This window comes from Shewanella avicenniae (genome assembly GCF_017354945.1).
Lineage (GTDB): Bacteria > Pseudomonadota > Gammaproteobacteria > Enterobacterales > Shewanellaceae > Shewanella > Shewanella avicenniae.
Genome location: NZ_CP071503.1, coordinates 4,034,470 through 4,201,682 on the forward strand (window position 1 = coordinate 4,034,470; position 167,213 = coordinate 4,201,682).

At 48.4% G+C, this 167,213-nt stretch carries 148 protein-coding genes and 3 rRNA genes (1 of these 151 running past the window's edge); 46 read left to right on the top strand and 105 right to left on the bottom strand.

Annotated features, from left to right (window positions below):
- Window positions 1–237: the start of an EAL domain-containing protein gene (locus JYB87_RS17865; protein WP_207354768.1), read on the bottom strand. It extends 1,815 nt beyond the left edge of the window; 237 of the gene's 2,052 nt are visible here — the first part of the coding sequence; it begins with the start codon at window positions 235–237; the stop codon falls past the left edge of the window.
- A 318-nt stretch (window positions 238–555) separates the two neighbouring features.
- Here JYB87_RS17865 and JYB87_RS17870 point away from each other — a divergent pair, with 318 nt between their 5' ends.
- Window positions 556–1,296, top strand: coding sequence for a DUF4097 family beta strand repeat-containing protein (locus JYB87_RS17870; protein WP_207354769.1), 741 nt, complete (start codon window positions 556–558; stop codon window positions 1,294–1,296).
- A 97-nt stretch (window positions 1,297–1,393) separates the two neighbouring features.
- Here JYB87_RS17870 and JYB87_RS17875 read toward each other — a convergent pair whose 3' ends face one another.
- Window positions 1,394–1,660 carry a DksA/TraR family C4-type zinc finger protein gene (locus JYB87_RS17875; RefSeq protein ID WP_207354770.1) on the bottom strand — a complete coding sequence of 89 codons (267 nt, stop codon included), beginning with the start codon at window positions 1,658–1,660 and terminating at the stop codon, window positions 1,394–1,396.
- Window positions 1,661–1,669: 9 nt separating this feature from the next.
- The gene (locus JYB87_RS17880) at window positions 1,670–2,308 is read right to left on the bottom strand and encodes a flavin reductase family protein (RefSeq protein ID WP_207354771.1); all 639 of its coding nucleotides are present in this window, start codon (window positions 2,306–2,308) and stop codon (window positions 1,670–1,672) included.
- A gap of 427 nt (window positions 2,309–2,735) precedes the next feature.
- Here JYB87_RS17880 and JYB87_RS17885 point away from each other — a divergent pair, with 427 nt between their 5' ends.
- From JYB87_RS17885 to JYB87_RS17900, 4 genes are all read left to right on the top strand, one after another.
- A complete protein-coding gene (locus JYB87_RS17885) occupies window positions 2,736–2,948 on the top strand; it encodes a cold-shock protein (protein WP_207354772.1) in 213 nt (70 codons plus the stop codon).
- A 210-nt stretch (window positions 2,949–3,158) separates the two neighbouring features.
- Entirely contained in the window at window positions 3,159–3,362 is a 204-nt protein-coding gene (locus JYB87_RS17890; RefSeq protein WP_207354773.1) for a hypothetical protein, read from the top strand.
- 518 nt (window positions 3,363–3,880) lie between these two features.
- The gene (locus JYB87_RS17895; protein WP_207354774.1) at window positions 3,881–4,516 is read left to right on the top strand and encodes a DUF5343 domain-containing protein; all 636 of its coding nucleotides are present in this window, start codon (window positions 3,881–3,883) and stop codon (window positions 4,514–4,516) included.
- The gene (locus tag JYB87_RS17900) at window positions 4,509–5,096 is read left to right on the top strand and encodes a Swt1 family HEPN domain-containing protein (RefSeq protein ID WP_207354775.1); all 588 of its coding nucleotides are present in this window, start codon (window positions 4,509–4,511) and stop codon (window positions 5,094–5,096) included. Before JYB87_RS17895 ends, JYB87_RS17900 begins: the two co-directional genes overlap by 8 nt.
- 798 nt (window positions 5,097–5,894) lie before the next feature.
- Here JYB87_RS17900 and JYB87_RS17905 read toward each other — a convergent pair.
- The 13 genes from JYB87_RS17905 to JYB87_RS17965 all read right to left on the bottom strand — a co-directional run bounded on the left by JYB87_RS17905 (window position 5,895) and on the right by JYB87_RS17965 (window position 21,017).
- Window positions 5,895–7,232 (bottom strand): coproporphyrinogen III oxidase family protein, encoded by a 1,338-nt coding sequence (locus tag JYB87_RS17905; RefSeq protein WP_207354776.1) that lies wholly within the window; start codon window positions 7,230–7,232, stop codon window positions 5,895–5,897.
- Window positions 7,233–7,507: 275 nt separating this feature from the next.
- On the bottom strand, window positions 7,508–8,485 hold the full coding sequence (locus tag JYB87_RS17910; RefSeq protein ID WP_207354777.1) for a formate dehydrogenase subunit gamma: 978 nt from the start codon (window positions 8,483–8,485) through the stop codon (window positions 7,508–7,510).
- A gap of 49 nt (window positions 8,486–8,534) precedes the next feature.
- Window positions 8,535–9,104 (bottom strand): formate dehydrogenase FDH3 subunit beta, encoded by a 570-nt coding sequence (fdh3B, locus tag JYB87_RS17915; protein WP_207354778.1) that lies wholly within the window; start codon window positions 9,102–9,104, stop codon window positions 8,535–8,537.
- A 29-nt stretch (window positions 9,105–9,133) separates the two neighbouring features.
- Window positions 9,134–11,989, bottom strand: a complete 2,856-nt coding sequence (locus JYB87_RS17920) for a formate dehydrogenase subunit alpha (protein ID WP_207354779.1) — start codon at window positions 11,987–11,989, stop codon at window positions 9,134–9,136.
- A 17-nt stretch (window positions 11,990–12,006) separates the two neighbouring features.
- Window positions 12,007–12,201, bottom strand: a complete 195-nt coding sequence (locus tag JYB87_RS17925) for a formate dehydrogenase (RefSeq protein ID WP_207354780.1) — start codon at window positions 12,199–12,201, stop codon at window positions 12,007–12,009.
- A 367-nt stretch (window positions 12,202–12,568) separates the two neighbouring features.
- The gene (locus JYB87_RS17930; RefSeq protein ID WP_207354781.1) at window positions 12,569–13,576 is read right to left on the bottom strand and encodes a formate dehydrogenase subunit gamma; all 1,008 of its coding nucleotides are present in this window, start codon (window positions 13,574–13,576) and stop codon (window positions 12,569–12,571) included.
- 44 nt (window positions 13,577–13,620) lie between these two features.
- Window positions 13,621–14,217, bottom strand: a complete 597-nt coding sequence (fdh3B, locus tag JYB87_RS17935) for a formate dehydrogenase FDH3 subunit beta (RefSeq protein WP_207354782.1) — start codon at window positions 14,215–14,217, stop codon at window positions 13,621–13,623.
- 26 nt (window positions 14,218–14,243) lie between these two features.
- Entirely contained in the window at window positions 14,244–17,096 is a 2,853-nt protein-coding gene (locus JYB87_RS17940; RefSeq protein WP_207354783.1) for a molybdopterin-dependent oxidoreductase, read from the bottom strand.
- A 16-nt stretch (window positions 17,097–17,112) separates the two neighbouring features.
- On the bottom strand, window positions 17,113–17,313 hold the full coding sequence (locus JYB87_RS17945) for a twin-arginine translocation signal domain-containing protein (protein WP_207354784.1): 201 nt from the start codon (window positions 17,311–17,313) through the stop codon (window positions 17,113–17,115).
- A gap of 65 nt (window positions 17,314–17,378) precedes the next feature.
- Window positions 17,379–18,038, bottom strand: coding sequence for a TorD/DmsD family molecular chaperone (locus tag JYB87_RS17950; protein ID WP_207354785.1), 660 nt, complete (start codon window positions 18,036–18,038; stop codon window positions 17,379–17,381).
- A gap of 10 nt (window positions 18,039–18,048) precedes the next feature.
- The gene (locus tag JYB87_RS17955; protein ID WP_207354786.1) at window positions 18,049–19,704 is read right to left on the bottom strand and encodes a 4Fe-4S binding protein; all 1,656 of its coding nucleotides are present in this window, start codon (window positions 19,702–19,704) and stop codon (window positions 18,049–18,051) included.
- A 168-nt stretch (window positions 19,705–19,872) separates the two neighbouring features.
- On the bottom strand, window positions 19,873–20,553 hold the full coding sequence (locus JYB87_RS17960; RefSeq protein WP_207354787.1) for a DUF3306 domain-containing protein: 681 nt from the start codon (window positions 20,551–20,553) through the stop codon (window positions 19,873–19,875).
- Complete coding sequence (locus JYB87_RS17965) at window positions 20,553–21,017, bottom strand: DUF3305 domain-containing protein (protein ID WP_207354788.1); 465 nt, start codon at window positions 21,015–21,017, stop codon at window positions 20,553–20,555. Before JYB87_RS17965 ends, JYB87_RS17960 begins: the two co-directional genes overlap by 1 nt.
- A 275-nt stretch (window positions 21,018–21,292) precedes the next feature.
- On the opposite strand from JYB87_RS17965, the gene JYB87_RS17970 reads away from it, so the two are divergent.
- Together JYB87_RS17970 and JYB87_RS17975 are read left to right on the top strand one after the other, a co-directional pair.
- The gene (locus tag JYB87_RS17970; RefSeq protein ID WP_207354789.1) at window positions 21,293–22,129 is read left to right on the top strand and encodes a formate dehydrogenase accessory sulfurtransferase FdhD; all 837 of its coding nucleotides are present in this window, start codon (window positions 21,293–21,295) and stop codon (window positions 22,127–22,129) included.
- A gap of 14 nt (window positions 22,130–22,143) precedes the next feature.
- Entirely contained in the window at window positions 22,144–23,049 is a 906-nt protein-coding gene (locus JYB87_RS17975) for a helix-turn-helix transcriptional regulator (protein WP_207354790.1), read from the top strand.
- Between the two features lie 66 nt (window positions 23,050–23,115).
- On the opposite strand, the gene JYB87_RS17980 is transcribed toward JYB87_RS17975, so the two are convergent.
- Window positions 23,116–23,484: a flagellar basal body-associated protein FliL gene (locus tag JYB87_RS17980; protein ID WP_267459569.1), complete on the bottom strand. Its 369-nt coding sequence runs from the start codon at window positions 23,482–23,484 to the stop codon at window positions 23,116–23,118.
- Window positions 23,485–23,628: 144 nt separating this feature from the next.
- Here JYB87_RS17980 and JYB87_RS17985 point away from each other — a divergent pair, with 144 nt between their 5' ends.
- Window positions 23,629–24,195 carry a chorismate--pyruvate lyase family protein gene (locus JYB87_RS17985; protein WP_207354791.1) on the top strand — a complete coding sequence of 189 codons (567 nt, stop codon included), beginning with the start codon at window positions 23,629–23,631 and terminating at the stop codon, window positions 24,193–24,195.
- On the opposite strand, the gene JYB87_RS17990 is transcribed toward JYB87_RS17985, so the two are convergent.
- The 3 genes from JYB87_RS17990 to JYB87_RS18000 form a co-directional block, all read right to left on the bottom strand.
- Window positions 24,123–27,017: an immune inhibitor A domain-containing protein gene (locus JYB87_RS17990; RefSeq protein ID WP_207354792.1), complete on the bottom strand. Its 2,895-nt coding sequence runs from the start codon at window positions 27,015–27,017 to the stop codon at window positions 24,123–24,125. The two genes, JYB87_RS17985 and JYB87_RS17990, sit on opposite strands and share 73 nt — an antisense overlap.
- Window positions 27,014–27,328: a hypothetical protein gene (locus tag JYB87_RS17995; RefSeq protein ID WP_207354793.1), complete on the bottom strand. Its 315-nt coding sequence runs from the start codon at window positions 27,326–27,328 to the stop codon at window positions 27,014–27,016. Before JYB87_RS17995 ends, JYB87_RS17990 begins: the two co-directional genes overlap by 4 nt.
- 125 nt (window positions 27,329–27,453) lie before the next feature.
- On the bottom strand, window positions 27,454–28,050 hold the full coding sequence (locus JYB87_RS18000) for a YhgN family NAAT transporter (protein WP_207354794.1): 597 nt from the start codon (window positions 28,048–28,050) through the stop codon (window positions 27,454–27,456).
- A gap of 174 nt (window positions 28,051–28,224) precedes the next feature.
- Here JYB87_RS18000 and JYB87_RS18005 point away from each other — a divergent pair, with 174 nt between their 5' ends.
- Window positions 28,225–29,781 carry a ZIP family metal transporter gene (locus tag JYB87_RS18005; protein WP_207354795.1) on the top strand — a complete coding sequence of 519 codons (1,557 nt, stop codon included), beginning with the start codon at window positions 28,225–28,227 and terminating at the stop codon, window positions 29,779–29,781.
- A gap of 83 nt (window positions 29,782–29,864) precedes the next feature.
- Here the strand turns inward: JYB87_RS18005 and JYB87_RS18010 are convergent, their stop codons facing one another.
- The 9 genes from JYB87_RS18010 to JYB87_RS18050 all read right to left on the bottom strand — a co-directional run bounded on the left by JYB87_RS18010 (window position 29,865) and on the right by JYB87_RS18050 (window position 37,829).
- Window positions 29,865–31,133, bottom strand: coding sequence for a mechanosensitive ion channel family protein (locus tag JYB87_RS18010; protein ID WP_207354796.1), 1,269 nt, complete (start codon window positions 31,131–31,133; stop codon window positions 29,865–29,867).
- Window positions 31,134–31,230: 97 nt separating this feature from the next.
- The gene (locus tag JYB87_RS18015; RefSeq protein WP_207354797.1) at window positions 31,231–31,671 is read right to left on the bottom strand and encodes a hypothetical protein; all 441 of its coding nucleotides are present in this window, start codon (window positions 31,669–31,671) and stop codon (window positions 31,231–31,233) included.
- 213 nt (window positions 31,672–31,884) lie between these two features.
- Window positions 31,885–32,700 (bottom strand): bifunctional DNA-formamidopyrimidine glycosylase/DNA-(apurinic or apyrimidinic site) lyase, encoded by an 816-nt coding sequence (mutM, locus tag JYB87_RS18020; protein WP_207354798.1) that lies wholly within the window; start codon window positions 32,698–32,700, stop codon window positions 31,885–31,887.
- 26 nt (window positions 32,701–32,726) lie between these two features.
- On the bottom strand, window positions 32,727–33,185 hold the full coding sequence (locus JYB87_RS18025) for a hypothetical protein (protein ID WP_207354799.1): 459 nt from the start codon (window positions 33,183–33,185) through the stop codon (window positions 32,727–32,729).
- A gap of 29 nt (window positions 33,186–33,214) precedes the next feature.
- Window positions 33,215–35,014: a bifunctional molybdopterin-guanine dinucleotide biosynthesis adaptor protein MobB/molybdopterin molybdotransferase MoeA gene (locus tag JYB87_RS18030; protein WP_207354800.1), complete on the bottom strand. Its 1,800-nt coding sequence runs from the start codon at window positions 35,012–35,014 to the stop codon at window positions 33,215–33,217.
- Window positions 35,015–35,025: 11 nt separating this feature from the next.
- Entirely contained in the window at window positions 35,026–35,619 is a 594-nt protein-coding gene (gene mobA, locus JYB87_RS18035) for a molybdenum cofactor guanylyltransferase MobA (RefSeq protein ID WP_207354801.1), read from the bottom strand.
- 5 nt (window positions 35,620–35,624) lie between these two features.
- Window positions 35,625–36,308 (bottom strand): ABC transporter ATP-binding protein, encoded by a 684-nt coding sequence (locus JYB87_RS18040; RefSeq protein ID WP_207354802.1) that lies wholly within the window; start codon window positions 36,306–36,308, stop codon window positions 35,625–35,627.
- Window position 36,309: 1 nt separating this feature from the next.
- A complete protein-coding gene (locus tag JYB87_RS18045; protein ID WP_207354803.1) occupies window positions 36,310–37,017 on the bottom strand; it encodes an ABC transporter permease in 708 nt (235 codons plus the stop codon).
- Window positions 37,017–37,829: a substrate-binding domain-containing protein gene (locus JYB87_RS18050; protein WP_207354804.1), complete on the bottom strand. Its 813-nt coding sequence runs from the start codon at window positions 37,827–37,829 to the stop codon at window positions 37,017–37,019. Before JYB87_RS18050 ends, JYB87_RS18045 begins: the two co-directional genes overlap by 1 nt.
- 286 nt (window positions 37,830–38,115) lie before the next feature.
- Between JYB87_RS18050 and JYB87_RS18055 the strand changes: the two genes are divergently transcribed.
- Together JYB87_RS18055 and JYB87_RS18060 are read left to right on the top strand one after the other, a co-directional pair.
- Entirely contained in the window at window positions 38,116–39,498 is a 1,383-nt protein-coding gene (locus JYB87_RS18055) for a sigma-54-dependent transcriptional regulator (protein ID WP_207354805.1), read from the top strand.
- Window positions 39,499–39,500: 2 nt separating this feature from the next.
- Window positions 39,501–41,639, top strand: coding sequence for a sensor histidine kinase (locus JYB87_RS18060; RefSeq protein ID WP_407695820.1), 2,139 nt, complete (start codon window positions 39,501–39,503; stop codon window positions 41,637–41,639).
- Window positions 41,640–41,883: 244 nt separating this feature from the next.
- Here JYB87_RS18060 and JYB87_RS18065 read toward each other — a convergent pair whose 3' ends face one another.
- Window positions 41,884–42,366, bottom strand: a complete 483-nt coding sequence (locus JYB87_RS18065) for a hypothetical protein (protein ID WP_207354806.1) — start codon at window positions 42,364–42,366, stop codon at window positions 41,884–41,886.
- Window positions 42,367–42,775: 409 nt separating this feature from the next.
- Complete coding sequence (locus tag JYB87_RS18070; protein ID WP_207354807.1) at window positions 42,776–43,465, bottom strand: DNA-3-methyladenine glycosylase I; 690 nt, start codon at window positions 43,463–43,465, stop codon at window positions 42,776–42,778.
- A 128-nt stretch (window positions 43,466–43,593) separates the two neighbouring features.
- Here JYB87_RS18070 and JYB87_RS18075 point away from each other — a divergent pair, with 128 nt between their 5' ends.
- Window positions 43,594–44,484, top strand: coding sequence for a LysR family transcriptional regulator (locus JYB87_RS18075; protein ID WP_207354808.1), 891 nt, complete (start codon window positions 43,594–43,596; stop codon window positions 44,482–44,484).
- A 50-nt stretch (window positions 44,485–44,534) separates the two neighbouring features.
- Window positions 44,535–45,188 (top strand): glutathione S-transferase family protein, encoded by a 654-nt coding sequence (locus JYB87_RS18080; protein ID WP_207354809.1) that lies wholly within the window; start codon window positions 44,535–44,537, stop codon window positions 45,186–45,188.
- On the opposite strand, the gene JYB87_RS18085 is transcribed toward JYB87_RS18080, so the two are convergent.
- Window positions 45,185–45,718, bottom strand: a complete 534-nt coding sequence (locus JYB87_RS18085) for a thioesterase family protein (protein WP_207354810.1) — start codon at window positions 45,716–45,718, stop codon at window positions 45,185–45,187. The two genes, JYB87_RS18080 and JYB87_RS18085, sit on opposite strands and share 4 nt — an antisense overlap.
- A gap of 204 nt (window positions 45,719–45,922) precedes the next feature.
- Window positions 45,923–47,962, bottom strand: a complete 2,040-nt coding sequence (prlC, locus tag JYB87_RS18090; protein WP_207354811.1) for an oligopeptidase A — start codon at window positions 47,960–47,962, stop codon at window positions 45,923–45,925.
- 256 nt (window positions 47,963–48,218) lie between these two features.
- Between prlC and JYB87_RS18095 the strand changes: the two genes are divergently transcribed.
- The 6 genes from JYB87_RS18095 (at window position 48,219) to mog (ending at window position 53,516) form a co-directional block, all read left to right on the top strand.
- Entirely contained in the window at window positions 48,219–48,911 is a 693-nt protein-coding gene (locus JYB87_RS18095; protein ID WP_207354812.1) for a hypothetical protein, read from the top strand.
- A 71-nt stretch (window positions 48,912–48,982) separates the two neighbouring features.
- Complete coding sequence (locus JYB87_RS18100) at window positions 48,983–49,438, top strand: hypothetical protein (RefSeq protein WP_207354813.1); 456 nt, start codon at window positions 48,983–48,985, stop codon at window positions 49,436–49,438.
- Window positions 49,439–49,582: 144 nt separating this feature from the next.
- Window positions 49,583–50,938 carry a glutathione-disulfide reductase gene (gorA, locus tag JYB87_RS18105; protein WP_207354814.1) on the top strand — a complete coding sequence of 452 codons (1,356 nt, stop codon included), beginning with the start codon at window positions 49,583–49,585 and terminating at the stop codon, window positions 50,936–50,938.
- 160 nt (window positions 50,939–51,098) lie between these two features.
- On the top strand, window positions 51,099–51,590 hold the full coding sequence (locus JYB87_RS18110; RefSeq protein ID WP_207354815.1) for a C40 family peptidase: 492 nt from the start codon (window positions 51,099–51,101) through the stop codon (window positions 51,588–51,590).
- A 156-nt stretch (window positions 51,591–51,746) separates the two neighbouring features.
- On the top strand, window positions 51,747–52,889 hold the full coding sequence (locus JYB87_RS18115; protein ID WP_207354816.1) for a GGDEF domain-containing protein: 1,143 nt from the start codon (window positions 51,747–51,749) through the stop codon (window positions 52,887–52,889).
- A 96-nt stretch (window positions 52,890–52,985) separates the two neighbouring features.
- Entirely contained in the window at window positions 52,986–53,516 is a 531-nt protein-coding gene (gene mog / locus JYB87_RS18120; RefSeq protein ID WP_207354817.1) for a molybdopterin adenylyltransferase, read from the top strand.
- 62 nt (window positions 53,517–53,578) lie between these two features.
- Here the strand turns inward: mog and JYB87_RS18125 are convergent, their stop codons facing one another.
- Together JYB87_RS18125 and JYB87_RS18130 are read right to left on the bottom strand one after the other, a co-directional pair.
- Window positions 53,579–54,247: an arginine N-succinyltransferase gene (locus JYB87_RS18125; RefSeq protein WP_207354818.1), complete on the bottom strand. Its 669-nt coding sequence runs from the start codon at window positions 54,245–54,247 to the stop codon at window positions 53,579–53,581.
- Window positions 54,248–54,407: 160 nt separating this feature from the next.
- Complete coding sequence (locus tag JYB87_RS18130) at window positions 54,408–55,124, bottom strand: carbonic anhydrase (protein WP_207354819.1); 717 nt, start codon at window positions 55,122–55,124, stop codon at window positions 54,408–54,410.
- Between the two features lie 258 nt (window positions 55,125–55,382).
- On the opposite strand from JYB87_RS18130, the gene JYB87_RS18135 reads away from it, so the two are divergent.
- Window positions 55,383–56,539, top strand: a protein-coding gene (locus JYB87_RS18135; RefSeq protein ID WP_207354820.1) for an IS3 family transposase whose coding sequence is annotated in 2 segments (ribosomal slippage) — window positions 55,383–55,620 and window positions 55,620–56,539 — 1,158 coding nt in all. Because the reading frame shifts where the segments join, the coding sequence is not laid out codon by codon here.
- A gap of 504 nt (window positions 56,540–57,043) precedes the next feature.
- Here JYB87_RS18135 and JYB87_RS18140 read toward each other — a convergent pair.
- Together JYB87_RS18140 and JYB87_RS18145 are read right to left on the bottom strand one after the other, a co-directional pair.
- Window positions 57,044–57,811 (bottom strand): SDR family NAD(P)-dependent oxidoreductase, encoded by a 768-nt coding sequence (locus tag JYB87_RS18140; RefSeq protein ID WP_207354821.1) that lies wholly within the window; start codon window positions 57,809–57,811, stop codon window positions 57,044–57,046.
- Window positions 57,812–57,922: 111 nt separating this feature from the next.
- Window positions 57,923–58,687, bottom strand: coding sequence for an SDR family NAD(P)-dependent oxidoreductase (locus JYB87_RS18145; protein WP_207354822.1), 765 nt, complete (start codon window positions 58,685–58,687; stop codon window positions 57,923–57,925).
- Between the two features lie 254 nt (window positions 58,688–58,941).
- Here JYB87_RS18145 and JYB87_RS18150 point away from each other — a divergent pair, with 254 nt between their 5' ends.
- Window positions 58,942–59,814, top strand: coding sequence for a LysR substrate-binding domain-containing protein (locus JYB87_RS18150; protein ID WP_207354823.1), 873 nt, complete (start codon window positions 58,942–58,944; stop codon window positions 59,812–59,814).
- Between the two features lie 56 nt (window positions 59,815–59,870).
- Here JYB87_RS18150 and JYB87_RS18155 read toward each other — a convergent pair whose 3' ends face one another.
- Window positions 59,871–62,033: a xanthine dehydrogenase family protein molybdopterin-binding subunit gene (locus JYB87_RS18155; protein ID WP_207354824.1), complete on the bottom strand. Its 2,163-nt coding sequence runs from the start codon at window positions 62,031–62,033 to the stop codon at window positions 59,871–59,873.
- A gap of 3 nt (window positions 62,034–62,036) precedes the next feature.
- Window positions 62,037–62,504, bottom strand: a complete 468-nt coding sequence (locus JYB87_RS18160; protein ID WP_207354825.1) for a (2Fe-2S)-binding protein — start codon at window positions 62,502–62,504, stop codon at window positions 62,037–62,039.
- A 291-nt stretch (window positions 62,505–62,795) separates the two neighbouring features.
- Between JYB87_RS18160 and mtnC the strand changes: the two genes are divergently transcribed.
- Both mtnC and pbpG read left to right on the top strand, forming a co-directional pair.
- On the top strand, window positions 62,796–63,476 hold the full coding sequence (gene mtnC / locus JYB87_RS18165; protein WP_207354826.1) for an acireductone synthase: 681 nt from the start codon (window positions 62,796–62,798) through the stop codon (window positions 63,474–63,476).
- 156 nt (window positions 63,477–63,632) lie between these two features.
- Window positions 63,633–64,553: a D-alanyl-D-alanine endopeptidase gene (gene pbpG / locus JYB87_RS18170; RefSeq protein ID WP_207354827.1), complete on the top strand. Its 921-nt coding sequence runs from the start codon at window positions 63,633–63,635 to the stop codon at window positions 64,551–64,553.
- Between the two features lie 72 nt (window positions 64,554–64,625).
- Here pbpG and JYB87_RS18175 read toward each other — a convergent pair whose 3' ends face one another.
- From JYB87_RS18175 to JYB87_RS18230, 12 genes are all read right to left on the bottom strand, one after another.
- The gene (locus JYB87_RS18175; protein WP_207354828.1) at window positions 64,626–65,024 is read right to left on the bottom strand and encodes a DUF1850 domain-containing protein; all 399 of its coding nucleotides are present in this window, start codon (window positions 65,022–65,024) and stop codon (window positions 64,626–64,628) included.
- The gene (locus JYB87_RS18180) at window positions 65,024–67,045 is read right to left on the bottom strand and encodes a TRAP transporter permease (protein ID WP_207354829.1); all 2,022 of its coding nucleotides are present in this window, start codon (window positions 67,043–67,045) and stop codon (window positions 65,024–65,026) included. Before JYB87_RS18180 ends, JYB87_RS18175 begins: the two co-directional genes overlap by 1 nt.
- Window positions 67,046–67,129: 84 nt before the next feature.
- Window positions 67,130–68,083 carry a TAXI family TRAP transporter solute-binding subunit gene (locus tag JYB87_RS18185; protein ID WP_207354830.1) on the bottom strand — a complete coding sequence of 318 codons (954 nt, stop codon included), beginning with the start codon at window positions 68,081–68,083 and terminating at the stop codon, window positions 67,130–67,132.
- A 675-nt stretch (window positions 68,084–68,758) separates the two neighbouring features.
- Window positions 68,759–70,549: an AMP-dependent synthetase/ligase gene (locus JYB87_RS18190; protein WP_207354831.1), complete on the bottom strand. Its 1,791-nt coding sequence runs from the start codon at window positions 70,547–70,549 to the stop codon at window positions 68,759–68,761.
- Between the two features lie 286 nt (window positions 70,550–70,835).
- Entirely contained in the window at window positions 70,836–71,717 is an 882-nt protein-coding gene (locus JYB87_RS18195; protein ID WP_207354832.1) for a transglutaminase family protein, read from the bottom strand.
- A complete protein-coding gene (locus JYB87_RS18200; protein WP_207354833.1) occupies window positions 71,714–74,284 on the bottom strand; it encodes a circularly permuted type 2 ATP-grasp protein in 2,571 nt (856 codons plus the stop codon). The genes JYB87_RS18195 and JYB87_RS18200 overlap by 4 nt, the downstream gene beginning before the upstream one ends.
- 23 nt (window positions 74,285–74,307) lie before the next feature.
- A complete protein-coding gene (locus tag JYB87_RS18205; protein ID WP_207354834.1) occupies window positions 74,308–77,649 on the bottom strand; it encodes a transglutaminase family protein in 3,342 nt (1,113 codons plus the stop codon).
- Window positions 77,646–78,590, bottom strand: coding sequence for an alpha-E domain-containing protein (locus JYB87_RS18210; RefSeq protein ID WP_207354835.1), 945 nt, complete (start codon window positions 78,588–78,590; stop codon window positions 77,646–77,648). The genes JYB87_RS18205 and JYB87_RS18210 overlap by 4 nt, the downstream gene beginning before the upstream one ends.
- 2 nt (window positions 78,591–78,592) lie before the next feature.
- Window positions 78,593–80,047, bottom strand: a complete 1,455-nt coding sequence (locus JYB87_RS18215) for a circularly permuted type 2 ATP-grasp protein (RefSeq protein WP_207354836.1) — start codon at window positions 80,045–80,047, stop codon at window positions 78,593–78,595.
- Between the two features lie 318 nt (window positions 80,048–80,365).
- The gene (locus JYB87_RS18220; RefSeq protein WP_207354837.1) at window positions 80,366–81,619 is read right to left on the bottom strand and encodes a hypothetical protein; all 1,254 of its coding nucleotides are present in this window, start codon (window positions 81,617–81,619) and stop codon (window positions 80,366–80,368) included.
- Window positions 81,616–82,461: an ABC transporter ATP-binding protein gene (locus tag JYB87_RS18225; RefSeq protein WP_207354838.1), complete on the bottom strand. Its 846-nt coding sequence runs from the start codon at window positions 82,459–82,461 to the stop codon at window positions 81,616–81,618. The genes JYB87_RS18220 and JYB87_RS18225 overlap by 4 nt, the downstream gene beginning before the upstream one ends.
- 11 nt (window positions 82,462–82,472) lie before the next feature.
- Window positions 82,473–82,865, bottom strand: a complete 393-nt coding sequence (locus JYB87_RS18230; protein ID WP_207354839.1) for a GntR family transcriptional regulator — start codon at window positions 82,863–82,865, stop codon at window positions 82,473–82,475.
- Between the two features lie 87 nt (window positions 82,866–82,952).
- Between JYB87_RS18230 and JYB87_RS18235 the strand changes: the two genes are divergently transcribed.
- From JYB87_RS18235 to JYB87_RS18245, 3 genes are read left to right on the top strand one after another with little or no spacing between them, the layout of a single operon-like run.
- Window positions 82,953–84,425 carry an alpha/beta fold hydrolase gene (locus JYB87_RS18235; RefSeq protein WP_207354840.1) on the top strand — a complete coding sequence of 491 codons (1,473 nt, stop codon included), beginning with the start codon at window positions 82,953–82,955 and terminating at the stop codon, window positions 84,423–84,425.
- Window positions 84,422–85,156 carry an ABC transporter ATP-binding protein gene (locus JYB87_RS18240; RefSeq protein ID WP_207354841.1) on the top strand — a complete coding sequence of 245 codons (735 nt, stop codon included), beginning with the start codon at window positions 84,422–84,424 and terminating at the stop codon, window positions 85,154–85,156. Before JYB87_RS18235 ends, JYB87_RS18240 begins: the two co-directional genes overlap by 4 nt.
- Entirely contained in the window at window positions 85,153–86,289 is a 1,137-nt protein-coding gene (locus JYB87_RS18245; RefSeq protein WP_407695821.1) for an ABC transporter permease, read from the top strand. Before JYB87_RS18240 ends, JYB87_RS18245 begins: the two co-directional genes overlap by 4 nt.
- 285 nt (window positions 86,290–86,574) lie before the next feature.
- Here the strand turns inward: JYB87_RS18245 and coaD are convergent, their stop codons facing one another.
- From coaD to JYB87_RS18275, 6 genes are all read right to left on the bottom strand, one after another.
- Window positions 86,575–87,057 (bottom strand): pantetheine-phosphate adenylyltransferase, encoded by a 483-nt coding sequence (gene coaD, locus JYB87_RS18250; protein ID WP_207354842.1) that lies wholly within the window; start codon window positions 87,055–87,057, stop codon window positions 86,575–86,577.
- A 177-nt stretch (window positions 87,058–87,234) separates the two neighbouring features.
- Window positions 87,235–89,328 (bottom strand): YjbH domain-containing protein, encoded by a 2,094-nt coding sequence (locus JYB87_RS18255; protein WP_207354843.1) that lies wholly within the window; start codon window positions 89,326–89,328, stop codon window positions 87,235–87,237.
- A gap of 24 nt (window positions 89,329–89,352) precedes the next feature.
- Window positions 89,353–90,084 carry a capsule biosynthesis GfcC family protein gene (locus JYB87_RS18260; RefSeq protein WP_207354844.1) on the bottom strand — a complete coding sequence of 244 codons (732 nt, stop codon included), beginning with the start codon at window positions 90,082–90,084 and terminating at the stop codon, window positions 89,353–89,355.
- On the bottom strand, window positions 90,081–90,668 hold the full coding sequence (locus tag JYB87_RS18265) for a YjbF family lipoprotein (protein WP_207354845.1): 588 nt from the start codon (window positions 90,666–90,668) through the stop codon (window positions 90,081–90,083). The genes JYB87_RS18260 and JYB87_RS18265 overlap by 4 nt, the downstream gene beginning before the upstream one ends.
- Window positions 90,669–90,799: 131 nt before the next feature.
- The gene (locus JYB87_RS18270) at window positions 90,800–91,093 is read right to left on the bottom strand and encodes a hypothetical protein (RefSeq protein ID WP_207354846.1); all 294 of its coding nucleotides are present in this window, start codon (window positions 91,091–91,093) and stop codon (window positions 90,800–90,802) included.
- A gap of 203 nt (window positions 91,094–91,296) precedes the next feature.
- Complete coding sequence (locus JYB87_RS18275) at window positions 91,297–92,346, bottom strand: glycosyltransferase family 9 protein (RefSeq protein ID WP_207354847.1); 1,050 nt, start codon at window positions 92,344–92,346, stop codon at window positions 91,297–91,299.
- An 85-nt stretch (window positions 92,347–92,431) separates the two neighbouring features.
- On the opposite strand from JYB87_RS18275, the gene JYB87_RS18280 reads away from it, so the two are divergent.
- Window positions 92,432–93,163, top strand: coding sequence for a 3-deoxy-D-manno-octulosonic acid kinase (locus JYB87_RS18280; protein ID WP_267459555.1), 732 nt, complete (start codon window positions 92,432–92,434; stop codon window positions 93,161–93,163).
- Between the two features lie 47 nt (window positions 93,164–93,210).
- On the opposite strand, the gene waaA is transcribed toward JYB87_RS18280, so the two are convergent.
- On the bottom strand, window positions 93,211–94,482 hold the full coding sequence (gene waaA, locus JYB87_RS18285; protein ID WP_207354848.1) for a lipid IV(A) 3-deoxy-D-manno-octulosonic acid transferase: 1,272 nt from the start codon (window positions 94,480–94,482) through the stop codon (window positions 93,211–93,213).
- A gap of 92 nt (window positions 94,483–94,574) precedes the next feature.
- Here waaA and JYB87_RS18290 point away from each other — a divergent pair, with 92 nt between their 5' ends.
- From JYB87_RS18290 to JYB87_RS18315, 6 genes are all read left to right on the top strand, one after another.
- Complete coding sequence (locus JYB87_RS18290; protein ID WP_207354849.1) at window positions 94,575–95,216, top strand: TetR/AcrR family transcriptional regulator; 642 nt, start codon at window positions 94,575–94,577, stop codon at window positions 95,214–95,216.
- A gap of 184 nt (window positions 95,217–95,400) precedes the next feature.
- Window positions 95,401–96,594, top strand: a complete 1,194-nt coding sequence (locus JYB87_RS18295; RefSeq protein WP_207354850.1) for a glycine C-acetyltransferase — start codon at window positions 95,401–95,403, stop codon at window positions 96,592–96,594.
- 20 nt (window positions 96,595–96,614) lie between these two features.
- Complete coding sequence (gene tdh / locus JYB87_RS18300; protein WP_207354851.1) at window positions 96,615–97,640, top strand: L-threonine 3-dehydrogenase; 1,026 nt, start codon at window positions 96,615–96,617, stop codon at window positions 97,638–97,640.
- A gap of 166 nt (window positions 97,641–97,806) precedes the next feature.
- Window positions 97,807–98,115: a thiosulfate sulfurtransferase GlpE gene (gene glpE / locus JYB87_RS18305; protein WP_207354852.1), complete on the top strand. Its 309-nt coding sequence runs from the start codon at window positions 97,807–97,809 to the stop codon at window positions 98,113–98,115.
- Window positions 98,108–98,938 carry a rhomboid family intramembrane serine protease GlpG gene (glpG, locus tag JYB87_RS18310; RefSeq protein ID WP_207354853.1) on the top strand — a complete coding sequence of 277 codons (831 nt, stop codon included), beginning with the start codon at window positions 98,108–98,110 and terminating at the stop codon, window positions 98,936–98,938. Before glpE ends, glpG begins: the two co-directional genes overlap by 8 nt.
- Window positions 98,939–99,054: 116 nt before the next feature.
- Window positions 99,055–100,782 (top strand): M1 family metallopeptidase, encoded by a 1,728-nt coding sequence (locus JYB87_RS18315; RefSeq protein WP_207354854.1) that lies wholly within the window; start codon window positions 99,055–99,057, stop codon window positions 100,780–100,782.
- 80 nt (window positions 100,783–100,862) lie between these two features.
- Here JYB87_RS18315 and elbB read toward each other — a convergent pair whose 3' ends face one another.
- Window positions 100,863–101,513, bottom strand: coding sequence for an isoprenoid biosynthesis glyoxalase ElbB (gene elbB, locus JYB87_RS18320; RefSeq protein ID WP_207354855.1), 651 nt, complete (start codon window positions 101,511–101,513; stop codon window positions 100,863–100,865).
- 385 nt (window positions 101,514–101,898) lie between these two features.
- Between elbB and polA the strand changes: the two genes are divergently transcribed.
- Window positions 101,899–104,658 (top strand): DNA polymerase I, encoded by a 2,760-nt coding sequence (gene polA / locus JYB87_RS18325; RefSeq protein WP_207354856.1) that lies wholly within the window; start codon window positions 101,899–101,901, stop codon window positions 104,656–104,658.
- Window positions 104,659–105,163: 505 nt separating this feature from the next.
- Here polA and yihA read toward each other — a convergent pair.
- Window positions 105,164–105,823 (bottom strand): ribosome biogenesis GTP-binding protein YihA/YsxC, encoded by a 660-nt coding sequence (yihA, locus tag JYB87_RS18330; RefSeq protein WP_207354857.1) that lies wholly within the window; start codon window positions 105,821–105,823, stop codon window positions 105,164–105,166.
- 120 nt (window positions 105,824–105,943) lie between these two features.
- Between yihA and JYB87_RS18335 the strand changes: the two genes are divergently transcribed.
- The 5 genes from JYB87_RS18335 to hemN all read left to right on the top strand — a co-directional run bounded on the left by JYB87_RS18335 (window position 105,944) and on the right by hemN (window position 110,284).
- Entirely contained in the window at window positions 105,944–106,561 is a 618-nt protein-coding gene (locus JYB87_RS18335; protein ID WP_207354858.1) for a c-type cytochrome, read from the top strand.
- 405 nt (window positions 106,562–106,966) lie between these two features.
- Entirely contained in the window at window positions 106,967–107,605 is a 639-nt protein-coding gene (locus JYB87_RS18340) for a class I SAM-dependent methyltransferase (RefSeq protein ID WP_207354859.1), read from the top strand.
- Window positions 107,606–107,697: 92 nt separating this feature from the next.
- Window positions 107,698–108,231, top strand: a complete 534-nt coding sequence (gene yihI, locus JYB87_RS18345) for a Der GTPase-activating protein YihI (protein ID WP_207354860.1) — start codon at window positions 107,698–107,700, stop codon at window positions 108,229–108,231.
- 13 nt (window positions 108,232–108,244) lie between these two features.
- Complete coding sequence (locus JYB87_RS18350; protein ID WP_207354861.1) at window positions 108,245–108,712, top strand: DUF2489 domain-containing protein; 468 nt, start codon at window positions 108,245–108,247, stop codon at window positions 108,710–108,712.
- 195 nt (window positions 108,713–108,907) lie between these two features.
- Window positions 108,908–110,284 (top strand): oxygen-independent coproporphyrinogen III oxidase, encoded by a 1,377-nt coding sequence (hemN, locus tag JYB87_RS18355; protein ID WP_207354862.1) that lies wholly within the window; start codon window positions 108,908–108,910, stop codon window positions 110,282–110,284.
- A gap of 75 nt (window positions 110,285–110,359) precedes the next feature.
- Here the strand turns inward: hemN and add are convergent, their stop codons facing one another.
- On the bottom strand, window positions 110,360–111,358 hold the full coding sequence (gene add / locus JYB87_RS18360) for an adenosine deaminase (RefSeq protein WP_207354863.1): 999 nt from the start codon (window positions 111,356–111,358) through the stop codon (window positions 110,360–110,362).
- 256 nt (window positions 111,359–111,614) lie between these two features.
- On the opposite strand from add, the gene JYB87_RS18365 reads away from it, so the two are divergent.
- Window positions 111,615–112,565, top strand: coding sequence for an alpha/beta fold hydrolase (locus tag JYB87_RS18365; protein ID WP_207354864.1), 951 nt, complete (start codon window positions 111,615–111,617; stop codon window positions 112,563–112,565).
- On the opposite strand, the gene JYB87_RS18370 is transcribed toward JYB87_RS18365, so the two are convergent.
- From JYB87_RS18370 to JYB87_RS18385, 4 genes are all read right to left on the bottom strand, one after another.
- Window positions 112,527–115,013, bottom strand: coding sequence for a putative bifunctional diguanylate cyclase/phosphodiesterase (locus JYB87_RS18370; protein ID WP_207354865.1), 2,487 nt, complete (start codon window positions 115,011–115,013; stop codon window positions 112,527–112,529). The genes JYB87_RS18365 and JYB87_RS18370 overlap by 39 nt on opposite strands.
- 389 nt (window positions 115,014–115,402) lie before the next feature.
- Window positions 115,403–115,518: ribosomal RNA gene (gene rrf, locus JYB87_RS18375) — 5S ribosomal RNA — on the bottom strand.
- Between the two features lie 136 nt (window positions 115,519–115,654).
- Window positions 115,655–118,544: ribosomal RNA gene (locus JYB87_RS18380) — 23S ribosomal RNA — on the bottom strand.
- A 267-nt stretch (window positions 118,545–118,811) separates the two neighbouring features.
- A 16S ribosomal RNA gene (locus JYB87_RS18385) occupies window positions 118,812–120,354 on the bottom strand.
- Together the 16S, 23S and 5S rRNA genes form the textbook arrangement of a ribosomal RNA operon.
- 530 nt (window positions 120,355–120,884) lie before the next feature.
- Here JYB87_RS18385 and JYB87_RS18390 point away from each other — a divergent pair.
- Together JYB87_RS18390 and JYB87_RS18395 are read left to right on the top strand one after the other, a co-directional pair.
- Window positions 120,885–121,235 carry a hypothetical protein gene (locus JYB87_RS18390; protein WP_207354866.1) on the top strand — a complete coding sequence of 117 codons (351 nt, stop codon included), beginning with the start codon at window positions 120,885–120,887 and terminating at the stop codon, window positions 121,233–121,235.
- Between the two features lie 30 nt (window positions 121,236–121,265).
- Complete coding sequence (locus JYB87_RS18395; RefSeq protein WP_207354867.1) at window positions 121,266–122,168, top strand: 1,4-dihydroxy-2-naphthoyl-CoA synthase; 903 nt, start codon at window positions 121,266–121,268, stop codon at window positions 122,166–122,168.
- Between the two features lie 106 nt (window positions 122,169–122,274).
- Here JYB87_RS18395 and cyoE read toward each other — a convergent pair whose 3' ends face one another.
- The 25 genes from cyoE to JYB87_RS18520 all read right to left on the bottom strand — a co-directional run bounded on the left by cyoE (window position 122,275) and on the right by JYB87_RS18520 (window position 148,292).
- On the bottom strand, window positions 122,275–123,159 hold the full coding sequence (gene cyoE / locus JYB87_RS18400) for a heme o synthase (protein ID WP_207354868.1): 885 nt from the start codon (window positions 123,157–123,159) through the stop codon (window positions 122,275–122,277).
- A gap of 10 nt (window positions 123,160–123,169) precedes the next feature.
- The gene (gene cyoD, locus JYB87_RS18405; protein ID WP_207354869.1) at window positions 123,170–123,502 is read right to left on the bottom strand and encodes a cytochrome o ubiquinol oxidase subunit IV; all 333 of its coding nucleotides are present in this window, start codon (window positions 123,500–123,502) and stop codon (window positions 123,170–123,172) included.
- Complete coding sequence (gene cyoC, locus JYB87_RS18410) at window positions 123,502–124,110, bottom strand: cytochrome o ubiquinol oxidase subunit III (RefSeq protein ID WP_207354870.1); 609 nt, start codon at window positions 124,108–124,110, stop codon at window positions 123,502–123,504. The genes cyoD and cyoC overlap by 1 nt, the downstream gene beginning before the upstream one ends.
- Window positions 124,107–126,092: a cytochrome o ubiquinol oxidase subunit I gene (gene cyoB / locus JYB87_RS18415; RefSeq protein ID WP_207354871.1), complete on the bottom strand. Its 1,986-nt coding sequence runs from the start codon at window positions 126,090–126,092 to the stop codon at window positions 124,107–124,109. The genes cyoC and cyoB overlap by 4 nt, the downstream gene beginning before the upstream one ends.
- A gap of 8 nt (window positions 126,093–126,100) precedes the next feature.
- Window positions 126,101–127,084, bottom strand: coding sequence for a ubiquinol oxidase subunit II (gene cyoA / locus JYB87_RS18420; RefSeq protein ID WP_207354872.1), 984 nt, complete (start codon window positions 127,082–127,084; stop codon window positions 126,101–126,103).
- Window positions 127,085–128,195: 1,111 nt separating this feature from the next.
- Window positions 128,196–130,025: a glutamine--fructose-6-phosphate transaminase (isomerizing) gene (gene glmS, locus JYB87_RS18425; RefSeq protein WP_207354873.1), complete on the bottom strand. Its 1,830-nt coding sequence runs from the start codon at window positions 130,023–130,025 to the stop codon at window positions 128,196–128,198.
- Window positions 130,026–130,048: 23 nt separating this feature from the next.
- The gene (locus JYB87_RS18430; RefSeq protein ID WP_207354874.1) at window positions 130,049–130,822 is read right to left on the bottom strand and encodes a DeoR/GlpR family DNA-binding transcription regulator; all 774 of its coding nucleotides are present in this window, start codon (window positions 130,820–130,822) and stop codon (window positions 130,049–130,051) included.
- Window positions 130,823–130,966: 144 nt separating this feature from the next.
- Window positions 130,967–132,334 (bottom strand): bifunctional UDP-N-acetylglucosamine diphosphorylase/glucosamine-1-phosphate N-acetyltransferase GlmU, encoded by a 1,368-nt coding sequence (gene glmU / locus JYB87_RS18435; RefSeq protein WP_207354875.1) that lies wholly within the window; start codon window positions 132,332–132,334, stop codon window positions 130,967–130,969.
- A gap of 118 nt (window positions 132,335–132,452) precedes the next feature.
- Window positions 132,453–132,881, bottom strand: coding sequence for a F0F1 ATP synthase subunit epsilon (locus JYB87_RS18440; protein WP_207354876.1), 429 nt, complete (start codon window positions 132,879–132,881; stop codon window positions 132,453–132,455).
- A gap of 33 nt (window positions 132,882–132,914) precedes the next feature.
- Window positions 132,915–134,303, bottom strand: coding sequence for a F0F1 ATP synthase subunit beta (atpD, locus tag JYB87_RS18445; protein ID WP_207354877.1), 1,389 nt, complete (start codon window positions 134,301–134,303; stop codon window positions 132,915–132,917).
- 35 nt (window positions 134,304–134,338) lie between these two features.
- The gene (gene atpG / locus JYB87_RS18450; RefSeq protein WP_207354878.1) at window positions 134,339–135,199 is read right to left on the bottom strand and encodes a F0F1 ATP synthase subunit gamma; all 861 of its coding nucleotides are present in this window, start codon (window positions 135,197–135,199) and stop codon (window positions 134,339–134,341) included.
- A 49-nt stretch (window positions 135,200–135,248) separates the two neighbouring features.
- Window positions 135,249–136,790, bottom strand: coding sequence for a F0F1 ATP synthase subunit alpha (gene atpA / locus JYB87_RS18455; protein WP_207354879.1), 1,542 nt, complete (start codon window positions 136,788–136,790; stop codon window positions 135,249–135,251).
- 14 nt (window positions 136,791–136,804) lie between these two features.
- Window positions 136,805–137,338 (bottom strand): F0F1 ATP synthase subunit delta, encoded by a 534-nt coding sequence (atpH, locus tag JYB87_RS18460; protein ID WP_207354880.1) that lies wholly within the window; start codon window positions 137,336–137,338, stop codon window positions 136,805–136,807.
- A 15-nt stretch (window positions 137,339–137,353) separates the two neighbouring features.
- Window positions 137,354–137,824 carry a F0F1 ATP synthase subunit B gene (atpF, locus tag JYB87_RS18465; protein WP_207354881.1) on the bottom strand — a complete coding sequence of 157 codons (471 nt, stop codon included), beginning with the start codon at window positions 137,822–137,824 and terminating at the stop codon, window positions 137,354–137,356.
- Between the two features lie 34 nt (window positions 137,825–137,858).
- On the bottom strand, window positions 137,859–138,116 hold the full coding sequence (gene atpE / locus JYB87_RS18470) for a F0F1 ATP synthase subunit C (RefSeq protein WP_037445530.1): 258 nt from the start codon (window positions 138,114–138,116) through the stop codon (window positions 137,859–137,861).
- A 64-nt stretch (window positions 138,117–138,180) separates the two neighbouring features.
- The gene (gene atpB, locus JYB87_RS18475) at window positions 138,181–138,975 is read right to left on the bottom strand and encodes a F0F1 ATP synthase subunit A (protein WP_207354882.1); all 795 of its coding nucleotides are present in this window, start codon (window positions 138,973–138,975) and stop codon (window positions 138,181–138,183) included.
- Window positions 138,976–138,994: 19 nt separating this feature from the next.
- Window positions 138,995–139,372 carry an ATP synthase subunit I gene (locus tag JYB87_RS18480; protein ID WP_207354883.1) on the bottom strand — a complete coding sequence of 126 codons (378 nt, stop codon included), beginning with the start codon at window positions 139,370–139,372 and terminating at the stop codon, window positions 138,995–138,997.
- Window positions 139,373–139,620: 248 nt separating this feature from the next.
- Window positions 139,621–140,505 carry a ParB/RepB/Spo0J family partition protein gene (locus tag JYB87_RS18485; protein WP_207354884.1) on the bottom strand — a complete coding sequence of 295 codons (885 nt, stop codon included), beginning with the start codon at window positions 140,503–140,505 and terminating at the stop codon, window positions 139,621–139,623.
- A 10-nt stretch (window positions 140,506–140,515) separates the two neighbouring features.
- Window positions 140,516–141,307 carry a ParA family protein gene (locus tag JYB87_RS18490; protein WP_207354885.1) on the bottom strand — a complete coding sequence of 264 codons (792 nt, stop codon included), beginning with the start codon at window positions 141,305–141,307 and terminating at the stop codon, window positions 140,516–140,518.
- Window positions 141,308–141,394: 87 nt separating this feature from the next.
- Window positions 141,395–142,018, bottom strand: a complete 624-nt coding sequence (rsmG, locus tag JYB87_RS18495; protein WP_207354886.1) for a 16S rRNA (guanine(527)-N(7))-methyltransferase RsmG — start codon at window positions 142,016–142,018, stop codon at window positions 141,395–141,397.
- Window positions 142,019–142,114: 96 nt separating this feature from the next.
- Entirely contained in the window at window positions 142,115–144,004 is a 1,890-nt protein-coding gene (mnmG, locus tag JYB87_RS18500) for a tRNA uridine-5-carboxymethylaminomethyl(34) synthesis enzyme MnmG (RefSeq protein ID WP_207354887.1), read from the bottom strand.
- A 436-nt stretch (window positions 144,005–144,440) separates the two neighbouring features.
- Window positions 144,441–144,890 (bottom strand): FMN-binding protein MioC, encoded by a 450-nt coding sequence (gene mioC / locus JYB87_RS18505; protein WP_207354888.1) that lies wholly within the window; start codon window positions 144,888–144,890, stop codon window positions 144,441–144,443.
- 163 nt (window positions 144,891–145,053) lie between these two features.
- The gene (locus tag JYB87_RS18510) at window positions 145,054–146,457 is read right to left on the bottom strand and encodes a sugar porter family MFS transporter (RefSeq protein ID WP_207354889.1); all 1,404 of its coding nucleotides are present in this window, start codon (window positions 146,455–146,457) and stop codon (window positions 145,054–145,056) included.
- A gap of 390 nt (window positions 146,458–146,847) precedes the next feature.
- Window positions 146,848–147,705, bottom strand: coding sequence for a hypothetical protein (locus tag JYB87_RS18515; RefSeq protein WP_207354890.1), 858 nt, complete (start codon window positions 147,703–147,705; stop codon window positions 146,848–146,850).
- 203 nt (window positions 147,706–147,908) lie between these two features.
- A complete protein-coding gene (locus JYB87_RS18520) occupies window positions 147,909–148,292 on the bottom strand; it encodes a hypothetical protein (RefSeq protein WP_207354891.1) in 384 nt (127 codons plus the stop codon).
- Window positions 148,293–148,385: 93 nt separating this feature from the next.
- On the opposite strand from JYB87_RS18520, the gene JYB87_RS18525 reads away from it, so the two are divergent.
- Window positions 148,386–148,712 (top strand): helix-turn-helix domain-containing protein, encoded by a 327-nt coding sequence (locus JYB87_RS18525; RefSeq protein WP_080609421.1) that lies wholly within the window; start codon window positions 148,386–148,388, stop codon window positions 148,710–148,712.
- 135 nt (window positions 148,713–148,847) lie between these two features.
- Here the strand turns inward: JYB87_RS18525 and JYB87_RS18530 are convergent, their stop codons facing one another.
- The 9 genes from JYB87_RS18530 to JYB87_RS18570 all read right to left on the bottom strand — a co-directional run bounded on the left by JYB87_RS18530 (window position 148,848) and on the right by JYB87_RS18570 (window position 158,906).
- On the bottom strand, window positions 148,848–149,549 hold the full coding sequence (locus JYB87_RS18530; protein ID WP_207354892.1) for a hypothetical protein: 702 nt from the start codon (window positions 149,547–149,549) through the stop codon (window positions 148,848–148,850).
- Between the two features lie 104 nt (window positions 149,550–149,653).
- Window positions 149,654–150,163 (bottom strand): hypothetical protein, encoded by a 510-nt coding sequence (locus JYB87_RS18535; protein WP_207354893.1) that lies wholly within the window; start codon window positions 150,161–150,163, stop codon window positions 149,654–149,656.
- Window positions 150,156–150,734 (bottom strand): conjugative transfer protein MobI(A/C), encoded by a 579-nt coding sequence (gene mobI / locus JYB87_RS18540; protein ID WP_207354894.1) that lies wholly within the window; start codon window positions 150,732–150,734, stop codon window positions 150,156–150,158. The genes JYB87_RS18535 and mobI overlap by 8 nt, the downstream gene beginning before the upstream one ends.
- A 561-nt stretch (window positions 150,735–151,295) precedes the next feature.
- Window positions 151,296–152,330, bottom strand: coding sequence for a virulence RhuM family protein (locus JYB87_RS18545; protein ID WP_207354895.1), 1,035 nt, complete (start codon window positions 152,328–152,330; stop codon window positions 151,296–151,298).
- A 246-nt stretch (window positions 152,331–152,576) separates the two neighbouring features.
- The gene (locus JYB87_RS18550) at window positions 152,577–152,714 is read right to left on the bottom strand and encodes a hypothetical protein (protein WP_207354896.1); all 138 of its coding nucleotides are present in this window, start codon (window positions 152,712–152,714) and stop codon (window positions 152,577–152,579) included.
- The gene (locus JYB87_RS18555; RefSeq protein WP_207354897.1) at window positions 152,707–153,894 is read right to left on the bottom strand and encodes a restriction endonuclease subunit S; all 1,188 of its coding nucleotides are present in this window, start codon (window positions 153,892–153,894) and stop codon (window positions 152,707–152,709) included. The genes JYB87_RS18550 and JYB87_RS18555 overlap by 8 nt, the downstream gene beginning before the upstream one ends.
- The gene (locus tag JYB87_RS18560; protein WP_207354898.1) at window positions 153,887–155,518 is read right to left on the bottom strand and encodes an HsdM family class I SAM-dependent methyltransferase; all 1,632 of its coding nucleotides are present in this window, start codon (window positions 155,516–155,518) and stop codon (window positions 153,887–153,889) included. The genes JYB87_RS18555 and JYB87_RS18560 overlap by 8 nt, the downstream gene beginning before the upstream one ends.
- 28 nt (window positions 155,519–155,546) lie before the next feature.
- Window positions 155,547–158,672 (bottom strand): type I restriction endonuclease subunit R, encoded by a 3,126-nt coding sequence (locus tag JYB87_RS18565; protein WP_207354899.1) that lies wholly within the window; start codon window positions 158,670–158,672, stop codon window positions 155,547–155,549.
- Window positions 158,673–158,693: 21 nt separating this feature from the next.
- Complete coding sequence (locus JYB87_RS18570; protein WP_000588506.1) at window positions 158,694–158,906, bottom strand: helix-turn-helix domain-containing protein; 213 nt, start codon at window positions 158,904–158,906, stop codon at window positions 158,694–158,696.
- A gap of 417 nt (window positions 158,907–159,323) precedes the next feature.
- Between JYB87_RS18570 and JYB87_RS18575 the strand changes: the two genes are divergently transcribed.
- The 3 genes from JYB87_RS18575 to JYB87_RS18585 are packed head-to-tail and all read left to right on the top strand — an operon-like array spanning window position 159,324 to window position 161,597.
- A complete protein-coding gene (locus tag JYB87_RS18575; protein WP_000139304.1) occupies window positions 159,324–159,515 on the top strand; it encodes a helix-turn-helix transcriptional regulator in 192 nt (63 codons plus the stop codon).
- A 12-nt stretch (window positions 159,516–159,527) separates the two neighbouring features.
- Complete coding sequence (locus JYB87_RS18580; RefSeq protein WP_148501433.1) at window positions 159,528–161,201, top strand: DUF927 domain-containing protein; 1,674 nt, start codon at window positions 159,528–159,530, stop codon at window positions 161,199–161,201.
- A 60-nt stretch (window positions 161,202–161,261) separates the two neighbouring features.
- The gene (locus tag JYB87_RS18585; protein ID WP_025509023.1) at window positions 161,262–161,597 is read left to right on the top strand and encodes a helix-turn-helix domain-containing protein; all 336 of its coding nucleotides are present in this window, start codon (window positions 161,262–161,264) and stop codon (window positions 161,595–161,597) included.
- Window positions 161,598–161,616: 19 nt separating this feature from the next.
- Here the strand turns inward: JYB87_RS18585 and JYB87_RS18590 are convergent, their stop codons facing one another.
- The 6 genes from JYB87_RS18590 to rpmH form a co-directional block, all read right to left on the bottom strand.
- A complete protein-coding gene (locus tag JYB87_RS18590) occupies window positions 161,617–162,801 on the bottom strand; it encodes a site-specific integrase (RefSeq protein ID WP_114730656.1) in 1,185 nt (394 codons plus the stop codon).
- Between the two features lie 171 nt (window positions 162,802–162,972).
- Window positions 162,973–164,334, bottom strand: a complete 1,362-nt coding sequence (gene mnmE, locus JYB87_RS18595) for a tRNA uridine-5-carboxymethylaminomethyl(34) synthesis GTPase MnmE (RefSeq protein WP_207354900.1) — start codon at window positions 164,332–164,334, stop codon at window positions 162,973–162,975.
- 71 nt (window positions 164,335–164,405) lie between these two features.
- On the bottom strand, window positions 164,406–166,040 hold the full coding sequence (gene yidC / locus JYB87_RS18600) for a membrane protein insertase YidC (RefSeq protein ID WP_207354901.1): 1,635 nt from the start codon (window positions 166,038–166,040) through the stop codon (window positions 164,406–164,408).
- Between the two features lie 3 nt (window positions 166,041–166,043).
- The gene (yidD, locus tag JYB87_RS18605) at window positions 166,044–166,298 is read right to left on the bottom strand and encodes a membrane protein insertion efficiency factor YidD (protein WP_207354902.1); all 255 of its coding nucleotides are present in this window, start codon (window positions 166,296–166,298) and stop codon (window positions 166,044–166,046) included.
- A complete protein-coding gene (gene rnpA, locus JYB87_RS18610; protein ID WP_207354903.1) occupies window positions 166,265–166,621 on the bottom strand; it encodes a ribonuclease P protein component in 357 nt (118 codons plus the stop codon). The genes yidD and rnpA overlap by 34 nt, the downstream gene beginning before the upstream one ends.
- Window positions 166,622–166,637: 16 nt before the next feature.
- A complete protein-coding gene (rpmH, locus tag JYB87_RS18615; RefSeq protein WP_011758135.1) occupies window positions 166,638–166,775 on the bottom strand; it encodes a 50S ribosomal protein L34 in 138 nt (45 codons plus the stop codon).
- Window positions 166,776–167,213: the final 438 nt, after the last annotated feature.

A 167,213-nucleotide genomic window follows, 5' to 3' on the forward strand; every position in this document is an offset into this window, starting at 1 on the left:
TCGGGTTTGACGCAGTTCACTGGCAAACAGGGTGATCCGCTGCGACAACATTCGCTGCCGCCCGGCAATATTCACCACTCGAGCCGTCGATTCTTGCTGATCGACAATGCTCTGCACCAAATAATGAGATAACAATGCAAGTAGGGCGATAATGACCAGCGCTAAAATGTAGGTGAGCGTGCCACGCCACCAATGCTGATGTAAAAGATCCGGATTTTTATCCAGCCGTTGTTGCATGCTTAACCCCTCGCTACATCCGTGTTCTGCGATTCTGCATTAGCGATTTCGCTATTCCCCACATTATCTTGATTAGTTTAGTCGCTGCAACGCTAACAAGCGCCACTATTCGACTAAGTTGATTAATTAATCTGCACTGTGACAAATGCTAAATTGACCAACATTGGGTGGAATTCACTAACTGCTTGAGTCATCGTAACACACTAAAACCACAACACATTGATATAATTGATGTAATTTTTTGGCATGCTATTCGCTATGTGATGAGTAAGTTTTTAGGAATCGCTGGGTGCGCTCAGCTAATAAAGGATCAACACAATGCACAACAACACATTACTGGCGCTCTCTGGCGCAGCATTACTGATGGCAGGTTGGGGCTTTAACGCACACGCCCTTGAACACGAACACCGCAGCTTGGTGTTAGATGCCAGCCAAATTAAGGCACTGCATGCTGAAACGGGCGCAGGCGACCTGCGAATTATCGGCGTGGAAGGGCAAAAAGAGATTCAGGTTGAAGCAGACATCTATCGCAGCACAGATGCAGAACCGGAATTAAGCTTGCAGCTCGAACAGGGTAAGGCACATTTCGTCGCGCAGTTTAATGGCAATGTTAGCTGGGGCAAATCGCCTTACATAGATGTAGTACTGACCGTACCGGCTGAAATGACCCTCTCTGTAGACGATGGCTCTGGCGCCATCGCCATCAAGAACATGCACAGCGATATGAAGATTGATGACGGCTCTGGCAGTTTGCACATCGATGGCGGCAATAACTTAGTTATCCTCGATGGTTCCGGCAGCATTGAGTTGCGCAATATCAGCGGCAATATCGCACTCGAAGATGGCTCCGGCAGTATCACCATTCGCGACTGCGCTGGCGATGTGAAGATTGATGATGGTTCCGGTTCGATTGAGGTCAGCCAAGTGGCCGGCAAAGTGACCATTCATGATGGCTCAGGTGGCATCAGTGTTACCCATGCCAACGCGCTCAATATTACCGAGTCAGGCTCAGGCGAGGTGAGTTATCGCGATATCGCCGGAGAAGTGAGCGTTAATTAACGTGTACTTTATTCGAGAGGTCAGCCACGTGCTGGCCTTTTACATTCAGTGAAAACAGCATAAGCCCACAAATAACCAAGGCTCACCATCAATAAGATTAGCGTAACTGACTGTCTTTAGAGCCGCGGCGATTGTAACCCGCAAAACGCGCCGCATGTTTGTCTTGTTCCGCTTGGCAATTGAGACACAAGCGCACACCCGCCATCGCCTGCCGCCGCGCTTCAGGAATAGGCTCGCCACACTCTTCGCATTCACGCAGGCTTTCACCTTTGGGGATCGCCTGCCGTACACGGCTCACACCATCTTCCACCGTGCTTTCTATCTGCTGCAAATCGGCACCATCTTGTGCCCAACCCGATGCCATAACTTTCTCCTAAGGTGCGATATCACGTATCGATGGCCGCGTCATGTGAAACTCAGTCTCGGCGCTCACACCAAAATAGCTGGTCGGCCCACCGGCACGCAATATCGGTTCTGCAGCAATAGTTTGATACACGCCATCTTTGATAAAGGTTTTATCAATATGCACGCCCACCACCTCACCGAGTACCAACCAGTTATCCATAAGTTGCTTATCGGCAGTTTCCAACCGAATCAACTGGGTCAGCTTACACTCAAACGATGCAGGACTCGCGGCCACCCGCGGTACGTTAACCAACTGCGACGGCGCTTTTGCAAGCCCCGCTAACTCAAACTCATCCACCGTATTCGCCACATCTGCACAGCTAATATTCATCTGCTGTGCCAATGGCTTAGTGGCCAGATTCCAGCAAAACTCCCCCGTCTGCTCAATATTGGCCACACTGTCTTTCCAACCCGAGCTGCAAAAGCCAATGATCGGCGGCGAATCGGCAAACACGTTGAAAAAACTATAAGGTGCAAGGTTCGCCACACCGGCTGCATTACAACTAGAAATCCACCCAATCGGCCGCGGCGCAATAATCGACTTCAGCGGATTATGCAGCAAGCCATGATCTTGCTTGGGCTGATAAAAGTGAAACTGACTCGACATACGGATCTCCTGAATGGTGGGATTTATCAATCACACTAGGTGACTTTTCAAATTGCGGCCTACTTATCTGAGTATGGGCGATGACGCTCAGATTCAAGTTTATCTAGCCCAGCAATAGCAGTCACCCATGGAGACATGTGAGTTCACACACGGCCATACACACCACGCATAACATCTTAAAATGACGCTAAATTAAAAATTATTTGAATCGAATTATTTTAATTACGTAAATAGTGCTATCTATTTCTACCAAACACTGTATAGTGCACTCAGCTCAAAAACATGAGCTATTGATGAAAAATTTAGTCCAAGTCTTCTTATAGTTTTCTTTCGATATATTTCGTTATTCAACTCCGGCAGTCACTTTTTCTTTATATTCCATTTTATAGCCTCAGTTTTCGACTCTTTAATAATTAACGAGGTATATATGTCTACAAAAATGACTGGTTCAGTAAAATGGTTTAACGAATCAAAAGGCTTTGGTTTTATCTCACCTGACAACGGTGGCGCCGACCTATTTGTTCACTTTAAGTCTATCATTTCAGAAGGTTTTAAAACCTTAACTGATGGTCAAAAAGTATCGTTTACGGTAGAAGCTGGCGCCAAAGGCCCACAAGCGACAAACGTCGCCGCCGCATAAGTGACCATTTCCAATATATTCTTGCATCACATTTTCTTAGATGTGATGTAGGAATTTATGGCATTTATTTTTTAGCCTAACTTTATAATTAGTCCGCCAATGCTTAATCCACTATCAAATTAAATGTTAAATATCAAATTTAGCAGCATTAACTACTGAGCTAAATTTTCTAATATATTATTTTGATAGCTTTTATTTAAGAGGCTTATAATGAAAAAGATGCGAAATGTAAATCAAAGCAAAGCGCGTAAAAATAACCATGAAGAAAAATTTGAATCTATGGTTAAAGAATATCAAGAAGCGAAGACTTTGTTAGATTCGATGGATGATGGTTCTGACGAGCAACTACAGCAACAACGGCTCTGTGACAGTCTATTTGCCAAAGCAGAAAAGTTCTTTACGCAGCACAACTAGGTCCCACCACCCCATCTTTGCGTGGCACATGCCATGCCATTGATAACCAGCATGCAGCTCACCCACTGCCATTGCTAACACGGAAACTTTCGTGAGACATCCCCACAAAACCGATACCCCCTAACGCTACTCAGTAGCGTGGGGCATCGCTGCACCCGCCGTTCGCTATGACATTTGTCTCTATACAACTCAAATATTGCAACTCCATGCAATGCCTAAAAGCTGGACGGGCATACAGTCATATTGAAATCATGACGATTTTAATCCCAACTTCGTGCGCGTTTTCACATTCCAATATTAATAAATATCATTAAAATCATGAAATTATAAAACCTATGGGGTAGATAATAGGTTTGGGAAACGCGCATGCGCGTTTTTCCGGATGGTGAATTTAGAAAAACGCTGATAAGTTCATTACATACTGATAGTTAACTGTGCCAGTTTTCATTGGTCTAACGTGATAAACGCGCATGCGCACGAATAAAATGTTAGGCTATTCAATTAATTAAGGAGAATGTATGGCACTTCCAAGTGTATACACGCAAGTCTACGGACAAATTTCTGAATTTTTCCAAAAAATTCAGGAAGGACAAGCGCCTTCAACATTTACTCAGCAACACCTTAAAGACATTGGTTTTGCCTCAACAAACCATCGAGCGTTTATTCCGATTCTCAAGGCACTAGGTTTTTTGACCCCCGGAGGTGCGCCAACCAATAGATATCATGATTACAGGGATAAATCACAATCTCGTCAAATCATGGGAGAGGCAGTTAAAGAAGCTTATTCTGACTTGTTTCTTATAAAGTCACACCCGAAAGATGCTGATAAAAATCTTATTGAAGGGAAATTCAAGAGTACCCACAATGCTAAAGATCGGCCCGCAGAGCTAATGGCAAAAACCTTTTTTGGGTTACTTGCAATTTCAGATATTGATCATTCACCAAAAGCTACAGCGAAAGTTGAAAAAACTCTAGAAGTTGGTGATGAAGACAAGACAGCCACACAAGCTCAACCAGAATCAGTATTGCAAGTTCCTGTGTCTGGTGTTCAACCGAGCTTACATTACAATATACAGATTCATCTTCCAGCCACAAAAGACATTGAGGTATATAACTCAATATTCAAATCCCTGAAGGAGCATTTGCTTGGATAGCTATAAGAAGGATTTGCGAGACTTTTTGTTTCGGGGTCTGATGTTTGAATCTGAAGCAACTAGCTTTCAGAAGGCTGGGATTCAAATTGGTGCTGATTTATCAGCTGCAGATGAAAAGCTATTGGCTGAACAAATTGCGCCTTTCAGTATTAGTCGTCGTAATAATGCAATAGAAATGGCAAGGCTATATGCTTTATTACACTGCTTCGAGAATGAAGTCAGATCTTTGATCAGATCAACACTAGAGGAAAACGAAGGTGTGGATTGGTGGGAAAAATTACCTAACAAAGTTAAAGGACATGCTCAATCTAGGCAAGAAACTGCGTTTAAAGATTCGTGGCTGGAAGGTGAAAAGGAAGATCTTCTAGGTTTCGTAGATTTTGGGATGTTAGCAGCGATAATTATCGAAAAGTGGTCTTTCTTTGAAGATATCATGCCTTCGCAGCATTGGCTGAAGCAGCGGATGGAAGAACTGGAAAAATCACGAAATTTCATTGCGCACAATCGAATGCTTCTTCCAAGTGAGTTCAACCGCATATATATGTATATAGCAGATTGGAACAGGGTCATCGGCTTGTAGCCTAACAATTTGCTGCACACGGAAAAATTACTCGCTGCGCTCCTAATTTTCCGGTGAGCAAGGCGTTAACCCATAGAAATTTTTATCCGAAATTCACCTGATAAAGTCGACGTTCGAGCAAGCTTTTGTCCATAGACAGTTTCCATGAAACCATCAGGCAACACCGATTCCCCTTCGGCGCTGCGTAGGTGCGTTGGGCAGGCATTGAGCAATCGAGGAATGGATTCCGAGAAGCGATGGTGAGCGAGGGACCGCGAATCAGAGCGATTTGCGAAAATGACAAACCAGAAGCGCCGTAGCGATTAGCGCCGTGGGGCGTCGTCGGGGTTCCAAGGGGCGAGGGACGAGCATCGCCCCTTGGCTCTGGTGTGGAACGAGTAGTTTCACGACTTTCGCAACCGTAGGTTGCCATCGCGCAGCGATAGCGAACTAACCAAGCGCAGCTTGGTATGGCGCAGCCATAATTTTTTAGCAAACGAAGTTTGCAAGGCGCCAGCCTCAGCTCTAGCAACCGCAGCTTGCCATCGCGCAGCGATACCGAACTAACCAAGCGGCAGCTTGGTATGGCGCAGCCATAATTTTTTAGCAAACGAAGTTTGCAAGGCGCCAGCCTCAGCTCTAGCAACCGCAGCTTGCCATCGCGCAGCGATACCGAACTAACCAAGCGGCAGCTTGGTATAACTCCCACAAACGCAGATTGCCCAACCCAATCTGCAACCAACAAAAAAGGGAGCAAAGCACCCGCTTTACTCCCTTCCCGGCTTACGCCCCCAACGCCAGACGGCGCCTTAAAAATCGTTACATATCACACTGTTTCAGTGGCTTACGCAATTGCGCACGCACGTTGTCCATACCTGCGTAGAATTCTTTCATCATCAACAAGCCCATCATCTTACCGTTGTCGGTCACAATCAGCTCATCGGGATTGCTTGGGTCATTTTTGATGGCACCGATCATCTTCATTGAGGTCATCTCTTTGAACAGCGCAGTATCCAAGTTCACCCCAAAGGTATCGCGGAAATACTTGCGGTTCAAACGGCCAGAGAACATACCCAGCAGGAAGCGATATTGCATCACATCTTTCTTGCTGTAGTTCTTCTGTTGCTCAACGCCCATTTTGCCGTTGATGATACGGTCTTCGTAACGGCGCAATGAGAAGGTGTTAACGTACAAGGTATCATTTAAAAAGCTGAAAGAACCTGAGCCAACGCCCAAATATTCATCATAATCAATCACGTATTCGTCAAAACCTTCATCGTTTGCTTTACCAAACGCCCACGCTGACAGCTGGTTATATTGGCCGTTCAGAGTATTCAAAATCATGCGATATTGGTTGGCCATATCGTGATGCGGTGCGGCCAAGTTAGCTTTAACGCTTTTACGGGTTTGGTGGGTCACCATCAATGGATAGGTGGTGATCTGCCGTGGGTCGAGCTTAGATGCCATGTTCAAGTCGTGTTGAATCACTTCATCGGTTTGACCACGGAAACCAAAAATCAGGTCGACGTTGATGATCGGGAACAGCTCTTTGGCCGCCATGATCTTGTCGAAGGTTTGCTGACCAGAGCCGAATTTTTCTAGGCGTTCGGTCATTTTCAAAATGTCGTCGTTAAAGCTTTGTACCCCAATCGACATCCGGTCAACCAAGCCTTTGAGCTGTTTAAAGCCAGGGCTGTCGAGGTGTTGTGGATCGGATTCGCACGACACTTCTTTGATCGATGGGAACAGGGTTTTAGCGTGCTCGATGGTACGTGCTAATTCATCTTCGAGCACTGTGGTGGTGCCGCCACCGATGTACATAGATTCAAAGTCATAACCTAAGGCTTTGACCATGTCCATCTCTTTGCGCAGCGCGACAAAGTAGCGACGCGCCTTGTCTTCTTTAAACAGGAAACGGTGGAAGGTGCAGTAGGAGCACAGGGTATGACAGAACGGCACATGGGCATACAACATGTACTTTTTGCCCGGCTGTGGTGCTGGCATGATTTCCGCTGACAGCGTATCCAAGCGCAGATTCTTATCAACATAGTAATGCATCACCTTTTCCATCGCGCGTAACATCCAATCCGGTGTGGTAATGTTCGCTTGGTAAGGGAGAACCAATTGACGATCTAGGCTTTCAATAACGGATGACATAGGGTTTCCTGTCTGGGTGGCAATAATCCTTAAATACCGCGCGAAATTAACGATTATCCAAGGCAGCTTTTATGGCTGTTAAGGCTACAGCCTCAGGCGCTGAGAAAATGTGAACTTGCTAGAGATTAAGGCGCCTAGCAAGATTGGAGATGACAATTTGTTAAGCCGGTCATGTTTTAGCGAATTATAATGTACTTAAGTTACTTTAATTTAACATCCTGTATTAGCTATAAAAAAACCGCACCTTTAGTGCGGTTTTTTCGGTCAATTAAGCCTTAGTCACGATATTTCAGCGTGCCGTTAGCTTTGATTTCGTCGTACCACAGGTTGTGGTGCTGGGTTGCCCAGTTCTCATCACAGTAGCCAGAGATCATACAATCCATACCACCTTCTGACATCACAGTCGCCATGAAGATGTGCACGATGGAGAAGGCACAAATGATGATGGCGCTGATGCTGTGCAGTACCAATGAGATAAGGCTCAGGGTACGGCTTGGTTCGAACAAGTTAGGGAAAATCAGCAGCAAACCTGATGCTGAAATCACTAAGCCAAACAAGGCGAAGGTCCAGAACCACATTTTCTCACCGGCGTTGGCGAAACCAGCGTCTGGGTGTTTACCTTTGAATGGACCAAAGTTGATGTAACCACCCACGACCAAGAACCACTTCACGTCGTACATTTTTGGCATTTGGTTTTTCGCCCACAACACGGTCATCAGCAACCAACCCAACATAAATGGGAAGGCCATGATGTTGTGGATCTGCTTACCAATACTGACAAAGCTCGCCCAAAAACCTTCACTCACAAAGGGTTGCAGGAAGAAACGGCCCGCCAACAAGGTTAACCCGGTGAGGATCAACGTTAAGCAAGGGATCGCACCTAACCAGTGAATGGAGATGTCGAACTTCGACCAACGATGAACCATTTTGCCGGAAAAACCGTGATGCAATTTGGAGATACCGTTAACCATGATAAACAGGGCGAAGATGACGATCATGCCAAACAACGCGGCTGTCAGCCCTGGCGCTAACCAGTCACTCCGCAGTTCCAACACGCGCAGATCATAGCTGTTGATCGGCATGGCGTGAAACTCACTTTGTGAGGTGGTGTAGCCCGTAGCACCATCTTTTAACTGCGCCCATAACAAACCGTTGTCTACCGGTTGCTCTGGCGCAGGTTTATCGGCTGCAAAGCTCAATGCGCTGAACAACAACACAAAGGCTAACCCGATACGGGTGAACAATTTGTTCATATAAAACCTCGCTCACCAGCCCGCAACGCAGGCTGGTTGTTGTCGCAGATTACTTCCAAGCGGCGTTATCAGCACCACGGTAAGCTACGCGTTCACGGAAGATGTTCGATACAACTTCTGCGTCGCCAGCTAACAGGGCCTTAGTCGCACACAACTCAGCACACATTGGCAGTTTGCCTTCAGCGATACGGTTTGAACCGTACTTAGCGCGTTCAGCTTCTGAATGGTTTTCTTCAGGACCGCCAGAGCAGAAGGTACATTTGTCCATCTTGCCACGGCTGCCGAAGGCGCCATTTTTCTTAAACTGCGGTGCACCAAATGGGCAGGCGTATAAGCAGTAACCACAACCGATACACTTGTCTTTGTTGTGCAGGATCACACCGTCTTCGGTGCGATAGAAGCAATCTGCTGGGCACACAGCCATGCAAGGTGCATCTGAACAATGCATACACGCAACAGAGATTGAAGCTTCACCACGTTCACCATCATTAATGGTCACAACGCGGCGGCGTTGAATACCCCATTCCAGGGCTTCATCGTTTTCGTTTTTACAGGCAGTGACACAGCCGTTACATTCGATGCAGCGCTTGCTATCACATAAAAATTTCATAGTTGCCATTTTGGAATTTCTCCTTCACAACGCTGCAATTAGGCTTTGACGATTTGACACAGAGAGGACTTGGTTTCCTGCATCTGAGTTACTGGGTCATAACCGTAGGTCAATGCGGTGTTCGCTGATTCGCCTAACACGTAAGGTACGGTACCTTCTGGGTAGTTAGGCTCTAAGCTTTCACCATGCATCACACCAGCGAAGTGGTATGGCATCCAAGTTACGCCTTGTTTCACGCGTGGAGTTACCATCGCATCAACCAATACGCGGCCACCTTCAGCACCTTCCAGCCACACTTTGTCGCCGTTACGGATGCCACGGTCTGCAGCGTCTGCAGGGTGCATTTCTACAAACATGTTTTGCTGCAGTTCTGCCAACCATGGGTTAGAACGTGATTCTTCACCACCACCTTCGTACTCAACCAGACGACCAGAGGTCAGTGCCAGTGGGTACTTGCCAGTCATATCCTGTTGTTGGATTGACTTGTACAGAGTAGGCAGACGATGTACTTGACGGTCTTCATAGGTTGGGTATTTCTCAACCAAGTCACGACGTGGGGTGTACAGCGGCTCACGGTGTACTGGAATTTGGTCAGGGAAGGTCCATACGATACAACGCGCTTTAGCGTTACCGAATGGAATACAACCGTGCTTCATCGCCACACGTTGGATACCACCTGACAAGTCAGTCTTCCAGTTACGGCCTTCTGCTTCTGCTTTTTCTTCCGCAGTCAGGTCGTCCCACCAGCCCAGTTGCTTGAGCAACTTGTCGGTGAATTCTGGGTAACCGTCTTGGATTTCAGAACCTACAGAGTACGAACCGTTGGCCAGAATGTTTTGACCATTGTATTCAACGCCGTAACGGGCACGGAAGTTACCACCGCCCTGCAGTACGTGTTTGCTTGTGTTATACAGAATTTGCGTACCAGGGTGTTTCTGCTCTGGAGTGCCCCAACATGGCCAAGGCAGACCATAGGTTTCGCCTTTGCATGGGCCGCCTTCAGCTTCCAATGTCTTGTTGCTGAATGAACCCCAGTTCATGGTGTGTTGTTTGATACGCTCTGGACTTTGACCACTCATACCAATGGTCCACATGCCGCGGTTGATTTCGCGAGTCACGTCTTCCACTAATGGAATGCCTTTTTCATCCAGTTGGATACGCTTGGTGTACTCTTTGTCGAAGCCCAATTTTTTGGCCAACATGTACATGATTTCCAAGTCGTTTTTAGATTCGAACAATGGTTCGATAACTTGTTCACGCCATTGGATAGAACGGCCAGAGTTAGACAGCGAACCACGTGATTCAAACTGAGTACATGCTGGCAGCAGGTAAACACCGTTTTTACGGCGATGCATCACACCAGCCATAGTTGGTGCTGGGTCAACAACAACCACTGTGTCCATCTTGTCCAGTGCATCACGTACATCACGTTGACGGGTTTCAGTGTTCACTGATTGACCCCAGAAAAATGCCATACGGATGTTGTCGCGTTGTGCCAGTTTGGCTTTGCCTTCCAGCACGCCGTCATGCCAACGTGAACATGGAATACCTGGGGTGTTCATTGGCACGCGCTCTAAGTATTCGCCGTTATCGAAACGGTTTTGTACCCAGTCGAAGTCCAGATCCCACACGTGTGACCAGTGTTTCCACGCAGCAGTTGTCAGACCATAGTAGCCAGGCAGCGTATCGAACAGCAGACCTAAGTCGGTTGCGCCCTGTACGTTATCGTGACCACGGAAAATGTTAGTACCGCCACCTTGTTTACCCATGTTGCCCAGGGCCAACTGCAGAATACAGTATGCACGAGTGTTGGCGTTACCAACGTGGTGCTGAGTACCACCCATACACCAAACTACAGTGCCAGGACGGTTGTCTGCAAACAGCTTAGCGGTTTGATAGATAGATTCTTCGCTGATACCACAGATGTTCGCCACTTCTTTTGGTGGGAACTTAGCGGCTTCTTTGCGGATCTCATCCATAGCGAAAACACGTTGTTCGATAAAGGTTTTATCTTCCCAACCGTTTTCGAAAATGTGCCACAACATACCGTAGATAAACGGAATGTCAGTACCTGGACGGATAGCAACGTGCAGATCTGAGTGTGCTGCAGTACGAGAGAAACGTGGATCGATTACGATGATCTTGGCGTTGTTACGCTCTTTTGCCAGCAGGATGTGCTGCATAGCCACTGGGTGAGCTTCAGCAGGGTTTGCACCGATGAAGAAGATCGCCTTAGTGTTTTGGATATCGTTGAACGAGTTAGTTTGCGCACCGTAACCCCAAGTGTTTGCTACACCGGCTACCGTGGTAGAGTGACAGATACGAGCTGAGTGGTCGACGTTGTTAGTACCCCACATGGCCGCAAATTTACGGTACATGTAGCAGCCTTCATTAGAGAACTTGGCACTACCCATGAAGTACAGAGAATCTGGACCTGACTCTTGGCGAATCTTGAGCATCTGGTCGCCGACTTCTTCAATCGCGGTTTCCCAAGAGATGCGTTTCCACTTGCCATCAACAAGCTTCATTGGATATTTAACGCGTTTTTCACCATGGCCGTGCTCACGCAATGCAGCGCCTTTAGCACAGTGACCGCCTTGGTTGAATGGGTGATCGAATGCGGGTTCTTGACCTGTCCAAACACCGTTTTGTACTTCAGCGTACAAACCGCAACCTACCGCACAAGCACTACATACAGTACGTTTTATTTCAATTGGTGCATCGTGTGGAACATCTTTCGCTTCAGCACGACGCATCATGCCTGTGCCTAAAAATGAGGCTGCAGCGATACCACCGGCAGTAACCCCGGCATTTTTCATGAACTGGCGACGACTGATCCCCAGAGTCGGCTTGTCGGCCTTAGCGGCGACAGAGGAAGTGCGAGTTAACTTCATCGCTTATATCTCCTGGATTAACGCAGGCTGTTGTAATAGTGACGGACATGCTCGGTTTCACGATATCCGTTTGCTTTAACTGAATGTTCTTCAGTTGGCTTAGTGTCGTTAGCTGATACGCCGGTAGCGGCAACCGCTGCACTAGCAACTGAACCCGCAGTCAATGCTTTCAGCAGTGAACGGCGGCTCAGATCTGGCTTAGATTGGGTCATTACTACTCCTGATTTACAGCTGCCCAAGGTTGGGCAAAATTGAGTGTGTATAACCGCATTTGTAGAAAGATGAGGTTGGTCTTAATACAACTGCAGACCATTAAGGGAAGTTGCTTAAAAAGTAACAACTAAATTCTTAATTTAGGCCGGTGGAATATAGAGGGAAGCCGCGCGGGAAATATTGATCTAAAACAGCTTTGTAGAACGCATTCTCAAAGGATTTTCAAAAGCGTTAACTGACGCATGAATAGTGCGCTTGACTGCACAAAAACTCAGAGAGTTATGTAACTTTAATGCACTTGATTTTGCTTAAAAATAAAACACCCCAGACGCGGCTGGGGTGTTTGTCATCAAGACGATTTTAGTCTCAATCTTGGCGGTATTTTAACGTACCGTTTGCTTTGATTTCGTCGTACCAAAGGTTGTGGTGTTGCATTGCCCAGTTTTCATCACAATAACCGGAAACCATACACTCCATACCACCTTCACTGAGCGCAGTTGCCATCCAAATATGGACAATGGTGAACGCGATAATCAAGGTTGCACTGATACCGTGTACCAACAACGCCGCCATCGACGCTTCACGTGGTAGATCCAGAGTTGGCAGTACCATCATCACACCGGAAATACCGATGAACAGACCGAAAATTGCCAAGGTCCAGAACCACATTTTCTCACCGGCGTTAGCAAAGCCTGAGTCAGGGTGTTTACCTTTCAATGGGCCGATATTGAAATAACCGCCCACGGTCAGGAACCACTTGAAGTCATAGCTTTTAAGCATTTGATCTGGCAACCATTTCACCACTAATACTGCCCAAGAGACAATAAAGAATGGTCCTACCCAGTCGTGGATAGTTTTGGAACCGTAGATCAATGCCGCCCACAAATCGCCGCCTACATAAGGCTGCAATACATGTTTGCCGAGCATGATGTTGAGGCCTGTGAAAATCAGTGTTAAACAGCTGATTGCCACACACCAGTGGATGATCAAGTCCGCTTTACTCCAACGAAACACCATCTTGCCGGAAAATCCGTGATGCAATCTTGATGGTCCGTTTACGAAGTAGAACAACAGAAACGCAGCAAATACTCCCACTACGGCAATCGCCATAATTGGGGTCATGTATTTGTTGCGCACTTCGCGTCCTTGTTCGCCGACAACGTTAATCAAAACGCCAGTTTCAACGCCCTTAGCGGTGGTATAGCCAGATTCACCGGCTTTTACCGCACGCCACAGATCAGCTTCGCTGGTTTGTGCTGTTGCCTGCTGGCGACTGGATTGTTCATCCGCTGCCATAGCGCTGGTGCCAGCCAACCCTAACCCGAATACCAACACCATGAGAGCAAACAGACTGCGCAGTGATTTAATTAGCATAGTCACTCCTCATCAAAGCGGGTTGCCCCGCTTTGGTTCACTCTTTAGTTGATATCACCCGTTTGTGGGTTGTAGCCCCAAATGGTGTTTGGGTTACCGCGGCGTGCCATACGTTCACGATAGATGCCTGATACCACTTCCGCATCACCTGCCAGCAACGCCTTAGTTGAGCAAAGCTCAGCACACATAGGCAATTTACCTTCAGCGATACGGTTAGCACCGTACATCTTATGTTCACGCTCAGAGAAGTTCTCCTCTGGACCGCCAGCACAGAAGGTACATTTGTCCATCTTGCCGCGGCTGCCGAACGCAGTCTTTTTCGGGAACTGAGGTGCACCGAAAGGACAAGCGTAGAAGCAGTAACCACAACCAATACAGGTATTTTTGTTATGCAGTACGATGCCTTCCTCAGTACGGTAGAAACAGTCTGCTGGGCAAACCGCCATACAAGGTGCATCTGTACAGTGCATACAGGCTACAGAGATTGAAGCTTCACCCGGTTTACCATCATTGATGGTCACCACGCGGCGACGCTGGATACCCCACTCAAGAGCGGAGTCGTTTTCGTTTTTACAGGCAGTGACACAACCGTTACACTCGATGCAGCGCTTGGTGTCACATAAGAATTTCATGACTGCCATAGTGGCTTATCTCCTCATCAAGTCGGTTATGCTTTAGTGATTTGGCACAGCGAGGATTTAGTTTCCTGCATCTGTGTCACCACGTCGTAGCCGTAAGTCAGTACGGTATTGGCAGATTCACCCTGAATGTAAGGCACAGTGCCTTCAGGATATTTACCTACCAGGCTTTCGCCTTCAAAAATACCGGCGAAGTGATAAGGCATGAAACATTCACCCGCGATAACGCGAGGAGTGACCATTGCCTTAACCTTGATTTTGGCGCCTTCCGGACCATGAACCCACACATTGTCACCGTCACGTAAGCCACGATCTGCTGCGTCAGCAGGGTTCAGTTCGATGAACATCTCTTGCTGCAGTTCAGCCAACCATGGGTTAGAACGGGTCTCTTCACCACCACCTTCGTATTCCACCAGACGACCAGAAGTCAGTACTAATGGGAAGTCTTTAGAGAAGTCCTGATCCTGAATTGATTTATACAGGGTAGGCAGACGATGAACCATGCGGTCTTCATAGGTCGGATACTTGCTCACCAAGTCACGACGAGGTGTGTACAAAGGCTCGCGGTGCAATGGAATATCATCTGGGAAGTTCCACACCACACAACGTGCTTTCGCATTACCGAATGGGATACAGCCGTGTGCAATCGCAACACGCTGGATACCACCTGACAAGTCAGTTTTCCAGTTTTTACCTTCAGCCGCCGTTTTTTCTTCAGCAGTCAGGTCATCCCACCAGCCAAGTTGCTTCAGCATCTGGTCGGTAAATTCTGGATAACCGTCTTTAATTTCACTGCCTTTAGAGAAAGAACCTTCGGCCAAAATGTTAGTGCCATTGTGTTCTACACCATAACGAGCACGGAAGTTACCACCACCGAAGCGAACTTCACGGTCAGTACGATACAGAATTTGGGTACCTGGATGTTTCATCTCAGGAGTACCCCAACATGGCCAAGGCAGACCATAGGTTTCACCTTTCGCTGGGCCGCCTGGGGCTTCCAGAGAATCGAAGTCGAAAGTGCCCCAGTTTTGTTGGTGCATTTTCAGACGTTCAGGGCTTTGACCTGTGTAACCGATAGTCCACATACCGCGGTTGAATTCGCGGGTAACATCTTCAACCAATGGCTCATCACCGTTGACTTTGATGTTCTTGAACATCTCTTTGTCGACGCCCCATTTCTTCGCCAACTTATACATGATGGTATGGTCTGGCAAAGATTCGAAGTGCGGTTCAATCACTTTGTCACGCCATTGCAGAGAACGGTTAGACGCAGTTACAGAACCATAGGTTTCAAATTGAGTACAGGCTGGCAGGATATAGATGCCATCTTGACGCTGTGGCATGATCGCCGCCATGGTTGGGTGTGGATCGACCACAACAACGGTGTCCATCTTGTTCAGTGCTTCACGCACTTCACGACCACGGGTTTCGGTGTTAACAGACTGACCCCAGAAGAACGCCAAACGGATATTGTCTTTCTGTGCAATCTTTTCTTTATCTTCCAGTACACCGTCATGCCAACGAGAGCATGGAATACCAGGTGAGGTTTGTGGTTTCTTGCCGAGGTATTCACCTTGGTCGAAACGGCCATTAACCCATTCTGGATCCAGTTGCCACACGCGAGACCAGTGGCCCCAAGCGCCTGATGTCAGGCCATAGTAACCAGGCAGGTTATCGAACAGCAGACCGAAGTCGGTTGCGCCCTGTACGTTATCGTGACCACGGAAAATGTTAGTACCGCCGCCCACAACGCCCATGTTACCCAGTGCCAACTGCAGGATACAGTATGAACGGGTGTTCGCATTACCTACGTGGTGCTGAGTACCACCCATACACCAAACGATGGTGCCAGGTTTGTGTTCGTTCAACATTTTCGCTACGCGGTACATCTGCTCTTTCTTCACGCCAGCAACGTTTTCCACCTCTTCAGGGGTGTACTTGGCCACTTCTTCGCGAATGCGTTCCATACCGTAAACACGTGATTGAATGAAGCTCTTGTCTTCCCAACCATTTTCAAAAATGTGCCACAGCAGACCGTAGATGAAAGGAATGTCGGTACCAGGACGGATATGCACGTACTCGTCAGCTTTCGCTGCAGTACGGGTGAAACGTGGATCAACCACAATAACTTTGGCACCGCGCTCTTTACCTTCCAGAATGTGCTGCATAGCCACTGGGTGAGCTTCACTCGGGTTAGAACCCACGAACAACATCAACTTAGAGTTGTGCATGTCGTTAAATGAGTTGGTTTGCGCACCGTAACCCCAAGTGTTTGCTACACCGGCTACAGTGGTAGAGTGACAAATACGCGCAGAGTGGTCGACGTTGTTGGTGCCCCACATCGCGGCTAACTTACGGTAAAGATATGATTGTTCGTTAGAGAACTTGGCGCTACCCATGAAGTACACAGAATCAGGACCAGACTCTTCACGAATTTTCAGCATCTTGTCGCCGATTTCGTTAATCGCTTGTTCCCAGCTCAAGCGTTTCCACTTGCCGCCTTCGAGTTTCATTGGGTACTTGTTGCGTTTACCACCATGTCCGATTTCACGCAGCGAAGCACCTTTAGCACAGTGTCCACCACGGTTGAAAGGATGGTCAAATGCTGGCTCTTGACCGGTCCACACGCCATTCTGAACTTCAGCATAAATACCACAGCCAACAGAACAGTGAGAACAGATAGTACGTTTTACTTCGATTGGTGCATCATGTGGCACTTCAGTCGCTTCAGCCCGACGCATCATTCCTGCACCCAGCATTGAAGCAGCGGCGATACCACCGGTTGCTAAGCCTGCTGATTTGAGGAACTGACGACGGTTAAGCCCCAGTGATGGCTTTTCAGCTGCAACTGGTGCTTGGTCAGTTTTACGAGTTAATCGCATCACACACTCCTTTTTATCATTTACTACGCAAACTGTCGTAGTAACTGCGGATATGCTCGGTTTCACGGTAACCGTCAGCTTGTTTTGCTGTCACTTCGGCGTTGTCAGTAGAAGCCAATGCCTGACCACTTACGGTAGCCACTGCACCAGCTGCACTGCCAATTGCTAAGGTTTTCAGCAGTTGACGGCGACTCATATCGGAAGCTTGCTTCTTCATAGCGTCTCCTGGTTGTTACATGCGGGAGCCCCCCTCCCGCACGGGCTTATCTTGCGATAAGCAGTTTATGAGGCCAGTTCATTGGCCTTTGGCTGGATCTGAACTGCAGAGGTATCCACCACCGGAGTGCTAAGTACCAAACGTTCAAATTCAACGATTTCGGTTTCAAAAAAGGCGCGACCCAATTGTGCCACCACTGCATAAAATGCCGCGCTGTCACAACGAGATAAGGTATCCCAGAAGCGGATAATCCAGCTGCCGAGATGACGACGGTAAAACGCCAATTGTTGGTGTGACGGTGCTTCAACAATCAGCACACTCATCACTTCAAACAGGGCTGCAACGTGGTCTTCAGGCTCTTTAACGTTTTCATCACGTTCAAAGCCCAGTTGCGCCAAGTCTTGGCGCAGCAGCGCTAATGGTTTGTCCATCAGAGAGCCGGTCATAAACCAGCTGCCATAAGGCAGGATTTCGCCAGCACCCACACCGATAAACAGGTTGAAGTATTCATCTTCTAACTGCTCAGGGATGAATTGTTGGGCGGCCAATTTGATGGCAGACCACGCACGAGTCATATCGCTGTCGTCGTTACTATCAACTTCTAATCCATGTAAAAACTGCAATAGCTCTTCTGAAGGTTGACGACGCAGTAACGCCGCCAGCAGCTGATAGATATCGGCCCGCAGCAGATCGTTTTCAGAGATTTGTTTTGTAGATTCGGTCATATTGGCTCTCTTATCTCAGTTGCTTTTCCGGGTCTTGCAGAATGTCTTCAAACATATCTTTGACTCGGCAATCGCCGCACATTTTTAGGCGCTCAATATTGGCGCTGAAAGCGCTGTGCGTTCCGACCATTTCCAGCATCCGATGCACCATAGACTGGGTCGCAAATGGAGCACCGCAGCGAATACACTCAAACGGTACTTCTTCTTTTAAGGTCTTACGCGCCTGTCTGGATTCCTTATCCAGATTAATGCGTGGCGCCAGACTAATGACTTTCTCTGGGCAGGCCGCTTCACACAAGCCGCACTGCACACAATCTTGTTCGGTAAAATACAGCGCTGGGGTATCACCGCCATCTTGCAAGGCTTGTGTCGGGCAGGTAGCCACACAGGACATACACAAGGTACAGCCCGCTTCTTTAATCTGCACTTCACCGTAAGGGATGTTGCTCAGCGCTAATTCATCCTTGGTGTTGGCCGCTTGCTCGTTGAGGTAATCCACCGCTTGGTAGAATGCAGCGCGTTTGGTGGTGACGCTAAATTCTGCCGGTGCGGTTGTTGCCCAAGCGCTTGACTCTTCAAGTATAGGCCACAGATCCGCAAGTGCTTTTTCATCAATCAGTTGAATACGCGCAGGCTGACCAATCTGCTCCAACACAGTGTTGGCCAATGCCATTTCACCGTTGAGCATCTGGGTCAATGTTGGCGCAGTAGCAAGCGTATTGAGTACTAATACTTGCTGAGCACCCCATGCAAGCGCGGCCATCCAATGGTCGATACCAGCCACCGCAATCTCTTCGAGCTCAACCGGCAACACATGACCCGGCAGAGAGTCATTGATTAACTCGGCACCTTGGCTGGCATCGTGGAACAAAATCACTGGCGCAACACTGGTTTTCTCGAGAAAACGGCTAATGAGTTTGTTGAGGTATGAATGCAGTGATTGCGGCGTTGGCAGGTCATAGCTCAATGCGCCGGTTGGACACGCATTGGTACAACTGCCTGCACCGTGGCACAGGTAAGGATCAATTTCGATTTTCTGCTCAATGCTTTGAATCGCATCTGCCGGACAGAAGTTCAAACAGCGGTTACAGCCATTCAGACCGTTACGGTTATGAGCGCAGATATCGCTGTTTACTTTCACGTAACGCGGCTTATCAAACTGACCAACCAGCAGTGGGATCTCTTCCACGGCGGTTGCCAGCTTGTCGCTGTCTTCCCCGACATAGAAATAGCCCGGCGGTAGCATCTCAAGTTGAATACAAGGCTCGTTGCTCAGGTCGAGCACAATGTCAAAGTGGGCTTTACGCAGCGCTACTTTGCTCAACTCAGCGGGCTGACCATTGTGATCAACCGATACTTGAAATTGGCCTAGAAAGCCTTTGATAGCCAGTAACTTGCCATAGTAGCTTTCGACGTCTGGTGCAGCTTCCATCACCTGTTCAAGATAGGTTTCATCTTGGTTAGTAATGGCGCCATTGGCCAAAATGACGCAACTCGCCATTTGCTGCAATTTCGCGGCAGCCAAGCGAGTTAAGTCTTCTGGACCGATCAATAAAACATTGCCCTCAGTGGAGTAACTGACGGTAGGCGGGATCAGATTTTGTAGTATGCGAGTCTGCCCCTGGACTTCGCCACGTGCCCGCACCAGCTCAGGCTGTGCGGACATAATGCTCTCACAATTGCTCACTATGCGTTCCTAAATGAGATTCTGGCTGTGGCTTTATTATCTATGTCTATGCTTTTGTTATTTTTTATGCGCTGAGCCACAGCGAATTAAAAGTTATAAGCAATTCACACACCAATATTATGGTATATAAATACTGATAAACTTACGTTAAACAACTCTTTCATTGTTTTTTTCAGCAGCTAATGGATCATTTTGGCTAAGTTGCACAACTTCACCGTCCATTTTGTCCGTTGAATCGGTTGACTCGATTAGCTCAGGCGCTTGTTCGGCAATTTCTGCAGGCATTTGCTCGTCAACGTCTGCGGTTAACTGCGCATCAGGCATATCGTCCTGCGCTGCGATTTCCGGTTCAACAACATCGTCTGGCTTCTCTTCATCTTTCACCAGATGACGGAACACTTTCTTCGCCAGCTCAGATGACACTTCCGGCGTTAAAATCTCTTGGTTGGAATAGTCCAAGGCGTATTCCATCATGCCGTCGATTTCGCTGAAATGCGGCTGTTTCCACAGCGCGCGCAGCGCGTTTTGTCTCACCGATGGATCGACGTTTTTTGCCATAAAACTGGCAAAGCTGCCGCCCACTTCGATATTTTCCGGATCGGGTAAATCCTCAGCTGTCAGTATCTGCTCTTCATCGGTAGCTGGTGTAGCTTCAGAGACCGGATCAGCAACATCCTGAACTGAAGCTGCCGCGCTATCGATGGGTGTAGCTTCGGCGTCAACACTGCTGTCGCTGGGGATTTCTACTTCATCTGGCAGTTCTTCACCCTGTTGAGCTTGCTGTTTTCTCAGCGCCCAACGACTTAAAAAACCACGTGATTCACTCATTAATGTCTCCTGCCTCGGTTCTGTTCTTCTGCCAGTTCCTTACGGCGGTTAACATGTTTACGACGGTGGGCACAGATTTCCACTTCGCCATATTGGGTGATAAAGGCTTCAATCCAGCAAGCCACAGCTTCAGGCATTGGCATGTTCAGCACTGGGGTATCACCCTCTAAACAGCCCGCGGCGACGTTTTGGTCGGCAGAGATAGTTGCTGGAACCCAAGTGCCGTCCTCTTGTTCATCACAAACAATGTAGAGCATGGGATTATCCATATCGAGATTTAGGCGATAACTGGCACGTTCATCTAAATAGAGTTCTAGCGAGATCAACTTGGCACCTTCTGGCGCTGCTTCTGTACCAGGAACGACTTGATCAAGTTCCCAGCTTTCAGCTAACCAACGGCCTACTTGCTTTTCGACTTTCTTCAATGACACATACATCGGCCAGACGCTTTGAGAATGTTGCATTAGGATTTTCCTCCCGAGTTAGTATTTTCGGGTGATAGCGGTTCGCAGTGGACAAGCAATAATTACACCAACTTGATATTAGTAAATTAAGTTGCGCCTGATCATCTTAATTACCGCCAGAGTGGGACATATTGTCCCCGATGAAAAGACATTTTGCACAAGTGTTAGGTGTGAGCTAAGAATCGGTGCGGTAGATCACGCCTATTTAAACGCAATCTAGAGGTGGGAACAAATATTGCTAGTCTGTGGGTCTTACCTATGCGTAGAAGTGATGTATGACCGATTCAAAGCTCCATTTTATTAAAACAACAGCAGAAGTCCCACTGACAATCGCGGTTACCGCCGTAGATGAAAACGGTCAAGTGCAGGACAAGTATATCGCCTGTGAACGGCCATTGACGATATATCTCAATTGGCAACCGATAGTGACCTTGATGACGCTCGGCGCGCGCCCAGAGACCTTGGCGTTGGGGTATCTCAAGAATCAGGGCTTTATCAGCGATGTGGCTCAGCTTGAATCTGTGATTATCGACTGGGAAGTCAGCTCGGCAGCAATTATCACCAAAGAAAATACAGAGGGCTTGCAAGCCAAGTTAGCCGAAAAAACCGTGACCACGGGCTGCGGTCAAGGCACGGTATTTGGCGGATTTATGGATGGAGTTGATGAGATTGAATTGCCAACCCCAGAGTTGAACCAGTCGACCATCTACGCATTATTAAAAAATATCAGCCAATACAACGATACCTATAAAAATGCTGGTGCAGTGCATGGTTGTGGCGTGTGCCAGCAAGATCAGATCTTATCTTTTGTGGAAGACGTGGGTCGCCATAACGCAGTGGATACCCTTGCCGGAGAGATGTGGCTCAACGGCCAAAGCGGCGGCGACAAGATTTTTTACACCACTGGGCGCCTCACCTCAGAGATGGTGATTAAAGTCGCCAAGATGGGCATTCCGGTACTGTTATCGCGTAGCGGTGTGACGCAAATGGGCTTGGAGTTGGCGCAAAAACTTGGCATTACCATGATCGCCCGTGCCAAAGGTCGCCACTTCCTTGTATATAATGGCGCGCAACACATCCGCTTTGATGCCACTAAGGAATCGCAAGATTAATCGCAGGAGTTACAATGAGCGAACCCAGTGAATTGGTTTACATGAGTGCCAAGCAGGTCGCTGAGTACTTAGATCTCAACGAAAAAAAGGTGTACGCCATGGCTAATGAGCGTATGCTGCCCGCCACCAAAATTACTGGTAAGTGGTTGTTCCCTAAGATTTTGATCGACCGTTGGGTAATGGATTCTTGCCATAGCGGCATGTTGTCTGATCGGATGTTAATCACCGGCAGTGACGATCCATTATTGTCGATGCTGGTCGCACGGTTGATGGCCGAAGTGGGTAGTAGAGAACTGATTAGTTACAGTGCTACCGGCTCACGTTTAGGCTTAGAGTTGCTTTCCAAAGGTTACGCCGACATCTGTACCCTGCACTGGGGCAGTGCTGATGAACGTAACATTCGCCACACGGCCTTGCTGAAGGGTTATCCGAACCACCAGCAGTGGATTATGGTGCATGGTTACAACCGCCAGCAGGGGCTTATCGTTCGCCCTGAGCTCCTGCATCGTTGCCAAGAGGAAGAGATGGTACTGCTGCAACCCTGGCGTTGGGTGACCCGTCAAGGCGGCGCAGGAAGTCAGCAACATCTCGAACATTGGTTAATGAAACGCGGCGCCACGGTGGACAGCCTCAATGCCATCATCACTGCCTTTAGCGAGCGGGAGTTGGCCGGTTGTATCGCCCGCAATGAAGCGGATATTGGCTTTGGTTGCCAAGCCGTTGCCCAAGAGAGCGGTTTGGGCTTTGTACCTTTGTTGACGGAATCATTTGATTTTGTCATGCCGCAAGGGATCTACTTCCGTCGTCAATTACAACAACTGTTTAAGATGCTGGTGAATCCGGGCACTCGTCAAATGGCCGCACAATTAGGCGGTTATGATTTAACAGATTGTGGTCAGATTATCTGGAGCCCGCAATAACAAGGTGTTTGAGACCAAATAACAAAGAGGCCAGCAATTGCTGGCCTCTTTGTTAGCTAACTGTTTTTAATCATAAAGATAGCGAGTAAACAACATATTGACGATCAATGACTTCCCAGTTTCTTGTTGCAACAGCTTATTGAGTTCTTCGTAGCACTCTTTACGGATCTCTTCACGGCCTGTCAGCGACTTGATGCGATCTTCCGGTTGATTGCCCAAAATCTCAACAATTGCTGCGCGTAAAAGCGGGTCATGATGTTCAATCACCACTAAATCTTCTGGCGATTTCACCATCAACTCGACACTGATGCGGACAAAGCCCAGCTTTTTACGGTTAGAGATGTAATTAGTGACAATCTCAGGTTCAAAACCATAGTACGCATAATTATCGCTAGCGCTCGGAGTTTCAGCCGCCCATGACACCGACGGCAACATAGCTAAGCTCAACACCAGTAACATTATTTTTTTAATCACAGTAGCTAACTCCTGTTTAGTCGCAGCAAAGGGCTGGCCGAACTGCCAACAACCCGATGAGACATGGTAGACTTCGGTTGATGGTCTTATTTTATCGGTTAATACATGAATCTCTCCAGTCCAACCTTCCCATTTGGCAATGGAATCCATTGGTTTTCTGCTTCAGCGCACACCAAGTTACCGCAAGAGCCGCTTAAAGATTGGCTATTATCTCCTTCTAGTTTGACCCAAAGACTCAAAACGCGCTGTTCGACCTTCGAAGTGCTACTGCTTGGCGAGCAGTGGATCGACACGCCGACACAAGAATGGCACGGCGCAGAATCGCAGTTATGGTTGCGGGAAGTGCTGTTGCGGTTAGATGGCGTTCCGTGGGTGTTTGCCCGCACGCTGATCACCCCAGCCTTGCTGCAACAGCAACAACAACTTGAGCAATTGGGTAATCGGCCCTTAGGCGAACTGCTCTATAGTGATAACCACTTTATTGCCGGTGAGATTGATGTGTGCCATATAGAGCAAGGCTCGCCCATGTGTACGCTGGCAGCCAGTCTAGCGCAGCCAACGTCAGCACCACTGTGGGGCCGACGTCGGCATTTCAGCTATCAACAATTGCCGTTAGTGGTTGCAGAGGTCTTTCTGCCTGCCGCAGTGCTCGCCATCAACGCCGAGACTTGATAACGGCGCATCCACGCGGTTATCAACAAGGCGGCCAATACCCACAGCGTTAAACTGCCCCCGCCTGAACTACCACTGCTGCTAGTTGGCGGATTGGTAGGCGGAGTTGTCACGGTACTCACCGTTACCACACTCGCCTGCGACGATACAGTATTGCCTGAGGTGACTGTTAGCGTCACGGTATAACTGCCTGCGGCCGCATAACTGTGGCTTGGAGACACGGCGCTACTGCTACTGCCATCACCAAAATCCCACGCATAACTCAAACCTTGCAGGTTGCTGGTGGTGGTATTGGTAAACTGCACCGCCAAACCGTTCGCCGCCGAGGTGAAATTCACATTCAGGAAACTGGCGATAGTGACAGTACGCGTTGCACTAATGGTTGCGCCATCGCTGTCAGTGACGGTGAGACTCACTGTGTAGCTGCCCGCATATTGATAGGTATGGGTTGGTGCTGCAGCCGTGCTGGCGCTACCATCGCCAAAGTTCCAGGCATAGCTGTAAGGCGCTGTACCACCACTGACATTGGCGCTAAAACTCACCACACTGTTGTTCTGACCACTGTTGATGGTAAGAGCCAAGGGGGCGGCTGGCGTATCGTCAGTAACGCGACGAATATTCACCGTGGCTATACTGCTGTCTTGTTCTTGCGATACCACTTCAACGATGACGCCTAATGCTGGCAGTACTAGCCCAGCAGCAGGTTTAGCGGGGGCGCTGTAATCATCGCGGTCATCAAATAAGCTGGTATGCAGCAATGAGGTGTCATTGGGATAACCCGATTGATTAAACAAGCTAAAGGCAGCATCACGGATCTGCACTCGAGTTGGACTGGTTCCAATCAGTTGCTGATCGGCATCAATCACTCCAATCAGGTTACGGCCGGGATGTTCATTCACCTCGTTATCCGCCACATTTTGATTTTCATACCAAATCAATACCCCAGCTTCGTAGCCGCTATCGCTTAAGCCTGCATCAATGTCGCTATAGTTGCGAAGTTGTACCAGATAGCGATGAGGTTCACCTGGGCGGGTGTTATCAATACGAGCAAAACCATCGAAGGTGATCGATGGATTCACGGTTTCGGCGTTATCACTGAACACCGTATTGCTACCAGCGGTGAGGCTAAGTTCATCGAGTTGCATCCCCTCGCCCAACACTGACTGGTCGGTACTATACACAATGCGGATTTGTCGGTTGCTGCCAGCATATGCACTCAAATCAAAGGTCAAAGTGACCCAGCCGTTACTGTCCGCTGCGGCGAGATCGCTCGACTTACCGGTGATGATATTTAACGCATTATTGGTGCCGTTGTTGGCCAGTGTGTAGTTGCCCGCCACCGCCGCGCCATTAATGATGACTTGTGCATAGTCATATTCATCTTCAATATCCCACTTGGCCTTCATGCTCAGCGTCAGCGGTGTGCTATTGGGCAGGGTCACATTAAACGCCATCTCATTGGTCGTCATGTTGCCTGTACCCGAGTAGAACTGATAGCTGCCGCTATACGGCGGATTGAAGGCGGTATTTTCGGACGGAAGGTCAATCGCTAACTGATTGATTTCATCGGCTTCGGTTGCCTGGTACAAGGTATAATCCATGCCGCTGGTCGTCAGATTGGCGTAGGCAATGCTTTGTTGATACTGCCATTTACCTTCATACCGTTCTTGCAAAAACGAGCGAGCATACGGCGAGAATCCTGATGGCTCAGAGCCCTGCAAATAGCCTGTCCAACTACCTTCTGCCATTAACGACCACTCTCCCACCGGTGAGCCGTTATCATCGTTGGCGGAGTCATATTCATCGGGTAACCCTAAATCATGGCCAAACTCATGCACGCACACGCCGATACCGGCATCAATAGGTTGAATGGTATAGCCAAATAAACGTTTGTTGGTGCCGCTGATCCGTTGCCCTACGCCAGTGGCATCATTTGCCACAAAGAAACGATGCGACCAAATGGCGTCATCGCCCAACACACCGCCACCGGACTCTTCGCCTATGCTGGAATGGAACACCATCACATGGTCAATAATGCCATCTGGTTCGTTGACGTTGCCGTCCATATCTAAGTCATAGGGATCTTCGATGTCATACTGCGCCAGCTCGGTCGAGGTCATTTGGCTGACCGCCGCAGTTACCGCTTCTTCCACCAATTCCGGCGCACGCATGTCGTTGTCGTCGTTATCCGGATCGTTGGCGCCATAGTAGGCGGCATTTTGACTGGCTCGCACCCAACCAATCACCTCACCGGTGAATGAAAAGCTACCGCCCGAGGCGGACTGATAATATTGATAGGCGGAGCGCAAGGTTTGTCCGCTTGGACCGCGAAAACCTGTACTACTGAACAGCAAACCATCGTAATGGGACGTTGGGTAGCTACTGTAGTACATGTTGGTATCGCTGGGGCTTAGCTGATTGTTGTTGTAGGGCAGATCAGGGAAATCCACCAGCACTGCTAACACGCGCACCGTTTTAGTGGTATCACGCTCGGTTGCCGGCGTCACTTCCGCCACCATGCTGCGCTTACTTAACAGCGCTTGTTGTGCCTGTACGTTGGATTGAGCCGCTTTGAGCAGATGCTGTTCGCGCTGCAACTGTGCCCGCATCTCTTTGGTAATGCCTTTGCTGAGATAACGTTGCAACGCCGCTTGTTTTTCCGCGTCGCTGGCATCAGTGGCGATTTCGCCACGCTTGGTCAGCCAATATAAAATCTGTTGTTTATTGTGAATGGCGATATCCGCTGGTGCAGCTGCCGCATACAGTTGGCTGCTGGCTAACATGGCCACCGTTGCAACCCCAATTAACCATCGACTCTTCATGGCTTAACCCCTTTAACACAGCGCTTGTACGCTTGTTGCCGCTGTTGAATATAGTCAGTCACCCGTTGTTCGGCGTCGGCGTCACTCATCTGCTCGGTGATTACGCCGTCCGCTTTTAGACGGGCATAAATCTGCGCGCGATCGACACGAGGTGCGCCGCTGCCGCAGGGTAGTAGTGGTGAGACGGGAGAGGAGATTTGCGCAGGCGCAGCTGGAGGTGCATCAGCTTGTGGCGGAGCCTCTGCCTGACAGGCACTGAGGCTCAGCAACGCACTTATGACCGACGCTAACCGAACGATTCTGAAAGTCACACCCTATCTCCATCAGCAGAGAATTATTGAATAACTATAGTCGTTACACTCTGTGATTAGGTAGTGGCCAAAAGTAAAGGTTCCGCCTTCATGCGGTTAAAATTAGACCGATTTCGAATAACCGCTTAGCCGTTGACCGCAGAGAGATACTTAGCCACACCATCGAGCAGCATTTGCACAGAGATCATCACCAACACCATGCCCATCAACCGCTCGACAGCGGTAAGACCTTTATCGCCCAATATACGGTTAAAGGCTTTGTAAAACATCAAGATAATTGAGCTAACTCCCCAAGCCGAGATCAGCGCAACCGTCCACTCAAACATGCGGTTTGGGCCGGTATGAGCCAACAATATCAGTGCGGCAAGGATCGATGGCCCCGCCATTAACGGAATCGCCATCGGTACTATAAAAGGCTCTTCCCCTGCGGGTAACCCAGTGAGGCCACCGGGCTGTGGGAAAATCATTTTCAATGCAATCAGGAACAGAATGATACCGCCGGCGATGCTGACACTTTCAGAACGCAAACTGAGGAAATTCAGAATTGCTTCCCCGGCATAAAGGAACATCAACATGATGACGAGGGCAAAGAGTAATTCTCGAATCAACACCTTACGGCGCTTTTTTGGATCGATATGACGCAAAATAGAGGCAAATACAGGCAGATTGCCCAGAGGGTCCATGATCAGAAACAACATAACTGCGGCGGACAGAATATCCATGAAACTCTCTCATAATGGTGATGAATAAAACGAAGCGGCCATATTGTATAGGTTTTTGGTTGAGTTGTTATGACGTTAGCGGAATATTTCTGATCCACAAAGAATGCAACAGAAGGCTGCTCGAATGGCCGACACTTGGTATACTATGGCGATTTTCCCTAGCCCAGCAGTCACATGACCTATCTGATCGCCAGTTGTATCGCCCTTTTATTTGGCCCAGTTTGCTATCGCTTTCTCAGCAATGGCAGTGGTCTGCATAAAGGTTTAGATGGCTTTATCTTTGTGTCACTCGGTGGCTTGGTACTGATCCATATTCTGCCCGAGCTACTGGAACACGGTGGCATTCTGGCAATCGCCTTTGTGGTATTGGGCTTATGGGGGCCAACGGCCAGTGAAAAACTGTTTCATCGCTACTCAGATCTTACCCACAAATTAACCCTAATTTTCGGTATCTCCGGCTTATTGCTACACACCATCACCGATGGTGGTGCATTAGTGCTGGCACAACAAGGCCAAGGCACGGCGCTGCTGGCGCTTGGTGTGATCCTGCATCGTCTGCCTGTGGGATTAGCGATTTGGTATCTGCTCACACCGCAAGCAGGTCGCCGCTGGGCGATTGTGGTGCTGGGGTTGATGATTCTGCTCACTACATTCGGCTATGTGGCTGGTGAGCAGTTATTGAATCATTTGAGCCTCGACAATACCGTGTATTTACAAGCCTTTGTCACTGGTTCAATTCTGCACGTGGTGATGCATCAACCTCATGCTGATACACCGCTAGACAGCACCAGCCGTTACGAGCTGCACGCAGGGATTGGCAGCTTGCTCGGTATTGGCTTATTGGCATTGCTGCTGTTCACCGAAAACGATGCAGCCGGGCATCACCACCACGAACATAACGATCTGTTTGACTGGCTACTAAGCCTAGCACCCGCCTTACTGCTGATGTTTGTCTTGGCCGCCTGTCGCCGCGTTATCGGATTTTCTAAGTCGCGCCAAACCGGTTGGTTGCGGCAGATGTTGCGTCAAGCCGCACCTGAGATGTGGATATTTGCGATTTTGCTGCTCGGTCCTGCCTACGGGATGATTTTGCTGCTGTTTTCGATGATCAACGCTTGGCTCATCTCCTTCAATCAGCCGCAATCCGGTGATGTGGCAGCCAGTTCAGCCAATTTGATGTCTGATGTTGAACGCTGCGCGCCGTGGATCTTATTGAGCTTGCTGCTGGCCAACCTGATTGGTCATCCATCATTGCCACTGTCAGCCGATTGGGCGCAAGTGCTGTTGCTGATCGCGATTTTTTCGCTGCTCCCCTTTAGTGTGCCGGGCGCAATTGTATTAGCCATGGGCTTGGGCTCAAGTGAGTGGAGTGCCCCCGCAGTTGTGTTCTGCTTGCTGGCGCCGTTAATCCGCGGCCAGATCAGCATGAAAGTAGCCTATTGGAAAATTGCCACTGCCTCAGCATTAAGCTTAGCCGCGCTGGTAATAGTGCATTTTTGGCAACCTCCGACCGTGCAAGTACTGCACTACCCGCAGCCAGTTGAATTTGCAGCGCTGATCGCCACCGCGCTGCTGTTTGCGATAGGTTTGTTGCGCTTGGGTCCACGTAAGTTTTTAGGGCGATTAAAACCCAATATGCCAGCATTGGCGGGTCATCATCACCAACATGCCCATTCCTCACATCAGCACGAACATTCTCACCATCATCAGCATAGTGAACATCATCACTAAACGCATTCAGCCCAAGCCAGCACTGACGACCGACTTGGGCTGATATTGATAACTCACCGCGGCAAGCGGCGGATGACGCTACATTAAGACAATAGCTGACTGCCTTTGAGGCTGCGCACATCTTCACCGGTCGGTGCTTGAAAGGCACGCAAGCCAAACTCAGGCAGAATGGCAAAGATATGGTCAAAGATATCGGATTGGATCTCTTCGTACATCACCCAACGCGTATCATTGGTAAAGATATACAACTCCAATGGTAAGCCTTCGGTGGTTGGCGCCAACTGACGCACCATCAACGTCATCTGTTGATGCACTTTCTCGTGGTGTTTCAGGTACTCCACCAGATAGGCGCGAAACGTGCCCACATTGGTTAAGCGCCGGCCATTCACCACACTGTCCATATCTGACACAGTGGCATTAGATACCATGATTTCGGTGGTTTTACGCGGCAGGTACTCTTTTAAGTAGTTGATTTTCGACAAGTGTTGATAGTCAGCCTCAGTCAGAAAATGGATGGTGTTGATATCAATATTGATTGCTCGTTTGATACGACGGCCACCAGATTCCGACATGCCGCGCCAGTTTTTAAAGGCATCCGACACCAAGGCGTAGGCGGGGATCATCGTTAAGGTGTGGTCCCAGTTACGCACTTTCACGGTGATCAGCGATACCTCTTCCACCGCACCATCAGCGCCATACTTGTCCATCTGGATCCAGTCGCCGGGGCTGACCATGCGGTTGGCCGCCAACTGAATTCCAGCGACAAAACCAAGGATGGTGTCTTTGAACACCAACATCACCAAACCGGTTGCCACACCTAAGCCACTGAGGAAGTACACCGGCGACTGATCGGCCATAATCGACACCGACACGATGGCAGAGACAAAAAACAGAAACAGTTTAAACAGCTGTACAAAGCTTTTGATAGGAATGCGACGGCTAACTAATTTGACGTCTGAAATCTCATTGATTGCATCGAGGGTGGCATACACCGCACGCACAATGGCGAAGATTAACCACACGGTAAGCAACTTGTCGGCAATTTTCTCGGCAATCTGATGCGCGCTCAGTGCCAAGGGGATCAACAGATTAAGCAGCATGATGGGCACGATCATCGACAGTTTTTCAAACACGCGATGACGCACAAAAATATCGTCCCAGCTAACTTTCGAGCGCAGCACCATCAGATTCATGGTGCCCACCACTACCCGGCGGAGGATGAAATACACCAGTGAAGCCAACGCCACCACAGCAAAAACTAAAAGAAACGACGACAACCACCCTGTGGGTTTACTGTCAATGCCTAGCTGCGCTAACCAACTCGACACCATCACCCGTAAGTCTTGATCCACAACTGCCTCACAATGCTCGCAAACGCCCAACCTTAGGCGGAAAAATTACAGCGTAACATAGCGCTCTTAACTGAGCTTGAACAGGGGGAAATTGTGATTAGATCAGTGGCTCGGACAGTTCAACTGCAACCCCATTGGGCTGCTCAATTTTAGCCAGTTCAGCAAGATTAACACCGGAGACTTTCAGTGCCAGCGCATGCTCAGATTCAGCAGCCCATTCCAGACGTAAATTATCTTGGCGGCCTTTAGTGACCAGAGTGGCGGGATATTCAGTCCCCGAATAGAGATTGGTCAGATGCAGATAACTATGCCAACGCTGTGCTGTTTTTACACCACAGTTAGAGAAATGGACTTCCGCCATCCACTTACCATTGGGTGAGGTGGACGATTGCAGCAAAGTATCGTCACATAGCTGTGCGGCGGCAGGCAGCTCAAGCCGCGCCGATAATTCCATGATGGAAAATGACACCACACATAAGGTTGCAGCGACCGCCACAGATTGCAGAATTTTATAGCCAACGGGCGTCAAGGATGACACTGATAATCCCTACTACTTAAACAAGCCCTAATAGAATTAATAGGTTACGTTGGCGGATTGGCAAAGTAAATAAGGCCAATGTTGCACAAGTTGCACCCATTGTCACCATCATGTAAACAATAGTCATTAACCTTATGATCGTACACGGTTTATCTTTTTAGATTTGGCGCTGTTTAGAAACTAAAATGCTTATAGTTATCAGTTATGAGTTAGTCATTTAGGTTGGCAAACCGGGCAAAAGACGGTGGTGCGCTGCCCTAGGCGGATCTCATTGAGCAAACAACCACAGCGATCACACGCTTGCCCGCCGCGACCATAAACATGCAGTTTTTGGGCAAAGTAACCCGGCTTACCCTCAGCATTGGTAAAGTCTTTTAAGGTAGTGCCGCCTTGAGTAATCGCCTGTGCCAAAATCGCTTTTATCGCGGGCACGAGTTCAGCCAACTGCTTGTGAACCAGCTTACCCGCTGGGCGTTGCGGATGAATGCCAGTAGCAAATAACGCCTCATTAGCGTAGATATTCCCCACGCCAACCACAATCGCGTTATCCATCAAGCACAGTTTTATCGCCTTGGATTTGCCAGCTAAAGCCAGTGCTAAATAGTCGAGATTAAACGCCTCACTTAATGGCTCAGGCCCAAGCTTGGCTAACAGTGGATGGGCTTGTTCTGGCAATTCACACCACAACCAAGCGCCAAAGCGACGAGGATCGTTAAATCGCATAATGCGGCCACTTGCCAGCACGAGGTCGATATGATCGTGTTTCGCAATCTCAGTGCGCGCATGAACAATGCGTAAACTGCCAGACATCCCTAAATGCACGATCGTCGTACCGGCATCGGTATCAATCAGTAGATATTTGGCGCGACGACGCACGGCGCGAATAGTTTGACCGACAATCTGCTGCGCTACGTCAGGCACTGGCCAGCGTAACGAGGGGTTGCGGACAATTAATGCGGTGACTTGCTGACCCACTAACCAAGGTTCAACCCCTTGGCGGGTCACTTCGACTTCGGGTAATTCAGGCATGTGCTATCCTGCGATATCAGCAAAAACTATTGTGCTTGGGCTCGTAGCAACGGCCGCAAACCTTCACGTTGGCTGGGAGGGATTTGATACCAATTACCGGCAATTGAGCGCATCAAACCTGCGTTGGCAAACAGCAACCACACTTGCGACTGCTGCTGCCCCACCTGCAACAATAACTCCTCGGGCTGTTCCGTAGGCTGCTGTTGCGCTGTCATCTCAACCGCAGATACCCGCAACTCACGCCAATGTTGCACCCATTGCGGGCAGTTCAATACTCGCTCATCACATTGCCATTGACCACGGTCATCCTGTGCTAACCAAATGCCAGACAGCTGCAGTTGTGTCAGCGGATTTTGTGGGTCAAACAGCTGCACAGTGTCACTAGGGGTGCGGTCAGCATAGCGATCGAGCAAGGTAAGTACCCCAATCATCATCAGCGAAGCAATGATGATAATGTTGTTCCAACGTCGCCGAGTGATCGCCATAAGTTTGTCCGTGTGTTAAGCGCTGTGGATTAGAGTAGCTCAGCAAAAGGCAAAATATACACCAACTCACCCGCATCAATACGTTCGTCTTCTTCACCAACGATCACTAAGCAGTTGGCTTTTACCATGGAGCTGAGCATGCCGGAGCCTTGGGCGCCGGTCGACGACACATGCAACTTGCCATCGGTGCCAAGTGCGGCGATGCCACGGTTAAATTCAGTCCGGCCACTACGGCTACGGAATGTTTCATCCGCAACTGCGGGCAACAGGGTTGGCTGCCAATCTTGTTCGCCAGCTAACTTACGCAGTGCCGGTTGGACAAACATCAAAAATGCCACCATCGCCGCTACCGGGTTACCGGGCAGGCCAAAGAACAGTGCATCGTTAATTTTGCCAAAGGCCAACGGCCGCCCTGGGCGCATATCAATGCGCCAGAAGTGGATTTCGCCAATCGCTGCGAGCACTTTTTTGATGTAGTCAGCATTACCCACTGACACACCACCTGAGCTGATCACCATGTCGGCCCGTTGCGCAGCGCCCGCTAAGGCTGCCGTCAGCGCCGCTTCAGAATCTTCAATAATGCCTAAATCGATCACCTCACAGCCTAAACGGCGTGCCATCGATTTAATAGTGTAACGGTTTGAATCATAGATGCAGTTGGTCTTTAGCTCAGTGCCCGGCTGGCACACCTCGTCACCGGAAGAGAACACCGCCACCACCGGGCGACGTGTCACCGCAAACTCAGCAAAACCAAGCGATGCCAGCAAACCTTGCTCCGCAGCCCCTAGACGGCTGCCGGCCGCTAATGCCACCGCGCCTTTGGCAATATCTTCGCCCGCCAAACGCACGTTTTGCCCCACTTTGATCTTGCTATCTAAGGTCATGAGGCCATCGTGTTCTTGGGCATTCTCACGCGGTTGCACGGTATCGGCGCCCGCGGGCACTGGCGCACCGGTCATAATGCGCACGGCTTGGCCTGCTTGCAGGGTGCCTTGATATTGATAACCAGCACGCACTTCACCGACGACCTCAAATACCTCAGGCAACGGCTCAGCGCCACAAAAGGCAAAACCATCCATAGCCGAATTGGTGTGCTGCGGCACATCCACCGGTGAGATCGCATCGGCGGCGAGCACACGATTTTCAGCGTCATCGAGACTGACGGTTTCGGTGTCAGTTACGGCAGTCACTTGGTTTAGAATGTTTTCCAAGCCTTGGCGCACCGATAAAAATGCTCCGGATGAGCTTAACGCCTGCAATGGCAGTGGGCGCACTTGCGGTTTGGCTTGGTAATTTTTGGCATATTGCTCAACGTAATCGGCAATCTGCGCCACGTTGTTAATATCTAATTGCGCAATGCTTATATCGCTTGGCAATTGAGTATCAGCGCAACAGGCAATCGCCAATACATTCGGGTCTTGGTCGAAAATCAGCGGCTTACCTACCGCTTCACGGTGTAGCTCAATCTTGGGTAAGGCCAGTTTTTTAAAGCCTTCCACCAACACCAAATCGATTTTATCTTGCTCGAGTTGCTGCAGCAGATGGATTAAATCGGGATCGCCGTCCACCGCATCTTCGGTCATCAACGCCCAACGCACATGGGATGCTACCAACATCTGCCGTGCGCCGGCTTTACGCATTTCGTAGCTGTCTTTGCCGGGAATATCCACATCAAAGTTATGATGCGCATGCTTCAGCACCGCTAAACGCAACCCGCGTTGATTCAAGGTTGGGATCAACTGCTTGAGCAGTGTGGTTTTGCCCGTGCCGCTGTAGGCACAAAAACCCAATACCGGAATGGACAACGGATTGATGAAGGCAGTGCTCATAGGTAAACCTCTTAACTTTGGGCGATAGCGTCAGCTAATTGTTGTTTCTCTTCAGGCGTGTTGACGTTGATAAAGGCATTGGGCTGATCAGCAAAGGAGACTTGCGCCACCTTCAAATCGGCGTACCACATATCAATGCGACGGCGACCACTGTCGAGGAATGCCAACATTGAAGGCAGCAGCGAACGTTTAAGTAACAGCACCACGGGTTGTTCCCGCTCGCCATCGGTGGCTACGGCCAAATCGGCGTCTTGAGCCTTGAAAGCAGCCAACATCCGTTCGGCTAAATCCTGTGGAATAAGGGGGCAATCACAAGGAACGGTGAGAATTAACTCGGCAGTTGAAGTCGCCATGGCCGATGACATACCTGATAGCGGGCCAAGATAACCCTGCTGCTGATCGGCAAACACCGGATAACCAAACTCAGCATACTGCGCCTGATTACGGTTGGCATTAATGCGGATCTGCGCCACTTGTGGCGCAATGCGCGCCAGCACATGCGCGACCATCGGCTGGCCAAGCAATTCGACCAAGCCTTTATCGTCACCGCCCATACGTCTCGCCATGCCCCCAGCGAGAATGACGGCTTCTAATTGTTGCGACATTATGGTTATTCTCCAGCCGCTAACGGCTGTCTAATCTCTGATACACGGATCTGCTGTGACTCAATCAACCAACGCTGCTGGCATAGGCCAAACAGAGCGGAATCTTGATGGCTACTGAGCAGCAATCCCGTCCCCTGTTTTTTCAATTCGCCTATCATAGCAAACACTAGCTGTTGAGAAACTCGGTCCATATTAGAAATTGGTTCATCCAGCATCAATAACTGCGGTTTTAATAACCAAGTACGTGCTAATGCTAACCTTTGTCGCTCGCCACCCGATAGATTGGCGGCGCCTGATTTCAGTAGATGACCGAGCTGCGAGAGCTCAATCGCGGCATCTAAACGTTGTAGCTGTTCGGCTTTGGGCAGCTTGCTGTAGCGCTGCGCCAACTTGAGGTTGTAACTCACATCACCGTCAAATAGATAGGGATGTTGATGCAAATACAGCGCGTAACCGAGTAATGGATTAGGTTGCGAAAAACTACGTTGCCGGTTCGCCGCCGTAACCGTGCCACTGCTCGGTTTGACTAACCCTGCCAATACCTTCATTAAGGTGGTTTTGCCGGTGCCGTTATCACCTTCCAGATAAATCACATCACCCTGCTTAAAATCTAACGCGGGAGCGTTAAACAGCGGGCGCTCACCAAAGCGCATGGTGAGATCTTGTACGTGAATATGGTAACCCGACATTCTAATGGCTCCTTGGACGCGAGCCGCCACGCAGCGTGCCCAACAGGAAGTTAAGTACTAAGGATAAAATCAGCAGTACTAACCCTAACGCAATCGCTTGGGCAAAGTCACCTTTACTGGTTTCCAAGGCAATGGCCGTGGGAATATTGCGAGTCACATGAGCAATATTACCGCCTACCATCATCGAGCAGCCAACTTCAGTCACGATGCGATAAAACGCGGCAATAACCGCCATCAACAACGGTACTCGCAGCTCGCGACAAATCACCCAAACCGCATCAAACCAACCTGCGCCCATGGTGCGACAGGTTTCCCACGCACGTTTGTCGGCACTGGTAAATGCCGCTTGGCTCATGGCTACCAGCACCGGCGCGCAGATCATCATCTGACCAATGATCATCCCAGGCTGAGTAAACAGCCAATGTAATTCGCCAAGCGCACCATTACGAGTTAACAGCAGATAAGCCAGCAGCCCAATGACCACTGTGGGAATCGACTGCAGCGTTTGGACGAGGTTAGTAATAATCCACTGACCACGGAAATGGGTAAACGCCAGAATGAAACCGAGCACAATTGAAGGGATTAGGGTGATCAGCAGTGCCGAGAGCGACACAGCGAAAGAAACAGAAATGATCGACCACACTTCTGGGTCGAGAGAAAACAGCAGGCCGAATGCCTGCTGTAATAGTACTAACCAGCCTTCAGACATTACTTTTTGTAAGTCGCTTTAAACAGCTGCTGGCCTTTTACTTGGAAGCCATTAATCAGCGCTTGACCTTCATCAGAACACAACCAATCAGCCAACGCGCGCGCGCCAGCATGGTTCAGCTCTGGATACTTAGCAGAGTTAATCAGAATCACTTGGTATGGGTTTGCCAGTGTTGCACCACCATCGAAATCAACCACCAAGTCGATTTTGCCTTGATATGCGATGTAAGTACCGCGGTCAGACAGGGTGTAACCTTGCAGTTCACTTGCCATCAGCAGAGTTTTACCCATGCCTTGGCCGACTGATTTGTAACCGGCGAAGTCAGTTTTTACGTCAGCCGCTTTCCAAATCAGCACTTCTTTCTTGTTAGTACCTGAGTCATCGCCACGAGATACGAATACAGCACCTGATTTTGCAATTTTAGCGAACGCTTCTTCAGCTGAAGCACTATCACGAATTTTTGCTGGATCAGCTTTTGGTCCCAATACCACAAAGTCGTTTTCCATGATGCCGCGAGGTTCAACACCGAAACCATCAGCCACAAATTTGGCTTCTGCTTTTGGCGCGTGCGTCATCACCAAATCCACATCTCCTTGCTCACCCAACTTCAACGCTTTACCGGTACCTGTCGCAATCACCTGTACTTTGTAGCCAGTTTTGGCTTCAAATTTAGGCAGCAGATACCCCAACAAACCTGAGTTATCAGTACTGGTGGTAGTCGCCAGTTTCACGGTTTCTTGAGCATAAACAGAGGAAGCGAACATCATTCCTGCTGCAACAGCGTAGCCCATCATTTTTTTCATTTTAAGCATGGTTGCTCCTTGGCTTAATAACCTTAATTAGTGAGCAATATTTAAATGAATGCGGTACTCACTAATTACGTGTGCCTGCCCCATTAGCAAGATAGATGCCAGCTACTAATATGAATAACTTGTGAGCGTCACCCCAACCTTTAGGTGATCTATATCGCAATTAAACCAAAAACACACCAGACAATTTGTCTCAGCACAACAATAGAATGCCCCATAGTGACCAAATGTTGTGAACTCAATGGTAGAATGGCCAACAAAGAAGTCAGAATGTCCAAGTAAGATAACTATGAGCCAAATTGATACACCATTAAAGCCATTGCCGTCTGCTGTCTCTGTGTTGATTGTGGATGATGAGCCAGGGATGCGCAGCTTTTTAAGTAAAGCGTTAGTAAAGAAATTTGCCCTCGTTGAGACTGCCGCCAGTATCGAAGAAGCCGAGCAACTGCGTAGCCGTTGCCATTTTGATCTGCTGATTGTCGACATCCGCTTGCCCGGTCGTTCCGGCATCGAGTGGCGCGAAGCGCTTGATGATAATGAACGCCGCTCTGACATCATTTTTATGACCGGTTACGCCGATATGGATGTCGCCATTCAAGCGCTGCGCGCTGGTGCCTCTGACTTTATTCTCAAGCCATTTCACCTCGACCAAATGATGCAAGCGGTTGACCGCTGTATCGAACGCCGCCTGCTGAAACGGGAAAACCTGATGCTGCGCCGCGATATGTCGCTTGGCTATTCATCGACCCTGATTGGCAATAGCGATGCGATGACCGAGGTAAAACGCATTATCGAGCGTGTAGCCCCGACCAACGCCGTGGTGTTGATTGAAGGTGAGTCCGGCACAGGTAAAGAACTTGTTGCCCGCCAACTGCACGCATCAAGCGGTCGTCGCGGCCCATTTGTGCCAGTCAACTGCGGCTCAATTGCGCCCGAATTACTCGAAAGCGAACTGTTTGGCCATACCGCAGGGTCGTTCACCGGTGCCAAAGGCAACCGTGAAGGGCTATTTAGCTTTGCCTCTGGAGGCACCATCTTCCTAGATGAAATTGGCGAAATGCCGTTGAAGATGCAGACCTCGCTATTGCGGGTACTAGAGCAAAAGTCGATTCGCCCCGTGGGCAGCGAAAAAGAGATTAATATTGATGTCCGGGTGGTGGCAGCCACCAACCGTAAACTGCAGGATGAAGTGGAAGAAGGTAACTTCCGTCGCGATCTGTTCTACCGCTTGAACGTGTTGAATATCATGATCCCACCGCTGCGTGATCGCCCTGAAGATGTGGTGGAACTGACCCATCACTTTACCCGCCAACTCGGCACCGAACTTGGGGTGCGCGAAGTCGTCTGGAGCCATGAAGATCTGCTCAAACTGCAGCAATATGAATGGCCAGGTAACACCCGTGAACTGCGCAATATGATTGAACGCTGCTTGCTGCTCGGCAAGCCGCCAGCAGAATACTGGAAAGATCTGCCCAAAGCAGAGCAACCCGTGCAAAGCGGTTATCCAATGGATTGGGCGCTAAAAGATGTGGAAAAAGATCACGTGACGGCGGTCGTCGCTGCCCATGGTGGCAATAAATCGGCGGCGGCACGTGTGCTGGGCGTATCGCGTAAAACCCTCGACCGTAAGTACAAAGAGTGGTTCGATAGCGACGCCGAGCAGGAGTTCTAATCGTGCCGCTGTTTCAACGCTTGTTTGGTGTCACCTGGCGACAGATGCAGGCCAAGGTACGTTATAAGATCTTGATCTTAACCCTGTTGCCGATCCTGCTGACGCTGGTCAGCTTGGTGTTTATCACCATTTACTGGAATATCAGTTACACCGGCAAGCAGCTGTTTATGAAGGTAAAAGCTGACTTAACAGTCGCGGTAAACACCCTGTCTTCGGTGCAACAAAACCAAGAGCGGCTGCTGGATCGGATTAAAAACTCCTATGAGTTTCAAACCTATATGCGCGCCGCGGTTGCGGGTGATCAGCAGCAGTTAGTTGAACTCAAACGTTTCTTAGTCGAGCAAAAAAAAGCACATCAGCTCGACTTTCTGCAGCTGGTGAGTATCGATAGCGCATCGCAAGACCCGGATTTACGCCAGATGTTGCCGCTGCTCAACGACAGTGGCGCCCATTCTGGCTTAATGGTGCTCCCCGCCGCGCGACTGGCACGGATTGATGCCAATCTGCCATTAAAGGCGCGCCTGCCGCTGATTGCCACCCCGCGCGCCCATACGCCATCGCATGCTGAAGAAACTCGCGGCTTATTGAGTCGCAGTGTGTTAGCCATCAACGGTAGCAGTGGCACGCCAGCCTGGTTCCTTGATGGTGGCACGCTGATCAACGGTGATAACCGTATCGTCGACCATATTCGCGATCTGGTATACGACAAAGGCACCCTGCCGGAACGCTCCGTCGGCACAGTCACCATCTTCCTTGATAATATTCGGGTCAGCACGAACGTGCCGCTCAAAATCGATACCCTCAATCAACGTATCGAAGGCCGCGCCCTCGGCACCTTAGTGTCAGAAGAAGTACGCTCGCAGGTATTAGCCAAAGGCGAGTTATGGCTAGATCGCGCATTTGTTTACAACGACTGGTTTATCTCGGCCTATGCGCCACTGGAAGACGTTCGCGGTCAACGCATCGGTATGATCTACACGGGTTTTTCCGAAGCACCCTTCATTCATAACTATCTGCTCAACATTATCGAGCTCGGCACCATTCTGATGCTAGTGTTACTGGTGTCGGGCATGTTGGTTTATCGCGGCGCTTATAGTTTGCTGCAACCTATTGAACGGATTCACCATGTGGTTAACGCGGTGCAATCTGGGCGCAACCTGCGCATTGGTGAACTCGGGTTAGAAAGCGATAACGAACTGTCGAATCTGGCGGAGCAGTTCGACAACATGCTGGATCTGCTGCAACGGCGCAACGCGCAAATTCAAGCAGCTGCCGAACAGTTGGAAATGAAGGTTGAAGAGCGTACTCGCAGCTTGCAGGAAAAAACCGAAGAGCTAGAACGCAACGTTAAATTATTAAACGAAACCCGCCACCAGCTGGTAACCAACGAAAAACTGACTGCGCTCGGTGAATTAACAGCGGGGATTGCCCATGAGATCAATAACCCCACTGCGGTTATCCTCGGCAACATGGAGCTGATGCGCTATGAACTTGGCGATAACGCTACCGTGGTGCAAGAGGAGATCGACTTGGTGATCCAGCAGGTAGGACGGATCAGCACTATCATTCGTAGCTTGTTGCAATACAGTCGCCCAGGGGAATTTAATGCACCGCTGGAGTTGCAACAAACTGGCCCCATCATTGACGAAATGCAGTTGTTAGTACGTCACTCGCTAGGCAAACAACAGGTGGTGTTACTGCCGGAACTGCACGCCAGTTGCGCGGTAGAGGTGAATCGCCCGCAACTGCTGCAAGTGTTAATTAACATGGTGATGAACGCCGCCCACGCGATGGATGGCAAAGGCCGGATCTGGATCCGCAGTCGTGATTGGCTGCAAGACGATGAGATCATCGGGGTTAAGATTGAGATTGAAGATGAAGGCTGCGGTATTCCAGAAGAGCAAGTGGGGCGGATTTTTGATCCATTCTACACCACCCGCAAAGACGGTACTGGCTTAGGTTTGTCACTCAGTTACGGCTTAATTAAGCGTTTAGGTGGCACCATTGATGTGAGTTCTGAAGTAAATAAGGGCACGACGTTTACCATTTCACTGCGCCTCAAAGCGCAAGAAAGCCAGTCACTGCCATTTGAAGGCCTGTTATTCGACAACAGCGACAACGACCCGGTCGATAGCCACTAGCGCCTTTGAAAACACCTAAAAAAGACGCCGATGAAATTCATCGGCGCAAAGAGTGTGTGAGCAATGATGTGCATGCAAACTCGAAATCTTCTGCCTCAATAACGCGCATATCCGTGCAAGAGTCAGCAGAGAGTTTTGGAACGCAAACAGATGATAATAATTCTCATTTGATTTTACAACGGTTTGCGCCATTCTTTACAAATCACCGCAAAAGCGCATCGCGCATCAGCTTGACCAGCGGCTATTACGCTGCTTTCAACTGCCCTTGCATATGCAACTCAATCATGTCGAACTCGGCAACAGCCGCCTTCAATGCCGCTGCATCACCTTGTAAATCATACAGCTGCGGCGATTTCACCATCATCTGACTGGCATAAGCCGCTTTACCCAACAGCTCTAGCTCAATTTTAAACGCTTTGTTGTTTTGGGTGATCAGGCAGTATTTCAGTTGCTCAAACCCATACTGCTTATTCTCAATGCTGAGCTGCTGCGCGACAAAATCCAGCACAATTAGTTTCGGCGCGCTGACAAACTTGAAAAAGCGCACAAATAGCCAACCCAAAGCCGCAAGCGCTGCCGCCACTAAAAACAGCGCCTTACCACGCAAACTGTCTGGCACAGAATCAAGCGCCAACTGTACCCACGCAATCGAACTAAATAACCACAGCAACAACGGCGCCAGCAGAAAACTGGCAAAATGCTGCCGAGAAAATTGATAAGTGTTCAAACAACTCACCTTAACAAATCACTGATACAAAAATGAGGACGACAGCATAGCGGAATTAACCCGCGCGAGACAGGCTGGATTTGTTGTCGCTAAATGTGCAGAGCTGCAAAATTCAGCAAACATCGGCAGGATAAAGCCAACGCTTCGCCATGTTCTGTCCAAAAAAGATAAAAAAAAACGCCGATGAGATTCATCGGCGCAAAGAGTGTGTGAGCAATGTCGTGCTATGCAAACTCAGGAACACCATAACGAGTTAACGGTTGTGCATACCTTCGTTAGGAGATGAGTTTTGGAACGCAAACTAACGATAATCATTCTCATTTGTGTTTGCAACCACTTTTTACCAATTTTGCTTATTTTTTGTTAGTCGCGTGCTGCCGCCATGACATAAGCGCGACAACACCAACGGCTACAAGCGGTTATCACCTACACTACAGGCGATAATGCGCGAGATTTCTGCCATGCTGCGGCCACTGCTTTGCTGCCAATGGTTAAATGCCGCTTGCACCTGTGCCAAGCCAGTTTTTGAGCTAAAGCCAGCATCCACCAGCTTATGCACCAACAGATAGCCTTTGATATCTTCTGTCAGCAAAAAGGTATCTTTGCCGATACGCCGTAGAAAGTAAGGCCCTGTATTACCACCGAGTCGGCTGCCTTGGCGCTTCAACGCTTGCCACAGTCCGGTGATCTCTTCGGTCGGCCACAGTGCAATGTAGCGTGCTAAACTGCCATGGTCCTGCATAATGTCGCGGATCATCAGCGCGTTATCGTAGATCGCTTGCGTCTTGGCTAAATGGCGGATTAACTGCGGATCTTCGGCACGCTGTTGCAGTTGCTCCGGCGACAGCAGCATCACCTTGCTCGGCTCGAAATCAAAAAATGCTTTTTGGTAGGCTGGCCATTTGGCTTCCACCACCTTCCACACAAAGCCGCTTTGAAACACCTGCATACTCATCGCCGACAACAACTCAGCGTCGCTGTACTGCATAATCTCATCACTGCTCAAGCTTTGCGGCAGCAAACTTTCTAAATGCGCTTCACCGCCCTTACGTTCACAGGCGCGGGCATATATGTCATCAAACGCTTCCAGTTTCATCATGAACTCCCTCTCTTCTCAAACGGGGCATGGGCGATAACAATGAACTTTTCTCTTCAAAAATAGCCCAAATAACTAATTGATGCTTAACTTAGGTTTTTGGTTAACATCATTAAACAAGCGGTGAAGCTATGGACGCCACACATCTGTACCGCATGCTGGTATTTGCTAACGTTGTTGAACAAGGGTCGCTGACGGGAGCGGCACAACAATTGGACATTAGTCGCTCCATGGTGAGCCAGCATCTGAAAAATCTCGAAACCACGCTAGAGCAACAGCTGCTTGAGCGTACGACCCGAAGCTTAGCGCTCACCCAAGCAGGCCGAGATTTTTATTATCACTGTGCTGAACTGACCCAAATGGCCAAACAAGCACAGCAGGCAGTAATGCCAGCAGATGATCAGCTGTACGGCAATATCCGGTTAGCCTTGCCAGAGGCATGGGCGACAGCGAAATTTATGCCGCTGATTGGCGCATTTCATCGCCAATATCCCAAGTTGCAGCTCACGCTAACCTTAGAGCAGCACAATGGCGCCGCCCAAGATTTGCAGCCGGATGTGCGCATCATCATCGCTGAAAATCCAGTGGCGGAAGCGGCACTGCCATTAGGTCAGGTTCAGCCGGTGTTAGTGGCCAGTGCCGAATATCTTGCCGCCCATGGTAAACCGCTGCATCCCGATAGTTTGCCGCAGTTTCATTGGTTAGCGGCCAACGCCAGTCAATTGCCGAGCAGCTGGCAATTGACCGATAGCACAGGCCAACAATATCGTTTGAGACTAACCCCGTTTGCCAGTTGCAACAGTGTGGTAGCGCTCAAAAGCTTAACTGAACAGGGATTGGGCATCGCCTGTTTACCCGATTACCTATGCACCGAGGAGCTTGCAACAGGCCGCTTAGTGGCGGTATTACCCAGTTATCATCTAGCCGCAAGACAGCTTTACGCAATGCATAGATTTGGCGAAAACACGCCTCAACGCATTGGCGTATTACTGAAGTTTTTGCAGGAGAATTTTGCCCAATAAGCGCCTGCGGAACTACAGTTAAGAAGCTGTCCTTTTAGGAGCCGTAGTATATGGAGCTTTTTTACAATCCGCTGTCACGATCCAGTCAAAAGGTACTGATTGCGTTATATGAAAAGCAGGCTAATTTTTTCCCACGCATTATTCATCTTCACGACCCGCTGGAGCGGCGCAGCTTTGCCGACTGTTACCCATTATGCTCACTGCCGTTGTTGGTAACCAAAGATGGCCTCGAAATTCCTGATTCCAGCAGCATTATTGAGTATGTTGAACAGAAGATCCCCGCAGGTACTCAGCTATGTCCTCCAGAGCCTGCGCGCAATCTGCGTAATCGCATGCTCGACCGGCTGATTGATAATCAGCTCTACCGCACCCTGTACGAAATGGAAAAACATCTGCACTTGCCTGAACATCTGCAGCAACCTCTGATTATCAGACAACAGCAAAAGCAGCTCAAAATCGTGCTCAACGAGTTAGAAAAACACCTCAGGCAACAGCATTGGTTGTGTGGCAATGGCTTTACCATGGCCGATTGCGCGCTGATCCCAGCGCTTTATAGCTTGCCGAAGGAAATCCGCCTGATGGAGTTTTTTGAGTTGAACCGTTACCGCCAGCAAGCGGAACTCAGAGGCTCATGGAGCTTGGTAAAAGAGGAAATCGAACAAGTGCAATCAGAGTTACACAGCGGTATTCAGCCGCAATCTTAAACAATATTTTCATCCTTTTTACGCTGTAACATCGCCTTCCATTCCTGCACCGATGGCGGCAACATCGGTGCCTCACCGCTAAAACCCACCTGTGCAATCAGCTCTTCGGTAGTAATTTTGCGCCGTTTACACATAAACAAGCCTCGTACGTTGGCGATGGCATGCAGACCACGGTCGCTAACAAAACGCTGTTCAATATAGAAGTATTTATCGTCCCAACCGAGCACGCGAGTTTCCAGCCAAAACTTCTGCAATGGCTTGATATCTTTAACAAAGGTAAATTCAGAGGCATTCACCACCGGTAACCATTTGAGTTTAAGTAGCGGCTTGAGCTGCTGCATTTCTGCCAGCATATAGGTGCGACCAATATCCATCAGCGCCGGATAGCGGGCATTGGTGAGATGCAAATTGATGTCGCAATCGCTCGGCCACACCCGATAAGCCATGCGGCTCGTGTCTAAAAAGCCTATCTGGGTGATATGCCGTAAGCGCCATACAAACAACCACAGCAAGCGAAAATAGAGGTTCATTGAATCGTCGGTCCCTGTTATCTGTGCGCCATACTCGTGTGGCGAGCGGCAAATAGATGATGCAGCGGTTGCTAATCAAGCTGCTAAAGAATCACTTTGCATGTTGTACTGGTTTAACCAGTTTGAGGCACTTACACGTTAGTCGCATAAAACAACGGCGGCTGCATTGTGCAGCCGCCGTGATTATGGGTAAAGAGCGAGGTTTTAAGCGGCAATTCCTGAGTGGCGCAGCAAGGCATCGATATTCGGTTCGCGGCCACGGAAGTTAATAAACAGGGTCATTGGCTCTTCGGAACCGCCCTTTTCCAGAATGTTATGCAGGAAGTCACGCCCAGTCTGCTCGTTGAAAATGCCCTCTTCTTCAAAGCGAGCGAAAGCATCGGCCGATAGTACTTCAGCCCATTTATAGCTGTAATAACCTGCGGCATAGCCACCAGCAAAGATGTGGGTAAAGCCGTTTTGGAAACGGTTAAACGCAGGCGGGATCAGTACCGCCACTTGCTGACGCACTTCATCGAGCACTTGCTGTACTCTTGCACCTGCCGCTGGGTCATATTCATGATGCAGACGGAAATCAAACAGCGAGAACTCAAGTTGGCGTACCATCGCCATGCCCGATTGGAAGTTTTTCGCCGCGAGCATCTTATCCAGCATCGCTTTTGGCAGTGGCTCACCACTCTCATAGTGGCCAGAAATCTCTGCCAAGGCTTCCTCTGACCAACACCAGTTTTCCATAAATTGGCTTGGCAGCTCGACCGCATCCCAAGCCACACCGCTGATGCCAGATACGCCATCCACATCAATCAAGGTCAGCATATGATGAATGCCGTGGCCAAATTCGTGGAACAGGGTGGTTACTTCATCATGGGTAAACAGCGCCGGCTTGTCGCCTACCGGGCGGTTGAAGTTACAGGTCAAATACGCCACCGGCTTTTGTAGGCCATTTGCGGTTTGACGGCGGCTACGGCAAACGTCCATCCAAGCGCCGCCACGTTTGCCTTCACGCGCGTATAGATCAAGGAAGAAACTGCCGCGATGAGTGCCGGCTTCATCGATGATATGGAAGAAGCGCACATCTTTGTGCCATGCATCAAAGGTTTGTTGCTCTTCAACGCGCATGCCGAACAGACGTTTAACAGTGTAGAACAAGCCGTTCAGCACTCGATCTTCTGGAAAGTAAGGGCGCAGCTCTTCTTGAGAGATTTCGTAGGTGTGTTGCTTGAGTTTTTCGGCATAGAACGAAATATCCCACGCGGCTAACTCATCCACATCATAATGCTGTTTGGCGAATGCTTTCAGCTCGGCTAATTCTGCTTTGGCTTGCGGTTTGGAGCGTAACGCGAGTTCATTCAAAAAGGCGATCACCTGCGCTGGGGTTTCCGCCATTTTGGTGGCGAGTGATTTGTCTGCGTAGGTATCAAAACCCAGCAGTTGCGCTAACTCATGGCGCAGCGCCAGAATTTCATCAATCACCGGTGAGTTATCAAACTCGCCAGCATTTGGCCCTTGCTCCGAGGCACGGGTGCAGTAGGCACGATACAGCTCTTCACGCAGCGCGCGATTATCGCTGTACATCATCACTGGCAGATACGATGGGATATCAAGAGTGAATAACCAGCCCTCTTTCTCTTTGGCTTCTGCCATCGCTTTGGCAGTCGCTACCGCTGATTCTGGCAAGCCTTTCAGCTCCGCTTCATCGGTAACCAGCTTGTGCCACGCGTGGGTCGCATCCAGCACTTGGTTGGCAAACTTGCTGGTCAGTTCAGATAAGCGTTTTACAATTTCGCCATAACGCAGTTTTTGACTATCTTCGAGGCCAATACCCGACAATTCAAAGTCACGCAGCGCATGTTCAATCACGGTTTGCTGCGGCTTGCTTAAGCTGGCAAAACTGTCAGATTCGTGCAGCGATTTGTAGGCTTGATACAAACCTTGATGTTGCCCAACGTAAGTGCCGTATTCCGATAACAGCGGCAAACACGCATCATGCGCCGCGCGCCAGCTGTCATTGCTCACCACTGAGTTCATGTGCGACACCGGCGACCAGATTTGACTTAATTCATCATCAACTTGCTCTAACGGTGCTACCAGATTGTCCCAGCTGTATGGACCACCACAGGCCAATACCTCATCGATTTTACTGCGGCAGTTGGCAATCGCATGCTCAACCGCAGGCTGAATATGTTCAGCTTTTAATTGCGAAAATGGCGGCAACTCATGAGTGCTTAGAAGTGGATTAGTCATGCTGGTTCCTTGCGCGTTGTAATGCGGATATGCCGTTATAGATAAGGGCTATTGGCGGAGTTATCAAGGTATTCCACACGATTGCCGTAACAGATTTCACCTATGCCCCCTCAGACAAGGTTAATTGCGTCACAAATTGCAAAGAATCTGGCGACTTTTTCAGCGCAAATTGCAAAAGTGCCACCGAGTTAGCGTATTACGCCTAAAATATTATCGATAATGCGGTTTATTCTTATTTAGATTTGAGACTGATCAAATGCGTTGTCGATGGTTAAGTCTGTTGTTATGCGTCATGGCATGGAATAGCTGGGCCGAACCAAATACTAGCACTTACCTTGATTGGGAAAGCCGCTATATCTCAGAAGGTCGTGACAACCTGCCCAGAGGTGGCATCGTTTGGAGCGGCATCGATTACCAAAATGGCGCTTTGGTGCTGTTTGAAAGCCAAGGCGTTGCCAGCAGTGAAGACTTTGTCGAGTTTAATATCGGCATCGGCTATCAGCAGCAACTGGGGGATTGGCTGCTGACAGGCAGCTATACGCGACTGGAGTTTTTTGGAGAGGAACGCTGTCACGATAACGAACTGGCGCTTGCAATCGACTATCAAGCATTTGAATGGCTCACCCCGTCACTGCTCTACACCTATTCAACCGAAGCCGATGGCGCTTTTGTTGAGCTGTCACTTGTCGGCAATTGGGCGGTGAATGACGCCATCAGCCTGCATCCATACCTGATGCAAGGCTGGGATTTTGGCTTTGCTACCGCCGAGCATAACGGCAGCAACAACCTGCAGTTTGGACTGATCACTGAGCTGGCGCTATCGCCTAAGGTTAGCCTGTCTTGGCATGTGAGCCGCACGATTGCGATGAACGATATCCAACATGAACAAGGCAATCAGTGTGAACAGCAGCAAACCTTCACAGGCCTTGCCTTAGCCTACGACTTCTAGTTGGCGCGCTCGCCGTCCTCCACCTACACTTGCTAAAGCCACAGGATCGTGGCGGTTTAGGAGGACAAGGAATGTCACCACGTATCGCAATCCTAGCAGCCTGCTTGCTGCTGACCACATTTAGCGGAGCAACTAGCGCTGAAAAAACCTCGCCGTTAACTAACAACACGCCGCTCAAACAAGCTCAAGATCAAGCACTTGATGCCGATGGCAAGCCGTTGCCCATGCCACAAAACTATGCGCCCGCGCTGGAATACCGTGCCAAAGAAGCCAAGGTTAACCCGGTCAAAGTGAATGCGCCGAAATATAAGCCACCTCGTTCTAGCCCAACGGCAGCCATTGCCGATGATCCGAGTTGTCGCTGGCTCAATAGCCGCATGAGTGAACTGCGTAAACGGCTAAAATCTGGCTCTCGACTGGTGGAATATCTCACTGAGGAGCTGCAACAATACCGGCAGCAATGGCAATGCCTTAAATGTTCTGCCGCGGGTCCTGCGGCAGGCGACCATGCGCGCTGTGGATTGTAACCGGCTGTTGCTGGCGAGGGGGCAAGGCTGGCAAGGTGTGCCAATTCTCCCTACAATGGCTCACATTAACCGGCTGATGTGAGCCACATTTGCTGCCCGCATTGGTTGCCCACCTTAGCCCACCCCAAAGTAATGGAGTAGAACATGGCACAGCATTTTGACTATATCTGCCTTGGCGCAGGAAGTGGTGGTATCGCTTCCGCCAACCGCGCAGCTATGCGCGGCGCAAAGGTACTTTTGATAGAAGCCAAGCAACTCGGTGGCACTTGTGTCAACGTGGGTTGCGTGCCGAAAAAAGTGATGTGGTATGGCGCTCATATTGCGGAGGCGATGAAACTTTATGCCGCCGATTATGGGTTTGATGTCAGCATCAATAAGTTTGATTGGCAAACCTTAGTCAACAGCCGCGAAGCCTACATTGAGCGCATTCATGGCTCTTATGAACGCGGTCTGAGCAACAACAAAGTCACTGTGGTCAACGGCTATGGTCGTTTCGTCGCGAATAACACCATTGAAGTGAATGGCGAGCAATACAGCGCCGACCATATTCTGATCGCCACCGGCGGTGCGCCGACCATCCCCAATATTCCGGGAGCCGAATACGGTATCGACTCTGATGGCTTTTTTGCCCTCAACGAGCAACCGAAACGCGTGGCTGTTTTAGGCGCTGGGTATATCGCGGTCGAAATCGCCGGCGTGTTGCATGCACTCGGCAGCGAAACCCACCTGTTTGTACGCAAACATGCGCCTCTGCGTAACTTTGATCCTATGTTGTACGAAACTTTGGTTGAAGCAATGGCTGCCGATGGCCCAACACTACACACCAACAGCGTACCTAAATCGGTCATCAAAAATGCAGATGGCAGCCTGACGCTGACACTCGAAAATGATCAGCAATATGATGTGGATTGCCTGATTTGGGCGATTGGCCGTCAGCCATCAACTGACAACATTGGCCTTGAAAATACCGCGGTAGAACGTGACGAACGCGGCTACATCATCACCGATGCGCAGCAAAATACCACCGCCGCAGGCGTATATTGCGTGGGTGATATTATGGCAGGTGGCGTTGAGCTTACCCCAGTGGCAGTCAAGGCTGGGCGTCTACTGTCTGAACGTCTATTCAACGGCATGAGCAACGCCAAAATGGATTATCAGAACATTCCAACGGTGGTCTTTAGCCATCCCCCCATCGGCACCATGGGCTTATCTGAGCCAGAAGCCAAAGCCCGCTTCGGTGAAGACAAAGTCAAAGTCTACACCTCAAGCTTTACTGCAATGTACACCGCGGTGACCTCCCATCGCCAACCTTGCAAAATGAAGTTGGTCTGCGTAGGTGAAGAGGAAAAAGTGGTCGGGATTCATGGCATCGGCTTTGGCATGGATGAAATCCTGCAAGGCTTTGGCGTGGCCATCAAGATGGGCGCAACCAAAGCCGATTTCGACTCAGTGGTCGCGATTCATCCGACTGGCGCTGAAGAATTCGTTACTATGAGATAACCAATTGAATTGATTAAAAAGGTCGCTTTGGCGGCCTTTTTTATTGCCGCGAAATTCAATTCACATGTCGCAAGCGATTGATGGCTTACAAGCCATTGATTCTGTTCAAAACCCGGTTGAACTGCTAGCCTGAAGCAGAAGTCATTCGGGGGTAAAGGTTATGGGACGTCGGATTTGGGGATTACTACTGAGCTGTTGTCTGCTGGGGTTAACCGGCTGCAGTAGCAAACCCGAACCAGTCGCCGTAGCCAGCACGCAGGCCGCTCCCTCACCTGTTGCAGTGCAGGCATTGGCGGCTATTGAACAACAGTGGCGTGGCGTGCCCTATCGCTTTGGCGGCAGCAGCAAACGCGGTATCGATTGCTCGGCCTTTGTGCAGCTAACTTACCAACAACTGGCCAATATCAGCTTACCCCGCACCACCGAAGCACAAGCGACTCAAGGGCAAGCGGTGCCGTTATCTCAATTGCTCAGCGGTGATTTAGTCTTCTTTAAAACCGGCTGGCGTAGTCGTCATGTGGGGATTTATCTGAGTAATAACAATTTCATGCATGCATCCACCAGCGAAGGCGTCACCGTGTCATCACTCAATAGTCCGTATTGGCGCGATACCTTTTGGCAAGCGCGGCGAATTGTGACCAAGACGCCGTAATTGCCCCGATACTGCAGCTCCTGAGCGACAACACAAACAGCCATATACTCGGCCGCAAACTGCCGATATGATAGTTTAATAATTAAACAGGGACGTGCGCATTTTCGCAGGGAATGGCTAAGTCAACACAATAACAGCAAGCTGCGATGGCGAGCGATGCCAGCCACTCTATTTGAGAAGCTAACGGTGACCCTAAAAAGCATATTCGACAAACTGCACCGAGATACCGCTATGCCGCAGCAGCCTGCGGATTTTAACAGCTGGTATCTGCACGCCAAGCTGCCGCAAATCCGCTACATCGCGCTGGTCACCACTATGCTGTATCTGATTTACAGCGTCGCTGAATACCATGTCCTGCCCGATTACCACGTCAAACGCTTTTTACTGCATGGCATGCTGGTGCCCGCCACTATGGCCAGCGTAGGCATTTTAACTCATTTTCCGCGCCATCATCGTGCCATGTTGTGGTTGCTAGTGCTGGCGCCGATTGCGGCGAACAGTGTCAATATTTACCTTAACTTCGATGCTGGCTTATTCAGTTATTTCTCGCCAGAAATCTATCTCAGCATCATGTGGACCTTTGCCATTTCAGGGTTACGCTTGCGCCATGCGCTGGTCTCTGCCGCCTGTAGTTGCTTGGTGATTTCGATTCCAATGTTCACCTCTCAACTGCCCGCAGCGTTTGTGCAGTTGCATTTAATGTGGCTGTTTTCCGCCTTCAGTTTTGGCTTTGTGAGCGCGTTAGTGCTGGAGAAGGTGCATTACAACCTCTACCAAAAGCAGATGGAATTAGCGTTATTGGCAAGCCGCGATCCACTGACTCAACTGTGGAATCGGCAAAAAATGGCGACGCTGTTTACCCAAGAAAAACAAGCCGCAAATGTTCACCAAGCGATGTCATTGATCATGATTGATATCGACCACTTTAAGTCGGTGAACGATGAATTTGGCCATGAAGCAGGTGATATTGTGTTACAGCATTTCGCCCGTCTGTTAGAAAATAACGTGCGTAAACAAGATCATGTTGGCCGTTTTGGCGGTGAAGAGTTTGTCATCATTTTACCCAACACCAGCGGCGGCGAAGCCTTAACCGTGGCGCATAAGCTGCAGCAAGCGATTAATCAGTACGACTTTCCCACCGTTGGCCGTAAAACGGCCAGCATGGGCGTGACCGAAGCGGTACATCGTCACGAACCACTGGCCACCATGATGCATCGAGCAGACTGCACGCTTTATCAAGCCAAAGAGCAAGGTCGCAACCGCGTGCTGTTCGCCGATATTGGGGTATCGCCGGCCTAATTCCCCGCTTTGAGCAACACGTCAAACAGGCTCTTTAGCAACGATTATGGTATCGTGACGCCTTTACACTGCCGAAATAAGATTGTGGAGTAGAGCATGGGAAAAGCCAAAATCGGGATTGTCACCGTCAGCGACCGCGCCAGTGCCGGTGTCTATGAAGATCTGTCGGGCAAGGCAATTATCGATACCCTCAATGATTACCTCACCAGCGAGTGGGAACCGGTTTACCAAGTAATCCCCGATGAGCGTGACGTGATTGAAGCGACCTTGATCCGCATGGCCGATGAAGAGGGCTGCAGCTTGGTGGTCACCACGGGCGGTACTGGCCCGGCGAAACGCGATGTCACCCCAGAAGCCACTGAAGCTGTGTGTGATCGGATGATGCCAGGCTTTGGCGAACTGATGCGCCAAGTGTCGCTGCAGTACGTGCCAACCGCGATATTGTCGCGTCAGACTGCCGGATTACGTGCAGATACGCTGATTGTTAACCTTCCCGGTAAACCAAAATCGATCCGCGAATGTTTGGATGCCGTATTCCCTGCTATTCCTTACTGCATCGATTTGATGGAAGGCCCTTATTTAGAATGCAACGAAGCGGTGATGAAACCGTTCCGCCCAAAAAAATAAGCAGCTGTTAACTACAAAAACGTCGGCACAATTGGCCGACGTTTTTCTTGGCGCATCACGCGCTATTTACGCAATTTAATATAAAGCTCACCCTCGCGGATCTGAATATCCTCCACCCCATCGGCAAAGGCATTCCAAAAGCCACGATCGCCAAATTCACTGACTAAATTGACGTTCTTCATGTTTCCCAACCAAGCGTTGGGGATAGGTACGCCCATTAAACTCACGCCCACCAAAGCAACCACCGGACGACGGTTTTGATCTAGGTGGATATCAAGTCCGGCATTCACTCGCAAGATCTGTCCCGCCATGATGGGGAAGTCCTGCGGAATAGGAATTAACACCTTGGCGCTGGCCAAGTTATTGGAAAAATCGAGCGCCACCCGTTCTGCAAAATCAGGGCTGCGACCAATAATCGCATTTACCTCTTTTTCGCTGAAAGTGACTTGGCGTTTATCGTCTGACTCAGAGTAAGGCTCTGGCGTTAACTTGCCGTCCCGCGATGCTTTGCCACCACTCTCACTCTGCCAACCTAGTACCTGCAATTTAGATTCGAGCTTACGTTCCGCCTTTTGATCTAAGGTCACCGGAGTAAAGGGTTGCGGGAAAATATAGGTGCGAATAACGAAATAGCTGAGTGCAATGGTGACGATAACGGTTGCCAAAAGCATCAGTAACACTTGTGCACCGCTAAAGCCGCGCTGCAGTTTCATCAAAGAAATGGAAGGCATAAAGTGGCCCACATCAACAATGGAATAGCGCCATCTTAACGCTCTGCGAAGCCAGTTGGCAAAGCCAGCAGGCTTTTCGCTGTTTATCGAATTATATCTTTGCCAAACAAAAGGGGCTGATACTTCAGCCCCTAACGTCAAGCATCACATCTACATTCGCTTATTTCACTAGTACCACTCGCGCATGTGGCGCTTGCACTGGGCGGTTGTTATGCCCCATGGTATCAGTCAGCACCTTTTGTTGCTCAGCCGACAGCGCCTTAGCATCCTGCATCACAAACCAACGCACCCCTTCGGTACAAGGCGGGGTCGTCAACGAACCGTTAAAGCGATAGTAATGTTCAGTGCTTGGCAGCATCTCTTTAACGTCGAAACTCTTAGGTAATGCTTTCGTCCCTTTGCCGCTAGGAATAGCAGCCGCAAGCGCCGCCAACGCTGGGTTATCCGCACCAGCGTCAAACATCACCGCCACAACGGCCAGGTTGCCTTGTTTGTCTTGGTTAACAAAGTGAGCTTCTAAAGGATATTGTTTACCTTCAATTAAGTTTTCTGACGGTGTATGAAAGTGAAACTGCTTTAGCTCAAATACATCGCCATCCACGGTTAGGGTGTTCGTGCCAGTTACTGAGGCTTGCAGCGTATGGCCGTTGTTGGTCAGTTCAGTCACTTGCCCCGCATAGTTAAGCTCCAACGCAGACAGCTCTGCCTTGACCGCTTTGGTCACATCGATCGGGCTTTGGTTAACGCCCGCAGCACAAGTGCCAGCGATATCCCCCCAATGCTCAGGCCCATGATGGCCGCTGTATCCCCAATCAGATGCTTGAGCAGCACCGCTAAATGCCAACATAATTGCAGAAGCTAACAGAAAATTTTTCATGTTTTCACCTTTAGTAAACCGCCGCACCGAAAAGCACCTTTGAATAGCCCTGCGGATAGAAGCGTATTAAGTCTTGCAGATTTTTATAACCGTTTAGGTTTAGCTCAAAATGGCAAATTTGCGCGTTTTAGCGTTCGATAACAAAACAAGTAACCGCTTCCCAATAGCTGATTAGCGCATTGCTTAGGTAATCCTTGAATCGCCACTGATTTCCTAGACACCTTTTAGTTAGATAAACTAGCTAAAAAAGAGGTGTCCATGAGCCATAAACGTTACCCCGAACAATTCAAAATCGAAGCAGTTAAACAAGTCACTGTTGCTGGCTATTCTGTTGCTGAAGTTGCTCAGCGTTTAGGTACTACCACACACAGTCTGTATGCCTGGATTAAGCGCTATGGTCCTGATTCCGAGGAACACCTTCAGCAATCTGCTGAGTCCGCCGAAATTCGACGACTACAAAAAGAGCTTAAGCGCGTTACTGAAGAACGTGACCTGTTAAAAAAAGCCGCGGCGTACTTCGCAAGCCACCCCGAGTAAGATACGCCTTTATCCAAGAGCATCATCACAGCCACTCTGTACGACAACTGTGTCAGCTATTTGATGTTCATCCGAGCGGGTATTACGCGTGGAGGAGCTGCGCAAAGTCGAAGCGACAACGTGACAATGAACGACTTACAGGTCAACTCAAACAGTGTTGGCTTGAGTCTGGTGGCGTCTATGGATACCGCAAACTTCATCGAGATCTGCGTGATCTTGGTGAGCAATGCGGTATTAATCGCGTACATCGCCTGATGCAGCGAGCGGGATTGCGAGCACAAGTTGGTTATCGCAAGCCTAGAGCTCGTAGTGGTGAGCAGCATGTTGTAACACCAAATCGTTTAGAACGGCAATTTAACCCCTTAGCGCCGAACAAAGCGTGGGTGACGGATATTACCTATATCAAAACACATGAAGGTTGGCTCTATCTTGGCGCAGTGATGGACTTGTTCTCACGTCGCATTATTGGTTGGTCAATGGGCAGTCGTATCACCAAAGAGCTCGCGCTAGATGCTTTATTAATGGCGGTATGGCGTCGTAAACCTGATGGCAAAGTGCTGGTTCATTCAGATCAGGGAAGCCAATACACCAGCCATGATTGGAATGAATTTTTAAGTGCTCATGGCTTGGAAGGTAGCATGAGCCGTCGAGGCAATTGCCATGATAACGCCGTAGCCGAGAGCTTCTTTCAACTGCTGAAACGTGAACGAATTAAGCGAAAAATCTATGCGACAAGGGACGACGCAAAGATGGATGTGTTTAATTATATTGAGATGTTTTACAACCCAAAACGACAGCATAGTTCCAATGATGGGCTATCACCGTTAGAGTATGAACGTCAGTATTTTAATGAGGCTAAAAGTTGTCTAGTGAAGTAGTGGCGATTCAGGTAATTATTCAGGTAAACTCACAAATGTTATCTGCACCGTTGATAATCATCTACGTCAGCGAACAGCAACAAATGAGATGAAAATAGCGGAAGCACAAAAAACACTTGCTAGATTCTGCCGAGAACGAAATCCAAGTATGTCAGCAGCATTTAACCATTTAATATCTATAGTAAGCGCAGAAAAAAACCAACGCATCAACTCCATGCATTTCTACACGGATCTCGTCGAACTATCATGCAGCCTCGATACGGTAGATGCTGAATAGCAACGAGCCGACGCTTAGCGCCATGGATAGCACGCGGCAGCCTTCTGGGACGAATTCACGGCGTGACGGCAATTGCTATTCAGCAATCAGGCAAAACTATCAAGCAAAATGAACCATTATTAGTTAACCAAACTAACCAATAAGTCTGTAATTGCGAAAAACTCCGCCGCAAAGCGCGCAACAAAAAAGGGCCAAGCGGCCCTTTGTAAATGTCACCGTCGCGCGAATTAACGCGCCAAGAATCCACCATCCACTGGCAGATAAGCACCGTTGACGAATGACCAAGTGGAGGCAGATACTGCGGCGACCACAGCGCCGACTTCTTCGGGTTCACCCATACGACCGATAGGATGTGCTTCATCCAAGGCTGCACGGGATTTTGGATCTAAGTTACTTTCCAAACCGGTTTTAATAAAGGCTGGGCCAATGGCAATCGCCCGAATATTTTGCGAGGCATAATCCACCGCGACCTGTTTGGTTAAACCGACGATAGCGTGTTTAGTAGCAACGTAGGGACCTAAGCCAAGGAAGCCAACTTGGCCAAGAATAGAAGCAATATTGACGATAGTGCCGCCTTGGCCGTTGTTTTGTTGCATCGCTTTAATTTGCGCCCGCATACCGTAGAACACCCCATCTAAATTCACTGAGGTGATTTTGTGCCACAGCTCGTCGCTCACCTCTGCCAATGGGGTGGCCGGTGGTGCGACACCCGCGTTGTTACAGGCGATATCGAGCCGACCATATTGGTTCACGGCGTATTGCACCAGCGCTTCGGCATCGGCGGCTTTCGAAACATCGGCACGTTTAAAGGTGGCGGTACCGCCGTTTTCAGCAATCAATGCCGCGGTTTCTCTACCATTGTCTTCGTTGATATCAGAGACCACGACCTTAGCGCCCGCGTTACCATAATGCAGTGCGATTGAGCGACCTAAGCCTGCACCGGCGCCGGTCACGATAGCCACTTTGTCTTGTAAAAATTGATTCGTGTTAGACATATTTATGCCCTCGCTTTTTGCAAGGTGTTAAAGCTATCGTTCAACACCTTACTGTATGATTTGGAGTTAAAAATTTTGTTAACTGCCACAGCACATAGTGGCAATTAGGTGCTAGTGAGCAGTTTGACCACCATCGACTAAGTAAACTTGGCCAGTGACAAAGCTTGCGGCTGGAGAACATAGGAACAAGACAGTACCGCTCATTTCAGCAGGTTCTGCTGGGCGGCCGATGGGGCTGTTGGCCATCAAGGCTTCAACAAATTTAGGGTCTTTTAACCAACGTTCGGTCATAGGGGAAGCAACGAGACCTGGCGCCAAGGCGTTAACACGAATACCTTGGCGAGCGTAATCCAGCGCAGCGGCTTTGGTTAAACCGACCACCCCGTGTTTCGCGGCCACATAGGGCGCCATACCGGGATCGGCCACCACACCAGCGACTGACGCAGTGTTCACAATCGCACCACCACCGGTTTTCAGCATGGCTTCGATCTCATATTTCATGCTGAGGAACACGCCTTTCAGGTCAACACCGATTACGCGATCAAAATCCGCTTCGGATTGTTCAAACAGTGGAGCTGTGGGTGGCAGAATGCCGGCATTATTAAAGGCTGCATCGATTTTGCCGTATTGTTTAACAGCAGCAGCCACCAAATTTTGCACCGATTCGGCTTGGCTAACGTCGGTTTTAACGTACAGCGCACTGCCGCCGTTATTCACAATCTCTGCCACAGTTTGTTCGGCGCGAGGATCAACGTCGCCTATCACCACATTGGCACCTTGTTCGGCAAAGGCTTGCGCGGTGGCTTTACCAATCCCTGTTGCAGCACCGGTTATCACCACGGTTTTACCTGCATAACTTAATAAATTTGTACTCATAACATCACCTTTCCATTGACGGCACACTGGCCAACGCAGTCTTCGCGCGCTAGGTGCTGATTGATGCTGAAGTCGGTCGAGCCAAACTGAATTTGCCTGCATTGGGCTCAACAGTCGAAGAGGCTCAACCTCTATCTATTCAATTCAAAATGTGATCATCATCACTATTTGTGGTCACTTTATTATGTTACCGACGCCTCTACCAATTGTTTAAAAGCCTGATACCATAGTTAAAAAGTATGGGAGCATGAGAAATGGAACTTCGACATTTACGCTACTTCATCACCATTGCTGACACAGGCAGCTTTACCGAAGCAGCCAATCGGCTCTATACGGTGCAACCGTCGTTAAGTCGGCAAATTAAAGACTTGGAAAGCTATGTCGGCACACCGCTGTTAGTTCGTGGTCATCGCCAAGTGAGCCTGACCGAAGCAGGTAAAGTATTTTTGGATGAAAGCCGCTTGGTGCTTGCACAGTGTGAGCGGGCGGTTGAGCGGGCACGGCAAGTGGCTAAAGGGGCAGCCGCACAGTTTGTCGCGGGGTTTGACTATGGTTTGGAGCACAAATATCTGGCGCGTGTATCGTCGATAGTGCAGCAAGCTTCGCAGGTGGATTTGGTGGTGCGCAGTTTGCCCGCCCCCACCTTGCTGGATGAAGTACTCGCTGGAAAAATCGACGTTGCCTTTGTTCCTCCTAGACCTGATATGTATGGTTTTAATTTTAGAATATTAGGTCACTCGCCGCTGATTGCGGCAATGCATCGCGACCATCCGCTGGCTCAGCAAGCGCAGCTCAGCGCCACGGAGTTAATCAACCAGCCGATAGTCAGTGCCACCGCGGAGTTTGGCCCGGCGCTGCATCAAGCTAGTGTCGAGTTTGGCCACCGCAACGGCGTCAATCTCACGCTAAGTCACCAAGCAGAAACGCTGACCATGGCGATATCGCTAGTGCAGTCAGTCAAGCACGTGGCCTTACTGCCCTATTACAGCCGACATCTGTTTCCGAGCAACATTATTACCGTGGAACTCGCTGGCAATGTGCCACAAGTGCCTTATGCGATGGTGTGGCAAGCGAATAACCACTGCGAGGCAATAAACACAATGTTGCAGCAGTTTGCGGCCGAATAAGCCGAAACCGATAAAAAAGCCGCTGAATCAGCGGCTTTGGTGAGTTGCGAGATCAACTAAGCAAACATCTCGGGTTTGATCGGCAAGCTGCGTACCCGTTTACCGGTTGCTACGAAGAGTGCATTACACAACGCGGGGATCACCGGCGGTAATGCCGGTTCGCCAAGCCCAGTAGTAGGGTTGTTGCTCTTGATAAACTCCACTTCAACGGCTGGGGTCGCCTTCATGGTGATGATTTTGTGCTGATGGTAGTTGCTAACTTGCGCGCCACCGTCAATCTTCACCTCTTGATACAGCGCTTGCGATAAGCCCTCAAGCACAGAACCTTGGACTTGGTGCATGGCGCCACTTGGATTGACAATAAATTCGCCGACATCGCCCACAGCCCAGACTTTTTCAACCGTTACTTCGCCCTGGGCATTGACGCTGGCCTGTACCACCTCAGCAAAGTAACCCGCATGGCTGTAATAGCAAGCAATGCCCTTGCCGTGAGACTTAGGCACGGCTTTGCCCCAATCACTGATTTCCGCCACACGGGTGAGCACCGCAGCCATCCGTTGTGGCGAAAAGCCACCTTGCGGCGCGGCATCAGCACGACCTAACAAGGCAAGTTGGAACGCCAATGGATCTTGCCCTGCAGCATGCGCGACTTCATCCAACATACACTGGAAGACAAAACCCATGGCATTACTGGTTGGCGCGCGTAACCAACCGGTCGGGATCTGCGCCTCAATCAAAGATTGGCCAAATTGCAGATGCGGCACAAAGCCGGTGGGGAACTCGGCTGCGTGCATTCCCGCCGCCAACAGCATGCGGCCATTTTTGCCGAAACTCACAAAATGATCGCTAAAGGCCAGTAACTGCCCGTTGCCATCAAGCCCTGCCTTAAATTTGTGATAGCCGCCGGGACGATAGTAGTCGTGCTGAAAATCATCCTGCCGATTCCACAGCAGCTTGACCGGCACGCCCACGGCTTTGGCAATGATCGCCGCCTCGGCCATGTAATCGTTAAACAAACGGCGCCCAAAACCGCCGCCCATGCGAGTGATATTCACGGTGACATCACTAATATCAACGCCGATAGCGGCCGCCGCTTGGCGCTGACCGCTGGCGGGGCTTTGGGTTGGCGCCCATAGGGTTAAATGGCCATCGTGCCAATGAGCAGTACAGTTGATCGGTTCTAACTGACCATGCGCGATAAAGGGGTAGGAATATTCCGCTTCAACCAATTTGGCCGCTGCGGCAAAGGCTTTGTCTACATCGCCCACATTCTGGGCAATTTGCGTTGGCGCTTGCTGCCACAACTGCTGCGCTTGTTTATCAAAATCAGCACTATTTTGCTGTTTAGCTGGGCCTTCGTCCCAAGTCACCTTGAGTTGTCGACGCGCTTTTTCGGCTTGCCACCAGCTGTCTGCCACTATCACCACGCCGCTATCGACACTGCTGGAATCCACCACAAAGGCATGGCGAATACTGGGCATGGCTTTAATGGGGGCTAAGTCGACCTGCGCCACTTTGCCGCCAAACACAGGGCATTTATCAAACACCGCATGCAGCATGCCCGGCAGCTCAACATCAATGCCAAATAACGGCCGACCGTTAACCAAGGCGTCGTTATCCACCCCTGCGGTGAACTGGCCGATCACGGTAAAATTCGCTGGGTCTTTGAGGGAAACTGCCGCTAAATCTGGCGTCTTTTGTTTGGCGGCTTTACTCGCCAATTGCGCGTAGCTTAGCTGTCGACCTGATGCGGCATGATAAACCATGCCCGCTTTGGTGGTCAGCGCTGCCAGTTCAACCTGCCACTCCTCTGCGGCGGCGTGCAATAGCATCTGCCTTGCTGCAGCGCCGATGCGACGATGCTCATCTAAGTGCGCCGGCGTGCTGCGACTGCCACCGGCCGACTGTCGTCCAAACTCAGCACTGAGTGGCGCTTGCAGTACACTCACCTGTGCCCAATCAGCGTCGAGTTCTTCGCAAATGACCATCGGAAGTGAGGTTTTAATCCCTTGGCCGATTTCCGGCGCTACCGACATGATTTCAATCACGCCCGCGGCTGTGATCCGCACATGGGCACTCAGTACGGCCATTGCGGGAGTTGAGGGAGTGTCGGCAGCAACACCGAGCTTAGGCAGATACAAACCGAGAAATAAGCCACCACCAACAGCAGCACTGGCTTTAAGAAAATGACGTCGTTCAAGATTAAGAGAGCTGGTCATCGGTTAGCCCTCCTTCACGGCGTCAGCCGCTTGATGAATCGCCGCACGAATACGGTGATAAGTGGCACAACGGCACAGGTTGCGGCTCATGCCAGAGTCAATCTGCTGATCGGTGGGCTGTGGAAACTGCTTCAGTAACGACACCGCCGCCATGATCTGCCCTGCTTGGCAGTAACCACACTGCGGCACATCGAGAATCTTCCACGCCTGCTGCACTTTTTGACCGACCGCATCGGCGCTGATGCCTTCAATTGTGGTGATCGATTTGTTGCCGATGGCACTAATTGGCGTAACGCAACTACGAATCGGCTTACCATCGAGATGCACGGTGCAGGCACCACACTGCGACATACCACAACCAAATTTGGTGCCCTTGAGATTGAGCGTATCGCGTAACACCCACAGCAGCGGCGTATCGGGGTCGACCTCCGCCTGTAGCTGTTTACCGTTAATGGACAACGCGTATTTCATTACATCCTCCTTAATTGCTGCTCAGACAGCGTTTACTGAGGTTGAATCCTGCCGTTCCCACCCAACGTTAGTGATCCAGATCAGTGTCTAAATTTAAAGCAGTTCTAACAGATATGCCCGCATTACTCAAAATGAAAGGTGTTTCTAAATTAGTCAGCTGGCGACAGTCATGGAGCTTGATGATGAATTGGTCGCACAAGTGTCATACAAATCGGGGTTTGGCTGGTCAAATGCAGCAATAACGCTTAGTATGCTCAAAGCGCAAACAAGGAGTCTCGGGAGTACCTATTCATGGGCATCAGAGCCATTATCGTTGACACAGCAGGCACCACCACAGATCACGCCTTTATTCATGACGTGCTGTTTCCCTATTCTATTCAAGCCATGCCGACGTATCTGGCACAGCACAAAGATGATGTGCTCGTGGATAACTGTATTTGCGACACGCGCGAAATGGCACTTGAAGATGACGCATCGCTGGAGCGTGTTGCCGAGATTTTGCAGCAGTGGGTCAAAGAAGACCGTAAAGCCACGCCGCTGAAAACCTTGCAAGGGCTAATTTGGAAAGAAGGCTACGCCAAAGGCGAGTTTACCGGCCATATCTTCCCTGACTTTATTGATGCAGCTAACCGCTTTAAAGCCCGCGGCATTCGTTTGTATAGCTTCTCGTCTGCTTCGGTGGAAGCGCAAAAGCTGCTGTTTAGCCATAGTGATGGCGGTGATTTAACCGAAGTCTTCAATGGCCATTTTGATACCCGTACCGGTGGCAAATTGGACAAGCAAGCCTACAGCAACATCATTAACACCATCAGCATGGCGCCGAAGCAAGTGCTGTTCATCTCTGACTTTGCTGACGAACTCAAAGCAGCACAAGCTGCAGGCATGCAAACCTGCCAGATGATCCGCGACCCAGCCGAAGCCGCAGGCAGTTTCCGTCATATTCGCAGCTTTAACGATCTGCAACTGAACTAAGCTCAACTGCCGTAAACAGAAGGATGGCCTAGCCATCCTTTTTTGTTACAGATCAAAGGTAAATAATTCCCCGCTTACGCAGTGTTCACCTTGCAACAGCCGAGGTTTTAATTACACTGGGCAACGATATTTTCACTAGACATGCTTTGAGTGCCAATGTTGAGACGACTTATTACAGCCAGCCTCAGTTGCTTCATGCTGCTCACCAGTGCAGTTTATGCAGCGACCCAACCCTCTGAACAAGCGTTAGTGGCCTCGCAGAGTGCCATGCTAGTTGACCTCGACACGGGTAAAACCCTCTATGCTGAAGCGCCTAATTTGGTCACGCCAATCGCCTCCGTCAGCAAGTTGATGACGGCATTGGTGGTGCTGGATGCAGGTTTGCCGCTAAACGAACGCATCACCGTGGATGTTAGCCAATCACCGATGATGCAAAACGTGGTGTCGCGTATCCGCCTTGGCAGTAACTTAACGCGTAAAGAAGCCTTATCGCTGGCATTGATGGCCTCAGAAAACCGTGCCGCGACCACGCTGGCGCATCATTATCCTGGCGGTTACCAAGCCTTTGTTAAGGCGATGAATGCCAAAGCAAAAGCGCTGGGAATGAACAATAGCATGTTTGAAGAGCCGACCGGTTTGTCGCCGCACAACGTATCTACTGCGGCGGATCTCATTAAGCTGCTCATTGCATTAAAAAAATACCCAGTTATTGGTGAACTGAGTGTGGCCAAAAATCGTAGCGTGACGTTTCATAAACCACGTTACAGCATGGCGTTTTACAACACCAATCCCTTGGTCAACCGCAAGGGCTGGCACATCAGTTTGACCAAAACCGGTTACACCGATGAAGCGGGTCATTGCTTGGCGATGCTCACAAAGATGGGGAATCGCAATGTCGCCTTTGTCGCGCTCGATTCCTTTGGCAAATACACCCACATCGCCGATGCTAACCGCTTAAAGCTATGGCTAACCACCGGCAAAAGTAACCGAGTGCCCGCTGAGGCGCTGCAATACAAGATGAACAAGCGCGCCGAACATGCGCAGCAAGTGGGCAAACAGCAACTGGCAATTCCTTAGCCGGTCAGGCATTACTAGGGTGATTTAGCCCAAAATGAAAACGGCGCCAAGTTCACCCTTAGGCGCCGTTTGTTATTTTGTCAGAGAGGATTGCTGACATCCCCACAACTCGACCGCTGCAACCGCGGCTTCGGGTGGGCCAATCCAATGGCTCATTGGCTGACATTTGCCAGCAAAGCAGAGTTGATAGTCGCCAGCTTCAGGGGTTCGCCCCAGCTTCAACACGGGAATCGGTGCTAACTGAGGTTGATAGTTCCAGCTATCATCATAAAACTTAGCGCCGTCGGGGATCTCCATCCCCGCACCAGTGCCTTGCACACTCGCCTGCAAGATCTGTAACCCTTGCGGTGTAAGCTGGTAGTCTTCTTGCCAGACGATTTTCTCCACCGTATGACGCCAGCTCAGGGTGAACTGCTGTTGCGGCAGTTCAGCCCATACTTGTCCAGCTAAGCCTAAGCACAATCCCAACATTAGACTTTTCTGCGCGCCAAATAGTCACGCCCTAAATGTTGCAATAGGAAGCTCGCCACTAGCGCAAATCCGATTTCATCACTCATAGGGGTCGCGACAATCAAAGATGCACCAGCGGCAAAGCCCCAGATCCGCTCCCACCAGGTCAATGGCTTAGTGAGATAACCGGTAAATACCGCGCCCCACAAACCAATCGCCAATGCCGCTTTAAACACCACATAGATGATCGCCAACCAGCTATCACTCTGTAGCATCAACGCCGGTGAGTACACCGACATGTAGGGGATAATAAAGCCCGCGATTGCGATACGTACCGCCCATAAACTGATCTTTAAACCACGCTCTTTAGCAATTGGCGCCGCGGCAAAGCAGGCCAAAGCCACCGGCGGCGTTAAGTCCGACATAATGCCGAAATAGAACACAAACATATGCGATACAATCAACGGCACCCCGAGGTCTAACAGTGCAGGGGCAGCGATTGAACTGGTGATGATGTAGTTCGGAATCGATGGGATGCCCATCCCCAACACCAAGCAGGTGATCATGGTCAGCACCAGTGACAGGAACAGGTTATTTTGACCAACATGCAAAATATAACCCGCCACGGTAGAAGCCACACCGGTGAGTGATACCACACCGATAATCACCCCCACCAGCACACAGGCAATCCCCACTGGCACCGCATGACGCGCACCATCGACTAAGGCGTGCAAACAGATTTGCAGCGTATCGCGGCCACCTTTGATAAACCAACACACCCCCACCAAGGCGGCAATTACCCCAAATACCACCGCGATACCCATCTGGAAGAAGCCCGCACAGAGAATACCGAGCGCAATCCAGAAGATTAGTCGCAGCCACTTCGAGGAAACTTGCATCACAATTGCTGAGCCGAGAATCACTAACGCCGTCAGAGATAAGCCGACGGTGCCACTGAATAACGGGGTTCGACCAGAGAACAGCAGTCCGATCAATACCGCCAGCGGGATGAGCAGATACCAGCGCTCGGTAATCGCCGTCCAAGGATTAGGACACTCCTCTTTAGGCAAGCCATCCAGCCCGGCGCGCTTCGCTTCTAAGTGAACCATCCAAAATACCGAGCCGAAATAGAGTGTTGCCGGCACCAACGCCGCCTTGGCAATCTCAATAAATGGCACGTTGATGGTTTCCGCCATGATAAACGCAACCGCGCCCATGATTGGCGGCATAATCTGGCTGCCCATACTCGACGTCGCTTCTACGCCACCAGCAAATGCTGGGCGGTAGCCAAAGCGCATCATTAAAGGAATGGTAAATTGGCCAGTGGTCACCACGTTAGCTACCCCTGAACCGGTAATGGTGCCCATCAAGGCCGATGACACCACCGATACTTTGGCTGGACCACCGGATTTATGGCCAAATAAGCCGAGGGCAAAATCGGTAAATAGTTTGATCATCCCGGCCTGCTCTAAGAACGCACCGAACAGAATGAACAGGAAGATATAGGTCGCCGACACATAAGTGGGCGTGCCATAAAAGCCTTCAGTACCAAATGACAACTGGTTCACTATCTGGTCGAAACCATAGCCACGGTGCATTAAATCACCCGGCAGATATTCGCCAAACAGGCCATATCCCAAAAAGATGGTACAGATAAACGGCAAGGCAAAGCCCATCACCCGACGAGCCGCTTCAAACACCAAGGCGATCAGCAAAGTGCCAACCACTAAATCCTCGATGGTTAACTCACCAGAACGCTGAATCAGGTCCGCTTCAAACACCCATTGATAAATGGCGATACCAAATCCCAGCACGCCTAACAGCCAACCAAATGGCTTCAGCGGACGACGCTGGGTGGTCGGATAGGTGATAAAGACTATCAACAACAGAAAGCCAACATGCACTGCACGCAGAATTTGGGTTGAAACCGGATGAAACGCGGCGGTGATCAGCTGAAACGCCGAAAACAACAACGCAATTGCGAATAGAGCCTTGGGCCAATCTTTAGTGGCCGCATTCAATCCCTCATGGGAATCAGTCATATTTGCCTCGCTACATCAGAAACGACAAATCGCTTCGATCGAGTATCGAAGCGATTTCTGAAAGGAAACTGCTGGGCGCGAGCATTACTTGAGTGCGCCGACTTCCTTGTAGTAACGCTCAGCACCTGGGTGCAGCGGGATAGGAGATTGAGTCGCTTTGTCCAAAGAAATGGCTTTGGCAGCAGCATGGGCATTACGCAGATAATCCAAGTTTTCAAAAATCAACTTCGTCATCTGATACGCCACGTCGTCAGACACACCACTGTTGGTGACCAGCATGTTTTGGATAGCAATCGTATCCACATCAGCATCTTGACCATCGTAAGTACCGGCAGGGATAACACCGGGTTGGAACGCCGCATTACCGATGCGCTCAATCACGTCTTTAGGAATTGGTACAAAATTCACTGGCATAGTCGATGCCAAATCACGGTATGCCGCCATTCCCAAACCTGAAGATTGCAACGTTGCATCCAACTGGCGGTTTTTGATCAGTTCAACCGATTCGGCATAAGGCAGAAATTCTACTTTGCCGAGATCTTCATAAGAAAGTCCGGCAGCGGCAAAAATTGCTCGCGCGTTGAGTTCAGTACCGGATTTTGGCGCGCCCACAGAGACACGCTTACCTTTCAAGTCAGCCAATGACTTAATGTTGGAATCTTTGTTGGCCACAATTTGAATATAGTTAGGATAAACAGAGGCAATCAAACGCAATTTATCGAGTGGCTTTTTAAAGCCAGCTTCTTCATCACCCTTCCACGCCGCTGACACTGAATCGCCCAAGGCAAAACCTAATTCACCGCGATTCGCTTGCAGCAGGTTGAGGTTCTCTACCGAAGCTTTGGTGGCTTGCACAGAAGTCTTCGCGCCATCAATGTTGTTACCATAAAGCTGTGATAATGCCACGCCCAACGGATAGTAGATACCGCTGGTACCGCCCGTCAGTACGTTAATAAATTTAGGCGCAGCCCATACTGCTGAGCTGAAGCTGACAATCGCAGCGGCGCCAATCACACCAAGTTTCTTATAGAGTTTCATTTTGGTATTCCTTGTTTGACTTTGACACAGCGTCACCACCCCTCATAACGCTGACCAAGCACAGATGAAGGCTTCATCTGTTAATTGCTATCCATTAATAATCACTTATTGCTGTTTAATCAATAACCAAAAAAGTTAATCAGCAGTTAATTTTGGTCGAGAATTATTAGTGCAGCAAATACTAATATATTGATCTGTTTCTGATTAATGTACCAAGTGGACAAAGGTCGAATATTGAATAAACTAAGATGGTTAGCGTTCACCTCACGGTTATTTTGCTAAATTTTACGCGTTTAACAAATTTAATATACTTAAGCCAGTTAAATACAAATTACAAACAACAATGATGAATAACATACTGAATATTAGTAATTTTATTTTGGTTAAATTTTAACAAAACAAAATTAAACCAAAACAAAACACAATTAACCACTGCGCAACAATTGGCAAATACACAGAACGCTTACACAAGATTGATGTTGTCTATTAGGGGATTGGCAACGATAGTGCTAGAAAGGACACTTGAAAGCATGGAGACTTGCACTTCGTCAAAATGGCTACTTTTATGAACAAATTAGAGAAAATGCAGACAAGATAGTAAAAATCTAATTTTTGTGATCAAACCTACAAAAAAGCCGCCAAAAGGCGGCCTTATTGTTACGTTAAATGACGCACTTAACTGTTATACATGGCGTTAATTTCGTTCGCATATTTGCTGTAAATCATCTTACGACGCAGCTTCAATGTTGGCGTAATCAAACCCGCTTCCATCGAGAACGCTTCAGGCAGCAGGGTGAATTTTTTGATCTGCTCAAAGCCTGCCAGCTCATGCTGTAGCTGCTTTAATCGCTCTTCAAAATGTGCCACCACTTGGGTGTTACGGATCAGCTCAATTGGCGAGTCATAGTTGAGGCCTTTTTGCTTTGCCCATGACTCTAGCGCTTCAAACGCTGGCACAATCAATGCGGTCACATAGTTACGAGCATCGGCAATAATTGCCACCTGCTCAATTAATGGACAGCAACCCACTTTTCCCTCAACCCGCTGCGGTGCAATATATTTACCGTTAGAGGTTTTCATCAGCTCTTTCAGACGGTCAGTGATGAACAGATTGCCGTTTTCGTCGATACGACCGACATCACCGGTTTTCAACCAGCCATCTTCAAAAGCTTCAGCGGTTTCCAGTGGCCGATTGAAATAACCGCGCATCACGGTTTCACCGCGCACTAGAATTTCATCATCCTTACCGAGACGTACTTCCACTTCATCCAGCGGTAAGCCGTTAGCACCTTTCACTCGATTGTCTGGCGAACAACATGCCACCGTTGCGGTGGTTTCAGTCATGCCATACCCCACCAGCAATGGAATATTGATCGCTGCGAAGAACGCACCAACGTCGGCATCTAACGCCGCGCCGCCGCAAGGCATATATTTGATGCGGCCGCCGAGCGCGTTATGCAACTTGCTGTAAACCAGTTTATTGGCCAGCAACCACTGCCACTTCAACAACAGGCTACCTTTGGCGCGACCTTGGTCAGCTTCAAACTGACGTTGGCCTACCGAAATCGCCCAAGCAAACAACTTGCGCCGTGATGCAGGGCCTTTGTTCACTTTATCAATAACGGCGCTATACACTTTTTCAAGGAAGCGTGGCACAACACAAACGGTGTGCGGCTTAACGGCGGCAATGGCTTGCTGTACTCGCGGTGTATCGGCCAAGTAGACGTTACGGCCGCCGCGGCTCATCACGTAGTAGCTCCAACCGCGTTCATACACATGGCTCAGCGGTAGAAACACTAATGAGACATCGCCTTGCTCAAACGGCACTCGCTGGTGATGTTGACGCATCGCTGACGCCACATTGCGCTGATCCAGCATCACTCCTTTAGGATCACCGGTGGTGCCTGAGGTGTAAATCAAGGTCAACAGGTCATCGAGGCTTGATTCTGCCAAGCGTTGTTGCAACTCAGGATGAGTGACGCCAGCTTCTTCAGACAACAGAGTGTCGAGATGAAAGTGCAGTTCGCTTTTCAGCTGCACGTCATTATCAAACACGATTACCTGCTGCAGCGCCGGGCACAATGGCTGCAGTTTACAGGCCATTTGGTATTGCGCCTGATTGGTGACGCATAGCACTTTTGCCCCAGAATCACGCAGAATGTATACCGCTTGCTCAAGGGTTGAAGTGGGATAAATCGGCACCAGCACGCCACGCGCTTTATTGGTGGCAATATCAACAATTGACCATTGTGGACAGTTGTTAGACAGAATAGCGACACGGTCTTGAACCGCTAAACCGTGGTCAATAAAGGCCGCGGCTAATTGATCGCTATAATTTTTAAATTGAGTCCAGCTGACCTTGTCCCATGGGGACGCCATTTCAAAGCCTTCGAGGGCGATATTATCCGGCTGCTGTTTTACTTGCTGTTCCAGCAGTTTGACAATTTGGTATTGCGCAAGAGACATGATGTAAATCACCTTTTAGCTTACAGCTGTTTCGCTTTTGCCATTTTAACTCAAGCCAGGCCGCCGCCGAAAGATTTTTGCCCTAATTAAGCGATGTCTCACACTGTCAAAATCTGGTTTGACCAGATGCTAATTTATTGAAATAACGAATAATGAATTTATATGACCGGTTTATTCACATGAAAGGCATTAGGCTAAAGTAGAATAAAAACTCTATTTTACAAGCGCTTGAATCACGCAGCCCAAATGGACTGCGAGGGTCGATAATGTGAACAGTTTACTCGGATTAGACGCGCTGAACGTCAACAGAAACTGACAGTGAATGAGTATCGCCACCATCAAAAATTACGCCTTGGAGTGGTGATACGTCGGCATAATCGCGTCCCCACGCGGTGACGATGTGCTGACCGTTGGGCATTAAATCGTTGGTGGGATCAAATTCCACCCAGCCCAACTCGGGCACGTAAATCGCAAACCATGCGTGTGAGGCGTCGGCGCCGACCAGTTTTTCTTGCCCCGGTGGCGGTAAGGTTTCCAGATAACCACTGACGTAACGCGCTGGTAAGCCCACCGAGCGAATACAAGCAATGGCAAAATGGGCAAAGTCCTGACATACACCACGCTTCTCTTTTAACACGGTTTCAGCCGGCGTGGTGACATCGGTGGCGGTCGCATCAAAGGTGAACTCGCTAAAGATCTTGTGGGTAAAATCTAACGCCGCTTGTAGCAGCGGTACATCATCAGCAAAGGTGTCCGCAGCGTATTCGCGCAGCAGTTTCGAGCACTTAATATGGGTCGAATCAAGCATGTATTCTTTCACCATCCGCAACTCAGGGTTCCAAGGCTGTGCCAGCAAACCACGCAAGTCGCCACAGGTTATGTCATGCAACTGCAGCTGATTTGGCAGATCTTCCTCTTCAATCTCGAAATCACATTCCACTTCAATCGCCAACTTTTTATGCGGCTCTTGAATTGAGAAATAGAAGGTTTCATTGCCGAAATAATCTTCTCCGGCGCTCTGATATATCGGCGTTGGTGTCACCACAATGCGTTGACTCAACACCTGTTGCTTCGCCGTGCTGCGGGGCAACAAGTGAGTCATGTTGTAGCACAGCGTAACCGCTGAACTGTATTGATACTCGGTGAGATGACGTACGCGATATCTCATATATCTGCCTTCCATTGCGCTTTAACCAACGGCTGCGGGCCTGCGGTATGGTCAAAATATTTATCACTGATCAAACTGGTGAATTGATCAAGTTGGTCGCCGATTTGGGTCATTAGCTGCGCTAAGCTGGCGCGAGTTTCGGTCTCTTCATCAATCAATGCTAACGCTTCCAGATCGGCCAACTGAATGTCATTAAGGGTTTTGATAATCAGTCGATTTTCTGCGGTTAACCCTGAGCTTTGGGTGTAATTACGCGGTAATTCATTGAGATATTTACGTAACTGATCCACCTGATAAATCAGCGAACGTGGGTTGGTGGCGTCAATCATCAGCAGATCTAAGCCATAGGCTATCCGCGCCCGCGTCCGATAACGGCGGCGGAAAGAGATCAAGGCTTCCACGCTCAGCAGCACCGATTCCAGAATCTGCTGTTGCTGTAAACTCGGGAGATGTTCGGTGAGAGTGGCTTTCAGCAACGTAGCGGTTTGCAGCGCACGCTCAGTACGGCGGCCAATCTCTTGGAACATCCAGTCCATACCGCGCAACATGCTTTCATGATTTAAACCTGACAACGCTAACAGCGACGTTACCAAGCTATCCAACGACTCTTCCGGCACTGCGGGTAAACCGTCACTATAGGCTTCATCGACCGCAAGAATATGGTCGCGCAATTCGTTGAGAATGATCCGCGTATCGGCTGACAGCATCTCTTTGACTTGCTCACCACAGGCCAGCATCGATTGTAGGTTAAATTTGATACTGCCGACCCGTGCGCCATCAATCACCAACGCCGCTAACTCATCGTTAGGGTTCTCCAGTAGCTCTGGGTCTTCGGTAAAGCCCGGCAAACAACCCGTCAGCTGTGACATCGCTGTGAGCAAAACATCGCGACTTTCAGGCGGGAATGGCTCAATCCCGTTCAGTTGTTTAAAAATGGTGCGCATCAAGCGCAGGCTCAGTTCAGCGCGCTCGGCGTAGCGACCAAACCAGAACAGATTTTCGATAACCCGCGATGGCAAATTACTGACTTCAGCGCGATCACGCGGCTGCGCATCCAAAATGGGCAAACTCGAGGTATCCGGCTTATCGCTCACTACCCAGGTATCTTTACTCATGGCACCGGAAAGACTGGTCACAATCGCTTCTGCGGTTGACTCTGCCACCCGGGTTAAGCCGCCGGGCATGACGCAAAAGCTGTCTTTATCGGCCACAGTAAAGCCACGGAAAATACTCGGACGGCCATCTAGTTGTTTGTTCTGCCAAATTGGCGCGATAGCGCCGGGAATATAACTCTGCGCCACATACGCGTGTGGACTGTGCTCAATTTGGGCAATAATCTCTGCGCGAGTTTTGTCAGTTAAACTGTGGCCATAAACGCTGCGACTGTAGAAACTGCGATAGGCCGGTTTGATGATCAACTGATCGAGGTTAGCCAGCACATAGGCTTTATCCTCGGGATTGCCGCACCACCAAGTACGGACGGATGCCAACTTCAGCGGTTCATTCAGTAAAAATTGGCTTATTTCCGGTAAGAAGGCCAACAGAGCCGGCGCTTCTAACACACCACTTCCCAGTGGATTCGCGAGTACCACGTTACCATTACGTGCCACTTCTAATAACCCAGGCACCCCTAGACGGGAGTCCGCACGCAGCTCACTTTGGTCGCAGTAACTATCATCCATACGCCGTAAAATCACGTCGACTTGGCTTAAGCCATTAAGCGACTTCATCCACACCTTGCCATTGCGCACGGTTAGGTCGCCGCCTTGTACCAGCGGGAAACCGAGGTAGTTTGCAAGATAGGCATGTTCAAAGTAGGTACTGCTGTAAGCGCCTGGGGTGAGCACCACGATTCGCGGCGTATCGGTTTTGTGCGATACCAAGTTCGCGAGGGTTTGCCGCACCGTATGGAAGAAACTCGACAACCGCAGCACATTGGCGTGACGGAACATCCCCGGTACTACCCGCGACACTACGGTGCGGTTTTCCAGTGCATAGCCGGTACCGCTCGGCGCCTGTGTTCGATCGCCAATCGCAATAAAGTGGCCATCTTGGCTGCGTACCATATCTACCGCATGAAAGATCACTTTATGGGTGCCGGGCAGCTTGAGCCCGTGACAAGCACGCAAAAATCCCGGATGAGAGAAGATAATCTCCGACGGGATTATCCCCTCCTTTAGCAAACGTTGCTCGCCATAGAGGTCTTGATAGATCAGATCAAACAGCTTGGCACGCTGCACCAGACCTTTCTCTACCAACTGCCACTCCGCCTGTTCAATCACATTTGGCACTATGTCCAGTGACCAAACCGTGGGAGATAAAGGGTCGTTATTTAGGTTATAGGTTGCACCATCGTCGCGCAAAATACGTTGGGCGCGGAGATAGCGATCCTGCATGCCATCGTTACCTAGTCTGGCAATGTTTTCCATCACTAATTGCCAATGAGGTCTCACAACCCGTGAAAAATCGAACGCTTCATCATAAGCGCTCTGGGGCTGTGCATAGGGAGCCTGCGCCTGCAAGTTTTTAACGCTTGCAGCGGCAGACTTTGAACCTGTCGATGTCATGTTTTACTGCTGATTGGCGAAAATTAGAGCCTAGTATACTTTCTTCTGAGATCTAAGGTATGCGGATATTCCTGTGTTGGTTCCTCATCTGACGGAGCTAATTGTTTTGGCAGGGTTTTATTTTCATAAAACTCACGCAATGCATTAAATTCAGGCGGCGGCATCAACGGACCTTGGGTAAATCCATGGTCGGTAAATCGGTTAACTCGGCGCGCTTCCGCCTCATTACTGTTCACCGGCACAGTGTCATAATTGCGCCCACCCGCATGACTCACGCGATAAGTACAACCACCCACCGACAACCCATTCCAACTATCAACTAAGTCAAACACCAGTGGTGAATCGACACCGAGAGTTGGGTGCAACGCTGACGGCGGCGCCCAAGCGCGATAACGCACCGCGCCCACCATCTCTCCCTGTTTACCTGTGTGCGACAGCGGCACGCGGCGACCATTACAGGTCAGCACATAACGGCTGTCGGTCAGGCCACTCAAGCGCACTTGCAAACGCTCAACCGATGAATCCACAAACCGCGCAGTGCCCGATTGGGTGATCTCCTCACCAAGCACATGCCAAGGCTCAATTGCCCAGCGCAATTCCAGTTCAATACTGCCAATCTGCTGCCGGCCATAATGTGGGAAGCGGAACTCTTCAAACGGCGCTAACCACTCTAATTTAAAGGGATAGCCATGACGCTGTAGATCATCGACAACTTCTTTAATGTCCTGCCACACATAGTGCGGCATCATAAATTTGTCGTGCAGCAGCGTGCCCCAACGCACTAGCGGCTTTTGGTACGGCTTGTGCCAGAAGCGGGCGACCAAACAACGCAGCAACAGCATCTGCACTAACGACATACGTGCATGAGGCGGCATTTCAAAACCGCGGAATTCCAACAACCCTTGGCGACCACTGGCACTGCCAGCGGCATAGAGTTTGTCGATACAGAACTCCGAGCGATGGGTATTGCCGGTGATATCCACCAGCAAGTTACGCATCAAGCGATCCACCAGCCAAGGCGCGTTTACTTCACCATCGGGCATGTTGTCGAAGGCGATTTCCAGCTCATACAGTGCTTCATCACGGCCTTCGTCGACCCGCGGTGCTTGGCTCGTTGGGCCAATAAACATGCCCGAAAACAGATAGGACAAGCCGGGATGATGTTGCCAGTAGGTCACCAAACTGCGCAGCAGATCCGGCCGCCGTAGCATTGGGCTATCGGCCGGGGTCACGCCCCCTAGCGTCACGTGGTTACCACCGCCAGTGCCGGTATGGCGGCCATCGAGCATAAACTTCTCGGTGCCGAGCCGTGACAGGTAAGCTTGTTCATACAAAGTTTCGGTGTTGTGCACCAGTTCATCCCAGCTTTTCGCTGGATGAATGTTCACCTCAATCACCCCAGGATCAGGCGTGATGAGGAATTTTTGCAGTCGATAATCTTTTGGCGGTTCATAGCCTTCAATTACTACTGGCAGCTGCAATTTGCTGGCTACCGCTTCAATGGCATTGATTAAGGCAACGTAGTTTTCCAGATAACTGACAGGCGGCAAAAACAGGTGCAGGCGACCATCACGCACTTCCAAACAGATCGCGGTACGCACCACGTTTCTAACGATTTTATAGCTCGGCTGACAGTTACCGGCCGCTTGTTGCTGTTCGGCAATGGTTGTAGCCGCGGCTACGTCAAATACCGGCAATGGCGCACGCGGCTCAAATGGGTCACGCTCTGCCTCAAACTCCTCTTCGGAAACTGCGGGCAAAGAGCTTAGCGGTAAACGGAACCCCATCGGACTATCACCGGGGATTAGGGTGATCACTTCGGAGCGCATCGGCCACAAGCTGCTTTGCCAAGCGATGCCGTTAAACTCTACCGGCAGAATATAACCGCTCGGAGTATCAAGACCACGAGTCAGCAGTTTCGCGAGACGGCGCCGTTCCAAATCATCTTTTAGATCCGCTTTACGCGGATCAACGCCCTCAGGCAATTGTCGCTCTAACCACAGGTAGTAGAGGGTATCTTCAAACGCGGGTTGCAGATAACGCGGCGCGATCCCAAGTTGCTCACACAGCTGAGCGCCAAAATGCTCAGCATCTGCCAGGGTATGGCCGTAATTGGTATCGACACGGGCTAATAACTTCGGCTCATGCCATAGCGCTTCGCCATCAGTTCGCCAGAAACAGCCCAGCGCCCAACGTGGCACCTCTTCACCGGGATACCACTTGCCTTGGCCATAATGCAGCAAGCCATTGGCACCAAACTGCTGCTTCATTCGCAGTAACAAATCTTTTGCCAGACGCAGCTTGTCGGCACCAAGTGCGGCGGTATTCCATTGCGCTGAATCCATATCATCAATGGAAACAAACGTCGGCTCACCGCCCATAGTCAGGCGCACGTCGTGCTCGATAAATTCGGCATCAACGGCACGCCCCAGCGCTTTAATATTTTGCCACTCTTCATCAGAATAAGGCTTAGTTACCCGCGGGTCTTCATGGATACGGGTCACCACGTTTTCGTAGCTAAATTCGCATTCGCAAGGGTCGGTAAAGCCAGTAATGGGCGCCGCAGACACAGGATCTGCAGTACAGGACAGCGGAATATGGCCTTCGCCAGCAAACAGACCAGACGTTGGATCCAGCCCAATCCAACCTGCGCCCGGCAAGTAAACTTCGCACCACGCATGCAAGTCGGTGAAGTCATGGTCGGTGCCCGATGGGCCATCCAGCGCCTTAACATCCGCAACTAGCTGCACCAAGTAACCGGAAGCAAAACGCGCCGCTAACCCGAGCCGCCGTAAAATCTGCACCAGCAGCCAAGCGGTATCGCGGCAAGAGCCTTTCTTCAGTGTTAGCGTTTCTTGGCAGGTCTGCACCCCAGGTTCAAGGCGAATGCCATAACTGATGTCTTGTGCAAGGCGACTGTTGAGCGATACCAAAAAGCCAACGATTGCTTGTGGGGAGCGGTCGATGCTGGCCATCCATGCATCAAGCTCAGGGCAATCTTCCTCAGTTTTGAGGTAAGGCGTCAGCTCTTCTTTTAACCCCGCAGCATAGCTAAAGGGGAATTTTTCAGCGTATTCTTCAATAAAGAAATCGAAGGGGTTGATGACCGTCATATCGGCGATCACTTCCACCGCAAATTCAAGCTTCTTCATTTTTTCTGGAAACACCAAGCGCGCCATCCAGTTACCGAATGGGTCTTGCTGCCAGTTGATGAAGTGCTCTTCCGGTGTGACCTTTAATGAATAACCGTGAATATGGGTACGCGAATGTGGCGCTGGCCGTAAGCGTAAAATATGCGGTGACACATTAATGAAGCGATCGAACTCGTAGGTGGTTTTATGTTGAATCGCTACGCGGATGGTCATGCGGCATCCCCTTGCTGAAAGTGGAACCAGTTTTCAGTGATCTGGTGATGCAGCGCGATCATGCCTAACTGCACTTCGTTGAGGTACTCACTGAATTTCTCGTTGAGATCGGTCGAGTGCTCAACCCCATTGGTAATCTTCAGCAATTTATCTACGTTGGCTGCGATAATGCCGTAGCGAGGTAAGGTTGCAGCGGCGGCTTTCACTTGCTCTAAGCAATAACGTTGCGAACGCGGGAAGCAGGCATCGGTCAACATAAAGGTCACCACAGAGGCACCACTGATCGAGCAACGCATGGTGCGGCGGAAGCTCAAATAGGCACTTTGCGATTTCAACACTTTTGACCACACCACTTGGCCTAGCTTAACGCTCTCTTCCTCTTGTGAATGCTGCATTTGGAAGTTGGCCGCATCTAAAATACGAGTGTTCATATCAGCGCGTTCCAAAAAGCGCCCCATCATAATAAAGTGCCAGCCCGCGTGACGATCCATGGTGCCGGTCAGCAAACCGATAATCTTTTGGCAGCCTTCAATAATGGTATTGAGATAGGCGTGTCGCACCGAACGGTTAATCCCTTGTTTGATGTTTTGCCGCGCATAGAGATCAAGCTCGTTGATCAATTCCCACATCTCACCCGGCACCACATCGCGGGTCGTCCGAATATTTTCTCGCACCATTTTCAATGACGACAGCAACGATCCCGGGTTGGTATCGTCTGCCAGCATAAATTTCAGTACGTTATGTTCATCGCGGACTTTGTAACGCTGATTGTAGAATTCAACGCCGCTATTAATTTCGACCAAGTTGTACCACGACACCGCAATATCACGCGGCAGATCGTACAACAGGTCATCGTAAACACTGACCAAACGCGCAATGTTTTCTACGCGTTCAAGGTAACGGGCACTCCAATAAAGCCGTTCTGCAACTCGAGATAACATGCTTACTCTCCTTTGGTCTCAACGATCCATGTGTCTTTACTACCACCGCCTTGTGACGAATTAACGACCAAGGAACCTTTTTTCATCGCCACGCGGGTTAAGCCACCGGTGGTGACATAGGTGTTGCGGCTTTGCAGAATAAAGGGGCGCAGATCGAGGTGGCGTGGCTCCAATGCTCCCGTTCCAATCAGAGTGGGCGCGGTGGAGAGCTTCAGCGTTGGTTGCGCGATGTAATTGCGCGGATTGGCTTTGATCAGTTCAGCAAAGGTTTGCTGCTCTTTTTTTGTTGAGTGAGGCCCAACTAACATGCCATAGCCACCTGATTCGTTAGCAGGTTTAACCACTAGCTTATCTAAATTGGCTAACACGAACGCTTGCTGCTCTGGATCTTCACACAGATAGGTTTCCACGTTCGGTAGAATCGGCTCTTCATTCAAGTAGTAGCGGATCAGCGCTGGCACATAGGCATAAACCACTTTGTCATCGGCGACACCAGCACCCGGCGCGTTGGCAAGCGCGACGTTGCCCGCTTTCCATGCCCGCATCAGCCCCGGCACACCGAGCACTGACTCTGGATTAAAGGCTTCAGGGTCGATAAATAGATCATCGATACGACGATAAATCACATCAACCCGCTCTGGGCCGTAGATGGTTTTCATGTAGACGCAGTTGTCGTCACCGACAAACATATCGCTACCTTCCACCAACTCAACGCCCATCTGCTGTGCTAAAAACGCATGCTCGAAATAGGCGGAGTTATAAATGCCGGGCGTCAGTACCACAATTTCTGGACGATCAATTTTGCGCGGTGATAAGGCGGCCAGAGTTTCAAACAGCTCAGCCGGATAAGAACCGTTTGGCTGAATATCATCGTTTTCAAACAGCTCTGGCAACACCCGTTTGGTAATGGCGCGGTTTTCTAGCATGTAAGACACACCTGACGGCACCCGCAGGTTGTCCTCTAGCACATAAAATTTACCATCGTGATCGCGTACCAAATCAGTACCACAGATATGGGCCCACACCCCAAACGCCGGTGAAACACCAACACATTCTGGGCGGAAATTCTTCGAGTCTTTGATGATGTGCTCAGGAATGATGCCATCTTTGATGCAGTTTTGATCGTGGTAGAGGTCATCAATAAAACGGTTGAGGGCGGTCAGACGCTGCTTCAGACCTGCTTCAGTCACCGCCCAATCCTTGGCGTCAATGGTGCGCGGAATAATGTCAAACGGCCAAGCGCGGTCGATGTTGCCCTCTTCGGTATATACCGTAAAGCTGATCCCCATCTCCTGCACTGTGGCTTCTGCGGTCAAACGCCGCTTTTCGAGTTCTTCTGCGGAAAGTGAATCAAGATATTTAAGGAGTTGCTTTGCGGGTGGGCGGGCTGAGCCTGATGGTTCGATAAGTTCATCGAAAAAATCACCAGAGTCATAATTTTTTATTAGTTTATCCATAGACCGAATGTCCTCTCTGACAACCTTGGTGCAGGTTATCGCTGCCATGCATTTTTCCAGCGCATCTTTAACTATCAATGCCCCAAATTGGTGCCATTCGCAAGCATAACTCCCCGTTATGCGGCAAAAATACCAGAATTATTTACCGAATCGCAGACAACGACGCTGTAGGTAAATCGCAGCAAATTCCGTACCACAGCAGGAAGCAAGATCAGCATGCAGAATGACCGCCAACCACGAATGGGTTGGCGTAGAAATTAGCATAAGAGTTTTGCAAAAATAGAAGTGTTAGTTCTCCCTCAAATAGTTGAAGGCGCACTAATAAGGCAGGCCGTTACGCCACAAACGTTGGTTGCTCCAGCGAAAAAACACGGTGGACACCAGCGCCATCAGTACATCGAACCATAATAGCCATTGCGGCATCGCCTCCATTTGACCGACATCCGCCAGATAAGCACTCATAAAGCCGTTTTGTAGGCCATAGAAGAACACCATGACCGCCATATGCCAAGGTTTAGCGCAGAGGCAGCCCAGTGCTAGGCCGATCACGCCGCCCCAGTATGTGGTCAATAGCAGATGCATCGCAGCTTGCCAAGGCCACACTTGCAGCAACAGCGCTTGTAACCCCACGCTGAACAGCACGATCACCATTGCCGTAAACAGTAAGCGCAGCTGGGCGCATTCAAAGCCTTGTCTTAGCCCATCAACGCCATTGTAAAGCGGCAACAGCAGTAACGAAGTGACATTGCGGCTGCGCATCACTCGGTTCCAATGCACCATCAAGCCAGTAAAGATAGTGAATACGCCGGCAATCAAAGGTGCGGGAAACTGCTTATCCCAGCCGATATTCACCATAAATGCCAATAGCGGGAAAGCGACAGCAAGCGCTAACATTGAAACCAAGCCAGAGCCCATAAAGTGCGGAATAGGATAAAACCAACGACTGATCTTAAACTGCAGCTGTGAACTCCCCAGCTTTGGCATCCACAACCAACCACATTCAATGCCATTGCGGTATACCGTCATGCCATCGCTGTTCCAGCGCAACCGTTTAATTTGAGTCGATAGCAGTGCAGCCAGCGCCAATGCAATGGTCCACCAGCAATAGGCGGGCAGGAGCGGTGCGATATCATCCAACGCAAATAACACCACAAACAGGAATAAACTCAGCTGATATTTAGAAGGTTGCCGCAAACAATACAGCGCAAATGCCGCAGCAATTGCCCAAGCTAAGCCTTGTAAGGCTACGATTGATTGCGACTGATATATCAGCTGGGCAACGGCCAGATTTGCCAGCAGCACAAACAGCAACAGCATGCGGCATTGCCGTAACACCATTGCGCGATAGCCCGGCACTAATTCAGCCCATTCAGTGGCCTGTAACCGAATGATTTGCCACAAAATGGCGCAGGTACCACTAAAAATACTCAAGCCAAAGAAGATGCTGACTTGTTGCTCTTTGGCGTCTATCTTGCCAAATAATAGCGCCATGCCGAGGCCTAGCAGCAGGTTAAACAGGAAACTCGCGCTGCCAATATCCTTGCCCCATAGAAGCGCCATTCCTTTAATCATGGGTGCAACTCCATAAACAGCTGCTCCAAATTGATGGGCAAGCAACTCTGCGCTTGGGCGATCGGCTGCCCTTGATAACCATCAATCACTAAGGTGCGCCCATGATGTCCCAATACCTGAATTGATGGCGGTAACGCAGGCAATTCATCCGTAGCAAGGGTGATAAGGCGCAGATGCTCCCGCAGCTCATCAATTTCGCGCATCAGCAGTAATTCCCCTTCCTTGACCAAGGCCACATGGCTGGCAACCCGCTCTAGGTCTGAGGTGATGTGCGAGGAAAATAACACTGCTGAGCCTGATTCCAATGCCAGCTCAAACAGATCGGCCATAAAATGGCGTCGCGCCAGCGGATCTAAACTGGCAACCGGTTCATCCAACAACAGTAATTTAGGGCGATAAGCCATCGACATGATAAGCGCCAGCGATTGACGCTGACCGATGGACAACTTCTGTACCGCAGTTTTGCCATCTAACCCAAAACGCTGCAGCCATTCTTGCTCAAGCGCCAAGTCCCACTCTGGGTAAAAACTACGATGCAGGTTCAGTGCTTGCGCGACTGTAAAACCTTCATAGCCAAACGGCTGCTGCGCCACATAGCCAATAGCGGCCTTCGCCTTCGCGCTCAAGCGGTCTGGTGATTCATCAAGGATGCGCACATCACCGCTATCAGCGGTCACAATGCCTAAGGCAATCCGCATCAGGGTTGATTTGCCAGCGCCATTGGTGCCTAACAAACCGACCACCATGCCCGGATAAAGCGTTAGCGATAACCCTTTCAGCACAGTTTGACCGTCAAACTGCTTGGTGATGTTACGTAACTCGAGTAATGCCTTCTGTTCCATAAACGACTCCATTACTTATCATCCTGATGCTGCTGTTGCCACTGTTGCGCCAGCAGTTGCTCGAGTTGTGCCAGTGTCAAACCCAACTGTTGCGCATTCGCGATTAGCTCATTAAGTTGCGGTGCTAATAGTGCTGCCGGTGACGCAGTCGCTGCGGGAGTATTCTGTGCCACCCGAGTGGGTTGGCCTCGACGCCGCTCAAGCCAAGCTTGATCAACCAGCTGCTGAATGGCACGAGACACTGTCATGGGGTTGACCGCCAGATGCGCTGCGATTTGCCGAACTGAAGGCAACACAGTCTCGGGCGGCAGTTGTCCGCCGACAATGAGGTGAATAATTTGCTCGGTCAACTGGCGGTAAATCGGTTCACCACTGCTGGGGTTGACATGCAGGAGTTCTAACATTAGCCTTGAATACTGTATTAATACATTGATACACTTGATTGAGTTAAATTAACACACCTGCATCGAATTGCAAATAAGGAAATCAGCATGAAGCCGTTTTACTTACGCTGGCTCAATCCTATGATGGGGTTGCTGCTCGTCTCCAGCGCGATTCCCCTCAGTGCCCACGCGGCGGACGACAGCAGTAGCTGCTACGTCGAAGGGTTATCCGACAGACTCCAATGTGGCAGCGTCAAAGTTGCCGAAAACCCCAACAAGCCGAATGGCCGCAAGATTCAGATCCACTATGTGGTGATCCCAGCTATCAAAAACCTTGCGCCCAAAGAAGCGGTACTCGGCATTGCCGGTGGCCCAGGACAGTCGGCGATTCAAAGTGCAGCGGCATTTGAACGCATGCTGAGTAAAGCACGGCAACATCGCGATATTTTATTGATCGATCAACGCGGTACGGGCCAATCCAATCTACTGTCTTGCCGCGAACAATCTCTGAGCGACATTTTGAAGCTGAGCGATGATGCCTTCGATACTCTCGAAGAAACCCGCGAATGCAAAGCCAATTTGGATGCCGATGTCAGCCAATACGGCAGTGAGCAAGCGCTGCATGATTTTGACGTTGTCCGCCAGCATTTAGGCTATGAAAAACTGCATCTCTACGGTGTGTCTTACGGTACGCGCATGGCACAACTCTATATGCGCCACTATCCGCAAGTGCTGAAAACCGTCACCCTCGATGGTGTGGTGCCGATGAGTCAAAGTGTGTTGGTGATTGGCGCGGCGATTGCTCGGGCTCAAGATTTGGTCATTACCGATTGCGAGCAAGACAGTAGCTGCCAGCACACTTACCCCAAACTGCGGCAAGAGTTTGACAAGGTGCAAGCGAGCCTTAGCGAGTATCCGGTGATGGAAAAAACTCATCACCCGGTTACAGGCAATACAGAGCTGCTGACGCTGACCCGCGACAAGTTTCTCGGCGCATTACGCTTAGCGCTTTATTCGCCAGCGGTACGCTCACTGCTGCCGTTTACCATCCATCAGGCATATCGCAAAAACTATCAACCACTGCTGGGGCTATTAGCCATGCAAGTGGGTTCTCTAGATATGGCGATGGGCATGCACGCTGCGGTTGTGTGCGGTGAAGATTGGCCACGCTTGACCGCCGCGCAACGCGCCGAAGCGGAACAAAGCGTGATGGGACAGATGATGCTGAAAAGCCTCGATGAAAGCTGCCCGATTTGGAATATCCCCGCCGCAGATAAAGCATTTGGCGCCCCAATCAGCAGCGATATTCCCACCTTGTTGCTCTCTGGCGAGAAAGATCCCGCGACACCGCCTGCCTGGGCCGACATCGCCATGGCGAAACTGAGCCATGCGCGCCATTTAATTTCACCCTACGCCACCCACAATGTGGCAGCACAATCCTGTGCCGGTAATTTGATTGCCGATTTTATCAGTGGTGATGAGTTAGCGAGCATTGACGCCGAGTGCCTGAACAAAGATGTGCGTCGCGGCTTTTATCTAAACGCTAGCACTGTAGAACCTTTGCCGGAGAATAAACCATGATTCAGGTAAACAATATCAGTAAAAAAATTGGCAAAGTACAAGCGCTGGATGACCTGAGTTTTTGTGCCGAAGACGGCATGATCACTGGCCTGCTCGGCCCTAATGGCGCGGGCAAAACCACTTGTTTACGTACTGTGTTTGGCCTACTTAAGCCTGACAGCGGTAGTGCGGAAATCGATGGCATTGATGTGGCCAAACACCCAGTGGCGGCCAAAGCGCAATTGGGATTGTTTCCGGATCCGTTTGGTTTGTATGAACGCCTGTCTCCGAGAGAATACATCAGTTACTTTGCTAAATTATCTGGCATGAGCAGCCGTGACGCCAAGCAAGCCACCAGCGAAGTATTGGCTAAACTGCGCATGGATGATATCGCTGATCGCCGTTGCAAAGGTTTTTCTCAAGGGCAACGGATGAAAACCGCATTGGCTCAAGCGATTGTACATAAACCAACCAATATCATTCTTGATGAACCCACTCGCGGTTTGGATGTAATGAGCACGCGGGTACTGCGCGATCTGCTGTTCGATTTAAAACAGCAAGGCCATTGTGTGCTGTTCTCCAGTCACGTAATGCAAGAGGTTGCAGCACTGTGTGACCGAGTCATTGTGATGGCCAACGGCAAAGTAGCCGCTATCGGTAGTCCGCAGGAATTATGCGAACGGACGGGCAAAGATTCACTGGAAGAAGCCTTTATTCAATTGATTGGCACCGATGAGGGGATTGCCGCATGATCAGCAAAGTACTCACCTTACTCCGCAAGGAACTCATTGACGCCAGCCGCGACAAACGTTCGGTGCTGGCCGGCCTCTACTATGCCATCGGCACGCCATTGATCATGTGTGGCTTGTTTATGGTGCTTATCAATCAACTCTCAAGCCCGGATGATTTGCCGATCAAAATCACCAATGCTGCACAAGCCCCCGATTTAGTGCGTTATCTAGGGCAGAAAGGAATTAACAACAGCGACAGCGAAAAAGCAGAGAAAATTCGACTCGAAATCAGCCCCGATTATGCAGCGCAGATGGCTCAAGGCCAAAGTGCTGAAGTGATTATTGTGGCTGACGACTCGGAAGAGAAACTGCAGAAATCGATTCGTCGCTTGCAACGGACTTTGCAAGGTTACTCTTCGGAAATGGGTAGCCTGCGCTTACTGGCGCGCGGGATTGACCCTCGCATCATGCAGCCGCTAAAAGTGGAATTACATGATAAGGCGACCCAAGACTCAAAAGGTGGCATGATCATGGGTATCGCCATTTTCACCATGCTGTATTCGGTGTTTATCTCTGGTATGAACCTAGCCATTGATACCAGTGCCGGCGAGCGAGAACGCAACTCGTTAGGGCTGCTGCTTAGCCATCCTGTCACTACTGGTCAGCTAGTGCTGTCCAAGCTATTCGCTGTAACCGCGTTTGCGATGTTGGGCTTAGTGTTGATTCTGCTTATCAGCCACTTTGCCTACCCGATGGTGCCTTGGCCGGAACTCGGCTTTAGCATCACTATCACTCCCGCCTTTATGGCAACTGTGTTGGTGATTGGTCTGCCAGTGGCGATGATGGCTGCTAGCCTGCAACTGTTTGTGTCCTTTATGGCGAAAACCTTTAAGGAAGCGCAGTCCTATCTAACGATGGTGATGTTTATACCGTTAGCACTGGCAATGAGTGCCAGTTATAATATCGCTCCAGATGTTCTGAGATGGCTGCCGGTGTCAGGTCAACAAGGCGCCTTGATGGAAGTCATTAAGGGTAAGACGCTGCCGCTGCAAGAGTTGTTAGTGTCATCAGGGGCAACGCTGGCAATCACCTTGCTGTTAGCCTTAGCGTTAACTAGGATGTTGCGCAGCGAAAACGTGGTATTTGGCCTATAACTGGCGATAAATTCGCTGAGCTTAACGAGAGTCATATTGACCAAAGTGGAGAGGAACCAATGGCACAACTAAAACAGTATCGAGCATGGGTCACAGCACTATTATTGCTGGCAGCACTCGGGTGCTATTGGCTCGGAGCCAAACAGAGTATGTTGGTTTTTATCATGTTAGGCTGCGGATTAGAGCTGTGGTTTTGGTACCGCCTTATCGGCAAACGCTGACCGTCCCTCAAAATATCTCAATAAAAAATGCCGTAACTATTCGGCATTTTTATTGGGCAACATATTATTTTTCAAAGCGTTGCTGCAATGCTTGCATCACTTTGGGGTGCACAAACTGCTGCACATCACCACCGTGGAGCGCAACCTCTTTGATCAATGTTGAGGAGATAAAGCTGTTCTCTTCCGACGGCGTTAAAAAGACGCTCTCTAAGCCGGGATATAAGCGGCGGTTCATACTGGCTAACTGAAACTCATATTCAAAGTCAGACACAGCACGTAATCCACGCACAAGCACAGTGGCTTGATGCTGCTTGGCAAAGTCCACCAACAGACCACTAAAACCAACAACTTCAACATTATCAAGCTGCTCAGTGACCAAATTTAATAGCTCAACCCGCTGTTCTAAGGTGAATTTCGGCTGTTTGGATGGATTGGCGGCCACAGCAATAATTAGTTTAGGAAACAGTGATGCGGCACGAATGATAAGATCTGTATGGCCGTTGGTGACGGGATCAAATGTCCCCGGATAAACCGCAATATTATGCATAATCACTCTCTTAACATTAAGCGAACAAATCAGCCCAGCGCGAACGCTGATTAACTGACGCCGCTAAAGATTTGCCATAGTATGACACGGTTTAAGGTAGCATCGAAACATAAGCTTAAAGCCATAAAAGCAAAAAGCCCTACCGATTGGCAGGGCTTGAATTCGCAACGCTAAGGCTTATTTTTCGCGGGCATTCACCGCTTTGGCACCGCGTTGCTCAGTCATATAGTAGAGCGAATATTTATGTCCTAGCTTCTGACCACCATCACGAGTCAAAGGCGACCAACCAAAGCTGGCGCGGCTCAATGAGCTACGAGTTGAGAAAACATCAAATGGGATCTGCAGGAATACACCTTTGGTAAAGCTACCTTCACCATATTCTTCAGAGCTAACGTCGGTGAACGTCGCATAGGCACCTAAACGCACACCGTTATCAAACTCGCGATATGCAGTGAAAGTTGCGCCTAAATCCTTAGCCAGATAACGACCAACATCCACTTGGGTATGCAAGTTATACCAAGGCAACTCATAGTAGAAACTGACGTGACCAGTCACGGTTTCATAATCTCTAAAACCGAACAGCTGATTAAAGTCACGCTGCTTCACTGCGTTGAGATCCACACCGAAGGCATAATCTTTACCAAATGGTCGGTAGAGCAATTCGCCGCCAACGCCGCCGTACATATATTCCAAATAGCCAGCATAGACTTGGCTGTACCAGTTACTACCAAAATTGTTAAACCAAGTGGCTTGTAACTCACTGATGCCCACATCTGATTGGGTCAGGTATTCACGAATATAAGTACGCACTCGCGGCAGATTACTTGGAGCATCGTACTTAAACTTATCAAAGTTATTGAAGAGGTTAAGCGCTAAGTTACCACTGACTTCAAGACTGTCGTTAAAGCTATAACGCAATCCACCACGTAAGTTAAATTGGTACAACAGGAAGCCGTCAGGCCCACCCAAGGATTGAGTAAATCCTGGGTTAACGTAGTATCCCCAGCCTGAAGAGGTCGGCCTGTGCCAGACTTCATCTCCGATTGGCGCTTGTGGTGCACGAACATCGGTCAGCTTTGGCGATTCATTAAAATCATGTTCAAAGTTGAGCTTCTCCGCTAACGCTTTACGTGACACGCTAGTTTCTACTACCGGCATGCCACCAGACTCTTCAATAAAGAGGTACTCGCGAGTACCTAAGTCTGTGACGTTATACAAAATGGCCGCAGCGCGGGTATCTGCTTTTTCACGATCGAGATATTTACCCTGAACACCTTCAATAATCACTTGTTGATTATTTTGATAGATCTTACGTGGGTAGAATCCTGCATCTTTACCCAAAGCTTTGGCAACTTTGTCCCATGATTGATCTTCTGGTTGCGTAGCTAATGCTCTCACCGGCGGATCTTTCTTATACAACATGACATCGTTGATCAGATTAGTATGCAGGGTAAAGCCGAAAGACAAGGTATTACCGCGTTCGTAGGATAGCTTCAGATCCAGATAATTTGTCGGCTTTAACACCATACCGACGTTGAATCGAGAGTCCTGAGGTTGATTGTTATTCTGTGGCTCATGCTGATAATCATTACCATCCCATTCCAGCTTGAGCGTCAATGGCTGCCATGGAGTCTGATATTCGACACCAGCAAAAAGCCCGACACGATCACCACGGAAGAAATTGTTGAAACTGACGGTCCCCGTATCATTGATATTATTAGCATATCCAACCCGGTTACACATTCGGTCAGCTACTTGGCACAGCGGGTTTTGAATATCCCCCGCATTACCTAAATAACCCCACGCCATTCCTAAGGTGAAATCAAATGGACCAACCCGTTTAGTTGCACTCAAGTATTCACTTGAAAATAGCCCAGTACCACCAATGTCTTGGAAACCGACAGCAACATCAGGTAGATAGTAACCCTCTTCTAGCAGCCGAAATTTAACATCAAACCCTTTGTCTTTATAAGATTGATCGCCAGATAAAGATTCTGGACCATAGAGACGGTTGGTCACACTAACATAGCGAATCGAGGTGCTCATCCAAGGCAGCGGCTGAAAGTTAACCGCACCAAAAACATAAGGACTGACCCGAGTGTAGTTGATGCTCATATCGCCGTCTGGCGCCATTCGAGCGGTCGGCATCTGCATTAAGCCAATGCCACCGAAGTCGTTACGCGTCGGCGTAACTTGATCATACCATGCGCCCCAAGAGGCGGAACAAGGCAAAAGTAAACCGGTGAGGGTTAACAGCTTAGAAACTTGCATAAATCGTCCAAGGCTCCGGCAAAATTAGGGCAGCAACTGGGCAGAAAAAAGTTGGCGTAACGAATGTTGGAAGGCTTGCAACGACTCACCACCATCCGCCACCGGCACATACAGATAACTGCCTGGCGCGAGATAAGCCAGCTCGGTATTCCAGTAGGCAATACCAACTTTACGCATGCTGGTGTCTGGCGCAATCACCCACACATAACTTAAGTCAGCGCCATCTAAGCGTTTCAGCTCAGCAGAATATTCCGCCACGGTTTTACCCGGTTCAAAGGGCACAGAATAAGGTTTCACTGCGCCAACCACCTGAATGATTGTTGGGCGTGCAGGCACATAAAACTGATCGGCTGGCGCGAGATGGCGATTCTGCTCCGGCTTAAGCTCCAACAATTGCCAATCAAAGGGAAAAACGACCCGACCTGTAGCCTTGAGTTGCTGGACCTGTTGTTGTAACGACAGCTCTAACGCTTCGGCTAATTTCAATTTAGGTAAATCACTTAGCAGTAATAACCGGCGCGCACTTTGATGCAATACTGCCGATTGCCGAATCCATGCAGCCCCCGTGAGATAGGCATCTGTGGAATTTGTTGTGGCTGCAACCACATTGCCGATTCGATCGTCACTGGAAAAGGCTATTGCGGGATCTAGCTTTGCCTCACCAGTTACCGACACTCTGAGCGCTTGAGCGTATGATGAATGCGATGTCAGCAAACCGATTGTTAACGTGAAAACGAGTGAAAGCAGCGGCTTCATGATAAATCTCCGCTAAAAGGCTTCAGTAGTGTGATGCGAAAAACTGGCAAATCTGGCGAAGGCGCTTGCTCTGATTTCCACACTAAACCTCGGTCATCGAGCCAATATTTATTCACCACCTGATAGTGAACTTCTGGAATAGTAAATGTTTCTTCGATTAAGGTAAGTTCTTGGGTGTTGGGTCCCAATTGCACCTGTTCACGCCTTTTAACCACAAATCGACTGTCAAACTTCATTCCAAAGCGATAGCTAGGTAGCAGATCGAGATAACCTGATGCCACAGCACCATCGAGTTGCGTCAAAGGAAGTGTAAGCGGATCAGCGGTTTCAAATGTTAACCCAGCAAGATTTTGCGATAGCCCAGCAGTCTGAATCAAACGCCCATGAGCCGTGATCAGACTTTCTTTTTGAGCTGTTAGCCATTGACGCTGATCTCCTTTGGCATACGCCAATACAATCACCGCCTGCGGCCCGTCACCTAACTGACCATATATGGTCGCATAAGGAATGTTCGCTAAATCTGAGGCTGATATTTCATAACTAGGTGGGTCAGAAATGGCGTCTTTAAACGTCTGATATGCCATTGAACTCTTAGAACCACATCCTGTTAACCCAGCGGCACATATCAGTGCCAATAAGAGCTTTTTGTGCATAGAGGTGTAATCAACTGATAAAAAAGGCCAGCAATGGCTGGCCTTAAATTGAGCAACGAAACTTAGTTAGTACCTGTAGTACCTGTAGTACCTGTAGTACCTGTAGTACCTGTAGTACCTGTAGTACCTGGAGTTTCATCATTGTTGTTGCTATCAACAGCAACAGCAACGCCCGCAGCTGCGGCAACGCCCACAGCAACCATACCAGTAACACCTAAACCACCGAAGCCAGCAGCACCAGCGCTACCAGCAGCAGCACCACCAGCAGCAGGTGCTGGAGTAACTGGATCAGCGGCCATTGCAGAACCCGCGAACAATAATGATGCGGTCAACATCGCAATTGCACTTTTTTTCATAGTAAACTCCTTGTAGATATATATAAAAGTTGTGCAAACGAATTAAGTGAAACCGCGAAACGGGTACTGACACTATTCGTTACAGCAAAAACTGTTGTAAATGTAATCTGATCACATTACAAGGTCAAGTACTTGATCTTCCATACGGCTGTCAATACTTCAATAGTCGCCCGAGTAATTCACTGATAACAGAGCAGTTAATTTCATTGAGGTGAAAAATCAACCATTATTTTATCAAACAACAGACAAACATTTTCAACGCTAATTTTCTCCATTAAATGCTCGCCTTTGGCACGTTTGCCCCAAGGAATATCTTGGTCGGGAAACTGCTCCGCAATCACTTGCTCATAAACGCTGGCGACATAATCGCGATAGAGATAAGGGCCGGTGCGACCGGGATTAGAATGGGCGTATAAACCTATGACAGGAGTGCCCTGAGTGACAGCCATATGCGCAGGGCCGGTGTCTGGCGCCAGCACAATCGTGGCCCGTTTTAGCACTGCCAGCAGCTGCACCAAGGAGGTTTGCCCGACCAGATTGGTCAACTCAGATTGGCTATGTTTGATGATATTGGCCGCTAAATCTTTTTCTAATTGCGCAGGGCCTCCGCACAAATACACTTTAAAGCCTTTGGCCACCGCATAATCTGCAACCGCAGCATAGCGCTCCGGCAACCAATTGCGTTCCGCTTTACTGGCGGCAGCGCATATCACCAAGGCTTTTTCATCACTCGGCAGTTGTTGCTCGGCAAACGCCATATCTGATTCTGGGATGGGAATATGCCACTGCGGCGTTAAATCCGTCACACCGATTTTTTCGGCAAACCCCATAAAACCTTCTAACACATGTGGTGTTGCGAGCGGCTTGACCCGTTCATTGGTTACTAGCCATTGTCCTTCTTTAGCGCGAGCGCGGTCAAAACCAATCCGCACCTTAGCCTTAATCATCCATGAAGCAATCGTCGCTCGAGCAGCGACTTGCATATGCAGCAGCACATCAAATTTACGCCCACCAAGTTTACGTTTCAGATCGCCGTAGCTCTTCCAGCCCAAAGATTTATCGAAGATGACAAAATCTACTCCCGGCAGATGCTTCAGCAGTTGATATTCCACCTTACCAATCACCCAAGTGATCGGCAGCTGCGGATATTGCCGCTGAATGGCCTGCACCATAGCAACTGCATGGCAAACATCACCAATCGCAGACAGACGCAGAATACAGAGAGATTTCATTTGGCTTGGGTCAAAACGCATCGGATTTATCAAGGCTTATTAAGTGCAAGGCTCAGATCTTAATGTAGAATGGCGTTAGGTGCTAACGCTTTAGATACTCATTAAGATGCAGTTAAAAAAAACCGCCTACGGCCAAATCGCTTTTTGTCATGACACCCCCGCTGACATCAGCCCCGAATGGTTTACCGAAACCTTCTGGCGCCAGCAAAACGCGGTGGTAGGCAGCTCCAGTGGCCGCAATATCACTTGGTTTGTTGCGCACGATAGTGAACGTTGGGCACTGCGCCATTACTGGCGTGGCGGGTTAATTGCCAAACTGATCAAAGACGCTTATCCGTTTTCTAGTTACGAAAGCACACGCGCCTTTGCCGAGTTGCAACTGCTCGAACAGCTGTATGATGAAGGCTTTGCCGTACCTAAACCTATCGCCGCACAAGTGGTGCGCAGTGGGTTTGTGTATCGGGCTGATATTCTTACGAAACTTTTGCCGAATGCGCTGGACTTGGTGGGCTTGCTAGCAGAACGCGCATTAACCGATGCTGAGTGGCAAGCGCTGGGACAACTGATCGCCAAGTTCCACCAGCGTGGTGTATACCATGCGGATCTCAATGCGAAAAACATTCTGTTAAGCAATGGCCAGTTTTACCTGATTGATTTTGACCGCGGTGAACTGCGCGATGCCACGCCCGACTGGCAACGCAGCAACATGGAACGGTTACTGCGATCGTTTAGAAAAGAACATGGCAAACAGCCAACACTGGCGTTTGATGAACATTGTTGGCAGCATTTAGTTGCTGGCTACCAACAAACTAATCCGATTGGGCTTGAGAATATCTAATACCGAGCGGAATAAACTGCGCACGTTAGCTTTCACCTGCGAGTGCGCTACTCGTGCGTAATCTGATTCAGCAGCGGCGCAGCCACCGCAAATTGCCGAGCGAGCGTACCGCGATTAATCTCGACTACTTTTAAGCCCGCTTGGCCTGCGGCGGATTTTTGTTCAGCATCACTCAACAAATTTATCGCAGCGCGAGCCATTGCTTCGCCATCCGCCACAATCTGCATTGCGCCCGCTTCTTGCAAAATGGTGCTGATCTCTAAAAAGTCACGATAGTTTGGCCCTTGCAGAATTGGTAATCCTAATGCTGCGGGTTCCAGCGGATTATGGCCGCCCATCACAATCAGCGAGCCACCAACGAAGGCTAAATCACCACACGCATACCAACCGAGCATTTCGCCCATGGTGTCGCCGAGTAACACTTGCGTTGTTTTGATGACCGGTTGCTGCGCACTGCGACGCACGCATTCGAAACCAGCGTCATTAATTGCGCTGGCGGAATTATCAAATTGCTCCGGATGGCGCGGCACCATAATGAGCAACGCATCAGGCCAGCGCTGCAAAATCTGCTGATGACACTCAAGCACCGCAGCAAACTCGCCGGGATGCACACTGCCTGCGACCCACACCGCCGAACGTTGCCAGTGCTGTTTTAACGCTTGATATGGCGCTAGTTGTGCGGCATCAAGGGTTAAATCGAACTTCAAACTGCCACAGATATGCACCCGCGGTTGTGGTACACCGAGGGATATAAAACGCTGCGCTTCTTCAGGAGTTTGCACCGCGATTAAATCGAGTTGCTTAAGCATCGGGCCGCTCAGCTTAGACCATTTTTCATAGCCAAGTGCCGATTTGGCGGACAAGCGCGCGTTAGCCAGCATGATGTTGGCGCCTCGCTGTTTGCTGTAATGCAGTAGATTTGGCCACAGCTCAGTTTCCATCACAATCAGCAACTTAGGCTGGATTTGGCGCAAAAAACGTTTGATACACAGCGGCAGATCAAACGGCAGATAACAGTGCTGCACGCTGTCGCCAAAGGCTTTGGTGACCAGCTTTGAGCCGGTAGGGCTAGTGGTGGTCACCGTGATAGACAGCTGCGGATACTGCTGTTTTATCTTTTTGATGAACGGAATGGCGGCTTGAGTTTCGCCCATTGATACGCTGTGGATCAATACATCGCTGCGCTGCAATCGCGTCAAACCAAATCGCTCCGCCCAACGGCCGCGATAATCCGCGCTTTTGATCGCACGAATCGTTAAATAAATCAGCAATATTGGCGTAAGCAGGTACAATAAAAACGAGTAGCAAATGCGGTTCATGCGCGTTATCAATCAGGTTCACCACCAAAGCGGTAATGGTAACATAGACGCGCGCACCACATAAGCAAGGCCCTATTGATTCAAGGATTGCCATGAAAACCCGCGACCGTATCATTCAAGCGAGTATCCAGCTCTTTAACGAACACGGTGAACGCAGTACCACCACCAATCATATTGCCGCCCACTTGGGTATGAGCCCCGGCAACCTTTATTACCATTTTCGTAATAAAGAGGACATCATCCTCAGCATTTTCCAGCAATATGAGCAGCACTTAGAATCGGCGTTTCAGCCCTATCACGATGAACCGCTGAACTTAGAGTTGCTAATCAAATACTTTGATGCGGTATTTTACGCGCTGTGGCAATTCCGCTTTATTTACGCCAACTTAGCCGACATTTTAAGCCGGGATGAACAACTAAAAGCACGCTATCTCAAGGTACAGACCCAGCTACAAAACCATGTTTGCGCGCTATTGACTCAGCTGTGTAACGATGGCTTTTTGAAAATTGAATCGGCCCATATTCCTGCACTGGCGGATACGGTAAAGATGATTGTCAGTTTTTGGATCAGCTATCAACTCACCCAAACCACCATGAAAAGCATCACCAAAAGTGCCATTTATGATGGGGTACTTCGACTTTTGATGCTGTTTCGCGCCTATGCGACTCAAAACTCATTCGAGACGATTGACCGTATCGAACAACACTATCTTAGCCTTGCTCAAAGCAACTAATTCACCAAAGTACCTTACCGCAAGCTGACAGCATCAGATTAGATTTTTTTATGAAATTCGCCGTAACGCACTAATCTTGCTAATAGCGCTACGGAGAGGCTAAAAATCGCTGTGGCGGCGGTTTAATTGGGGTTAAAATGCCGCCAATTCCACAAGTCAGCATTATCAAAAAGGGAGACTGAACGTGGCATCTTCTGCATTCTACCAACAGATCCAACAACAACTCGAACAAACCAAAGCGGACGGTCTTTATAAAAGCGAACGCGTTATCGTATCGCCACAACAAACCGCCATTACCGTAAACGACGAAGAAGTGATTAACTTCTGCGCCAACAACTATCTAGGGTTAGCTAACCATCCAGCGCTGATTGAAGCGGCTAAACAAGGGCTTGATGATCATGGCTTTGGCATGGCATCAGTGCGCTTTATTTGCGGCACTCAAGATATTCACAAACAGCTGGAAGCTAAGCTGTCTGCCTTTTTAGGTACCGAAGACACTATCCTGTACTCATCATGCTTTGACGCTAACGGCGGTTTATTTGAAACACTGCTGAGCGCTGAAGACGCGATTATCTCTGACGCATTGAACCACGCTTCCATCATCGACGGCGTACGTTTATGTAAAGCCAAACGCTTCCGCTACGCCAACAACGATATGGCCGATTTAGAGCAACAACTGATTGCCGCCAAAGATGCTGGCGCGCGCCATATTTTGATTGCCACTGACGGTGTGTTCTCAATGGACGGCGTGATTGCCAACCTCAAAGGTGTGTGCGATTTGGCTGATAAATACGGCGCACTGGTGATGGTGGATGACTCTCACGCGGTGGGTTTTGTTGGCGACAAAGGCCGTGGCACTCACGAATATTGTGACGTGATGGATCGCGTAGACATCATCACCGGCACACTCGGCAAAGCCCTTGGTGGCGCGTCTGGCGGCTACACTTCTGGTAAAAAAGAGGTGATCGACTGGCTGCGTCAACGCTCACGTCCTTACTTATTTTCTAACTCGTTGGCGCCAGCAATCGTATCGGCCTCAATCAAGGTGTTAGAACTGCTAGAAGACGGCGCAGCACTGCGTAACCAACTGCGTGAAAACGCGAAATATTTCCGTGAGCAGATGTCCGCCGCAGGCTTTAACTTAGCCGGTGCGGATCACGCTATCGTGCCGGTGATGATTGGCGATGCCAAACTAGCGGGCGATTTTGCTAACAAACTGCTCGAAGAAAACATCTACGTGATTGGCTTCTCGTTCCCGGTTGTACCACAAGGCCAAGCACGTATCCGTACCCAAATGTCGGCCGCGCACACTAAAGTGCAGCTGGACCGCGCCATTGCCGCCTTTACCCGTATCGGTAAAGAGATGGGCATTATCTAAGGCGAGCATTGAGAGTCATCATGAAAGCATTAAGCAAATTAAAGCCTGAACAAGGCATCTGGATGGTCGATGTTGAAAAGCCGGAAATGGGCCCGAACGACCTGCTGATCAAAATTCGCAAAACCGCCATTTGTGGCACCGATGTGCATATCTACAACTGGGACGAATGGTCACAAAACACCATTCCAGTACCTATGGTGGTTGGCCATGAATATGTCGGTGAAGTAGTCGGCGTGGGTAGCGAAGTTCGTGGTTTTAACATTGGCGATCGCGTTTCTGGTGAAGGCCACATCACTTGCGGCCACTGCCGTAACTGTCGCGCGGGTCGAACCCATTTGTGCCGCAACACCTTTGGTGTGGGGGTAAACCGCGAAGGTTGTTTTGCCGAATATCTGGTGATTCCAGCGTTCAACGCCTTCCGTATTCCAGATGACATCAGCGACGATTTAGCCTCTATCTTCGATCCATTCGGTAACGCAGTGCACACTGCGCTGTCGTTTGATCTAGTTGGCGAAGATGTGTTGATCACCGGCGCTGGCCCTATCGGCATTATGGCGGTGGCGATCTGTAAACACGTGGGCGCACGCCACGTGGTGATCACCGACGTGAACGAATACCGCTTAGATCTGGCGCGCAAAATGGGCGCGACCCGCGCGGTTAACGTCAGCAAAGACAACCTCAAAGACGTCATGAAAGAGCTGAAGATGACCGAAGGCTTTGACGTGGGCTTAGAGATGTCTGGTGTACCCTCTGCGTTCCACGCCATGCTGGACACCATGAACCATGGCGGCAAAATCGCCATGCTGGGGATTCCTGGCGGCCAAATGGCAATTGATTGGAGCAAGGTGATCTTTAAAGGCTTGGTCATCAAAGGTATTTACGGCCGTGAGATGTTTGAAACTTGGTACAAGATGGCCAGTTTGATCCAATCTGGCTTAGATATTTCACCCATTATCACCCACCACTTTGCGATTGATGACTTCCAAGCCGGCTTTGATGCCATGCGTTCTGGTCAATCAGGCAAGGTGATATTGAACTGGGAATAACCATCCCTATCAGACACACGTCTTTGCATCACCGCTTTGGGCACTGTACTCACGCAGTGCCCTCAGGCAAAATGTGATCAGTATCAACAACGACACCAACATATTGCTAGGATAACTGCTGGTAAGCATAAGGTTGTTAGGTGTGATTATTTTATCGGGCGAGACTATGTCGACTTACAAGATCTTAAATATTGCTGAGCTGAAACAACGTATGCAACAGGGTGAACGGTTGCAAATTATCGACATTCGCGATTCTGGCAGCTTCGAACAAGCGCATATTGCCGGTGCTCAGCGGGTTGGCAATGACAACATCAGCCAATTTATGGCGCAAGCCGATCTTGATGCGCCACTGGTGGTGGTGTGTTATCACGGTATTAGCAGCCAGAGCGCCGCAGAGTATCTGCATCAACACGGTTTTGAAGACGTTTACAGTCTTGCCGGTGGCTACACCGCTTGGGCAGCGGCGAATGCTTGAGATTGGTCGACTACCATCCCAACGTGCCGCAATGGCACTGACCGATTATCTGAAAAGCCAAGGCATATCAACGCACATTGAGCACGCCGCCCAGGGCGTTATTATCTATGTCCTCAATGAGCGCGATGCTGCGCAAGCTAAACGCGAATTCAATAACTTTATCCATAACCCGATGGATGGCAAATATCTGCAAGCCTCATGGGAAGTGGGCGATAGTAAAACTCAGCTCGATTACGGCGCGCCGGGATTACAGTTGCTCAGCCAACTGATCACAGGTGCAGGGCCAGTTACGCTGATTACCTTAATGGCATGCGTGGCAATTTATATTGTCATGCTGTTTGTGCCTGAGACTATCTTCAATGCGCTGTCGTTTTTCGGTGCCAGCAGCGACAGCCATTGGCAAATTTGGCGCCTATTCACTCCAAGTTTGCTGCATTTTTCGCTGCTGCATATCGCCTTTAATATGCTGTGGTGGTGGTACCTTGGTGGCCGCATAGAAAACGCCCTCGGCAGCGGTCGCTTATTACTGCTGCTCATTGTCGCCGGCACGCTACCGAATATGGTGCAATTTTTCTTTAGTGGTCCCGATTTTGGCGGGCTCTCAGGTGTGGTCTACGGCTTGATTGGCTACAGCTGGGTGATGAGCCAATGGGCGCCGCAACGCGGTTTAGTGCTGCAACCATCACTGATGGGCTTTATGTTGCTCTCCCTCGTGCTCGGTTTTAGTGGCGCGATGGGCGATAACATTGCCAACAGCGCCCACTTAGCGGGATTACTCGCCGGTTTGCTGCAAGGTTGGCTCGACAGTCGCCGCAAAAGTTAATCTCCCACGCTCTGTTCACAATGTTGAAACGATTCGCAACAGTTTTGCCGTAGTGATGCTTAGCGTCGCACGGCACAATGAGGCTCGATCAATAAGAATAACGCCTGAAAGTTGCTATGAAATCCTACGCTTACCTATTTGCACCACTACTCACATTGGCAGTCGCAGGTTGTGCCAGCAGCACCGACAAACCAACGCCCGAGAAACCGCTCTATACAGAGCTCACGAAAGAGTCCGGCGGCGATATGCCCGCCACTCAAAAAGAATTATTGTTCAAACACGCAGAATTGCATTGGCAGGTATTTCCTGAAACCCAAACCATTGCAGGCCATGCGGTATTACGTTTTGCCGCTAAAGCGCCGCTTGAACAAATCTCGGTGGATCTAGACCGCGAATTATCAATCAGCCGCATCGACATTGATGGCAAACCGCTAGCAGCAGAGCAATGGAGCAATCCTGAAGGCCGCGTGTTTATCACCCTGCCACAAACGGTAGTTCAGGGTGCGGAATTTACGGTTGCAATTGATTACGCTGGTAAACCTCATCAAGCCAAACATGCGCCGTGGGACGGTGGTTTTGTGTGGAGCAAAACTCAAGATGGCCAACCGTGGATTGCTACTGCCGTGCAAGGCGAAGGCTGCGATCTGTTCTGGCCGTGCATCGACCAACCGATGGGCGAGCCGTTAGTCGCCGATCTATTTATCAAAGTACCGGCACCGCTGGTCGCGCCATCCAATGGCAAATTGATTGATGTAATCGAACAAGATGGTTGGAATACCTATCATTGGCAAGTTCAGCAACCTAATACCTATGCCGTCGCACTCAATATCGGCCCGTACGAAGAGTTGCAAGCGGATTACCACAGTAAATACGGTCATCAATATTCGATGCAATATTGGTATCTGAAAGGCGATAAACAAGATGCTAGTGTGCTGTTTCAAGAATTTCCCAAACAGTTGGAATTTTTTGAGCGTTACATCGGCCCTTACCCGTTTTGGCAAGACAAAATGGGCGTTGTGAATACACCGCATCTGGGCATGGAGCATCAAACTATCAACGCCTATGGTAACCATTACGCCAAAGGCGTGTTTGGTTACGACAGCTTGCTGCAACACGAACTGGCCCACGAGTGGTTTGGTAATCAGCTGACCAATGAAAACTGGGACGATTTCTGGCTGCATGAAAGTTTTGCCACTTATATGCAACCACTTTATGCCGAGTATCTGCACGGCAAAATGGCCTATGACGCACAGCTTTACGGGCTACGTGCCAAAGTCACCAACAAAGCGCCAATGGTATCGGGTAAGTCAAAAACCGAAGAAGGCGTTTACGATGAAAAACGCGGCCCGGGGCAAGACATCTACAATAAAGGCGCACTGATGCTACACACGCTGCGCAACTATCTCGGTGATGACAAATTCTTCCGTGCGGTGCGCGAGTTGGTGTATGGCACACAGGATCCGCAATCGGGCAACTTCAAGCCGATTTACAGCAACACTAAAACCTTTATTGCTATCGTCAATCGCATCAGCGGTGAAGATATGACAGGCTTCTTTAACACCTATCTGTACCAAGCCAAGTTGCCACAGCTAGTGAGTCAACGAGAAGGTGGTGTACTGAAAATACGTTGGCAGCAAACCACTGGCGAATTGACGCTACCAGTTGAAGTGTTGGTTGACGGTAAGCTGTTCACGGTATCAATGCCTCACGGGCAAGGAGAGTTGGTCATTGGTGATGCCGATAGGATTCAACTTGACCCACAGCAAAAGCTGTTAAAAGACGAACCTTACTTTGCGCAATACCAAGCATGGATAAAGGCGCAAAAAGCGAAGGCAAAACCTTAACAGCCATATGAGAGGCAAAAATAAAATGCCGCAAACGCTTCAGAATTTGCGGCATTTTTAACAGCCAATATTTGCTGAACTTAAGCGAGTTCCAGTACCTTCGCCACCAGCTTTTCAATGCTGTTATGCACTTCGACAATATTGCCGGCCAGCATGTAAGCGGGAGTACTCACCACTTTGTGCTCAAGGTCAACCACAACATCATCCACCTTGGCAGATTGATGCTCGCCGCCCATGGCGTTAAAAGCCGCCGCAGTGTCTGCGTCAGTACCGATAGTCCCTTTCACACCTGCACCATAGAGCAATGGCATCATCATCGGCGAGATACAGATAAAGCCGACGACTTTCTTCGCGGCAATAAACTGGCCAATAAACTCCGCCACTAATGGTGACAGCTGGGCATCGGCTCCCTTGATGGCAAAGTCACACAGATTTTTCGCGGCACCAAAACCGCCAGGGATCACTAAACCATCAAATTCGTTCACGTCTAACTCTGTGGTGGCTTTTATCTCTCCGCGGGCAATCCGGGCTGATTCCACCAGCACATTACGGCTTTCGTTCGCTTCTTGTCCGGCGGCATGATTTATCACGTGCATTTGTGCGATATCCGGTGCAACGCATTGATAACTCGCCCCCGCTTTAGCAATCGCCAACAGGCTCAATACCGCCTCATGGATCTCGCTACCATCGAATACGCCACAGCCACTCAGCAGCACAGCTATTTTCTTCATTAAAAAATCCTTCTTATGTCATTTGGGTTTAACCAATATGTTACAAAACTGTTGATCTGCTCAAAAATCATGCTAACTTATTCCACCTGTTCCAGCGAGAGATTGTTCGATATCTCTCCGCCGTAAATCTGGAAATGGAATTTTAGAAATCCACAGATAGGAATTTTTAAGCAAAGTAAAGCACAACTCACAAAAAAAATTAAAAATATTCAAAAACAGTAAGTTAGCTACAGGGATGATTTAGCATTTCTCCTTTTTTCCACGCTGTTAATTTTTTCACTCACAGACTTATCCACAGGCTGGGAGGATTTTGTCGTGGCTCAAATTTCGCTTCTATGGCATTCTTTAACGCTAATTCAAATAGCTAAAAAACGATTGCAACACTATGCCAAAAATCGCTGACAACCCACTGATCCTTGTTGATGGATCGTCTTACCTTTATCGCGCCTATTATGCACCGCCACATCTTACCAACTCAAAAGGTGAAGCCACCGGTGCCGTGTATGGGGTTGTCAACATGCTGCGCAGCCTACTGTCTCGCTATACTCCCACCCAGATGGCCGTAGTATTTGATGCCAAAGGGCCGACCTTTCGCAATGAGATGTACGCCGACTACAAGGCGCACCGTCCACCAATGCCTGATGATTTACGCAGCCAAATTGAGCCTCTACATCAAATCATCAAGGCACTAGGTCTGCCGCTTTTGTGTGTTTCTGGTGTGGAAGCCGATGATGTGATCGGCACTCTCGCCAGCCAGGCCAGTAAAGATGGCCGAGCGATTTTGATCAGCACTGGCGATAAAGATATGGCGCAGTTGGTGGATGACAACGTCACCTTAATCAACACCATGACCGATACCATCATGGGCCCCGAAGAGGTTGCCACCAAGTTTGGGGTTGGGCCGGAGTTGATCATCGACCTGTTAGCGATGATGGGTGATAAAGCGGATAACATTCCTGGTTTGCCCGGCGTAGGCGAGAAAACTGCACTGGCGATGCTTACCGGTCTTGGTGGCGTCAGTAAGTTATTAGCCACCCCTGATGATGTAGTTGCAATTGGTTTTCGAGGTGCCAAGACCATGCCGCAGAAAATTCGCGAGAACGCTGAGATGCTCAAGCTGTCCTACGAGCTAGCTACCATCAAAACTGACTGCGAATTAGATATCAAATGGGATGAACTCAATATTCAACATCCCAATCGCGATGAACTGATCAAACTCTATGGCGAAATGGAGTTCAAACGTTGGCTCGGCGAAGTGCTCGATAACAAAGCACCACAAAACGCTCACAACGAAGCCGCCAGCGCCGAAGATGTGGCAGAAACCGCCGCGGTGGAAATCGCCTATGACACCATTCTCACCCACGAGCAGTTCGATAGCTGGCTCGAGCAACTGAGCAAGGCGGATGAATTCGCCGTGGATACCGAAACCACCAGCCTTAACTACATGGATGCAGAGCTCGTCGGTTTATCTTTCTCTATCGAGCAAGGCAAAGCGGCATATCTGCCGTTAATGCACGATTATGCAGGCGCACCAGCCCAGCTCAATAAGGCCGAAGTCCTCGCCAAATTAAAACCAATTTTGGAAAACCCTGCAATTGGCAAAATTGGCCAAAACCTTAAATATGACATCAGTATTCTGGCCAACGCTGGCATCAGCCTGCAAGGCGTGCGCTTTGACACCATGCTCGAATCCTACGTGTTCAACTCTGTCGCTTCACGTCACGACATGGACGGCATGGCGCTGAAATATCTCGGCCATAAATGCGTCAGCTTTGAAGATATTGCCGGTAAGGGCGCGAAGCAAAAAACCTTTAACCAGATTGAGTTAGAAACGGCAGCGCACTATGCCGCTGAAGATGCTGATATCACCCTGCGTTTGCACCAACACCTGTGGCCACGTTTGAGCAAAGAAAGTGGCCTGCCAAGTGTGTTTACAGACATCGAGCTACCGCTGATCACTATCTTGTCGAAAATGGAACGCAACGGCGTACTGATCGACAGCATGTTGCTGGGGCAGCAAAGCGAAGAGCTGGCACGTAAGATTGACGAGCTCGAACAAAAAGCCTATGAAATCGCCGGCGAAGAGTTCAACTTGGGCTCCACAAAACAGCTGCAACAGCTGTTCTTTGAAAAGCTCAAGTATCCGATCATCAAAAAAACGCCAAAAGGTGCGCCATCAACTGCGGAAGAAGTGTTAGTCGAACTGTCGCTCGACTATCCGCTGCCCAAAGTGATTTTGGAGCACCGCAGCCTGACCAAACTAAAAAGTACCTACACCGACAAACTGCCGATGATGGTCAACGGCAAAACTGGCCGAGTACATACCAGTTATCACCAAGCCAATGCTGCAACCGGTCGTTTGTCATCGAGCGACCCAAACCTGCAAAACATTCCGATCCGCACCGAAGAAGGCCGCAAGATCCGCCAAGCCTTTATTGCGCCAACGGGTCGCAAAGTGTTGGCAGCCGACTACTCACAAATTGAGTTACGGATCATGGCGCATCTGTCGGGCGATGAAGGCCTGTTAACCGCATTTGCCGAAGGCAAAGATATTCACCGCGCCACCGCCGCCGAAGTGTTTGATGTGGCGTTTGAAACGGTTACCTCTGAACAACGCCGTCGTGCCAAGGCGGTTAACTTTGGTTTGATTTACGGTATGTCGGCCTTTGGTTTAGCCCGCCAGTTGGATATTCCGCGCAGCGAAGCCCAAAGTTATATCGATACCTACTTTAAACGTTACCCTGGCGTGATGCGCTACATGGAAGAAACCCGCGCCTTGGCCGCTGAACAAGGTTATGTATCGACACTATTTGGCCGCCGTTTGTATCTGCCGGAGATCAAAGACCGCAACGCCATGCGCCGCCAAGCCGCTGAACGGGCCGCGATTAACGCCCCAATGCAAGGCACGGCCGCCGACATCATCAAGAAAGCGATGATTGCGGTGGATAAATGGATTAGTAGCGAGCAACGTGATGACATCACCATGGTGATGCAGGTACACGATGAATTGGTGTTTGAAGTGGACGAGCAAAATGCCGAAGTATTGACAGCCAAAATCTGCCAATTGATGGCCGAGGCAGCTGATCTTAAAGTGCCGTTGCTGGCAGAAGCAGGCATTGGTGACAGCTGGGAACAAGCCCACTAGCTACTCTTAGCGGATTTCTGCAGAAAACATCTGTTCTCAAAAAAGCCATCAATTGATGGCTTTTTTATTTTTATTCAATCAATTAGCAATAAATTATCGTTGGTGACGAAGGAACAATGCCGTGGCGATTGTGATCAACCACGAGATTATTAACACCAAAAACAAAAAACTGTTTTCAAAATACGAATAAATGCAGTATTATTCTTGACGTAGGGTACAGAGGTTAAGATGTTCTATCTTTCAGACCTTTATTTCACTTTTAGTGATCAGCCAAATAATGGCGCCCCGGCCTCCACACACGGCCGGGGCTTTTTTTTGCCTAGAGATTAGAGTAATTACTTTAATTTGGTAAAAAGATGCGCTATTCTGCAACAGAACCATCAAATCACAGCTTTGATGGTTCTTGAGTCTTGTTGGATTTTAGCTTCTCCCCAAAAGGGGCTAAATGAATTTACGCCGAGCACATCTCATGTACTCGGCTTTTTTTTGCGCGGTAAAAAGAGGGTTATTCTGCAGGGGTATCGGTGAGTTCTGTGGCTTCAGCCTGAGTACCCGTGAACCATTCGGTTAAGATACTTAACACTTTTGGCTTGCCAGTACCTTTTAATGACGAGAAGCCTTCCACCCGCACGGCATCACCAAAGTTTGCTAATGCCTTGCGTACATCATTAACGGTTTTCATCCGAGCACTTTGGGTCAGTTTGTCGGATTTAGTCAGCAAGACTAACACCGGCAGCTGGCTTTCCACTGACCATTGCACCATCTGCATATCCAAATCCTTAAGGGGATGGCGAATATCCATCAGCACCACCACCCCTTGGAGGCATTCGCGATGTTGCAGATATTCACCCAATGCCTGTTGCCATTTCTTTTTCATGGCCAACGGCACTTGCGCAAAACCATATCCAGGAAGATCCACCAAACGGCAACCTGCTGCAGTTTCAAACACGTTGATCAACTGAGTCCGCCCAGGGGTTTTACTGGTGCGCGCTAAGTTTTTCTGCTCAGTCAGCGCATTTAATGCACTCGATTTACCTGCATTAGAACGGCCGGCAAAGGCGATTTCAATTCCGTCGTTGCCGGGAAGATTTTGTTCGAGGTGCTCAATATCCGGCGCACTGATCACAAAGTGTGTCTTGCGAAAATCGATGCTAGCGTCAGTCAAGTGAGTGTCTCCATTGCCTATATTTACCGCGGGTAAAATGCGTTGCGGTCAAATTTGTGTAAAAATGCGCTTATTAGCCCGTCATTCTAACATGCCTGACTCGCAACACCGAAAATCATCATGATCAAATTCTGCTTAACTCGTGCATTACCATTACTTTGGTTGAGTTTTTCCGCTTACGCCACTAACTCACTTGAATCTGACATCGCCAAAGGCAAGCAAAAGGCGGCAATTTGTGCCGGTTGCCATGGTGAGCGAGGCATCAGCCCAATAGCCCAATATCCCAACCTTGCCGGGCAATCAAGCCGCTACCTCAGCAAACAGTTACAAGATTTTCAGCAAGGTGCTGCTGGTCGCTCAGATCCGATGATGGATGCTTTTGCAGCACAACTATCCGCGGATGATATACAACATCTCGCGCTGTATTACGCCAGCTTACCCAACAAGGCTGCCGCAACAGACTCTAGTGACAGTGCTGGCCGCGCACTTTATATCGGCGGTGATATGTCACGTGATATTGCGGCTTGCTCAGCCTGTCACGGTGTCAATGCGCAAGGGCTCGCTGCAGCCGGCTTTCCTGCTCTCGCTGGGCAAAATGAAGCATACATCAAAGCACAACTGGAGAAGTTCAAAACTGCTGAGCGCCATAATGACCTAAACGGCATGATGGTCGATATTAGCCGTAAACTGAACGACAAAGAGATCACCGCATTAGCCGCCTTTTTGGCTGGGCTATAGACCAATTTTGCAGTTTACGTTCACGTCAACCAATTATTGGTTGACATGGATAATACAATAACGTTTAATAGCGTCAGTTTTTGATTCCCTGTCAGTAAAATAATAATTTAACATTGGGGAATCACAACAGCTTGCAGAGCCATTTGGGGGGCTCTCAGCTTACAGGGGATGCGGCAATCACCCCTGTGATCAAGGCAGGAAACCTTGATTGAGAAAGGTCGGGATGACCACAAACGACATAGCTTGGAATGCGCCAAATAAAAATAGGGAGAGGACCGGGAAAGTCCGTTGCTAAGCTTGGATAGCGACTAGCAGAATCTGACACAAAGTGTCATCATCAAGCGGCAGCTCGTCTGCCGCTTTTTTATTGCCTGATTTTCAGTTTTTGGTTGAGATATGAAGTAGATGCATCATTGCCCGCTTTGTAAACACACTGCCACACAGTTACTCCTTCAAGATAAAAAACGCAGTTTTTATTGCTGCGAAGTGTGCGGTTTAGTCTTCGCAGACCCTAACAGCCACCTGCTACCCAGTGTAGAGCGACAACGTTATGGACGGACCCAACGTTCAGGTAAGCAACGACAACTCGACGGGTTTATTGCGTCATTGATGCACCAGTTAGGCGAACTTGGCCAAAGTAACCTTAACGGGCTTAATTTTGGACGCGTGTTATCAGAGAGCGCTTTCACCGTAGTGGATACGGCAGGTTATCAATTACAACAATATGACCCTTTCTTTGCGGCACAACATGCGCTGTTGCAACAGCAATATGACTTTATTTGCAGTTACCGTGTATTTGAGCACTTTCGCGAGCCAGCGAAAGAATGGCGTCTCATCAGCGCTTGCTTAAAACCCAATGGTTGGCTGACAATTTCGACCCCATTGCTACGCTCACTGCCCGCGTTTGCAAAGTGGCATCTCAAGAACAATCCGACCCATGTGAGTTTTTATCAACCTAAAACCTTTGCCTATTTAGCCCAACAGTACGGATTCACGCTTTTATTTGCCGATGGCGACTTTGTATTGATGCAAAAAGCAGCGTAATTTGCTATAAATCGCGCCCCGGTTGCAAAGCTGCAGTAAAATACAGATGAAGGCGCTTGCACCCTGTTAGCTAATTCATCAAAGAGATCCATATGACCAGAATTAAAAAGTCGCGCAACGTTAATGAAAATGGCGCAAAGCGTGCACCAAGAACCAAGAAAGATGACCGTAAAGTTGCCCGTAAAAAGCAAGATTCAGGCAATAAATCCGGAAGCCGCCAAACGGTCGGCACAACCGGCTCTGCTGGCGGTCAGCAGAATGCCAAGAAAGACCCGCGTTTAGGTAGCAAAAAACCTGTAGCGTTGAATTTGCCTGCACAACAAGCCCCAATTGCCACAGTAAAACCGGTGAAAAAACCTGTGTTGACTGACGAACAAAAATTGATGCAGCTTGAAGATGATCCACGGCTGAATTCACTGTTAGATCAGCTAGAGGAAGGTAAAGACCTCTCTAGCACAGATCAGCAATGGCTCGACAAGCAATTGAATGAAATCGAGCGCTTGATGAAAAAACTGGGGATTGATGATCTATCAGAGACCGAAGCCGCTGATGATGAAGATGATCTGCTGGCAAAATTTGAATCTGGTGCTGATTTGCTGAAACAATACCAACAGGATGATGAATAACTAAGGAGCCGCTGTGCCGATTGCGATAGTTGTTATTGGTTTATTAATCGTGGTGGGGCTAACCACATATGCCACTATGTTGTTAGTTCGTCTGCAAAAGCAGAAAAAAGCCCGTGAAGCCGCTATCAGTGCACAGCAGCACGCCATCAAAGAGCGCCAGCAGAAAATATTGGGCGATATTCGCTATATCGCCCAAGCGATGATTGAAGACCGTTGTGAAATCTCCGAAGGGGTATTACGTATCGCCAAGCTGTTTGAAGCGTTGGCCCTCACCGAGCGTGTCGTAGACGATTTCCCCGCCACTTATCAACACTATGAGTTAATTAAAACTCACCCTATTCTTGAGCAGCGCGCAGCATTACCCAAACAAGAGCGCATGCGCCTTGATTTAGACCGCATGAAATCAGAGTCGCATCTGCAACAAGCAATTCTTAGTGAAGCGAAAACCTTAGCAAGCTTTGAGCTCAAACCGACCCATTAATCTGCAACCGAGGTTATTGCCTAAGGCGTGAGTCGGTGCACAAAACCGAACCACTTGGGCAGACATTCGTAACTTTTTCATAGATATTCGCTGTTTCTTAAATATCCATGTAAGAATTTCAAACTGGATCAAGGTTATTTGGCGAGTAACATTGCATACTTCGCCTGTTGCTAATTTAATGTCGGAGGACGCGTCTTGGAGCAGCCCACTAAAATCAGCTGGGATCAGTCAATGATCGAGAAGTACAACTACAGCGGTCCGCGTTATACCTCATATCCGACGGCGCTGGAGTTTGATGATTCCTTCACTGAGGGCGATCTGCTATCGGCGATTGAACACAGCAAAAGCGACAAACTGTCGCTGTATATCCACGTGCCTTTCTGTGCCAAGCTTTGCTACTACTGTGGCTGTAATAAAATTATTACCCGCCATCAGCACAAAGCTGACCAATACATCGAATATTTGGAAAGCGAAATCCTCAAGCGTGCACCATTGTTCAAGCGCTACAAGGTCACCCAAATGCACTGGGGTGGCGGTACCCCAACCTTCTTAAATCCAGAGCAGATCTTGCGTTTGACCAAGTTGCTCAAAGCAAACTTTGATTTTGCAGAAGAAGGTGAATACTCCATTGAAGTTGATCCACGCGAAATCGAATTGACCATGCTGGATACCCTGAAAGAAGCCGGTTTTAACCGCATCTCTATTGGGGTTCAGGACTTCAACAAAGAAGTACAGGTCGCGGTCAACCGTGAACAAGATGAAGATTTTATCTTTGCCTTGATCAACAAAGCCAAAGCGATGGGCTTTGTGTCGACCAACGTGGATTTGATCTACGGTTTGCCACATCAAACCCCAGAAACTTTTGCACAGACTATCCAACGTATTTTGGAGCTGTCGCCAGATCGTTTGTCAGTGTTCAACTACGCACACTTGCCAAGCCGCTTTGCCGCGCAACGTAAGATCAAAGATGAACATCTGCCAACACCACAGCAAAAGCTGGAGATCCTGCAACACACTATCGAAACGCTGACTGGCGCAGGCTATCAATACATCGGTATGGATCACTTTGCTAAGCCAGATGATGAATTGGCGAAATTACAACGTGAAGGTCGTCTGCACCGCAACTTCCAAGGGTACACCACCCAAGAAGAGTGTGATCTGTTAGGTTTGGGCGTGTCATCAATCAGCCAAATCGGTGATTGCTACGCGCAAAACCAAAAAGATATCCGTCCATACTACGAAGCCATTGATGACCATGGTCATGCATTGTGGAAAGGCTGCAAACTAAACCGTGATGACGAAATCCGCCGCGCGGTGATCAAACAGCTGATCTGCCACTTCGATTTAGATATGGCCAAGATGGATGAGAAATTGGGCATCAACTTTGAAGAGTACTTCGCAGAAGACTTGAAACTGCTGCAAACCTTCATCGATGACAAGCTCGTTACTGTCGCTGACCGCAAAATCCATGTGGGTGAAACGGGTCGTCTGCTGATCCGTAACATCTGTATCTGTTTTGACGTGTATTTCCGCGAAAAAGCGCGCCAGCAACAGTTCTCTCGCGTTATCTAAGTGCAATAGAGAACAGTTAAGCCACATTAAAGCCGACCTAAGTCGGCTTTTTATTGGCAAAATTGGCATTGCTGGTTATGTAGATTTACGCGCGTATAACGCTTTACGTTCACTGTCCGATAAAAACGCCATCTCAACACCATTCTGCTGCAATTGTCGTAATTGGGCATCTGTCAGCAGCAACTCATGCTTGGCGATGTGATACTCATGGGCAATATCGATATTACTTACGCCCGGATCATCGGTATTCAAGCTCACTAACAAGCCCGCATCGATAAATTGCTTCAGCGGATGAGCAGCGTACGAAGCAACTGTAGATGTTTGAATATTGCTTGTGGGGCAAGACTCTATCCCAATGCGATGTTTGGCGAGATATTCCATCAATGTGCTATCTTCCACCGCTTTCACGCCGTGGCCAATCCTCACCGCACCTAATTCATTTATTGCTTGCCAAATACTGGCTGCCCCCGCCGCTTCACCGGCATGAACCGTCACTTGCAAGCCCGCATCACGCGCTTTTTTGAAATGATCGTTAAACAGTTTACCAGGGAAACCCAACTCATCACCGGCCAAATCGACAGCAACTAACCCTTGATGGCAACCCAACAGTGCGGTCATCTCGTCTAAACAAGCTTGCTGGCCAAAGGTGCGCGATAAAATACCAATCAACTTCACTTGGGTGTTGAAGTCACGCATACCGGCGTTGGTACCATCAATCACCGCTTCCACCACGGCTTGCAGCGGCAACTTATGGTTCATCGCCATATAGTAAGGGCTGAAACGCAACTCGGCGTAATCTAAGCCTGATTGCGCCACATCTTCCACGTTCTCATAGGCGACACGGCGCACCGCATCTAAATCGGCCAACACGGCCACCATCCAATCTAATTTGGCTAAAAAACCTAATAAATCTGCTTCTTTTCCTTGAATTTGCACATGTGGCGCCAGCGCTGCTGCCGAGCTCGCAGGCAATTGAATGCCATGTTGTTGACCCAGTTCCCAAATCGTTCCAATGCGGACGTTACCGTCCAAATGTCGGTGCAAATCCACCAACGGGATAGAAGTATCAATCATAAAAAAAGCCTCGTTCGCGTTACCTGCGTTATTCGGATTTGGTAGTGGTAACTGCCTTATTCTAGCATGGCTGCAATACGACTCTATGATTGCCAATGTTACAAAAGCCAGGGGCTGACTTAGTCAGCCAGAACACAGTGCTGATTAGCGAATCTCAACTCTATCAATATCAATGAATTAATCTAGCGAATCAGCAATGATGGACCAAATGCTGATATGCTTTATTGAGAGAGTGGAACCCAATTTAGGAGGTATCGTGGGGAAGTTTCGCAGTAAATATGACCATCCGATATCAGAGACGGTCTTAGCTGAATTTTGGCAACAGGTCGGTGAAACATCACTAACACTGGCTGATGGCCATACAATGTCCTACTGCTTTATCGAACATCCAAACCACAACAAAGTTGTGGTGATCAGCAATGGTCGCGTCGAGAGCTACCTCAAATATATGGAGGTCATCTACGATCTGTACCAGCAAGGATTCAGTGTTTACGCCGCCGATCATGTTGGACAAGGGCTTTCAAGCAGACTCGCAACCAATACGCATATGGGCCATATTGACAGTTTCGAGCGATATGTCGCGCATCTTGGCCAATTTATCAATGAGATAGTGCTGCCACAGCAACATTCGCAACGCTATCTATTGGGACATTCGATGGGATGTGCCATTGCCGCCCTGTATTTGGAACACCAACATCATCATTTTAGTGCTGCGGCATTTTGTGCACCTATGTTTGGCATTAAGTTACCCCTGCCCAAACCTTGGGTTGAATGGCTGGCAAATAGGTTAAATTGTTATGCGCCCGGCAAAGAGCCAAATTATATTCTGGGCGGACAGGATTACCATGCCAAGCCATTTTATGGCAATCCGCTAACGCATAGCCGCCAACGATACGCACGCTTATTAGCCCTGTACCAGCAAGTACCGCAAATACAACTCGGTTCACCGACCAACCAATGGCTCGTTGAGGCAATTCCTGCCGCGGAAAGAGCATTGCAGGCGGCGAAGCAGCTCCCCATACCGACATTGATCTTACAAGCGGGCAAAGATTGCGTGGTAGATAACGATTCGCAGTGGCGAGTGCGTGGCCCACACACTCAACTGCAACAAATTGCTGATGCGCGACATGAAATCCTGATTGAACATGATTACTGTCGTTCGAAGGGACTAAAGCTCATTTTGGACTGGTTTAATATTGGAAACTAACTGACGCACCTCGCCAGCGCGAGGCAACAATCGAGCAAACTCAGCTGCAGGAAGTGGCTTACTCCACATATAACCTTGGAACCAATCACATTGCTGGCTCTTGAGGTAGGTGTGTTGCTCCTCGGTCTCAACGCCTTCAGCCACCACATCTAACTTCATTGCATGCGCCATCTCAATAATGGCTTTCACCAAGGTTTTACCCTTCTCACCTTTGCCAATATTGCGCACGAATGCCGCATCAATTTTTAGTCGAGAAAGTGGCAAATGCTGCAGATAGCTTAATGAAGAATATCCGGTACCAAAGTCATCAATTGCAATGGTAAATCCTGCTTGTTGCAACTCGGTAAAGCGCGCCTTAATCAGCGATAGATCAGTTAAAAACAGGTGTTCGGTTAACTCCAGCTCAAAGGCTCTCGGGGTTAACTGTCGGCCTTTAATTTGCACTAACAGGCTTTCGACAAACTTAGGATCATTAAACTGACGCGCACTGATATTAATCGAGATTTTGGGCAGCTCTCTTTCAGCGTTTTGTTGTACGAACTCACAAACGTCTTTTAACACCCAGCGAGTCAGGTTATCAATCAAACCAAATCGCTCTGCCACAGGAATAAAATCAGCAGGGGAAATAAACCCATATTGTGGATGACGCCAACGCAACAAGGCTTCAGCGCCGGACAGAATGCCATGCTCATCCACTATCGGTTGATAATAGAGTTCTAATTCGTGTCGCTCGATGGCATCGCGCAGATCGTTTTGAATAATAAGTTGCGTGTTTACCTGATGCTCCATTTCAGCCGAATAGATAACGCAGTTATCACGTCCACGCTCTTTGGCATCAAACATGGCCATATCAGCACAACGCATCAACTCACCGGCGGTACTGACTTGCCCAGGACGAAGTAAATCAATCCCGATACTCGCTGAAATATGCAATTTATGCCCGTTGATCACCAAGCTCTGAGAGATGCTTTGACGAATATCCCCCGCGAGAGCAAAGGCTAACTCACGGGCTTCTTCTTCTGATTGGCCGGCATCTTCGAGCACTAATGAAAATTCATCAGCGCCTAATCGCGCCAACAAGCTATCACCAGCAGTTTCGGCTAAACGCTTGCTGATCTGCACCAACAAACTATCACCGGATTTATGCCCTAGCGCATCATTAACGACTTTAAAGTTATCGAGGTCGATAACAAATACCGCGCTATATTTCATTCGATCATGTTGTGCACATAAACGGCTGAGCGCCTGATTCAAATGTGCTCTATTGGCTAAATTTGTCAGCGGATCATGACTGGCTAAAAATGCTAACGCATGCTGATTTTGAATATCATCGGAAACATCGGCGAGGTAACCCAACATCCGCGTCGGGCGACCATTGATGTCCCATGCCACAATCATCCCACGATTCTTAACCCAGAGGTAATGACCGTCCTTATGTTGCAACCGATGCAGCGAATCATACTCATCAGCTTTACCATCTAAATATTCTTGCAAGACCTCGAACGCAATCGCTTTATCTTCTGGGTGCAACAACTGGCGCCAAACCTTAGCATCAGGGTCAAGCTCTGTTGGCGAATAACCCAAAATTTCCTTCCAGCGGTTGGAGAAAAATACGCGGCCTTTCACAATGTCCCAATCCCACAAACCATTACGATTGCCATCTACCGCAAACAGCCAACGCTGTTCATTATCACGAATACGATCAATCAAGCGTTTCCGATGGGAATGTAATGAATCAATTGAAGCTAATAATTCGTCGAATATTGAGAGTGGTAACTTAGCCGAGGTGCGCGGAGAAGACGCTTGTGCCACCTTAGTTAACACACGAACAGGCTTAAAAATGTAGTGATTTGCCGCCAGTGCAATTAATGCAAGCAGCCCTGAAATGACGAAAAATAAAGTTATAAAGTGCTGATTAAATTCATCCTCTGCAACCAGAGCAGATTGATGATAATCGGACTCGACATAGATCAACTTTACAATGTGGTAGACGTCATCGGATTTTGATGACACCGGGTAATAAAACCGGCTCACAAATGCGGCTTCATCTACCCGAGAAATCGGCAATTGCGACTGATAAACGGTTTTGGCTAGTTCAACAGAATAGCTTTCAAAGGCTTCGGCAACGGGCATGTCTAACCAGAGCGAATGGTTAGCAAACCTTACAGAATCATCGTCATCAACGAACACAACCGAAACAGCCCCCGGAAGCGATGACAAATAGTTCAACTCTTCTTCGATTCGCTTATCATCTTGATTAAGGACTGACTTAGTTAAAACGCTAGTCGAACGCGTCAGCTGCTTTTGCCAGAATTGATTAGCTTGTTGAGTAGCGCCCGCAACAGAATCTGATTGACCAACGAAATAGACAGCCGCAAACAACCCGAAATATAAAAGAATAAAACCGACTACGAAAAATAGAGGTCTATCCCGCCACGCTAGATTCAAGACGGCCTCCACAAGGCAAAGGAAAAGTCTCTAGATGAATTCACACTATAAGCGAGAACAGAGCCTAGCTCAAAGTGCGATAACCTGAATATGACGAATAGTAAATAATGTAAATTATCACAGAGTTACCGACTCTATATTGATGAACATAGCATAATCAGTTGAAAAAACAGCGATCAGTAATGTAAACGATCTAAAACAGATTTTCCCTTTGATTACAGTTGCTAATCATCATATTAGGCGGGGAGCTGAGTCAGCCAAACATAATTGGCTGACTAGGTAATCTCGGATAAATTAACTAGCCCCCTTAGACGTAGTTGGTGACTTTGGAATACGGATAAACGGAAAGCAAAAAGGCCACCCGTTTGGGTGGCCTTCTCTAATTAGGCGTCTGGCGATGACCTACTCTCACATGGGGAAACCCCACACTACCATCGGCGCGATTGTGTTTCACTTCTGAGTTCGGGATGGGATCAGGTGGGACCACAATGCTATTGTCACCAGACAAATTCTTTTCTGCTCTCGCCTTCTAGGCAAAAACAAGTAATTCGGAAAGCTGCTTTCTTTTAGTAGTTCGTTCTCATACTTCAAATCAAGTATTTCTTTATTCATCAAGGTTCACCAAAACCCATCGGGGTTGTATGGTTAAGCCGCACGAGTCATTAGTACAGGTTAGCTAAACGCCTCACAACGCTTACACACCCTGCCTATCTACGTCCTGGTCTTGAACGGCTCTTTAGTAGACTTAAAGTCTAAGGGATGACTCATCTTGAGGCTCGCTTCCCGCTTAGATGCTTTCAGCGGTTATCGATTCCGAACGTAGCTACCGGGCAATGCCATTGGCATGACAACCCGAACACCAGCGGTTCGTCCACTCCGGTCCTCTCGTACTAGGAGCAGCCCCTCTCAATCATCCAACGCCCACGGCAGATAGGGACCGAACTGTCTCACGACGTTCTGAACCCAGCTCGCGTACCACTTTAAATGGCGAACAGCCATACCCTTGGGACCGACTTCAGCCCCAGGATGTGATGAGCCGACATCGAGGTGCCAAACACCGCCGTCGATATGAACTCTTGGGCGGTATCAGCCTGTTATCCCCGGAGTACCTTTTATCCGTTGAGCGATGGCCCTTCCATTCAGAACCACCGGATCACTATGACCTACTTTCGTACCTGCTCGACGTGTCTGTCTCGCAGTTAAGCTGGCTTGTGCCATTACACTAACCGTACGATGTCCGACCGTACTTAGCCAACCTTCGTGCTCCTCCGTTACTCTTTAGGAGGAGACCGCCCCAGTCAAACTACCCACCAGGCACTGTCCCTAACCCCGATTAGGGGCCAAGGTTAGAACACCAACACTGCAAGGGTGGTATTTCAAGGTCGACTCCATCAGGACTAGCGTCCTAACTTCATAGTCTCCCACCTATCCTACACATGCAGGGTCAATGTTCAGTGCCAAGCTATAGTAAAGGTTCACGGGGTCTTTCCGTCTAGCCGCGGGTATACGGCATCTTCACCGCAATTTCAACTTCACTGAGTCTCGGCTGGAGACAGCCTGGCCATCATTACGCCATTCGTGCAGGTCGGAACTTACCCGACAAGGAATTTCGCTACCTTAGGACCGTTATAGTTACGGCCGCCGTTTACCGGGGCTTCGATCATGAGCTTCTCCGAAGATAACCCAATCAATTAACCTTCCGGCACCGGGCAGGCGTCACACCGTATACTTCCTCTTGCGAGTTCGCACAGTGCTGTGTTTTTGATAAACAGTTGCAGCCAGCTGGTATCTGCGACTCCCGTCAGCTTAGAGAGCAAGTCTCATCACCAACAGGAGCGTACCTTCTCCCGAAGTTACGGTACCATTTTGCCTAGTTCCTTCAGCCGAGTTCTCTCAAGCGCCTTGGTATTCTCTACCCGACCACCTGTGTCGGTTTGGGGTACGATTCCTACTAACCTGAAGCTTAGAAGATTTTCCTGGAAGCTTGGCATCAACCACTTCATCACCTTAGTGACTCGTCATCAGCTCTCAGTGTAAATGTGCCCGGATTTGCCTAAGCACAACACCTACTACCTTAAACGCGGACTACCAACGCCGCGCTGGCCTAGCCTTCTCCGTCTCTCCATCGCAGTTAGCAGAAGTACGGGAATATTAACCCGTTTCCCATCGACTACGCCTTTCAGCCTCGCCTTAGGGGTCGACTCACCCTGCCCCGATTAACGTTGGACAGGAACCCTTGGTCTTTCGGCGTGGAGGTTTTTCACCCCCATTATCGTTACTCATGTCAACATTCGCACTTCTGATACCTCCAGTGTGGGTTACCCCTTCACCTTCAACGGCTTACAGAACGCTCCTCTACCGCACATACAAAGTATGTACCCGTAGCTTCGGTGTATTGCTTAGCCCCGTTACATCTTCCGCGCAGGCCGACTCGACTAGTGAGCTATTACGCTTTCTTTAAATGATGGCTGCTTCTAAGCCAACATCCTAGCTGTCTAAGCCTTCCCACATCGTTTCCCACTTAGCAATAACTTTGGGACCTTAGCTGACGGTCTGGGTTGTTTCCCTTTTGACGACGGACGTTAGCACCCGCCGTCTGTCTCCCGAGTAGTACTCATTGGTATTCGGAGTTTGCAAAGGGTTGGTAAGTCGGGATGACCCCCTAGCCTTAACAGTGCTCTACCCCCAATGGTATTCGCTCGAGGCGCTACCTAAATAGCTTTCGAGGAGAACCAGATATCTCCCGGTTTGATTGGCCTTTCACCCCCAGCCACAGGTCATCACCGTCTTTTTCAACAGACGTGTGTTCGGTCCTCCAGTTGATGTTACTCAACCTTCAACCTGCCCATGGCTAGATCACCGGGTTTCGGGTCTACACCTAGCAACTAAACGCGCAGTTAACACTCGGTTTCCCTACGGCTCCGCTATTCGCTTAACCTTGCTACTAAATGTAAGTCGTTGACCCATTATACAAAAGGTACGCAGTCACGGTCTCAAGAACCGCTTCCACTGCTTGTACGTATACGGTTTCAGGTTCTATTTCACTCCCCTCACAGGGGTTCTTTTCGCCTTTCCCTCACGGTACTGGTTCGCTATCGGTCAGTCAGGAGTATTTAGCCTTGGAGGATGGTCCCCCCATCTTCAGACAACATGTCACGTGTGCCGCCTTACTCGTTTTCACTTAAGGTTAGTTTTCGTGTACGGGACTGTCACCCTGTACCGTTGCGCTTTCCAACGCATTCCACTAACACCCCAAAAGCTTAAGGGCTGGTCCCCGTTCGCTCGCCGCTACTAGGGGAATCTCGGTTGATTTCTTTTCCTCGGGGTACTTAGATGTTTCAGTTCTCCCGGTTTGCCTCATTAAGCTATGTATTCACTTAATGATACTTACTTATGTAAGTGGGTTGCCCCATTCGGAAATCTCAGACTCAAGCGGCTTTTACTGCCTCATCTGAGCTTATCGCAAGTTAATACGTCCTTCATCGCCTCTGACTGCCAAGGCATCCACCGTATACGCTTAGTCGCTTAACCATACAACCCGGATGAGTTTCCTCGACCGAATCGTATGCACGACCCATATGGTTTGTTTTCGCCTTGATTGTGTCCTTTCGAACACATGAATATCCAAAACACTTGATTGAAGTATTTTGAGAACTCAATTTCGATTAAATATCACTATTTAATCTCTACTATCAGCTTTCCAAATTGTTAAAGAGCACATTAGTTAACAAGAACTAATGACTTGCTTCATCAGCAAGCAATCTGTGTGAACACTCATCAAATCGTATATCGCTTAGGTAAGGAGGTGATCCAGCCCCAGGTTCCCCTAGGGCTACCTTGTTACGACTTCACCCCAGTCATGAATCACACCGTGGTAAACGCCCCCCCGAAGGTTAAGCTATCTACTTCTGGTGCAACCCACTCCCATGGTGTGACGGGCGGTGTGTACAAGGCCCGGGAACGTATTCACCGCAACATTCTGATTTGCGATTACTAGCGATTCCGACTTCACGGAGTCGAGTTGCAGACTCCGATCCGGACTACGACCAGCTTTAAGAGATTGGCTCCACCTCGCGGCTTCGCATCCCTCTGTACTGACCATTGTAGCACGTGTGTAGCCCTACTCGTAAGGGCCATGATGACTTGACGTCGTCCCCACCTTCCTCCGGTTTATCACCGGCAGTCTCCCTAAAGTTCCCGGCATTACCCGCTGGCAAGTAAGGATAAGGGTTGCGCTCGTTGCGGGACTTAACCCAACATTTCACAACACGAGCTGACGACAGCCATGCAGCACCTGTCTCACAGTTCCCGAAGGCACTGAGGTATCTCTACCAGATTCTGTGGATGTCAAGAGTAGGTAAGGTTCTTCGCGTTGCATCGAATTAAACCACATGCTCCACCGCTTGTGCGGGCCCCCGTCAATTCATTTGAGTTTTAACCTTGCGGCCGTACTCCCCAGGCGGTCTACTTAATGCGTTAGCTTGAGAGCCCAGTGTTCAAGACACCAAACTCCGAGTAGACATCGTTTACAGCGTGGACTACCAGGGTATCTAATCCTGTTTGCTCCCCACGCTTTCGTGCATGAGCGTCAGTCTTTGTCCAGGGGGCCGCCTTCGCCACCGGTATTCCTCCAGATCTCTACGCATTTCACCGCTACACCTGGAATTCTACCCCCCTCTACAAGACTCTAGCTTGCCAGTTCGAAATGCAATTCCCAGGTTGAGCCCGGGGCTTTCACATCTCGCTTAACAAACCGCCTGCGCACGCTTTACGCCCAGTAATTCCGATTAACGCTCGCACCCTCCGTATTACCGCGGCTGCTGGCACGGAGTTAGCCGGTGCTTCTTCTGCGAGTAACGTCACAGCTAGCAGGTATTAACTACTAACCTTTCCTCCTCGCTGAAAGTGCTTTACAACCCGAAGGCCTTCTTCACACACGCGGCATGGCTGCATCAGGGTTTCCCCCATTGTGCAATATTCCCCACTGCTGCCTCCCGTAGGAGTCTGGACCGTGTCTCAGTTCCAGTGTGGCTGATCATCCTCTCAAACCAGCTAGAGATCGTCGCCTTGGTGAGCCTTTACCTCACCAACTAGCTAATCCCATCTGGGCCTATCCATTCGCGGAAGGTCCGAAGAGCCCCTCCTTTCCCCCGTAGGGCGTATGCGGTATTAGCAGTCGTTTCCAACTGTTATCCCCCTCGAATGGGCAAGTTCCCAGACATTACTCACCCGTCCGCCGCTCGCCGGCAGAGTAGCAAGCTACTCCCCGCTGCCGCTCGACTTGCATGTGTTAGGCCTGCCGCCAGCGTTCAATCTGAGCCATGATCAAACTCTTCAATTGAAAGTTTTGACTCTAATGAATTCTGTTCGTATGAACACTCTTCATAAAGTCGATAAATCGTTGTCGATATATCAACCTGAGAGTGCCCACACAGATTGCTTGATAACTTGTTAAAGAGCACCCTGAAGAACTCGCTTCAGGTCAGGGCTGCGTATTCTACACCTCCCCGTTCAGGCGTCAAGCTTGATTTCAAACTTATTTTCGCCTTGCGATGAGTCATCCTCATCACCACCTCAACCGCCTTTGCTTTCGCGCTGTGCCGTCTCAGTGGGTGCGCATTATAGGGCGACAAAAACCCCTTGCAAGTGCTATTTGCAATAAAATTTTCGACTGCTCAAGATTCCATCCAACTGGAAAAATATGCGGCGTTTTATGTATAAGAAACCAGCGCAGAGGGCAAAAATCACCCGTTGATAAAGTGTAGACGATATTTTTATTGTTGCTGCTAATTTTAAATTCGCTGTGCTGTGTTTTTTTTCCTTGTTAGGATTGTGGCTAACTTTCGCTTTTTTGAACGATTAGGACAAATCATGAAAGGTTGGATATTGATAGCCATCGCTGCTGGGGTCATTTACTACCTCGCAACGCGCACCGACAAGCTGGACGAGCCCATCGCTCAAACAGAGGCCATGCTCAATAAGATTGAGCGTAAGTTAGATGCGATGACGGGCACCCAGATTATTCGTATAGATAAGAAGAAGGCACAACTTAAAGCATCTATAGGTGAGCGCTTGTCCGGTACTGAATTAACTGAACTTGATTCGATTCTGAGTTCTGCAGATAGCTTTAGCGAATTTAAAGATGAGTACTGCCAAGCCAATGTGTCATCACACCCAGTTTTCAGCAGAGATAATTTGCAGTTCATTTGCGATAATCTCTGACATTATGTTCCTAGGTAACAGGATTTAGTTATGTCTCGTTTTGTATCCGATATTTTTGATGCCGACCTTTGGGATGAAGTCCCTGGGTTTGAGTTCGAAGATATTACTTATCACCGCGCTAAGGCCCACGGCACAGTGCGCATTGCCATTGACCGTCCCGATTGTTTAAACGCTTTTCGTCCTAAAACGGTTGATGAGCTTTATATCGCACTCGACCATGCGCGCCAGTGGTCAGATGTAGGCAGTGTACTCTTAACCGGTAACGGGCCATCGAAGAAAGGCCAATGGTCATTCTCTTCGGGTGGTGATCAGCGCATTCGCGGTAAAGATGGTTATAAGTATGAAGGTGCTGAAGCGGGTAAAGCAGATATCGCCCGAATGGGACGGTTACATATTCTAGAAGTGCAGCGCTTGATCCGCTTTATGCCGAAAGTAGTGATCGCTGTTGTGCCGGGGTGGGCCGTTGGCGGTGGCCACAGTTTACATGTGGTGTGCGATTTAACCTTGGCATCAAAAGAGCACGCTATTTTCAAACAAACAGATCCAGATGTCGCCAGCTTTGACTCTGGTTACGGTAGTGCGTATTTGGCGAAAATGATTGGCCAAAAGCGCGCACGGGAAATCTTCTTCTGTGGTTTTAACTATAGTGCTGATGAAGCGTTTGATATGGGCATGGTTAACCGTTCCATCCCACACGCTGAGTTAGAAGTAGAAGCGCTGCGCTGGGCCAAAGAGATCAACTTTAAGAGTCCAACGGCAATGCGCATGTTGAAGTATGGTTTCAACTTGCCAGATGATGGTTTAGTGGGTCAGCAGTTATTTGCCGGTGAAGCCACCCGTTTAGCCTACGGAACAGCAGAAGCAGAAGAGGGGCGCGATGCCTTTCTTGAAAAGCGTGACCAAGACTTTTCAAAATTCCCTTGGCACTATTAAGCGTAATTAATAGTAATCGTTCGTGGTGTTCTAAGCACTGTGTACAAAAAGGAAAACAAAAAGCCCGCAGTTGCGGGCTTTTTTATGTACTGTATATATGTAGCGATTAAAGCTGTACAAATAGCTGCGAAGTGACTTCTTTAAAGTCGAGAGCCATTGTGACGCTCAAAGCGGTGATGGTGATGATTGAGAAACCAAACACTTGGCGCGCCCAACCATTGATATCGACATCCTTACGATAGCCACGTAATGCCATGGCTAACCACCACAAACTGGTAGAACAAGCCACAGCCATAAAAGCGACGCCTGTGTACCCTGTTAACGGTAACAACACAGATACCACGGCAAACAAGGCGACATAGGCCACGATGTGTAATTTCGCTTTTTCAACGCCATGTACAACGGGCAACACAGGGATTTTCGCAGCTTTATAATCTTCATAACGGAAGATGGCAATCGCGTAAGAGTGAGGCATCTGCCATAGGCAAAACATTAACAGAAGAATTGCCGCACCTGCATCAAACTTACCCGATACCGCACAGTAGCCTACAACCGGCGGTACAGCTCCCGATAAGCTACCTACGATGGTGCCGTAAACCGATAAGCGCTTCATGTAGAGGCTATAAACCCCGACATAAACCACGAAACCAATCACAGCAAACAAGGTCGCCATCGCATTGGTGTAGACAGCTAAGATGCCGAAACCTGCGAATCCCAACGCAACACCAAACCAAAATGCGTGAGTAATAGATAACTCACCCGTCACCGTTACACGCTTTTGTGTACGGCGCATTTTGGCGTCAATATCGGTATCGATGCAGTTATTGATTGCACATCCTGATGCTACCACCAGTGATAACCCCAGAATTGCAGCAAACATCAAACCCCAATCCACGTTGCCTTGGGAAGCTAAGAAAAAGCCTCCAGCAACAGAGATCAGATTACCCATAATAATGCCGGGCTTGGTGACGTTGAGATAAGGCTTCAGCATATTAATCAGCTCACATATACATCATCAGAGCGTTAGCACTGTAAATGATCCAGATGGACAGACCGACCACCAGACCAATAATCAATGCCGAGAACAGGAACGCTACGGTATTTTCTTTGCCAGTTGGGGTGAAATCCAAGTGCAAGAAATACTTCAAATGCACAATGATCTGCACCACGGCAAACACAACTACAGTCACGATTGTTGCTGGTTTTGAAAATGCACCCGTCATCACTAACGCAAATGGGATCACGGTAAGAATTACTGATAGCACAAAGCCGATCAGGTAAGACTTAACGCTGCCATGACCTTCGTCATGGGATGCATGAGATAAATCGCTCATTACACTACCCCCAACAAGTAAACAACGGTAAATACACAGATCCAGATAACATCCAAGAAGTGCCAGAACATGCTTAAGCAGCCCAAACGGGTCACGGTACGGCTACCTAAACCACGTTTAACCACTTCAACCATCATAATGGCCATCCAGATAAGACCTGCGGTTACGTGCAAACCGTGCATACCTACCAGAGCAAAGAATGAAGATAGGAACGCACTACGGTCTGGACCATTACCATTCACAATCAGGTGATGGAACTCATTAATTTCCATCCCGATGAAGATTGCACCCAGCACAAAGGTAATAGCCAACCAACCCAAGGTTGCTGAGCGATTCTGCTTGTGTGCAGCAATCATGGCAAAGCCGTAAGTGATACTACTGAGCAACAGGGCTGCGGTTTCTACAGCCACATAGTCCAGCTCAAAAATATCGTGACCTGAAACGCCACCTGCAGTGTTCATGTACAGTACTGCATATGTTGCAAATACTGACGCGAACAACAGGCAGTCGGTCATCAAGTAGAGCCAAAAACCAAATAATGTGTTTTTGCCTGTATCGTGATGATCATGATGCTCATGAGCATCAATTGCTTGACTTACGCTGCTCATGCCTTCACCTCCGAAGCACCTTTCACAAAGGCATCTTCAATCTTTTCAATTTCATCTGGTTGTACGTAGTAATCCACATCATTGTCATAAGCACGCATGATGAAGAATACGATTGCCGCGACAAAAGATACGCCAGCTAACCACCAAATGTGCCAAATCAATGCAAAGCTCATTACGGTGAGCGCACCACCAATCAACACACCAGCAGAGGTGTTCTTTGGCATATGGATAGGCTCATACTTAGCTTCTTTCTTGTAAGCAGTACCTTTCTCTTTCGCGTCCATAAAGGCATCAATGTCATGCACTTCTGGGATTTTGGCGAAGTTGTAGAATTGTGGCGGCGACGAAGTCTGCCATTCCAAGGTACGAGCACCCCATGGGTCACCGGTGGTATCCATGTTTTGCTTACGGTCGCGGAACGAAACAAACAGTTGTTGCAGTTGCGATACGATACCGAACAGGATGATGAAGGCACCCACACAAGCGATATACAACCAGATGTTCCAATCAGGGTTATCGGTATGGTTCAAACGACGAGTCATACCCAAGAAGCCCAACACGTACAGAGGCATAAAGGCAACGTAGAAACCGATCAACCAGCCCCAGAACGCACGCTTACCGTATTTCTCATTCAGGTGGAAGCCCATCGCTTTAGGGAACCAGTATGCGAAGCCAGCCAAGTAGCCAAATACCGCACCACCCAAGATGGTGTTATGGAAGTGAGCAATCAAGAACAAGCTGTTGTGCAATACGAAGTCAGCACCGGGTACGGCCAACAATACGCCTGTCATACCACCGATAGTAAAGGTGGTCATGAAGCCCAAGGTCCACATGATAGGCACGGTGATACGTACACGACCGCGGTACATAGTGAACAACCAGTTAAACAGTTTCACCCCGGTCGGCACCGCAATAATCATCGTCATTACGCCGAAGAAGGCGTTAACGTTGGCTCCTGAACCCATGGTAAAGAAGTGGTGCAACCATACGATGAAGCCCAGTACCGAAATGGCACCGTTAGCCACGATCATTGAGGTATAACCAAATAGACGCTTAGAGCTGAATGTAGCTACCACTTCAGAGAAGATACCAAACGCTGGCAGGATTAGGATGTACACCTCAGGGTGACCCCATGCCCAGAACAGGTTGATATACATCATCGCGTTACCACCACCTTCGTTAGTGAAGAAGTGGAAATCGAGGTAACGGTCAAGTGTTAGCAGACCCAGTGCAGCAGTCAAAATAGGGAATGACGCCACAATCAGGATGTTTGCCCAAGTACATGCCCAAGTAAATACCGGCATCTGCATTAACTTCATGCTAGGCGCGCGGCACTTGAATACCGTCACCAAGAAGTTAACACCCGTTAGCAAAGTCCCAAGGCCTGAAATCTGCAATGCCCAGATGTAGTAGTCAACGCCAACGCCAGGACTGAATGTCAGCTCTGACAATGGTGGATAAGCCACCCAACCAGTCTTAGCAAACTCGCCCACACCTAAAGAGATGTTGATGAGGATTGCGCCACCAGCGGTCAACCAGAAGCTCAGGTTGTTCAGGAACGGGAAGGCTACGTCACGCGCACCAATCTGCAATGGCACCACGATGTTCATCAGACCCACCATGAATGGCATCGCCATAAAGATGATCATGATAACGCCGTGCGCACTAAAGATTTGGTCATAGTGTTCAGGTGGCAAGTAACCAGTATTACCGTTAGTTGCCAAGGCCAATTGAGTACGCATCATGATGGCATCAGCAAAACCACGGATCAGCATGATCATGGCCAGTGTGATGTACATAATACCTAGACGTTTATGGTCTACGGAGGTAATCCAGTCGCGCCACAAAGGCAGCCACAACTTGTACTTGGTTAGTAGAAATACAACCAAAGCACCAATGATACCAACACCGGCCAAGGTTCCCATAACAATGGGTTCGTGATACGGAACCGCATCAATCGAAAGTTTACCTAATAAAGACATAATGACTCCTACGCCTCCCCGTGAGCTGCGGCATGATCAGCTGAATGATGCATCTGCGGCATTTCTTCTGATGCTTTTGCACCATTATGCTCACCGTGCTCCATTCCTTCGCCGTGCTTGTTGCCGCCTTTGCCCCAGTCGTTATAGTGCTGCATATACTTCATGACGATCTGGTGGAACAGGCCATCAGTCACAGTACCAAAATATTCTACGGGGTGATTTTCACTTTCCTCTGCCAACTTCTCATAGCTGTGAGGATTCAGCGGAGTACCACTAGACTTCACTTTAGCTACCCAACTGTTGAAATCAGCATCAGTTTCGGTCGCAATAGCCTTAAACTTCATACCGGTAAAACCCGCGCCGCTATAGTTGGCTGAGAAGCCATCATACGTACCAGCGTGGTTGGCAATAAGATGAAGTTTGGTCTCCATACCTGCCATTGAATAGATTTGACTACCCAACTGCGGAATAAAGAACGAATTCATGGTGGAGTCAGAAGTAATCTTAAACTGAACCGGTACATCCTTAGGGAATACCAATTCATTCACGGTAGCAATCCCTTGTTCTGGATAGATAAACAACCATTTCCAGTTAAGCGACACAACTTCAACCACCATGTGGTCAAGCTGAGTACCGTTAGCATCTTCCAGAGGCTTGTACGGATCCAACTCATGGGTCGTTTTCCAGGTAATAGTGCCCAGAATGATGACGATGATGATTGGGATCGTCCAAACAACTGACTCAATCTTTGTGGAGTGTGCCCAGTTAGGCATATAGACTTCATCACGACCTTCGCGGTATTTCCAAGCGAAATACAGCGTCATGAAAATTACAGGAATAACCACTAATAACATCAACACAGTAGCGATGATGATCAGCTCTTTTTCCTGCACACCTACATGACCTTTAGGGTCTAGCACACCACCCTCACAGCCAGAAAGCACTAATGCTAAGGCTGCTAAAGCGAACTTACTTAGGCTACGAATAAACACGAAGAACCTTCCTCTAACGACAGAGGTTGATAACATCCACCAGTCATTACGATAGGTGGCATTTGCGACGCTACTACAGCAACCAACAGAACATCGGAATTACAATAATAGACGCCGAAACCAATCTGCATACATCAAACCTTTGGATGATTGCCAAGTTGCTGATTTTTGGTAAAGGCTGTACGAGTACGCATACAAATCAACGAGGATCTGCATGAGTAAACACTTATTCAGTATTCATTAACCTAAAGTTCGTTAAATTTTTACTGGATGGTAGATGGAAGCTTGCTAAAGATATTTTTTATCTTATTGAAATAAAGTAAAAAACAACTTAAAAACGCCCCAATTACACTCTTACTAAATATCAGCACCAAAAGCTTAAAAACAGCGATAAAGGTCTGAATGCTAAAGCGAGACTATTGATTGTCTTTAAAACCGAAAACGTCCAATGTTTACCATGTCATAACGTTTTCAGCGCTTGTCCTATACCTTTAAACTTCAAGCTACTGGCGTTTTGCAATCACACGCAATTAATCCAAGAATGTGCCCCTTGTTTAATCGGTCTGATAAACGTGAACATTATCACAAAAAACTTTTGAACACACAATGGTTAAGTGGTTTTACCTAATAAGATTTGTCGCCACGCCAGCACTAAATTTAACAATTAATTTACCCAAGGTTAATTCTGTCAATTGGTTACGAAGTTGCCTAATAAATGGATCATTCAGTCTCGGCGGGCACTAGACATTAGTCCAACGATAGGAAGGATGATGAGAATAACCAAACCATAACGCGCGATTTACCTTTCAACGATGCCGCACGAAGTAAAATCAATGCAAAAATAGCGAGTAGAATCTTCTCATTGGTAAGCAAAAGCGAAACGCTCTAGGCAATAATTGGTATTAACCAACCCCTGCAATTGTTCACATTGCTCTCTTTGATAGACAGTGTAATCAAATATTGCTCATTCCAATTTCAATCAGCGAATCTTGATCTAAAAATCACTGTGGTTAGCTCAAAAAAATCTCGCTTTCTAATTTGCATTTAAAAAGCGAGATTGCTATTTTTATAGTGTAAAATTAAAAATATTATTTATTATCAATGAATTAAATCATTCCACCGTCACTGATTTAGCTAAATTACGCGGCTGGTCCACGTCAGTGCCTTTGATTAACGCTACATGGTATGACAACAGCTGCAGTGGCAGGGTATAGATGATCGGTGCGATAAATTCATCACAGTGCGGCACAGGGATCACCTTCATTGTGTCATCTGAACGGAATTTGGCATCCACATCGGCAAACACATACATTAGGCCGCCACGAGCACGTACTTCCTCCACGTTAGACTTGAGTTTTTCCAGCAGCTCGTTGTTCGGCGCTACCACGATCACCGGCATATCGGCATCAATCAGTGCCAAAGGGCCGTGTTTCAACTCGCCAGATGCGTATGCTTCCGCATGAATATACGAGATCTCTTTTAACTTCAGCGCACCTTCCATCGCTATCGGATATTGCTCGCCGCGACCTAAGAACAGCGCGTGGCTCTTATCGGCAAAATCTTCTGCCAATGCAGCAATCGCTTCATCCAAAGCCAAGGTTTGCTCCACTTTGGCTGGCAGAGATTGCAGGCTGTGCACCATCGCAGCTTCTACATCGCTGCCCATGCCATTGTTACGACCAATGACCGCGGTCAACATCAGCAAGCCCGCCAATTGCACGGTAAAGGCTTTAGTGGATGCTACGCCAATCTCAGCGCCCGCTTTCATCATGTAGGCCATGTCGGACTCGCGCACCAATGAGGAGCCAGGCACGTTACAGATGGTCAGCGACGCTTTGTAGCCCATCTCTTTGGCAAGGCGCAGTGCTGCCAAAGTATCTGCAGTTTCGCCCGATTGAGAAATGGTGACTAACAAGCTGTTCGGGAAGGTGAATGACTTGCGATAGCGGAATTCGGAGGCAATCTCGACGTTACATGATACGCCCGCCCATTGTTCCAACCAGTAACGCGCGGTCATCGCCGCATGGTATGAGGTACCACAAGCGATGATCTGCACGTGGCGGATATCTTTAAGCAACGCTTCCGCATTATCACCAAACGCATCAGCAATCACTTTACCGCTGCTGATGCGCTGATCTAACGTACGCGCCAGCGCTAAAGGCTGTTCGTGGATCTCTTTCAACATGTAATGGCGGTATTCGCCTTTATCACCCGTGTCGTGTGATACTTCGGTTTCTTTCGCTTCACGAGTAACGGCATTACCTGCGGCATCAAAGATGCTGACACTGCGGCGCGTAATTTCGGCCACATCGCCTTCTTCCAAATAAGCAAACTTACGGGTAACGGGTAGCAGTGCCATGATGTCAGAAGCGACAAAGTTCTCACCCAGACCAAAACCAACCACCAGCGGGCTGCCGCTACGAGCAACCACCATACGCTCACTATCGCGACGGTCGATAACGACTGTGCCATAAGCACCTTCCAGCTGTTTTACAGTGGCTTGAACTGCAGCGAGCAAAGAATTATTAGATTTCAGTTCATGGTGTACAAGGTGGCCGATAACTTCAGTGTCAGTATCTGATTCAAACTGATAACCCAAAGCCTGCAGTTGTTCGCGCAGCTCGGCGTGGTTTTCAATAATACCGTTATGCACTACGGCGATATCCCCGGCAGATTGATGTGGGTGCGCGTTGCGTTCGCTTGGTTCACCGTGAGTCGCCCAACGAGTGTGCGCAATACCAGTGCCACCGGGCAATGGTTGCTCGTCTAGAGCATTAACAAGCTCTTGTACTTTACCCACCCGACGAGTGCGTTGAAGTTCGCCTTGATGAATCACGGCAACACCAGCAGAATCATAACCGCGATATTCGAGGCGCTTGAGTCCTTCTAGCAAAATTTCTGTTACGTCACGTTGTGCAACAGCACCGACGATTCCACACATAATGGCTATCCCTAATAAAAATATTAATTGTTAACTGTATCCACCAGCAGCAACTGGATACCTCGTGCACGAATAGTGTTTGCGGCATCTGCGGCTAAACGATTATCGGTGACGAGAATGTCTATCGACCCCCATGGAAGTTCCAAGTTGGGAATACGACGTTGAATTTTGTCGGCTTCGAGCATGACAATGACCTGCTGTGACACTTCGGCCATCACTTTACTGAGGCCAGTCAACTCATTGAACGTGGTGGTACCTCGCTCGAGGTCAATACCATCGGCACCGATAAACAGTTGATCGAAATTGTAAGAACGCAGCACCTGCTCAGCCATTTGCCCTTGAAACGACTCAGAGTGAGGATCCCAAGTACCACCGGTCATCAATAAGGTAGGTTCATGTTCCAACTCATGAATCGCGTTAGCTAATTGCAAGGAGTTAGTCATCACCACCAAGCCACGTTTATGGTTCAGTTCGGGAATTAACCCCAGCGTAGTCGTTCCACAGTCGATGATAATGCGGTTGTGATCGCGAATAAGTTCGGCAGCTTTTGCGGCGATGGCGAGTTGATTAGCGGATGGGCCACTGGCTGGCGCAACCGCAATCTCTTGCGGCAATGGGATGGCACCACCATAACGGCGTAGCAATAGGCCATCTTTTTCGAGCGCAGCGAGATCTTTGCGAATGGTGACTTCGGAAGTACTGAATTCGGCAGCCAACTGTTCGACACTGACTTCACCAGTGAGATTGAGCCGTTCCACAATAGTGCGGCGGCGTTGTTGGGTATTGCGCTTGGTCATAAATCACCTAAATTTCGATTCGAAACAAATTATAACTATTCGAAACTTGTGAGCAAGCATATTCGGCAAGGTTTTCCGTTAAAAGCACTAAAAATACAAAAGCACCTTAAACGGTGCTTTTGAAACGAAAGTTAACAGAAAAACTTAACTAGTTTTCTTTTTTACTGGTCGCGGCCAACCCACAATGTGACGTTGTTTCACTCGAGTAATCACCAATTCATCTTCACCCACATCACAAGTAATGGTTGACCCTGCACCCAGCGTGGCATTTTTACCCACTGTCACCGGCGCAACCAACTGGGTATCACTGCCGACAAACACGCCATCTTCAATCACGGTCAGGTGTTTATTGGCACCATCGTAGTTGCAGGTGATGGTACCGGCGCCGATATTAACGCCGCTGCCGATCTGCGCATCACCTAAATAGGTTAAGTGGCCGGCTTTAGAGCCTTCACCCAACACCGCTTTCTTCATCTCGACGAAGTTACCGACATGGGCATCAGTTTTCAGTTCAGCACCAGGGCGAAGACGCGCAAATGGACCCGCACTAGCGGCATTGCCAAGTTTGGCGCCTTCAATAATACTGTAAGGTTTGATTTCGGCGTTATCGGCAATCTGACAATCTTTAAGGATCGACCCCGCGCCAATAGTGACGTTATTGCCAAGCACAACGATGCCTTCAAAAATCACATTCACATCGATCATCACATCCATACCGATTGTGACATCACCGCGAATATCGATGCGGGCTGGATCGCGCAGGTTAGCGCCATTGAGCATGAGTTCTTCAGCGCGACGTGCTTGGTAGGCACGTTCCAGCGTTGCCAGTTGGACGCGGTTATTGGCGCCTTCCGTTTCAATCGCATGAGTCGGATGCGCAGTCGCAATTGCAACGCCTTCAGCGTGCGCCATTGCGACGATATCAGTGAGGTAAAACTCGCCTTGTGCATTGTTGTTGTCTAGCTTTGCCAACCAGGCTTTCAGCTGCTTGCCCGGTACCACCATAATGCCGCTGTTGACTTCATTAATTGCCAGTTGTTCAGCGTTGGCGTCTTTCTGCTCGACAATACCAACCACTTGGCCGTTATCGCGCACGATGCGACCATAACCGGTCGGGTTATCTAGTTTGACGGTCAGCAGCGCCATACCATTTGTAGTGCGCGCATCCAGCAGCGCTTGCAAAGTATTGGTTTGGATTAGCGGCACATCACCATAAAGAATGAGTACGCTGTCATCATCGCTGATATGTGGTACGACTTGCGCCACTGCATGACCAGTACCCAATTGTTCTGCTTGTTCAATCCATTGCAATGTACTGTCATTCACTGCAGCTTGTAGTTTGTCGCCACCATAGCCATAGATCAGATTTATGCTGTCTGCATTGAGCGACTTCGCGGTATCGATCACGTGTTGCACCATCGCTTTATGAGCGACCTTGTGCAGCACTTTCGGTAAGTCAGAGCGCATACGAGTCCCTTTACCCGCAGCAAGAATGACAACATTGAGCGACATATCCATTCCCTGTTATTTAAAGACCCGCGCATTTTAACTAAATCGAGATTACAGGTCAGCGTTTCTTGTATTTTGAAATAAAAAAGGCGCCCTAAGGCGCCTTTTCAGCAGAGTTACATTATCTGGCAATGTTCTTCTTGATAGTTTCGACAACACGCAGTTGAGCAATAGCTTTTGCTAGCTCCATTGCGGCTGCAGCATAGTTGAAGTCTGCACCAGCATTAGCCATTTCGGCTTCTGCACGACGCTTAGCTTCAACGGCGGCTTGCTCGTCGATCTCATCGGCACGCATTACAACGTCAGCCAATACAGATACAGAAGAAGGTTGTACTTCCAGAATACCACCTGAAAGATAGAACACTTCTTCTTGGCCGTCTTGCTTGACGATGCGCGCCATGCCAGGTTTGATATTGGTCAATAGCGGGGTGTGACCAGGCATTACGCCCAATTCACCTTCAGAACCGGTTACCTGTAAGCTGGCCACTAGACCAGAATAGATACGGTTTTCTGCGCTGACGATATCAAGTTGTACTGTCATGGCTGCCATCCTGTTCTCCTATGTTAACCGAGCAAAACTCGATTACTTTTTATTGGCTTTCTCAACGGCTTCGTCGATTGAACCAACCATATAGAACACTTGTTCTGGCAGATCATCATATTCACCGTTCAGAATTCCCTTAAAGCCACGGATAGTGTCTTTCAGAGAAACATATTTACCAGGAGAACCAGTAAATACTTCTGCTACGTGGAATGGCTGAGACAGGAAACGCTCAATCTTACGAGCACGTGACACTGTCATCTTGTCGTCATCTGACAGTTCGTCCATACCCAAAATCGCGATGATGTCTTTCAGCTCTTTGTAACGCTGCAGTACGTTTTGTACGCCTGTTGCTGTGTCATAGTGCTCTTGACCAACTACTTGTGGATCCAGCTGACGTGAAGTCGAATCCAGTGGGTCAACCGCTGGGTAGATACCCAGAGAAGCAATTTGACGTGACAGTACTACGGTCGCATCCAAGTGAGCGAAGGTAGTTGCAGGGCTTGGGTCGGTCAAGTCGTCCGCAGGTACGTATACCGCTTGTACCGAAGTGATAGAACCCACTTTGGTAGAAGTAATACGTTCTTGCAGAACACCCATCTCTTCAGCCAGTGTTGGCTGATAACCCACAGCTGATGGCATACGACCCAGCAGTGCTGATACTTCAGTACCAGCCAAGGTGTAACGGTAGATGTTGTCTACGAACAACAGTACGTCACGGCCTTCGTCACGGAATTTTTCCGCCATGGTCAAACCGGTCAACGCCACACGCAGACGGTTGCCTGGTGGTTCGTTCATCTGACCGTAAACCATTGCCACTTTGTCGAGTACGCCTGATTCCTGCATTTCGTAGTAGAAGTCGTTACCTTCACGGGTACGTTCACCTACACCAGCAAATACAGACAAACCTGAGTGAGCTTTTGCGATGTTGTTAATCAGTTCCATCATGTTAACTGTTTTACCAACACCCGCACCACCGAACAGACCAACTTTACCACCCTTAGCGAATGGGCATACCAAGTCGATTACCTTGATACCAGTTTCCAGCAGTTCAGTAGTATTTGATTGCTCTTCGTATGAAGGAGCTGCACGGTGGATAACGTATTTTTCGTCTTCACCGATAGGACCCGCTTCATCCACTGGCTCACCCAAAACGTTCATGATACGGCCCAAAGTGGCAGTACCAACAGGAACAGAAATAGGAGAACCTGTGTTTTCAACCTCAATACCACGACGCAAACCGTCAGAAGTACCCATAGCGATGGTACGAACTACACCACCACCGAGCTGTTGCTGCACTTCCAGCACCAGACCATTACAGGAACCTTCACCTACGATTTTCAGAGCGTCATATACCTGAGGTACAGCATCTTGTGGAAACTCTACGTCCACAACCGCGCCAATTACTTGGACAACAGTACCTGTGCTCATGATTAATCCTCTAAAACTTGTCTTCGTTACCCAGCCTAAACCGCAGCTGCACCTGATACGATTTCCGACAGTTCTTGCGTAATCGCAGCCTGACGGGCTTTGTTGTATACCAGTTGCAGATCATCGATCAGGGAACCTGCGTTATCTGTAGCGGCTTTCATAGCTACCATACGGGCAGCTTGTTCAGACGCCAGATTTTCAACAACACCCTGATAAACCTGAGATTCCACATAACGCACCAGCAATTTATCCAACAATACTTTTGGATCTGGTTCGTAGATATAGTCCCAGTGATGCTTAGCATCATCTTCTTCGGATTTAGGCAAAGGCAGCAGCTGTTCGATCACAGGAGTCTGCGACATAGTGTTAACAAACTTGTTGAACACCACATACAGACGATCCAGTTTGCCTTCGTTGTAAGCTTGCAGCATTACGCGCACTGTACCGATCAAATCTGCCAATTTAGGTGCATCACCTAAACCAGAAGAAAAGGCAGGCACCTTGCCACCAAAGCTTTTGAAAAACTGCACACTACGAGCGCCGATAGGACAAAATTCCACATCAACACCTTGCTGTTGCCAGCTCTTCACGTCTGTAACAACCTTTTTAAACAGGTTGACGTTCAGACCACCACAAAGGCCACGGTCGGTTGCCACTACAATGTAACCAACCCGCTTGGCTTCTCTCACCTCTAAATAGGGGTGTTTGTATTCCAGAGAGCCTTGCGCAACGTGACCGATCACCTTACGCATACTTTCTGCGTATGGACGGCTAGCATGCATGCGTTCCTGCGCTTTGCGCATTTTACTTGCAGCCACCATCTCCATCGCAGAAGTGATCTTCTGTGTGTTTTTCACACTGGAGATCTTTGTCTTAATCTCTTTTGCGCCGGCCATCTTTACTCTCCAATCTGGACCAGAGGTGTACTAGACACCTCGCGTGTAATTACCAGGTTTGGGTTGCCACGAACTTGTCGAGACCAGCCTTCAGTTCACCTTCGATATCGGCGTTATAATCGCCAGTAGCGTTGATGGTCTTCATCAGCTCAGCGTGCTCGCTGTTCATGTAGGAGAGCAGGGCAGCTTCAAAATCACCGACTTTCTTCAGTTCAACTGATTTCAGGTAACCTTTTTCAGCTGCGAAAATAGACACAGCTTGGTCAGCTACACTCATCGGTGCATATTGCTTCTGCTTCATCAGTTCAGTTACGCGTTCACCGTGTTGCAATTGCGCACGAGTCGCGTCATCTAAGTCAGATGCGAACTGAGAGAAGGCAGCCAGCTCTCGGTACTGCGCCAGCGCGGTACGGATACCACCGGACAGTTTCTTGATGATCTTAGTCTGAGCAGCACCACCCACACGAGATACCGAAATACCTGGGTTAACCGCTGGACGTAAGCCAGAGTTAAACAAGTCAGTTTCCAAGAAGATCTGACCATCGGTAATCGAAATTACGTTAGTTGGTACGAACGCAGATACGTCACCCGCCTGGGTTTCAATAATCGGCAGCGCGGTCAAGGAACCGGTTTGGCCTTTTACTTCACCGTTAGTGAATTTCTCTACGTATTCTTCGTTTACGCGAGAAGCACGTTCTAGCAAACGAGAGTGCAAATAGAAAACGTCACCAGGGTAAGCTTCACGACCTGGTGGACGACGCAGCAACAGAGAGATCTGACGATATGCAACGGCCTGTTTTGACAGGTCATCATAAATGATCAGTGCATCTTCACCGCGGTCACGGAAGTATTCACCCATGGTACAACCAGAGTATGGTGCCAGGTATTGCAGCGCTGCTGCTTCAGAAGCAGAAGCCACAACCACGATGGTGTTTGCCAGCGCGCCGTGTTCTTCCAGCTTACGTACTACGTTAGCGATGGTAGAAGCTTTCTGACCAATAGCAACGTAGATACATTTGATACCTGAATCTTTCTGGTTGATGATGGCGTCGATAGCCATCGCAGTTTTACCAGTTTGACGGTCACCGATGATCAGCTCACGTTGACCACGACCGATTGGGATCATGGCATCAACAGCTTTATAACCGGTTTGTACTGGTTGAGAAACTGATTTACGGTCAATAACGCCTGGCGCGATCACTTCAACAGGACCGAAACCATCGTTATCTACTGGGCCTTTACCATCGATAGGTTCACCCAGTGTGTTTACCACACGACCTAACAAACCACGGCCAACTGGAACTTCCAGAATACGACCAGTAGTTTTTACTTTTACGCCTTCCGCCAAATCGGCGTAAGGACCCATTACTACGGCACCTACAGAATCACGTTCTAAGTTCAACGCGATTGCATAACGGTTGCCTGGCAGTTCGATCATCTCACCTTGCATTACATCGGCTAGGCCGTGAATGCGAATGATGCCGTCGCTTACCGAAACGATTGTTCCTTCGTTACGGGCTTCGCTGACAACTTCGAACTGCTCGATCCGCTGCTTAATCAGATCGCTGATTTCAGTGGAATTCAGTTGCATGCTCAAACTCCCAATTACGATTGCAGCTTATCGGACAGGCGGTTCAACTTACCACGGACAGAGCCATCAATGACTAAGTCGCCTGCTTTGATAATTAGACCGGCAATCAGGCCGGCATCTACGCTGCAATTCAGCTTAACTTTGCGTGCAAGACGTTTCTCAAGAGAAACACTTATCTGCTGTACTTGTTCTGCGGTCAATTCAGTTGCTGACGTTACCGTCGCTTCAACTTCTTTGGCCCACTCGAGACGGTACTCAGCGAATTGCTGAGATACAGCAGCCAGCACACCCAAGCGATCATTTTCCGCCATCACTTTGATCAGGTTCTGACCATATGCATCAATCTGTTCACCACAAACCTTAATAAAAAGATCTGCCAGCTTATCGCTTGATAACGAGCCATTCAGTAATGGCTTCATGGATTCATTTTCACTGACCAATGCAGCGAAGTTCAGCATTTCTGCCCATGCTTCAACTGCTTGATGTTCAACCGCGAAGTCGAAAGCTGCCTTAGCATAAGGACGAGCAATGGTGGTTAACTCAGCCATAACTCCACTCCCTTATTAAATTTCAGCAACTAATTTCGCGATAATGTCGCTTTGAGCGGCTTCATCAATCGAACGTTCGATAATTTTCTCAGCACCAGCCAGTGCCAGAGCAGAAACTTGCTGACGCAGTTCCTCTTTCACACGATTACGTTCAGCTTCAATTTCTGCTTTCCCCTGAGCAATGATTTTCGCACGCTCAGCGTCTGCTTCAGCTTTGGCTTCATCAATAATCTGAGCCTTGCGTTTATTCGCAGACTCGATGATTTCGTTGGCTGTAGCCTTAGCATCTTTGAGTTGGTCCGAAGCTTTTTCTCGGGCTAACTCGAGGTCTTTGGCTGCACGGTCAGCGTTTGCAAGACCATCAGCAATCCTTTTTTGGCGTTCTTCGATGGCACTCATCAAAGGTGGCCAAACAAACTTCATGCAGAACCACACGAAGAGGAAAAAGGCGAGCGTCTGACCGATGAGGGTAGCGTTGATATTCACAACAGCCTCCTACTTTTGATTTAAGACAGAAGCATTAACCGTGCAGCATGTTACCCAGTGGGTTGGTGAACAGCATGTAAAGTGCGATACCTACACCAATCATGGTTACAGCGTCGAGCAGACCTGCAACGATAAACATTTTAACTTGCAGCATAGGAGCCATTTCAGGTTGACGCGCTGCGCCTTCCAGGAACTTGCCACCCAGCAGACCGAAGCCAATAGCGGTACCTAAAGCACCCAGACCAATGAGCAAAGCAACAGCAATTGCAGTAAAGCCCAGAATCGTTTCCATCTGTATCTCCAAATTCTAAATCTATGTTAGTTAATGATTTAGTTAAAATATTGTTTAGCAATCCTTAATGATCTTCATGCGCCATGCTTAAATAAACAATGGTCAGCATCATGAAGATAAACGCCTGCAGTGTGATAACCAGAATATGGAAAATCAGCCACCCGAGTTGTAAACCAATACCCAGGGCACCGACTGCCAAGTTGGCACCATACATCAGCGCAATAAGGATGAAAATCAACTCACCCGCGTAAAGGTTACCGAAGAGACGTAGCGCCAATGAAATTGGCTTCGCCAGTAAGGTAACGGATTCGAGCAGGAAGTTGACTGGTATCATTGCCCAATGGTTAAAGGGCTGCAGTGTCAGTTCTTTCACAAAACCTGAAACACCTTTGACCTTAATGCTGTAGAAAATGATCAGCGCAAACACACCCAACGCTAAGCTGAATGTGATGTTAAGGTCAGTAGATGGCACCACTTTGAGGTACGGAACCCCGATAGCGCCTGCCAAGTGTGGTAACCAGTCTACTGGAACCATATCCATGAAGTTCATCATGAATACCCACACGAAAATGGTCAGAGCCAAAGGTGCAATCAGTTTATTGCGTCCGTGGAAGGTTTCTTTCACGCTGTTGTCTACGAACTCGACGATCATTTCGACAAAACATTGCAGTTTGCCAGGAACGCCTGTTGTAGCCTTTTTACCAACGCTGCGGAAAATCCACAGGAACAATACACCCAGTCCTACCGAAAAGAACAATGAATCAAGGTGCCATGACCAAAACCCTTCACCAACATGGAGGTTGGTAAGGTGGTGTTGGATATAGCCCTGCGGTGTTAAAGCTTCACCAGTTGCAGACATGATTCATCCCACTTTAACTTTACTTTAAGTACAAAGGCGCTGCCCAATGCACCATAAGCCCCAATAGATAACAAATGAAAAGTGGCACGATAGCGACTTCCATGTTGATAAATACCAGTGAAAACAGCGCAATTGTGGACAACATCTTTATCGCTTCTCCCCAGTAAAAGCCTTTTAAAACTTTTGCTGATGCCGTCGCCCCCACATGGGCAAAAGCTAGGATTGCGAATACAAGATTAGGAAGCACAGCAATGGCAGCCCCCGCAAACGCGGACATTCCAAACTGTACCCCCCACAGAGCGAAAAAGACCGCTGAAGCCCCCCCAGCGACCACCGCTTGCGAACCAACCAGTTTTAACGCTGATTTTCGACAACGATGGGCTAAAATCTTACTCAATCAGTCTTCTCCGCATTCATGACTTTTTGTGCAACGGACTGAGATAATTCAGTTGCCGAGACACCACGCACAAAAAGCTTGCGAAAGTATACCGTTAAAAGACTTCAATGCAACGTGATGGAAAATGGAAATTGGCGATGGAAATGTGACATATCGCCAATTTATTAGTTTTAGAAAATAAGCTTATGTAGAAAAATTACTACATTTTCATCTAATATGGTGGGTTACTAATTACTTTATCTGCTAAATTAGTGAATTTTGGCGAGAATACCATCTAATTCAGATAGATTTTGGTAATTAATTACAATTTTGCCAGTACCTTTATTTGTGTGCGAGATGCTCACTTTTGCGCCTAAAAGATCAATTAATTTGCTTTCTAAACGTGAAATATCTGCGTCTTTTTCCTTCTTTTCCGGCGGAACGACCGGATTTAGCAATTTGTTCACTAAACGTTCTGTTTCACGAACAGTTAATCCTTTTGAAGCAACAAGTCTTGCGGCGTTAGTTTGCTTGTCGCCTTCCAGTGATAAAAGCGCTCGCGCATGTCCCATATCAAGGTCACCACGCTCCAACATCAGCTTCACAGGCTCATTTAAGGTATTAAGCCGCAGCAGGTTAGAAACCGCTGTACGAGACTTTCCAACCGCATCGGCCACTTGCTGGTGGGTCAAATTAAACTCTTCTAACAAGCGATTAAGCGCAATCGCTTCTTCCATTGCATTTAAGTCTTCACGCTGAATGTTTTCAATCAACGCCATTGCCACTGCATTCTCATCCGGTACTTGTTTTACAATACAAGGCACAGTGGCTAATTGCGCTAATTGTGCCGCACGCCAACGGCGTTCTCCGGCGATGATTTCATACAGTTGCTCATCCAGCTTACGAACAACGATTGGCTGAATAATGCCTTGACTGCGAATAGAATCGGCTAACTCTTCTAGCGCTTCAGGTGACATGTCTTTACGAGGTTGATATTTACCGGGTTTAAGCAGATCAAGATCCAGATTTAGCAGCAATTCGCCAGCGGCAGCTTGCTGTTCATTCGTTTGGCTATCGACTTTGGCGTTCGCAGCATGACTCGTACTGAGCAGCGCGTCTAGGCCCTTGCCCAAACCCCGTTTTTTCAAAGACATTGTTTATCCTTCAAGCCTGTGTTGCTTTTTTATTTTGTTGTTCACTGCGGCGGATCATCTCACCCGCTAACGCTAAATAGGCCTTGGCTCCCGCACTGCCTTTGTCATAGTACATGGCAGGCGCTCCAAAACTTGGCGCTTCAGCTAAACGAATGTTACGCGGAATAACGGTGCGATAAACCTTATCGCCAAAATGCTGTTTAAGCTGATCGGACACATCATTGGCCAAGCGATTACGCGGGTCATACATCGTCCGCAGAATCCCTTCGATGGCCAGCCCAGGATTAACCATTGCTGCCAATTTAGTGATGGTATCCATTAATGCGGTAATACCTTCAAGGGCATAGTACTCGCATTGCATCGGGACTAAGACCGAATCTGCAGCAGACATTGCGTTTACTGTCAGCATGTTAAGAGACGGCGGACAATCGATAAAGATGTAGTCATACTGATCACGAATAGCATTCAGTGCATTACGTAAGCGGATCTCGCGGGCAAAGAATTCCATCAGTTTGATTTCGACGGCAGTCACGTCACCATTACCAGCGATAAGATCGTATTTACCGACAGTATTACGCACCACGACCTGCTCAAACGGTTTTTCTTCAACCAATAATTCGTAGGCAGTGTTCTCAGCTTCGTATTTATCGACGCCACTGCCCATGGTGGCATTTCCTTGCGGATCTAAATCCACCAACAGTACTTTGCGTTTGGTGGCCGCCAGCGACGCGGCCAAATTGACACTTGTCGTTGTTTTTCCAACGCCGCCTTTTTGGTTAGCTACGGCTATAATTCTCGCCACAATGTCACCTTGTCCATCTAATCAGTGATTGATTTCCGTTTAATATCTGCACAAAGTTGCTTGATACGTCAGCGAAATGCAAGGAGCTCAATCGCAAGAAGTGATAATCAGCAGATGTCGTTGCTCAGATAACTGAGGAACCCGTAATTCGATTTTCTGCTCAATTTTGAAATTTTTTGGAATATCAGCCAGTTCGTTTTCGTCCAACTGTCCTTTTAACGCATAAAATTGCCCAGCAGATGCAGGCAAATGGTGACACCATTGCAGCATATCGGCAACCGAAGCAAAAGCACGGCTTAGCACCCCATCAAAGCCTTGTTCAGGTTGATAAGCCTCTACACGGCATTCAACTGAGCTGATGTTTTGCAACTTAAGCTCAATTTGTACCTGCTTTTGAAAACGAATGCGCTTGCCCAAGCTGTCGAGCAATACAAATTGTTTATCTGGATTCATAATCGCCAATGGAATGCCGGGTAAACCTGGCCCAGTACCCACGTCTATGAAACGTTGCCCAACTAAGTAAGGCGAAACCACTAAGCTGTCCATGATATGGCGGATCAGCATCTGCTCGGGATCGCGAACCGAAGTGAGGTTGTAGGCCTTATTCCACTTTTGCAACATGCCCAAAAATGCCAGCAGCTGTTGTTGCTGCTGTTCAGTGGCCTCAAGATTGGCTTCTGCTAAATAGGATGATAATTGTGCAGCCAGCACGCGTCATACTCCGTAATCAATTTGGCGCCAATATTATGATGCCCATAAAACACGAAGGGAAGCCCGAAGCTTCCCTTTAACAGCGAAGATTTCGCCTTACGCACTGCGGCGCAGTAAGCCCATTTTCTTCAAGTGCACCAACAAAATCGAGATAGCAGCTGGAGTCACACCAGATATGCGCGATGCTTGACCAATAGTCTCTGGTTTATGGCTGTTCAACTTAGCGGTCACTTCGTTTGATAAACCCGGCACTTTGGCATAATCCAGATCGAGCGGCAAACGGGTGTTTTCATTACGTACGGCTTTGTTGATCTCATCCTGCTGCCGTTGAATATAACCAGCATATTTCACTTGGATTTGGATCTGTTCAGCCACCTGCGGATCTTCTACCGCCGGACCAAAGCCTTCGAGTGACATCAGCTTGTCGTAATCTAATTCTGGACGGCGCAGTAATTCTTCAAACGATGCCTCACGAGAGATCGGCGTATTCAAATGCGGATTGAGTATTGGCACCAATGGCGAATTCACATGGATCCAACTGCTACGCAGCCGTTGTGATTCCGTTTCTATCGCTTCGACTTTGGCTGAGAATTTTGCCCAACGGTTATCATCAACTAAGCCCAGTTCGCGGCCTTTCTCGGTTAAGCGCAGATCGGCGTTATCTTCACGCAGCAGCAAGCGGTATTCGGCGCGGCTGGTAAACATACGGTACGGTTCTTTAGTACCCAAGGTAGAAAGATCATCCACCAGCACGCCCAAATAGGCTTGGTCACGACGTGGACACCATGCGTCTTTGCCTTGCACTTGCAATGCGGCATTCGCACCGGCTAACAAGCCTTGCGCGCCCGCTTCTTCGTAACCGGTTGTACCGTTGATCTGTCCTGCAAAGAACAAACCTGAAATCGTTTTCGTTTCCAGAGAGTTTTTCAAATCACGCGGATCAAAATAATCATATTCGATGGCATAGCCTGGACGCACGATCTCAGCATGTTCCATCCCTTGGATAGAACGCACTAAATTCAGTTGTACATCAAATGGTAAGCTGGTGGAAATGCCGTTTGGATACAGCTCGTGAGTCGTCAAACCTTCCGGCTCGATAAAGATCTGATGCGAAGATTTATCCGCAAAACGATGGATCTTATCTTCGATCGATGGGCAATAACGCGGCCCGATCCCTTCAATAACACCCGAATACATCGGGCTACGATCTAAACCGCCACGAATGATGTCATGGGTACGTTCATTGGTGTGAGTGATGTAACAAGAGATCTGTTTCGGATGATGACTAACATCACCAATAAACGACATTACAGGCAAAGGTTTATCACCTTGCTGTTCTGTCATTTGCGAGAAATCAACGGTACGGGCATCAATACGCGGTGGTGTACCTGTTTTTAAACGGCCAACCCGTAAAGGTAATTCACGTAAGCGGCTTGCCAACGCGATAGCGGGTGGATCACCGGCTCGACCACCACTGTAATTTTCAAGGCCAATATGGATCTTGCCTGCTAAGAAGGTACCTGTCGTCAACACCACGGCCGGAGCTTCAAATGCTAAGCCCATCTGAGTCACCACACCCACAACGCGATCGTTTTCAACTACCAGATCTTCAACCGCTTGTTGGAATAATCGTAAGTTAGGCTGATTTTGCAAAATACGTTGAATGGCTTGACGGTATAAGGCGCGATCCGCTTGAGCACGAGTAGCACGCACAGCTGGACCTTTACTGCTATTCAGCACTCGAAATTGGATCCCAGCGTAATCTGTAGCAGTGGCCATTGCGCCACCTAGCGCGTCGATCTCTTTAACTAAATGACCTTTACCAATGCCGCCGATTGCTGGGTTACACGACATCTGGCCTAACGTATCCAGGTTGTGTGTTAGTAAGAGCGTCTTACAGCCCATTCTGGCAGATGCCAATGCAGCTTCTGTTCCTGCATGACCACCCCCGACAACAATCACATCAAACCGCTCGTGAAAACGCATTGCTTAACCTTCTGGATACTAAAAAACAAAAACCACGTAGCCGATCATTTTAGCATTTTCAAAGATTGAGGTGAACGATCTATTTGCACTAAAAGATCGGATAGCTGCTTGGCTTATAGATCTTAAGATCTTTATATAGATCTACTTATTATGTTTACTATTAAGGGGGCTAATATCGGTTGATAAGTCAATTAATTGTTTAAAAACATTGAATTACAATAGATCTAGGCTGTGATCTATAAGGGATCTAATCGGCCAATTGCTGTTGATAGATCGCTGTTTTATCCACAAGGGGGATCATTGACCGATCCTATAGCTAAGTAATGCAATGCTTGATCAGAACTAAATTACATTTTATCCACATATTTATGATCTGAATTTTTAAAATGTGGATAATTTAGATCTAATCTGTGTATGAATGGGTATAAATCCAAAATCAATGAGATAATTTTTCGATCCAACTTTCAAGCCATTGAATTGCAGGATCTTCCGGTACTGGATCGTATTGAACATCGATCTGCACCTTATCTGTGAATAACCTCGCTCCATGCTGTTCGAGCAGTACAGCTAATTTTTCTGGGCCTTGGCAAAATGTGTCGTAACTTGAGTCACCAATAGCGCATAAGGCGTATTGGGTTGAGCTTAAATCAACATCGGATTGCTGTAACTGTTGGTAAAAAGGTTGCAGATTATCGGGAAGATCGCCAGCGCCATGAGTAGAAGAGACCACCAGCCATAAGGCACTTGGATCTAATTCGGCCAGTTCAGGATCTAAATGGTTGGTGACGCCAATTTGCTGTTGCTCAAGTAGCGCTGTAAGTTCATCAGCAACATATTCGGCACCGCCTAAGGTGGTACCCACTAATATTTCAACTTTACTGTTCATGCTGTTTGGTTAAGTGTGTGAAGGGATTATTGGCTTCATGGTAATGGAATACCCGAGTGGAAATCATCATCTTTATAACGTGAATGAGCCAGCTTTTATGGCAACAAAAAAGGTCACAACCATGGTTGTGACCTTTTTTTAGTGCGATTTTGCTAGTGCGAACTTAAGCGCCAATATCGCGCAGTTTGTTGCCAGCCATCAGATTTGACTCGATTTTCTCCAGCGTCACGCCTTTGGTTTCCGGCACAAACAGCAGTGTTACTACGATAAACATAAAGTTGAAAGCAGCATACATCCAGAAGGTTTGGGCGGTACCAATGCCATTGAGCAGACTCAGGAATGTGGCACCCAGCACCATGTTAGACGCCCAGTTGGTGGTGGTTGAGCAGGCAATACCAAAATCACGGCCTTTCAGCGGTTGGATTTCAGAGCAGAGTACCCAAACCATTGGCGCAGCACTCATGGCATACCCAACGATACACACCATAGATACCAACACTGCGAGATAAGAGAAGTAGGCCGGTGCATCGCCTTCCAGCACATATTTCAGCAGCAGCCCTAAACCAAACATACCGAGCCCCATTACGGTAAAACCGATCTTCAGGGCTGGCTTACGACCCCAGCTATCGGCCATTGCGATTGCAATAAAGGTGGCCAGTACAAAGGCTAAACCGATAAACGCGGTACTGAACATCTGTTCTGTTGCGGTATTAAATCCGGCGATTTCGAAGATTTTTGGAGCGTAGTACATCAAAATGTTCATGCCGGTGAATTGCTGCATGAATTGTAAAACCATGCCCAAGAATACACTGCGGCGGAAGTTAGGATTGGCTTTAAACAGGGCAAAGCCTGATTGTTTAACCGCTAAACTGCGCATGATATCTTCGTATTCTTCATCAGCTTCACGGTCGCCGTTACGGATGTCGCGCAGGATCTTACGTGCTTCAACCAAGCGGCCTTTTGAGGCTAACCAACGTGGCGATTTTGGCATCGACATAACGGTGAAGATCAGCAGAATCGATGGCAGCATCAATACTGCGAACATTAAGCGCCAGTTGCTGACATCCAAGCCGAGCATTGAGTAGGTTTCTTGAACACTGAAAGCGGTATCGGATAAGAACGCTGCTAAAATGCCGATAGTTACCATCAACTGGTAAGTTGCAATACGGCGGCCACGTACGGATTTATCCGACATTTCTGATAGATAAAGTGGTGCAGCAAATGATGCAATACCGATTGAGAAGCCTTGGACTATGCGGAATACATACATCACCACAATGTCTGGTGCGAGCGCACAGCCCAGAGTCCCCACTCCGAACATAATCCCGCCGACTAACAGACTGTTTTTACGTCCTAGCGCTGCCGATAACCAGCCATTCGAGATGGCGCCTATGGTAGCACCGAGCATCATGGTGCTTACAACCCACTCTTGTTCATGAATGCTGATGTTCCATTCATTTACAATAAAGGGCAGTGCACCTGAAATAATGCCAATATCTAACCCAAACAGCAGCCCGGCGATGGACGCTGCAAAGGTAACCAACTTGCTACTGTTACTGTTTGCCATGATGGTTTATCTCATATTGTAATATAATAATAGAATTTTAACTGATGCCGAATTTATCAGAAAATATCCCTGAGTAATGAGAGGTATTTGACAAACTAGAAAGAAAATTTCAGCTTATTGAGGAAAAACTGACGGGATGATGCGGTTAAGTCGTTATATTAGTACATTATAAAAATAGGATGACAGCGAAGGCACATCAAGCAGATGCACCTTTGCTGAGAGCGCTTACTTACCAATACAGAAAGTGAAGTTTCCCATAATAGCTGGCCTCGCGCGACGTCTTGGGGACCGATTGGGGACCAAATTGCAATTTATGGTCAAATTCTTACTTCCCAAGATGACTTCCATCATAGATCAGGATGGGAAAAGTGGGAATGGTGAGAAACAGGATCAGCTTTCACCTTCTTTCTTCTCAGCAACGATAAACAAGAGTGGTTTTCCACTCTCTAGCAGGTAAGGTGCGGTGATCGTCTGTTTACCAAAGTGAATGTTGCCTTTTGCTATATAGATGAAGATCCAATCGGGCAACTTACTACTAATAGCAGCATAAAGTGCATCAGAAGGGATGTCACTATTCTTGCCTGGCGAAACTCTAAACCTCTGGTAGTAGACGTGATGGTTGGATTCAAATGCATAACTTTCCTGTCCATCGTTGACGAAAGACGGTGACATCGTTCTTCTCGGTTCGAAAACTTCAGCGGTGATGTAGCATAGGTCCTGGTTTGTCATACCAGCTTGGTATTTTGGACATTGGTAGTCTGCACTATGGAAGTAGAACTCTACCTTTTGTTCTGAATTGCCATTCGTGCGCTCATAGTGAATAGATTGTTCTTGAAGCACGGTTTCGATGGCTTCGTTGAAGTGGTAGAGCAACTTTTGCTGTGCGTCTCGAGTGGATGTCGCTTCTTGTATAGGCATCCAAGCAATAATGCTGTTTCGCGAAGCGGTATCAGGCTGCTCCAGTAATGACGTTAGCAAACCAAGGCCCAGTCCTTCACTTAACTCAAGTCCCACACCTACTGAAGACGTGAACAATAATGTATTTCCTGCGGCAGCTTTCGCGAGCTTAAATGCTTCAAAGTCTCTCATTGGAATGACTTTGTCTTCTGTTTGGTAGAGCCCACCTGCATGAGCAATGTTATGAGCACGGCTGTGGCTGTTGTCATATTGGATAGGCGTTGATGTAGAGGCACATCCAGTGAGCAAAATTAGTAACGATAACTGAGTTAACCTAGCCTTCGGTTTCATGAGGAATTTCCTTTTCAAAACAATCTGATTTTGCAGTTATTTATCGGTTGATCACCAAGTTGACTCATTGTGGATAAGCAGGAGATATCTTTTGATCAATAAACTCATCAGTTATTGTTCGGGGGCTTTTGCTATGGATCGTGGATCATTTTGTATTTACGATCCTTTCCTGTAGGGACGAGTGTGATCATCACCTACTCAGATCAATCATTCTTCCAGCCATAAGCATTACCTGCGATATCAAAGTGCCTGTTCTTCATCAACAAACCAGTGCTTGGGTTGATGAGGCGAGGCGTTCGCTTAACGCAAGACGAGTCATTGAGCGGAATGTTCTGTTGGTGCAAATGCCAGACATGAATGAAGAAATAGGTGAGGGCGGCGGCAGTGGCGAATAGCCAGTTTATATAAAAGAGTACAAACCAAAATAACAACGCGATGTACTTATTTTTGTGGATAACAACCAAAGGCTTATGTAGCCAAATAACGCTTGGGATGGCCATCAACATCACTCCCCAGCTCTGATATACAGTCACTAACGCACCAAGACAAAAAACGCAAAATAGTGCGAACTTTTTTAGTGTTTTCATCTTAGTCTCCATTTTGTGCTTAGTTTTCCTAAGTATACAGGTATAATTAAAACTTAGAAAATCTAAGCATCGTAGGTTGATGATGATTCTCACTTGTCTAAAACAAATCCATTTCCACAGCGCCTTAAACAGGCAAGAAATCGCGTTGGTATCAGCCAGAGGGAGCTTGGTATCCGTTTGGGTATGGACCCAAGTTCAGCGAGTGGCCGTATGAATCATTATGAAAAAGGGCGTCATATGCCCGATATCGGTACGCTACAAAAGCTTGCTCAGGAGCTTGGTGTGCCTGTTGCATTTTTCTTTTCAGATTCCGACAGCTCAGCGGAACTGGCATGTTTGATTGAAAAGCTCAGTGAAACTAAAAAGCAGGCGCTTATTGAGCAGATCAGGCAGGAGCTCGATAAGATCGACCAGTCATAAAGCTATCGCTGTCGTCCTGAATACCAAAATACCCCACCGACTGCGGCGACTGTCAGTAATAAACCTCCCAGCCAAATCCAAAGTTCCATATTCACCTCCTGTAAGTATCTTCTATCTCTATTTAGCTTAGCTTTCCTAAGCATGAATTTCATCGAAAGCATGCGTTACCTGAGAAAAAACCGTCACAACCAATTTGTGCTCCGCTAAGGATGCAATTTGAAAGTAAAGATTGCCTGTAGGGTTGGCCCAAATTTCATGTTGCTCGCTTCCGTAACGGAGTAGCTTTTGGAAACGTGTTCTTGATGACAAAGCCTGTCTTTCTAGATTTGGATGGGAGAGTTGCTTCTGTAAGCTGTGCCACGGATTACGAATATCACCTTGCTTGTGTCTTTGTTGATAGCGTTGCATTGCATGGTTACTGATGGCGATGGTGCCAAGCTTTGCAACCTCAAACGTCGGATAGGGTGAAGCATAAGGTGTAATAATGTCTTTTGTTTCTGGATGAGTGATATCAACAATCTCGTCAGAATAAAGTTTGATACCGGATAGACGGTTGGACAGAAACAGTGCGGCTGCTTTGAGAGCTTCATTTTTGGCCGCTAAAATGGTTTCTTTGGTTAGGCTGAGTGCGAGACCTTTACCGCTGTTTGGTAAGCGCCCGAATACCTGTTTGTCGAGAATTAAGAACCTTGCCGCCGTTAACTCCGCGATAGCGCACCGGAACTCACTTTGAGCAATTTGAACCGTAACGATACCGTGATTGTTCAACCCCGCGAACCAAGCGATATCGACGCTTGCAGCATTGATTTTTTCAACCTGAACTTTCAATCTCATCACAGCATTTTCTCCTCACTTTACTACCAGCGTATCATTGATTTTGAAAATGCAAACTGTGGGTAGAAGCTTCATTTCACGGCATGAAGCTTCCTGATTGGATAGAACTAATTTTGCAGTTTTTTTATCGCTCGCATCGTTTTTCTCACCTGACTAGACAGTTCTCTTATAGGCTTCACACGCTGTTCCAGCTGGTTGAGTTGGTCTAGCAAATGCAAATACAGCGAGATCTCCCAGGGCATTGCGTTTGAAAAACGACGTAACACCCCATTTGAAACTTCTTGGGTTTCAAGCTCTGGATACCAGCCTCCACGAGCGATCACGCGGTGCCACTTGATTTTAGGTAAGCGCTGTTCACTCGTAACAATGAACTCATAGCGAAATGGGTACTCGACGTTGTACTCTTTTGACAAGGCTTTCTTTAGTTTATCCATTTGTTTCTTCAGTTCTTTTGCTGCTGCCATTAAGTGCTTTGACTCTGTCGAAACGAAATCAGATAAACCATCGATTCTTTCTGGCAAAGGAACTGGCTCAGGCAGCTTCAACTTGAGATTACTTAACTCAATGTCCTTGCTTAGTTGTGCGATGCCGACGTTGGGCGTGGTTTTCTTAGTCATAGTGCTTCTCCATTTTTTGAAAGTGTTCACGAAGCTTGTGAAGTCGTTTTGTACAGATTTGCGCTTTTTGTTTGATGGTGAGGATTTCATGCCGCACTTCACGGATCAGTGCGAAGGCATCTTCTGTGTACTCAATAAGATCGGATTCCCATTCATCGTTGGCTTTTGAAAATCGCCCCGGTGGGTAACGAAAGCCTTTGCCTTTGGCTAAATGCTTTGAGCGAACGCGTTGTTCTTTGTTGTTTCGCTGAGACATTTGGTTAGCACTGAGGTACCAGTTGTAGTACCAAGCCGCTTCAAAGCGATGGTTGCGAATCCGAACCCGACAGCCGTAGCGGCCAGGTGAGGTTTCCTTATGTGTTCGATGGATTCGCCAAAACTGGTTAGCGTAGCAACTGGCTAAAAACTCAAGCAGGTAGGGCTCCTGCATTGCAAAGTTCTCGATATCATTAAGGGCTTTTAGCGATTGTGATAGCGCGAGTTCAAAGCACTCTTGTTCACTTTCGGGGTGTCGCTGCTGGGCTCGTTGATGCCATTGATAGGCGGCGGAATGTTCATTTAATACAGTCATATTGGCTCCTTGTTTGTTTTGCTCAAGGTAGCGCAAACGTACTGTTATTTACGCATCTGTAATTGCCCTTTTGGGGTGCGTAATTTTCCTCGTGTCCCACCGCTCATTGGCAAGCATGACATCGATTCCTCTCCTGGGACCTATCCTTGTGCTTTCCAGATACCTATCTTTGTGGGACGTTGCCACGGATTATTTTCGTTGCTTTATTGTTTTGGCGGGGATGTAGGGCGTTGTACTCCAATCATTGTGGGACCTGAGTGTCGATTATTTCTTTTGATGGGATTGTGACGGAAATTTCTTGATGATTGTGGGATTTGAGCAGTTTGAATCGCTTGAGGGCTGATGAACTTTCACATGTGAAAGCCCATGGGGCAGCACGCGGTGGGCTGTGAGCAAGAGCGCTTTTGGGTTGCTTTTCGATGTGCTAGTTGTATGTGAGATAGCCAGTTGAAATCTCAAAGTGGTTTTTCGATGGTGTTTTGGCAGGATAAATGCAGACCTGAGAACGATGGTACCGATATTGATGTCGGTACCATGGCTGGTTCAACTGAGTTAGTCGCGCTATTTGTCTTTTTTGAGTATTGCTTTTAGGGCTGAAATATTAGCAAGTGCGCCTTCGGCTTCTTTTAAACGGCGGCGTTGCTGGGCAAAGCGATCAAACTCTAATTTCGCCTTATCATCTGCGTCTTTCTTGGTTATTTTTCCCGCTCCGCTTAATACGTCCCGATCATTAAAACTTAAAAACTGGTCAAGCTTATCGGCCCAGTCCTTTAGGAATACCTGCTTGCGACGCAGCGCTTGGTCTTCGGCAAAGTCGAGCCACATATTAACGATTCGATTAAGCTCTTTGATTTCGTCTTCACGCAGATAGTTTTTGGCGATGGTGACATCGGTCTTACGCACTTCATCGCCTTTATAGCTGGTTAGCCCCATATCTGGCTTACTGGCATCCACACGGCTAGCAATCAGCTCAGCGGCCGTCATATGTGTACAGGCATAATGCAGTTTATTCTGAATGGTTTGGAAGAAGAGAGTGGTCTCTTTATTGGAAGGCTCGTAGTCTGCCGCCATGGTAAAGATGTCTTTGACTCGCAGATAAACACGACGCTCACTGGCTCGGATATCGCGAATGCGTTCCAGCATCTCGTCAAAGTAGTCAGGCACCGCAGAGTGACCAACGGGCGGATTTTTGAGGCGCTCGTCATCCATCACGAAGCCTTTGAGCAAATACTCTTGTAACAATCGCGTGGCCCATTGGCGAAACTGTGTACCACGCGTCGAGCGAACTCTGTACCCTACCGCAAGAATCACCGGGAGACTGTAGTGTCGAATGTTACGTTTTACTTCTCGACCACCCTCTAATTGAACTTGTAAGTAATCCTTACAAGTTGAATTTTGCTCAAGCTCCCCTTCAGAATAGACAGCCTTAATATGCTGAGTGATGGCCTGTGAGCTCACTTGGTAAAGCTCTGCCATTGCTGCTTGTGAAAGCCACAAGGTATCTGACTCAAAGCGGCACTCTACGCGAGTTTTGCCATCTCCACTGGTAAACAGGACAAATTCACCATGCGGAGCTTGGGGGATGTTATCTGTCATTCAATTAACCTTATTGCGTTATTGATGAGTTTTGTCATCTTTAAACCATGATGATTACAGAGCCGATCATGGTGTATTGCTGCTCACTATCCTGTTGGATCGCCGACATCAAACGCTGATTATGGTGCCGTCATTAATGTCGGCATCATGATGTAATACTATGAATTATATCCACTTTTAATTCATTACATGGCTGGACAAATAGCGCTCAATTGTACGTTCACTGATTTCAAACAATTCCATGATTTATTGCTTAGTGAACACCGCCTCACCATTAAACTGAACACCACCTAATGCCAGGTGTTGCTCTGCTTTTTGCAGAGCGTAACGGTTATTAAGGATGTTTTGTCTGTCATGCAAAGACTCAGTGAGATCTTTAGCCATGCTGAGCCTCCTGTGGTTCAGTGCTTGGTTTTACCGTTACTTGGCCGTTCATTAGCATGGGAAGAAGCCAGTCTCGAAGATTTACAAGTTCACGATTTTCTAGGCTTCGTTCAAATATCATTTTGTTGTAATTTGTGACAACTTCATCATACTTTTCAAGCAAATCCGCTGTTGGATAAGCTAATGTAAGTGAATGTAAATCGTTTTTTGTAATTGAACCGAATGTTGTGCCTTCTGAATTTCGGCGATCAAAAATCTGTTTGAAATACTTCATCACATAAAATAGGAAGCCGTCAGATCCAGTTTTACTGTTTAATGCGGCTAAGCCTCGACCAATACAACAATCGGTGTTGGCAATATTCATATCGCCAACAGGTGCACGAACGCTTAACAAAATGTCACCTTTCTTTGCCATGCGGCTAGGAGCAGTAGTGTATTGTCGGGTACTAGGAAATAACCAGCCAAAGTCTGTGGAACCTTGATAAAAAATGGTTCCAGTGCCTTCTTCGTTATAGGAACTTCCCGCTGGCGATTGCCCCATCGTAATGTTAGCTATCTGAGAGAGTGTCTTATCGCTCCACCCCTCCGGTATTTCACGCTTCAAGGCATCGTTGTAAACCATCTTACCGCCAGAAGCTTTATAGGGTTTTCCATTCACATCTGGGAAATCAAACTGCACGAACCAGTAGTCATAAAGCGTTTTCGCCATCGCTTCTAGTTCAGTATTGATGCGGTTGTTGAGTTCGATTTTTTGGTCTATAGCTCTGAGCACTGCCGAGATTTTGGTTTGTTCATTTGGTTTAGGTACTCTAACTTTAACCGGATAAATAAAATTCCGGTTAAGTGATGGCTGAGCACTTCCTGAGTTGAGTCTGTCAAAATCAAGGTTTTTTAATAAGTAGTAAGTAAAATACTCATCGTTACCTTTGAAGTCAGTGACAAACATAGATGTATTGTGGGGCCAAAAATCACCCTCAGATAAGTAAACTTGGCCATATGAACTACCACTTCGCCCAACTATAACTCCCGGTCCACTAGCCTTTGAAACGCCGTGAGTACCATTCTGGCCACCTGCTCCCATCACAGGAATATTGCCTTTGGTTCTTTGTTCTGCTGTTAAGTCATATCCTCTCTGAAGTGAAAGGTACTCTCCTAAAGTTTTAACTTGCCAGTTATTCATATTTCAAGCCCGTCAACTGCTTTTTAATCTCTACTTCTAGCTCACGAGACTGATTAAACAAACTGTCCAAATTGCTGGTAAAGCCCTGCATTTTTTCCGCAAACCGCTCTGCGGTAATATCTACATAGTCGATCTTGACTTCGAAATACTGCCCAGCACTAAGGCTGTAATTTTTCGCAGTGATCTCGTCATAGCTGACTGCAACGGAGAAGTCTTCTTCCGTCCACTTATTGTTGAACACATCAATGATTTGCTGCTCTTCTTCTGGTGTTAGAACCGTTTTCTGATTCTTACCTTCTTTGACCTTTTGCCCCAGGCTTGATGCATCAACCAGTACCACTTTGTCTTTGTTACTGTTATCAATAAACAGAATAGAGACGTTGGTTCCTGTGGTCGCGAAGATATTGGATGGCATGGAGACCACACCCGCCAGCATCTTGTTATCAACTAAGTACTGACGGATCATTTTATCAATGCCAGATTGAGCGGTAATAAACCCTGTTGGTAGCACAACCGCTGCTTTACTACCTGGTTTTAATGAGTAAATAATGTGCTGCAAGAACAATTGGTAGATTTCCATTTTGTCCTTGGCCTTAGCTTTGATTTTGGGAATGCCAGCAAAAAAGCGATCTTTGTTTTCTTTGCTATCCAACTCATCACGAAAATCACTGAAATCCAGCTTAAATGGTGGGTTAGAGACAATGTAATCAAATTTGCGTAGGTCACCATTTTCCTTGTGGTGTGGATGCAGCAAGGTGTTACCTTCAATCACGTTAGGGATTGAATGCACTAAGTTGTTCAAAATCAGGTTCAAACGCAGTAGGTTTGATGATTTTTTCGAAATGTCCTGCGTGTAGATGCTACAACGCGTTTCACCGATTGCATGAGCGACATTCATAAGCAGGGTGCCAGAGCCCGCTGATGGGTCATAACAGCTCACATTGCGCACGGTGCCTTGCTGGTCTTCAGGCACTAATATTGCGGCCATAATGCGTGCTACCGCATGAGGGGTGTAGTACTCGGCGTATTTACCGCCAGAGTTGCTATTGTAGTCTTTGATCAGGTATTCAAAGATGGTGGCGTAGAAATCAAACTTCTGGTTGAAGATACGCTCAAAGCTGAACTCAATCAGTTTGTTGATGATCGCTTTACAAAAAGCGTCACGCTTGGAAACGGTCACGTTTTCACTGATGCGGGTAAACAGTTGTACTTTCTCGCCTGTGTCCGTCATTACCGCAAACACATCGTTATTGGTGATGGCGATGTCCATCAAGGTATCGTCAAACAGCTGAGCAAACCCGGGCTTGTCTTGCTGGTTGAACAAGTGACTGATGAAATGATGTGGTTTGAGACGAGCAGTATCACCGCCCATCTGGATCTGGAGCATCTCTAGATCTTCTTCACTCATTTCAATCAGCGCTTCTTCCCATTTCGCCGCGCTGGCGATTTTGTCGTCTATTTTCTTTGCTTCATAGGCGAACTTATCGTTCAGGAATTTGTACAAAAAGACCTGAGTGATGATCTCAAATTCCCCGGTACTGTTGCCTAAGCCATTGGTTGCACAGATGCTTTTCAGGCTATCGATAAGGGCTTTTGTTTTTTCTCTAAATTCGAGTTCGACCATGGTTTGTGTACTGCCTTAGTTGGTGTTCTTACCAGGATTGGCTACCTGTATTAAATTCTTTTAAATATTCTGCTACGACAAGGTGGTTTACATAACGAACTGCTTCCGCATTCAAGGGAATGCTCTGCTGTTTGATAAAGCGGTTATGAACCTTTGGTAGCAAATGCCGCTCAAAATAGCTTTCGTTATCGAGAACGGATGTGTTGTCGAGTACCTGGCTATCGGCGTCTTCTTTGACTCCGAGCAGGGCCTCAAAAATCTTTCTTTCAGAATCTGTAATGTCACGTCGCTCTTGTTGGCGTTCGTATAAACGCTTGTGTAAACGCGCATACTTGGTGTCACCTAGGTACTTCTGACGCAATTGGTTGTTCTGTCGGTTCAACTCTTTCACTCGTTGGTGAATTTTGTTGAGCGCATCGATGTTGGCGACCATTTCATCTTGCGTCACTTCACTGAGGTTCTTTTTCTTAAACAATCGCTCTAGTTCATCTTTCAGATTGATGAATTTCGGGTCTTGTTGGTCAAAGTTACTTGCCAGTGCTTCGCGTGTTTGACGAAGGGTATTTTTCAGTTTGTCAGCTAGTACAAGTTCTTCTTCGCCAATTTTTGTGAATGTAAAAATCACATCTTCTAAAGCTCTATTGAGCAGATTGCCAATGTCCACGCCATCTTGTATTGAAATCGCAAGATTAAGCATGTCTAGTCTATCGCTGGCAACACGAAATAACACATTGAGCTTGGTGAAATCCAGTTCATCAAGGAAGTCGTACTCACCTTGCAGGCGAATAAGGTTATACAGGCTTCGTGCATCAGCTAGGGCATTTTTCAGTGCTAATACAGTTTCTCTGTCTTGTATCTGGCTGATTTGATCACAGAAGGTCTCCATGTTGCCGATATCAAAGCGGAACAACACATCTTTAATGTGTTCTATCTCTTGTTTGATCTCTTCCTGTGATTTGAATAGCTTGGAGTAGCTTTCGATTTCGTCGCCTAGTTCAGATTGCAGCTCGTCAAAGTAAGCTTTGTTAGTCGCGTCAAATTCTTTGCGAATATCTGCAAAATCGACCACATAGCCATAACGGAAGTCTTTGTATGTGCGGTTGACGCGTGTCAGTGCTTGTAACAAGTTATGTTTGCGGATCACACGGCCAAGGTAGAGTTTCTTCAAGCGTTTAGCATCGAACCCTGTGAGTAGCATGTTGTAAACAAACAGTAAGTCGATTTTTCCTGCTTTGAAATCTTCAACCCAATCTTTGCGTTCTTGTTTTGTGCCGACATCATGCAAAATCAGCGCAGCATTGCTCACTTTGTGGGCTTGCTTGGCTGGCTCCATGCTCGCCGTTTGAACGTAAGTCGGGATCGGTTCTGCTACCGATGTTGCTTGCTGAGGTTCCACGCTGTCACTACTGGATAGGGGCTTTGAGGCGTACACAGCATTAAACAGCTCAAACATTTTCTTTGCTTGGTCTGAGCTATCGCAAATGATCATACCGCCTATGGTTGCGTCATTTAGCGTGCCGCGACTCTTTTCGAAGTCGCTAATGATGTAGTCCAGCATTGGCTCAACAAAACTTTGATGGGCGTATATTTCTTTGCGGTCTACATCGCCCATTTTTACTTCAGCTTCTTCTAGCGCTTGCTGAAGCGTCATTTTGTAATTGGTCGCGATCTCTTCACGAATTAAGCGCAGTGTATAGCCGTCGGCAATGGAAGCATTGTAGTAATACTTGTGAATGTAATCGCCAAAAAGAACTCGTGAGTTATAGTCTTCACCCAGTAATGGCGTACCCGTTAAGCCTATTTTGATAGCGTTGGTATCAGACTGAGTCAGGTTGGCTAGAAAGCTACCTTTCGGGTTGTAACTGCGATGAACTTCATCCAGGAAGTAAACACGTTGGATTGTGACGTTATAATCTTGCGTTGAAATAACGTCGGGGTCATCTTTAAACTTCTGAATGTTGACGACGGTTATTTCGGCTTTGCCTGAGTGGTTGTGAATCACTTGTGTGGCTTTGATGTCACGCGTGAACGCTTCACGGGAGTTTATGGTATGAACAATCAAGCCGCGTGCAGTAAACTCTCGCTGTGCTTGTTGCAGTAAGTCTAGTCTATCGACGATAAAATAGAACTTTGGAATGATTTCTCGTTTTTGGAAGTAATCTGTTAAGAACCCAACGTTGTAATAGGTTAACGCGGTTTTACCACTTCCTTGGGTATGCCAAATAATCCCTTTACGAACTCCTTCGTTTAGCTTTCTCTCAATGGCTTTGGTCGCAAACATCTGTGGATAGCGCATGATGTGTTTTTGCAGGCCATCACTCTCTGATACGTAGACCAATGCATAGCGTAGAACAAAGGACAAACGCTCTTTGCTGAGTAAAGAGGTACAGATTCGGTTGGTTGGGCGGCTGGGCTCTTTGTTGCTCAAAAACTCAGGGTTGCTGCGGATCACTTCTAAGTTGTTGTCTTTGAGTACTGCCAGTTCTTGCTCATCAGTCAGTGGTTTTAAAAGTGCAGTGAGATCTAACACTTCTTCTTCGCGAAAGTAGTTAAACACTGGCTTGTCATATGAACTGCTCGCGTAAAATGCACCTTGTACTGGCTCTGGATCACCATCGACGTAGTCCATATTGTTGGAAAAAATCATGAATTGAGTGATGTTAGCAAAGCGCTTGAATTTCGGGTTTTGAAAACGTTTATTGATGCGTTCTCTTTCCGCGACGATACCGTCTCGGTTGTTAGGCTTTTTCACCTCAATAAACACCAGCGGCATGCCGTTGATTAACAAGATAATGTCAGGACGAAATTCATCGTCTCCGTTCTTGTAGGTTAGCTCAGTAACGACATGGAAGCTGTTGTTGGAAAAGTTCTCGAAATCGATCAGCTTAGTGCCAGATCGAGCCTTCAACTTATTGAAAAAAGCTCGGCCTAAGTCTTCGTTATCCAGAGAGAGTTTCACTTCTTCGAGCAAACGGCCAACGTCATCAGAGGTCATGTCAGGATTGATACGGCTGACCGCTAAGGAGAATAATTCCGGGAAGATATTTGTATCCTTGTCCCAGTGCGTTCCTTTCAGGGATAGGTACTCATAACCCAAACGCATGAGATGTAGGATCGTTGGTATTTTTACTCTTGAATCTTCTGTGAAGCTCATATCAGCCCTTCGTTATTGTTTTTATTGATCATTCTCTGGTGACTGTTCTAGGAGCTCACCAACTTGACAATTAAATAGCACGCACAGCTTGTCGATGGCTTCTAAGTCCACTTTTTGTGCTGTTTCTTTGTACAGAAGTGTCACTGTGTTGCGGCTTAAACCCGTTTCACGAATGACATCCGCTATTCTTAATTTGCGCTCTCCCATCAAACGGGCGAGGTGGCATTTGATCATGTGTTCCTATCCATGCAGGCATTCTGAACGTAAGCGCAACTATAACAGAAATGCCAGCCAGCGGTTAAAAATTAGAGTTGAAATGAAATTATTCGAGAGGAGATATAGCTGGTGTTGCTTGTCTACAGGGAGGGATTGCTGAAAACACACTTTCACTTGTGAAAGTGTGGATCTAATCACTATGCGTTAACTATGGTGAGCAACTTAACGTATAGCGCTTTGTGGCTTGATGAATAACAGTGAAGCAATGCCTACTCACATTACCGCCTCATTATCTGCTTCTGTAATTCTAAACCATGAATTTGACAGGCTTCTTTTCACGCGAAACTGCCCAAAATGGGCCTGAGCACCGCGCGCCTTTGCGTTGCTCACCCTGCAAACTATTCCTTGATTATCCATTAACTGTCAGGAGTAGTTATGACCGAACAAAAACAATCAAATCAGCTATTAAGCTATCAAGAAGTTTGTCAGTTAACTCAGCTTTCTCAGGCAACCATTCGCCGTTATGTGAAAAATGGTTCTTTTCCTACACCAGTCACACTATCACCTGGCGCTCGAAGTGTGAGATTTCGCCTTGAAGATGTGCAGAAGTGGCTTTTGAGCCTGTGATAGGGAGGTCATATGAAGTTTCGTCATCACCATGATCAACTACAGTATTTCTGCCGTGAGCGAGGTTGGCGTTCGTTGAGCTCTTCGGTCAAGGTTCTTGCTAGAACGCGTTCACCTGATCGGAAGTCAGGGTTCAGTGCTTGTATTGAAATCATCAATATGGACAAGCAGACGATTCGAATGATAGTGCCTGCCAGAAAGATCATGGGAGGGACCAACTATCAGTTAAGAGATGAATTGTTTGATACCGGTTTTTGGCTGGAGCCTGAGCAAACTGCATGGAATATGGTCCAGCGCTATTTGCGGGAAGAGCTCAAAGCGGCAGAAACGGCCTTTTGTGTCACAAGAACAGGTTGGCATGACAAGGTGTTCGTTACTCCGGAGAAAAGTTTCGGACGGTCAGATGAGTCCTACTATTTTTCTGGTGGTATGGCTGATTCGCTCTGTTTGGCAAAAGGGAGCTTAGCGGAATGGCAAAGTGAAGTCGGTTCTTTGTTGGTCGGCAACCCATTGCTCATTTTTTCTGTTGGTGTTGCGTTGGCCGCACCGCTTCTCAAGCCTGTTGGAATGGAAAGTGCGGCATTCCATATCATGGGGCCGTCTTCGTCGGGGAAATCTGTCACATCGTTTGTTGCAGCGTCTGTTTATGCTGATAAGTCATATATCAAGTCGTGGAAAACGACGGCAAACGGTATTGAAGCGGTTGCATCGGAACATCATGACATGTTGCTTGTGTTAGATGAGCTAGGGTTGTGCTCGGCGGAAGAAGCCAGTTCTGCGGCTTATCAAATCGTCAACGGATGTGGAAAGTTGCGAGCCACGGAGACAGGCGGCCTGGCGAATATTGCCAATTGGCGGACGTTGACATTGAGTAATGGAGAGATTGGCCTGACAGAGCTGATGGAGTCAGCTGGTTATCAAGTGAAAGCAGGTCAGCTCATTCGAGTAATCGAAATTCCTGCCGAAGAGCGCTTTGGCTGTTTTGCGGATCTACACCGCTTTTCCTCACCATCTCAGTTTGCTGAGCACTTAGAAAAGCAGACTCAAAAGTACTTTGGCACTTTGTTCACGGCTTGGATGACGCTTATTTCAGATAAGCCCGATCTGGATGTTGTCTTACAGCGTGAAATCGAAACGCTGAGGCAGCATTGGTCTAAAAGCAATTATTCCGGCCAGGTTCATCGGGTATTGAAGCGCTTTGTCCTTGTTGGTGTCGCGTTGTCTGTTGCATCACGAAACCAGTTAGTGCCATGGTCTGAAGAAGAGTCGCTCTATTCCGTATATAGCGTTTTTAGCCGCTGGCTAGCCCATCGAGGGCATCAGCACAATCAAGAAACGTATGAGGTGTTGAGTGCTTTGAAACAAGCGATTAGCCATTGGGAAAATAAGCTTCCTGAACTCTGCACAAGCAGACCGTCAAAGTATGGTTACTGGCGGCAGGATGGTGATGACGTCCAGTGGCTTATCCACAAACAAGAGTTTGTTAAGCAGCTACGACTGCGGCGTCAGTATAAGAGTCAATTAAGCCCTTTGATTCACAAAGGGTGGTTTGAAACCAATGAAGATCGTAGAGGAACACTTCGGATTATCGAGAAGAAAAACGGTACTGAGTTTGATCATCGTTTTTTCGCTTTCTGGCCGGAAAAGATCCTCTCCGAATTGAAGGAGATGGGTATCGATGAATAGAGTACTTCCCAGTTTTCCCACTCTTCCTAGAGACATTCCAATGGGCGAGGAGGTGATACTATGACAACCAACGAGCAAGTTCTTCTTCAATCCATTCTCGCCAAAATAGATCGTGTTGAGCGCGCTGTTCTGGAGCAGCGTTTGCAGCAACAAAAGGTGGAGTTGCTTGGAAAGGATATTCTAACTGTTGATGAATGTGCTGTCTTACTCGGTTTGTCTACAAACCAGCTTTATAAGCTGACCAGCTCTGCGGAAATACCATTTTTCAAAATTGGCAAACACCTCCGATTTGAGCGTCAAGCCATAATGAAATGGGTTGAGGAGCAGCGTGTTTCATCTCATTATGAGATCGAAAAAAGGGCAGCAAACTATGTCGCTACCACTTCTCGTAAGTAATACTTTCATAGCAGCGGCCTTAGGCCGCTGAATCCTTTCCAGAAGAAGCAAAAATATCGGGGAATGTGAGCATGGCTTCCATCCTACGTTGTTCTATGATGTCAGCGTAGATCTCGGTTGTTTTGAGTTCGCTGTGGCCGAGCAGTTTCGATACTGCGTATATATCGATTCCTCGGCTAAGCTGAATTACAGCAAAGGTATGACGACCACTATGAAATGTAACGTGTTTACTGATTCCAGCAGCTAGGCTCCATCTAAGCAGTTCTACATTCATATAAGAAGAGTATTTCAATCCCTTGAATACGCGCTCGTGTGCCGCTTTTACTGGACCTAAAAGCGATTCTGCGAACTTTGGTAGGTCAAGGTATTGAAGGCTCTTAGCATCGCCGTGAGAGAGTTTGACCTGGTCGAAGATAATTCGTTTGTGATTATTGAATGTCTCTATTTCTGACCAGGTAAGTCGGTGGATGTCGCACCAACGCATACCCGTCGCGCATGAGAACAAAAACGCACGTTTAAGGACTGGGTAGCGACATTCTGTGTGAGCTAACGCGTTGACTTCATCCAGTGTTAAATAAACCCGCTTTGTCGTTTTCGCTTTGATACTGGTCACTTGTGCAAGCGGGTTATCGCGAATAATACCTTCTCGATGTGCTTCGTTGATTGCCGCTCGAATTTTATTGAAGTAGGAGCTTTGTGTGTTGCGAGATAAAGGCTCATCACTTTTGGTCTTCGCCTCATTGGTCAGATAATACTTAAACCCGTCTAACCAGTCTTTATCCAGCTCATCAAAGCTAAGATCATGTTTCCCGCAGTAGAACAGCAGGTGTTTACGAGCTGACAGCCAGATCGAGTGGTTGGAGGATGAGGTGGTTTGTTCTTTGATATCAACTTGCCGTTGAAAGTAATCTATGAAGCTAGCTGAACGCTTGGTTCGATCCTCAAAACCATGCTTTTGGGATTGCCACTCAACCAGCCGTTTACTCTTAATGGTTTCGGCGAGAAGCATATGTTCTTTGTTGTGTTGGCGCTGGGTGGGTGTTTTAGGTTTGTCGTGAACGTACAGGTCTAAGGTTTCGTAGCTGCGCTTACGTTTATTTTGGCGTCCACCTTGCGTATTTGTGGTGTAGCCATAGTCATAAACTAAGCGTAGTGAGCGTGTGCCGTCAGCTCTAAGTGTTCGTTTTTCAATGGAAATTTTCATTTTAGCCCCCAATTGGTCCCCAATACGGCATTTATCATGTCATTGGGGACCAACTGGGGACTAGATTTGGCAATTAACGGCAACGGATGGAAACAAACGGCAAATGACGATCTAATAAAATCAGTGTGTTATCTACCGTTGCTTGCTGTTGTTTTCCGTTATTTGTCCACTTTACTTCCCAATACAGAATGAACTGAAAATACGGCCGAGCAGATCATCTGAAGTAAACGCGCCGGTGATCTCGCTCAGCGCATGTTGTGTCATGCGTAGCTCTTCTGCGAGCAGTTCGCCCGCTTGGAATACTTCAAGCTGTTCTTTGCCAAGCATGAGGTGTTCACTCGCGGTTTGCAGCGCGTCTAAGTGACGACGGCGCGCAATAAAGCTACCTTCGGTGCTGCTGTTAAAGCCCATTAACTGCTTCAAATGCTGTTTAAGCTGTGCAACACCCGCTCCGGTTTTGGCCGAGATACGAAATACTGGGTAACCTTGTTCATCACTGCTTTCGACCATTTCTCCTGTGAGATCCGCTTTGTTGCGTACCACAGTGATACCGAGGTTTGCTGGCAAGCGATCGACAAAATCAGGCCAAATCTCTTTTGGATCAACGGCGTTAGTATCTGTGCCATCCACCATAAAAAGTACTCGATCTGCGCTGGCGATTTCAGCCCAAGCCCGTTCGATGCCGATGCGTTCCACCGTGTCTTCGGTGTCGCGCAGGCCTGCGGTATCGATAATATGCAGTGGCATACCATCGATATGAATGTGTTCGCGCAATACATCACGAGTGGTTCCGGCAATCTCGGTCACAATGGCGGATTCTTTACCGGCAAGCGCATTTAGTAAGCTGGATTTTCCGGCGTTAGGACGGCCTGCAATGACAACTTTCATCCCTTCTCGGATCAAGGCACCTTGCTGGGCACTTTGCTGTACTTCGCTGAGTTTGTCGATGATGCGATACAGCGCATTAGCGATTTTGCCATCAGAGAGGAAGTCGACCTCTTCATCTGGAAAATCAATCGCCGCTTCCACGTAGAGACGTAGGTTGGTGACCTGTTCCACCAGTTGATTCACTTCATTTGAAAACTCACCTTGCAGTGACATTAACGCGCTTTTCGCGGCTTGTTCACTGGTGGCATCAATCAAATCGGCAATCGCTTCTGCTTGCGCTAAGTCTAATTTGTCATTTAAAAAGGCTTGTTCGCTGAATTCGCCTGGGCGTGCCATGCGTATCCCGTCAACGTCCAATACTGTACGGATCAGCATATCCATCACCACTTGGCCACCGTGGCCTTGCAGTTCCAGCACATCTTCACCGGTGAAAGAGTTTGGCCCTTTAAAGTAGAGCGCGATACCTTGGTCAATCACTTTACCATCGGCACTACAGAAGTCGCAGTAGTCAGCGTAACGTACCTTGGGTACATGCCCCAATACGGCTTGCGCTACTTTTGCTGCTAATGCACCTGATACGCGAACGATGCCCACTCCACCTTTTCCTGGAGCAGTTGCTTGAGCGACGATGGTATCTGTAACCACGGAACTTTCCTTTACTTAAATGAACAAAAAGGCGGCTATTGCCGCCTTTATAATTTAGCTAATCGAGCTGTTTACTTCAGGCCTTTTTTCTCAAGGCTTGCGTAAATAATTTTCTGTTGAATGATGGCCACAATGTTACCCATCAACCAGTACAGCACCAGACCTGCAGGGAACCACATAAAGAATACTGCAAAGATGACAGGCATCCATTGCATCATCTTGGCTTGCATTGGGTCCATGTTTGGCGACATTGGTTGCAGCTTCTGCATGATGTACATGGTGATACCGTTCAGAACTGGTAGCACGTAGTAAGGGTCTTGCACTGACAAGTCTTGGATCCACAAAACAAATGGTGCATGACGCAGTTCAACGCTTTCCATCAATACCCAATACAACGCTAGGAAAATAGGCATCTGCAGGAAGATCGGTAAACAACCGCCCATTGGGTTTACTTTCTCTTTGCGGTACATCTCCATGGTGGCTTGACCCATTTTTTGGCGATCATCACCAAAACGCTCTTTCAGCTCTTGGATCTTTGGTGCCAGATTGCGCATCTTCGCCATTGAGGTGTATTGCGCTTTGGTCAGTGGATACAAAATACCACGCACGGTCAGGGTGATCAGAATGATCGACAAACCCCAGTTACCGATAAAGGAGTGGAAGATCATCAACAGCTTGTAGATAGGTACGGCCAACCACCACAACACACCATAATCCACAACGAGGTTCAGCGAATCAGACAGTTCTGACAATGCTGCTTGGTCTTTCGGACCCACATAGAAATCGGCACCAAAGGTTTTACTTTCGCCCGGCGCGACAATATGTGAAGCACCACGGAAACCGATGTTGGCATCTTTACCATTACTCACACTCGAGTACATGATGTTTTGTTCATCGGCTGCTGGCACCCAAGCTGACACAAAGTAGTGCTGTAGCATGGCGACCCAACCACCTTCGGTGGTTTTTTGCAGGTTCTTTTCCTGCATCTCGTCGAAATCGTATTTTTCGTAACGTGTATCTGCCGTTGAGAATGCGCCACCACGGTAAGTCGGCATCATCATATGGCTATCAGATGGTTTGATAGTCTGTTTGATTTGACCGTACATCTGCACTTGCAATGGCTCGGCAGAAGTGTTGTTGACGCGATAGTCTACCCGTACATCAAATTTACCTTTGGTGAAGGTAAATACTTTGGTGTAGGTGACACCGTTTGGCGCCACGTAGGTCAGCGGTACTTCTAATTTTTCTTGACCATCAGCTAATTGATATTGCTGTTGTTCCGCCGCATAAGCAGCTCGGCCTTTGCCAGAATCGATACCGTTTTTCCCAATCAGGCCACTTTGCGCAATATAGGTAAAATCAGCTTTGCGTTCTAACAACACAAATGGATCGTTTTCATTTAGCTCTAGTTTATGAGTCACCAGCGCTGCGTGAACGATATCACCACCGACAGGATTGATTTCCACATCCAATTGATCAGTTTTAACACGGATCAGCTCTTTAGAAGCGACGACCTGTGTTTGCGGGACATCGGCGGCATTATCATCAGCAACCGGAACGTCATTGAGCGCTGTCTCTTGCGAAGATGTGGCAACTGTTGATGCAGTGACTGCCGGTTGTGGTGCGTGATCAGCCTCCCACTGGTTCCATATCATGTAACTGACCAGTAGCAGGGCGATAAGCAATATATTGCGTTGAGATTCCATAGCCTATTTATTACACCTATTGTTTTTAGGAGGTACGGGGTCATTGCCGCCCGGATTTAAGGGGTGACATTTTATAATGCGTTTTGCGGATAACCAACACCCTTTGAGCACTCCGTGAACCTGCACCGCTTCAATAGCATAATGAGAACAGGACGGATTAAAACGGCAGCGTTGACCGAGCAACGGACTGATAAATATTTGATAGCCCCGAATAAGGCCAATTATCAACCATTGAAACGGCGACTTAGCTTGCGCCATAGCTTATCCACCAAGGTTCTGAGTTGCGTATTATCAAGCTCAAGTACTCCACCACGCACTAACACCACAATATCGATTGCAGGCAGTTGTTGCTGATTGAGGCGAAAACTTTCGCGAATAACGCGTTTAACTCTATTGCGTTGATTAGCTCTTTTTACATGGCGTTTGGCCACAGTCAAGCCAATTCTAGGATGGGGTAAGCCATTAGGTACCGCCAACAGAGTAATTTCTGCAGAGGAGGCTTTTTTAGGATCGGTAAAAACTGATTTGAATTGTGCGGGAGTTAACAAGCGTAACTCCCGCGAAAAGGTGTAACTAGTCACCTAGTTGTCTACTCAATTAAGCAGACAAACGAGCGCGACCTTTGGCACGGCGACGAGCCAAAACCTTGCGGCCGTTAGCTGTAGCCATACGCGCGCGGAAGCCGTGAGAACGCTTGCGCTTCAGGTTGCTTGGTTGAAAAGTACGTTTACTCATGATGGCAATCCGTCTTCAAGTTGGTTAATTTCCCATCCATCAAATGAAGGTAGGGGCAAAAAAGAGGCCGAATTGTAATCACTTTAGTGAAAGGCGTCAACAACGCGGCACGACTTTGAGCGAATTAAATCGCTCTAATACGATATTGATCTTTGAATAAACACTATTGGATGTGGATAACTTTGTGTGTTAACCACAATATATAGTGTCAGCTTCAAGGCGAACAAGATCGCTGGTCGCGCATTATAGATCAAGGTCGATCGCTTAATAAAGTGGGATTTTTCATAGATTATTCCCCCCAAGATCCAGTATGATCGCTGCTGATCCATCAAAATGCAGATCATCGATCTCGCTGGGGATAAGATTCCTCAGTTTCGCAGATTATTCAGATCTCGCCGTATATTTCGCACCATCAGGGATAATAATTGGGGATAAGTT

Coding starts and splice junctions, on each gene's coding strand:
- JYB87_RS18580 (WP_148501433.1), top strand. CDS start 159,528: ATGAAGTTTCGTCATCACCATGATCAACTACAGTATTTCTGCCGTGAG.
- JYB87_RS18190 (WP_207354831.1), bottom strand. CDS start 70,549: ATGTCTCTTGCGCAATACCAAATTGTCAAACTGCTGGAACAGCAAGTA.
- JYB87_RS17910 (WP_207354777.1), bottom strand. CDS start 8,485: ATGAACAAATTGTTCACCCGTATCGGGTTAGCCTTTGTGTTGTTGTTC.
- JYB87_RS18570 (WP_000588506.1), bottom strand. CDS start 158,906: ATGATCAAATGCCACCTCGCCCGTTTGATGGGAGAGCGCAAATTAAGA.
- JYB87_RS18515 (WP_207354890.1), bottom strand. CDS start 147,705: ATGAAACCGAAGGCTAGGTTAACTCAGTTATCGTTACTAATTTTGCTC.
- JYB87_RS18070 (WP_207354807.1), bottom strand. CDS start 43,465: ATGATGAAACTGGAAGCGTTTGATGACATATATGCCCGCGCCTGTGAA.
- JYB87_RS18545 (WP_207354895.1), bottom strand. CDS start 152,330: ATGACAGATAACATCCCCCAAGCTCCGCATGGTGAATTTGTCCTGTTT.
- glpG (WP_207354853.1), top strand. CDS start 98,108: ATGCTTGAGATTGGTCGACTACCATCCCAACGTGCCGCAATGGCACTG.
- JYB87_RS17985 (WP_207354791.1), top strand. CDS start 23,629: ATGAATCTCTCCAGTCCAACCTTCCCATTTGGCAATGGAATCCATTGG.
- elbB (WP_207354855.1), bottom strand. CDS start 101,513: ATGAAGAAAATAGCTGTGCTGCTGAGTGGCTGTGGCGTATTCGATGGT.
- JYB87_RS18045 (WP_207354803.1), bottom strand. CDS start 37,017: ATGTCTGAAGGCTGGTTAGTACTATTACAGCAGGCATTCGGCCTGCTG.
- mog (WP_207354817.1), top strand. CDS start 52,986: ATGGGAAAAGCCAAAATCGGGATTGTCACCGTCAGCGACCGCGCCAGT.
- JYB87_RS18230 (WP_207354839.1), bottom strand. CDS start 82,865: ATGTTAGAACTCCTGCATGTCAACCCCAGCAGTGGTGAACCGATTTAC.
- JYB87_RS18040 (WP_207354802.1), bottom strand. CDS start 36,308: ATGTCGGGTTACCATATTCACGTACAAGATCTCACCATGCGCTTTGGT.
- yihI (WP_207354860.1), top strand. CDS start 107,698: ATGACCAGAATTAAAAAGTCGCGCAACGTTAATGAAAATGGCGCAAAG.
- yidC (WP_207354901.1), bottom strand. CDS start 166,040: ATGGAATCTCAACGCAATATATTGCTTATCGCCCTGCTACTGGTCAGT.
- JYB87_RS17955 (WP_207354786.1), bottom strand. CDS start 19,704: ATGTCCGCACAGCCTGAGCTGGTGCGGGCACGTGGCGAAGTCCAGGGG.
- JYB87_RS18430 (WP_207354874.1), bottom strand. CDS start 130,822: ATGACCAAGCGCAATACCCAACAACGCCGCCGCACTATTGTGGAACGG.
- mnmG (WP_207354887.1), bottom strand. CDS start 144,004: ATGCGTTTTCACGAGCGGTTTGATGTGATTGTTGTCGGGGGTGGTCAT.
- mioC (WP_207354888.1), bottom strand. CDS start 144,890: ATGAACAGTAAAGTTGAAATATTAGTGGGTACCACCTTAGGCGGTGCC.
- atpH (WP_207354880.1), bottom strand. CDS start 137,338: ATGGCTGAGTTAACCACCATTGCTCGTCCTTATGCTAAGGCAGCTTTC.
- JYB87_RS17930 (WP_207354781.1), bottom strand. CDS start 13,576: ATGCTAATTAAATCACTGCGCAGTCTGTTTGCTCTCATGGTGTTGGTA.
- JYB87_RS18095 (WP_207354812.1), top strand. CDS start 48,219: ATGCGTTGTCGATGGTTAAGTCTGTTGTTATGCGTCATGGCATGGAAT.
- JYB87_RS18550 (WP_207354896.1), bottom strand. CDS start 152,714: ATGGCTAAAGATCTCACTGAGTCTTTGCATGACAGACAAAACATCCTT.
- polA (WP_207354856.1), top strand. CDS start 101,899: ATGCCAAAAATCGCTGACAACCCACTGATCCTTGTTGATGGATCGTCT.
- glmU (WP_207354875.1), bottom strand. CDS start 132,334: ATGTCGCTCAATGTTGTCATTCTTGCTGCGGGTAAAGGGACTCGTATG.
- mutM (WP_207354798.1), bottom strand. CDS start 32,700: ATGCCTGAATTACCCGAAGTCGAAGTGACCCGCCAAGGGGTTGAACCT.
- JYB87_RS18260 (WP_207354844.1), bottom strand. CDS start 90,084: ATGAAGCCGCTGCTTTCACTCGTTTTCACGTTAACAATCGGTTTGCTG.
- JYB87_RS18215 (WP_207354836.1), bottom strand. CDS start 80,047: ATGGATAAACTAATAAAAAATTATGACTCTGGTGATTTTTTCGATGAA.
- JYB87_RS18055 (WP_207354805.1), top strand. CDS start 38,116: ATGAGCCAAATTGATACACCATTAAAGCCATTGCCGTCTGCTGTCTCT.
- JYB87_RS18150 (WP_207354823.1), top strand. CDS start 58,942: ATGGAACTTCGACATTTACGCTACTTCATCACCATTGCTGACACAGGC.
- atpE (WP_037445530.1), bottom strand. CDS start 138,116: ATGGAAACGATTCTGGGCTTTACTGCAATTGCTGTTGCTTTGCTCATT.
- JYB87_RS18140 (WP_207354821.1), bottom strand. CDS start 57,811: ATGTCTAACACGAATCAATTTTTACAAGACAAAGTGGCTATCGTGACC.
- JYB87_RS18535 (WP_207354893.1), bottom strand. CDS start 150,163: ATGACTAAGAAAACCACGCCCAACGTCGGCATCGCACAACTAAGCAAG.
- JYB87_RS18185 (WP_207354830.1), bottom strand. CDS start 68,083: ATGAAACTCTATAAGAAACTTGGTGTGATTGGCGCCGCTGCGATTGTC.
- JYB87_RS18585 (WP_025509023.1), top strand. CDS start 161,262: ATGACAACCAACGAGCAAGTTCTTCTTCAATCCATTCTCGCCAAAATA.
- JYB87_RS18335 (WP_207354858.1), top strand. CDS start 105,944: ATGATCAAATTCTGCTTAACTCGTGCATTACCATTACTTTGGTTGAGT.
- JYB87_RS18520 (WP_207354891.1), bottom strand. CDS start 148,292: ATGAAAACACTAAAAAAGTTCGCACTATTTTGCGTTTTTTGTCTTGGT.
- glpE (WP_207354852.1), top strand. CDS start 97,807: ATGTCGACTTACAAGATCTTAAATATTGCTGAGCTGAAACAACGTATG.
- JYB87_RS17980 (WP_267459569.1), bottom strand. CDS start 23,484: ATGTTGCCGTCGGTGTCATGGGCGGCTGAAACTCCGAGCGCTAGCGAT.
- JYB87_RS18255 (WP_207354843.1), bottom strand. CDS start 89,328: ATGCAAGTTTCTAAGCTGTTAACCCTCACCGGTTTACTTTTGCCTTGT.
- JYB87_RS18180 (WP_207354829.1), bottom strand. CDS start 67,045: ATGACTGATTCCCATGAGGGATTGAATGCGGCCACTAAAGATTGGCCC.
- JYB87_RS18340 (WP_207354859.1), top strand. CDS start 106,967: ATGCATCATTGCCCGCTTTGTAAACACACTGCCACACAGTTACTCCTT.
- JYB87_RS18565 (WP_207354899.1), bottom strand. CDS start 158,672: ATGAGCTTCACAGAAGATTCAAGAGTAAAAATACCAACGATCCTACAT.
- JYB87_RS17970 (WP_207354789.1), top strand. CDS start 21,293: ATGACCGATTCAAAGCTCCATTTTATTAAAACAACAGCAGAAGTCCCA.
- prlC (WP_207354811.1), bottom strand. CDS start 47,962: ATGACTAATCCACTTCTAAGCACTCATGAGTTGCCGCCATTTTCGCAA.
- atpB (WP_207354882.1), bottom strand. CDS start 138,975: ATGTCTGCAACTGGTGAAGCTTTAACACCGCAGGGCTATATCCAACAC.
- JYB87_RS18265 (WP_207354845.1), bottom strand. CDS start 90,668: ATGGCATATCAGACGTTTAAAGACGCCATTTCTGACCCACCTAGTTAT.
- JYB87_RS18210 (WP_207354835.1), bottom strand. CDS start 78,590: ATGTTATCTCGAGTTGCAGAACGGCTTTATTGGAGTGCCCGTTACCTT.
- mobA (WP_207354801.1), bottom strand. CDS start 35,619: ATGTCGCAACAATTAGAAGCCGTCATTCTCGCTGGGGGCATGGCGAGA.
- JYB87_RS17960 (WP_207354787.1), bottom strand. CDS start 20,553: ATGAGTGAATCACGTGGTTTTTTAAGTCGTTGGGCGCTGAGAAAACAG.
- JYB87_RS17890 (WP_207354773.1), top strand. CDS start 3,159: ATGAAAAAGATGCGAAATGTAAATCAAAGCAAAGCGCGTAAAAATAAC.
- coaD (WP_207354842.1), bottom strand. CDS start 87,057: ATGCATAATATTGCGGTTTATCCGGGGACATTTGATCCCGTCACCAAC.
- atpG (WP_207354878.1), bottom strand. CDS start 135,199: ATGGCCGGCGCAAAAGAGATTAAGACAAAGATCTCCAGTGTGAAAAAC.
- JYB87_RS17905 (WP_207354776.1), bottom strand. CDS start 7,232: ATGTCATCCGTTATTGAAAGCCTAGATCGTCAATTGGTTCTCCCTTAC.
- JYB87_RS18280 (WP_267459555.1), top strand. CDS start 92,432: ATGCAGTTAAAAAAAACCGCCTACGGCCAAATCGCTTTTTGTCATGAC.
- atpA (WP_207354879.1), bottom strand. CDS start 136,790: ATGCAACTGAATTCCACTGAAATCAGCGATCTGATTAAGCAGCGGATC.
- JYB87_RS18030 (WP_207354800.1), bottom strand. CDS start 35,014: ATGAGCACTGCCTTCATCAATCCGTTGTCCATTCCGGTATTGGGTTTT.
- JYB87_RS18235 (WP_207354840.1), top strand. CDS start 82,953: ATGAAGCCGTTTTACTTACGCTGGCTCAATCCTATGATGGGGTTGCTG.
- waaA (WP_207354848.1), bottom strand. CDS start 94,482: ATGAACCGCATTTGCTACTCGTTTTTATTGTACCTGCTTACGCCAATA.
- JYB87_RS18270 (WP_207354846.1), bottom strand. CDS start 91,093: ATGAAAAAAAGTGCAATTGCGATGTTGACCGCATCATTATTGTTCGCG.
- JYB87_RS18085 (WP_207354810.1), bottom strand. CDS start 45,718: ATGAACCTCTATTTTCGCTTGCTGTGGTTGTTTGTATGGCGCTTACGG.
- fdh3B (WP_207354778.1), bottom strand. CDS start 9,104: ATGGCAACTATGAAATTTTTATGTGATAGCAAGCGCTGCATCGAATGT.
- atpD (WP_207354877.1), bottom strand. CDS start 134,303: ATGAGCACAGGTACTGTTGTCCAAGTAATTGGCGCGGTTGTGGACGTA.
- JYB87_RS18080 (WP_207354809.1), top strand. CDS start 44,535: ATGGAGCTTTTTTACAATCCGCTGTCACGATCCAGTCAAAAGGTACTG.
- JYB87_RS18590 (WP_114730656.1), bottom strand. CDS start 162,801: ATGAAAATTTCCATTGAAAAACGAACACTTAGAGCTGACGGCACACGC.
- JYB87_RS17925 (WP_207354780.1), bottom strand. CDS start 12,201: ATGACCCAATCTAAGCCAGATCTGAGCCGCCGTTCACTGCTGAAAGCA.
- JYB87_RS18395 (WP_207354867.1), top strand. CDS start 121,266: ATGTCTCGTTTTGTATCCGATATTTTTGATGCCGACCTTTGGGATGAA.
- JYB87_RS18245 (WP_407695821.1), top strand. CDS start 85,153: ATGATCAGCAAAGTACTCACCTTACTCCGCAAGGAACTCATTGACGCC.
- pbpG (WP_207354827.1), top strand. CDS start 63,633: ATGTTGAGACGACTTATTACAGCCAGCCTCAGTTGCTTCATGCTGCTC.
- JYB87_RS18390 (WP_207354866.1), top strand. CDS start 120,885: ATGAAAGGTTGGATATTGATAGCCATCGCTGCTGGGGTCATTTACTAC.
- cyoE (WP_207354868.1), bottom strand. CDS start 123,159: ATGCTGAAGCCTTATCTCAACGTCACCAAGCCCGGCATTATTATGGGT.
- JYB87_RS18290 (WP_207354849.1), top strand. CDS start 94,575: ATGAAAACCCGCGACCGTATCATTCAAGCGAGTATCCAGCTCTTTAAC.
- yidD (WP_207354902.1), bottom strand. CDS start 166,298: ATGGCGCAAGCTAAGTCGCCGTTTCAATGGTTGATAATTGGCCTTATT.
- JYB87_RS18510 (WP_207354889.1), bottom strand. CDS start 146,457: ATGGCAAACAGTAACAGTAGCAAGTTGGTTACCTTTGCAGCGTCCATC.
- cyoB (WP_207354871.1), bottom strand. CDS start 126,092: ATGTCTTTATTAGGTAAACTTTCGATTGATGCGGTTCCGTATCACGAA.
- tdh (WP_207354851.1), top strand. CDS start 96,615: ATGAAAGCATTAAGCAAATTAAAGCCTGAACAAGGCATCTGGATGGTC.
- JYB87_RS18115 (WP_207354816.1), top strand. CDS start 51,747: ATGCCAGCCACTCTATTTGAGAAGCTAACGGTGACCCTAAAAAGCATA.
- JYB87_RS18000 (WP_207354794.1), bottom strand. CDS start 28,050: ATGGATATTCTGTCCGCCGCAGTTATGTTGTTTCTGATCATGGACCCT.
- JYB87_RS18195 (WP_207354832.1), bottom strand. CDS start 71,717: ATGAGATATCGCGTACGTCATCTCACCGAGTATCAATACAGTTCAGCG.
- JYB87_RS17885 (WP_207354772.1), top strand. CDS start 2,736: ATGTCTACAAAAATGACTGGTTCAGTAAAATGGTTTAACGAATCAAAA.
- JYB87_RS18050 (WP_207354804.1), bottom strand. CDS start 37,829: ATGCTTAAAATGAAAAAAATGATGGGCTACGCTGTTGCAGCAGGAATG.
- JYB87_RS18220 (WP_207354837.1), bottom strand. CDS start 81,619: ATGATTAAAGGAATGGCGCTTCTATGGGGCAAGGATATTGGCAGCGCG.
- JYB87_RS17965 (WP_207354788.1), bottom strand. CDS start 21,017: ATGCAACATTCTCAAAGCGTCTGGCCGATGTATGTGTCATTGAAGAAA.
- JYB87_RS18145 (WP_207354822.1), bottom strand. CDS start 58,687: ATGAGTACAAATTTATTAAGTTATGCAGGTAAAACCGTGGTGATAACC.
- add (WP_207354863.1), bottom strand. CDS start 111,358: ATGATTGATACTTCTATCCCGTTGGTGGATTTGCACCGACATTTGGAC.
- rpmH (WP_011758135.1), bottom strand. CDS start 166,775: ATGAGTAAACGTACTTTTCAACCAAGCAACCTGAAGCGCAAGCGTTCT.
- JYB87_RS17875 (WP_207354770.1), bottom strand. CDS start 1,660: ATGGCATCGGGTTGGGCACAAGATGGTGCCGATTTGCAGCAGATAGAA.
- JYB87_RS18575 (WP_000139304.1), top strand. CDS start 159,324: ATGACCGAACAAAAACAATCAAATCAGCTATTAAGCTATCAAGAAGTT.
- JYB87_RS18200 (WP_207354833.1), bottom strand. CDS start 74,284: ATGACATCGACAGGTTCAAAGTCTGCCGCTGCAAGCGTTAAAAACTTG.
- JYB87_RS17920 (WP_207354779.1), bottom strand. CDS start 11,989: ATGAAGTTAACTCGCACTTCCTCTGTCGCCGCTAAGGCCGACAAGCCG.
- JYB87_RS17975 (WP_207354790.1), top strand. CDS start 22,144: ATGAGCGAACCCAGTGAATTGGTTTACATGAGTGCCAAGCAGGTCGCT.
- JYB87_RS18025 (WP_207354799.1), bottom strand. CDS start 33,185: ATGGCGATCACTCGGCGACGTTGGAACAACATTATCATCATTGCTTCG.
- JYB87_RS18160 (WP_207354825.1), bottom strand. CDS start 62,504: ATGAAATACGCGTTGTCCATTAACGGTAAACAGCTACAGGCGGAGGTC.
- JYB87_RS18225 (WP_207354838.1), bottom strand. CDS start 82,461: ATGGAACAGAAGGCATTACTCGAGTTACGTAACATCACCAAGCAGTTT.
- JYB87_RS17940 (WP_207354783.1), bottom strand. CDS start 17,096: ATGCGATTAACTCGTAAAACTGACCAAGCACCAGTTGCAGCTGAAAAG.
- JYB87_RS18555 (WP_207354897.1), bottom strand. CDS start 153,894: ATGAATAACTGGCAAGTTAAAACTTTAGGAGAGTACCTTTCACTTCAG.
- JYB87_RS18485 (WP_207354884.1), bottom strand. CDS start 140,505: ATGTCTTTGAAAAAACGGGGTTTGGGCAAGGGCCTAGACGCGCTGCTC.
- JYB87_RS17950 (WP_207354785.1), bottom strand. CDS start 18,038: ATGACCGAATCTACAAAACAAATCTCTGAAAACGATCTGCTGCGGGCC.
- JYB87_RS18175 (WP_207354828.1), bottom strand. CDS start 65,024: ATGTTGGGATTGTGCTTAGGCTTAGCTGGACAAGTATGGGCTGAACTG.
- JYB87_RS18005 (WP_207354795.1), top strand. CDS start 28,225: ATGACCTATCTGATCGCCAGTTGTATCGCCCTTTTATTTGGCCCAGTT.
- JYB87_RS18315 (WP_207354854.1), top strand. CDS start 99,055: ATGAAATCCTACGCTTACCTATTTGCACCACTACTCACATTGGCAGTC.
- JYB87_RS17880 (WP_207354771.1), bottom strand. CDS start 2,308: ATGTCGAGTCAGTTTCACTTTTATCAGCCCAAGCAAGATCATGGCTTG.
- fdh3B (WP_207354782.1), bottom strand. CDS start 14,217: ATGGCAGTCATGAAATTCTTATGTGACACCAAGCGCTGCATCGAGTGT.
- JYB87_RS18075 (WP_207354808.1), top strand. CDS start 43,594: ATGGACGCCACACATCTGTACCGCATGCTGGTATTTGCTAACGTTGTT.
- JYB87_RS17945 (WP_207354784.1), bottom strand. CDS start 17,313: ATGAAGAAGCAAGCTTCCGATATGAGTCGCCGTCAACTGCTGAAAACC.
- JYB87_RS18275 (WP_207354847.1), bottom strand. CDS start 92,346: ATGCGTTTTGACCCAAGCCAAATGAAATCTCTCTGTATTCTGCGTCTG.
- JYB87_RS18240 (WP_207354841.1), top strand. CDS start 84,422: ATGATTCAGGTAAACAATATCAGTAAAAAAATTGGCAAAGTACAAGCG.
- JYB87_RS18560 (WP_207354898.1), bottom strand. CDS start 155,518: ATGGTCGAACTCGAATTTAGAGAAAAAACAAAAGCCCTTATCGATAGC.
- mtnC (WP_207354826.1), top strand. CDS start 62,796: ATGGGCATCAGAGCCATTATCGTTGACACAGCAGGCACCACCACAGAT.
- JYB87_RS18155 (WP_207354824.1), bottom strand. CDS start 62,033: ATGACCAGCTCTCTTAATCTTGAACGACGTCATTTTCTTAAAGCCAGT.
- gorA (WP_207354814.1), top strand. CDS start 49,583: ATGGCACAGCATTTTGACTATATCTGCCTTGGCGCAGGAAGTGGTGGT.
- JYB87_RS18205 (WP_207354834.1), bottom strand. CDS start 77,649: ATGACCATCCGCGTAGCGATTCAACATAAAACCACCTACGAGTTCGAT.
- JYB87_RS18110 (WP_207354815.1), top strand. CDS start 51,099: ATGGGACGTCGGATTTGGGGATTACTACTGAGCTGTTGTCTGCTGGGG.
- JYB87_RS17990 (WP_207354792.1), bottom strand. CDS start 27,017: ATGAAGAGTCGATGGTTAATTGGGGTTGCAACGGTGGCCATGTTAGCC.
- JYB87_RS18100 (WP_207354813.1), top strand. CDS start 48,983: ATGTCACCACGTATCGCAATCCTAGCAGCCTGCTTGCTGCTGACCACA.
- JYB87_RS18125 (WP_207354818.1), bottom strand. CDS start 54,247: ATGCCTTCCATTTCTTTGATGAAACTGCAGCGCGGCTTTAGCGGTGCA.
- JYB87_RS17895 (WP_207354774.1), top strand. CDS start 3,881: ATGGCACTTCCAAGTGTATACACGCAAGTCTACGGACAAATTTCTGAA.
- JYB87_RS17870 (WP_207354769.1), top strand. CDS start 556: ATGCACAACAACACATTACTGGCGCTCTCTGGCGCAGCATTACTGATG.
- cyoC (WP_207354870.1), bottom strand. CDS start 124,110: ATGAGCAGCGTAAGTCAAGCAATTGATGCTCATGAGCATCATGATCAT.
- cyoD (WP_207354869.1), bottom strand. CDS start 123,502: ATGAGCGATTTATCTCATGCATCCCATGACGAAGGTCATGGCAGCGTT.
- JYB87_RS18130 (WP_207354819.1), bottom strand. CDS start 55,124: ATGAAAAATTTTCTGTTAGCTTCTGCAATTATGTTGGCATTTAGCGGT.
- JYB87_RS18440 (WP_207354876.1), bottom strand. CDS start 132,881: ATGGCAGCCATGACAGTACAACTTGATATCGTCAGCGCAGAAAACCGT.
- glmS (WP_207354873.1), bottom strand. CDS start 130,025: ATGTGTGGAATCGTCGGTGCTGTTGCACAACGTGACGTAACAGAAATT.
- mobI (WP_207354894.1), bottom strand. CDS start 150,734: ATGACTGTATTAAATGAACATTCCGCCGCCTATCAATGGCATCAACGA.